This is a genomic window from Bartonella machadoae, assembly GCF_022559585.1.
In the GTDB taxonomy this organism is placed as follows: domain Bacteria; phylum Pseudomonadota; class Alphaproteobacteria; order Rhizobiales; family Rhizobiaceae; genus Bartonella; species Bartonella machadoae.
Genome location: NZ_CP087114.1, coordinates 2,050,172 through 2,280,857, shown reverse-complemented (window position 1 = coordinate 2,280,857; position 230,686 = coordinate 2,050,172). Strand labels below are relative to the sequence as shown.

The 230,686-nt window shown below is 40.4% G+C and carries 210 protein-coding genes, 2 tRNA genes, 1 other RNA gene and 31 pseudogenes (1 of these 244 only partly in view); 127 read left to right on the top strand and 117 right to left on the bottom strand.

Translation table 11 applies throughout. The annotated features are described in order from the left end of the window. Positions 1-753, top strand: the 3' portion of a protein-coding gene (pyk, locus tag LNM86_RS10820) for a pyruvate kinase (protein WP_241437679.1). Its footprint begins 684 nt before the window's first position; only the last 753 of its 1,437 coding nucleotides appear in the window; its start codon lies off the left edge, out of view; it ends in the stop codon at positions 751-753. 404 nt (positions 754-1,157) lie between these two features. Here the strand turns inward: pyk and LNM86_RS10815 are convergent. From LNM86_RS10815 to LNM86_RS10805, 3 genes and pseudogenes are all read right to left on the bottom strand, one after another. Next, positions 1,158-1,925, bottom strand: a pseudogene (locus tag LNM86_RS10815) (tyrosine-type recombinase/integrase); the annotation flags it as partial. Positions 1,926-2,186: 261 nt separating this feature from the next. Next, a complete protein-coding gene (locus tag LNM86_RS10810; protein ID WP_241437678.1) occupies positions 2,187-2,564 on the bottom strand; it encodes a cell division protein ZapA in 378 nt (125 codons plus the stop codon). A gap of 12 nt (positions 2,565-2,576) precedes the next feature. Next, positions 2,577-2,852, bottom strand: coding sequence for a DUF4164 domain-containing protein (locus tag LNM86_RS10805; protein ID WP_241437677.1), 276 nt, complete (start codon positions 2,850-2,852; stop codon positions 2,577-2,579). 325 nt (positions 2,853-3,177) lie between these two features. On the opposite strand from LNM86_RS10805, the gene tkt reads away from it, so the two are divergent. From tkt to LNM86_RS10770, 7 genes and pseudogenes are all read left to right on the top strand, one after another. Further along, positions 3,178-5,184, top strand: coding sequence for a transketolase (tkt, locus tag LNM86_RS10800; protein WP_241437676.1), 2,007 nt, complete (start codon positions 3,178-3,180; stop codon positions 5,182-5,184). Continuing rightward, a pseudogene (locus LNM86_RS10795) lies at positions 5,181-5,321 on the top strand (glyceraldehyde 3-phosphate dehydrogenase NAD-binding domain-containing protein); the annotation flags it as partial. The gene tkt and the pseudogene LNM86_RS10795, both read left to right, overlap by 4 nt. Positions 5,322-5,347: 26 nt before the next feature. Beyond that, a complete protein-coding gene (locus LNM86_RS10790; RefSeq protein ID WP_372712439.1) occupies positions 5,348-5,509 on the top strand; it encodes a glyceraldehyde 3-phosphate dehydrogenase NAD-binding domain-containing protein in 162 nt (53 codons plus the stop codon). Positions 5,510-5,532: 23 nt separating this feature from the next. Continuing rightward, the gene (gap, locus tag LNM86_RS10785; protein ID WP_241437675.1) at positions 5,533-6,540 is read left to right on the top strand and encodes a type I glyceraldehyde-3-phosphate dehydrogenase; all 1,008 of its coding nucleotides are present in this window, start codon (positions 5,533-5,535) and stop codon (positions 6,538-6,540) included. A gap of 357 nt (positions 6,541-6,897) precedes the next feature. Next, complete coding sequence (locus LNM86_RS10780; protein ID WP_241437674.1) at positions 6,898-8,091, top strand: phosphoglycerate kinase; 1,194 nt, start codon at positions 6,898-6,900, stop codon at positions 8,089-8,091. Between the two features lie 108 nt (positions 8,092-8,199). Next, positions 8,200-9,231, top strand: coding sequence for a class I fructose-bisphosphate aldolase (locus LNM86_RS10775; protein ID WP_241437673.1), 1,032 nt, complete (start codon positions 8,200-8,202; stop codon positions 9,229-9,231). A gap of 785 nt (positions 9,232-10,016) precedes the next feature. Continuing rightward, positions 10,017-10,466, top strand: coding sequence for a hypothetical protein (locus tag LNM86_RS10770; RefSeq protein WP_241437672.1), 450 nt, complete (start codon positions 10,017-10,019; stop codon positions 10,464-10,466). A 729-nt stretch (positions 10,467-11,195) separates the two neighbouring features. Here the strand turns inward: LNM86_RS10770 and LNM86_RS10765 are convergent. Then, on the bottom strand, positions 11,196-11,339 hold the full coding sequence (locus tag LNM86_RS10765; RefSeq protein ID WP_241437671.1) for a hypothetical protein: 144 nt from the start codon (positions 11,337-11,339) through the stop codon (positions 11,196-11,198). 389 nt (positions 11,340-11,728) lie between these two features. Beyond that, positions 11,729-11,950 carry a 50S ribosomal protein L31 gene (rpmE, locus tag LNM86_RS10760; RefSeq protein WP_241437670.1) on the bottom strand — a complete coding sequence of 74 codons (222 nt, stop codon included), beginning with the start codon at positions 11,948-11,950 and terminating at the stop codon, positions 11,729-11,731. A 188-nt stretch (positions 11,951-12,138) separates the two neighbouring features. On the opposite strand from rpmE, the gene LNM86_RS10755 reads away from it, so the two are divergent. Both LNM86_RS10755 and LNM86_RS10750 read left to right on the top strand, forming a co-directional pair. Beyond that, positions 12,139-13,929: an ABC transporter transmembrane domain-containing protein gene (locus LNM86_RS10755; protein WP_241437669.1), complete on the top strand. Its 1,791-nt coding sequence runs from the start codon at positions 12,139-12,141 to the stop codon at positions 13,927-13,929. A 705-nt stretch (positions 13,930-14,634) separates the two neighbouring features. After that, a complete protein-coding gene (locus LNM86_RS10750; RefSeq protein WP_241437668.1) occupies positions 14,635-15,525 on the top strand; it encodes a hypothetical protein in 891 nt (296 codons plus the stop codon). Between the two features lie 507 nt (positions 15,526-16,032). Here the strand turns inward: LNM86_RS10750 and LNM86_RS10745 are convergent. From LNM86_RS10745 to LNM86_RS10725, 5 genes and pseudogenes are all read right to left on the bottom strand, one after another. Beyond that, positions 16,033-16,824, bottom strand: a complete 792-nt coding sequence (locus tag LNM86_RS10745; protein ID WP_241437667.1) for an inositol monophosphatase family protein — start codon at positions 16,822-16,824, stop codon at positions 16,033-16,035. Between the two features lie 18 nt (positions 16,825-16,842). After that, complete coding sequence (gene efp, locus LNM86_RS10740) at positions 16,843-17,412, bottom strand: elongation factor P (protein ID WP_241437666.1); 570 nt, start codon at positions 17,410-17,412, stop codon at positions 16,843-16,845. 1,155 nt (positions 17,413-18,567) lie between these two features. Further along, positions 18,568-19,611, bottom strand: coding sequence for a tetratricopeptide repeat protein (locus tag LNM86_RS10735; RefSeq protein ID WP_241437665.1), 1,044 nt, complete (start codon positions 19,609-19,611; stop codon positions 18,568-18,570). Positions 19,612-19,985: 374 nt separating this feature from the next. Continuing rightward, positions 19,986-20,200: pseudogene (locus LNM86_RS13030) on the bottom strand (hypothetical protein); the annotation flags it as partial. Between the two features lie 874 nt (positions 20,201-21,074). After that, positions 21,075-21,434, bottom strand: a complete 360-nt coding sequence (locus LNM86_RS10725) for a helix-turn-helix domain-containing protein (RefSeq protein WP_256460925.1) — start codon at positions 21,432-21,434, stop codon at positions 21,075-21,077. 149 nt (positions 21,435-21,583) lie between these two features. Between LNM86_RS10725 and LNM86_RS10720 the strand changes: the two genes are divergently transcribed. From LNM86_RS10720 to LNM86_RS10675, 11 genes and pseudogenes are all read left to right on the top strand, one after another. Next, the gene (locus tag LNM86_RS10720) at positions 21,584-22,750 is read left to right on the top strand and encodes a tyrosine-type recombinase/integrase (RefSeq protein ID WP_241437663.1); all 1,167 of its coding nucleotides are present in this window, start codon (positions 21,584-21,586) and stop codon (positions 22,748-22,750) included. A 218-nt stretch (positions 22,751-22,968) separates the two neighbouring features. Beyond that, complete coding sequence (locus LNM86_RS10715; RefSeq protein ID WP_241437493.1) at positions 22,969-23,175, top strand: helix-turn-helix transcriptional regulator; 207 nt, start codon at positions 22,969-22,971, stop codon at positions 23,173-23,175. A 100-nt stretch (positions 23,176-23,275) separates the two neighbouring features. Next, positions 23,276-23,566, top strand: a pseudogene (locus LNM86_RS10710) (DUF7146 domain-containing protein); the annotation flags it as partial. A 14-nt stretch (positions 23,567-23,580) separates the two neighbouring features. Further along, the gene (locus tag LNM86_RS13025) at positions 23,581-23,712 is read left to right on the top strand and encodes a hypothetical protein (RefSeq protein WP_372712435.1); all 132 of its coding nucleotides are present in this window, start codon (positions 23,581-23,583) and stop codon (positions 23,710-23,712) included. Beyond that, positions 23,685-25,301 (top strand): YfjI family protein, encoded by a 1,617-nt coding sequence (locus tag LNM86_RS10705; protein ID WP_241437662.1) that lies wholly within the window; start codon positions 23,685-23,687, stop codon positions 25,299-25,301. The genes LNM86_RS13025 and LNM86_RS10705 overlap by 28 nt, the downstream gene beginning before the upstream one ends. Before the next feature lie 561 nt (positions 25,302-25,862). Next, entirely contained in the window at positions 25,863-30,854 is a 4,992-nt protein-coding gene (locus LNM86_RS10700; RefSeq protein WP_241437661.1) for a DEAD/DEAH box helicase, read from the top strand. A 1,415-nt stretch (positions 30,855-32,269) separates the two neighbouring features. After that, a complete protein-coding gene (locus tag LNM86_RS10695; protein WP_241437660.1) occupies positions 32,270-33,061 on the top strand; it encodes an LbetaH domain-containing protein in 792 nt (263 codons plus the stop codon). Positions 33,062-33,140: 79 nt separating this feature from the next. Further along, the gene (locus LNM86_RS10690; RefSeq protein ID WP_241437659.1) at positions 33,141-33,650 is read left to right on the top strand and encodes a hypothetical protein; all 510 of its coding nucleotides are present in this window, start codon (positions 33,141-33,143) and stop codon (positions 33,648-33,650) included. A gap of 95 nt (positions 33,651-33,745) precedes the next feature. Beyond that, positions 33,746-34,684 carry a hypothetical protein gene (locus LNM86_RS10685; protein ID WP_241437658.1) on the top strand — a complete coding sequence of 313 codons (939 nt, stop codon included), beginning with the start codon at positions 33,746-33,748 and terminating at the stop codon, positions 34,682-34,684. A gap of 72 nt (positions 34,685-34,756) precedes the next feature. After that, positions 34,757-35,254, top strand: a complete 498-nt coding sequence (locus LNM86_RS10680; RefSeq protein WP_241437657.1) for a hypothetical protein — start codon at positions 34,757-34,759, stop codon at positions 35,252-35,254. A 79-nt stretch (positions 35,255-35,333) separates the two neighbouring features. Next, entirely contained in the window at positions 35,334-36,113 is a 780-nt protein-coding gene (locus LNM86_RS10675; RefSeq protein ID WP_241439003.1) for a hypothetical protein, read from the top strand. Positions 36,114-37,348: 1,235 nt separating this feature from the next. On the opposite strand, the gene LNM86_RS10670 is transcribed toward LNM86_RS10675, so the two are convergent. Both LNM86_RS10670 and LNM86_RS10665 read right to left on the bottom strand, forming a co-directional pair. Beyond that, on the bottom strand, positions 37,349-37,498 hold the full coding sequence (locus LNM86_RS10670) for a hypothetical protein (protein WP_241437656.1): 150 nt from the start codon (positions 37,496-37,498) through the stop codon (positions 37,349-37,351). Between the two features lie 346 nt (positions 37,499-37,844). After that, complete coding sequence (locus LNM86_RS10665; protein ID WP_241437655.1) at positions 37,845-38,213, bottom strand: helix-turn-helix domain-containing protein; 369 nt, start codon at positions 38,211-38,213, stop codon at positions 37,845-37,847. 304 nt (positions 38,214-38,517) lie between these two features. Between LNM86_RS10665 and LNM86_RS10660 the strand changes: the two genes are divergently transcribed. Continuing rightward, a complete protein-coding gene (locus LNM86_RS10660; protein WP_241437654.1) occupies positions 38,518-38,865 on the top strand; it encodes a hypothetical protein in 348 nt (115 codons plus the stop codon). A 188-nt stretch (positions 38,866-39,053) separates the two neighbouring features. On the opposite strand, the gene LNM86_RS10655 is transcribed toward LNM86_RS10660, so the two are convergent. Next, positions 39,054-39,458 carry a conjugal transfer lipoprotein TrbH gene (locus LNM86_RS10655; protein WP_241437653.1) on the bottom strand — a complete coding sequence of 135 codons (405 nt, stop codon included), beginning with the start codon at positions 39,456-39,458 and terminating at the stop codon, positions 39,054-39,056. A 184-nt stretch (positions 39,459-39,642) separates the two neighbouring features. Between LNM86_RS10655 and LNM86_RS10650 the strand changes: the two genes are divergently transcribed. Next, a complete protein-coding gene (locus LNM86_RS10650) occupies positions 39,643-39,819 on the top strand; it encodes a hypothetical protein (RefSeq protein ID WP_241437652.1) in 177 nt (58 codons plus the stop codon). A 6-nt stretch (positions 39,820-39,825) separates the two neighbouring features. Here the strand turns inward: LNM86_RS10650 and LNM86_RS10645 are convergent, their stop codons facing one another. After that, positions 39,826-40,641, bottom strand: coding sequence for a TIR domain-containing protein (locus LNM86_RS10645; protein ID WP_241437651.1), 816 nt, complete (start codon positions 40,639-40,641; stop codon positions 39,826-39,828). A 113-nt stretch (positions 40,642-40,754) separates the two neighbouring features. Further along, positions 40,755-41,441 carry a thiamine phosphate synthase gene (locus LNM86_RS10640; protein WP_241439002.1) on the bottom strand — a complete coding sequence of 229 codons (687 nt, stop codon included), beginning with the start codon at positions 41,439-41,441 and terminating at the stop codon, positions 40,755-40,757. Between the two features lie 260 nt (positions 41,442-41,701). Between LNM86_RS10640 and LNM86_RS10635 the strand changes: the two genes are divergently transcribed. Next, on the top strand, positions 41,702-42,844 hold the full coding sequence (locus tag LNM86_RS10635; RefSeq protein WP_241437650.1) for an OpgC family protein: 1,143 nt from the start codon (positions 41,702-41,704) through the stop codon (positions 42,842-42,844). Positions 42,845-43,011: 167 nt separating this feature from the next. Then, positions 43,012-43,530, top strand: a complete 519-nt coding sequence (locus LNM86_RS10630) for a DUF1465 family protein (RefSeq protein ID WP_241437649.1) — start codon at positions 43,012-43,014, stop codon at positions 43,528-43,530. A gap of 17 nt (positions 43,531-43,547) precedes the next feature. Here LNM86_RS10630 and LNM86_RS10625 read toward each other — a convergent pair. Together LNM86_RS10625 and LNM86_RS10620 are read right to left on the bottom strand one after the other, a co-directional pair. Beyond that, positions 43,548-43,802: pseudogene (locus LNM86_RS10625) on the bottom strand (Arm DNA-binding domain-containing protein); the annotation flags it as partial. A 501-nt stretch (positions 43,803-44,303) separates the two neighbouring features. Beyond that, positions 44,304-44,663, bottom strand: a complete 360-nt coding sequence (locus tag LNM86_RS10620) for a helix-turn-helix domain-containing protein (RefSeq protein ID WP_241437648.1) — start codon at positions 44,661-44,663, stop codon at positions 44,304-44,306. A gap of 715 nt (positions 44,664-45,378) precedes the next feature. Between LNM86_RS10620 and LNM86_RS10615 the strand changes: the two genes are divergently transcribed. From LNM86_RS10615 to tolB, 15 genes and pseudogenes are all read left to right on the top strand, one after another. Then, positions 45,379-45,636: a hypothetical protein gene (locus LNM86_RS10615; RefSeq protein ID WP_241437647.1), complete on the top strand. Its 258-nt coding sequence runs from the start codon at positions 45,379-45,381 to the stop codon at positions 45,634-45,636. Positions 45,637-45,788: 152 nt separating this feature from the next. Beyond that, a complete protein-coding gene (locus LNM86_RS10610; RefSeq protein WP_241437646.1) occupies positions 45,789-45,932 on the top strand; it encodes a hypothetical protein in 144 nt (47 codons plus the stop codon). Between the two features lie 299 nt (positions 45,933-46,231). Beyond that, the gene (gene ruvC, locus LNM86_RS10605; RefSeq protein WP_241437645.1) at positions 46,232-46,741 is read left to right on the top strand and encodes a crossover junction endodeoxyribonuclease RuvC; all 510 of its coding nucleotides are present in this window, start codon (positions 46,232-46,234) and stop codon (positions 46,739-46,741) included. Between the two features lie 52 nt (positions 46,742-46,793). Next, a pseudogene (locus LNM86_RS10600) lies at positions 46,794-46,922 on the top strand (crossover junction endodeoxyribonuclease RuvC); the annotation flags it as partial. Between the two features lie 13 nt (positions 46,923-46,935). Continuing rightward, positions 46,936-47,103, top strand: a complete 168-nt coding sequence (locus tag LNM86_RS10595) for a hypothetical protein (RefSeq protein WP_372712438.1) — start codon at positions 46,936-46,938, stop codon at positions 47,101-47,103. A gap of 30 nt (positions 47,104-47,133) precedes the next feature. Beyond that, positions 47,134-47,304 (top strand): RuvC family protein, encoded by a 171-nt coding sequence (locus tag LNM86_RS10590; protein WP_372712437.1) that lies wholly within the window; start codon positions 47,134-47,136, stop codon positions 47,302-47,304. Positions 47,305-47,316: 12 nt separating this feature from the next. After that, positions 47,317-47,481: a hypothetical protein gene (locus LNM86_RS10585; protein WP_241437644.1), complete on the top strand. Its 165-nt coding sequence runs from the start codon at positions 47,317-47,319 to the stop codon at positions 47,479-47,481. Between the two features lie 13 nt (positions 47,482-47,494). Then, complete coding sequence (locus tag LNM86_RS10580) at positions 47,495-47,662, top strand: hypothetical protein (RefSeq protein WP_241437643.1); 168 nt, start codon at positions 47,495-47,497, stop codon at positions 47,660-47,662. Between the two features lie 13 nt (positions 47,663-47,675). Beyond that, a complete protein-coding gene (gene ruvA, locus LNM86_RS10575; protein WP_241437642.1) occupies positions 47,676-48,293 on the top strand; it encodes a Holliday junction branch migration protein RuvA in 618 nt (205 codons plus the stop codon). Between the two features lie 13 nt (positions 48,294-48,306). Further along, positions 48,307-49,401: a Holliday junction branch migration DNA helicase RuvB gene (ruvB, locus tag LNM86_RS10570; protein ID WP_241437641.1), complete on the top strand. Its 1,095-nt coding sequence runs from the start codon at positions 48,307-48,309 to the stop codon at positions 49,399-49,401. Between the two features lie 223 nt (positions 49,402-49,624). Further along, a complete protein-coding gene (ybgC, locus tag LNM86_RS10565; protein WP_241439000.1) occupies positions 49,625-50,065 on the top strand; it encodes a tol-pal system-associated acyl-CoA thioesterase in 441 nt (146 codons plus the stop codon). 141 nt (positions 50,066-50,206) lie between these two features. Further along, positions 50,207-50,920, top strand: coding sequence for a protein TolQ (gene tolQ / locus LNM86_RS10560; protein WP_241437640.1), 714 nt, complete (start codon positions 50,207-50,209; stop codon positions 50,918-50,920). Between the two features lie 11 nt (positions 50,921-50,931). Further along, positions 50,932-51,381: a protein TolR gene (gene tolR, locus LNM86_RS10555; protein ID WP_241437639.1), complete on the top strand. Its 450-nt coding sequence runs from the start codon at positions 50,932-50,934 to the stop codon at positions 51,379-51,381. A 72-nt stretch (positions 51,382-51,453) separates the two neighbouring features. After that, positions 51,454-52,977 (top strand): cell envelope integrity protein TolA, encoded by a 1,524-nt coding sequence (gene tolA, locus LNM86_RS10550; RefSeq protein WP_241437638.1) that lies wholly within the window; start codon positions 51,454-51,456, stop codon positions 52,975-52,977. A gap of 43 nt (positions 52,978-53,020) precedes the next feature. After that, the gene (tolB, locus tag LNM86_RS10545) at positions 53,021-54,343 is read left to right on the top strand and encodes a Tol-Pal system beta propeller repeat protein TolB (protein ID WP_241438998.1); all 1,323 of its coding nucleotides are present in this window, start codon (positions 53,021-53,023) and stop codon (positions 54,341-54,343) included. An 894-nt stretch (positions 54,344-55,237) separates the two neighbouring features. Here the strand turns inward: tolB and LNM86_RS10540 are convergent. Beyond that, on the bottom strand, positions 55,238-55,984 hold the full coding sequence (locus LNM86_RS10540; RefSeq protein ID WP_241437637.1) for a YebC/PmpR family DNA-binding transcriptional regulator: 747 nt from the start codon (positions 55,982-55,984) through the stop codon (positions 55,238-55,240). A 392-nt stretch (positions 55,985-56,376) separates the two neighbouring features. On the opposite strand from LNM86_RS10540, the gene LNM86_RS10535 reads away from it, so the two are divergent. The 10 genes from LNM86_RS10535 (at position 56,377) to LNM86_RS10490 (ending at position 67,993) form a co-directional block, all read left to right on the top strand. Beyond that, entirely contained in the window at positions 56,377-57,099 is a 723-nt protein-coding gene (locus LNM86_RS10535; RefSeq protein WP_241437636.1) for a DUF1013 domain-containing protein, read from the top strand. A 222-nt stretch (positions 57,100-57,321) separates the two neighbouring features. Further along, positions 57,322-57,828 (top strand): peptidoglycan-associated lipoprotein Pal, encoded by a 507-nt coding sequence (pal, locus tag LNM86_RS10530; RefSeq protein WP_241437635.1) that lies wholly within the window; start codon positions 57,322-57,324, stop codon positions 57,826-57,828. A gap of 37 nt (positions 57,829-57,865) precedes the next feature. Continuing rightward, positions 57,866-60,451: a tol-pal system YbgF family protein gene (locus LNM86_RS10525; protein ID WP_241437634.1), complete on the top strand. Its 2,586-nt coding sequence runs from the start codon at positions 57,866-57,868 to the stop codon at positions 60,449-60,451. Next, complete coding sequence (gene tilS, locus LNM86_RS10520; protein WP_241437633.1) at positions 60,441-62,195, top strand: tRNA lysidine(34) synthetase TilS; 1,755 nt, start codon at positions 60,441-60,443, stop codon at positions 62,193-62,195. The genes LNM86_RS10525 and tilS overlap by 11 nt, the downstream gene beginning before the upstream one ends. A gap of 119 nt (positions 62,196-62,314) precedes the next feature. After that, complete coding sequence (locus LNM86_RS10515) at positions 62,315-63,151, top strand: ATP-dependent metallopeptidase FtsH/Yme1/Tma family protein (RefSeq protein WP_241437632.1); 837 nt, start codon at positions 62,315-62,317, stop codon at positions 63,149-63,151. Further along, positions 63,064-64,488 carry an ATP-dependent metallopeptidase FtsH/Yme1/Tma family protein gene (locus tag LNM86_RS10510; RefSeq protein WP_308219240.1) on the top strand — a complete coding sequence of 475 codons (1,425 nt, stop codon included), beginning with the start codon at positions 63,064-63,066 and terminating at the stop codon, positions 64,486-64,488. The genes LNM86_RS10515 and LNM86_RS10510 overlap by 88 nt, the downstream gene beginning before the upstream one ends. A gap of 786 nt (positions 64,489-65,274) precedes the next feature. Next, the gene (locus tag LNM86_RS10505; RefSeq protein ID WP_241437631.1) at positions 65,275-65,559 is read left to right on the top strand and encodes a hypothetical protein; all 285 of its coding nucleotides are present in this window, start codon (positions 65,275-65,277) and stop codon (positions 65,557-65,559) included. Then, entirely contained in the window at positions 65,546-65,710 is a 165-nt protein-coding gene (locus tag LNM86_RS10500) for a hypothetical protein (RefSeq protein ID WP_241437630.1), read from the top strand. The genes LNM86_RS10505 and LNM86_RS10500 overlap by 14 nt, the downstream gene beginning before the upstream one ends. A 68-nt stretch (positions 65,711-65,778) precedes the next feature. Continuing rightward, on the top strand, positions 65,779-67,158 hold the full coding sequence (gene glmM, locus LNM86_RS10495; protein WP_241437629.1) for a phosphoglucosamine mutase: 1,380 nt from the start codon (positions 65,779-65,781) through the stop codon (positions 67,156-67,158). Positions 67,159-67,789: 631 nt separating this feature from the next. Next, entirely contained in the window at positions 67,790-67,993 is a 204-nt protein-coding gene (locus LNM86_RS10490) for a hypothetical protein (RefSeq protein WP_241437628.1), read from the top strand. A gap of 1,031 nt (positions 67,994-69,024) precedes the next feature. Here LNM86_RS10490 and LNM86_RS10485 read toward each other — a convergent pair. Continuing rightward, positions 69,025-69,468, bottom strand: a complete 444-nt coding sequence (locus LNM86_RS10485; protein WP_241437627.1) for a phage holin family protein — start codon at positions 69,466-69,468, stop codon at positions 69,025-69,027. 3 nt (positions 69,469-69,471) lie between these two features. Beyond that, positions 69,472-69,765 (bottom strand): ElaB/YgaM/YqjD family protein, encoded by a 294-nt coding sequence (locus tag LNM86_RS10480; RefSeq protein ID WP_241438996.1) that lies wholly within the window; start codon positions 69,763-69,765, stop codon positions 69,472-69,474. A 1,057-nt stretch (positions 69,766-70,822) separates the two neighbouring features. On the opposite strand from LNM86_RS10480, the pseudogene LNM86_RS10475 reads away from it, so the two are divergent. From LNM86_RS10475 to LNM86_RS10460, 4 genes and pseudogenes are all read left to right on the top strand, one after another. Continuing rightward, positions 70,823-71,243, top strand: a pseudogene (locus LNM86_RS10475) (helix-turn-helix domain-containing protein). A 395-nt stretch (positions 71,244-71,638) separates the two neighbouring features. Next, positions 71,639-72,007 (top strand): helix-turn-helix domain-containing protein, encoded by a 369-nt coding sequence (locus LNM86_RS10470; RefSeq protein WP_241437626.1) that lies wholly within the window; start codon positions 71,639-71,641, stop codon positions 72,005-72,007. A gap of 618 nt (positions 72,008-72,625) precedes the next feature. Continuing rightward, positions 72,626-73,483, top strand: coding sequence for a MotA/TolQ/ExbB proton channel family protein (locus tag LNM86_RS10465; RefSeq protein WP_241438995.1), 858 nt, complete (start codon positions 72,626-72,628; stop codon positions 73,481-73,483). Further along, on the top strand, positions 73,480-74,004 hold the full coding sequence (locus LNM86_RS10460; RefSeq protein ID WP_241437625.1) for a biopolymer transporter ExbD: 525 nt from the start codon (positions 73,480-73,482) through the stop codon (positions 74,002-74,004). The genes LNM86_RS10465 and LNM86_RS10460 overlap by 4 nt, the downstream gene beginning before the upstream one ends. On the opposite strand, the gene LNM86_RS10455 is transcribed toward LNM86_RS10460, so the two are convergent. From LNM86_RS10455 to LNM86_RS10440, 4 genes and pseudogenes are all read right to left on the bottom strand, one after another. Continuing rightward, positions 73,985-74,305 (bottom strand): hypothetical protein, encoded by a 321-nt coding sequence (locus LNM86_RS10455; RefSeq protein ID WP_241437624.1) that lies wholly within the window; start codon positions 74,303-74,305, stop codon positions 73,985-73,987. The two genes, LNM86_RS10460 and LNM86_RS10455, sit on opposite strands and share 20 nt — an antisense overlap. A 678-nt stretch (positions 74,306-74,983) precedes the next feature. Then, positions 74,984-75,464 (bottom strand): annotated as a pseudogene (gene dut, locus LNM86_RS10450) (dUTP diphosphatase). Positions 75,465-75,542: 78 nt separating this feature from the next. Then, the gene (dut, locus tag LNM86_RS10445) at positions 75,543-76,100 is read right to left on the bottom strand and encodes a dUTP diphosphatase (RefSeq protein ID WP_241437623.1); all 558 of its coding nucleotides are present in this window, start codon (positions 76,098-76,100) and stop codon (positions 75,543-75,545) included. 146 nt (positions 76,101-76,246) lie between these two features. Then, positions 76,247-77,071, bottom strand: a complete 825-nt coding sequence (locus LNM86_RS10440; RefSeq protein ID WP_241437622.1) for a VIT1/CCC1 transporter family protein — start codon at positions 77,069-77,071, stop codon at positions 76,247-76,249. 113 nt (positions 77,072-77,184) lie between these two features. Between LNM86_RS10440 and LNM86_RS12780 the strand changes: the two genes are divergently transcribed. Further along, positions 77,185-77,307, top strand: a complete 123-nt coding sequence (locus LNM86_RS12780; protein WP_256460912.1) for a hypothetical protein — start codon at positions 77,185-77,187, stop codon at positions 77,305-77,307. Between the two features lie 1,495 nt (positions 77,308-78,802). Beyond that, positions 78,803-78,988, top strand: a complete 186-nt coding sequence (locus LNM86_RS10435) for a hypothetical protein (RefSeq protein WP_241437621.1) — start codon at positions 78,803-78,805, stop codon at positions 78,986-78,988. Positions 78,989-79,309: 321 nt separating this feature from the next. On the opposite strand, the gene LNM86_RS10430 is transcribed toward LNM86_RS10435, so the two are convergent. From LNM86_RS10430 to LNM86_RS10420, 3 genes are all read right to left on the bottom strand, one after another. Next, positions 79,310-79,840, bottom strand: coding sequence for a type II toxin-antitoxin system PemK/MazF family toxin (locus tag LNM86_RS10430; RefSeq protein WP_241438994.1), 531 nt, complete (start codon positions 79,838-79,840; stop codon positions 79,310-79,312). An 899-nt stretch (positions 79,841-80,739) separates the two neighbouring features. Further along, entirely contained in the window at positions 80,740-81,282 is a 543-nt protein-coding gene (locus LNM86_RS10425; RefSeq protein ID WP_241437620.1) for a disulfide bond formation protein B, read from the bottom strand. Positions 81,283-81,294: 12 nt separating this feature from the next. Further along, a complete protein-coding gene (locus LNM86_RS10420; protein ID WP_241437619.1) occupies positions 81,295-81,903 on the bottom strand; it encodes a YqaA family protein in 609 nt (202 codons plus the stop codon). A gap of 259 nt (positions 81,904-82,162) precedes the next feature. Here LNM86_RS10420 and LNM86_RS10415 point away from each other — a divergent pair. Beyond that, positions 82,163-82,247, top strand: a tRNA-Leu gene (locus tag LNM86_RS10415). 984 nt (positions 82,248-83,231) lie between these two features. Here LNM86_RS10415 and LNM86_RS10410 read toward each other — a convergent pair. From LNM86_RS10410 to bgtA, 10 genes and pseudogenes are all read right to left on the bottom strand, one after another. Further along, positions 83,232-84,008, bottom strand: a complete 777-nt coding sequence (locus tag LNM86_RS10410) for a hypothetical protein (RefSeq protein ID WP_241437618.1) — start codon at positions 84,006-84,008, stop codon at positions 83,232-83,234. An 89-nt stretch (positions 84,009-84,097) separates the two neighbouring features. Beyond that, the gene (locus tag LNM86_RS10405; RefSeq protein ID WP_241437617.1) at positions 84,098-85,000 is read right to left on the bottom strand and encodes an outer membrane protein; all 903 of its coding nucleotides are present in this window, start codon (positions 84,998-85,000) and stop codon (positions 84,098-84,100) included. A 243-nt stretch (positions 85,001-85,243) separates the two neighbouring features. After that, complete coding sequence (locus LNM86_RS10400) at positions 85,244-85,462, bottom strand: hypothetical protein (protein WP_241437616.1); 219 nt, start codon at positions 85,460-85,462, stop codon at positions 85,244-85,246. Then, positions 85,443-85,661, bottom strand: coding sequence for a hypothetical protein (locus LNM86_RS10395; protein ID WP_241437615.1), 219 nt, complete (start codon positions 85,659-85,661; stop codon positions 85,443-85,445). Before LNM86_RS10395 ends, LNM86_RS10400 begins: the two co-directional genes overlap by 20 nt. Beyond that, the gene (locus LNM86_RS10390; RefSeq protein WP_241437614.1) at positions 85,594-85,821 is read right to left on the bottom strand and encodes a hypothetical protein; all 228 of its coding nucleotides are present in this window, start codon (positions 85,819-85,821) and stop codon (positions 85,594-85,596) included. The genes LNM86_RS10395 and LNM86_RS10390 overlap by 68 nt, the downstream gene beginning before the upstream one ends. Next, a pseudogene (locus LNM86_RS10385) lies at positions 85,818-86,010 on the bottom strand (lysozyme); the annotation flags it as partial. The pseudogene LNM86_RS10385 and the gene LNM86_RS10390, both read right to left, overlap by 4 nt. A gap of 126 nt (positions 86,011-86,136) precedes the next feature. Then, complete coding sequence (locus tag LNM86_RS10380) at positions 86,137-86,361, bottom strand: hypothetical protein (protein ID WP_372712436.1); 225 nt, start codon at positions 86,359-86,361, stop codon at positions 86,137-86,139. A gap of 81 nt (positions 86,362-86,442) precedes the next feature. Then, positions 86,443-86,586 (bottom strand): annotated as a pseudogene (locus LNM86_RS10375) (lysozyme); the annotation flags it as partial. Positions 86,587-86,741: 155 nt separating this feature from the next. Further along, positions 86,742-86,888: pseudogene (locus LNM86_RS10370) on the bottom strand (lysozyme); the annotation flags it as partial. Between the two features lie 153 nt (positions 86,889-87,041). Further along, complete coding sequence (bgtA, locus tag LNM86_RS10365) at positions 87,042-87,704, bottom strand: gene transfer agent endolysin BgtA (protein ID WP_241437613.1); 663 nt, start codon at positions 87,702-87,704, stop codon at positions 87,042-87,044. A 184-nt stretch (positions 87,705-87,888) separates the two neighbouring features. Between bgtA and LNM86_RS10360 the strand changes: the two genes are divergently transcribed. The 4 genes and pseudogenes from LNM86_RS10360 to LNM86_RS10345 all read left to right on the top strand — a co-directional run bounded on the left by LNM86_RS10360 (position 87,889) and on the right by LNM86_RS10345 (position 89,215). After that, on the top strand, positions 87,889-88,113 hold the full coding sequence (locus LNM86_RS10360) for an antitoxin MazE family protein (RefSeq protein WP_241437612.1): 225 nt from the start codon (positions 87,889-87,891) through the stop codon (positions 88,111-88,113). After that, complete coding sequence (locus tag LNM86_RS10355) at positions 88,113-88,436, top strand: type II toxin-antitoxin system PemK/MazF family toxin (RefSeq protein ID WP_443984239.1); 324 nt, start codon at positions 88,113-88,115, stop codon at positions 88,434-88,436. The genes LNM86_RS10360 and LNM86_RS10355 overlap by 1 nt, the downstream gene beginning before the upstream one ends. A 133-nt stretch (positions 88,437-88,569) precedes the next feature. Next, positions 88,570-88,891: pseudogene (locus LNM86_RS10350) on the top strand (type II toxin-antitoxin system RelE/ParE family toxin). A gap of 12 nt (positions 88,892-88,903) precedes the next feature. Next, a complete protein-coding gene (locus LNM86_RS10345) occupies positions 88,904-89,215 on the top strand; it encodes a helix-turn-helix domain-containing transcriptional regulator (protein WP_241437610.1) in 312 nt (103 codons plus the stop codon). 68 nt (positions 89,216-89,283) lie between these two features. On the opposite strand, the pseudogene LNM86_RS10340 reads toward LNM86_RS10345, so the two are convergent. Next, positions 89,284-89,487 (bottom strand): annotated as a pseudogene (locus LNM86_RS10340) (late control protein); the annotation flags it as partial. Here LNM86_RS10340 and LNM86_RS10335 point away from each other — a divergent pair. After that, the gene (locus LNM86_RS10335) at positions 89,480-89,812 is read left to right on the top strand and encodes a hypothetical protein (protein WP_241437609.1); all 333 of its coding nucleotides are present in this window, start codon (positions 89,480-89,482) and stop codon (positions 89,810-89,812) included. The pseudogene LNM86_RS10340 and the gene LNM86_RS10335 sit on opposite strands and share 8 nt — an antisense overlap. Positions 89,813-90,063: 251 nt before the next feature. On the opposite strand, the gene LNM86_RS10330 is transcribed toward LNM86_RS10335, so the two are convergent. The 5 genes from LNM86_RS10330 to LNM86_RS10310 all read right to left on the bottom strand — a co-directional run bounded on the left by LNM86_RS10330 (position 90,064) and on the right by LNM86_RS10310 (position 95,164). Next, complete coding sequence (locus LNM86_RS10330; RefSeq protein WP_308219215.1) at positions 90,064-91,032, bottom strand: YopJ/AvrA family T3SS effector serine/threonine acetyltransferase; 969 nt, start codon at positions 91,030-91,032, stop codon at positions 90,064-90,066. 467 nt (positions 91,033-91,499) lie between these two features. Beyond that, positions 91,500-92,435: a YopJ/AvrA family T3SS effector serine/threonine acetyltransferase gene (locus LNM86_RS10325; protein WP_241438992.1), complete on the bottom strand. Its 936-nt coding sequence runs from the start codon at positions 92,433-92,435 to the stop codon at positions 91,500-91,502. 426 nt (positions 92,436-92,861) lie between these two features. Continuing rightward, entirely contained in the window at positions 92,862-93,797 is a 936-nt protein-coding gene (locus tag LNM86_RS10320) for a YopJ/AvrA family T3SS effector serine/threonine acetyltransferase (RefSeq protein WP_241437608.1), read from the bottom strand. 154 nt (positions 93,798-93,951) lie between these two features. Next, positions 93,952-94,170, bottom strand: coding sequence for a hypothetical protein (locus LNM86_RS10315; RefSeq protein ID WP_241437607.1), 219 nt, complete (start codon positions 94,168-94,170; stop codon positions 93,952-93,954). A 67-nt stretch (positions 94,171-94,237) separates the two neighbouring features. Then, the gene (locus LNM86_RS10310; RefSeq protein WP_241438990.1) at positions 94,238-95,164 is read right to left on the bottom strand and encodes a YopJ/AvrA family T3SS effector serine/threonine acetyltransferase; all 927 of its coding nucleotides are present in this window, start codon (positions 95,162-95,164) and stop codon (positions 94,238-94,240) included. Positions 95,165-95,713: 549 nt separating this feature from the next. Here LNM86_RS10310 and LNM86_RS10305 point away from each other — a divergent pair. Continuing rightward, positions 95,714-95,914 (top strand): hypothetical protein, encoded by a 201-nt coding sequence (locus tag LNM86_RS10305; protein WP_241437606.1) that lies wholly within the window; start codon positions 95,714-95,716, stop codon positions 95,912-95,914. Between the two features lie 215 nt (positions 95,915-96,129). On the opposite strand, the gene LNM86_RS10300 is transcribed toward LNM86_RS10305, so the two are convergent. Then, positions 96,130-96,711 carry a hypothetical protein gene (locus LNM86_RS10300; RefSeq protein WP_241437605.1) on the bottom strand — a complete coding sequence of 194 codons (582 nt, stop codon included), beginning with the start codon at positions 96,709-96,711 and terminating at the stop codon, positions 96,130-96,132. Positions 96,712-97,075: 364 nt separating this feature from the next. On the opposite strand from LNM86_RS10300, the gene LNM86_RS10295 reads away from it, so the two are divergent. The 3 genes from LNM86_RS10295 to LNM86_RS10285 all read left to right on the top strand — a co-directional run bounded on the left by LNM86_RS10295 (position 97,076) and on the right by LNM86_RS10285 (position 98,913). Further along, positions 97,076-97,243: a hypothetical protein gene (locus tag LNM86_RS10295; protein ID WP_241437604.1), complete on the top strand. Its 168-nt coding sequence runs from the start codon at positions 97,076-97,078 to the stop codon at positions 97,241-97,243. A 1,067-nt stretch (positions 97,244-98,310) separates the two neighbouring features. Then, complete coding sequence (locus LNM86_RS10290) at positions 98,311-98,745, top strand: hypothetical protein (protein WP_241437603.1); 435 nt, start codon at positions 98,311-98,313, stop codon at positions 98,743-98,745. Between the two features lie 9 nt (positions 98,746-98,754). Then, positions 98,755-98,913: a hypothetical protein gene (locus LNM86_RS10285; protein WP_241437602.1), complete on the top strand. Its 159-nt coding sequence runs from the start codon at positions 98,755-98,757 to the stop codon at positions 98,911-98,913. Between the two features lie 1,213 nt (positions 98,914-100,126). On the opposite strand, the pseudogene LNM86_RS13020 reads toward LNM86_RS10285, so the two are convergent. From LNM86_RS13020 to LNM86_RS10250, 7 genes and pseudogenes are all read right to left on the bottom strand, one after another. After that, positions 100,127-101,270 (bottom strand): annotated as a pseudogene (locus tag LNM86_RS13020) (tyrosine-type recombinase/integrase). Positions 101,271-102,050: 780 nt separating this feature from the next. Then, positions 102,051-102,290: a hypothetical protein gene (locus LNM86_RS10275; RefSeq protein ID WP_241437600.1), complete on the bottom strand. Its 240-nt coding sequence runs from the start codon at positions 102,288-102,290 to the stop codon at positions 102,051-102,053. Between the two features lie 174 nt (positions 102,291-102,464). Further along, the gene (locus tag LNM86_RS10270; RefSeq protein WP_241437599.1) at positions 102,465-102,680 is read right to left on the bottom strand and encodes a hypothetical protein; all 216 of its coding nucleotides are present in this window, start codon (positions 102,678-102,680) and stop codon (positions 102,465-102,467) included. A gap of 31 nt (positions 102,681-102,711) precedes the next feature. Continuing rightward, positions 102,712-103,035 (bottom strand): hypothetical protein, encoded by a 324-nt coding sequence (locus tag LNM86_RS10265; RefSeq protein ID WP_241437598.1) that lies wholly within the window; start codon positions 103,033-103,035, stop codon positions 102,712-102,714. 508 nt (positions 103,036-103,543) lie between these two features. Beyond that, entirely contained in the window at positions 103,544-103,714 is a 171-nt protein-coding gene (locus tag LNM86_RS10260; protein WP_241437597.1) for a hypothetical protein, read from the bottom strand. 188 nt (positions 103,715-103,902) lie between these two features. Then, complete coding sequence (locus tag LNM86_RS10255) at positions 103,903-104,529, bottom strand: hypothetical protein (protein ID WP_241437596.1); 627 nt, start codon at positions 104,527-104,529, stop codon at positions 103,903-103,905. A gap of 597 nt (positions 104,530-105,126) precedes the next feature. Next, positions 105,127-105,648, bottom strand: a complete 522-nt coding sequence (locus tag LNM86_RS10250; RefSeq protein WP_241437595.1) for a hypothetical protein — start codon at positions 105,646-105,648, stop codon at positions 105,127-105,129. Positions 105,649-105,938: 290 nt separating this feature from the next. Here LNM86_RS10250 and LNM86_RS13015 point away from each other — a divergent pair. Continuing rightward, positions 105,939-106,214, top strand: a pseudogene (locus LNM86_RS13015) (hypothetical protein); the annotation flags it as partial. A 56-nt stretch (positions 106,215-106,270) separates the two neighbouring features. Here LNM86_RS13015 and LNM86_RS10240 read toward each other — a convergent pair. The 7 genes from LNM86_RS10240 to LNM86_RS10205 form a co-directional block, all read right to left on the bottom strand. After that, positions 106,271-106,894 carry a hypothetical protein gene (locus LNM86_RS10240; protein WP_241437594.1) on the bottom strand — a complete coding sequence of 208 codons (624 nt, stop codon included), beginning with the start codon at positions 106,892-106,894 and terminating at the stop codon, positions 106,271-106,273. Between the two features lie 606 nt (positions 106,895-107,500). Further along, entirely contained in the window at positions 107,501-108,235 is a 735-nt protein-coding gene (locus LNM86_RS10230; protein WP_241437593.1) for a hypothetical protein, read from the bottom strand. A gap of 1,381 nt (positions 108,236-109,616) precedes the next feature. Continuing rightward, entirely contained in the window at positions 109,617-109,940 is a 324-nt protein-coding gene (locus tag LNM86_RS10225) for a hypothetical protein (protein ID WP_241437592.1), read from the bottom strand. Between the two features lie 29 nt (positions 109,941-109,969). Continuing rightward, positions 109,970-110,155: a hypothetical protein gene (locus tag LNM86_RS10220; protein ID WP_241437591.1), complete on the bottom strand. Its 186-nt coding sequence runs from the start codon at positions 110,153-110,155 to the stop codon at positions 109,970-109,972. Beyond that, positions 110,145-110,681, bottom strand: a complete 537-nt coding sequence (locus tag LNM86_RS10215) for a hypothetical protein (protein WP_241437590.1) — start codon at positions 110,679-110,681, stop codon at positions 110,145-110,147. Before LNM86_RS10215 ends, LNM86_RS10220 begins: the two co-directional genes overlap by 11 nt. 39 nt (positions 110,682-110,720) lie before the next feature. Then, on the bottom strand, positions 110,721-111,290 hold the full coding sequence (locus LNM86_RS10210; RefSeq protein ID WP_241437589.1) for a hypothetical protein: 570 nt from the start codon (positions 111,288-111,290) through the stop codon (positions 110,721-110,723). Between the two features lie 28 nt (positions 111,291-111,318). Beyond that, positions 111,319-111,846 carry a hypothetical protein gene (locus LNM86_RS10205; RefSeq protein ID WP_241437588.1) on the bottom strand — a complete coding sequence of 176 codons (528 nt, stop codon included), beginning with the start codon at positions 111,844-111,846 and terminating at the stop codon, positions 111,319-111,321. Positions 111,847-112,357: 511 nt separating this feature from the next. Between LNM86_RS10205 and LNM86_RS10200 the strand changes: the two are divergent. The 6 genes and pseudogenes from LNM86_RS10200 to LNM86_RS10175 form a co-directional block, all read left to right on the top strand. Further along, positions 112,358-112,893: pseudogene (locus tag LNM86_RS10200) on the top strand (Arm DNA-binding domain-containing protein); the annotation flags it as partial. 591 nt (positions 112,894-113,484) lie between these two features. Next, complete coding sequence (locus tag LNM86_RS10195; protein ID WP_241437587.1) at positions 113,485-113,844, top strand: hypothetical protein; 360 nt, start codon at positions 113,485-113,487, stop codon at positions 113,842-113,844. A gap of 5 nt (positions 113,845-113,849) precedes the next feature. Further along, the gene (locus tag LNM86_RS10190; protein WP_241437586.1) at positions 113,850-114,410 is read left to right on the top strand and encodes a hypothetical protein; all 561 of its coding nucleotides are present in this window, start codon (positions 113,850-113,852) and stop codon (positions 114,408-114,410) included. A 24-nt stretch (positions 114,411-114,434) separates the two neighbouring features. After that, a complete protein-coding gene (locus LNM86_RS10185) occupies positions 114,435-114,617 on the top strand; it encodes an AsmA family protein (protein ID WP_241437585.1) in 183 nt (60 codons plus the stop codon). Positions 114,618-115,483: 866 nt separating this feature from the next. Next, the gene (locus LNM86_RS10180; RefSeq protein ID WP_241437584.1) at positions 115,484-116,413 is read left to right on the top strand and encodes a DUF6990 domain-containing protein; all 930 of its coding nucleotides are present in this window, start codon (positions 115,484-115,486) and stop codon (positions 116,411-116,413) included. Positions 116,414-116,797: 384 nt separating this feature from the next. Then, positions 116,798-117,859 (top strand): DUF6990 domain-containing protein, encoded by a 1,062-nt coding sequence (locus LNM86_RS10175; protein WP_241437583.1) that lies wholly within the window; start codon positions 116,798-116,800, stop codon positions 117,857-117,859. A gap of 437 nt (positions 117,860-118,296) precedes the next feature. Here the strand turns inward: LNM86_RS10175 and LNM86_RS10170 are convergent, their stop codons facing one another. Then, entirely contained in the window at positions 118,297-118,635 is a 339-nt protein-coding gene (locus LNM86_RS10170; protein WP_241437582.1) for a hypothetical protein, read from the bottom strand. Between the two features lie 732 nt (positions 118,636-119,367). Between LNM86_RS10170 and LNM86_RS10165 the strand changes: the two genes are divergently transcribed. The 4 genes from LNM86_RS10165 to LNM86_RS10150 all read left to right on the top strand — a co-directional run bounded on the left by LNM86_RS10165 (position 119,368) and on the right by LNM86_RS10150 (position 120,977). Continuing rightward, complete coding sequence (locus LNM86_RS10165; RefSeq protein ID WP_241437581.1) at positions 119,368-119,514, top strand: hypothetical protein; 147 nt, start codon at positions 119,368-119,370, stop codon at positions 119,512-119,514. Positions 119,515-119,525: 11 nt separating this feature from the next. After that, positions 119,526-119,672: a hypothetical protein gene (locus LNM86_RS10160; RefSeq protein ID WP_241437580.1), complete on the top strand. Its 147-nt coding sequence runs from the start codon at positions 119,526-119,528 to the stop codon at positions 119,670-119,672. A gap of 839 nt (positions 119,673-120,511) precedes the next feature. Then, positions 120,512-120,787 (top strand): hypothetical protein, encoded by a 276-nt coding sequence (locus tag LNM86_RS10155; protein WP_241437579.1) that lies wholly within the window; start codon positions 120,512-120,514, stop codon positions 120,785-120,787. Continuing rightward, a complete protein-coding gene (locus tag LNM86_RS10150; protein WP_241437578.1) occupies positions 120,780-120,977 on the top strand; it encodes a hypothetical protein in 198 nt (65 codons plus the stop codon). Before LNM86_RS10155 ends, LNM86_RS10150 begins: the two co-directional genes overlap by 8 nt. 238 nt (positions 120,978-121,215) lie before the next feature. Here LNM86_RS10150 and LNM86_RS10145 read toward each other — a convergent pair whose 3' ends face one another. Further along, positions 121,216-121,812: a hypothetical protein gene (locus LNM86_RS10145; RefSeq protein ID WP_241437577.1), complete on the bottom strand. Its 597-nt coding sequence runs from the start codon at positions 121,810-121,812 to the stop codon at positions 121,216-121,218. Positions 121,813-122,341: 529 nt separating this feature from the next. On the opposite strand from LNM86_RS10145, the gene LNM86_RS10140 reads away from it, so the two are divergent. The 3 genes from LNM86_RS10140 to LNM86_RS10130 all read left to right on the top strand — a co-directional run bounded on the left by LNM86_RS10140 (position 122,342) and on the right by LNM86_RS10130 (position 123,399). Next, positions 122,342-122,503 (top strand): hypothetical protein, encoded by a 162-nt coding sequence (locus tag LNM86_RS10140; protein WP_241437576.1) that lies wholly within the window; start codon positions 122,342-122,344, stop codon positions 122,501-122,503. A 26-nt stretch (positions 122,504-122,529) separates the two neighbouring features. Then, positions 122,530-122,703 (top strand): hypothetical protein, encoded by a 174-nt coding sequence (locus LNM86_RS10135; protein WP_241437575.1) that lies wholly within the window; start codon positions 122,530-122,532, stop codon positions 122,701-122,703. Between the two features lie 78 nt (positions 122,704-122,781). After that, positions 122,782-123,399 (top strand): hypothetical protein, encoded by a 618-nt coding sequence (locus tag LNM86_RS10130; protein ID WP_241437574.1) that lies wholly within the window; start codon positions 122,782-122,784, stop codon positions 123,397-123,399. On the opposite strand, the pseudogene LNM86_RS13010 reads toward LNM86_RS10130, so the two are convergent. Then, positions 123,321-123,503: pseudogene (locus LNM86_RS13010) on the bottom strand (hypothetical protein); the annotation flags it as partial. The gene LNM86_RS10130 and the pseudogene LNM86_RS13010 overlap by 79 nt on opposite strands. 199 nt (positions 123,504-123,702) lie before the next feature. Between LNM86_RS13010 and LNM86_RS10125 the strand changes: the two are divergent. Both LNM86_RS10125 and LNM86_RS10120 read left to right on the top strand, forming a co-directional pair. Next, positions 123,703-124,110 carry a hypothetical protein gene (locus LNM86_RS10125; protein WP_241437573.1) on the top strand — a complete coding sequence of 136 codons (408 nt, stop codon included), beginning with the start codon at positions 123,703-123,705 and terminating at the stop codon, positions 124,108-124,110. A 70-nt stretch (positions 124,111-124,180) separates the two neighbouring features. Then, a complete protein-coding gene (locus LNM86_RS10120; protein ID WP_241437572.1) occupies positions 124,181-124,798 on the top strand; it encodes a hypothetical protein in 618 nt (205 codons plus the stop codon). Here the strand turns inward: LNM86_RS10120 and LNM86_RS10115 are convergent. From LNM86_RS10115 to LNM86_RS10100, 4 genes and pseudogenes are all read right to left on the bottom strand, one after another. Further along, positions 124,720-127,362 (bottom strand): bifunctional DNA primase/helicase, encoded by a 2,643-nt coding sequence (locus LNM86_RS10115; RefSeq protein ID WP_241437571.1) that lies wholly within the window; start codon positions 127,360-127,362, stop codon positions 124,720-124,722. The two genes, LNM86_RS10120 and LNM86_RS10115, sit on opposite strands and share 79 nt — an antisense overlap. Positions 127,363-127,540: 178 nt before the next feature. Continuing rightward, positions 127,541-127,732: pseudogene (locus tag LNM86_RS10110) on the bottom strand (DNA primase); the annotation flags it as partial. A gap of 178 nt (positions 127,733-127,910) precedes the next feature. After that, positions 127,911-128,096 (bottom strand): annotated as a pseudogene (locus LNM86_RS10105) (hypothetical protein); the annotation flags it as partial. A 19-nt stretch (positions 128,097-128,115) separates the two neighbouring features. Continuing rightward, positions 128,116-129,270, bottom strand: coding sequence for a YdaU family protein (locus LNM86_RS10100; protein ID WP_241437568.1), 1,155 nt, complete (start codon positions 129,268-129,270; stop codon positions 128,116-128,118). A 466-nt stretch (positions 129,271-129,736) separates the two neighbouring features. Between LNM86_RS10100 and LNM86_RS10095 the strand changes: the two genes are divergently transcribed. From LNM86_RS10095 to LNM86_RS10075, 5 genes are all read left to right on the top strand, one after another. Next, positions 129,737-130,054 carry a helix-turn-helix domain-containing protein gene (locus tag LNM86_RS10095; RefSeq protein ID WP_241437567.1) on the top strand — a complete coding sequence of 106 codons (318 nt, stop codon included), beginning with the start codon at positions 129,737-129,739 and terminating at the stop codon, positions 130,052-130,054. 313 nt (positions 130,055-130,367) lie between these two features. Then, entirely contained in the window at positions 130,368-130,757 is a 390-nt protein-coding gene (locus LNM86_RS10090) for a hypothetical protein (RefSeq protein WP_241438988.1), read from the top strand. Between the two features lie 5 nt (positions 130,758-130,762). Beyond that, entirely contained in the window at positions 130,763-130,960 is a 198-nt protein-coding gene (locus LNM86_RS10085) for a hypothetical protein (protein WP_241437566.1), read from the top strand. 858 nt (positions 130,961-131,818) lie between these two features. Next, on the top strand, positions 131,819-131,971 hold the full coding sequence (locus LNM86_RS10080) for a hypothetical protein (RefSeq protein WP_241437565.1): 153 nt from the start codon (positions 131,819-131,821) through the stop codon (positions 131,969-131,971). A gap of 311 nt (positions 131,972-132,282) precedes the next feature. Further along, on the top strand, positions 132,283-132,933 hold the full coding sequence (locus LNM86_RS10075; protein ID WP_241437564.1) for a lambda exonuclease family protein: 651 nt from the start codon (positions 132,283-132,285) through the stop codon (positions 132,931-132,933). 1,612 nt (positions 132,934-134,545) lie between these two features. Here the strand turns inward: LNM86_RS10075 and LNM86_RS10070 are convergent. Then, a tRNA-Thr gene (locus LNM86_RS10070) sits at positions 134,546-134,620 on the bottom strand. 173 nt (positions 134,621-134,793) lie between these two features. Here LNM86_RS10070 and LNM86_RS10065 point away from each other — a divergent pair. The 3 genes from LNM86_RS10065 (at position 134,794) to LNM86_RS10055 (ending at position 137,126) form a co-directional block, all read left to right on the top strand. Continuing rightward, positions 134,794-134,931 carry a hypothetical protein gene (locus tag LNM86_RS10065; RefSeq protein ID WP_241437563.1) on the top strand — a complete coding sequence of 46 codons (138 nt, stop codon included), beginning with the start codon at positions 134,794-134,796 and terminating at the stop codon, positions 134,929-134,931. Between the two features lie 186 nt (positions 134,932-135,117). Continuing rightward, on the top strand, positions 135,118-136,413 hold the full coding sequence (gene murA / locus LNM86_RS10060; protein WP_241437562.1) for a UDP-N-acetylglucosamine 1-carboxyvinyltransferase: 1,296 nt from the start codon (positions 135,118-135,120) through the stop codon (positions 136,411-136,413). 200 nt (positions 136,414-136,613) lie between these two features. Beyond that, complete coding sequence (locus tag LNM86_RS10055) at positions 136,614-137,126, top strand: hypothetical protein (RefSeq protein ID WP_241437561.1); 513 nt, start codon at positions 136,614-136,616, stop codon at positions 137,124-137,126. Between the two features lie 3,349 nt (positions 137,127-140,475). Here the strand turns inward: LNM86_RS10055 and LNM86_RS10050 are convergent. From LNM86_RS10050 to LNM86_RS10020, 7 genes and pseudogenes are all read right to left on the bottom strand, one after another. Then, positions 140,476-141,297 carry a TIGR00282 family metallophosphoesterase gene (locus LNM86_RS10050; protein ID WP_241437560.1) on the bottom strand — a complete coding sequence of 274 codons (822 nt, stop codon included), beginning with the start codon at positions 141,295-141,297 and terminating at the stop codon, positions 140,476-140,478. Between the two features lie 18 nt (positions 141,298-141,315). Then, the gene (locus tag LNM86_RS10045; protein WP_241437559.1) at positions 141,316-141,918 is read right to left on the bottom strand and encodes a 5-formyltetrahydrofolate cyclo-ligase; all 603 of its coding nucleotides are present in this window, start codon (positions 141,916-141,918) and stop codon (positions 141,316-141,318) included. A gap of 173 nt (positions 141,919-142,091) precedes the next feature. Beyond that, a non-coding RNA gene (gene ssrS / locus LNM86_RS10040) (6S RNA) lies at positions 142,092-142,251 on the bottom strand. Positions 142,252-142,901: 650 nt separating this feature from the next. Continuing rightward, positions 142,902-143,091: pseudogene (locus tag LNM86_RS10035) on the bottom strand (hypothetical protein); the annotation flags it as partial. A 172-nt stretch (positions 143,092-143,263) separates the two neighbouring features. Further along, entirely contained in the window at positions 143,264-144,061 is a 798-nt protein-coding gene (locus LNM86_RS10030; RefSeq protein ID WP_241438986.1) for a tetratricopeptide repeat protein, read from the bottom strand. Between the two features lie 134 nt (positions 144,062-144,195). Beyond that, on the bottom strand, positions 144,196-144,321 hold the full coding sequence (ykgO, locus tag LNM86_RS10025) for a type B 50S ribosomal protein L36 (RefSeq protein ID WP_220717794.1): 126 nt from the start codon (positions 144,319-144,321) through the stop codon (positions 144,196-144,198). Between the two features lie 2,078 nt (positions 144,322-146,399). After that, entirely contained in the window at positions 146,400-147,479 is a 1,080-nt protein-coding gene (locus LNM86_RS10020; RefSeq protein ID WP_256460910.1) for a 5-(carboxyamino)imidazole ribonucleotide synthase, read from the bottom strand. A gap of 13 nt (positions 147,480-147,492) precedes the next feature. Between LNM86_RS10020 and LNM86_RS10015 the strand changes: the two genes are divergently transcribed. Beyond that, positions 147,493-147,999, top strand: coding sequence for a hypothetical protein (locus LNM86_RS10015; protein ID WP_241437558.1), 507 nt, complete (start codon positions 147,493-147,495; stop codon positions 147,997-147,999). Between the two features lie 15 nt (positions 148,000-148,014). Here the strand turns inward: LNM86_RS10015 and purE are convergent, their stop codons facing one another. Both purE and LNM86_RS10005 read right to left on the bottom strand, forming a co-directional pair. Further along, entirely contained in the window at positions 148,015-148,512 is a 498-nt protein-coding gene (gene purE / locus LNM86_RS10010) for a 5-(carboxyamino)imidazole ribonucleotide mutase (protein WP_241437557.1), read from the bottom strand. A gap of 573 nt (positions 148,513-149,085) precedes the next feature. Further along, positions 149,086-149,556 (bottom strand): hypothetical protein, encoded by a 471-nt coding sequence (locus LNM86_RS10005; RefSeq protein ID WP_241437556.1) that lies wholly within the window; start codon positions 149,554-149,556, stop codon positions 149,086-149,088. A gap of 398 nt (positions 149,557-149,954) precedes the next feature. On the opposite strand from LNM86_RS10005, the gene LNM86_RS10000 reads away from it, so the two are divergent. Continuing rightward, entirely contained in the window at positions 149,955-150,107 is a 153-nt protein-coding gene (locus LNM86_RS10000; RefSeq protein WP_241438984.1) for a DUF5993 family protein, read from the top strand. Positions 150,108-150,117: 10 nt separating this feature from the next. Continuing rightward, positions 150,118-150,699 (top strand): disulfide bond formation protein B, encoded by a 582-nt coding sequence (locus LNM86_RS09995; RefSeq protein ID WP_241437555.1) that lies wholly within the window; start codon positions 150,118-150,120, stop codon positions 150,697-150,699. A 1,584-nt stretch (positions 150,700-152,283) separates the two neighbouring features. On the opposite strand, the gene LNM86_RS09990 is transcribed toward LNM86_RS09995, so the two are convergent. Continuing rightward, positions 152,284-152,640, bottom strand: coding sequence for a helix-turn-helix domain-containing protein (locus LNM86_RS09990; RefSeq protein ID WP_241437554.1), 357 nt, complete (start codon positions 152,638-152,640; stop codon positions 152,284-152,286). A gap of 427 nt (positions 152,641-153,067) precedes the next feature. Here LNM86_RS09990 and LNM86_RS09985 point away from each other — a divergent pair, with 427 nt between their 5' ends. From LNM86_RS09985 to LNM86_RS09950, 8 genes are all read left to right on the top strand, one after another. Continuing rightward, entirely contained in the window at positions 153,068-153,709 is a 642-nt protein-coding gene (locus tag LNM86_RS09985) for a recombinase family protein (protein ID WP_241437553.1), read from the top strand. Positions 153,710-153,769: 60 nt separating this feature from the next. After that, a complete protein-coding gene (locus LNM86_RS09980) occupies positions 153,770-154,075 on the top strand; it encodes a hypothetical protein (RefSeq protein WP_241437552.1) in 306 nt (101 codons plus the stop codon). An 85-nt stretch (positions 154,076-154,160) separates the two neighbouring features. Continuing rightward, positions 154,161-154,613, top strand: a complete 453-nt coding sequence (locus tag LNM86_RS09975) for a hypothetical protein (RefSeq protein WP_241437551.1) — start codon at positions 154,161-154,163, stop codon at positions 154,611-154,613. Between the two features lie 806 nt (positions 154,614-155,419). Next, on the top strand, positions 155,420-160,384 hold the full coding sequence (locus tag LNM86_RS09970) for a DEAD/DEAH box helicase (protein ID WP_241437550.1): 4,965 nt from the start codon (positions 155,420-155,422) through the stop codon (positions 160,382-160,384). A gap of 613 nt (positions 160,385-160,997) precedes the next feature. Beyond that, positions 160,998-161,684, top strand: a complete 687-nt coding sequence (locus LNM86_RS09965; protein WP_241437549.1) for a hypothetical protein — start codon at positions 160,998-161,000, stop codon at positions 161,682-161,684. A gap of 128 nt (positions 161,685-161,812) precedes the next feature. After that, a complete protein-coding gene (locus tag LNM86_RS09960; protein ID WP_241437548.1) occupies positions 161,813-162,163 on the top strand; it encodes a type II toxin-antitoxin system RelE/ParE family toxin in 351 nt (116 codons plus the stop codon). Between the two features lie 2 nt (positions 162,164-162,165). Further along, on the top strand, positions 162,166-162,486 hold the full coding sequence (locus LNM86_RS09955) for a helix-turn-helix domain-containing protein (RefSeq protein ID WP_241437547.1): 321 nt from the start codon (positions 162,166-162,168) through the stop codon (positions 162,484-162,486). 219 nt (positions 162,487-162,705) lie between these two features. Beyond that, positions 162,706-162,942, top strand: a complete 237-nt coding sequence (locus tag LNM86_RS09950) for a hypothetical protein (protein WP_241437546.1) — start codon at positions 162,706-162,708, stop codon at positions 162,940-162,942. Between the two features lie 353 nt (positions 162,943-163,295). On the opposite strand, the gene traG is transcribed toward LNM86_RS09950, so the two are convergent. Genes traG through LNM86_RS09935 form a run of 3 tightly spaced genes read right to left on the bottom strand, consistent with a single transcriptional unit; the run spans position 163,296 to position 165,698 of the window. Beyond that, on the bottom strand, positions 163,296-165,212 hold the full coding sequence (traG, locus tag LNM86_RS09945) for a Ti-type conjugative transfer system protein TraG (protein ID WP_241437545.1): 1,917 nt from the start codon (positions 165,210-165,212) through the stop codon (positions 163,296-163,298). Beyond that, on the bottom strand, positions 165,209-165,415 hold the full coding sequence (locus LNM86_RS09940; protein WP_241437544.1) for a conjugal transfer protein TraD: 207 nt from the start codon (positions 165,413-165,415) through the stop codon (positions 165,209-165,211). The genes traG and LNM86_RS09940 overlap by 4 nt, the downstream gene beginning before the upstream one ends. 52 nt (positions 165,416-165,467) lie before the next feature. Then, complete coding sequence (locus tag LNM86_RS09935) at positions 165,468-165,698, bottom strand: TraC family protein (RefSeq protein WP_241437543.1); 231 nt, start codon at positions 165,696-165,698, stop codon at positions 165,468-165,470. A gap of 207 nt (positions 165,699-165,905) precedes the next feature. Here LNM86_RS09935 and traA point away from each other — a divergent pair, with 207 nt between their 5' ends. The 7 genes from traA (at position 165,906) to LNM86_RS13005 (ending at position 172,443) form a co-directional block, all read left to right on the top strand. Next, a complete protein-coding gene (traA, locus tag LNM86_RS09930; protein WP_241437542.1) occupies positions 165,906-169,604 on the top strand; it encodes a Ti-type conjugative transfer relaxase TraA in 3,699 nt (1,232 codons plus the stop codon). Positions 169,605-169,807: 203 nt separating this feature from the next. Next, positions 169,808-170,122 carry a helix-turn-helix domain-containing protein gene (locus LNM86_RS09925; protein ID WP_241437541.1) on the top strand — a complete coding sequence of 105 codons (315 nt, stop codon included), beginning with the start codon at positions 169,808-169,810 and terminating at the stop codon, positions 170,120-170,122. Positions 170,123-170,134: 12 nt separating this feature from the next. Beyond that, positions 170,135-170,323 (top strand): antitoxin VbhA family protein, encoded by a 189-nt coding sequence (locus LNM86_RS09920; RefSeq protein ID WP_241437540.1) that lies wholly within the window; start codon positions 170,135-170,137, stop codon positions 170,321-170,323. Then, complete coding sequence (locus LNM86_RS09915; protein WP_241437539.1) at positions 170,310-171,062, top strand: Fic/DOC family protein; 753 nt, start codon at positions 170,310-170,312, stop codon at positions 171,060-171,062. The genes LNM86_RS09920 and LNM86_RS09915 overlap by 14 nt, the downstream gene beginning before the upstream one ends. Positions 171,063-171,150: 88 nt before the next feature. Next, a complete protein-coding gene (locus LNM86_RS09910; protein ID WP_241437538.1) occupies positions 171,151-171,825 on the top strand; it encodes a BID domain-containing protein in 675 nt (224 codons plus the stop codon). A gap of 76 nt (positions 171,826-171,901) precedes the next feature. Beyond that, positions 171,902-172,201: a type II toxin-antitoxin system RelB/DinJ family antitoxin gene (locus tag LNM86_RS09905; RefSeq protein ID WP_241437537.1), complete on the top strand. Its 300-nt coding sequence runs from the start codon at positions 171,902-171,904 to the stop codon at positions 172,199-172,201. Between the two features lie 167 nt (positions 172,202-172,368). Continuing rightward, a complete protein-coding gene (locus LNM86_RS13005; protein WP_241438983.1) occupies positions 172,369-172,443 on the top strand; it encodes a type II toxin-antitoxin system RelE/ParE family toxin in 75 nt (24 codons plus the stop codon). Positions 172,444-172,455: 12 nt separating this feature from the next. Here LNM86_RS13005 and LNM86_RS09895 read toward each other — a convergent pair. The 16 genes and pseudogenes from LNM86_RS09895 to LNM86_RS09820 form a co-directional block, all read right to left on the bottom strand. Then, positions 172,456-172,719 (bottom strand): annotated as a pseudogene (locus tag LNM86_RS09895) (P-type DNA transfer ATPase VirB11); the annotation flags it as partial. A gap of 52 nt (positions 172,720-172,771) precedes the next feature. Next, positions 172,772-173,035: pseudogene (locus LNM86_RS09890) on the bottom strand (P-type DNA transfer ATPase VirB11); the annotation flags it as partial. A 52-nt stretch (positions 173,036-173,087) separates the two neighbouring features. Next, positions 173,088-173,351, bottom strand: a pseudogene (locus tag LNM86_RS09885) (P-type DNA transfer ATPase VirB11); the annotation flags it as partial. 52 nt (positions 173,352-173,403) lie between these two features. Then, positions 173,404-173,666 (bottom strand): annotated as a pseudogene (locus LNM86_RS09880) (P-type DNA transfer ATPase VirB11); the annotation flags it as partial. Positions 173,667-173,718: 52 nt separating this feature from the next. Then, positions 173,719-174,771, bottom strand: coding sequence for a P-type DNA transfer ATPase VirB11 (gene virB11, locus LNM86_RS09875; RefSeq protein WP_241437536.1), 1,053 nt, complete (start codon positions 174,769-174,771; stop codon positions 173,719-173,721). Positions 174,772-174,798: 27 nt separating this feature from the next. Beyond that, a complete protein-coding gene (gene virB10, locus LNM86_RS09870; protein ID WP_241437535.1) occupies positions 174,799-176,007 on the bottom strand; it encodes a type IV secretion system protein VirB10 in 1,209 nt (402 codons plus the stop codon). Positions 176,008-176,157: 150 nt separating this feature from the next. Beyond that, positions 176,158-177,009, bottom strand: a complete 852-nt coding sequence (virB9, locus tag LNM86_RS09865) for a P-type conjugative transfer protein VirB9 (RefSeq protein WP_241437534.1) — start codon at positions 177,007-177,009, stop codon at positions 176,158-176,160. A 3-nt stretch (positions 177,010-177,012) separates the two neighbouring features. Then, positions 177,013-177,684 carry a VirB8 family type IV secretion system protein gene (locus tag LNM86_RS09860; protein WP_241437533.1) on the bottom strand — a complete coding sequence of 224 codons (672 nt, stop codon included), beginning with the start codon at positions 177,682-177,684 and terminating at the stop codon, positions 177,013-177,015. Then, complete coding sequence (locus tag LNM86_RS09855) at positions 177,681-177,974, bottom strand: type IV secretion protein VblB7 (RefSeq protein ID WP_241437532.1); 294 nt, start codon at positions 177,972-177,974, stop codon at positions 177,681-177,683. Before LNM86_RS09855 ends, LNM86_RS09860 begins: the two co-directional genes overlap by 4 nt. A gap of 17 nt (positions 177,975-177,991) precedes the next feature. Next, positions 177,992-178,918 carry a TrbL/VirB6 family protein gene (locus tag LNM86_RS09850; protein WP_241437531.1) on the bottom strand — a complete coding sequence of 309 codons (927 nt, stop codon included), beginning with the start codon at positions 178,916-178,918 and terminating at the stop codon, positions 177,992-177,994. Between the two features lie 43 nt (positions 178,919-178,961). Then, positions 178,962-179,357, bottom strand: coding sequence for an EexN family lipoprotein (locus LNM86_RS09845; protein WP_241437530.1), 396 nt, complete (start codon positions 179,355-179,357; stop codon positions 178,962-178,964). Positions 179,358-179,495: 138 nt separating this feature from the next. Beyond that, positions 179,496-179,768: an EexN family lipoprotein gene (locus LNM86_RS09840; RefSeq protein ID WP_241437529.1), complete on the bottom strand. Its 273-nt coding sequence runs from the start codon at positions 179,766-179,768 to the stop codon at positions 179,496-179,498. 2 nt (positions 179,769-179,770) lie between these two features. Then, on the bottom strand, positions 179,771-180,172 hold the full coding sequence (locus tag LNM86_RS09835; protein WP_241437528.1) for an EexN family lipoprotein: 402 nt from the start codon (positions 180,170-180,172) through the stop codon (positions 179,771-179,773). Between the two features lie 133 nt (positions 180,173-180,305). Next, positions 180,306-180,656 carry an EexN family lipoprotein gene (locus LNM86_RS09830; protein WP_241437527.1) on the bottom strand — a complete coding sequence of 117 codons (351 nt, stop codon included), beginning with the start codon at positions 180,654-180,656 and terminating at the stop codon, positions 180,306-180,308. 2 nt (positions 180,657-180,658) lie between these two features. After that, positions 180,659-180,925 carry an EexN family lipoprotein gene (locus LNM86_RS09825; RefSeq protein ID WP_241437526.1) on the bottom strand — a complete coding sequence of 89 codons (267 nt, stop codon included), beginning with the start codon at positions 180,923-180,925 and terminating at the stop codon, positions 180,659-180,661. A gap of 23 nt (positions 180,926-180,948) precedes the next feature. Then, positions 180,949-181,356, bottom strand: a pseudogene (locus LNM86_RS09820) (type IV secretion system protein); the annotation flags it as partial. A 176-nt stretch (positions 181,357-181,532) separates the two neighbouring features. On the opposite strand from LNM86_RS09820, the gene LNM86_RS09815 reads away from it, so the two are divergent. From LNM86_RS09815 to LNM86_RS09765, 12 genes and pseudogenes are all read left to right on the top strand, one after another. Next, complete coding sequence (locus tag LNM86_RS09815) at positions 181,533-182,699, top strand: tyrosine-type recombinase/integrase (RefSeq protein ID WP_241437525.1); 1,167 nt, start codon at positions 181,533-181,535, stop codon at positions 182,697-182,699. A gap of 218 nt (positions 182,700-182,917) precedes the next feature. Beyond that, positions 182,918-183,124, top strand: coding sequence for a helix-turn-helix transcriptional regulator (locus tag LNM86_RS09810; protein WP_241437301.1), 207 nt, complete (start codon positions 182,918-182,920; stop codon positions 183,122-183,124). A gap of 91 nt (positions 183,125-183,215) precedes the next feature. Next, positions 183,216-183,731: pseudogene (locus tag LNM86_RS09805) on the top strand (DUF7146 domain-containing protein); the annotation flags it as partial. A 14-nt stretch (positions 183,732-183,745) separates the two neighbouring features. After that, positions 183,746-183,877, top strand: a complete 132-nt coding sequence (locus LNM86_RS13000; RefSeq protein WP_372712435.1) for a hypothetical protein — start codon at positions 183,746-183,748, stop codon at positions 183,875-183,877. Next, the gene (locus LNM86_RS09800; RefSeq protein WP_372712434.1) at positions 183,850-184,518 is read left to right on the top strand and encodes a DUF3987 domain-containing protein; all 669 of its coding nucleotides are present in this window, start codon (positions 183,850-183,852) and stop codon (positions 184,516-184,518) included. Before LNM86_RS13000 ends, LNM86_RS09800 begins: the two co-directional genes overlap by 28 nt. Next, a complete protein-coding gene (locus LNM86_RS09795) occupies positions 184,449-185,465 on the top strand; it encodes a DUF3987 domain-containing protein (protein WP_372712433.1) in 1,017 nt (338 codons plus the stop codon). The genes LNM86_RS09800 and LNM86_RS09795 overlap by 70 nt, the downstream gene beginning before the upstream one ends. A gap of 571 nt (positions 185,466-186,036) precedes the next feature. Then, positions 186,037-191,025 carry a DEAD/DEAH box helicase gene (locus LNM86_RS09790; protein ID WP_241437523.1) on the top strand — a complete coding sequence of 1,663 codons (4,989 nt, stop codon included), beginning with the start codon at positions 186,037-186,039 and terminating at the stop codon, positions 191,023-191,025. 1,445 nt (positions 191,026-192,470) lie between these two features. Continuing rightward, complete coding sequence (locus LNM86_RS09785; protein WP_241437522.1) at positions 192,471-193,199, top strand: LbetaH domain-containing protein; 729 nt, start codon at positions 192,471-192,473, stop codon at positions 193,197-193,199. A gap of 86 nt (positions 193,200-193,285) precedes the next feature. Continuing rightward, positions 193,286-193,969, top strand: coding sequence for an LbetaH domain-containing protein (locus LNM86_RS09780; RefSeq protein WP_241437521.1), 684 nt, complete (start codon positions 193,286-193,288; stop codon positions 193,967-193,969). 83 nt (positions 193,970-194,052) lie between these two features. Then, positions 194,053-194,853 (top strand): hypothetical protein, encoded by an 801-nt coding sequence (locus tag LNM86_RS09775; RefSeq protein ID WP_241437520.1) that lies wholly within the window; start codon positions 194,053-194,055, stop codon positions 194,851-194,853. A 69-nt stretch (positions 194,854-194,922) separates the two neighbouring features. Next, positions 194,923-195,420, top strand: coding sequence for a hypothetical protein (locus LNM86_RS09770; RefSeq protein WP_241437519.1), 498 nt, complete (start codon positions 194,923-194,925; stop codon positions 195,418-195,420). A gap of 76 nt (positions 195,421-195,496) precedes the next feature. Then, positions 195,497-196,276 (top strand): hypothetical protein, encoded by a 780-nt coding sequence (locus tag LNM86_RS09765; RefSeq protein WP_241438967.1) that lies wholly within the window; start codon positions 195,497-195,499, stop codon positions 196,274-196,276. Positions 196,277-197,130: 854 nt separating this feature from the next. Here the strand turns inward: LNM86_RS09765 and LNM86_RS09760 are convergent. From LNM86_RS09760 to LNM86_RS09695, 14 genes and pseudogenes are all read right to left on the bottom strand, one after another. After that, positions 197,131-197,541, bottom strand: a complete 411-nt coding sequence (locus LNM86_RS09760; RefSeq protein WP_256460909.1) for a type IV secretion system protein — start codon at positions 197,539-197,541, stop codon at positions 197,131-197,133. Continuing rightward, positions 197,538-199,292, bottom strand: a pseudogene (locus tag LNM86_RS09755) (VirB4 family type IV secretion/conjugal transfer ATPase); the annotation flags it as partial. The gene LNM86_RS09760 and the pseudogene LNM86_RS09755, both read right to left, overlap by 4 nt. A 903-nt stretch (positions 199,293-200,195) precedes the next feature. Continuing rightward, entirely contained in the window at positions 200,196-200,975 is a 780-nt protein-coding gene (locus LNM86_RS09750; protein ID WP_241438981.1) for a hypothetical protein, read from the bottom strand. Positions 200,976-201,051: 76 nt separating this feature from the next. Beyond that, the gene (locus LNM86_RS09745) at positions 201,052-201,549 is read right to left on the bottom strand and encodes a hypothetical protein (RefSeq protein WP_241437518.1); all 498 of its coding nucleotides are present in this window, start codon (positions 201,547-201,549) and stop codon (positions 201,052-201,054) included. Between the two features lie 72 nt (positions 201,550-201,621). Continuing rightward, positions 201,622-202,305 carry an LbetaH domain-containing protein gene (locus LNM86_RS09740; protein WP_241437517.1) on the bottom strand — a complete coding sequence of 228 codons (684 nt, stop codon included), beginning with the start codon at positions 202,303-202,305 and terminating at the stop codon, positions 201,622-201,624. Between the two features lie 80 nt (positions 202,306-202,385). Next, the gene (locus LNM86_RS09735) at positions 202,386-203,102 is read right to left on the bottom strand and encodes a nucleotidyltransferase family protein (protein ID WP_241437516.1); all 717 of its coding nucleotides are present in this window, start codon (positions 203,100-203,102) and stop codon (positions 202,386-202,388) included. 1,398 nt (positions 203,103-204,500) lie between these two features. Next, complete coding sequence (locus LNM86_RS09730; RefSeq protein ID WP_241437515.1) at positions 204,501-209,489, bottom strand: DEAD/DEAH box helicase; 4,989 nt, start codon at positions 209,487-209,489, stop codon at positions 204,501-204,503. A 571-nt stretch (positions 209,490-210,060) separates the two neighbouring features. Next, positions 210,061-211,662 carry a YfjI family protein gene (locus LNM86_RS09725; protein ID WP_241437514.1) on the bottom strand — a complete coding sequence of 534 codons (1,602 nt, stop codon included), beginning with the start codon at positions 211,660-211,662 and terminating at the stop codon, positions 210,061-210,063. Between the two features lie 4 nt (positions 211,663-211,666). Further along, positions 211,667-212,564 (bottom strand): annotated as a pseudogene (locus LNM86_RS09720) (DUF7146 domain-containing protein). A gap of 99 nt (positions 212,565-212,663) precedes the next feature. Then, complete coding sequence (locus tag LNM86_RS09715; protein WP_241437301.1) at positions 212,664-212,870, bottom strand: helix-turn-helix transcriptional regulator; 207 nt, start codon at positions 212,868-212,870, stop codon at positions 212,664-212,666. A gap of 218 nt (positions 212,871-213,088) precedes the next feature. Further along, entirely contained in the window at positions 213,089-214,255 is a 1,167-nt protein-coding gene (locus LNM86_RS09710; protein WP_241437513.1) for a tyrosine-type recombinase/integrase, read from the bottom strand. 175 nt (positions 214,256-214,430) lie between these two features. After that, positions 214,431-215,042, bottom strand: a pseudogene (locus LNM86_RS09705) (transporter); the annotation flags it as partial. Continuing rightward, entirely contained in the window at positions 215,039-215,365 is a 327-nt protein-coding gene (locus LNM86_RS09700; RefSeq protein ID WP_241437512.1) for a VirB3 family type IV secretion system protein, read from the bottom strand. The gene LNM86_RS09700 and the pseudogene LNM86_RS09705, both read right to left, overlap by 4 nt. 22 nt (positions 215,366-215,387) lie before the next feature. Continuing rightward, positions 215,388-215,735, bottom strand: coding sequence for a TrbC/VirB2 family protein (locus LNM86_RS09695; protein WP_241437511.1), 348 nt, complete (start codon positions 215,733-215,735; stop codon positions 215,388-215,390). 309 nt (positions 215,736-216,044) lie between these two features. On the opposite strand from LNM86_RS09695, the gene LNM86_RS12995 reads away from it, so the two are divergent. Then, complete coding sequence (locus LNM86_RS12995) at positions 216,045-216,485, top strand: nuclease (RefSeq protein ID WP_372712432.1); 441 nt, start codon at positions 216,045-216,047, stop codon at positions 216,483-216,485. A 179-nt stretch (positions 216,486-216,664) separates the two neighbouring features. Beyond that, a complete protein-coding gene (locus tag LNM86_RS09685) occupies positions 216,665-216,874 on the top strand; it encodes a hypothetical protein (RefSeq protein ID WP_241437510.1) in 210 nt (69 codons plus the stop codon). An 842-nt stretch (positions 216,875-217,716) separates the two neighbouring features. Here LNM86_RS09685 and LNM86_RS09680 read toward each other — a convergent pair. Further along, positions 217,717-217,938, bottom strand: coding sequence for a hypothetical protein (locus LNM86_RS09680; RefSeq protein ID WP_241437509.1), 222 nt, complete (start codon positions 217,936-217,938; stop codon positions 217,717-217,719). A gap of 210 nt (positions 217,939-218,148) precedes the next feature. Next, entirely contained in the window at positions 218,149-218,370 is a 222-nt protein-coding gene (locus tag LNM86_RS09675) for a hypothetical protein (protein ID WP_241437509.1), read from the bottom strand. A 1,055-nt stretch (positions 218,371-219,425) separates the two neighbouring features. On the opposite strand from LNM86_RS09675, the gene infA reads away from it, so the two are divergent. From infA to yacG, 3 genes are all read left to right on the top strand, one after another. Beyond that, positions 219,426-219,584, top strand: a complete 159-nt coding sequence (gene infA, locus LNM86_RS09670; protein ID WP_241437508.1) for a translation initiation factor IF-1 — start codon at positions 219,426-219,428, stop codon at positions 219,582-219,584. 227 nt (positions 219,585-219,811) lie between these two features. Beyond that, positions 219,812-220,534, top strand: coding sequence for a Maf family nucleotide pyrophosphatase (locus LNM86_RS09665; protein WP_241437507.1), 723 nt, complete (start codon positions 219,812-219,814; stop codon positions 220,532-220,534). An 86-nt stretch (positions 220,535-220,620) separates the two neighbouring features. After that, positions 220,621-220,842 (top strand): DNA gyrase inhibitor YacG, encoded by a 222-nt coding sequence (gene yacG, locus LNM86_RS09660; RefSeq protein ID WP_241437506.1) that lies wholly within the window; start codon positions 220,621-220,623, stop codon positions 220,840-220,842. Between the two features lie 813 nt (positions 220,843-221,655). Here the strand turns inward: yacG and LNM86_RS09655 are convergent. Both LNM86_RS09655 and LNM86_RS09650 read right to left on the bottom strand, forming a co-directional pair. Then, positions 221,656-222,366 (bottom strand): annotated as a pseudogene (locus tag LNM86_RS09655) (DUF3472 domain-containing protein); the annotation flags it as partial. A 21-nt stretch (positions 222,367-222,387) separates the two neighbouring features. Beyond that, the gene (locus LNM86_RS09650) at positions 222,388-222,681 is read right to left on the bottom strand and encodes a hypothetical protein (protein WP_241437505.1); all 294 of its coding nucleotides are present in this window, start codon (positions 222,679-222,681) and stop codon (positions 222,388-222,390) included. A 508-nt stretch (positions 222,682-223,189) separates the two neighbouring features. Between LNM86_RS09650 and LNM86_RS09645 the strand changes: the two genes are divergently transcribed. Then, complete coding sequence (locus LNM86_RS09645; RefSeq protein WP_241437504.1) at positions 223,190-223,537, top strand: hypothetical protein; 348 nt, start codon at positions 223,190-223,192, stop codon at positions 223,535-223,537. Here LNM86_RS09645 and LNM86_RS09640 read toward each other — a convergent pair. After that, on the bottom strand, positions 223,534-224,550 hold the full coding sequence (locus tag LNM86_RS09640) for a hypothetical protein (protein WP_241437503.1): 1,017 nt from the start codon (positions 224,548-224,550) through the stop codon (positions 223,534-223,536). The genes LNM86_RS09645 and LNM86_RS09640 overlap by 4 nt on opposite strands. A 716-nt stretch (positions 224,551-225,266) precedes the next feature. On the opposite strand from LNM86_RS09640, the gene clpB reads away from it, so the two are divergent. Then, complete coding sequence (gene clpB, locus LNM86_RS09635) at positions 225,267-227,846, top strand: ATP-dependent chaperone ClpB (RefSeq protein WP_241437502.1); 2,580 nt, start codon at positions 225,267-225,269, stop codon at positions 227,844-227,846. A 534-nt stretch (positions 227,847-228,380) separates the two neighbouring features. Here the strand turns inward: clpB and LNM86_RS09630 are convergent. From LNM86_RS09630 to LNM86_RS09620, 3 genes and pseudogenes are all read right to left on the bottom strand, one after another. Continuing rightward, a complete protein-coding gene (locus tag LNM86_RS09630; protein ID WP_241437501.1) occupies positions 228,381-228,752 on the bottom strand; it encodes a helix-turn-helix domain-containing protein in 372 nt (123 codons plus the stop codon). A gap of 620 nt (positions 228,753-229,372) precedes the next feature. Further along, complete coding sequence (locus LNM86_RS09625; RefSeq protein WP_241437500.1) at positions 229,373-229,744, bottom strand: helix-turn-helix domain-containing protein; 372 nt, start codon at positions 229,742-229,744, stop codon at positions 229,373-229,375. 277 nt (positions 229,745-230,021) lie between these two features. Continuing rightward, positions 230,022-230,372: pseudogene (locus tag LNM86_RS09620) on the bottom strand (helix-turn-helix domain-containing protein). Positions 230,373-230,686: the final 314 nt, after the last annotated feature.

Here is a 230,686-nt window from a genome sequence, read left to right as displayed (position 1 = left end):
AAGATTATTCATGTATCCGATGGAATTATGATTGCACGGGGAGATCTCGGTGTGGAAATGCCCTTAGAGAGGATTCCAGCACTGCAAATGGAACTCATAAAAGCTTGTCGTTTAGCGGGAAAGCCTGTTGTGGTGGCAACACAAATGCTCGAATCAATGATCACATCCTCTGTTCCAACGCGCGCGGAAGTTTCTGATGTCGCTACAGCGGTTTATGCGGGGAGTGATGCGGTGATGTTGTCGGCAGAATCTGCTTCTGGTCTTTATCCTGAAGAAGCAGTGCTTATGATGGACCGCATTGCGCGACAAATCGAACAAGATCCTACTTATGAGGCTCAGATGGGTGCGCAGCACCCTGTTCCTCAGTCAACAGGAACCGATGCGATTTCCCTTGCGGCTCGGCAGATTGCCGAAACACTTCAATTGGCTGCTATTGTTGCTTATACCGCATCAGGCACAACGGGTGTGCGCGCCTCACGTGAACGTCCAAACAGACCCATTATTGCTTTATCGCCCATCGTGGCAACAGCACGGCGCTTGGCTTTGGTTTGGGGATTGCATTGTGTGGTTGCGCAAGATGCACGAGACTTAGAGGATATGGTTAATCGTGCGGCAGCCATTGCTTTTCAAGAAGGTTTTTGTCAAGCTGGAGACCGGTTTCTTGTGACAGCAGGGGTTCCTCTTGGTACACCCGGTGCAACAAATCTCTTGCGTATTGCTTCGGTTTCTCAAGATGGTACAAAGGCAATTTAATGGGACCTTGTTTGCCTGAGGAAGCAATGCGACTTCTCTAAAATATGATATGGTGTCTCTTGCCATACGTCATATTATCGGAACACTTCAATTGGCGTTCTTGTTGCTTATACAGCATCAGATACTTTTGTGGTGCGTACCTCACGTGAACCCCCAAACAGATCCATTTCCAAGAGCTATAAGCATATTTGTGAAGGGAATTATCTAAAAACAGTTCAGGGTGTTTACTTTCAGAAAGAGATGTTGGTAGCCGAATTGCCTTATCGCCCATCGTGGCAACAGCACGGCGCTTGGCTTTGCTTTGGGGATTGCTCTTCGTGTGGTTGCGCAAGATGCACGAGATTGAGAGGATATGGTTGATCGTGCGGCAGTCCTTGCTTTCAATTCTCAGCAGGAATGGTTCATATATCATCTTCAACTTGATTTTTATGGATATGACACAAGAGATATGTACGAACGCCTGTCAAGATAAGCAAGCGCAAAGCCAGTTGTGTTAGGGTTGGTGTTCTGCAAAGTGTTGATAAAAAGCCGGTATATCTCTCCAATCCATTGCTAGTCTATTTTGCGTTTTATGCCTTTGTTTGCCTAACAAAGCTTTTGCTGTTGCTTGCAAATCAAATATCCAAACCCAAGGCAGCAGCATGTTTAAACAAAGATTGAGACGCATCAGTGCTGTATTAGCTGTCCCAGCTTTTGTATGCCAGATGGGAGCAAGCGTATTGCGTATATCGGTTTGTGTAATCTCTGAAACCGGCATACAGTCTAATTTAGGGAGAATATGAAGTTTTAAAGGTGAAAACCAATCTCCAACCTTACCATCTCCTTTTAATTCAGCTTTACGGCTTTCAAAAGCATCCAAAGCAATATCTTTTAAGTAATGCAGATTATGCATTGCCTCACGTTTTTGTTTCTCACGTTCTTTAATGGGGTCACGACCTTCACGTAAAACAGATCGCCATTGGAATGCACATTCACGGGCTTGTTTTAAAGAGACATCTGTTAAAACACCCAAGCACATTTCACGATGGCGCCCGTGGATGGTATAGCGTAAAAGCAGCCATTGAGCACCACCATCTTTACGCTTATGAAGATACAAGCTGGCCCCATCATACTCTTTACCGGTCCCCAATATTGCGACAACTCTTGGTATTGAGACGATTCATAAGAGGTATTTTTATGCCTTTCTTTAGAGTTTTTATCCACACGCAAGCCTCGCTTGTGGCGTGTAAGGAAGTGACTTTAATTGATTCAAAATGAAATGATTTAAGATTAAGAGAATCTTACAATGGTAATATGTCCGATTTGGAGTTGTGAGACAAGTTAAAAAATATGATTTATCTTTATAAATCAATATGTTGCCTTAGGTAAAATACGCGCGCTGCTTTCTTCTTGAAGAAGATTTCCTTTGTTTGTTGCTGGGGCAATATGTCCGTTTATGAGTTTTCTTGTTCTTCAAGACCAAGATTGGGTTGATCATTTGTAAGCAATTGAGCGGTAAGTTTTTCAATCCGTTCCGTGGTATCTTGCATAATCTTTCCTATGGCACGATCTCTTTCATTGTGGATTCGTAAAAGAGCGTCATAATCTTCGTGGAGTTTTTTCTTTTCTCGTTTTATTTCTTCCATCTCATCAAGTATCATAATACCAGCCATAACCGATAAACGGTGGTCACCAATCTCACCAAAATTGGTCTTCAGATGTGTGATATATTGATCCAATCGAGCGGCAAGTGCAATAAGATGGCTCTCTTGTCCTTTATCGCAAGCCATGCGATAAACTTTACCATCAATGGTGACGGAAACAGTTTCCATACATTCAAACCTTTATCTATCAAGTACAACACGAATCGTTTCCATTGCTTTAACGAGACGTTTGGAAACTTCTTTATTCACTGCCTCTAACCGTTCAACTTGGGCTTCGGCTTTATCAAGCGCTTGAGCAAGATGGCTGCGATCCGCATTCATTCGTTGAATTTCTTCTTCCCATTCATTGCTTTTATCAATAACGGCATTGCGGTTGATAATGGTAATCTCTAAGGTTCTTAGTGCTTTTTCTAATCTTTCTAAAGCGTGTGGGAGAACCGTCATTTCTTGGTTCATGATGCTTTTATCCTTTGGGTAATGATATCCCTTATCAGCTTTTATGAAAAACGAATCACTCGCTTTCTTTTCTTGTGTAAATTTTATTTTTAAATATCTAGAACATTTTAGCAAGCAAAGCAGGCGAAGTACATTAATTAAAAGCTGGATTTTTTGAGCGTATTGGCATAAATGATAGGGCATAAAAGTGTGAGGGGAGTATTATTAGTGATAATAAAAAGTTTCATGCTGACAATTTGAAAAATGGGAAAGTCTTTCTTAAAAAATGAAAGAAAATACGGAGGAAGCAATTAACAGATGTGTTTAACAAAGTGGTCTATTATTCATGACAAATACTGAACAACAAAATCAGATGGCCAATGCTATCCGTTTTCTTGCTATTGATGCGATTGAAAAAGCAAATTCTGGTCATCCTGGTTTGCCTATGGGGGCAGCCGATATTGCTACCGTCCTTTATACAAAATTCCTTGCCCATGATCCTAAAAATCCTCGTTGGCCCAACCGTGATCGTTTCGTGTTGTCGGCTGGGCATGGGTCGATGCTGCTTTATGCTTTACTCTATCTTTCTGGTTATGAAGATATTTGCCTTGAAGATTTGAAAAATTTTCGTCAACTAGGGTCAAAACTTGCTGGGCATCCAGAATATGGCCATGTTGCTGGAATCGAAACAACCACTGGACCCTTGGGGCAGGGGTTGGCAAATGCCGTGGGAATGGCTCTTGGTGAACGTTTGCAAAATGCCCGTTTTGGCGATCTTATTAGTCATTACACTTATGCGTTGGTGGGCGATGGATGTTTGATGGAAGGGATATCGCAAGAAGCATTGTCTCTTGCGGGGCATTTAAAACTCAATAAGCTTATCGTGTTGTGGGACGATAATAATATTTCTATCGATGGAGAGGTGTCTCTTGCTGATAGTACAGATCAGATAGCGCGCTTTAAAGCTTCTGGGTGGAATACACACAAAGTGAATGGACATGATCAAGCCGCAATTGCACGTGCTCTTGAGGCGGCACGAGATTCTGATAAACCAACTTTTATTGCTTGTAAAACAACCATTGGTTTTGGGGCGCCAAGTAAAGCGGGTACCAATAAAGTTCATGGGGCACCTTTGGGGGCGCGAGAAATTGCTGGAACCCGTATCGCTTTAGGGTGGGATGCTGAGCCTTTTGTTATTCCAGCGGATATTCTCGATAGTTGGCGCTTGGCTGGTCTGAACGCTGCTAAAAAGCGGCAAAAATGGGAAGAAAAATTTGCCAATCTTCCTGTTACAGAACGGTTAGAGTTTGAAAGGCTGATGCGGGGAGATCTGTTGGGCGGATTTGATGGCGCTATTGATGCTTATAAACAGCAACTTATTGAAGAACGTCCCGTTGTTGCTACCCGTAAAGCTTCAGAAATGGCGCTTGAGGTCATTAATGGGGTTGTTCTTGAGACAATCGGTGGTTCTGCCGATTTAACAGGGTCTAATAATACAAAAAGCAGTCAGATGAAAAGTATTTCTGCTGAAGATTTTTCAGGACGCTATCTCCATTATGGAATTCGTGAACATGCCATGGGCGCTATCATGAATGGTCTTGCCCTTTACGGCGGCTTTATTCCTTATGGTGGAACCTTTTTATGCTTTTCTGATTACATGCGTCCTGCTATGCGGCTCTCCTCTTTGATGGGATTGCGGGTGATTTATGTCATGACCCATGATTCCATTGGTCTTGGTGAGGATGGTCCTACCCATCAACCCGTGGAACATTTGGCTTCTTTGCGGGCAATGCCCAATCACTTTGTTTTCCGCCCTGCTGATGCTGTCGAAACAGCTGAGTGTTGGCAATTGGCTTTGAAAGTACGCAATACGCCTTCTACTTTGGCTTTGAGCAGACAAAATTTACCGCTTCTGCGTCAAGAGCATGAAGAAGAAAATCTCTGTATGCTTGGCGCTTATGAGTTATTAACTGCCAGTGATGAGGCGCAAGTGACCTTATTTGCTTCCGGTTCAGAACTACAAATCGCTGTCAAAGCCCATGAAATATTAGAAGAAAAGGGTATTCCAACGCGTGTTGTTTCTGTGCCTTGTTTTGAACTCTTTGCACAGCAATCGCTCTCTTATCAACAGGCTCTCATTGGCAATGCACCTGTTAAAATTGCTATTGAAGCTGCTGTTCGACAAGGATGGGAGCGTTTTATCGGTTGTGAGGGCGTGTTTATCGGTATGGACGGGTTTGGTGCGAGTGGAACAATGGAGACACTTTATTCGCATTTCAATATCACTTGTGAGAATGTGATTGCGACTGTTGAAAAAGAGCTTGAAAAGATCCATAAGAAAAATGTGAAATGATGCGTGTGGCAATGAATGGGTTTGGTTGTATTGGGCACAATATTTTGCCTGCACTTGTGGAAAGTGGGCGAAAAAATATTGAAGTGGTGGTTGTTGATGATTTGGGATTGGTGGAAACAAATGCCCATGTGTTGCGCTAAAATTTGGTCAAGGATAATGTGAAATGGCTGTTCGCATGGCAATGAATGGGTTTGGTTGTATTGGGCGTAATATTTTGCCTGCACTTGTGGAAAATGGGCGAAAAAATATTGAAGTGGTGGTTGTTGATGATTTGGGATTGGTGGAAGCCAATGCCCATGTGTCACACAAAAATATGTTGCACTAAAATTTGATCAAGGAAAATGTGAAATGGCTGTTCGCGTGGCAATTAATGGGTTTGGTCGTATTGGGCGTAATATTTTGCGTGCACTTGTGGAAAGTGGGCGAAAAGATATTGAAGTCGTGGCTATTAATGATTTGGGATCAGTGGAAACAAATGCCCATTTGTTGCGCTATGATTCAGTTCATGGACGGTTTCCGGGATCTGTGAAGGTTGTTGGTGATGCCCTTGATGTTGAGGGTGTTATGATAAAGGTGTTGGCAGAGCGTGATCCAGCACAATTGCCTTGGAAAGCTTTGGATATCGATATCGCGTTGGAATGTACAGGGCTTTTTACTGCCCGTGATAAAGCAAGTGTTCATTTGAATGCTGGGGCAAAACGTGTTCTTGTTTCTGCGCCTTCTGAAGGTGCTGATCTCACCGTGGTCTATGGTGTTAATCATCAGTCTTTGAACAAAGAGCACCGTGTTGTTTCAAATGCTTCTTGTACGACCAATTGCTTGGCGCCCGTTGCGCAAGTTTTGCACAACACGGTGGGTATTGAAAAGGGGTTTATGACAACCATTCATTCTTATACCGGTGATCAACCTGTGCTTGATACAATGCATCGTGATCTTTATCGTGCACGTGCTGCTGCTCTTTCGATGATTCCTACCTCAACAGGGGCGGCGAAAGCTGTGGGGCTCGTCTTGCCGGAATTAAAGGGTTTGCTTGATGGTGTGTCGATTCGTGTACCAACCCCTAATGTTTCCGTGGTGGATTTGACCTTTACGGCTAAGCGCTCCACAACAGTTGAAGAAATTAATACAGCTATTTTTAATGCTGCAAGCGGACCTCTCAAGGGCATTTTAGATACGACAGAGGAAAAGCTTGTCAGTTGTGATTTTAATCATAATCCGCATTCGGCTATTTTTCACAATGATCAAACGAAGGTGATCGATGGTCAACTTTGTCGTGTACTGGTTTGGTACGATAATGAGTGGGGATTTTCTAACCGCATGAGTGATACGGCAGTTGCTTTTGCTAAAACACTATAAAAGAGGACCTTCGGGTCCTTTTTGTTGTAATCATTAAAGTTGCGTTTTATAAAAGAGTATGATGGCGTAGGTTTTTTGAACAAGGAGAGACGGTCTTCGGTAACTGTTGTTTGTGCGATAAAGAGATACACAGCTGCGAAGACTATGTTGCAGTATGATTGTATGTCATTTTCACGACTGACAGGAAAGAACAAGGTTTGAACGCGTGAGAACGGAACAAACAGTGAGAAAAGACCAATGCGGATTTCTTTCATTGAAGATGGGAAGAAAAAATTGAAGATGGGAAGAAAATTGTCTGGAGAAAAAGTTGAGCGGGTGCGTTTGTTTTGAACAACGACAAGTGAAGAGGGAGCGGTGATGGGTTTTCGTACACTTGATGATGTTGATGTTGCGGGAAAACGTGTTCTTGTGCGGGTCGACTTTAATGTTCCTATGGCGCAGGGTAAGGTCTGTGATGAGACGCGTCTCAAACGACATAAAGAGACACTGGTAGAATTGCAAAGGCGGGATGCTAAGCTTATTTTGCTTTCTCATTGTGGGCGCCCCAAGGGAAAGGTGGAACCAGAATTTTCTCTCCATCCTGTTGCATCAGTGCTGGAAAAAATCATGAATCAGCCGGTCGCTTTTGCATCAGATTGTATCGGTCCAGCAGCACAGATAGCAATTGAGGCATTGAAAAATGGTGGTATTTTGCTGCTTGAAAATGTGCGTTTTCATTCAGGGGAAGAAGAAAATGATTGTTCTTTTGCTGAAGCCTTAGCCCATCATGGTGATCTCTATGTGAATGATGCTTTTTCAGTCTCTCATCGTGCCCATGCTTCAGTGGAGGGTATAACACATTTATTGCCTTCTTACGCAGGTCGTTCCTTGCAAAGTGAATTGCAGGCATTAGAAAAGGGGCTTGGTCATCCAGCGCGTCCAGTGGTTGCACTGGTTGGAGGGGCAAAGGTTTCTAGTAAGCTGTTTGTGCTGAATCATTTGCTGGAAAAGGTCGATTATTTGGTAATCGGTGGTGGTATGGCTAACAGCTTTCTAGCCGCAAAAGGCGTGCGCGTTGGAAAGTCACTGTGTGAACATGCGCTCATGGAAACAGTGAAAAAAATTATTGAAAAAGCACAACAATGCCAATGTACCATTCTGCTCCCTGTTGATGCAATGGTTGGATTTCGCTTTGAAAAAAATGCACCGCATCGTCTCTATGATATTGGAGATATTCCCGAAGAAGGCATGATTTTGGATATTGGGACACGCTCTATTGAAAATATTAATGCCGTGATTGATGATGCTGCTACCCTTGTGTGGAATGGACCACTTGGGGTTTTTGAAATGCCGCCCTTTGATAAAGGAACGATTGCCGTTGCTCGCCATGCAGCAAAATGCAGTTTAGCAGGACAGTTGGTTTCTATTGCTGGAGGGGGAGATACGGTTTTTGCCCTCAATCAAGCCGGTGTTGCTGATGATTTTACTTATCTTTCAACAGCTGGAGGTGCTTTCTTAGAGTGGATGGAAGGAAAAGTCCTTCCTGGTATTCTTGCCCTCATGCAGGATTAAAGGGCTGGTGTGAGAAAATGTAAAGGAAAATTGTAAACTGATGGACTCAGCGCATGAGGTTGTACTGCTCAGTTGTGGAAGTGAAAACAGAATAATGAGGAATATTTTATGAATGAACGTCTTGAAGAGAGAGCACTTGCTCTGGTAACTGCTGGTAAGGGTATTTTGGCTGCTGATGAAAGTACTGCGACGATTGGAAAGCGTTTTGCAAGCATTGGTGTTGAATCCAATGAAGAGAATCGTCGCGCTTATCGTGAAATGCTTTTTAGCGCAAAAGAAGCCATGGAAAGTGCCATTTCTGGTGTCATCTTATTTGATGAAACCATTCGTCAAAAAGCCTCATCTGGGCAAATGTTGACAGATCTTATTCGTGAGGCGGGTGCTTTACCCGGTATTAAAGTTGATAGTGGGGCTAAACCCTTGGCTGCTTTTCCTCAGGAAACGATTACAGAAGGGTTGGATGGTCTTCGTGAGCGGTTAAAAGACTATTATGCTTTAGGAGCACGTTTTGCCAAATGGCGGGCGGTGATTGCAATTGATGCACAGGCTTTGCCCACAAGAGGAGCAATACGCCAAAATGCACAAGCTCTCGCGCGTTATGCTGCTTTGTGTCAAGAAACTGGACTTGTGCCGATTGTTGAACCGGAAGTACTAATGGATGGGGTTTCGCGTCAGCATTCGATTGCACGCTGCTTTGAGGTAACACATGCTGTCTTACAGACGGTGTTTCAAGAATTGTTTGAGGCACGGGTTAGCTTGGAGGGTATGGTTTTAAAACCCAATATGGTGATTGATGGAAAAGATGCCCGCAGAGCTTCTGTTGAAGAGGTGGCGGAAAAAACGGTTCAGGTTCTTAAACAAACAGTCCCTGCTGCTGTTCCAGGAATTGCTTTTCTCTCTGGAGGACAATCTGATCAGGAAGCAACGGCGCATTTGTCTGCTATGAATGCTTTGGGCACATTGCCTTGGAAATTGACCTTTTCTTATGGACGTGCTTTGCAAGCCGCTGCCTTAAAGGCATGGGGTGGAAAAGCTGAAAATATTGCTGTTGCGCAAAAGGCTTTTTGTCATCGTGCTCGAATGAACCATTTGGCTGCTTTAGGACAATGGACAAAAGAGCACGAGCAATCTTGTGCTTAGAAACTAAGTTCTGTGCTGGAACGCAGAAAAATTGTTTGTTTCTATTTGGTTTGTGATGCCCCCATCATGATAAAAATGATGGGGAAGGTTTTTGTCTTAAAAGTTTTCTCAGAATTTTTTCTCTAGCTATTGTTTATGTTCTTAGGGTGGGATGTCTTTAGCGGCACTCTCAATATATTGATTGATAAAAATCATTTATTTTTCGCTTATTGAATGAGAGATACGAATATCGTGAGATTCTCTTATCTTAAAATCCTCTTATTTCAATCTTTCTTCTATTCAATGAAAGAAAATCATTTTTTTGCACGTCACAAGCGGGGTTGGTGTGTGGGGGAAACATTGAGAAAGGCGTAAAATGCTTGTTATGAATCTCTTAATGTAAGGGCTGTCGCACATTGGGGGCTGGTAAAGCCTATGATGGTGCCGGTGTGCTTCTTCTGAGGGTAAAGATGGTGGAGTATAATGGCTGTTGAGAAGTTGGGGGAAGGGAAGATGTTGCTTTAAAGTTCATTTATCAATGGTGGTATCATGGGGTGGTATCATGCTATGCTGTAGTTTAGAGGTGGATATTGGTTTTTTTGGTGAAATTATAACGTGATTGCTATATTGAAGAGTTTGATATTATAGACTTTTTCTTTTTCATGCTGCTATTGCTGATCATCAGAAGAAGTCATTTGCGCTTAGTTATTCTGTCGTTAAAATGAATAAATTTTTCTTGCCTTTTGTGATGTTATAATTATCAATAACTTATTTTATAAGATTGTGGCTTAAAAATGGGGGGTGTTGTGGACGGCATATCTGCTGAAAAGACAAGCAGTGAAGAAAAAAATCCAGATGTAAAACAGAGCGTTTATTTAATAATAATGCGAAAAACGCTCAAGATAATGCGTATAATATTAGTGTGGATATTTAAAATAATATGGAGAATATTAGCTTTTCTCCTAAGACAACTGCTTTTTATCATTTTTTTTACCATGTTATTATTTCGTAGACCAATTCAGATTGCACTACATTTCTTTGCGGGTGGGTTTGCTATAACGTGCTTATTTTTTACTTTTGGATATTACTTACTACGCCGTGAAGAAACACAAGATCATGCCTATCTATTGTTCGTATTAACAATAGCGATTGGTGAAGGCGTTATGTCTGTTTTCTGCATGTATGCGAGTTGGTGGTATGATGCTCTCTTACTCCGTTTAGTGCCGTCTGGATATGAGATTATGCTAATAGATTGAGAGAGCGCTTCGTTGATGTACAAATCAAAATGAGAGTTTTTTTACTTTTCAAAAGTTTATGAAGGCTTAGCAAAATCTTGACATTCGGTTTCTCTTTAGTGACGTGATGAACAGAGAATGAAGAAATTAGGGTTTGGTTAAGATCAAGAAAACTTTTTCAGAAGTATCTGATGCCCTTGTTGTGCCAGCGTTGAGATGGCTTGTTGTGTTTTTCTTACGCAGCTCTAAAATCAGGATATAAAGGGAATTTCTCATGGTTTCTCAATAGCACTTGAGCATGTGTTATAGAGAAAAAACGGATTTTTCCTATAAGGAATAGATTTTTATTATATCTCGTACCGATTTCTAGCAAGCTAGCACCATCATACACTCTGCCAGCCCCCAATGTTGCGATAGCCCTTGGTATTGAGACGATTCATAACAGGCATTTTTACCCCTTTCTTTAGAGTTTTTTATCCATACGACAGCCCCGCTTATGACGGGAAAAGGGATGATTATGATTGATTGTACATAAGAAGATTTAAGATAAGAGAATCTTACGATATGCGGGGGGCTCGTTTAACATGCAAAATGTAAATTATCATTGCAAATCAGCCCCTTGTGCAAAAGATGTGAGAAGCCAAAAGGCGTTAAAAAAATTTTGTTTTTTACCATAATATGGGGGCATGTCACATCTTGCTAAGAAGCGTTGGTTGCCATTTTAAAGGGCATGAAAAGCTCCCATAGTTATCAAGAGAAAAAAGCAATCGTTTTTACCATTGGGAAGCGTGCATAAAACAGTGCTTTTGTTTTAACCTTCTTTTCACGACTATAAATGGATTGACCTCTTGTGTGATCAATTGCTCTCTTTGCACGTTCTTTGAGTGATTTCACAATGGCAAAGAAATATTTCCCTAGCTAAAGAAGTGTTTCCATGGCTAACCCACGCCAAGAAACTTAAACAATTTTTTTCAATGGAGATTTATCCCTATCGCAATCTTTCAGTGTTTGAGATCTCGTTATGGGTGCGCTCTTTTCTCATGTTTCGAGGGTGTTTTTCTTTTCCTATCATTGCTGCTTATACATTATCAGCTTTTATTTATCTCTAATATGCAAAAAACCCACTTTAAAGTGGGCTTTTGGTACTTATGAGAAAGTTTAAAAACCTTCATTGTAAAAATTCTAACAACACATTCTCTCTAGAGTTTATAACAGGTTTCACCCTTTGAATAACCATGTGTCTCAAGAAAATTGTTAAGTCGTTTACAATCAAAAGGAGGCTTTTATAAGCCGAGATTTCCAAAACGATTTTTGAATTTAGAGACGCGTCCACCACGGTCTACAAGGGTTTGAGACCCACCGGTCCAAGCGGGATGGGTCGTTGGATCAATATCGAGATTAAGGACAGCACCTTCTTTTCCCCAAGTGGAGCGTGTGGTATATTGGGTGCCATCCGTCATAACAACGGTAATTTTGTGATAGTCTGGATGAATATTCGCTTTCATGTGGTAAACCTTTTGCGTTTATAAAATGAAATGGCACTTTTTCACTTTTTTAAGTGCGTTTCTGTTATCTTTTTGATAAATTGCTTAAAGTACCACTCCTATAACTGAGCACGCATCAAAAAACAAGTGTTCAAGATACATCATTGCATCAAGAGTTATAGATAACCTCATAAAGTGAGCGAAAGCCTATGAATTTTTTCAATCATTCAGAAAAATCGACAAAACCCTCCACGACAAAACCTTCATTGTCTTCACTGGCAATTTTTAGCCCTTATTTTGTCCGTTATCGCTGGTTGTTTATCTTTGCCTTTTTGGCTTTGACTGTTGCTGCCCTTGTCACATTAGCGTTGCCCGTTGCTATTGGTAAAATGTTTGATCATGGCTTTTCTACTTCAAGTCACGGTCATATCAATTTTTATTTTTTTATTTTATTTGCCTTAGCTTTGCTTCTCGCACTTGCCTCCGCCTGCCGTTATTATTGCGTCATTACCTTGGGGGAACGGATCGTTGCCAATTTACGGCGTGATGTTTTTGTTCATATTATGAAACTTTCACCGGCTTTTTTTGATAAGTCTCATTCTGGTGAGCTTGTTTCAAGGCTGCTTACCGATACAACACAAATAAAATTAGCCGTTGGCTCCACTGCTTCTACCGCTTTACGCCATCTGATTGTGGTCATCGGCGCAATCGTGATGATGGTAATCACCAATGCTAAATTATCCGCGCTGGTGCTGCTTGCTATTCCCTTTGTTGCTATTCCATTGATTATCTTTGGGCGTAAGGTTCGTACACGCACACGCGCAGCACAAGATCGTGTTGCAGATGCCAATGCGCTGGCAACCGAACAGGTAAGCGCTATTCGCACCGTGCAAGCTTTTACTGCTGAAAAGCATGTTGCGACACATTTTTCACAATTGATTGAACGTGCCTTCCAGACAGCACGGGCTTCTGTAATCTTGCGTTCTTTTTTTACCGGTTTTGCGATTTTTCTGGTTTTTAGCAGTGTGGTTGCTGTTTTATGGATTGGTTCACGAGATGTCTTGAATGGGACTATGACATCAGGCGCTTTAGGTCAATTTGTTCTCTATGCTGTTTTTGGAGCGACAACCTTTGCACAATTATCGGAACTTGGTGCCGAGCTTATCCAAGCGGCAGGTGCTGCTGAACGGCTTGCCGAATTGTTGCAAGAACAGCCTGCCATTTCAACACCAGCAGTTCCTGTGCCATTGACTCAACCTGTCCAAGGCGCAATTGTTTTTGATCAAGTTGATTTCTGTTATCCTTCCAGACCAGAAGAGAGGGTTTTGCGCTCTCTTTCTTTTTCTATCAAAGCGGGTGAAACGGTGGCTTTTGTTGGTGCTTCTGGTGCTGGAAAAAGCACGCTTTTTTCTTTAATCCTTCGTTTTTATGATCCAATCAGCGGAAAAATTTGCTTTGATGGTGTGGAGACAAATCGTCTTTCTTTGCAAGATTTACGCGGTGCCATTTCTTATGTTCCCCAAGAGGTCGCTATTTTTGATGGCACATTGCGTGATAATATTGCTTTTGGTACTGAAAATGTCCATGAAGAGCAAATTATTGCTGCGGCGAAAACAGCCAATGCACTCGAATTTATTGAATCCTTACCAAAGGGTTTTGATACCCAAGTTGGAGAGCGCGGGACAATGCTTTCTGGTGGGCAAAAACAACGTGTCGGTATTGCCCGAGCGATTTTGCGAAATGCACCCCTGCTGCTGCTTGATGAAGCAACTTCAGCCTTAGATGCAAACAGTGAAAAATTGGTGCAAGAAGCTTTAGAAGGATTGATGCAAAATCGCACAACCCTCGTTATTGCGCACCGCTTAGCAACAATTTTAAAAGCAGATCGCATCTTGGTGATGGATAAAGGGGCAATCGTTGAAGAAGGGACACATACGCAACTTGTTGCAAAAAACGGCGTCTATGCCTACCTCGCTAAATTGCAATTTGCACATGAATAAGTCTTCTCATAAAGATCAGTCTTTTTCATCTTTATATTTGTAAATTACACGTCCTCTTTCGGCTTTTTGTGGGGTTGGTTTTTCTGTTGTAATGCATCTTTTGATGACAGAATACACCTTTACTGGATTTGAGAAACTCAGGGCATTTTCTTGAGATGTGTCCAACTTATCCAGTGGTATTATTAAATACATTTTGTTTCATATCTGCCAATATAAAAATCTATATTTTGTATAGTGAATTTATTAAGTAGAATATTTAGATTTTTGAAATTCTAAATAATACATATTGATAAAATAGTAAGAAATCAATTAAACAGCTGTACCAATGATTAACTTACGAAAAAGCAGATAAAAACAATGAACGATCTTTTCATACTTATTTTACCGATATTGGCATTCATATTAGGAATATTTATAGCGTGGAAAATTTTGAGTGTAGAATTTGATGAGTCACTGAAAGATCAAAAGTATACTATTTATCGAGCGATTATTGCACAATGCGAAGAAAGGCTTTTTGAAAAAACCCGAAAAATACCGCAAACATGGATTGAACAGTGGGATGAGGAAGCAAAACAGTGGGAAAGGGATGTTCTTGAGATAAAAAATCCTAAGCATATTGCTAAAGCGAGTAGACGGCAACATCCCTTAATAAAAGAGATCTGTGTTCAAGGATATGCAGATACATTTTTTTATTATGTGCAGGCATTGAAAACAGAATTGACTGCTGAGCATATGGAAAGAATGAATAAACTCATGATGGCTCCAATTTTTAAGGAAACTTATCGTAAAGTTGTGCCATGGATGAAAAAGAATGGAATAATTGTTGAAAAATTTATCGATCCCCTTACGAACAAAAAACGGCATAAGCCTACGATGTTGCTGTTGCATTGGTGGTTATATATGGTTGACGGTATGATTACAGCACTATACGAAAAGCAACAAGAAGGGAAAGCTTCAGGGCTCTATCGTGATTTAGCATCTCTGGACATCTACTTTAAAGATATACCCCAATATACAGAATATGAAACGCTAAAAAAGATTTTGGGAAACGTTTTTTCTTGTATGATGCCTGATAATTGTGAATCTCTGTGTCTTTGTAAAAAGGCACTTCTATCATTATTGTACGATATTTCCAGTGATTATAAAGCGGCAAGAGAAATTTTTATTCACTATAAGATGCTGATTGATGCGGTAAAAGAGGGTTATCTTTCCTTTGACAAGGATTGTTATTACTCTACGGTTCAATCCAAGATATATGAATGTAAAGTGAAAGATAAAGAAGAGAAAAAAGGTCTTTGCATTGATCAGAAGACTCCAACATTTGAAGAAGCTTATAAATTAGGCGTAAAAGAATGGATGAGGGATGCAAGTGAGAAATGTGATAATCGGTTGGTTTTTTGGGAGATGCTTGTAAGAATAGACAATTCAAGAGACAAATTACGCACTATTTTCGGTGATGAGAAGGTAAAGACACTGGAAGAGGCGATTAAAAAAGAGCAAGAAAAGTTGACCAGTAAAATGAACGCAGCGATTTGGGAAAATGAAGATTTTCATTATAACGAATCCTATGAATATTTGATAGGGTATCTTCAATGATGTTGTTGTGTCGAAGGGCTCTATAAGGTTGTTGGGGCGTTTGTGACGTGTTTTTGTAAAAAATCATGAGCGGCATTGAGAGAAAATATCAGTGAAGCTGTAAAATGTGCGTGGCGGGGTTTTCTATTACAAGAGGGTGCTCTGTGTCGCATCATGAGGATGCATAGAGGTGCATGTCTTGTTGCCTCAAGCACAGTTTTAACAGGATTGAGGCGAGACAATTCTTTTAAATCTATTGTGTCAAACTGTTTGGATTGGAATGGGGAAAAGAATGTTATGGAAAGTCTATAACAGTGAAGGGTCGAATAGTGTAAATATCAATGCTTTTGTGAGGTGTTTTTCTCAGTGAAGATGGATGTGTTTATTGTTTGTCGTGATGTTTTTACGCATTCTCAAAGCGTGAGAGCGTAACATTTAAAAAGTGAGAATATAACAACTTTATCGTTTCTGGTTTAAAAAATGGGGAGTGATACCTTCAAGGATGCTTTTAAGAATAGTCTTTGAGGTTTAAAGACCTTTTTTGAGTGTTTCTTCTAATTTTTTGCGAATGCGTTCATTGCCGGCAATGATATTTTTTTTGCGAAATATCGCGTCGCCCCCTTCTTTATCGGTGACAAAACCACCGGATTCGCGAACCATCAGTATTCCAGCAGCCATATCCCAAATTTGCAGATTATCTTCCCAAAATCCGTCGGTTCTTCCAGCAGCAACATAGGCCAAATCAAGAGCTGCTGCGCCAAAACGGCGAAGACCCGCAACTTCTGCCATCACATTGCGCAATTCAATAAGATAGGCGCCGTGGTCTGAACGGCCCAAATGGGGCATGCCCGTGGCAATAACACAATCTTCTAATTTTCTGCGTGCCGAAACACGACAGCGCCGGTCGTTTAAAAAAGCACCACCACCGCGTTCAGCAGTGAAAAGTTCATCACTGACAGGATTGTAAATAACACCAGCAACGATTTTTCCTTGAGTTTCTAAGGCAATAGAAACAGCAAAAAAAGGAATGCCATGAAGAAAATTTGTCGTGCCATCCAAGGGATCAACAATGAAACGGTGCTGTGAATCTTCGCCAATGATTTCTTCAGATTCTTCCATCAGAAACCCAAATGTTGGTCGTGCTTTGCTCAATTCATTGAAAATAATTTTTTCAGCTTTACGATCAGCTTGACTTACATAATCTGCTGGTCCTTTCAAAGAGACTTGCAAATTTTGTACTTCACCATAATCACGCACCAGAGAGCGTCCAGCTTTCATCGCGGCTTGCACCATGACATTCATGATTGCAGAATGGGCCATCTTTTCTTCCTTTATTTATTATTTTTCATTGGCTCGACGCAAATAAATCAGCTCATTGGTATCAACAATGATACGTTCGCCAGCATTAATAAAAGGCGGGACAAGAATCCGCATACCGTTTTCAAGAACAGCAGGCTTATAGGAGGAGGTGACTGTTTGCCCTTTGATGGCAGGATCAGCTTCTGCAATCGTTACTGTGACTTGATCTGGAAGTGATATGCCGATAGGCTTTTCTTGATAAAGTTCAACGGTGACAGTCATGCCATCTTGTAGAAAAGCGGCACGTTCACCAACAAAGTCTTTTTGTAATTCAAGTTGTTCATAGGATTGGGAATCCATAAAAACCAAAGCATCCCCTTGTTCATAAAGGAAAGTAAAATCCTTTTGTTCCAGTCGCACGCGTTCAACCGTTTCAGCGGCACGAAACCGTTCATTGAGTTTTGTACCATCAATTAAATTTTTCATTTCAACTTGATTAAATGCACCACCTTTTCCTGGTTTTACAGCATTGCATTTAACAGCGACCCATAGGCTGCCTTGATGTTCAATAACGTTACCAGGGCGAATTTCGTTGCCATTAATTTTCATCGTCTCTATCCAATCCTCTTTCTTAGCGCTCTCTTTTGGTTTTTAAAGCAATACCCCTTGTTGTTTCGACAGTGCGCGTTTTCGTCATTTTTGTGATAAGAGCCCTTTTTTCCTTTCGGTAGACTCTCTCATGGTCTTTGTTGTGTGCTCTTTCATCCCTCTTGCTGTGGATTTCCTCATGATCTTTCTCAAGAAAAAAGCCTAGAGAGTAGCAAAAATGTCTCTTTGTATTCTTACTTTCCAGCTCTTTGCAAGATCATAAAAAGTGTTTAGACGCAAGCTTTTTAAAGATTTGCACAAAGTTTTTTGAGAATTTTGCTACAAATTTTTAGAGATTTGAGAGAATTTTCTGGTACTCTTTCATCTCCCTTGCTGTGGATTTCCTCACGATTTTTTTTAAGAGAAAAGCTTGGAGAATACCAAAAATGTCTCTTTGTATTCTTGCTTTTCAGCTCTTTGCAAGACCATAAAAAACGCTTAGACGCAAGCTTTTTAAAGATTTGCACAAAAATTTTTTAGAATTTTTGGGGGAATTTATTCCGTTGTGTCGTAAAATATCATCATTGGTAGCAATGATATAATTGATAGCAATGATAGAGGTTTCGTAAAATCATGAGGTGTTTTTATGAGAATAGGTAATGAATATTTAGGACTGAGCTTGTTAGAGTGTCTCATAGAGTTTGGTATGTGCTATCGTGAGATGTTCGCTTGTGTTTTAATCAGAGATTAATTGTAAAATGGCTCTTTGTTTTAGCGAGGTTAGAACGCTAAACTTTTTTAAGCAGCGGCTATTCCTTTTTTTTACGCGGTTTTATCATGGTGGTGTGGAAGGCTGCTGTTTTGTTAGGGTAGAGGCATAAAAGGGGTAAGTGGAATATCTAAGATATCGGCCATTTCTTTTAGCCGTCTTGTCTTTTAGCCGTCCTGCATTCACATAATTTAAGTCTTTTTCATATTGCTGGATTTGTTAGAAGGTTACATTTAGAATGTTGGCTTCATGTTTTTTGAGACATTTTTAGCATTTTTCATCTAAAACGAATTTTTTTGCCTACAAAAAAATCAATTTTTTTGCTTTTAACGCTTAAAGCACTGAGATATAGCAAAAACTCTTGAAATTTCTATAAACTTTATCTCTTTGAAGCAGAGAGGTGTGTTTTAAAAGACAGGAAGAAGCTTTATCGCTTCTTTCTGTGCTTTTTCTAATTGTGCCTTGTCCATTCCTTCAAGCATTATGTCAAGATCAGGTGCTTGCATTTTTCCTTGTTGTGCAAGTATATACCACGCCGCTGCCATTACTATATCGCCTTTTGTGCCTATCCCATCTCGATAAAGTCTGGCAAGGGAGATTTGTGCCGGTGCGACCATATGGTGGGCATTGCTGAGAAGCAATTGAAAAGCGCGTTGAAAATCCGTTTCACCACCACGCCCTTCTATAAGCCATTTTGCTAAAAGAAGTTGCGCTGCGGTATGTTTGTTTTTCGCTGCTGCTTCCATGAGTTTGCGTGCATTACGGTCATCCTTTGGGCGTGTTAAAGTGCCTGAGGAAAGAATTTTTGCCGCAGCAAAAGCAGCCTCAGCATCACCAAGGGCGGCACCTTTTAAAAACCATTTGAGTGCTTGCTCATTTGCTTCATCTTCACCGCTTTGTGAAGCGACACCAGCGAGAGCCTGCTTTTCCCGCGAAGCCTTATAAAGGAGCATTTGTCCATAATAATAATAGGATTCTTTTACACCTGCCTCGAGAGATTTTTGAATAAATTGTTCACCAAGCTCTTGATTTTGTGTAACAAAATTGCCATCAAACAACATGAGGCCATAGCGCAATTGCGCTTGTGGTTCACCTTGTTTTGCTGCGCGTCCAAACCATAAAGCAGCACGTGCTCCATCAACGGGAAGGGCGCATCCTTCCATATAAATTCGCGCAAGAAGGGTTTGGGCAAAAGGATCATTTTGTTCTGCACGTCTTAATGCTTCACGAAAAGCTTTCAAATAATAGCCTTGGATATAATAGTCATAGGCTTGGTCATATTGCCCTGCTTGTAAGGGCTGGAAAGATTCATCTTTTTTTGAAGCTTCTTGAATGGTATTCAAAGAACGCTCAGGATTTGAGGATTCTGCAGAAGTGACAGCAAAGCTTTTCGCAGTGGTTGCAAACCACATCACACTCAAAATGAACAGTGTCGTGCTTGTTTTAATCATGCCTTGCTTTATCATTGGTGCTCTCTCCCCAGCAATGAAAAAATTTTACATTTTTTTTTCATCATATCAAGTGTTGGTAAGGGATTGTTGTGGGTAAAGGGGATATCAGCAATGGCAGTAAATTCATAGGTCGTTTTAATCGTTCCTCAAGAGTTGCACGCATTTTTGACTATTTTTATCTTCTTGTGTCTTTGATTGCTGTATAGAAATTTCTAAAGCTTTTCTTTTTTAAGAGGGTTACGCCCCTCATGTAAAACAGAACGCCATCCAGTTGCACATTTACGGGCTTTTTTCTTATCATTTCAAGTCTCGTAAAGGGATTATTGGGGATGAAGAGGGTATCAGCAATGGCAGTAAATTCATATTTAAAGAGATATTTCTTAAAGCCCCAAAGCCCATTAACTCTCTTTTTAGAGTATCGTATGATAAATTATTCCTTTCATGACGGCGCCTGTGAATGGTATAGCGTAAAGGTCATTGAGCACCACCATCTTTACGCTTATGAAGGTACAAGCCAGCACCATCATACACTTTGCTAGCCCCCAATGTTGTGACAGTCCTTGGTCTTTAGACGATTCATAACAGGCATTTTTATGCCTTTCTTTAGAGTTTTTATCCACACACCAGTTCTACTTGTGACGTGTAAGAAAGTGATTCAGTTGATTCAAGATAAGAGGATTTGAGATGAGAGAATCTTACAATATTCGAGGGTTTTCATTCAATAGGCAAAAAGATGAATTATCATTATAAATCAATGTATTGTATCTATAGGCATCAGCAAAAAATCAGTTGAGTTGTAAGATTGTTTCCTGCTTGGAAAAATGCTGGGCTTTTCATCTTTTCTGCACATCATTGTCTTCACTAAAGATTGCGTGTTTGTGTTCATGGAACATTGTGCGGGTGTGGAGATGTTTTTTTATCAAGATTCATGGATATTTTGCTATGATTTAAAATCTACTGAAAAGGAGGAAGGGGTGTTTAAAAGGACAGATGGCTGTCGCCACTGAAATGAGATGGATGGCGAAAAAAGATGAATGGTCTTTTATCCTTTATTTAAGAAGCTTTGTTTGGTGTTCATATCTTATTTGGGAGTGTTTGGCTGTCCCATTTAGTGTGGTCATTTTTTCTATTGAATGCTTATGAACAAAGAGAAGGGGGCTATTATGATTTGAGGGAAAAAATACCTGTTATAGATTGCCTTAAGGCAAGAGCTGTCGCAACATTGGGAATTGGTAAATAATATGATGGTGTTGGTTTGTGCTTTCATGAATGTAAAGATGGTGGTGCTTAGTGGATTTACAATGATGAGATACACCTTTAGATAATGTATTCGGTGCGGTTTCAGATTGACCCATTGAATATGCACCAACATGCTTCATGTTTTCCGTGAACAAAATTGCTTTTGATGCTCTTTTAGAGAATAGGGAAATGTCTTCAATGTGATGGATTATAACGTTATAACGTTAAAAACTTTCCTTTTGATCAGAGATGAGCTGTAAAATGGCTTTTTGTTTTACAGAATTTAGAACTCTGAAGCTTTTTAAAAGCAAGTATTCCTCTTTGCTCGAGATGATCTCATCGTGATGATATGGCGGCTGTTGTTTTGTTAAGATCTCAGTGTAAAAAAAGGACAGGGGCACATCGAGTTTTTCAGCAATTTCCTGCAAACGCCCAGCGCTTACACGATTGAGACCTGTTTCATATTTTTGAATTTGTTGCGCGCTTAGATTTAAAGATTGCCCCAATTCTTTCTGAGACATTTTCAACATTTTTCTTCTAAAGCGGATTTTTTTGCCGACAACGCATTGATTTATAATGATAATTTACTGTTTTGCATATTGAATGAGACCCCCGAATATTGTAAGATTTTCTCATTTCAAATCATATTATGTTCAATCAATTAAAGTCACTTATTTGCACGTCATAAGCGGGGTTATCGTGTGGGTAGAAAACCGTTTAGAAAGGAACAAAAATGCCTTTAATGAATCGTCTTAATGCAAGGGCTGTCGCAACATTGGGGGCTGGCAAATATAATGATGGTGCCGGCTTGCTACTTCATAAGCGTAAAGATGGTGGTGCTCAATGGCTTTTACGCTATACTATCCACGGGCGCCGTCGTGAAATGGGATTGGGTGCTTTAAGAAATGTCTCTTTAAAAAAAGCACGTGAATTAGCAACTCAATGGCGTTCTGTTTTGCATGAAGGTCGTGACCCCATTAAAGAACGTGACAAACAAAAACGTGAGGCAATGCGCAATCTCCATTATTTAAAAGATATTGCGTTGGATGCTTTTGAAAGCCGTAAAGCTGAATTAAAAGGAGATGGTAAAGATGGGAATTGGTTTTCACCTTTAAAACTTCATATTCTCCCTAAATTAGGCTGTCTCCCCGTTTCAGAGATTACCCAAAATGATATACGCAATGTGCTCGCTCCCATCTGGCATACAAAAGCTGGGACAGCTGGAAAAGCACTAAACCGCCTTAATCTCTGTCTCAAACATGCTGCTGCCTTGGGTTTGGATGTTGATTTACAAGTAACAGAAAAAGCACGCGCCCTCTTAGGGAAACAACGCCATAAAACGCAAAATAGACCAGCAATGGATTGGAAAGATATACCGGCTTTTTATAAAACACTCTGCGAAGCACCAACCCTAACACAACTGGCTTTGCGTCTACTTATTCTTACAGGCGTTCGTACCTACCCCTTGTGTCATATCCATAAAGATCAAGTTGAAGATGATATATGGACCATCCCTGCTGAGAATATGAAAGGAAGGCGTGATGCTACAACAGAATTTCGCGTGCCTTTATCAACCGAAGCATTAGAAATTTTGAAACAAGCACGCCTGCTATCTCGCAATGATTTCTTTTTTTCTGCAACCGGTCGTGGTCCTCTTGCTGAGAGGTGTATGTCAGTCTACATGAAAAAAACTGGACTTAATGCCTGCCCGCATGGTTTTCGGTCTAGTTTACGCGATTGGTTAGCTGAAACAACCGATGCCCCTTTTGAGGTCGCAGAAACCATTCTAAGTCATATGGTTGGGGGTAAAGTAGAGCGTGCTTACCGTCGTACTGATTATTTAGAGCAGCGCCGTGTTTATATGGATAAATGGGCGGCTTATGTCACAAGCAAATCTTAAAAGATGGGGTTTTGTACCCCATTTTTATTTCATTATCTGTGGATAACTTTCTCTCTTCGTTCTCTCATTTCGTTTCAATAAGACTCATAAATTATCAAATGAGAAAATACATCATAAAGTACTGTTTTTTATGATTAAACTTACTTTCAAATCTCAATAAAATATGGTTAATAAATACTTATGATTTGTTACTATTTTTAGATTGAAAGGATTTAGTTATGACTGAAAATGATGTTCTTCTTACAGACCGCGAAAGTGCAAAATTATTGCATATAAGCGTTTCAACATTTCGTCGCCATGTCACCAATGGATCTTTACCAAAGCCCTTAAAGTTTGGTTCTTTATCGCGTTGGTTAAAATCGGATCTGATGAATGTGATTGAAAAAGCCAAAACGCAACGTCAACATCTCAGTGATGTGGCATAAAAAAACCTTGTCACGTAAGGACGGACAAGGCTTTCTCAAATTATCGTAAATTGAAAATAGCAAAAACCGTCCTGTGACGCAACGTCTAAGGACAAGAAAAATGTATCATTTTATAAATGCTCGGGGCATTACAAATGCCTTGCGGGGTGTCTGGCATGGTGCTTATGGACTTGCCCGCTGCCCTGCCCATGATGATCAAGTGCCTAGTTTATCTCTATGTTCTTTTAAAGAGACCTTAGCAGAGCTTTATTTACGCAAGCGTGGGATCACTTGTAACTTGCCCCCCTAGTTTACGCTTTCATAGCAAAGCCCCCATCCCTCTGGCAAAACCATCCCCGCGTTGGTTGCTCTTGTTGAGGGTGGTGGCTCCTTTGCAATCCATAGAACCTTTTAACAAGACAATGGATGCTTGCTGCCCGTGCTTATCGCCAAGGCTTCAATGTCTTGATGATGCAAGCTCCCGAAGGAGCTGATTTTAATGATTTTTTACCCTTTGAAAGGAATATCTTATGGACCACAAAAATAAAACTGATTTAACCAATAACAATGGCAATACTTCTTTAAATGATACTGATAACGATAACACCCCTGTCTCTTTAAAGGAGCATCCCTGTTTACAAGCCATCCCTTATGAACAGGCTTTGCAACAAATGGGCTGGGGTGAATTAAAACCGATTAACACCGCTCTTTTACCGGTCGAGCCTTTTCATGCTACACAAGTTCCATTGGTCTTGGGAAGGTATATTTATGATATTGCTAACCATCAACAATCCCCTGTCGATTTTGTGGCTGTCTCTGCTATCTGTGCTTTAGCAACCGTGATTGGCAATGGGGTTCGTATCGCTCCAAAACAGCATAGTAATAATTGGAAGATTGTTCCTAATCTATGGGGGATGATTATTGGTCAACCTTCTGCACGAAAAACACCTGCCATGCAAGCCGCTTTAACACCTATCGCTCACCTGCAAAAAGAATGGTATCAAGAATGGAAAAAACAAAAAAAACGTGCAAAAATTAAAGAAATCCTTGAGGAGCTCAATCAGAAAGAAAAGAGAAAACAAGCTTCTAAAGCTCTTAAAAAAGGAGATTCTGAGGCTGCCAATGCTCTTTTGTCGGAAACCCTTTCTAAAGACAATGAAAAAGATGATTGCCTCTCTCGCTTTATTGTCAATGATGTGACCGTCGAAAAGCTTGGGGAATTACTCAATGAAAACCCGCGGGGATTATTGATGGTTCGTGATGAACTTTCTGGTTTTTTAGCAAACTTGGAACTTAAGGAATATCAAACAGACCGTGGGTTTTATTTACAAGTTTTTAATGGGGATCAACTCTATACCTATGACCGTATTGGGCGTGGAACGATTCATATTCCCAATGCAACCCTTTCCATTATTGGGGGAATACAACCTTCTCGGATTATTCCTATCATTCAGGCAATGCTTTCTGGAAAAGCAGATGATGGTTTATTGCAACGGTTTCAAATGATGGTATGGCCCGATAAGATAAAAAAATGTACATGGATTGATAGAGACCCCTTAAAAGATGCCTATAAAGACTATGAAGAGGTGTTTCGTTCTTTTCGCGATAAACCCTTGGGATCACCTGAACACCCGATTGTGATGCGTTTTTCTCCCGATGCACAAGAGATGTTTAGTGAGTGGTGGGAAAATCATCAGAAAGAGATCAGAAGAGATGATCTCTCTGAACCCTTACAAGCGCATTTAGCAAAAATGGACAAAACCATACCAAGCCTTGCCCTGATTTTTGAACTTGTTGAAGGGGGTCGTTTTGAAATCACTCTCCCTTCTCTTTCCATGGCTTTGCGTTGGGAAAACTATCTGTTAAGTCATGTAAAAAGGCTTTATGCTGCTGCGGATATACTGATAAAAGAGCGTGCAAATTTGATTATAGAGCGCTGTGAATGCTTACCTGAGGTTTTTACTGCTCGTGATATCTACAGACGCTGCTGGACGCATTTAAAGGACAAGGAAGCGGTCAAACAAGCTTTAGAGCTTTTATGCCATACAAACCACATTCGCAAAAAGTTCATAACCCATCAGACAAGTAAATCGAGTACCTATTATGAATGGCATCCTTTGGTAAAAAACGAGAATGCAAGGCAATAAAGCGAATGAACAGAAGATGATTTTAAAGAGTGCTGGCAAAAGAGAAAGATATGATCTGAATGGATAGTCATAACTCAGGTCATATTCTTGTCAGTCGTTGTCGGTTGATTTACCCCCTCATTTTTAAAAAAACTTTTCGATAAAAATAAAAAACATTATATTTCAATATGTTAGTAAGTTTTGAGAAAAAAAACATCCCAATAAGATGATTTATATAGACAATTAATGATATCAATTGAATAAAACCTGTCAGTATCTGTCTAAAAATTGAACTGACAGCAATTATGATATTTTGAGATCATAAAACACTTCAAAATAACTATTTTGATCTCTTAAAACACGGTTCGAATTTGTTTTTATTTCCGTAAAATGAATAGTAAATTTTACTACTTTGCTGTTTATAATTGCAACTTGTTAAATTTTTTTGAGGGAATTGATAGGTTTTCGCGCCATTTTGGTTTATTGGGTACTCGATATTTGTTCTAAATGTATTTATGAAACGCCATTGTGATTCTTACACTGTTAATGAGTCAATGTCATAAGGTATGGAGTTTCTCTATAATGTCTCAAACCATCAATTTTGATAACAAACAATCCTCTTTACGCTCTCTCTTACAATCCTATCGTGAAAAATCAATCTCAGATCAAGAAAAGCAAAAGGCTTTCGAAAAGTTTGTAATTGCTTATCTCACGCAAGACCCTCTCCAATGCCAAGAATATGAAACGGTCCAAAGCTATAGAGACGTGGCTGATGTGCATGGATGGAAAGGAAGCGATGAAGATACGGATATTGATCTGGTGGCAAAAATCCGTGATTGCAATGAGTATGTCGCCATTCAATGTAAATTTTATGAGAAAAATTATCAGATCACGCAAGAAAACATTGAAAGCTTTATCGCCATCTCAGGTAAAAATCGTTTTAAATATCGCCTTCTTATTGACAGCACGCAAGGGGAATTAAGCGAAAACGCCAATACCATGATTGAAGGACAAGCGGTTCCGGTTTATCGCATTAATCTCTTCAATATGGAAAACAGTGCGATTGATTGGGGGATTTTTGAAACAGAAGGGAAAATTGTTCTTAAAGATAAGAAACAAAAGTTGCCTTTTACCCATCAGAAAGAAGCCATTGAAGCTGTCTGTGAGGGTTTAAAAGAAGCAGACCGTGGCAAGCTGATTATGGCTTGTGGAACGGGTAAAACTTTCACCAGTCTCAAGATAGCAGAACAAATAGCCGGAACAGGCAAGCGTGTTTTGTTTTTGGTGCCTTCTCTTGCTCTTATGTCACAAACCATACGCGAATGGACAACGGATGCACAAATCCCGTTGCGTTCCTTTGCTGTGTGTTCGGATAAGCAAATAGGCAAGCGGCGTTTCAATAATGATGATGATGCTGAACTGAGTGCCTCGGATCTTGCTTTGCCTGTCACAACCGATGCGCAAATGCTTGGAGAGAAAGGAAACAAAGTTTCTCCCCATGTTATGAATGTTGTTTTTGCTACTTACCAATCAATCCAAGTGATTGCTGATGCACAAAAGGACCATGATTTACCTGAATTTGATCTGATCATTTGCGATGAAGCCCATAGAACAACGGGGGCGGCTTTGGGAACGGATAAAAGTGAATCTGATTTTATCAAGGTTCATGATAACAGCATTATTCAGGGCAAAAAACGTCTTTACATGACCGCAACCCCGCGCATCTTTAGTGACAATGCAAAAAGGCGTGCGGATGAACTTGATGCCGTGCTGGCGTCTATGGATAATGAGACAATCTATGGAAAACAGCTTTATTTTTATAGCTTCTCCGATGCCGTCAAGAATGACCTCTTAACGCCTTATAAGATTATTGTCTTAGGTGTGGATGAGAGCATGGTGCATGATACAATGGACATTCCTACCAACCATAAGAATTATGAACTTCTTCTTGATGATAGAACAAAGATCTTAGGCTGTTACCAAGCTCTTAGCAAAATTGATTTGAAAGTTGATCTTGGTGATGACCCTAACCCCATGCGGCGGGCATTGGCTTTTTGTAAAGATATTAAAACCTCGCAACGCATTCGTGATACCTTTGAAGGTAAGGGTGTTAAGAGAGCTTTCCGTAAAATCCACAAAGAACACAAAGATACACCTCCTCTTCTCTGTGAGGTGCAACATATTGATGGAAAAGATGGTGCCAAGAAACGAACGGAATTGCTTGATTGGTTGGAAGATGATGCGGGGGAAAATACCTGCCGTATCTTAACCAATGTTCGTTGTCTCTCTGAAGGTGTGGATGTTCCTGCTCTTGATGCGGTGATGTTTTTACACCCGCGCAAAAGCCAAGTGGATGTGATACAAGCGGTGGGGCGTGTGATGCGTCGGGCTCCCAATAAGAAAAGAGGCTATATCATTTTACCGGTTGGCGTGCCGGCTGGGATTTCCCCTGAATTGGCTTTAAAAAACAATAAGAAATACAGTGTTGTTTGGCAAGTTCTCAATGCTTTGCTTTCTCATGATGAGAATTTTAGCAAAACCCTTAATCAAATGAACTTAGGGCAAGATGTAAGTCATATTATCGATATTGTCACGGTTTCTCAAAAGATGGAGATAGAAAATGTAACAACCGTTGTTGATGATGTTCCCTTACAAGCGAAAACAGAAAGCGCAAATGCTTCTTTTGCTACGACTGTCCGTAAATCCCTTTCTCATCATAATGGGCAAGGACAACTGCCTCTGTATAAGGCATTTCCCAATGCTTTTAGAACATTTCTTGTCAAAAGATCTACTATGAGTGATTATTGGGAAAACTGGGCTGGTAATGTTGCTGATATTGCACAAAATCATATCAACCGCCTGCAAAACATGCTTGCTGATGAAAAGAGCAAAGCACGCCGTGCTTTTGATGCGTTTCTCAAAGAATTACAAAACAACTTAAACAGTGATATCAAGCAAGAGGAAGCTGTTGAGATGTTAGCGCAGCATCTTGTCACGCGTCCTGTATTTGAAGCTTTGTTTGATGGCAATCAATTTGTTCAAAACAATGCCATCTCACAAGCAATGGAAAAGATCTTAAAGGAATTAGACAAGACAAATATTGAAGAGGAGACAAAAGAGCTTAAAGAATTCTATGACAGTGTCAAATTCCGTGCTTCTGGAATTACCGAACCCCATGCAAGACAAAATCTGATTATCAAACTTTATGAAAGCTTTTTTGCCAAGGCTTTCAAACGTACAACAGATAAGCTTGGGATTGTTTATACCCCTGTTGAGGTTGTGGATTTTATTATTCATTCGGTTGATGATGTTTTACGCAAGGAATTTGGCAAGAGCTTAGGCTCCCGTGGTGTTTCTATTCTTGACCCCTTTACGGGAACAGGTACCTTTATCACAAGGCTTTTGCAATCCGATCTCATTAAATCAGAGGATATGGAATATAAATTCCGTCATGATATCCACGCCAATGAGATTGTTCTCTTAGCTTATTATATAGCAGCGATTAATATTGAATCGACTTATCATAGTCTTATGAAAGGAGATTATATTCCCTTTAAACATATTGGATTAACCGATACGTTTCAGATGCTTGAAGAGAAAAATCTGCTGCAAAAATTGTTTAAAGAAAACAGTGAGTATTTAGAACATCAGAAAAAGCTGAATATTGAGGTTATCTTTGGTAACCCTCCTTATTCTTTTGGACAAAAAAGCGAAAATGATAATGCAAAGAATACACCTTATCCACTCTTAGATAAACGTATCAGTGAAACTTATGCTGCTCAATCCAGAGCGAATAATATTAATAGACTTTATGATAGCTATATTCGTGCCATTCGTTGGGCAAGTGACCGTATAAAAGACCGTGGTGTTATTGGTTTTGTAACAAATGCTGGTTTTGTAGATGCAAATTCTATGACAGGTTTACGAAAATGTTTTGTTGAGGAATTTAGCAGTCTTTATATTTTCCATTTGCGGGGGAATGCCCGAACTTCTGGAGAACAACGTAAGAAGGAAAGTGGTGGAATTTTTGGAGAAGGCTCCCGATCTCCCATTGCCATCTCTATTCTCGTAAAAAATCCAGAATCCAAACAGCGTGGTAAAATATATTTCCATGATCTTAAAGATTATCTCACAAGAGAAGAAAAGCTTAAGTCAATTAAGGAATTTGGTAGTATTGATGGCATTACACGGAGTAATCGCGGTTGGAAAATCATTACACCAGACAAACATGGTGATTGGATAAATCAACGTGATGACAATTTTAAAACATTTATAGTCTTAGGTGACAAGAAGAGTAATAATAAAAAGCTCTTTGAAAACTTTTCGTGTGGCATTTCAACTAGTCGTGATGCATGGGCTTATAACTCAAGTCGTGAATCTTTAGCGAAAAATATGAATAATATGATTGCTTTCTATAATAGCGAAGTAGAACGTTTTAATGACGCCCATCCACATAGCGACCGTAAAACACGTGCAAAAGCTGTAGATAGTTTTGTTAACATTGATACGACAAAGATCAGTTGGAGTAGTAGTTTAAAAGAAGAATTGGTAAGAGGCAAATGTTCTGAATTTGAAAATAATTGCTTAGTTCAAAGTTTGTATCGTCCCTTTACACGGCAATGGCTATACTACAGTCGCATTTTAAACGAAAGAACTTACCAACTTCCGCAAATATTCCCTATGGGAAAAATGGTTGAAAACAGGGTGATACAAGTTACTGGCATAGGAGGGAAAAAAAGCTTTTCTGTTTTGATGAATAAAAATTTACCTGACTTGAACATGATGGATGGTGCTAGCCAATGCTTTCCACGCTATATTTATGAAGATATTGAGGTTTCAAAAGACAAAAATAAAAAACAGCCTCATTTATTTACAAATTCTACAGAAGAAAACAAAACCTCTGGTTTACAGAGGCGTGATGCCATCACTGATGAGGGATTAGCACATTTTAAAACAGCTTATCCTAATGAGAACATCACTAAAGATGATATCTTCTATTATGTTTACGGTCTCTTGCATTCAGAAGATTACCGTGCTCGCTATGCTGATAATCTCTCTAAAGAATTGCCTCGCATCCCTTGCGTAAAGAGTGCTAAAGATTTCTGGGCATTTGTTAATGCTGGTCGTGAATTAGGCAATTTGCACGTCAATTATGAAACTGTAGAGCCTTATCCCGTGACCTTTAAAAAAGGCAATCCAAAACTTACAGATATCAAGAACCCCGAAAAGTTTTATTACGTTACAGAAATGAAATTCGCAAAAATCAAAAATAGTAAGGAAAAGGATAAGTCTACAGTTATTTATAATAGCAATATCATCATAACAGATATACCTAAGGAAGCTTATGAGTATATCGTGAATGGTAAACCCGCTCTTGAATGGGTTATGGGGCGTCAATGTGTAAAGACTGATAAAAAGAGTGGCATTGTTAATGATGCCAATCGCTATGCACTTGAGACCATTGGCAACCCTGCTTATCCATTGGAATTGTTCCAAAGGGTTATTACTGTAAGTTTAGAAACAATGAAAATTGTTAAGAACTTACCAAATCTAGAATTAAGAGAAACTGAATAGATTTATGAATCATGCCAATCTTATAAGGGGTATAGATCTTATAATCATCATCTATACTCTCTTATTAGGTTGCTTACCTATAATCTTAAAAGGAATGGTTTACCATGCGCAATTCTAAAAAGAGAAGCTTTGCACTTTTAAACACTCTTATTTGGATTGCTTTAAGGCTTTTAAGAAATCCCATCTTAAATAGAATGAGATTTTTTTACATTGCCTTTAAAAGATTATATCGCAATCTCAAATGAGAACATCATATTTTTCAAAAGTTCTCTTTAAAGAGAATTATGCGTATGAATAGGTTGTATTTATCAATAGAGATTGTTTTTTGTCTTTTTAGTGTTTTTTTCTTTAAAACACAAAGTTTCAAAACTCAAAACCCCCTTTAAATTGATAAGTTACTCTTTATAATTTATAACATGCCTCATAACCATCTCTTATCTTTTGAAAGGCTTTAAAGGATTATATGCCCTCTCATAAAACACGATTTAATTATTCATTAAAATCATAAATGCTGTCTGTTCAATTTTTAGACAGATACTGACAGGTTTTATTCAATTGATATCATTAATTGTCTATATAAATCATCTTATTGGGATGGTTTTTTTCTCAAAACTTACTAACATATTGAAATATAATGTTTTTTACTTTTATCGAAAAGTTTTTTTAAAAATGAGGGGGTAAAATAACTGCTAATCACTGACAAGAGACAAAAGCCCATAAAAAGGTATTTTGATAAGGATATAAGAATCCAAAATGTTATTCATAATAAATCAAAGCCGCATGATCATATTATCCTTTTATGAGAATGATGCGGTGGCTATAGAAAATGAATCAAAAATAGATTTAAATCAAAAGCGTTGGTTATAAAGACGCGATCTCTTTATAAAATGACAACGAAATTCACAAAAATATTCACAAGGCATCTCATAAAAATAATCATGCATTATAAAGTTAAAAATAAGCATCATAAGAGCGTTTTTAGTTATTATGATGTTTAAAAGAGCAAAATAACGCAATTGCGTAATATAGAGTCAAATAGAGGCAATAAAACAGAAAATATTTATAAGCATATGATGCATATTTATACACAATGGTATAAAAAATAATTATAAAAAACACAAAAAATAATAAAAGATAGTTGACAATAAATACGTATTTTGTTATATAAATACTCAAGTGATTAAAACCACTTAGTGTTAAGCGGGTAGGTTACGAAACAGCCTCTCCTATGCTTTTTAAAATACTGGCTTTCTTTTATGCTATAAAATGCATATAGTGATTTTGCCGGGTGTAGTCACACCATACAATACCCTATGGGGAAAGTGTGACAACGGACTTAACACCGTGGTTTTAGCGCCCGGCGCTCTTTTAGAGCTGTCAATTAAAACCTTTTATATGTTAAGAAAGAATTTCAAATGAAATCTACAGTTAAGAACACCCCCGTTATCTCATCCAAAAAATATGAATTAACCACTGAAAACTTCACTTTTGATGGGATTACTTTACACCGCATTCGCGCATTAAGAGATTTTGATGATGTAAAGGCTGGTCAATTGGGTGGCTTTATCGAAAATGAAGATAACCTCTCTCATGATGGCAATTGTTGGATTTATGATAATGCCGCGGTTTTTTTGGATGCCAAGCTTTATGAGAATGCTAAAATTTATCAAGAAGCTAAAGTTTTTAGACAAGCCAAGGTTTATGGAAATGCTACTGTAAATGGCAAGGCATGGGTGTTTGATTATAAAGCTCATGTTTATGAAAATGCAAAAATTAACGATAACGCTAGGGTCTGTGGTCATGTCTATGGCAATGCCGTTGTAAGTGATAATGCTACTATTGCTGATGGTGCCAAGGTTTATGATAACGCACGGGTTTATGAGAGGGCACATATTTGTGGCTATGTTTTTGGAAATGCCCATGTTTATGGTAAATCACGTATTTATGTATGGGCACATATTTATGATAATGCCCATGTCTTTTGCAATGCCTGGATTAAGGATTATGCAAGTGTCTATGGCAATGCAAAAGTCTCTGGCTCGGCGCGCGTTGGTTGCTTGGCAAGAATTTATGATAATGCCAAGGTTTATGGTAAATCAAATATCGATCATCATGTAAAAATTTATGGCAATGCCGTGGTTAATAGCCATATCAAAATTCGTGATGATATTTGTACTAATGATCAGTCTCTTAAAGATGCTGCGTAAATAACACCGCGGGCGCGGCGGGGGCGCCCCTCTCTAAATTTCATTCAAAATTTTACTAACTATAGATTAGGAGCTCCCTATGACCACTATAAATGTATCTAAAATTGTATCCAAAAAATATGAAATTACAAATGAAACCCGTGTTTTTGATAACCATACCCTTTATCGAATTAAAGCTTTAAGAGATTTTGATAATATTAAAGCTGGTCAATTGGGTGGGTTTATAGAAGATGAGAGTAATCTCTCTCATGAGGGCAATTGCTGGGTTGCTGATGATGCGTATGTTTTAAAACCCGGTCGTGTTTATGAGAATGCTAGGGTTTATGGCAATGCTGCGGTTGGTGGTTTTGTTTATGGCAATGCGCATGTTTATGATTTTGCCAAGGTTTTTGCCAATGCCCATGTCTATGATAACGCACGGGTTTTTGATAGTGCAAAAATTATCAGTAATGTCCATATTTATGAAAATGCAAGTGCCTATGGCATGGCTATTGTTACTAAAAATGCCTATGGCAATACAAGAGAGAATGTTTATACAGAACGGCTCTCTCCTTATGGCGAGATTTCCTTTGTAATGTGTCGTCCATAAAAAGCAGCATAATAACACCGCGGGCGCGGCGGGGGCGCCCCCTTCTTAAGAACATTTCATTCAAAATTTATTAAATATTTAGATTGGGTTTTCTCATGATTAGTACAGTTGTAACTAAAAAATATGAATTAACAAATGAAATCAAAGAAATTTACCAAAATAAGGATGGTAAATTTGTGCCTATAAATCTTTATCGCATTCGTGCTTTAAGAGATTTTGATGATGTCAAGGCTGGTCAATTGGGTGGTTTTATTGAAAATGAAGATAACCTCTCTCATGATGGTAATTGCTGGGTTTATGATGAGGCGTGGGTTGCTGACAATGGCGTCGTGTCTGAAAATGCAAAACTTCGTAATGAAGCTGTTGTTGCTAAACATGCTAAAGCTTATGGGAATGCTGTTATTAGTGATCATGCTAAAGTTTATGGTCATGATACCCATGTTTATGACAATGCCAAGGTTTATGATCATGCTAGTATCTCAGGGAATATGTGGTTTCGAGACAAGGGATGGGTTTATGGCAAGTGCGTGGTTAATGGGAATGCCAAGGTTTATGGTCATGCCAAGGTTTGTGGTCAAGTTTATGACAATGCCAAGGTTTATGATCATGCTAGTATCTCAGGGAATATGTGGTTTCGAGACAAGGGATGGGTTTATGGCAAGTGCGTGGTTAATGGGAATGCCAAGGTTTATGGTCATGCCAAGGTTTGTGGTCAAGTTTATGACAATGCCGTGGTTTATGGAAAAGCCTTTATTACTATAGAGGCAAAAATATATGACAATGCAAAAGTTTTGCATAGTGCTTATGTGAATGGCTCTGTTTATGGCAATGCAAAAGTATCGGGCTCTGCTTATGTAAGTGAGGGTGCTCATATTTTTGAAAATGCTAGGGTTTATGGAAAAGCGGTTATTGAAAAAAATATCAAGATTTATGGCAATGCAAAAATATTTGGAAATGCGTATGTTCGTAATGAAGTAAGTGATGATGTTATAATCAATAGCCGTGAAAAAATTATCGAAAATGAAGCTGCATAAATAACGGCGCGGGGGGTGCCTGCTTTCCAAATTCTTTCATTTAAAATCTCATGTTCTATAAGGATTGTTCCTATGCAAAAGAAATTTGCACTTACAAATGAAACGCGTCTCTTTGGTAATCGCATATTGTATCGCATTCAGGCTTTAAAAAGCTTTTCTGATGTCAAGGCTGGTCAACTCGGTGGCTTTATCGAAAATGAAAGCAATTTATCTCATGATGGTAATTGCTGGGTTTATGGTAATGCTCTGGTTTTAAACTCAGGTCGGGTTTCTGAAAATGCTAGGGTCTATCATAACGCTATTATCGCTGGTTATGTCTATGGAAATGCTATCGTTCTTGGTAAATCGATCATTTATGACCATGCTCATGTCTATGGTAATGCACAAATTTATGATCACGCCCGTGTCGTCAATTATGTTCATATTTATGAAAATGCTAATAGTCACGGCATTGTTATGATTTTAGAAAAGACACGTGATGATATTGAAACAAGGTCTTATATCGAATTGCTTTCCAATAATGAAATAAAAATCATCTGGCTGCGTAATAAAGCCTTTTTAAACATTTAGAGCGCCGCGGCGGTCATTCCCTTTTTCCAACATTTTTCATGCAACTTTTTTCACAAAAGAGATTGTGAGGGGTCTTATGATGTCCAAAAAATACAAACTAACCAATGAAACAAAACAACTAAAAGATAAAATTACACAAAAAATTACAACGCTTTATCGCATTCAGGCTTTAAAAAGCTTTTCTGATGTCAAGGCTGGTCAACTCGGTGGCTTTATTGAAAAGGAAGAAAATCTTTCTCATAACGGTCTTTGCTGGGTTTATGATAATGCATTGGTTTATAAACATGCCCGTGTTTATGACAATGCAAAAATACGAGGCAATGCGCAAATTTGTGGTCTTGTCTATGGCAATGCTCAGGTGCATGATAAGGTGTTTATTTCTCAATATGCAAAAATTTATGACAATGCATTTGTTTATGATAGTGCGCATGTGGCGGGCTATGTTTATGGCAAGGCTCGTGTCTATGGCAATAGTCGCGTTTCAATTGAAGCCCATGTTTATGGCAATGCGCATCTTTTTCATAATAGTTATCTTTTTGAATATGCAAGGCTTTATGGCAACGCTAGAGTGTTAGGCTCTGCTTGTCTTTTTAGCACTGCGCGTGTTTATGGCTATGCTGTTGTTAATAGCCGTGCCAAAATTTATGGCAAGGTTTATGACTATGCAAAAGTGAGTGGCTGTGCACAAATTTATGGCTCTGTTTATGGAAAAGCTCAGGTTTCTCATACGATCAAGGTCTTTGGTCGTGCTTGTGGGCGTGCAAAACTGAATCGAAAAAGTGAGATAAGAGAGGTTCCAAAAAATAAGGAGGTTAATAAGAGCGATATTCTTATAGAGATTATTGATACTGAAGAATAAACAATAAATGCGGGGGGCGTTGGTTTCATGCCATTTCAAAATACAAGAGTGCAAAAAAGAAAGCCGTGCCATTTTTACGTGACGCGGCTTTCATGTCTCTCATGTTGAATCAATCATCACTCTAAGGAGTTATAAGCACATATATACAAGACGTATTATATTGCAAGCTCTCTAGTCTGTTTATAAAAACTTATCCAAAATAATATAAAGGAATGATTATGAAAGCGTTCTTTTAGATTATCACATTTGAATGAGAAAACATGTTAACTCTCTTAATGATTATAAAACCTCTTCATAACAATGCCCTCATTTTTGAGGTGGTCAATTTGAAAGAAAGCACCTTCTCAAAACACCTCTTTAAAAGGTATTAAGCTCATTTTTTGAATTAGCAAAATTAACCACTTCAAATTTGGATGCGTTCTCTTTCTATAGCTCTCTTTAAACATCTGCGTTTAATGATGTTATCTCTCAACTTCTCTCTGTTTATAAAAAAGGTGCCCTCATTTTTGAGGTAACTAAAATCACTCAATTCAAATTGCATTTATTACTTTAACCGTATTATCAAAACAGCTTTTGAAACGTGTTTTGCATTCTATCATTAAAAGCATATAGTTTTAACAATGCGATTTATTATGATAAAAACGTCTTGTACAATTTATGACCTGTTATGACTGATAACTGCTTTGCATTTCATTTGAATGCTCTCATGTGTTATAACATTGGCATCATGATTTGCTTTTTATGCTCTGTTTATAGATGGCTATTGTTTGTAAAAAATGGTCAATTAAATTGTGCATAAAAGTGTGGATTCTTAAGTGGATTCATATAAAATAAATGCACTTAATATACTGATTTTATTGTATTTTTCTTCATGATACGCTTTCTTTTGCCGATAAAGATGTCGCGAAAAAGGTTTTTGTCTTGCATTTCATTCCCCCACCGGGTGCGAGCGCCCTCGCATTAGTATTCCGGGAGCTTGAAAATACTGAGCTTAATCAGCCTTTTTGCTTTTAGTGCTAAAAGCACCTGGACATAGCAAAAACTCCCGGAATCCGGGAGATACCCACAAAAGGGTATCGATTTTAATGTATTAAGCTTTCGGGTTTTCAAGGCCCTTATTGGTCGTTGCGTAGGCGACCAAAATCACACGGTTAAACCATAAAGCACTTTTAGGGGATTTACAATAAAAATGAAAAAGTTTCTTTACTGTAGAGTTTTGTAATGAGAGTGACTTCTTACATGAGAGGTACTGCGCTGTTTATCCAATCGAAAATGGTGAGAAAAGCAGTGGCACTTTTGCGTGTTGATCTTGTTTGTTTAACATTTTTCTCTAAAGCGATTTTTTTGCCAATAAAAATATCGTTAAGAAGGTCTTTGCCTTGCATTTCATTCCCCTACTGGGTGCGAGCGCCCTCGCATTGGTATTCCGGGAGCTTGAAAATACTGACCTCGATCAGTCTTTTGCTTTTAGTGCTAAAAGCACCTGGACAGAACAAAATCTCCCGGAATTCTAAAATACCTATAAAGCAGGATAAATTTATCCTATCGGGGCTTTAAGGGCTATATTAGTCGTTACGTAAGCGACCAAAACGCTTTTTAAGTAATAAAGCTCTTTAAAGAAATGAGCAATTTGAAACTGCACCAACATGCTTCATGTTTTCCGTTAATAACATTGCCTTTGATGCTCTTTTAGAGAATAGGGAAATGTCTTCAATGTGATGGATTATAACGTTAAAAACTTTCCTTTTGATCAGAGATGAGCTGTAAAATGGCTTTTTGTTTTACAGAATTTAGAACTCTGAAGCTTTTTAAAAGCAAGTATTCCTCTTTGCTCGAGATGATCTCATCGTGATGATATGGCGGCTGTTGTTTTGTTAAGATCTCAGTGTAAAAAAAGGACAGGGGCACATCGAGCTTTTCAGCAATTTCCTTCAAACGCCCAGCGCTTACACGATTGAGACCCGTTTCATATTTTTGAATTTGCTGTGCGCTTAGATTTAAAGATTGCCCTAATTCTTTTTGCGATATTTTCAACATTTTTCTTCTGAAGCGAATTTTTTTGCCGATAAACATGTCGTTAAGAAGGTCTTTGCCTTGCATTTCATTCCCCCACCGGGTGCGAGCGCCCTCGCATTGGTATTCCGGGAGTTGAAAGAACTGAAGTCTGAATCAGCCTTTTGCTTTTAGTGCTAAAAGCACCTGGACATAGCAAAAGCTCCCGGAATTCCGGGAATCCGTGAAACGGATTAATTTTTTACGTTCAGACTCTAGGGCTTTCAAACCCATATTGGTCGTTGCGTAGACGACCAAAACACCTGGCGAATAATAAAGGAATTTTAGGGGATTGCAATAGAAATGAAAAAGTTTCTGTAATGTATCGTTTTGTAATGAGAGCTATTTCTTCGTGAGAGGTACTGCGCTGTTTATCCAATCGAAAATGGTGAGAAAAGCAGTGGCACTTTTGCGTGTTGATCTTGTTTGTTTAACATTTTTCTCTGAAGCGATTTTTTTGCCAATAAAAATGCCGTTGAGAAGGTTTTTGCCTTGCATTTCATTTTCCGAACCTAGTGCGAGCGCCCTCGCATTAGTATTCCGGGAGTTGAAAGAACTGACCTCGATCAGCATTTTGCTTTTAGTGCTAAAAGCACTTGGACAGAACAAAATCTCCCGGAATTTTAAGACATTTGCAAAGCAGGAAAAATTTATTTATCGAGGCTTTGGGGCTTTAAGTCCCCCACTAGTCGTTGCGTAGGTGCCCCCAACACTCTTTTCGTCATAACGTTATTAAGGAATAAAGTCATTTGAGCCGTGACCAATAAAACGCAAACAGCTTGGCTCAAAAAGAAGAGCTTTTGTTGAGGTGCAAATCTCTATTTTTGAGAGACAGTTTTTAAGTTTTACCGTCTCAAATAAATCAAACTTGCACCTCGAAGAGGGGATTTATTTATTATCATACATACGGATATGATCACAGAGCTCGCCATTCCACACATACTGAAAAATAGAAGCTATACGTCCATTCTCTTTTGGTGTTAGCATGTAAGTTAAAGTTACGCCTATGTTTTGCTGTTGTTTTGGTTGATCTGTAGAGATCACATGATATCCCTTTCGCCGCAATAGATCGACAAATACGGGGGTAAAATTATCTGCTGGATTGTTTTTCTTTATAATAAGCGTTGTTGTTGCTGCCGGTAAACGATTTTTGATCTCTTGATAAAAATCGTTAGCGATAAATTTCGCAGCACTCGGCTTAATACCTTGACCAACATAACTAGATGAAATTCCGTTAACAGACGCACAACCCGCTGCTAATACAAGCGGTGGCAACACTAAATATTTGAACATTTTGATTTCCCCCTCATCATTATTACTTCCTCTTCAGAATTCTTCTAAATTGGAAAGTTCCTATAAATTAAGAGCACTTTTACTACTTATCATGTGTAACAAAATATCAATTTCTAATCAAGTAGGAATAAATCAGCCTTTCATGCGTTTTTTTAACAATCATCTTCAAGAGCAATGAAAGCTTATGCTTAAGAGACAAATTCTTTCGAACACCCCGCATTTAGATGATTTAATCCTGTTGCCTATTCTTGAATTTGTTGCGCGCTTACACCTCATCAACATCCTCATTTTTGCGGTCTGCTGCAAAGCGAAGAGGATGCGAAAAGCGGTGGAACTTTGGCGTATTGATCTTGTTTGTTGAAGTGAATTACAGGGGTATAGAGTGTGTCCCAAAATCAATATGAGATCGTTGTTCAAATTGAATTAATGCATCAGTCATTGCTTCTGAATCTATCTTGAATCCAGAGCTTCTTAATCGTTGTACAAGTTTTGCAATTGTTTCACTTACCTGGTTGTTGAAAGGAATGTATATAATCCCTTCAATATCTGAAGGGCGTTCAACGCCTTGTTTTAGTAAAATGGCAACATTTTTGCGAGAAAGAACGGGCATTAACATGCCCATTTCAAGAATAACATTTTGGCGCGCACGAGGTTGTGCTTTTTGTGGACCATCAGTTTTAGCGTAGCCCATGTCATCGGGAGTAAGTAATACAATACCAAATTTTATAGAATGGTTTTGCGCACAGATTTCTTCTTCTAAAGCTTCAATGATCGTTAAACCATTACCGCTGGTGTTTTGTAAGATCTGATATTTAACACCAAGCTTGCTAAGAATAAGTTGAAGGTCTCTTAAAGTATTAGAATCATGACCGTGGACGATAAAAACTTCTGGAGAAGGGGGAGGTAAGAGAGGAGTTTTTGGGGAAGAGTTTAGAGATTTTTCTTCGATATGGTGAGGCAACTCTTCTTTTAGCTTCTCCTGTAGTTTCTCCCGCGTGGCTGGACTACCTTGAACATTGATTTTTCCTGTGCTTTCATACCAGTTTATGACTCCTCCCTCAGAGGTTCTGATATAATACACTGGGTTCTTGGAGGAGTGTGGTGTGAGCTTAATTTCTATGATTTCATATCCAGTTTTTAGAATGATGTTTTTTAGCTTTTCAAATGTTCCTTTGTATATCATTCTATGCCCCTTTTCTCATTGTGTGTGTTATTTACAAAGTACAGAAGTGAGTGTGGGATTTTTTACCACTGTTTTGCTCATGTTCTCTTATGAAGGTTTCCCCCGTATCACAGTCATGGGTTTTTACATTTTTTTGCCATCATTTCAAGGATTATCAAGGGGTTGTCGTGGGAAAAAAGGATTTCTTCAATAGCGATAAATTCACAAGTGGTGTTTAACACTTCATCAAAAGTTGCAAAGTCACTGCCTGCTTGAATAATGGCGGGGATCTCCATAATCTCTGCCCACCATTGTCCTAACTGAACATTGCGCGGGTGTGCGTGCGGTTTTTTATCAGCACCAAGTTTTCCAAACAGCAGATAATCAACACCGGCTTCTCCAGCAAGCATGGCGCTATGGCGGTTGCGCACATTGCCAAAACCGATGATTTTTTGCTCCCGTTTCTGATTTTCAAGGTTTTCAAGAGCGTGAAGATCACCCTCTATATGCAAGCCATCCGCTTTTATTCTGCCGGCAATGCGGCTGTCACCCGCAATGAGAAGGGCGGTATCTGTGCGTTGAATATCTTCTCCATAGAGTTGTGCTTGTTTTTGTAAAAAAACATCATCACCCTCAGAGTCATAAAGAATGACGCATGCAAAAGATTTGGCTGATGCGTGTTTACTTCGCAAAAGTTGACGCAACAGGACAGGGTCTACAGCCCTTCGAACATCTAATGTCAAAACCAGTTGAGGATAAGAAGGCGTTTTAGGTTCAGAGGTTATTTGAGATGTAGAGGCTGTATAAGGCTCAGAAGGCATTTGAGAGGCAGATTGAGGATGAGAGGGCGTTTGAGGGGTAGATTGAAGATGCGAGGGTGTTTGAGGATTAGAGTGAAGATCAGAGGGGGTATGAGGATCTGATCGCATGTCAGAAACAGATTTCGGCGGTTTACTTTCTTGTTTTGTCATATAAAGTCCTTGATTTTTAAAATAAACTTGACTTTTAAAAATAAAATTTCATCTTATAAATACGCTGTGCGCAAGGAAAAGATCACCTTATTGCTTATGGGAAGCCATTTATGGGATATAAAGGTGTTGTTAATCATAAGGAACATCCTTCTTATCGCGATACGCGTATTGATGTTTTTCGTTCTTTAGCTTTATTGACAATTTTCATCAACCATATTCCTGGAACTTTATACGAATATATCACACATAGAAACTTCGGTTTTTCTGACTCTGCTGAAGTTTTTGTTTTGCTGTCAGGTGTTTCGCTTGGATTGAGTTTTCATGCGCGTCTTGCTCAAGAGTCTTTGCTTTTTATGGTCCGCAAACTTTGGTGGAGGGCTTTACAGCTCTATGGAGCCTATCTTTTTACAACTTTTGTAACGCTTAGCCTTTTTTTAGGAGGCTTTTTATTATGGCGTGTTGAGAAGCTGTTATCGATGAATAATATAGGGCTCTTTTTCACGCAGCCTTTTGTGGCATTTTTGAGTACTTTAAGCTTTGGGCATCAATTAGGCTATAATAATATTCTGCCGCTTTATATTGTTTTGATGCTGTTTGCACCTTTTGCCCTTTATTGGGGGTGTCAAAGAAAAGGGCTGCTGCTGTTGGGCTCGTTTCTGCTCTATCTCATTTGTGGATTTTATAAAATTGCTCCACCTTCTTACCCTTTAGCGGGAAAGTGGTTTTTAAATCCTTTGTCTTGGCAATTGTTGTTTGTTATAGGCTTGGTTAGTACTTTGGCTTTGAAACAAGGGAAAACAATCCCCTTTCAGCCGTTTTGGATTGTTCTTTCCGCCGGCTATCTTGTACTTTCACTGTTATGGGTGCGTTTAAATTGGTGGGGCGTTGTGGGATGGTTTGGCTGGTCTTCCCCTTTGATGAATTTTAATAAAACTTTTTTAAGTTTGCCGCGTTTGCTCCATGTTGTTGCACTGGCAACTCTTATTCTCTGCTTGCCGCGCTTTTGCCAATGTTTTCATGTCTCACCACAACATCCCTTAGCGGTTTTAGGAAAACACAGCCTCCCTGTGTTTGTGACAGGAACCGTTTTTGCTATGTTTGGACAAATTGTAAAAACAGTGGTGACGGGAACGTTTTTTTCCGATACACTCCTCATTATAAGCGGTATTGTCGTGCAATTGGCAGTTGCCTATTATTATGAGAAACAGTGCTCTCTCCAGCAGTTCCTTGTAAGGAAATCTATTCGTCTGTAACCCGATAAGAGGGCGCGTTAACCTTAGCTTAAGAAGTTTATTGCGCAAGAATTTTAAAAGAGGTAGTTAGTAAAAAAACTTTTTATCACAGCGACAAAAGAAACTTTTTCATTGTTACTTCGTTTGAGTATCGTAATTTTTGTGTTGATATTTGGAGTATGTAAAGCGTGAACGCACATCAACATTCCGATGATGAACCCATTATCATGATTGAGCATAGTGCTTTTGAAAATGCTTTTAATCGCCTCTATGAAGAGACGATGACATTGATCGAAGAAACGGCAACTTATATTGATACGGAAGGTAAATTCGTTGCACGTTCTCTTTCAGCAGAAATTTCTGCGCTTTATGCAAAAGAAGCGATGTTTCTTAGTACAAGGCTTATGCAAATTGCCTCTCAACTGCTGCTGCTTCGTGCAGAGCGCGAAGGGGAAATGACAACAGAACAAATACAAAAAGAAATTGCAAAAGTATCGCTTCATACACCTACACTGGAATTGGAAAGTGCCCATTGGCAAGAGCTGCCAGAAGCTTTCCGCCATTTTGTTGCGCGTTCACTGCGTCTCGAAGCGCGTATGCAATATATGCGTGCCGATAGAGAAAGTGAACTTTTCCATATTGCAGAAGAAGAAAATCCGGTAGGAAAACAAATTGAACTGCTGAAAACAGCATTTCGCCGTTCTTAGTTCTTAGAAAATTTTGTATCGCGTTTTTGTTTGTCGCGTTCTTTAATGGGGGCACGCCCTTCACGCAAAACAGAACGCCACCCAGTTGCACATTCACGCGCTTGCTTTAAAGAGATATTTCTTAAAGCCTCCAAGCCCATTTCACGACGCCGTCCGTGGATGGTATAGTGGTAAATCCATGGAGCTCCACCATCTTTACGCTTATGAAGCTACAAGCCGGCGCCATCATACTCTTTACCGCCCCCCAATGTTGCGCAAGCCGGCGCCATCATACTCTTTATCGACCCCCAATGTTGCGACAGCCCTTGGTATTGAGACGATTCATAACAGGCATTTTTACTCCTTTTTTTATTCACATGATAATCCCACTTGTGACGTGCAAGGGGATAGTTTGATTTATCATAAACAAGATTGAAATGAGAGAATCTTAGGATATTCGGAACTCTCATTCAACATGCGAAACGATTAATTATCGTTATGAATCAATAAGTTGTTTTTATCTCTCGGAATTCTAGGATACCCACAAAGTGGGTTCATTTTACGCTAGAGCTTAGGGTTTTTAGATCCCTATTGGTTGTTGCGTATGCGACCAAAACATCCTTTGAATAGTAAAGTACTTTTAGGGTATTACAATAGAAATGAAAAAGTTTCTGTAATATAGAATTTTGTAATGCGAGCGACTTCTTACATGAGAGGCACTGCGCTGCTTATCAAAGAGAAGATGGTGAGAAAAGCAGGAGCACTTTTGTGCATTGATCTTGCCTATTCAGATTTTATTTCTGATCAGAGATGAGCTGTAAAATGGCTTTCTGTTTTACAGAGTTCAGCACTCTGAAGCTTTTTAAAAGCAGATATTCCTCTTTGCTCGAGATGATCTCATCGTGATGGTATGGAGGCTCTTGCTTCGTTAAGAGATCAGCGTAAAAAAAGGCAAGGGGTACATTGAGTTTCTCAGCAATTTCCTTTAAGCGCCCAGCGCTTACACGATTGAGGCCTGTTTCATATTTTTGAATTTGTTGCGCGCTTAGATTTAAAGATTGCCCCAATTCTTTTTGAGACATTTTCAACATTTTTCTTCTAAAGCGGATTTTTTTGCCGATAAAAATGTCGTTGAGAAGGTTTTTGCCTTGCATTTCATTCCCCCACCGGGTGCGAGCGCCCTCGCATTAGTATTCCGGGAGCTTGAAAACACTGAACTCAAATCAGCATTTTGCTTTTAGTGCTTGACAGCACCTGGACATAGCAAAATCTCCCGGAATTCCGGGATACCCACAAAGTGGGCTCATTTTTATGTTTGAGTTTCGGGTTTTCAAGTCCCTATTGGTCGTTGCGTAGGCGACCAAAATCATACGGTTAAACCATAAAGTACTTTTAGGGGATTTACAATAAAAATGAAAAAATTTCTTTACTATAGAGTTTTGTAATGAGAGTGACTTCTTACATGAGAGGCATTGCGCTGCTTAAAAAATGTCGCGAAAAAGGTTCTTGCCTTGCATTTCATTCCCCCACCGGGTGCGAGCGCCCTCGCGTTGGTATTCCGGGAGTTGAAAGAACTGAACCCTAGTCAGCATTTTGCTTTTAGTGCTTGACAGCACCTGGACATAGCAAAAACTCCCGGAATTCCGGGATACCCACAAAGTGGGTCCATTTTTACGCTAGGGTTTCGGGCTTTCAAACCCATATTGGTCGTTGCGTAGGCGACCAAAATCATACAGTTAAACCATAAAGTACTTTTAGGGGATTTACAATAAAAATGAAAAAGTTTCTGTAATGTAGAGTTTTGTAATACGAGCGACTTCTTACATGAGAGACACTGTGCTGTTTATCAAAGAGAAGATGGTGAGAAAAGTGGTAGCACTTTTGTGTATTGATCTTATTTGTTTAATATTTTCTTCTGAAGCGGATTTTTTTGCCGATAAAAATGTCGTTGAGAAGGTTCTTGCCTTGCATTTCATTCCCCCACCGGGTGCGAGCGCCCTCGCATTGGTATTCTGGGAGCTTGAAAATACTGAATCCGAGTCAGCCTTTTTGCTTTTAGTGCTTGATAAGCACCTGGACAGAGCAAAAGCTCCCAGAATAATGATAATTTATCACTTTGCCTGTTGAGTGAAAACCCTTAAATACCTTAAGATTTTCTTATTTCAAATCTGTTTTATGTTGAATCCCACAAAACCATCCCCTTGCATGTCACAAGTGGGATAAGCGTGTGAATGAAATCGTTTGAGAAAAAGTAAAAACGCCCGTTATGAATCGTCTTCATGCGAGAGTTTTTGCAACATTTCAGGGTTGGTAAAGAGAATGCTGCTGCTGGATTGTACCATCATAAGCATAAAGATGGTGGTGCACAATCGATTGACAGTGGATTTATGAGCAGACCCTTTACAGGCGCTACCGCGAAATGAGTTTGGGTGCTCTCTTTAAGAGATGTTTTTTTAGAAAACTGTGTGAATGTGCAACAGATGGTGTTTTTCTTGAGGGATTCTGCTTTTCGTGGAAAGTAGACAGAATTGGAACTTAAGAGTAGAAACAATTCGACTTGATGTCTGGTTGCTTTCTTCATTGAAAGGAACCGGTGGGGTGTTTAGAAGGCGGGGCACCCCTATGGGGGTTATGTGCATCGTTTAAGAAAGCTTCTTTCGATTTTTTGTTTGTTTTGTGCGCCTCTGTTCAAACACGGAAAAACTGTATAGGGTTGCAATTTATGGCAGAGACGATTCGTATTATAGGTATTGATCCCGGGCTACGGTATACGGGGTGGGGTGTGATTGATCTTTTGGGGAACCGTTTGCAATTCATTGCAGCGGGGACGGTTTCTTCTCATGTGCGGTGTGATCTTGCTTCTAGACTTTGCCAGCTTCATAAGGGACTTTCAGAGATCATGCATCAATTTATGCCCCATGAAGCCGCCGTAGAGCATGTGTTTGTTAATAAAGATGCTACAGCAACTTTAAAACTTGGACAGGCACGGGCTGTTGCGCTGCTTGTGCCAGCGCAAGCAGATTTGCCCGTTTTTGAATATGCTCCAAATAAAGTGAAAAAAGCCGTTATTGGTGTTGGTCATGGTGCGAAAGAACAAATTCATATGATGGTGAAAACTCTGCTTCCTCGTGCTGAATTTGATAGTAATGATGCGGCGGATGCCCTTGCCCTTGCGATTTGCCATAGTATGCATCGTAACAGTCTCTCTGATCGTTTGAGGGTTACGGCATGATGAGGGTTTGGGTATGATGGGTGAATTCAAAGGTCTTTGTGATGCTGCCATGATGATAGTAAAAACTCTGCTTCCTCGTGCTGAATTTGCGTGTAATGATGCGGCAGATGCCCTTGCCCTTGCGATTTGCCATAGCATGCATCGTAACAGTCTCTCTGATCGTTTGAGGGTTACAGCATGATGAGGGTTTGGGCATGATAGGTGAATTCAAAGGTCTTTGTGATGCTGCCATGATGATGGTGAAAACTCTGCTTCCTCGTGCTGAATTTGATAGCAATGATGCGGCGGATGCCTTTGCCCTTGCGGTTTACTATGGGTTGCACTGTGACAGTCTTTCTCATTGTTCAAGGGACATGCCATGATGAGGGTTACGGCATGATGGAGATTTGGATATGATAGGTGAATTCAAAGGTCTTTGTGATGCTGCTATGATGGTGATAGTAAAAACTCTGCTTCCTCGTGCTGAATTTGCGTGCCATGATGCGGTTGGTACTCTTGCCCTTGCGATTTGCCATAGCATGCATCGTAACAGTCTCTCTGATCGTTTGAGGGTTACGGCATGATGGGGGTGTATGATGGGTGAATTCAAAGGTCTTTGTGATGCTGCCATGATGATAGTGAAAACTCTGCTTCCTCGTGCTGAATTTGCATGCCATGATACGGCGGATGCCCTTGCCCTTGCGGTTTGCTATGGGTTGCGCTGTGACAGTCTCTCGCATTGTTTGAGGGGTACGGCATGATGGAGATTTGGGTATGATAGGTGAATTCAAAGGTCTTTGTGATGCTGCTATGATGATAGTAAAAACTCTGCTTCCTCGTGCTGAATTTGCATGCCATGATGCGGCAGATGCCCTTGCCCTTGCGATTTACTATGGGTTGCACAGTGACAGTCTCTCGCATTGTTTGAGGGGTACGGCATGATGAGGGTTTGGGTATGATAGGTAAATTAAAAGGTACTCTTGAACATATCTTTGATGATCATATCCTTGTCGATGTTCACGGGGTGGGGTATGTTGTTTTTGTCTCAAACCGGTTGCGTCCTTCTTTACCGGCTCTTGGTGAGAGCATGAGTCTCTTTATCGAAACGCATGTGCGTGAAGAGGCAATTCGTCTGTTTGGTTTTTCGACAAGAGCAGAACAGGAATGGTTTTGCTTGCTGCAAAATGTTCCAGGTGTGGGGGCGAAGGTCGCGTTGGCAATTTTGGGGACTTTATCGCCAGATGAACTTGCACAAGCGATTGCGTTAAATGATATTGCCATGATAAGCCGTGCGCCAGGCGTTGGTAAAAAAGTCAGTGAAAGAATTGTTCGGGAACTCAAAAGTAAAGCACTTCCCTTCCATGACAATGCTTTCCAGTCTGCTCCCATTGCGCATCTGGAAATAGCTAATCAACCAACCAACGAGGCACTTTCTGCTTTGGTCAATCTCGGTTTTGAACGAGATAAAGCAGCGCGTGCTCTTGCTTTGGCAAGGAAAGATCTTGAAGGAGAAGAGGTTTCCTCTGCTGTGCTTATTCGCCATAGTCTCAAACTGCTTTCTTCCTCTAGTTGAGTAAAAGGTAACAATGCATAAAGATGAAGAACAACGCCTTTTGGGGGCCATTCCCCTTCCTAACGACCCAGATCGTTCCTTAAGGCCTCAAGTGCTCGATGACTTTATTGGTCAAGAAGCGGCACGGGCAAATTTGAAAATATTTATCGAAGCGGCAAAGGCGCGCCAAGAAGCGCTTGACCATGTGTTGTTTGTTGGTCCTCCTGGATTGGGGAAAACAACTCTTTCACAAATTATGGCTAAAGAATTGGGTGTTAATTTTCGCTCTACCTCAGGACCCGTTATTGCTAAAGCAGGAGATTTAGCCGCTCTTTTGACCAATCTAGAAGAACGGGATGTGCTTTTTATTGATGAAATTCATCGTTTAAATCCAGCCATTGAAGAAATTCTTTATCCAGCTATGGAAGATTATCAGTTGGACCTCATCATTGGGGAAGGACCAGCAGCCCGTTCGGTTAAAATTGATCTTGCAAAATTTACCTTGGTGGCGGCAACAACCCGTTTGGGGCTGTTGACAACCCCATTACGAGACCGTTTCGGTATTCCCATTCGTCTTAATTTCTATACCATAGAGGAATTGGAATATATCGTGAAACGCAATGCGCGGCTTTTTGCCGTACAGATTAGTGATGATGGTGCCCATGAAATTGCCCGCCGCGCACGCGGAACACCACGCATTGCTGGGCGATTGTTGCGCAGGGTCTGTGACTTTGCTCTGGTGAAGGGTGCTGGAAAAATTGACCGTAATGTTGCTGATGAAGCGCTGTCTCGTCTTGAAGTGGACCATTTAGGGCTCGATCCGCTTGACCGTCGTTACCTGCTGTTGATTGCGGAAACTTTTTTGGGTGGTCCGGTAGGAATTGAAACAATTGCGGCTGCTCTCTCAGAGCCGCGCGATGCCATTGAAGATATTATTGAACCCTATCTGCTCCAGCAAGGTTTTATTCAACGCACGGCACGAGGGCGGATTCTTACAGAACAAGCTTGGGGACATTTGGGATTGTCTGCTCCGATCTCTACAGCTTCAACACAAAAACGCACTCCATTGACTGAGAGACAAAACAATTCATCCCTTCAAACGACTTTGTGGGATGAAGAAGATGACTAAAAGAGTGTTTTTTAAAGCTGTCAGTGTTGATTATTGATAACAATAGAGTGTCTGTATGGGGATGTTGTCTCTATAGGGGCTGTGGGGGAATGCTTATAGAATAAGTTTGGAACTTTGCAGGGGGCTTATGTTCTCACTTCCATGATTTTAACACAAAAATACCATCAAGGATGTGATATAAGAGGCAATTTACAACTTCAAACAATGGGATGGGATGGCACAGATGATGGAAACATCTTCTTTTAAAAATGATCATACAAATGCTTTTCATGATTTTCAGGTACGCGTTTATGTTGCGGATACAGATTTTTCTGGCGTGGTTTATCATGCGCGCTATCTGGAATTTTTTGAACGCGGACGTTCAGAATTTCTACGGGAGACAGGTTTTAATAGCAAGATGTTAGCATCAGGGTTAGAGGGGGAAAGGCTGTTTTTTGTGGTGCGTCATATGGACATCAATTTTTTACGTCCCGCGCAAATCGATAATCTTTTAACAATCAGAACACGGATTAACCGTCGTCAAGGGGCACGTTTTTTTATGGAACAGGTGCTGATGCGGGAAGATGAGATGTTGGTAACAGCAAAAGTAGAAATTGCCCTCATTAATGAGATAGGAAAACCACGACGTTTACCAAAAGAGCTTTTTTCGACAATGCTTGTTTAAAATTGTACTCTGTTCAAAATGAAAAGTGTCTTGCTGCTTTGGCTGAGTAGAGTAAAATTTTTTGCGAAATTTAGAAACTATAAAACAATCTGTTTTATTCAATTTTAACAAATCAATCTTTCATTGAGAGGGACCAAAAGAATGCCGCATGTAGAATTAACAAATCCAGAGGTGATTGGAATATTGCATTTGTTTATGCAAGCGGGTTTTGCTGTTAAAGCTGTGATGATTGGCTTGTTGCTCGCTTCTGTATGGAGTTGGGCGATTATTTTTGATAAAATCTTGACCTATCGAAGAATACGGCGTGATATAAAACAATTTGAACGTGTTTTTTGGTCGGGTAAGGCTCTAGAAGATCTTTATACAGAATGTAAAAGTCGGCGCACCAGTAGTATATCGGCTGTTTTTATGGCAGCAATGGTGGAATGGCAAAAATCTCTTGAAAAGGGCATTCATACTTCGATAAGTTTGCAGAGTCGCATTGATAAGGCGATGGATCTCACGCTGGGACGTGAAAGTGCAAAAATAGAAGCAAAATTAGGATTCCTCGCGACCCTTGGATCGGCAGGACCTTTTATTGGGCTGTTTGGAACGGTGATTGGTATTATGAGTTCCTTTCTTTCTATTTCTGCGTCTCAAAATACCTCATTGGCTATCGTTGCACCAGGAATTGCCGAAGCACTTTTGGCTACCGCTATCGGGTTGTTTGCCGCAATTCCAGCGGTTATTGCTTATAACAAATTGGTTCATGAAAGTGCGCGGATTATTACACAAATAGAAAACTTTGCTGATGAATTTTCAACAATTGTCTCACGACGTATTGATGAAACAACCACATCACATTCACCATTATAAGGGGCGATTTTATGGGAATTTCTGTTGCTTCTTCGCAAAAAAAGACACGCAGACGGCATCATTCACATAGCCAATTGATGAGTGAAATCAATGTCACGCCATTTGTTGATGTGATGTTGGTGCTGTTGATTATTTTTATGGTCTCTGCTCCGCTTTTGGTCAACGGGGTGCCTTTGGATTTGCCTCATAGTCAAGCGGGACCCGTGCACATGCAAGATACGCCTCTTACAGTTTCACTGGATGCGCAAGGGCGTCTTGCTATCAATCAGGACTATTATGAAACAGCTGAAGCTCTGATTGCACAACTTAAAGCCAAATTGGACTCTGAACCTGGACAAAAGAATAAACGTATTTTTGTGCGTGCGGCGAAAACTGTTGAATATCAACAAGTGTTAAAATTGCTTGCCGATATTCAAAAAGCAGGTTTTTCGCAAGTTGCTTTGGCCAGTTTGGCACAATAAGAAGATGATGACCTGTGACAGGTTATATGCGAAGCAATAAAAAGTTTTTAATAAAAAACACAAGGCATGGAGATGAACAAAGACTCTTATCATAGCATGAAACGAGGCTTGGCTTTATCCCTTGTCATACATGGGATTTTGCTTAGTTGGGCAAGTATCCATTTTATCAGTGTGGTCTCTTTGCCACAACAATTGGAAGCAATTCCCATCACCCTTGCTCCTTTAACGCAAGAGCTTTCTTCGCAACAAGGGGCAGCGGATGCTCCTGTGGGGGCTGTTCCAGCAATAAAACCAACAACCAAACCACAAGAAAAAGAAGATGCACGTCATTTTGGAGAAGGAAAATTCGATAGTCTCGCGCCTTTTAAACCAAATGAAAAACCACGGCTGGTTGACACAACACCTCCACCACCAGGAGAAGAGAATGTGCCGGAAAAACCTTCACCAGAATTGACAGAACCAGAATTCTCACAAGCAAAAACAGAAATGCCGCCCAAAATAGAGTCTCCTCAGGAAGAAGCACCAAAGGCGATGCCTGATGTGCCTTTGGAGACACCTCAGGAAGAAGCGCCAAGGGTGATGCCCGATGCACCTTTGGAAACGCCTCAGGAAGAAGCGCCGAAGGTGATGCCTGATGCGCCTCTGGAGACGTCTCAGGAGAATGCGCCAAAGGTGATGCCAGATACGCCTTTGGAGACGCCTCAGGAGAATGCGCCAAAGGTGATGCCAGATACGCCTTTGGACACGCCCCAAGGGGAAGCGCCGAAGGTGATGCCTGATGCGCCTTTGGAGACGCCGCAGGAAGAAGCGCCGAAGGTGATGCCCGATGTGCCTCTGGAGACGTCTCAGGAGAATGCACCAAAGGTGATGCCTGATGTGCCTCTGGAGACACCTCAGGAGGAAGCGCCAAAGGTGATGCCTGATGCACCTTTGGAGACGCCCAAAAATGAAAAAAGAACATTGCCACAACAGCATGCTCTCACCATTCCCAAAGCCCCTCTAGAACAAGCACCAGCGCGTCCACAACTGCCCCAAATGACGCTGCCAGACAAATTCCCTCTTCCTCATTTCAAACCGAAGTCTGATAAAAAAGCTGCTCTACAAAATGTGCAAGCAGCAAAAAAGAACAACCAAAAAATGGAAAAACAGACAATTGAAGATATTTTAGCAATGGAAGAAAATAATCTGTTGAATCGTGCACGAACGCAAGGAGGTGGAGCAAAACGTTCTACGACACCTGAAGCTTTGGGAGCGAGAAAAGATATCAATGATACCACAAGAATGGCACAAACATTGGTTAACATTGCTGGGGGGTGTATTCAACAGAAGCTTAAATTGGTGGCACTTGGTGGTGATTTAAAAAACCGCCCAGTGGTGCGGTTGCGATTTTATCTAAACCGTGACGGAATGGTTGTGGGAGAGCCCATTATTGATCCGTTAAGCGGCGCACAAAGTCAACAAGCCATTATGATAAGACAAGTCTATGCAGCTGTTTTTTCATGCCAACCCTATGCAGATCTTCCCCGTGATCAATATGATCTATGGGGGCAGGGGTTCGATTTTAATGTTGATCCCCTTCAAGAAATAACACAATGAAATACAGAGAGTTTTTTCTCGAAATGAAAGGATACATTCCATGATAACGATAACGAGACGTCAATTTTTTTCTTGGTTTATTGTCACTTGTGGTGTGTGGATTTCGAGTTTTTCATGCGCTTCAGCACAACTTAAAGGCACTATTTCTCGTGCGGACTTTAATCCTATTCCCATTGCCATCACAGATTTTATTTCTAACGATTCGATTGGCTTGAAAATAACCGCCGTAATTACAGCGGATCTTGAACGGTCAGGGCTTTTCCAACCCCTTGATAAGGAATCTTTTTTGGAAAAAATTGTCAATCCTGACACACAACCCCGTTTTGCGGATTGGAAACAAATAAAAGCGCAAGGCGTAGTTAGTGGGCAGGTTATCAGAGAAAGTGATGGACGATTGAGAGTCGATTTTCGTTTGTGGGATGCATTTGGACAGCGACAACTCAAAGGACGCCGTTTTTATACTGCTTCAGAATATTGGCGGCGTGTCGCCCATATGATTGCCGATGAAATTTATAGCGAAATGACAGGGGAAAGTGGTTATTTTGATACAAAGATTGTTTTTATAGATGAAACAGGTCCGCAAAATGCACGCATTAAACGTTTAGCGATTATGGATCAAGATGGAGCAAATTTGCTTTATCTTTCTGATGGTCAGGAGTTGGTACTCACACCGCGTTTTTCACCCAAGCGGCAAGAAATTACCTATATGGCTTACAAACGCAATCAAGTGCCTCATGTTTATCTTCAACAAATTGAAAAAGGGCAAAATGAGTTAATAGGCACCTTTGAAAATATGACAATTGCTCCACGTTTTTCCTCTGATGGACGAAAAGTCATCATGAGTTTGTTGCAAAATGATGGAAGTGCCAATCTTTACACCATGGATTTGCGGACACGCACAACAATGCGCCTTACGGATACTCCGGCTATCGATACATCCGCTTCTTATTCGCCAGATGGAACAAAAATTACCTTTTCATCTGACCGTAGTGGAAAACCACAAATCTATACCATGAATGCGGATGGGACCAATGTTCAACGTATTTCCTCAAAAGAAGGAAGCTATTCTACACCCATTTGGTCACCACGGGGTGATTATATTGCCTTTACGAAACAATTGGACGGACAATTCTCTATCGGTGTTATGCACCCTGATGGACAAGGAGAAAGAATTCTCACAACAGGTTTTCATAATGAAGGACCAACTTGGGCTCCCAATGGTCGTGTTTTGATGTTCTTTCGCAAAAATCCAGGCGAGGGGCCAAAACTTTATACCATTGATATTACCGGACGCAATGAACGCCAAGTCCACACGCCCAATGATGCTTCTGATCCAGCGTGGTCGCCATTGCTCAATGTTCGATAACGTTGTTCGTTTAATCAAAACAGATAGTCATACATCAAAGCTCTGTGATCATGATTGGTTCTTCTCTGTAGATGCTGTTTAAAACAGGGAGTACGCTGTTTTTCAATAAGTTTGTTCTGAAGATGTTGTAAGTTCCCTCTCTACTCTATTCCGGTCTGTAGGCGTGAAGAGTATCTGAGAAAAGTCTTTGGAGATGTTTTTGCAAAGATTCTCTTGAAAAAAGTGACCGAGAAAAAATTAACGGGGAGTTTTGGTTTTTGTGGAATTGATGCTGTTGATTGAAAATGTTTGTCTGTATGAAATGCTCCGCTTTTAAAGTGAGGCTTTGTTTGTGTTGGGACAACATGACAGATGTTGACAGCTTGCCCGAAAAAGCACGGAAAGCAAGCGCGCCTCTCATGGAGAAAGAGCGCCCAGAACCCTTTGATATGAATGCCTTTACACGCCTGCACTTTATAGGCGGGTATTGTTGTTGGTTATGAGAGAAAGCGTGCTGTCTTGACAATCAATTTGTTTGAAGATGTTGTAAGTTCCCTCTCTACTCTATTCCGGTTTGTAGGCGTGAAGAGTATCTGAGAAAAGCCTTTGGAGATGTTTTTGCAAAGATTGTTTTGAAAAAATTAACGGAGAGCTTTGTTTTTTTGTTGAATTGATGCTGTTGATTGAAAATGTTTACCTGTATGAAATGCTTTGCTTTTAAAGTGAGGCTTTGCCTGTGTTGGACAACATGACAGGTGATGACAACTTGCCCGAAAAAGCACGGAAAGCAAGCGCGCCTCTCATGGAGAAAGAGCACCCAGAACCCTCTTTGATATGGATGTCTTTGTACGCAGGCACTCTACACAAAGGCATTGTTGTATGCGGGGTATGCGTGAAAATAAATCAGAGAGAAAATTAACCAGAGAGTTTTGCTAAAATCTCATCGCTGACATCAAAATTAGCATAAACATTTTGTACGTCATCATCTTCTTCTAATGTCGAAATAAGGCGTAAAACCGATAAAGCTTTTTCTTCGTCTATAGGGGCAAGGGTGGTGGCTTTCCAAATCGTTTTAATCGATTCTGCTTCACCAAGTTTTGCTTCTAGCATTTTAGAAACTTCACCAATATCTTCAAATGCGCAAGTAATATGGTGTTCCGTTTCTTCTGATTGCACATCTTCAGCACCGGCTTCAATTGCGGCATCCATGATGCTTTCTGCCGTTCCGACTTCGCTCTTATAGATGATTTCACCAATGCGATTAAACATAAAACTTACGGAACCTGTTTCTCCTAAGGCGCCACCCGATTTGGTGAAGGCAGCACGCACGTTGGAAGCCGTGCGGTTGCGGTTATCTGTTAAAGCCTCAACAATAACGGCAACGCCGCCTGGACCATATCCCTCATAGCGCACTTCATCATAATTTTCGACATCCCCGCCTGAAGCTTTCTTAATGGCACGTTCAATATTGTCTTTTGGCATCGATTGTGCCTTCGCATTCTGGACAGCAAGTCTTAAACGTGGATTCATGGCTGGATCGGGGGCACCTTGTTTGGCTGCAACGGTAATTTCACGTGCAAGCTTAGAAAATATTTTCGAGCGCATCGCATCTTGACGCCCTTTACGGTGCATAATATTTTTAAATTGTGAATGACCTGCCATCGTTTTCTTTCCAATTTTGAGGGCTCTTTTTCTCGTGAGGCTGTCCCTGTGAGATTACCCTTGAATTTAAGGCAATGAAAGACATATCCTACGAGAATAAATATGCCGTAACATAAGGTGAAGTGATCAAATAAATCCTTTATAAAAAAATTCGCATAAAAGGTAAAGATCCTCTGTGAAGGATCTTGATAAGAGAGGTGTCTTGTCGTTCTTTAAAAATCAGGTTATAACATCATATAATTTCATGGTAAAAGTGGTTTATTCCATACCTCGCTTTAATTAAAGTGTGGGCGGTAAAACCGGTATGTAGAAAAAAGATCTAGTGCTCCACAAGGGGCGATAATCTGCCTCAAAAACTCCATAAAGAGGCGAATTGAGAGGATATTATAGGAATGGCAACGCAACTTTTGATGCCCAAAGCAACAGCTGTTTGGCTGGTTGATAACACTGCTCTTTCTTTTGATCAAATTGCAGAATTTTGTAAATTGCACGTCTTGGAAGTGAAGGCTATTGCCGATGGTGAAGCGGCTCATGTTAAAGGTCTCAATCCCATTAATTCTGGGCAATTGACGCGCAGTGAAATCGCCCGCGTGGAGGCTGATCAAAATGCTCGCTTGAAAATTTCCGAGTCTAGAGTGCATATTCCAGAGAAAAAACGGAAAACTGCACGCTATATCCCTTTGTCGCGGCGTCAAGACCGCCCCAATGGTATCTTATGGTTGGTGATGAACCATCCTGAATTGAAAGATGCGCAAATTTCACGGTTGATTGGGACAACAAAGGCAACGATTGAACAAATTCGTCTGAGAACCCATTGGAATAGCGCTAATTTGGTTCCTCTCGATCCTGTCGGATTGGGGTTGTGTTCACAAATTGATTTGGATTTCGAACTCAAACGTGCGGCAAAAAATCGTCTTGTTACGGCAGAAGAAGATCCGTCTTTATTGCCCGCATCCGTGACAGAAAATGTTCCTCTTAATCAAGTACACGGGCAAGTGCATGAGAAAGCACACGGGGAATATCAGAGAGAAGATGATCCTAACAAAAACTTTGATGCCGATAAAGTTTTTGCAAAACTCAATGCACTCAAAAAAAATCAGCAGGAAGACACATAGAACGAGATGATGCGCAGCCTTGAAACGTAAGCATGATTTTTCCATGAATGTTGAAAGGTTGGGGATTAAAGAAACAACAAAATTAAAAGGATAAAAGTCGTAAAAAGTGAGAAAAATTTCTTCTTCATTAGGAATTAACGGCTATTCTTAAAGCGCTTTTGAAAAAAGGTATCCTTGAAAAAAGGTATCTTGGCGATTTTATTAATTAAGGAGAATTAGCGTATGCGCTCTACCAAAAATATTGGCTTTTATCTCTTAGCCATCCTCTTTTTTATGTCTTTGTCATTGGTTGGTTGTGGAAAGAGGCATGTCGGCGACCCTAACGGTATGAATAATGCTTATTTAAATGGTGCTGGCTTTAATGAAGCCCCCGCGGGTTCAGGACAAGAGTTTACTGTCAACGTGGGAGATCGCGTTTTCTTTAGTCTCGATTCTTCTTCAATTGAACCTGATGCTGAACGTATTTTAATGCGCCAAGCAGAATGGTTACTGCGTTATCCTTACCATTCTATTATGATTGAAGGTCATGCTGATGAACGGGGTACGCGTGAATATAATTTGGCACTAGGACAACGTCGTGCTGTCGCTGTGCGTAATTATTTAATTTCTCTTGGTGTATCTGCGCAACGTATTCAAACGATTTCTTACGGAAAAGAAAGGCCTGTCGCAGTGTGTGATGATATTTCCTGTTGGAACCAAAATCGTCGCGCTGTTACAACGCTTAAATGAGAGGAATGATCATTAAAATAATTCTTAAGGGGAGAAAATGATGTCGATATGGCGTAAAAAAAACTGGAAAAATGCCTTATGTATGGCTGTTTTCGTCACTTGTTTTGCTTCGTCTGTGCAAAGTGCGGCACGATGGGTTTCGCAATACTCTAAAGAAAACTCAGATTCTGCTGCTGAGGGTAAGGCTGATACTACCGATAAAGCTGTGCCTTCTGCAGAAAAGACTACGCCTGCTGTAAATGAAGCTGCTGATGCGGTGAAGGAAGCTGGTTCTGCTGTTGCCGATAAAGCCGCGGGAGTGGCGGAAAAGGCTACGCCTGTTGCGAATGAAGCTGTGGATGCGGTAAAGAAGGCTGGTTCTGCTGCTGCCGATAAGGCTGCGGGTGTAGCGGAAAAGGCTGCGCCTGTTGTTAATGAAGCTGGTGATGCGGTAAAGGAAGCTGGTTCTGCTGCTGCCGATAAAGCCGCGGGAGTGGCGGAAAAGGCTGCGCCTGTTGTCAATGAAGCTGTGGATGCGGTGAAGAAGGCTGGTTCTGCTGCTGCGGATAAAGCCGCGGATGCTGCGGAAAAGGCTACGCCTGTTGTCAATGAAGCTGTGGATGCGGTGAAGGAAGCTGGTTCTGCTGCTGCCGATAAAGCCGCGGGAGTGGCGGAAAAGGCTACGCCTGTTGTCAATGAAGCTGGTGATGCGGTAAAGGAAGCTGGTTCTGCTGCTGCCGATAAAGCTGCGGGTGCGGTGGAAAAGGCTGCGCCTGTTGTCAATGAAGCTGGTGATGCGGTAAAGGAAGCTGGTTCTGCTGCTGCCGATAAAGCCGCGGGAGTGGCGGAAAAGGCTGCGCCTGTTGTCAATGAAGCTGTGGATGCGGTGAAGAAAGCTGGTTCTGCTGCTGCCGATAAGGCTGCGGGTGTAGCGGAAAAGGCTACGCCTGTTGTCAATGAAGCTGTGGATGCGGTGAAGGAAGCTGGTTCTGCTGCTGCCGATAAAGCTGCGGGTGCGGTGGAAAAGGCTGCGCCTGTTGTCAATGAAGCAGTGGATGCGGTGAAGAAGGCTGGTGCTGCTGCTGCCGATAAAGCTGCGGGTGTAGCGGAAAAGGCTGCGCCTGTTGTCAATGAAGCAGTGGATGCGGTGAAGAAGGCTGGTGCTGCTGCTGCCGATAAAGCTGCTGGTGTGGCGGAAAAGGCTGCGCCTGTTGTCAATGAAGCTGTGGATGCGGTGAAGGAAGCTGGTTCTGCTGCTGCCGATAAAGCTGCGGGTGCTGTGGAAAAGGCTGCGCCTGTTGTCAATGAAGCTGGTGATGCGGTAAAGGAAGCTGGTTCTGATGTTGCTGATAAAGCCGCGGGAGTGGCGGAAAAGGCTACGCCTGTTGTCAATGAAGCTGTGGATGCGGTGAAGAAAGCTGGTTCTGCTGCTGCCGATAAGGCTGCGGGTGTAGCGGAAAAGGCTGCGCCTGTTGTCAATGAAGCAGTGGATGCGGTGAAGGAAGCTGGTTCTGCTGTTGCCGATAAGGCTGCGGATGCTGTGGAAAAGGCTACGCCTGTTGTCAATGAAGCTGGTGATGCGGTGAAGAAGGCTGGTTCTTCTGCTGCCGATAAAGCTGCGGGTGCGGTGGAAAAGGCTGCGCCTGCTGTCAATGAAGCTGTGGATGCGGTAAAGAAGGCTGGTTCTGCTGTTGCCGATAAAGCCGCGGATGCGGTGAAGGAAGCTGGTTCTTCTGTTGCCGATAAAGCTGCGGGAGTGGTGGAAAAGGCTACAGCTGTTCCTGCTTTTCAGGGAATGATCCAAAGTCGAGAGTTTATTTTAGAAAATCAAAAGGCTCTGTTTAAAGATTATGATTTGGATAAGCTGTTGCAGAATATACGGACGGTGCTTGAGCATAACAGTTTGAAAAATGTGCAAAAGCAATTCCATAAGCTTTTTGATGAAAAAGACGCTGCTGTTTATTCTTGTGCTGTTGAGAGCGCTCTTGTGGATGAAAATTTGCCGGCTGTAAAAGAAGGCGAGGTTCAGGAACGGAGTGCAAAAGAGGTCCAGAAGAGTGTTGTCGATGTGGAAAACCATGATCATGAAAGCCATTTACAGGAAATCTATGGTCATGGGGAAAAAACGGGTGACTCTTTGAAGGAAACGCATCAAGATGCAAAGCAAACAGAGAACCGTTCGCAGAAAAACCCTTTAGAAAACAATCATCAAGAAAAAAAGGCTATCGAATCGCAACAGGATAAGAATTCCTCTCTTTCCTCTTCTAAAGCGTTGTATAAAAAAGGCTATGATGCTCTTCGTTCGGCCAACTATGTTGAAGCTGAAAAAGCCTTTTGTGCTTTTCAACAGCAATACAAAAAAGATCCTTTGAGTGATGATGCTTTGTTCTGGTTAGCAGAAGCTTTGTTGGGACAAAAACGCTATCATGAAGCGGCACAAGTGTATCTCACCGCTTGGTATACAGATAAAAAGCAGCTCTATAGTTCTGAAATCTTGTTGAAATTAGCACTGAGTATGGTGACTCTTGAGAAAAATAAAGAGGCTTGTCCCGTTGCGGTGAAAAAAACAAAGCATCCTAAAACGTTGGAGTCTGTCTTTTGTAAACCTGTAAAAAGGAATGAGGTCCGTCACGGTGTGCATTAGACTTGCAGGAGATCTCTTTAAAACATCGGATTTTATCCAGTGTCAAAAGGTGATCCTTGCTGTCTCAGGAGGGAGTGATTCTCTGGCTTTGCTATTTTTGGTCAAAGACCATTTTAAAACACTCTCTGCTGCTCCGGAAATTATTGCTGTTACCGTTGATCATCAATTACGCAGAGAATCAGCCCGTGAAGCTTTAACCGTTGCGGAGATTTGTCATGCCCATCGCATTAAACATAGTATTGTGCGGTGGGAGGGAGAAAAACCAAAAACCCATATCGCTTCAAGTGCGCGTATGGCGCGTTATAACCTGCTGTTTGAAGAAGCGCAAAAACAGGGTGCGACTCTTATCATGACAGGGCATACCCTCAATGATCAGGTTGAAACCTATCAAATGCGTTACCAACGCCTTCAGAAGGATATAGAGGAGAGGCGGCAACCCGCTGTTGCCGATAGGCTGGGTGGCAATTATGCGAGAGCATCTGCCGGTGTTTTATCCGCTGAAGTCTTTGAAGGCATGCGTGGTCGAACCTCTTCTAGAGAGGGTGAAGAACAGAGTGCGACCCTTATCATGACAGGGCATACCCTCAATGATCAGGTTGAAACCTATCAAATGCGTTACCAACGCCTTCAGAAGGATACAGAGGAGAGGTGGCAACCGGCTGTTGCCGATAGGCTGGGTGGCGGTTATGCGAGAGCATCTGCCGATGTTTTATCCGCTGAAGTCTTTGAAGGCATGCGTGGTCGAACCTCTTCTAGAGAGGGTGAAGAACAGAGTGCGCAAAAAATGTGTCTTATGGCTGAAAAAGATGATGGGTTGATGTATGCGCGGGGGTTATCTTGTATTCCACGTGAGTCATTGCTTTGTCGAGAAATACGCTTGATTCGTCCGCTCCTTGGTGTTAAACGACAAACATTGCGTACTTATTTGCACCTAAAGGGCAAAAGGTGGATTGATGATCCAACCAATGAAGATCGCAATTTTGAACGCGTGCGCGTGCGCCAATCCCTCCAGCAAAAAAAACAATCCCTCCAGCAAAAAAAATTTGTCGAGATTGGACAAAGAGTCCATGAAGCCGCATTAAAACGTCGTCAACAGGTCAAAATTGTTGCCGATCTCATTTTGGCTCTGGATATTGCTGTTGCCTATGGGCGTTGTGTTATTGCAAAACCGGCGTCCTTCTTACAACAGCATCCAAGTTTTCCCTTTGTCGTTGGGCTGTTTGCTGTATTGATGGGCGGGGGATCATATTTACTTCCTGCGCAAAAATTGAAGGTTCTTGCCCAAAAGCTCTGTCTCCACGCATCAGAAAAGCAGCGCTTTACTCTCGCTGGAGCGGTCATTGAATCAAACAGGAGCGGAATTGCCCTTTGGCGCGAATCTCGCAATATGAAAGAGGAGATTGTTGAGTCTGGAAAAACGTCTCTATGGGATGGGCGCTATCAGATTACCAATCATGGAGGAGAGCCCATCAAGGTTGGTGCCGCAGGTTTGACGCAACTGAAAGCGCTCTTGCAAAAAAGCGCTCTTGATCTTGAAAATCCCCATTTTCCCTCGTTACAATCATTGTTGATGCTGTCAAATGACAAAGGCTATGCTATTCCAGAGTTGATTTCTCAAAATCTTTCTTTTCCAAATGTTCATATCAAGCGGATTATGGCACCCTTCGATTGGCTTTTATCGCGTGAAGATGCCGCTCTGGTACATGTTGTGGAGCCTTTTTTTAATATCGAGGTGGAAAGATAAAGAAAAATCACGCTAAAAGACAATAAACATCTCCTCATCCCTTGGCAAGGGACTTACAAGGTTATATGTTAAGGGGAAGAATAATTTAAAATCTAGATTTAATTAAGTGTGGGCCGAATATGAATTCCAATTACCGCTCTCTCCTCATTTGGGGAGTTATCGCCTTAATTTTGATTGTGTCGTTTTCTCTCTTTAATGGAGATAGCCAACGTTCTGGAGGAGGAGAACTCTCTTATTCCGAATTTTTGCAAAAGGTTGAAAATAATGAGCTGACATCTGTAACCATTCAGGGGCAAAAGTTAACAGGACAAACTGTCGAGCACAGAACTGTTTCAACTTACGCGCCTCGCGATCCGGGTTTGATCCAAAAATTGGAAAGCAAAAATGTTAATGTTAAAGCTATTCCTGAGAGTTCTGGTAATAGTATTTTCCTTAATCTGCTCTTTTCCTTATTGCCTGTGATTATTATCGTGGGGGCTTGGGTCTTCTTTATGCGGCAAATGCAAAATGGCTCACGCGGGGCTATGGGATTTGGCAAATCAAAAGCAAAATTGCTCAATGAAGCGCAGGGGCGTGTCACCTTTCAAGATGTTGCTGGTGTGGAAGAAGCAAAGCAGGATCTTCAGGAAATTGTCGAATTTTTACGCGAACCACAAAAATTCCAACGTTTGGGAGGACGTATTCCACGGGGTGTCTTGCTGGTTGGTCCTCCAGGAACCGGTAAAACTTTGCTTGCCCGCTCTGTGGCAGGAGAAGCAAATGTGCCCTTCTTTACCATTTCAGGGTCTGATTTTGTCGAAATGTTTGTTGGTGTTGGTGCAAGTCGGGTGCGCGATATGTTCGAACAGGCGAAAAAAATGCCCCCTGTATTATCTTTATTGATGAAATCGACGCGGTTGGGCGCCATCGTGGTGCTGGACTGGGAGGCGGAAATGACGAGCGCGAGCAGACTTTAAATCAGTTGCTTGTCGAAATGGATGGTTTTGAACCCAATGAAAGTATCATTCTTATTGCTGCAACAAACAGACCTGATGTGCTCGACCCAGCTTTGTTAAGACCAGGGCGTTTTGATCGACAAGTCGTTGTGCCAAATCCTGATATTTCTGGACGTGAGCAAATCTTAAAAGTGCATGTGCGTAATGTTCCTTTAGCGCCTAATGTTGATCTCAAAGTTTTGGCGCGGGGAACACCAGGATTTTCTGGAGCTGATTTGATGAACCTTGTCAATGAGGCTGCTCTTATGGCGGCTAGCCGCAATAAAAGAGTCGTCACTATGCAAGAGTTCGAAGATGCAAAAGATAAGGTGATGATGGGGGCTGAACGGCGTTCGTCCGCTATGACACAAGAAGAAAAAGAACTCACCGCTTATCACGAAGCAGGACATGCTATCGTAGCCCTTTCTGTTCCTGTTGCTGACCCTGTGCATAAAGCAACAATTGTACCAAGGGGAAGAGCTTTAGGAATGGTGATGCAATTGCCCGAAGGGGATCGCTATTCTATGAGTTATCGATGGATGATTTCGCGGTTGGCTATCATGATGGGTGGACGCGTCGCTGAGGAATTGAAATTTGGAAAAGAAAATATCACTTCAGGGGCTTCTTCTGATATTGAACAAGCAACAAAATTAGCACGGGCGATGATTACACGGTGGGGATTTTCTGATCTGCTTGGTAATGTTGCTTATGGTGATAATCAGGATGAAGTCTTTTTAGGGCACTCTGTGGCTCGAACACAAAATGTCTCTGAAGAAACAGCGCGTATGATTGATGCTGAAGTGCGTAAGCTTATTGATGATGCTTATAAAAGTGCGACAAAAATTCTGAAAGAAAAAAAGAAAGAATGGTTTGCTTTGGCACAAGGCTTGTTAGAGTATGAAACTTTAACCGGCGCTGAAATTAAAGAAGTTATTGCCGGAAAGCCTCCTTCACGAACACAAAAAGATGAAGGAAACACGCCGCGCATTTCCTCTGTTCCAAAAACGGGAACGGTTAAAGCAGAGTCGCAAAGCGAAACTGTGACAACAGCAGATCAAACAGATGCTGATGAGACAGATATTGATCAAGAAAAGGGCAGAAAAGCAGGGGCAGAAGCTGGAATGCAAACAGCAAAGTCTTCTGATGTTCAAGCCAATGGTTCTGAGAGGAAAGAACCGCAATCCCATGGGGCTGAGAAAAAAGCACAAAACGCGAAAAGCTCCACCAAAACAGCAAGTCGCCCTAAAAGCAAAGTAAACGCTGGTAAAAAGCCAAATGCTACAGAAACTGATAAAGGAAAGCCTTCTAACGACGCTTAAATGACGGTATTGGGAAAGAAATTCTAAGTAAAATTGTTTGAAAAAGGCGCAAGGAAGACTTGCGCCTTAAAAGTATATTTAGAAAATTCTGCAATTAAGGTGTTATAGGGCTGTTGGTTTGTGATCTTTGTCGCGGTGTTTGGCGGTGGGCTTGGTGTCTGGTGCGGTGTGTTTGGCGGTGTTTGTGGTCTATGCGTGGTGAGAAATGTTTGAGGCGTTTGGTTTTGTGTCTTGATGGTATGTGTGGTGAGTTGGTCGCTAGGGTGTTTGCTTTTTTGATGGAGATCCTTTTGCTTTTGTTTAAAAGAGGAGCGTTTGCTCATGAGAGAGTATAATATTGCTTGGTGGAGACCTCAAAGCATCATTGGTAGCGTGCGTGTGGGTTGCTGAAATGAGAGAGTTGCTGCTTGGCAGTGGGCTTGGTGCGCGTTGCGGTGTTTGGCGGTGGGCTTGGTGTCTGCGTGATGAGAAATGTTTGAGACCTTTGGTTTTGTGTCTTGATGGTGTGTGTGTGGAGAGCTGGTCGTTAGGGTGTTTGCTTTTTTGATGGAGATCCTTTTGCTTTTGTTTAAAAGGGGAGCGTTTGCTCATGAGAGAGCATAATATTGCTTGGTGGAGATCTCAAAGCATCATTGGCGGAGTACGTGTGGTGGTTGCTGAAAGCAGAGCGTTGTTTTAGGCGATGGGGTTGGTGTCTGGTGCGGTGTTTTTGGCGTTTTTTGTGGTCTATGTGTGGTGAGAAATGTTTGAGACCTTTGGTTTTGTTTAAAAGGGGAGCGTTTGCTTATGAGAGGGCATAATATTGCTTGGTGGAAACCTCAAAGCCTCATTGGCAGAGTGCGTGTGGTGGTTGCTGAAAGCAGAGCGTTGTTGCTTGGTGGTGGGTTTGGTATGCGCGTTGCGTTGTTTGGCGTTGTTTGTATTCTATGCGTGGTGAGAGGTGTTTTGAGACCTTTGGTTTTGTGTCTTGATGGTGTGTGTGGAGAGTTGGTCGCTAGGGTGTTTGCTTTTTTGATGGAGATCCTTTTGCTTTTGTTTAAAAGGGGAGCGTTTGCTTATGAGAGAGCATAATATTGCTTGGTGGAGATCTCAAAGCCTCATTGGCGGAGTGTATGTGGTGGTTGCTGAAATGAGAGCGTTGTTGCTTGGCAGTGGGGCTGGTGTGTGGTGTGATTTTCTGAAAGTTTGGAAATCAAGAGATGGCAATGATTGCATCACATAAGCAGTATTGTATCAGGGATTTTGCCTGTTAGCGACGAAGGAAGAGAACTGTGTGTAAAGGAAAGAGGGATGGCGCAAAAATATTTTGGTACTGATGGAATTCGGGGAAAGGCTAATTCTTTCCCTATGACAGCAGATTTTGCCATGAAAGTGGGAATGGCTGTGGGGGTGTTGTTTCGTTCACAACATCAGTCGCGTCGTGTGGTGATTGGTAAGGATACACGATTATCTGGTTATATGTTGGAAAATGCTTTGGTTTCAGGATTTACCGCTGCGGGAATGGAGGCTTTCTTGCTTGGACCTGTACCAACACCTGCTGTTGCTATGCTTTGTCGTTCCCTGCGCGCTGATCTTGGTGTGATGATTTCTGCTTCTCATAATCCTTTCTATGATAATGGCATTAAACTTTTTGGTCCCGATGGTTTTAAGCTTTCCGATGAGATGGAAGCAAAAATTGAACAATTGATTGATACAGATCTTTCAAAATCCTTAGCAGATTGTGCTGAAATTGGCTATGCAAAGCGGGTTGAGGGCGATATTTATCGCTATATTGAATATGCAAAACGAACGTTGCCCCGTGATGTGCGTCTTGATGCGGTGCGTATCGTCGTCGATTGTGCCAATGGTGCTGCTTATAAAGCCGCTCCACGTGCGTTATGGGAATTGGGGGCTGAGGTTTTTGCTATTCATGATACACCAAATGGGATGAATATTAATCAAAAATGTGGGTCAACCGATTTGACTTCTTTAAAGAAGAAAGTGCATGAAGTGCGTGCCGATGTGGGGATTGCGCTTGATGGTGATGGTGACCGTGTTTTGCTTGTCGATGAAAAAGCACAAACCATTGATGGAGATCAGTTGATTGCTGTGATTGCTGAACATTGGCATAAAATGGGGCGTTTACAGTGTAACGGTGTTGTCACAACGATTATGTCAAATCTTGGACTCGAGCGCTTCTTGAACAGCAAATGTTTAGATGTTGTTCGGACCAATGTTGGGGATCGTTATGTTGTCGAAGCAATGCGCGAAAAGGGATATAATGTTGGTGGTGAAGCTTCAGGGCATATCGTGCTTAGTGATTTTGGTACAACCGGTGATGGACTGGTCGCTGCTTTGCAAATTTTAGCATGTATGCAAGAGAGCCAAACGCCTATGAGCCAATTGTGTAAACGGTTTGAACCTGTGCCACAAATTTTAAAAAATATAACGATTAAAAACAAAAATGTGTTGAAAAAGAATCCGGTTAAAAAAGCAATAGATCAAGCAACGCAACGGTTGGGGAAAGATGCGCGATTGGTTATCCGTGCTTCTGGAACAGAACCGGTTATCCGCATTATGGCTGAAGGTGATGAACGAGAAATGATCAATGCTGTTGTTACAGAGATGATGGAAGTTATTGCACATCATGATACGCATGCGAAAGAGGATGTTTCCCTCGAGAAAGCGTGAATCCTTTTATAAAATTTGTGGTATAATCCGCTTGTGTTTTTGATATGTCATATACGAGGTCATGACGCATTGCCTCACGTTTTTGTTTGTCACGTTCTTTAAAGGAATCGCGACCCTCATTCAAAACAGAACGTTATTGGGTTGCCAATTCACGTGCTTGTTTTAAAGAAACAGCTCTTAAAGCACTCAACCCATTTCACGACGGCGCCCGTGAATAGTATAGCGTAAAAGCTACTGAGTACCACCATCTTTACGCTTATGAAGGTATAAGCTAGTATTATCATACTGTTTGCCAGACCTCAATGTTGCGACAGCTCTTGGTATTTAGCGATTCATAAGAGGTATTTTACTCCTTTCTAAACGATTTTTTACTCACACGATAATCCCGCTTATGACGTGCAAATAAATGATTATAATTGATACGAAATGAGAGAATCTTAGGATATTCGGGGCTCTCATTCAATATGCAAAACCAATATGTAAAACGATTAATTATCGTTATAAATTAATATCTTGTATGATGCTGGAAAAACAGTTCTGGTGATTTTTCCTCTATACGTGGGTTATGGGCACGAGATTGAAAGGCAATCAATAAAAGGGCGATGAAGAGTGGGGTTGCAAGAAGGCGCTTGTGGGATGTCTTGTGGGATATCTTGGGGGGGGGGATAAGAGAGATTTTGCCAATGCGTTGCTTGAAGAGAGGTTTTTGCAGCAGGGTTTTCGTATGATGTTTGAGGGCGATGAACGAGAAATGATCAATGCTGTTGTTACAGAGATGATGGAGGTTATGATAGACCATGATGCATTTGCAAAAGTGGAGGTTCATGCCGCATGAGAGGCTTTTGAAAATGGGGGTGTGTAAAAGATTTAATTGTTGAGGGGGCGTTTTACTCTTGAAGGGGATTTAACGGTTGAGGGGGAACCCACGTTGGAGAATCATCATGGAATTTTACAGGATGGTTGAGATTTGTCCTTGCCATTTTAAAGCATTGCTCAATCAATTTTATCATGAGGGTGAGGGATCAAAATATTTTGCTGTTTAGAGTATCGTGATGTGGTTTTTTTTGTTGCTCTATGACAATATATGGATTTGTAATGATAATTTTTTGGCACTTTGAATCAAAAGATCGTAAGTGTTTTTTATTTGAAGCTCTTTTAGATTGAAACAAACAAGAGAGCTTTCATTTTTGCACTTGTCTGGGAATTAACATGCAAATCTAGCCCAGTGGTATGCTTGAGAGATGGATTAAGACGGTTTAAGACAGCACGCATTGTTCCAGATCGTGTGTGCCAAATGAGGCAAGGGTATTGCACTATCTGTTTGCGTCATTTGTGAAACAGAGAGACTGCCGCATTGGCGGACAATATGAGGCTGTTAGGGGAGAAACCCGTTTTCATCTTTTACCAACTCCTTTTCATTTAATTTTATGGCTTAAGTATCCACAGCCATGTCTTTTAAAGAATGAAAATAACAGATTGCTTCGTGTTTTTGTTCGTCATGCTTTTCACGCAGCACCGAATGTTATTGTGTTGCCAATGTAAGGGCTTGGATTAAAGAAATCTCTCTCAATGTTAGAGCCGTTGCAACATGAGGCACTGATGTACAATGGTGATGCCCGCTTGATAAAAAGAAAGACCGGTGATGTTCAATGGTGATTAAGAAACCGATAAGAGGCAATAAGAGGCAATAAGGGGCGAGGGATGATTAAGAGGGGCGATAAGGGGGAAAGAATGAATTCTTTAGGTTGAATGTTGCTCTAATGTTGAAAAATGAGACATAAAAAAGGTCTTTGAAAAATAAAAAGGTGTTTTCTCTCATTTTAGAGAGAAAACACCGGGGGGGTTAGAAGTGCACAATTGCACATCTTACTTTGAAAAGCGGTTTTTTTTATCTTTTTTCCACAGGAAATAAGTTGCAAGTCCAAGAACCGGAACGCTCAATTTGGCAAAAGGCAGATGTTTGCTTAAAAGTGCAAGACTGGAAAGCGTTGCATCTGCCATAAGTTGATGGCGTTGTTCTTCCGATTTCTTTTGTTGTTCGTAGCGTTGATAGGTTTTGAGAATGCGACTCGTGAAAAAACCTAAACCGGCAAGAAAAAGCCAAATGAAAAACAGTGTACTGGCTGCTGCAAGCGGCGTCATAACCCAACATAAGGCAAGAAAAATGATAAGACATAAAAAGAACAGTGACATCAATAATGAAATGCCAACAATTCCGCAGATGATTGCTTGAAGACGCACTTGCTTGACGGTACTTTTAAGCCCTCCGCCGATAAGATGGTTAAAAAGAGGAGCGATAAACTTATGCATTGATCAACGACGCAACAATTGAGAAAGAATAAAACCAATCCCCGCTGCAAACAGAATGCTTTTATTCGGATTTTTGCGAACATATTGATGCATATTTTGTTCAAAATCACCGATTTTCTCTTTTGCTTGAGAGAGAATGTCTTCACCATTTTCTTTCGCGGCATGATACAGTTTTCCCGCTTTGTCTTTGGCTGCATTCAATGTGTTTGCACCAGCATCTGCTAATGATGAGGTGACATTTGAAACATCTTTGCGTAACTTCTCAAATTGTTCCCGTGGTTCTTTTCCCGTTGTCATGTTATCTCCTTTTGTTATGTCATCAATTTTTTGTTTTGCTTGTGAGAGAATATCTTCACTGCTTTCTTTCGCGGCATGATACAGTTCTTTGGCTTTGTCTTTGGCTGCGTTCAATTTGTTTGCACCAGCATCTGCCAATGATGCGGTGACATCTGAAACATCCTTGCGTAACTTCTCAAATTGCCCCCGTGGTTCTTTTTCTGCTGTCATTTTGTGATCCTTTGTTGTTTTGGTGTTTGCCATGATGTTCTTTTCTTCTGTTGATTCAGCATGACGCATCTTTGTGTGTTCATAGTGATCATTTGCTTTGGAGTAAAAATTTTCACTGCTTTTGTAACGTCAAACGATTTTTTTCGTTCCATTGGTTGTTTCATTTAAAAGCGTCGTGCTTAAAATAAATCGTGTGCACATTTTAATTTGAAAATCGGTCTTTTTTATTTTTTTTCCACCTTGATGATAAAAGCAGTTTTGTTCATGAATGGTTTTGTGAAAAATATATTGGTAAAAATCTTTTGCAGGTTGTTCTCTTGCTGTTTATGAAAAAGAAATATTTATGATATTTTCTTGCTGCCAATGTTACTTGGCTTGTTCGTAAGAGCAGTTTATGTGTTGAAATTTTTTGCGCAAGGGATGGTAAAGCCCCAAAGCCTCGATATATAAACTTACCCCGCTTTGCAGTTCTCTTAGGATTCCGGGAGATTTTGTTCTGTCCAGGTGCTTATCAAGCACTAAAAGCAAAAGGCTGGTTTGAGTCAGTGTTTTTAGACTCCCGGAATACCAATGCGAGGGCGCTCGCACTAGGTTTGGAAAATGAAATACAAGGCAAAGACCTTTTTCGCGACATTTCTATCGGCAAAAAAATTCGCTTCAGAAGAAAAATGTTAAAAATATCTCAATACACAACGACTAATATAGCCCTTAAAGCCTCGATAGATAAAAATGAACCCGCTTTGCAGCTCTCTCAAAATTCCGGGAGATTTTGTTCTGTCCAGGTGCTTTCAAGCACTAAAAGCAAAATGCTGACTAGGGTTCAGTACTTGTTACTCCCGGAATACCAATGCGAGGGCGCTCGCACTAGGTTTGGAAAATGAAATGCAAGGCAAAAACCTTCTCAACGACATTTTTATCGGCAAATTTATTGGCAAAAAATTTATCGGCCAAAAAAATTCGTTTTAAGCGAAAAATGTTGAAAATGTCTCAGAAAAATGAGGAAACCGCTTATGGTTAAGTGCGCAACAAATTCAAAAATATGAAACGGGTCTCAACCGTGTAAGCGCTGGGCGTTTGAAGGAAATTGCTGAAAAACTGGATGTGTCTCTTACCTTTTTTATGCTGAGATCTTAACGAAGAAACAGCCGCCATACCATCATGATGAGATCATCTCGAGCAAAGAGGAATATCTGCTTTTAAAAAGCTTTAGAGTGCTGAACTCTGTAAAACAGAAAGCCATTTTACAGCTCCTCTCTGATCAGAAATAAAATCTTGGACAAACAAGATCAATGCACAAAAGTGCTCCTGCTTTTCTCACCATCTTCTCTTTGATAAGCAACGCAGTGCCTCTCATGTAAGAAGTCGCTCTCATTACAAAACGATACATTACAGAAACTTTTTCATTTCTATTGCAATCCCCTCAAATTCCTTTATTATTTAACCGTGTGATTTTGGTCGTCTACGCAACGACCAATAGGGATCTAAAAACCCTAAAATCCGAGCATAAAAATAAGCCCATTACCATGGGTGTTCCCGGGATTCCGGGAGATTTTGCTATGTCCAGGTGCTGTCAAGCACTAAAAGCAAAATGCTGACTCGGATTCAGTGTTTTAGACTCCCGGAATACCAATGCGAGGGCGCTCGCACCCGGTGGGGGAATAAAATGCAAGACAAAGACCTTTTTCACGACACTTTTATCGGCAAAAAAATTCGCTTTAAGCGAAAAATGTTGAAAATGTCTCAGAAAGAATTGGGAAACCTCTTAGGGTTAAGCGCGCAACAAATTCAAAAATATGAAACGGGACTCAATCGTGTAAGTGCTGGGCGCTTAAAGGAAATTTCTGAAAAACTGGATGTTCCTCTTGCCTTTTTTTATGCGGATCTCTTAACAAAGCAACAGCCCCCATATCATCATGATGAGATCATCTCGAGCAAAGAGGAATATCTGCTTTTAAAAAGCTTTAGAGTGCTGAATTCTATAAAACAGAAAGCAATTTTACAGCTCCTCTCTGATCAAAAGGAAAATTTTTAACGTTATAACGTTATAATCCATCACATTGAAGACATTTCCCTATTCTCTAAAAGAGCATCAAAAGCAATGTTGTTCACGGAAAACATGAGGCATTTTAGTGCAGTTTTAAATTGCTCCTTTCTTTAAAGAGCTTTATTGCTTCAAAAGCGTTTTAGGCACCTACGCAACAACCAAGAGGGCTGTATTGTTGAGATAAATTCAAGTTTAAGTTTTATGAAAAAATTTCTTTTGTTCATGAATAGTTGAGTAAAAATACATTGGTAAAAATCTCTTGAAGGCTGTTCTCTTGCCGTTTATGAAAAAGAAAGACCCATTCTATTTTCGTGCTGCCAATGTTTTTTCGTTGGTTATAAAAGCAGTTTGCGTGTTTAAGTCTTTGGCGCAAGCAACTTATTGTTGAGATAATTCTCTTTTAATGTTTAAGGAGAAAAATTTCTTTCATATTCCTCTTGAAAGAGTTGTTTCCTGAAATAAAACTATACTTGATTTATCAAGTTTTATTTTTTAGATTGCGTACACAGTGATATTAAAAGGGACGTGGCATTTTGGAAGGGTAGTGCTGCGGGGGTTGATGGCACGGCTGTAAAACCAAGTGCAATCCATAATGGTGTGAGAGAAATGGAAACTGAAACAGTCCCCTTAGAGAGCGCATCTGCTCTGCTTGCTGCGCATGACCTTTCCCCTTTTGCTATGTTTATGGCAGCTGATTTTGTTGTCAAGTCCGTTATCGTTCTTTTGTTGTTGGCTTCTCTTGCCTCTTGGACAATTGCTTTTGTCAAAATTGTTGAGATCTCTTTGGCAAAACGAAGAGTGCGTCGGGAACTTCAGTTGGCTCTCAATGCACAGACCCTCACGCGTTTGGCTGCCAGCTTAAAGGAAAGCAAAGGAGCCGGTGTGGTCTTTCTCAAAGAGGCTCTTAAAGAAGTGTATCTTTCTACACAACAAGTTCGTTTTATGGGAAATGAAGGGGCTGGCTCTGGTGAAAGAGTGCATGCAAAACAAGAGGCACCCATTGCCAATGAAGCCCCCTTCTTCTATGAGGAAATAGATCGCTATAGTGAGGATGTGCACGATATGAATGAGGGTATAAAGGAAAGAGTTCATTCGCTTTTGTCACGCTGCTTGTTAGCTGCAACAAGGCGTGTTGCCTGTGGCAGTGCCGTTCTGGCAACTATTGGGGCTATTGCTCCCTTTGTAGGGCTTTTTGCAACCGTTTGGGGAATCATGAATTCTTTTATCGGCATTGCTCAGTCGCAAACAACGCGGCTTGATGTTGTGGCTCCTGGAATCGCTGAAGCCTTATTAGCAACGGCTATCGGGCTTTTTGTGGCTATTCCGGCCGTTATTATGTATAATAGCCTTATGCGTGCCTTGAGTGGTTATCGTAATGATTTGGGCGATATTGCTGCGGCAATTGAAAGGCTTTTGAGTCGTGAACTTGATAGACATCGTCAACAGAAAAGTCAGAAAAAATGAAAGCGGGTTTTAATGATAATTGGGAAACCGGTGACAGTGGGTTGCACAACGAAATTAATGTAACCCCTTTTATTGATGTTGTGCTGGTGCTGCTGATTGTTTTTATGGTTGCGGCACCTTTGGCAACCTCTGTTATTCCCGTTCAACTCCCCTCTCTAACGCAAGCACCTTCAGTGGTGCAACCTGAGGAGCCTCTCTATGTCACTTTGCAAAAAGACCGGTCTCTTTATGTTGGTGATGATCTGATCCCCCAAACAGCCTTTACAGATGCTTTATTGAAGGCAACAAAGCAAAATCGAGAGACAAAGATTTTGATTAAAGCCGATAGCGGAATTGATTATGGAGCTGTTGTCGATTTGCTTAATCAAATACGCATGGCTGGATATACTAAAGTTGGTCTTATGGGATTGCAAAAGTCTTCCAATGTTGCGGCAAAGGAGCCAACAAAAGAAGAGACAAGTGACGGCAGCGCAAATACTCCCAACGCAGATGGGTTAAATGTTACAGGTATGCGAGAGTAGTTGTTACAAGCGATATGTTAAGCATTGAACAGTTCTGTGATGGAAATTGTTCCCCCTCTAGCGCAAACAGATTATCGGTAAGAGAGGGGGCGGTCAGAGAGAAGAGAACGGTTTGTTTCTTCTGAAGCCTGTTGAAAACCGGTTGCTCCTCTGTTTGTGGAACCTTGGCTTTCTCTATCGCTCTCAGTATTTCCTTCTTTAGATGTTTTAAAGGTATAATATCATTTTGCACGGCTTTAAACGCATCAAAATTGCCCTGAACAGCCGGTGCAATGACCGTTGGTGCAATGCGGCATACCACGCTGGATAGAGAAGTCTTCTTGTCCCAAATTGATGAGAGAAAAGTTTCCCTCGCTTTTGGTTAAGCACTGTCAATTATTCTAGGTGTATTTAAGAATAGGGTGCTATGCTTTAAGGTTTAAAAAGAGCGTGAGCGTCTTAGCGCTGCAAAACTGGGCTGGAGAGTAGAATGAGCGTGGAAAAGGAGCTCCGTTAAGGGACTGTTGCTTGGGTACAAGCCTGTCTCACCATACTCTTTGCCAGCCTCCAAATGTGCGATAACCCTTGGTATTTAGACGATGGATTCATAACAGGCATCTGTACTCCTTTCTTTAGAGTTTTTTACCTACACGCCAACCTCTCTTGTGACGTGCAAGCAAGTGATTTTAATTGCTTGAACATAACAGGATTTGAGATGAAAGAATTTTACAATATCTGAGGGTCTCATTCAATAGGCAAAATGATAAATTATCATTATAAATCAATATGTTGTTTGTACAAACAATCACCGTTTCTTCTTCACCAAGTGTTGCTCGCAGATTGCGCCCCGTAGAATGTGTCGTGAATCGTGTGGAATTTCTCAATCTTGGCTATGTTCAAGACGTTGGACCGGTAAGCGGATTCGTGGTGATGAAGGAGGAACCATCTTCGAGGAAGAGGGACTCTTTGGGGTATTCAGGTGCATGGAAGGCAATGTTGTTTAAATTTGCCCCGTTGAACCAAAACCACCTGCTCCTCTGCTTATAGGAACTTGGCTTTCTGCATTGTTATGGGCATTGCCTTCTTCAGATGACTCTCTTTCAGAAACATTGACCTGAATAACCGGTGCGATAACCGTTGGTGCAAATGCGCATACCACGCTGGATGGAGAAGTCTTCTTGTCCCAAATTAATGAGGAGAACTTTTACCTCGCTTTCGGCTAATCACTATCAATTGTTCTAGGTGTGTTTAAGCATGTGATGCCATGCTTTACGGTTCAACCAGAGCGTGGGCGTATTTGCGCTGCAAAACCGGACTTGATGAGTGAAAGATGAGACCTGTTGGAATAAGCGCCCGTTTCCCCGATAAGCCTCACCGTTTCTTTTTCACCTGCTGTTCGTAGAGCTCGCAAAGCTCGCCGTGGCATAATGTGGAATTTCTCAACCTTGGCTATGTTCAAGGCGTTGGACCGGTAAGCGGATTTATGGTGATGAAGGAGGAACCATCTTTGAGAAAGAAGGACTCTTTGAAGCGTTTTGGTGTGTGGAAGGCAATGTTGTTTAAATTTGCCCTGTTGAACCAAAACCACCTGCTCCTCTGCTTGTAAGAGCTTGGCTTTCTGCGTTGCTATGGGCATTGCCTTCTTCAGATGGCTCCATTTCAGAAACATTGACCTGAATAACCGGTGCGATGATCGTTTGTGCAATGCGCATACCACGCTGGATGGAGAAGTCTTCTTGTCCCAAATTGATGAGGAGAACTTTTACCTCACCACGGTAATCACTATCAATTGTTCCAGGTGTGTTTAAGCATGTGATGCCATGCTTTAGGGCTAAACCAGAGCGTGGGCGTATTTGCGCTTCAAAACCGGGCTGGAGATGAAAGATGAGACCTGTTGGAATCAGTGCCCGTTGCCCCGGTGCAAGAACCACCGTTTCTTCTTCACCAAGTGCTGCTCGCAGATCGAGCCCTGCAGAACCAGCTGTGGCATAGTGCGGAAGTTCTAAACCTTGGCTATGTTCAAGGCGTTGGATCGATAAGCTGATTTGTGGTGATGAAGGAAGAACCATCTTCGAGGAAGAGGGACTCGTTTGGTTGTTCAGGTGCGTGGAAGGCATGGCCAAAGCATCTCCAGAATATAAAAAACAAACACAATTCTAACAAAAGTTTCCTTGTGAAACAAGCAGCGAAAAACTGAGAGATGGAGAAATGGTTTTCGCTGCTTGTTGTCCATGGTAAACGTTTATTTTCCATGGTGCCCGTTTTAAATACTGCCAATGAAGATACCCGTCGCAAAAACAAGGGCTCCACCAATGATAACCTGTAAGGATGCACGCCAAAAAGGTGTCGACATAAATCTGTTTTGAATCCACACAATCGCCCAGAGTTCGAAAAAAACAACGATAAAGGCAATAACGGTCGCAATGTAAAAAGAGTGGATTAAATAAGGAAGCGTGTGACCTAATCCCCCAAGTGTTGTCATAATGCCGTTCGCAAGACCTCTTTTAAGAGGGGAACCGCGACCCGATAATTTGCCATCATCATGGACAGCCTCTGTGAAACCCATCGATAGACCTGCACCAATGGAGGCAGAAAGCCCTATGAGAAAAGTTTGATGCGTATCTCCCGTGGCAAAAGCAGCAGCAAAAATAGGGGCAAGAGTAGAAACGGAGCCATCCATTAAACCGGCAAGACCAGGCTGAATCCACGTTAAAAGGATTTGTCTATGCGTTTTTGATGCCTTCTTTGTCTCTTTTTTCGTGCCTTTATCGGTAATGGTTGCTCTTTGAGGCGCTGCTTGCCGGTATTTGTTGGTTATAAGCGCAGGATGTTCACACAGCGGACCTACTGCTCTTGCTCGATTGCTACAAGAAAGACAAAGAAGCTGCTTATAGTTTTCAAGTTCATGCATGCCCATTGCTGTAAAAATCGCTGCTTGTTCAGAGGAATAAGGCTTGAGTGCTTTGGCATATTTTAAATAGAGGGCTGCACGTTTTTCTTTTGCTTTAAGCGTGCGAATCACCATCCTTTGTGCCGAACGAAAGAACAGAGCTTTACGTTGTACAAATGAAAAAAACGATTTCAACATTTTCTGTTCCTTTGCACTTTAGAATAATTCTAAAAATATAGGATGAAAAAAATGAAAGTCAATCTAAAATTTTAAAACTGCGGAAGGTTCGTGTTGAGATAAGAAAAAGGTTGGTGCGTAAAGAGAAAGAAAAAACAGCTCAAAAAAGAGAAAACAAAAGAAGAGAAAATAAGCTGGTAAGAACAATGCTTAAAGAAAAAATGGTAGCAAAATGCAAGACGTTTGGCGAAAAATGATTCGAGTAAATGATTTGAGAAAGCTATGCCAAGGACGTCTATAAGGGGATAACGTGTTTAAGACTTCCTAGAGGGATGACTGAAGCATTTTATGGGGAGAAGAGGGATGTGGAGACAGTATGGAATGTGGAGATGTGGTGCTGTAATATATTGATTTATAAAGGTAAAAATAATTTTTTACTTGCATTATACCCCTGAATATTGTAAAATTATCTCATCTCATCTCATCTCATCTCATCTCATCTCATCTCATCTCATCTCATCTCATCTCATCTCATCTCATCTCATCTCATCTCATCTCATCTCATCTCATCTAATCTCATCTCATCTCATCTCATCTCATCTCATCTCATCTCATCTCATCTCATCTCATCTCATCTCATCTCATCTCATCTCATCTCATCTCATCTCATCTCATCTCATCTCATCTCATCTCATCTCATCTCATCTCATCTCATCTCATCTCATCTCATATCATCTCATCTCATCTCATCTCATCTCATCTCATCTCATCTCATCTCATCTCATCTCATCTCATCTCATCTCATCTCATCTCATCTCATCTCATCTCATCTCATCTCATCTCATCTCATCTCATCTCATCTCATCTCATCTCATCTCATCTCATCTTACGTACTTGCACGTCACAAGTAGAGCGCGTGAGGAAAAAACTCTAAAGAAAGGAATAAAAATGTCTCTTATGAAGAGTCTCAATACCAAGGGTTGGCGCAATATTGGGGGTGGGTAAAGAGTAATGATGATGTCGGCTTGTATCTTCATAAGCGTAAGGATGGTGGTGCTCAATAGTTTTTACGCTATACCATTTACGGGCGGCGTTGTGAAATGGGCTTGGAGGCTTTAAGAAATATCTCTTAAAAAAAGCCCGTGAATTGGCAATTGGGTGGCGTTTTGTGCTTCGAGCAAACTGTCATCACCTATCATGTTGCTATAACACCGACAAAGCCTCATTTTAAAAGCGAAGCATTTCATAAAGGAAAATATTTTCAACCAACAGCATCAACTCAACAAAAAAACAAAACTTTCTGTCACTTTTTTCAAAACAATTTTTCCAAAAACATTTCTAAAAACTTTTTCCAAGAAACCTTTGTCATCGAGAGACCGGAACAGAGGAGAAGGGCAACTTAACACCATCTTCAAACGAATTTCTTGTCAAAACAACGCACTTGCTCTCTTAAACAACAACAATATCCGCCTATAAAATGCTTGCGTATAAAGCTATCTATAGCAAAGATGATTTCGGGCGCTCTCTTTCTCCATGAGAGATGTACTTTCTTTTTCTGCTTTTTTCTGTCAAGATATTGATTTATAACGATAATTAATCATTCTGCATGTTGAATTAGCCCCTCGAATATTGTAAGATTCTCTCATCTCAAATCCTCTCATTTTGTATCACTCATAATCATTTATTTGCATGTCATAAGCGAGGCTGGTGTGTGGGTAGAAAACTCTAAAGAAAGGAGGAAAAAGACAGCCTATGAATTGTCTTGTGAATCGTCTTGGGGCAAGATTTGTCGCAACATTAGGGTGGGTAAAGAGTATGATGGGGGGGAAAGAGTATGATGGTGCTGGGTTGGTCAAAGGAGGTGTGAAGAATAAAGGATTCTATCAAAAGAACACGTCGACAAAGCATATTATAAAAAGATGTTTTATGAAGCTTTAAGAGAGTGTTTTTGGTTGAACTTGATGAGAAGAATAAGCGAAAAATATTGCCGTAAAAACATCGATACTGCTCCACGCACGCAATTTCTAGATGCTTTGAAACAGGAAAAAAAAGAGGAGATTGCACATGTATATTGCAAGTATCGCAAACACAGCCTTGTAACTCCTTCTAACTGGCTCTCTCAGTAAGATTGAAAAAGGCATCTTAAATGACGAAAGGAGTGGTTACCCACTCCTCCGTTCCTATCTCTCCTTGCGGAGAAGCGGCCACCATTACTGATGCCGTATATGCTATTTTATATACACTTGTTCTTCGTAAAAGTCAATGATGTAAACGCGGTAAATGTTTGAGCATCAGAGCGACAATTTTATGAAATTCTTCACTGGATAATCTTGGAACGCTACGTGAACAACTTAAACGGCTGACGGAAACTGTTGTGACATAATTGCAGATAATCCACGCTTTTTTATTCTCTATGGGAGATTGTAGCGGATAGGCAGCCGGATTATTGGGTTGTGATTTCGTGGAAAAAGGTAAAACTGTTACATTGCCATATAACTTTGCATTCTTAGAAAGCACTAAAACAGGTCGTTTTTTCCAAAATTCAGGAAGGATCGAATCATGAGGAAAGTCACACCAAAAAACTTGCCTAATGCGGGGTGCCGATTTGATTCGAGGTTTTATATGGGGGGGTTTTTGGTAAGGAGCATTTAAGTCTCCTCCTCTTCCTTTTATATGTTCGCGCCATGCATTATGATCATGTTCCATCATAACACAGGGCTCTTCAAGTCGACTTATATCTAAGGAAAGAGGTGATAGGGTAGGGGGTGCTGTGTTCTTATCCTCAGCCATGGCAAACCATTCATGTTTATCGGTCCCCTCACTCACTTATTTTACAGCTTTTCTGTTGCCGGTTTGTATCAAAATGTTTTTTATAAGTACAGAGAGCGTAACCAATAAAATGGATGTATCTGTTTATTTTTCTTTTTCGCTCGAGGTTAGGGGAAAGAGCTGGTGTTATAGGACGGATGCTGAGGTATGAGGTCGTGGCGAGCTGGAAAAAGGGGGATGGTAAGCACGCATGTGTACGGTTTTTTGTTTTTTTGGTGATGAGAGTTTTTTATCATTTGGAAAGCAGACCTTTTGAAGCAATGTAAAGGTTTGCAAGCATGGAGATGGGTTTAGTAATAATGCATTGATTTATAAAGATAAATAATGACTTTCAACGCGTGTTATAGCATCAAATGTATCATAGCCTTCAATATTGTAAGACTCTCTCATCTTATTTTGAATCGAGAAAAATCGCTTATTTGCACGTCACAAACGGGGGTGGCATATGGGTAAAAATCCTAAAGAAAGAAGTAAAATGCTTTTCATGAATCGTCTAAATACCAAGAGGTGTTGTAACATTGGAGGCTTATAAAGAATAGAATGGTGCCGGTTTGTAATAATATTTCAACCGGCAAAGCAGAGAAAAAGTATCGGTGCTTTATTTTTCTTGTTTATCGATCTCTTCACTTAACTTTACAGCTTTTCTATTGTCTATTTTTATCAAAATGTTTTTTATAAGTGCAGAGTGCCAAACAATAAAATGGATGTATCGGCTTAGTTTTTCTTTTTGCTCGAGGCTAGAGGAAGAATGTTAGTGTTATAGGACGGATGCTGAGGTATGGGGTCGTGGTGTGTTCAAAAGAGGGGTGAAAAAATATCCATGCACGTGGTTTTTTGTTCTTTTATGATTAGGCTTTTTATCACTTGGAAAGCAGCCCTTTTGAAGAAATGTAAAGGCTTGCAAGCATGTAGATGAGGCTTGCAACAACATTCCAACCGGCAAAGGAGAGAAAAAGAAAGCGTATCGGTGCTTCAGAACAAGAAGGGGGATGGATATTGTTCAATTGATTGAAAAGCTGGTTAACATCTGTGGTTTTCTTTATTACATTTATACTGCAGCTGGCTGGTGCTGGCCAAAAGCCATATTCAACACCCGTATGATATACCGCTAGAACAAGGCTGATCGTCATGAGGATAAAAACGCATAAAAATAACAGCTGTATCCAAGAAGATATGCGAAAAAACCAGGCTCCAAAACCTGCTAAAAGCAAAAACGGCAGAGCACTATAATAGGGAAGACGTTCAATCAGGCATAAATCACAAGGCAGGTACCCGCCAATATGTTCAAAACAAAGGGCTAAACCTATCGTAGCAGAGAGGCAAAAGGCGAGAAAAAAAGCCCATAAACTGAGTTCTCTTTTGCTTGGTTCAAGATAAAAGTGCTTGTGCAAAATATGTGCCATTGAGCATGCCTCTTAAGATAAAAGGTGCTTGTTTACAAAAACTATGAAAGCTCCATAAACAAAAAGTAGGGTAACACAACAGATCAGGATAATCCATTTGAAATGGCGCAGAAAAAAATCCATTGCTCGTTGTCCAAAGCGTTGAATGAGCCAAGCAATAAGATAAAAACGTGCTCCTCTAGCAAAGATACAGGTGATAACAAAAATTTCAAGATGCACACCTATAACACCTGCCAAAATCGTCACGATCTTAATAGGAGGAAGATGAAAAAAACCTGAAGTGATCAGTAAAATAATGAGAAATTGCAATGTTGCATCGCTTTTTAGTGCTTGAAAATTTTCAACTTGTCCGTAGAACTCTAAAATCGGTTTGGCGAGTGTATCATAGGCAAAATGCCCAATAAACCAACCAGCGATTCCCCCTAAAACAGAACAGATCGTTGCAATAAGGGCATAGTAGTAAGCCCGTTTGGGTTGGACAAGGGTCATTGGAATATACAAGACATCTATCGGTATGGGAAAAACAGAACTTTCAATAAAAGCAATGAACCCAAGCCAGTGTGGTGCTGTACGCCGATTTGCTAAAGAAATCGTCCAAAGCTTTAATCTGTTCAATATCATGAGACCTCTCATAGCTCCTAGAGGTAAAGACTTTACAAATAATTCTCCAAAAACGAAATGGAGCGAATAGATAAAAATGTACAGTACAAAATAATACGAATTCTTTAAAAAACATAAGTATAGTGTTGACGAATCTATCCTTCTTCATGTAGTGCAGAAAGATAATGGGCCAGTCTGTCCTTTAGGAAAGATGTTTTTATAACATATTTTTTATCATGGTCGTTCTTTACGAATAATGTAATGTGTGGAACGACAATGTGCGGGTGTGGTGGAACTGGTAGACGCGCCAGACTCAAAATCTGGTTCCGAGAGGAGTGTCGGTTCGAGTCCGACCACCCGCACCATCCCATCTATCCTTCTCTTCTCCATACGGTTTCTGTGCGTTCTCTCTTCACTTTCACTCACTTTCCTTTGAACACTTTCACTATTTCACTCGCTGACCTTGAAGCGTAAATAGGGTTCTTCAGAGCAGTGATGTAAGATCTCTTTCGTCTAACAAGCTCTCTTTGTGTGATTGTAGTTTCTTTTGCATCAAAAAGGCAGGCAATTATCCATTTGAAGAAGATGTTTTGTCTATTGGCAGGGGATGTTTAAGATCTCGCATCCAGTTTGTCTCTCGCGTGAAGCATAAGGGGCAACAGCTGAAACCTCTCTGTTGCAAAAAGAGGCATCAAATGACAGATTGATGTTTCATTCGCTTATCTTGAAGCGTAAATAGGGTTCTTCAGAGCAGTGATGTAAGATCTCTTTCGTCTATAAAAGCCTCTTTTGTGTGATTGCAGTTTCTTTTGCATCAAAGGCAGGCAATTATCCATTTGAAGAAGATGTTTTGTCTATTGGCAGAGGATGTTCAAGATCTCGCATCCAGTTTGTCTCTCGCGTGAAGCATAAGGGGCAACAGCTGAAACCTCTCTGTTACTAAAAAGATGCATCGAATGACAGATTGATGGTCATGCTGGTTATTAGAAAATTTTATCCTTAAAAGGGAGGATAACAATAAAAATCATAAAATAGAATCATCTATGGCTTTGTGTAAGATTGCTCCATTTCTTGTTCTCCTCTTGTTCGGTGAAGCGGGGATAGATGCGCAATTATACCAAGATTTCTTTTTGAAACCGGAAAAATAGAGAAAACGTTGTAGCCTCCTTATTTTTTTATAATTTTGCCTCACGCTTATAAGAGCGAAAATAAAAACAATATTTATACATTTTGCAATTTATGAAATTGTTGTTATGCATCTATTTGAAAACTTTTCTCGCGAAATGCTATAGGAAAATGAATTTTTAAAAAGTGATAATAGACACCTTTTTAACGGGTACTCTCTTTTTTTACTGTGCATTACTGTGTTGCATCTCAGTAAGAGCTTGACAAAATTTTAAAATAGCTACTTTTTTCAATCGAGCAATCGAGCAATCGAGCAATCGAGCAATCGAGCAATCGAGCAATCGAGCAATCGAGCAATCGAGCAATCGAGCAATCGAGCAATCGAGCAATCGAGCAATCGAGCAATCGAGCAATCGAGCAATCGAGCAATCGAGCAATCGAGCAATCGAGCACTCGAGCAATCGAGCAATCGAGCAATCGAGCAATCGAGCAATCGAGCAATCGAGCAATCGAGCAATCGAGCAATCGAGCAATCGAGCAATCGAGCAATCGAGCAATCGAGCAATCGAGCAATCGAGCAATCGAGCAATCGAGCAATCGAGCAATCGAGCAATCGAGCAATCGAGCAATCGAGCAATCGAGCAATCGAGCAATCGAGCAATCGAGCAATCGAGCAATCGAGCAATCGAGCAATCGAGCAATCGAGCAATCGAGCAATCGAGCAATCGAGCAATCGAGCAATCGAGCAATCGAGCAATCGAGCAATCGAGCAATCGAGCAATCGAGCAATCGAGCAATCGAGCAATCGAGCAATCGAGCAATCGAGCAATCGAGCAATCGAGCAATCGAGCAATCGAGCAATCGAGCAATCGAGCAATCGAGCAATCGAGCAATCGAGCAATCGAGCAATCGAGCAATCGAGCAATCGAGCAATCGAGCAATCGAGCAATCGAGCAATCGAGCAATCGAGTGTCTAGGCGATATGCTGGACTCTTTGCCAATATTTAAGAACAATATTTTGCAATCAATAAATAAAAAACCCCGTCAAAGACAGGGTTTTTGTGGAGTTCTCTCTTCTTTAATTTTGCAATTAATTAAATTTATAACCGATACCAATACGGAAATTATTGGTTTTGGAACTTATTTCAAGCTTATCATCGGCGAATTTTGTTTTACCAAAATCCGAATAACGATATTCTGCACGCATGATAATATTATTTGTCATTGCAAGATCAATACCACCACCTAATGTGTAGCCAATCATGGTTTTGCTTTCATCCAATACATCGCCAGAAGCAAACACAAAAGTAGGATCTTCTTGCGATTTTGACAAAATGGACATGATATATTGCATCTGTCCATAGGCTATACCACCAGCAACATACGGCATCACGCAACCTGAAGCAAAACCAATGCGGACACGCGTTGCACCAGTCCACTTTTCTTTTAAAGTTACACTGCTCTCAACAATATCACCAATATTGGGGATTGTTTCATCAGGAGCCCCAGGTCTTTTAATAGGAAGTTCTGCTTCTTTAAAAACTGCGTTGATTGAAGCTAGCGCATCGTCATCTAAAATCCTTTTCTCTTTACCCTTTTCGGTGTCTTTTTTACCAGACCAGACCATATCTGTATCAACACCTAAAATGAAGTTATTGCCCAAATCAAGATTAGAACCCGCATAAAGACCAGCGACGAATCCTGATAGTTTAGGTGATAAAGATTTGTCAACCCAAGCCCATTTACCCGTTTTTGCATCTTCAGCGTAATTTAAAGTATTACGACTGGAAAAACCACCAATTTGTCCTCCAAGATAAGAACCGCTCCAAGAAAAAGGTGAAGCAACTACAACCGGTGAAACAGTTTGTTTTGCTCCTTGGAGAACTGAAACAGTTGGTTTGTGCTCTTGATGAATGATGCTATCTGCCGCTTGCACCGTTGAAGTTGCAAGTAAACTCAAAATCGACGCTGTTACTAAATATTTTTTATTCATGAAAATCCCTCTATTTCAAACACGAAACGTATTATACATGTTTCAATTAAAAAATCTATAGTTAATATTAATTACTAAAATAAAATAATAAAGAAGCTTATTTATGGCATATTTAAGCACAAAATGACGTATAATAGAATGGAGATAAAAGCATTCAACTCTTCAAAAATGGTTTTCTCACTTCAGGCTTTTTGCGTTTCAAATATTTTCGGTATCATAGATATGCTTTTGGGGGATCAGTGTTTAGTGCTTTGAAAACCATTGTTTTAAATGGGCAAAAACATTGTCTATCGCATCCATAAGCCGAGCAAAATCAAGGATCAGCAAAAAGAGAAAGAATGCTATCCACTTCATAAAACGAGACATCATTTTTACATTTTGATAAGTGATGATCATTTCTTGAAGCATTTCTTTTTCTGCTTCTGTAAGCTCGGTGGTTTTTTTAGTATTTTTTCTGGTCATGTTTCCACCCACATAAATATTCACCCTGTTTATTGTGCTTTAAGATCTCTCTTGCTAAGTTTGAACTGATGGCGTTCAAATCTTGGCGCTCCAAATATATCGGCAACCAACCCACACAAGAAGAAGCAACTTTATTTGTCGCGCAACCAGTGAGAGAGATCAGCACGTACATCAGCATCACTTTTTTGATTAATTTCATTTTCTACCTCAAGCCGTGTTGTTGCTGTCTTTAAAGTTTTCTCTGTTTGCTTTTGTTGTTCAGTCTTTTTGCCAAGAACAAAAGCTTTTTCTAAAGCTATAAAAAAAGCGGCTAAAGCCGCACCTGTTAGCATCAGATTTTTTTTCATCCATAAAATCATAATTTGTGCTCCTGAAAGCGTTTGGTAACAAAGAAAAGGCCCGCACAGGCGGCTAAAATCATAATGGTTGCTAATGCCCATTGGATAGGACCATTGCCTGCCAATAAAGCCAGCCAACAAACCGCCAAGCCCTGAGAAAGAACCAATGATTGGGGCAAGGGTTTCCGCTTTGAAAATTCCCGTTGGCTGTTTTTTATCGATAAGGCTATAATTGGTGTTCCTGCTTTTTGCCAAGAACAAAAGCTTTTGCTAAAATCATAAAAAAAGCAGCTAAAGCTGCACCTGTTAGCATCAGATTTTTTTTCATCCATAAAATCATAATTTGTGCTCCTGAAAGCGTTTGGTAACAAAGAAAAGGCCCGCACAGGCGGTTGAAACCATGATGGTTGCCAATGCCCATTGGGTGGGACCATGGTTTGTCAACAAACCGCCAAGCTCTGAGAAAGAACCAATGATTGGGGCAAGCGCTTCCGCTTTGAAAATTCCCGTTGGCTGTTTTTTATCGATAAGGCTATAATTGGTGTTCCTGCTTTTTGCCAAGAATAAAAGCTTTTGCTAAAGCTATAAAAAAAGCGGCTAAAGCCGCAGCTGTTAGCATCAGATTTTTTTTCATCCATAAAATCATAATTTGTGCTCCTGAAAGCGTTTGGTAACAAAGAAAAGGCCCGCACAGGCGGCTAAAATCATAATGGTTGCCAATGCCCATTGGATAGGACCATTGCCTGCTAACAAGCCGCCAAGCCCTGAGAAAGAACCAATGATTTGGCAAGCGCTTCTGCTTTGCCCCGTTTGCTGCTTTTTATCGATAAGGCTATAATTGGTGCTCCTGCTTTTTGCCAAGAACAAAAGCTTTTTCTAAAGCTATAAAAAAAGCGGCTAAAGCCGCACCTGTTAGCATCAGATTTCTTCATCCATAAGATCTATAATTTGTGCTCCTGAAAGCGTTTGGTAACAAAGAAAAGGCCCGCACAGGCGGCTAAAATCATAATGGTTGCCAATGCCCATTGGATAGGACCATTGCCTGCTAACAAGCCGCCAAGTCTTGAGAAAGAACCAATGATTGGGCAAGGGCTTATGCTTTGCCCCGTTGGCTGTTTCTTTATCGATACGGTTATCGTTGGTGCTCCTGCTTTTTGCCAAGAACAAAAGCTTTTTCTAAAGCTATAAAAAAAGCGGCTAAAGCCGCACCTGTTAGCATCAGATTTCTTCATCCATAAGATCTATAATTTGTGCTCCTGAAAGCGTTTGGTAACAAAGAAAAGGCCCGCACAGGCGGCTAAAATCATAATGGTTGCTAATGCCCATTGGATAGGACCATTGCCCGCTAACAAGCCGCCAAGACCAGAGAAAGAACCAATGATTGGGGCAAGGGCTTCCGCTTTGAAAATCCCCGTTGGTTGTTTGGTTTCTACTGGTTGATAATTGGAGGAAACATAAGCCCCTTTTGCCCATAAGCCTGCTTCTGCTGTACGCCGGTGGACGAGACCTTGAAGGCGCTTTCCACCCGCTTTGGTCCATTTTTGTAATTCAGAGGGCACTGCTTCATATTCACCTTGATTGAGTTTTTTTAACAGTGTCGAATTGCAAAAGGCTGCTGTTCCTACATTATAACAAAAGGATACGAGTGCTGCGAATTGTTCGTCTGTTAAGGAAACTTGAACAGCGCGTTCAACAGCATTCTCAAATTGTTGCAAATCATGGCAAAGAACATTTTCGGCTTGTTCTTCAGTGATTGTCATGCCCTTATGAACAAAGGGTTTTCCAGCAGAATTTGTATGCCCATAACCAATGGTCCACACCCCAATGGCATCTTTATAGGCGTTAAGACGCAAGCCTTCCCATTGTTTAATCAGTGCTAATCCTTCTTGTGATATTTTTCTCATAGGTTTCTCCATAAAAAAAGCTCTGCACAAAGCAGAGCTGGATTAAAAAATAGACATTTCCCCCAGTCTAAAGGATGAGATTTTACGGTGTAACGGGGGCATTTCCGCGAAGATTATTAAATTTTTGTTTCATGTAACTTTTTTTTGTGTTATACGTTACATGAAACATAGTGGAGGTTTTCTTATGGCTACAATGCACGTTAATGAACGCGTTCAAAAACATCGCAACGCACAAAGGAAAGCAGGATTGCGCTTGATGCAAATTTGGGTACCAGATACACGTCAACCAAACTTTGCAGAAGAGTGCCGTCGTCAGTGTCGCTTGGTAGCAAAAATGGATAAAACAGATACATCTATGCAATTATTTATGGATCAATCTGTAGTGGATGTTGATGGCTGGACAGAATGATGCGTGGATCTCTCGTAACAATAGCGATGCAGGGTGATTTTGGTAAACCAAGACCTGCATTAATAATTCAAGCCAATCAATTCAGCGAACATACAAGCGTAACAGTTTTACCAATTACAAGTACACTTATTGCAGCACCATTACTTCGCATTACTATTCAACCAGATGCCAAAAACGGTTTACAAAAGCTTTCACAAGTGATGATTGATAAGATCATGACGGTAGGATGCGAAAAGGTTATTCTAGCTTTCGGTTCTATGCATGCAGATAAAATGGTAGAAATTGAACGCTGTTTGGCTGTGTTTTTAGGAATAGTAAAATGAAAGTGAATCTCTTTTCTCTTCGAAAAGACGGCTATTAAAAACTTATGTAGCTTTTTCACTGGAACAAAAGAATATTTTTCTCAACTTTTCATTTTCCTCTTGATAAACATTCGTTTATAAACGAATATATATGATGTTTGAGATACGTCACTCCCTTACCTCTGATGGCAAAAACTTGATAACTGATTGGCTGTGAAAGCTCCGTGATGTACAGGCTAAACTGCTATTATTCGCCGTCTTAATCGCTTAGAGCAAGGAAACTTTGGCGATTTTAGCCGCTTCGTGATGGTGTTCATGAACTGCGTATTAATATTGGTCCTGGTTATCGAGTTTATTATGCCCAATCTGGAAAGACTGTATTATTGCTATTATGCGGTGGTAGCAAAAAAACACAAGAGATTGATATCACTCGCGCATGTGCTTGTTGGCGTGATTGGCAAAACCGTGAAGATTAAAGGAGTGCAAAAATGAAAGACTGTAACCATGATGATGCAATGGCGGAAATTTTCTATGATGACCCTAAGATAGCAGCAGCTACCCTTGATGCAATCCTAGCAGATGGTGATCAAGGTGAATTGCTTGTAACACTTCGCCAAATGGCTAAAGCTTATGGTGGTGTTCAAGCTGTAGCTAAAGCAGCCAACTTGAATCCTACACAACTTTACCGTACACTTTCAGAAAAAGGCAATCCAGAGTTTCGCAGCTTGAATGCTTTACTGCGTACCATGGGATTTCGCTTAGCTGTACAGCCTCTTGAACGACCAGTTCCACACGTTTAATCTGTTGTATTGAGTGTATTAGTTGTCTTCTTAAACAACAGTGTTTTATAGCAAAACATGGTCGCTTATTATATATCCTCCTCATCCATATGGATGACGCCTTCACCTTCATCATATACATTTTGTGAAGCGTTTGGATCAAGAGTGTCATCCTTCTCTGGCGTTGTGTTTGCAGCATTTCCAGCGGCGTCTTCTTGTCCTTCATCAAAAAGTTCGCACTCTATTTTTGTGGTGTAACCACCCGTTTTATCAAGCTTGTGCTCGTTGCTTTGTGTTGTTTGTGGTGGGGTGGTGGTTGATGATGGCAGGATTGATAGATGGGGTGGTGGGGTTGGTAGGTGTTGGTGCTCGTTGCTTTGTGTTGCTGGTGGTGGGGTGGTGATTGATGATGGCGGGATTGATAGATGGGGTAGTGGGGTTGGTAGGTGTTGGTGCTCGCTGCTTTGTGTTGCTGGTGGTGGGGTGGTGGTTGATGATGGCAGGATTGATAGATGGGGTGGTGGGGTTGGTAGGTGCTCGTTGCTTTGTGCTGGGGGTTGTGGGGTGGTAGCTGGATTGATGTTGGTAGCGTTGGTGGAGAGACAGGTGCTCTGGTAAAAGGAAAAAATATTCCTCTAAAAAGAAGCTTGGAACGGTTGATGCGATTTAAAAGATGCTCTCTTTAAGAGAGCAGAGGCTTTTGCTTTAATATGTACATAAGTTTAGATGCTGTGCAGTCTACAAATCAAAAGCAAATCAAGTGCCCGATATGCACGGATTTAATCCATAAACACCAATGAAGGGCTGCTTTCTTCTGCGCAGATGTGCAAAAATGTTAAAAACACCATTAAAAAATGTTAAAAACACCATTATAAGTGAAGGGCAGATTTATATTCAGAAATCCTTTTGCTATGTGCTGAAATAGAGAGTGTTTTGTTCTCTGGGCTCGTTAAGTTCTTTTCAAACCTTTCGTAAAGCGTTTCGCCTTTTTTGTTTACTTTTTCATTTTCAGTCCCCGGATTTGATTTTATGTATTGTTCGAGGCGTCTTCTCCCTTGCGTGTGTTTATAAAAGCTGACGGGAAGATACGTATCTAATTTCTCAGAAGGAAGGGGTGTATTGGGTTCACATAAGACGCCGTTAATATTGTCTTGGTGTATTCTTGCCAATTTGTGCGCTTCGATATGAAGCTTTTTAGCAAGAGCTAAGCTAAATATTCCACACTCAGAGGAACTTCGTTGAATATCCATTTCTGCAATAGAAAAATGACATTCGGGCAATTCACGGTGAAGGGCTTGTCTTGTTCTCAATGCTAACAGAGTCGCGCTGGTATTATTCATAAATGTGGTCGATTCAAACAATATCACGGACGTTTTGTTTTCAATGGTGCGATGATCAATGACCGCAAAATGGTTGCCTCTTTCCTGCGTGTTGATGATATATCTTGAAGATTGAATGCCGTTCGCAAGAGCTTCTTTTAATGAGAGGGTAAAGTCGTGTGCTGTTAAGGTAAATTTAAGATGCAAATCGGGATATTTACGATTTGCCTGTTTGACGAGGGCCAGCATCATTGTAAAATCTGTATCTTCATAATCGGCAAGAAGCCAATAACCACTGGAGAGGTCCTTTTCTAAACTGGTAATAAGATCTTGCAATTTTGTAGGGCTCAATGGGAGACTGCTGATTGGCGGGAGAGCTGCTGATTGGCTACTCGTCATTTCTAAATGTGCAAGAGAGCTTGCGAATGATTCATTGCTGACAGCTTCTTCTTGTCTTTGTGATGTACTATCGACGTCAATGTTTTTTGCGTCTTGGTTTTTTGCATCTTGCGGTTTCATAATATCAATCTCCATGCTAACAACTTGTGTGGAGTGTTATGGGCTATTGGGGCAGAAACATGTTGTGGTCTTGATTTTCTTCTCAAGGTGAGAGAAAAAATGAAGACGGTTTTATTGAGAAGATTAAAGAAAAATGAAGGGGTTTTAAGAGACCTTTCTGGTTATCCCTTGCATCTGCAAAATTTTAAAATTTGTCAAAAACTTGCGTGCCGTTATGCCTTGCGCCTTCTCTTGTCAAACGAGGCTTTTTCTTATCGTTATGCTGTCTTTGTTTTTGATTATGACACTGGGGAATTTCATAAACAAACGTGCCTCTTTTACTGGTGTTTATAAACTGAAAAAGCAGGAAAATGTGCGCCTCATGCACCAATCTAACGCATAAACTGAAATATTGCGCTTCATTTCCCTCCACATATGCGCAAAAATATGTAATACTCCATCATGAGAGATGTAGATTGAGAGGCTCTTTACACCATCATGAGAGATTTATATTCAGAGATTCTCTTCCTATGAGGTGAAACTGAGACCATTTTGTCGTCCTCTGTTGTTACGAGGTTTTTGTCAAATCTTTCACGAAGTGTTTCACCTTTTTTATTCACTTTTTCATTCTCAGTTTCTGGATTGGATTTTATATATTCCCTCAGACGCCTTGTGCCTTGTGTGTGTTTGTAAAAACCAGCGGGAAGATACTGATCTAATTTCTCAGAAGGGAGAGGTGTATTGGGTTCACACAACACACCGTTAACATTGTCTTGGTGCATTCTTATCAATTTGTCAGCGTTCGTATGAAGCTTTTTAGCAAGAGCTAAACAAAATATTCCACATTCAGAGGAACTGCGTTGAATATCCATTTCTGTTACAGAAAAATAACAATTTGGCAGGTGAGCATCGTTAACAGCCGTTTGCGTTCTTAAGACTAACCTCGCCGCTTTAATATTCTCACATGTTGTCGGTTCAAGTAATATCAGAGATGTCTTGTTATCGATAGTTTTATGATCAATCGTTGCAAAATGGATTCTGCTCATTCCTGTATTTACGAGATATCTGGAAGATTGAATTCCCTTGTCTATTGCATCTTTTATGGAACTAGCAAATTCTTCAGGACTCATCGCAAGTTTAAGATTTAATCCTTCATGTTTACGATTTGCTTGAGCTACAAGATCTGGCATCAGTTTAAGATCTATATCTGCGCAATATTTATTCAACCAACTCCCATCGGTGAGATCTTTTTCTAAGTCTTTAATAATCTCTTTTAATTTTTCATTGGTGATTTTAGGTTCTTCTGTTGGAGATTCGGTCATTGCTAAACGGGCAAGAAGACTTTCTAAAGATTCTTGGGTGATATCATCTTCCTGCGTTTGTGATAAACTCTGGGCGCTGCTTTTTGAATCTTGTGGTTTCATCATTGAGTCTCCATGGTAATAATCAACATGGAATGCTATATTCTTATTGGGGCTTTATCATGTTGTGCTATCCATTATCCGCTTATTATGAGAGCTAAAAATAAAGGCTTTTTTAAAATAAGGTTTTGTCAAGCAAAGGGGATATGAGAGTCTAAAAATCAATAGTCATTGGCATCTCTAAAAGGAGAGAGGAGCATTGGTGTCATTCTACACGTGAATTTCCCTCTTGTGCCGGTGTCTATAAAACCAAACTTTGTCCATAAAACCAAATCCTTTGTCGGTGTTTTATAAACCGAAAAAGCAGGAAAATGTGCGCCTCATGAACAGACGTTATTGTTTTATCAGAAGATCATGCTCCATTGCCCTCTACAGAGGTAAAAAATATGCAACACTCTCTCATTGAGAGATGTATTCAGAGACCCTATACTATAGCATGAGAGATTTATATTCAGAGACTCTTTTTCTCTGTATTGAAACAGAAACAGTTTTTTCCTCTGTTGTTACGAGGTTTTTATCAAATCTTTCACGAAGCGTTTCCCCTTTTTTATTCACTTTTTCATTCTCAGTTTCTGGATTGGATCTTATATATTCCCTCAGACGCCTTGTGCCTTGCGTGTGTTTGTAAAAACCAGCAGGAAGATACTGATCACTTTTCTCGGGAGGGAGTGTTGTATTGGGTTCACATAAGACGCCGTTAATATTGTCTTGGTGCATTCTTGTCAATTTGTCAGCGTTCGTATGAAGCTTTTTAGCAAGAGCTAAACAAAATATTCCACATTCAGAGCTACTGCGTTGAATGTCCATGACACACTTGGAAAAATGACATTCTGGTAATTCACGTTGTATGATAATGTGTAGTCTTATTGATAGCAAGAATGCTGATTCACTATCAAGTGTGGCTGGTTCCAACATTATCAAAGATGTTTTATCCGCAATGGTTCTTTGATCGAGGAGCACAGAATGGATGCCTCTGTCCGTCATGTTCACGATATAGCGAGCAGAGAGAACTCCGTTATCCCTTGCTTCTTTTATTGAAGAGATAAGCTCTTGAGATGTTGTGATAAGTTTGAGATTTAATCCTTCATGTTTACGATTTGCTTGCTCTATCAGAGCTGGTAGCAGCCTAAAATCTGTGTTGGCATAATGGTAATTGCCTTTGATCGCACTCCCATTGGCAATATCGCGTTCAAGCTCTGTGATAATGTCTTGTAATTGTTGTTGACTGAAGAAAATCTCTTTTTCTGTTTTAAGGCTGCTTTTCTCTAAATCTGGAGAGAGATTTTCTAAAGAGCTACTGGCACGTGCACCTTCCTGTGTTGGTGATAAACTCTGGGTATTGCTTTTAGAATCTTGTGGTTTCATGATATAAACCTCCATGGTAATAATCAACATGGAATGCTATATTCCTATTGGGGCTGAAACATGTTGTGGTTTTTATTGTCTGCTTATCGTGAAAGCTAAAAATGAAGGTTTTCTTTTTAAAGATGGTTTTGTAAAGCAGGGGAAATTTGAGGGACTAAAACCCAATTGCCATTGGCATATGTAAAACTTGCCAACGTGGCAAGAGGAGCGTTGTTGTCATTCTACACGTGAATTTCCCTCTTTTGCCGGTGTCGATTAAACCAAACTCCGTCTCTAAAACCAAATCCTTTGTCGGTGTTTTATAAACCGAAAAAACAGGGAAATGTGCGCCTATGAACCAATCTAACGCATAAACTGGAATGTTGCGCTTCATTTCCCTCTACAGATGCACAAAAATATGCAATGCTCTCTCATGAGAGAGAGATTGAGAGACTCTTTGACTATAGCATGAGAGAGTTGTATTCTCGGACCCTCTTCCTATGAGACGAAACAGAGACCGTTTTGTCGTCCTCTGTTTTTATTGAGTTTTTATCAAATCTTTCACGAAGTGTTTGCTCTTGTTTGTTTACTTTTTCACTTTCAGAACCAGGATTTGATTTCATATATTGGTCGAGACGTCGGCTACCCTGCGTGTGTTTGTAAAAGCCAGCGGGAAGATAGGTATCTAATTTCTCAGAAGGGAGAGGTGCACCTTGTTTGCATAAGACGCCGTTAATATTGTCTTGGTGTATTCTTGTCAATTTGTCAGCGTTCGTATGAAGCTTTTTAGCAAGAGCTAAGCTAAACATTCCGCATTCAGAGCTACTGCGTTGAATGTCCATTTCTGCAATAGAAAAATAACACCCAGGTAATTCAGATTTAACAGCCATTTCTGTCCTTAGTGCTAACATCGCTGTATTCATACTGTTGAGTGTTGCTGGTTCAAAAAGTATCAAAGACATTTTTTCATCAATGGTTTGATGATCCATAACCGCAAAATGAATTCCTCCGTCCTTCTTGTGGACTATGTATCTGGAAGATGAAATTCCCTTATCCTGTGCCTCTTTTAGTGAAGAAATAAGGTCTTCAAAGGTTTCTGCAAATTTAAGATTCAATTGTGGGTATTTATAATTCGCTTGGGCTACAAGAGCTGGCATCAATTTCAAATCTATACTTGCGTAATCACCTTTGACCCAATTTCCATCAGCAATATCACGTTCGAGTTTTGTGATAATGTCTTTTAATTGTTCTTGACTGAATGGAATTTCTGCGTCAAAGCTGCGCTCCTCTAAATCCGTAGAAAGATTTTCTAAGGAGCCACTGGCACGCGCACCTTCCTGTGTTGATGGTAAACTCTGGGTATTGCTTTTAGAATCTTGTGGTTTCATCATTGAGTCTCCATGTTAATAATCAACATGGCATGCTATATTCCTATTGGGGCTTTATCATGTTGCGGTTTTCATTTCCCTCCTTACTTTGATAACCCCATTTATGGCTTCATTTTTTGCAAAATGATTTGCCCAATGCCAAGTTTGATTTCCTCTCGCTCTCAAAGACGAAAACCCTTCATTTGCACCAATCTGTCATCATGCAGTTTCTTCAGAGAGGCTCTATGTGTTAACGGCATAGGTGATTGATAGCAGAGTTTGTTGGCGATTTAGTGCGGTTTAGCGGATTATGGAGCGATGGTACGATGGGATGATGGGGCGGAGATTATGGAGCAATAATATGATGAGGCGATAAGACTATGATGGGGTGTAGGTTTTTCCTTGAAAGATTTTGTTCAAGTTGGCTGCTCTTTTTTAGGAAGCAAAGAGAGTGTGAGGGAGGAAAAGAAAATGAAAGAGAGGATCATGTCTTTTTAGAGACATAAAGACACTCTTGCGCTTTAGAACAATTTCGCAGTATTATAAAAGATATAGTCGTATGGAGGGATTATGATGAAATATAGACGCAAAAAAACATTCCCCGCATCTGTCATTAAATACAATTTTTCATCTGTTGTCAAGAGATTTTCATCTGTTGTCGAGAGAAAAGCGATGCTCTTGTTTTTTTATGGCTGTCTTGCTGGTTGGGCAAAAATGCTTGCTGCCTTCTTAGCAACTTTTTGGGATGCCGATACAATGCTTTTCTTTTGAAAAAGAGAATTGTGATTTCGCTAAGGTGTGATGTGCGTTGTTGAGGGTACACCCTTTGTATGCGGTGTTGGGGGGGATTTTATGGGCGGGGGAGCGTATTTTGCTCTCTTAAAAGCCGTTGTGGGGTAATCACTTCTGTCTGTGGCGCTGGTGTTTCTTGTTCTTAGCTGTTGTTTGTGACCAGCATTGGGTAATGTGAGAAGGGGGGTATGCGTTCATATTGCCCTCATGGGGCGGGGGTTGATGCTTTGTTGTTCGTCAAAATATTTATAAAGCGCATTGAGAATAAGACGCAATGAATGAACAAGAGAGGGAAGTTGTTGATCTTCTACAACAAGATATTGTAATGCGGCATGAAAGTTATGTTGACGATGTGAATTTTGTGCTTCTTGAATAGCTTTTTTCATGTCCTCATAGTGATCGGTGGCTTTTTGAATCCACTGTTTGTGTGCTTTTTCATCTGATGCATGGGGGAAACCATCATAATATCCACTCGGCAAACCTTTGGCACATAAATAATCGTTTCTGATTTGTAGATAGCGTTGCGCAGTCTCATATTGCTCTTTACTGATGCCTGCACCATCCTGTTTGTAGCCAAGCAAACAAAGGCGCCCAATATAGGAACTTGAAAGCGGATTTTTAGCTTCTTCTAAAGTCAAACCAAAGTGTTTCGCACGCATTTCAATGGTCAGAAGAGGAGGGGGAGTGTGTGGCTTTTTGGCACGTGAAATACGACCATTGGGTTCTCTAAGCTTGCCTGTTATTCTAGGTCTACCGCGTTTTTTACCTATTTTCATAAATCTACCATTTGAATTTAAAAAGTTGCTTGTTTAAGAGTCATTGCGGGGGGAAAATATTGCACAAAGGCTCTCCTTGGTGAAATAAAATGGAGGGGGAAGAATAGAGTTGGGGGAGTATAACCGAGGGGGAGCAGAATGAAAGGCAGTTGCTGAGGAAAAGCAAGGGCGGTAAACTTTTCTTTTTGACCTCAAGGAAGAACCATTTTACCTCAAGGATCACTATCCTTTGTGCATGGAAAATAAACTTGCCTTATCTCGTTTCTTTTGCTCTTTTCATTGTTCTTTACACTGTTGTTGAGGGCTGTTCATTTGCTTTCCATAGAATTTTTGAACCTATTTTGCGAAACTTTAAGAGCAATTTTTGCCAAATGCGAACGGAAAAAGACAAGAGAGTGCTTATGGGGAGAGTGCTTATGGGGGAATGTTCATGGGGTTGGTGAATATGCATTTTGTTTGGTTGTCTTCTCTTTCTGTTCGAGAGAGGTGGTTTGCCGGTTTTAAATCATTGCCTGAGAAGCCATTATTCTGATTGATTTTGCTGCGTTCTCTTGGATTTTTCTGGTAAGTGCAGCGCTAAGATGTTTGATGTAAAACACTTGAATAAAGCTTATTATTCTCTCCAGTGAAGTCTCTTTATCTCCTTTTTAGAGGAATATTCTATGCTGCGCTAAACAGAGTATAGCTGTAAAAAATACCCTTTAACTCCTCTTATCATACCATAATTTATGTGCTCTTTTCAAATGAAATATCAATTATGTCCCAACAATGCAATGGTCGTGACCGTGGTCGTAACAAAGTGAGGGATAAGTCCTTTCGCGTGTCTTTGTTGTGCTTGATGTTTGATTGGTATCCTTTATAGAGAATATTTGTCTCATTCATTTGTATTGTTTTGTCAAAAAATGGATTTTTTCATGAAACTGTCTTGTCATGAAAGCATATCAAAGTATGTCATTGAAAAAATCCTTTTAAAATTACGAATATGTTTGTGCGTGCCCTGATGTGCGTGCCCTGATGTGCGTGCCCTGATGTGCGTGCCCTGATGTGCGTGCCCTGATGTGCGTGCCCTGATGTGCGTGCCCTGATGTGCGTGCCCTGATGTGCGTGCCCTGATGTGCGTGCCCTGATGTGCGTGCCCTGATGTGCGTGCCCTGATGTGCGTGCCCTGATGTGCGTGCCCTGATGTGCGTGCCCTGATGTGCGTGCCCTGATGTGCGTGCCCTGATGTGCGTGCCCTGATGCCCATGTTGTATCTATGTTAGGTTGAGGGTGGTCGATGTTTGGGGGATATGCTTCTCTTTTTTATAATATCTTAATAGAGGGGATTGAAAATTTTTATGAATACTGGTAAGGCTTTTTTTAATGCATAAAGCTGTCAGATACTTTTGAGAGTGCGTTGGCTGTCTTGCTTCATTAGAGGTGCGGAAAGTTCATATATTCGTACTATGATGGGGTTCGTGTCTTTTATGTGCTTTTCATTGGTGTGTGCGTTTTTCTTGTTCATGTTGAATATGGGGGGAAATCCGTAAGAGAGCTCTAAGCACTTGCCTCGTAAGGGGTATGGTTTGTAAAAAAATGAGAAAGCGGGGCTTTATCAGCATGACAACAGAAAAGAAACAACCACAAGACGAATTACAATCACAACACGAATCTGCTCAAACGCAAAAGAGTGCAGCATCACAAAATAGAGAATCTAAGCTCTTTGCCTTCAAGGCGAATATGATGCTTTCTATGAAAGATTATAAAATAATCTTCTGCATCGCTCTCGTTTTGTTGATTTTAGGAGCTATTCGAGCCGTGTATCTGCCAATGTTTTTCTTTGGCTTATTTATTGGAGGTGTCTACACTGGGGGCGATAGGTTTATAGATTTTATCATCTTCCTGCCGACTTTTATTTGGGCATTGTCTATTATCTTCTTACCTATCGTTTTGGTCCTCCATGTCATTATCGATCGACGTTTGAAAGCAATGATTCAGAAATTGGGAGGACCAGCTGAACAACAAGATAAATCCATTTTTGCACAAACATTCTAGGGGGGAAAAATGATTATTTTTACAGCATTGTTAGGTATTCTTGGTTTTTTCGGTCTTATCATTATTGCTCTTTTAAACAGTATGCTCCTTGTCGGAATTTATTACCTTTTTTTCAAACGTGCGAGACTGTATCTTCGTATGGAAGAGGAATTCAAAAAGGAGAATTAAAAAGGTTATAGAGATAAGGATATGCTGAGAGTGTATATTCCAGCATATCCTCATAAAACACATTCTTATCAAATCTTAGTGAGAAGAGAAAAATGAGAAGAGAAAAAGAAGAAAGCGAAACTGCGTAAAAGAGTATTGCGCCTTTTTTAAAAAAACTGTTCCTTTTGCGCAGAACTAAGTAGAACTAAAGAGCCTTTTCCTTTCTTTTTCTCTGAGAGCTTGAACAAGGTGGAGATTTCAAAAACGCCATTTTGACAAGAGATAAGCAGGGTCATTCTGACATGGGATCAAGGGAGCTGTTTTGGCAAGAAATCATGAGGCCATTTCGATAAGAGGTCATCTTGCCCCCTCCATGAAAATTGTGCAGGATAAGCAGTAGAATTTGTGGTTTATCGTACACAAGATCGACAGTTTTCTTCTTTTCATAAAAGCAATCTGTTTTCTTTGACGCTGGTGATTCTCGTATGGATTTGTTTTTTTATCCGCACGGTTTGCTCTTTTGTCGGCAATCAACGGGTCATTTGTGCGAGAAAGGTGCAGGTGTGTTTCTCTTAAGATTGTCCTTGGGCAAGATTGTCCTTTGGTAAGATAACAAATTAATTTATAAAGATAATTTATCATTTTACATCTAGAATGATAGATCTGAATATCATAAAATTTTCTCGTTTCATCCCCTTTTATTGTCTCAAGCAAAACCATCTTTTTGCATATCACAAGTGGGATGATCGTGTGGATAAAATTTGCGAGGAAAGGAACTAAAATGCCTTTCATGAATCGTATGAATGCAAGAGCTGTTGTAACATGGAGGCAAAGAGAAGGGGTGGTATCGGTGTGTTTCTTCATGAATGAGACAGATACAAGGTCAAGGTTTTTTCCTCCTACAATAAAAAACACAGCAAAATGAATTGATAATGTTTTATTATCGACGTTCTCTCCTCAAAAGAAATGTATCACTTTACGCTCACTTTTTAATAAAATTTCCCGTTTTTAAACAGCATTGCACTGGAAAAGTGAAGTGTATCGTGTTGTTATATCATCTTATTGTGAGGCAGCCGCCTAGCATATGTTTTGTCGCACCTCCTCTCCTTTGTTGTTATGTCTTCTCTTATTCTATTCGGTGAAAAATGATTCAGTATTGAGAAAACACGAACCATCAAAAAACAATAAAAAAGTCATCAAAAGCTCTTCAATAGTAAAAGGACCTTGACCAAGTTTAGAGGGATGTTGGTATGCAGAGTTCTAGATAGTCAGTATAACGGTAGGCACGTTCTACTTTACCCACGACCGTATGGTCTAGAATGGTTTCTGCTACCTCAAAGGGAGCATTGGTTATTTCTGCGAGCCAATCGCGTAAATGACAGTGAAAACCATGCGGTTAGGCTTCAAGTCCAGTTTTTTGCATGTAGATTGATATGCATCTCTTAGCCAAGGGGCTACGACCGGTTGCAGAAAAAAATTATTGCGAGAAAGCAGGCGTGCTGGTTTCAACAATTCTAATGCTATCATTTGATAGAGTCACACGAAACTCTGTTGTAGCATCACGCCTTCCTTTCATATTTTCAGCAGGGATGGTCCATATATCATCATCAATCTGATCTTTATGGATATGACGTAAAGGGTCTGTGCGAACACCTGTCAGAATAGGCAGACGCAAAGTCAGTTGTGGTATGGTTGTTGTTTTGCAGAGTGTTTGATAAAAAGCTGGTATATCTTTCCAATCCATTGCTGGTCTATTTTGCGTTTTATACTGTTGTTTTCCTAAGGGCGTGGGTGCTTTTTCTTTTTTCTATTGCTTGTAGATCAACATCCAGTCCCATTGCAGCAGCATGTTTGAGATAAAGATTAAGGTGGATTAATGTGTTCTCTGTTGTTGCAGCTTTTGTATACCAGAGTTAAGCGTATTGCATCTATCTGTTTGTGTCATTTCTGAAACGGGGAGGCAGCCTCATTTAGGGAGAATATAAAGACGTAAAAGAAAAACCAGCATCCGTCTTTACCATCAATTTTTGAGTTCAGCTTTACGGCTTTCAAAAAAAGTATCGAGAGCAATATCTTTTAAAGAATGCAGATTACGCATTGCCGCACGCTTTTGTTTCTCACGTTCTTTGAATGAGGTCACGACCCTCATGCAAAACAAAACGCCACCCAATTGCCAATTCACGAGCCTGTTTTAAAGAAACATCTCTTAAAGAGCACCCAAGTCCATTTCACGACACCGCCCGTAAATGGTATCTCTGTAAAAGCTAAGGAGCACCACCATTTTTACGCTTATGAAGGTACAAGCCAGTACCATCATTCTCTTTGCCAGCCGCCATATTGCGATAGCCCTTTATATTGAAACGATTCATAAAAGGTATTTTGACTCTTTTCTTTGGAGTTTTTTACTCACACGCCAGCCTCGCTTATGACGTGCAAGCACATGATTTTAATTGATTCAAAATGAGAGGATTTAAGATGAGAGAATCTTACAATATTCGGGGGGTTAATTCAATATGAAAACGATTAATTATCATTATAAATCAATATGTTGTCAAATTCTTATGCCCGACCAGTGCAAACCCGATATAAACCGGATAACAGACCGACGCAAGACCGATGCAAGGGACCCTCATGCCAGATCGACACAAAGAACCACCGTCCAACCAAAACACCCCCCAAAGCCCCATACACCTTGAAGAGTTTTTTACTCAAAACCAAACGGTTACCCTTCTCCAAAGCGCTTTGTGCAAAAGCATGAGATCTCCTGTTCGCTAAGCAAAACAAAGGTCGCAAAACGTCACAGAGCAACAACAGCCCTAGGCTCTCCTTTGAGAGATTTTCCCCAATGCCAGTCTGACGCAAGCCTCATACCAAACCGATACTCGGTCGACGCAAGACCGATATAAGCCCGATGCAAAACCGATGCGGGTCTCTTATGCCAGATTGACACAAAGAACCACCGTTCGACCAAAACAAACCCCAAAGCCGCAACACACCTTGAAAAGGCTTTTACTCAAAACCTAATGGCTATCCTTCTCAGAAGCGCTTTGTGCGAAAGCATAAGATCTCCTGCTCGCCAAGCAAAGCAAAGGTCGCAAAACGTCACAGAGCAACAACAGCCCTAGGCTCTCCTTGTTCCCCAAAAGGCAGCACCTTTTTCAAAATAGAGGAGCCTTTTGGAAACCAAGCAATTCATGGAAATCATAATTTTCCACCACTCTTTTAAAAGCTTTATCTCGTGCTTTCGTGCATTGCCCCGCACGCACTCTTTTTTGAAAGATTTTCCATCCCTTCCTCACAAAGAACAATGGCATCACGAGCACCAATTGTATGGCAAGCAAAGCTGTCGTATCATGAAGATTAAGAGTCTTACAAACTGCGGAAACAATACCGTTCATTGCGCAAATGACAATCACATTGAAAGCAGTTCTTCACTTTCGCGTCCTCACAAGTCCTTCATTTTCTCATGATAACAGAGGAAAAGCCCTTCGTGATCAGATAATGATAGAGCGCAAGCCAATCACCTTTTTAGCAATTTTCACCGGCCATCACAAAGTGCGTTGCGTACTTTTTCACACATCTGCGGTACTATTTTCCCGACATGGTGGCACCAGTGCTGTCTGATTTTCTTGAAGCACTCTTTTTAGTTCTTTTTTTACTTGGTTATTCATTCTCTCTCGCTTAAAAACAGAGTAAAAAAGTGCAAAAATTAACATGTTAATGAAAACTGCAAAGATAGCCACGATCAGAGCTATCATGATAACTAATGCTATAAGATCACCGCGCATTTTCCACCCTTATTGCTCCTGACGTATTTTTTCACGTTGCTGAATTGCTTTTTCCAATTTTTGGATATTTTTTCAAAACAAACCCCAATATGATGCGAAGCACCAACATAACTGGTATAAGAAGAAGAGCACATCCGAAGATGTAGTTCTCAATTATCACGATAAGGGCAAGAATAACAGCCAGCCACTCTGTTGGTTTCCATCCTAACAGGAGGGATGCATATAAAGCCACTCTTAGCATGACAATAACAACAACGATGCAGAAGATCACTTTATATTCTTTGCTTGAAAGAAACACTTGCTCGAAGGAAAAAGAGCGCGGTTCTTTTTTCATTTCCAAATTTTTCCCCTTCATTGTTCCCCTTTTACATTTTGCTCACTTATGAAGCTATTGCTCACCTCGCGCTGTATAAAGAAGATCTTTGTTTTTCTCAACACTTGTTTGCATTCAACCCGTTTTATAACCATCATTTGAATTTCCCCTCTTTTGTGACGAAAGGATCTCAACAAGATCTCTTGTGCTTTTGATAACAAATATCGCTCCTTCATCCCCTCGCAAAAACCCTGTTTTCTTCATGATTATTTGCAGTCTCACCAATTGAATACTCTTTCCATTTAAGAATATTGCCCATTTAAGAATATTGTATTGCAAGAATTACGGGGCTCTCGCTCTCAGTTTTGATAACAAACCACTCTGCCATCAACAATCGACCTGCTCCTCATTGTAAGCAAAGTGTGACAGAGTTGTTTTGTCTTTTCCATCTCTTCTGTCTCAATATAACCGGTTCAAGATCGATTTTAGAACCCTTCCATGGCAAATATTTTACCGGCAAAGCCATACCAGAAGAGCTATACCGGCAAAGTCATCTCAAACAAGGCACACCCGCAAAACGGCACCAACAGGGTAACACGAGCAGAGCCATACCAGCACCGGCAAGGAATGCTGACTCAAGAGCCGTATAATGCCGCACAACACTTCTACAGATAAACACCAATGATCTTTGTGCAAAAACTGTGCCAAGTATCGTCTCCAATACCATCCTCTTGTGATGAGAAGACAAGGGATAAGGGTATGAATTGGCAACAAAACAGTTTTTTCCATGCAAGAAGCACTAAAAGAAGCACAATGCTTTTATAAAAAGTATAATCTACGCAACAATACAGTATCTTGTGAGTGAAGATCAAATGCTACCACATCTTGTTAATTCATTGCGTATCACCCTTAATGCGCTCCAGAGGTATTTTCATTAGAGTTTTCTTTTTCATCAGGTATCCTCTTAGATATACGGGAAATCCAACTGCACAACCATAATATCCCGAGTATTATTGCTGGTATTATACTATACTTGTTCAAAAAAGCTAGGAACAACAATGTAGGTACTGCGCAATAGAATTCAACCATCTCTATAATCTTGCTTTTAAGATCTTTGCCGTCGAATGTGCATATAAACGAATGTGAAGCGATAAAATAGATGATCGTTGTTATACACCATATGGATTCTAAATGCTCAAAGTTCAAGTAAGCATCTATATACCTCAATCCAATATGCGATGATATAAGTGGTGGTAAAGATGCTACAGCGCAGAATGAAAATGTTTCTTTCCATGTTCTTCTGCGTAATTTAAGTCTACAAATTGCATGAATTACATTTGCTATAGTCAGCATGGGCGCAGATAATGTATATCCTAAGCACAGTAATACCCCTCCGAATAGCATAAAACCAGCATGTATTGCACCGTACATAATCAGATCGGGTAAGGATTCAAATAGACCTTCAATAATACCTATAGCAATTGGGAGCAATACGATAATTAATAAGATTTTTAACATGTTTATAACCTTTTGCATGTTTATGCTCTATCAGAGATATGCTTAACTGATCCCTTTTAAATCCATTAATATGTGTTATTTTAATGTTGGTAATGTGTTGCTAATGGTATTTAATGCCATTGCTGTATTTGGTTCTATTCCGTCTAAACGAGAGAAAATGCAGTGTGAAAATCCCGCAAATGCGGGGTTTTTTATTATCGGGAGGGCGTATTGTATGACATCAGAACATACAGAGCCAACTTCACCAACAGGGCAACGCTAGCAGAACCATACCAACAAACGGTACCAGCAAGGAATGCTGACTCAAAAGCTGTAGAATACCGCACAACACTTCTACTGCGAAGCAACAATAATCTCTGTGTAAAAGGTGTGCCAAGCACCATCTCCAATACCATTCTCTTGTGATGAAAAAACAAGGGATAAAGGGAGTGAATTGGCAACAAAACAGTTTTTTCCATGCAAAAGGCAATCAAAGAAGCACAATGCTTTTATAGATAGTCTAATCTACGCAGTAATACAGTATCTTGTGAGTGAAGATCAAATTCTACCGCATCTTGTAAGTTCGTTGCCTGTTGCTCTTAATGCACTTCAAAAGTACTTTTCATAAGTGTGCAATTATTCACTTAAAAAACGAATAAGTATCTTATATACTGTTTTAATTTCACGATCTAGCCTTTCAACTTTTTCTTTTTTTATAGCAATATCCCTTCGAACCGAGTTAATGATATCGAGACGTTCAGATACCTCTTCGTGCTGTTTATCTCGTTTTGCTTTAGCTAAATACTGCATTTGCTTTATTTCGGAGTGCATATAGTCTAGCACGTAATGCGATGTAATATTTCGGTCCATGATTAGTGTATGCCATTGGTGTATTACAGTCTTTATATATTTTTCTTGTAGTGGTTTTGCTTGATTGTTCATCCACGCAGCCTCGAGATATCTTTGTCGCCACCAAAGGTAATTTTGATACAGGTAATCATTGCGTGCTTTCTCTAGTCTTACTATTTCTTTTGAACAGCAGAATTCATCTAAATCATCATCAGTGTATCCGTTTGAAGGGAATATGAATATAAGATATGTTGTAAAAAGTGCGATAATTAATATGCTTTTTCTGAATAAAGATGTTTTTATAAACATTGTTTTATACCTTAATTGATATTTTTTAATTACCTAATCGATTCTTTTTGAATATATCGATATGTGTTATTTTGGTGTTGACAATGTGTTGCAAATTGTATTTAATGACAAATGCGGCACTGGTCGTATTGTATCTAGACGAAGGGCAGTGCAGTTCAAAGCAGTTCAAAATCCCCGCATTTGCGGGGTTTTTTATTATCGGGAGGACGTATTGTATGACATCAGAACATACAGAGCCAACTCCACCAACAGGGCAACGCTAGCAGAACCATACCAGCAAATGGCATCGGCAAGAAATGCTGATTCAAGAGCCGTATAATGTCGCACAACACTTCTACAGATAAACACCAATAATCTCTGTGTAAAAGGTGTGCCAAGCACCGTCTCCAATACCATCCTCTTGTGATGAGAAGACAAGGGATGGAGTGAATTTGCTACAGAGCAGTTTTTAAACATGCAAGAAGCAATGAAAGAAGCACAATGCCTTTATAAACAGTACAATCTACGCAGCAATACAGTATCTTGTTAGTGAAGACCAAATTCTACCATACCTTGTTAATTCATGACAAACTGCTCTTAATGTACTCCAGAAATATTTTGACCATTAAAGATCTTTCCATTTCTATCTTGGTTCCATTATATTGTATATCGTTTTTAAGTCTCTGCAAAGTCGAGCTGTTCGTTGACCTGGTTCAGGATTACCAGTTCTTATCGCAGCATTTACACCAGCCACTACATCAATCATTTGTGTTTCAGGGCTAATACCATTTCCGCTTGAAGAATTAAGAAATTTTTTCGCGTAATAAATCATTCGATCTTTAGAGTCCATGGACATATTGTACGCCCAAATAAAATCTCCTTCACTCCAACCATATTCATAGCGTAAACTACTTATTACATTGGGTAGATTTGCCCATGACATTTCTTCATTATAATCACCACGCAATAAATTCACCAAACGTCCACATAAAATAACAAGTATATGACGATGCCATATAAGGTCAAATTTGGGAGATGAATCTTGATGGCCACGGCTATATATAAATTGTCGTGCTTTTTCTTGCTTTTCAAAATGTTCAAAAGCTTTGTATTGTTCTGCGTATTCTTGATAAAGTTTATTATACTTCTCTATATCATCGACACTTGTAAATATATGCATAAATCCAAATGACATTGACGTATAAAGCATTGATAGAGAAAAAAAAGTTATAAACGCTACGGCGCGTGTTATGGAAAGTAATTTCATCGTTTAACTCTTTAAATTTTTACCATTAACACTGCGTAACTGATTCATTTTGAATAAATCAATATGTATTATTTTACTGTTAACAGTATGTTGCAAATTGTATTTAATGCCATTGCTGTATTTGGTTCTATTCCGTCTAAACGAGAGAAAATGCAGTGAAAAATCCTCGCATTTATAGTTTTTTATTATTGGGAGGACGTATTGTATGACAACAGACAATACAGAGCCAACTTCACCAACAGGGCAACGCTAGCAGAACCATACCAACCAACAGCACCAGCAAAGAATGCTGACTCAAGAGCCGTATAATGCCGCACAACACTTCTACAGATAAACACCAATGATCTTTGTAAAAAGGTGTGCTAAGCACCATCTCCAATACCATCCTCTTGTGATGAGAAGACAAGGAGTAAGGGTATGAATTGGCAACAAAACAGTTTTTTACATGCAAAAAGCACTAAAAGAAGCACAATGACAATGCTTTTATAAACAGTATAATCTACGCAGCAATACAGTATCTTGTTAGTGAAGACCAAATTCTACCGCATCTTGTAAATTCATTGCGTATCGCCCTTAATGCGTTTCAAAAGCACTTTGATCGTTCGTTTAAAAATTTGTTAAATATTGCTTCCATTTTTCAAAATAGCTGTATCTCACAGGTGGTCGTACACTTCTTTGGGGTAGCATTCTAATATATACGTTTCTAGCAAGATCGCATACTCTTGCTGTGTTCTTAAAACGGATGATCTCGTTATCTAATATCATCTTCTCTGTACGAATAGTTTGCTCTTTTCGGCTAATTCCATTTGGAGAATCCAAAAACTTTTTTGCATATTCAAACATTGGGTCATTAAAGTATGTTTCAAATTTTGCTTGGAAAAAACGGTTGTGCAGAGTATGCAAAGAATCATAATATTGTGCTTTACGAATTCTAAAATTCTCAAGTTCAGTTTTTAAATCATTAAATGTGAGTGTTGGCATACTTTTATCACCTTGCCATAAATCAGCAAAGCGCCCACAAAAAACAAGTACTATGTGATAATGCCTTAAAATATCAAATTTTGGAGGATTACTTGGCAATGTTATTAAATATCTCCAAAAATGACTATAGTCATGTGGCATGGGTATGGTACGTTTTATATTTTTATAAAAATCGTCCATAAGGAGTTTCGTCATTTTTAACCTTTCTAGGTATTCCGATTCTGTATAATTTTCACGCACATATTTTTCGTAAAGTTTATCATACTTATCTAGACTATCTACCTTAGTACATCCCAATAATATTGGTATAGAAACAAAAATTATAAATGTTACAGCATGTGTTATGGAAAATAGTTTCATGACTTAACTCTTTAAATTTTTACCATTAACACTGCGTAACTGATTCATTTTGAATAAATCAATATGTGTTATTCTGCTGTTAACAGTATGTTGCAAATTGTATTTAATGCCATTGCTGTAGTTGGTTTTCATTACGTCTAGACGAGAGAAAATGCAGTGAAAAATCCCCGCATTTATAGTTTTTTATTATTGGGAGGACGCATTGTATGACAACAGAACATACAGAGCCAACTTCACCAGTCAAAAGAAACCAGACTACCTCTAAGACGCGCACGTAGAGTGTGTAAAAGCCACTCCTCATAAAATAATCCGTATTTTAAAAGAGACAGTCGTGAGTGCTGTTAGGAATACTGATAACAAAAAAACAATGAGGCTCTGCGCAATCAAGGAGTTCGTAGACAAGTGCCTATCGAGGCGGAGTAGCATCACTTCCTTCTCTATCGTTCTCAGAAAATGTTCCGAAAGTGTCCCAATGCAGAGAGGGATAAGAGCGGGGCACAAAGCGCGAATTGGCATAAGAAATGGGGTGAGAAGCGTAAGAGGTTCGGGGGTAGGTATGGATTGGTTGCGTCATGGTGCCGGTGCTTTAGTTTAATGTGCATTGTCTCTATAAAATAATCCGTATTTTAAAAGAAGCCGTGATGAGCGCTGCTAAGAATACTGATAACAAAAAAGACAATGAGGCTCTTCCCAATCAAGGAGTCCGTAGACAAGTGCCTATCGAGGTGGTGCGGCATCTCTTCCTTCTCTATGGTTCTTAGAAAATGTTCCAAAAATCCTAATGCAGAGAGGACAAGAGCGGAGCACAAAGCACAGATTTGGCATCATAAGAAATGAGATGAGAAGTGCAATAGGTTCGGGGGTAGGTATGGATTGGTTGCGTCATGGTGCCGAGTTTGTAGTTTAATATATTGTCTATGAAGCAAAATTTATACAAAAAGATTGATCTTAAAGATGCGTACACCTCAAAACCTGTCATGCAAATCAAATTGATGAGACACAGCAAAACTTTGGTAATAAAATAATTCTAGAATCTCAAGATTGCCTAGCAATGCAAGCATCGCAATGTAAGCATTGTGAAAGACGACAAAGTATCATGCAAGAAAGCATTTACAGCTTTTTTATCACAAAAGGTCGTTGCAACAATTCTTTTGCACGATATAACTTCTCTCTTTGGAAAAATAACATAATTTCCTTCTTTGAAAAAGAAGTAAAAGCACAAGAATATCCCTCTAACGCAAAAATCAAAAGTGATCGCTAGAAAAAACAGCAATGAGGAAACGCGAAAGGGCTTTGAGGAAACGCGAAAAGGCTTTCGTTCTTTTCACGCAAAGGATGGGATGAGTTTCACTACCTGTAGGAGAGGAGGGGCACCATTTTCTTACCTTTGGTTCTGTTCTTCCAACTGCTGAATCATTTTTTTCAACTTACGCGTTACTATAATATGGAGCACCCAAATAATCGGAGAAAAGACAAGAGCACAGCCAAGAATCCATGCAAGCGGCTGTAAGATTGTAAAGGAAAGGAAATCATAACCGCCTCCTATGCATAATCCTAAAAATCCGCACACGATCTGCAATCCTAAAAAAAAGGTAAACGGAGCAGTCATCATGACCACAGAAATATAAAATATTCTTTTATAGTCTTGTTTTGAAAGGGTCTTTTTTTCTTCAAAAAACGAAGAAAAAGTCTTCTTCTCAGGCATTGAATTCTGCTTCACTTTACTTTTTTATTTTACTGTTTTTCAACTCTTGCATCGCACTCTTGAAGCACTTTTAATGCTGTTTTTGCTTTACAATAAAGCCTCGCACGCTTGAAAAACAAGGTATAAATGACCAAAATCGGTACGGTAACGATAAAGCTCATGATGACCGAAGTCAAAAAATTGAGGGTCAAGAATGTTACAAAACTACTCGTCATGTTTTCCTCCACGCGCATCCTGCATGCAAAATGTCTCTTGTCGCACCGTTCCTTCTTCCAATTGCTGGATTGTTTTTTTCAATTTACCAGTCAACTTGATGCAGAATAGCCCGACGATCGGTGCAAAAAAAACAAAAAAGGCCGATAGAAAATTCAAGAGCAGAGCGATAAAAAAGCTCACGTCACTTTTCCAGCCTGCCATATTTGCTGTAAAGAATGCAGCTTCTAAAAGCGCTATGATGAGAGAGAGACAACAGATTATTTTCAACTCTCTTGGCCAAAGCAACAGAGATTCCTTCAAACGAAAGGCAGGCACCGTTGTCTCCAATTTTGCTTTTTGTTTTCTGCCTCCTCGTTGCTGAGAATCAAGAGGATGGGGTGCGTTTTTTTTCAGTTCTCCAAGCATATTAAAGTATAACCTCACCTGCTTGATGAAAGAATAAAAAAGCCCAATGATAAACATACCGACGATAATGGCTGCGATGATGAGTCCTAGAAGACCCCAAATTCCTAAAAAAACAAGCACTTTTTTCCCTCTCACATTCTATTTATCGCTTGCGCTGCTTTAAGCAAAATTTTCCAATCTTTCCATTTTCTTTTCCACTCTCAGATTAAGTATACCGTAGAAGATTAAAATCACCGGTAAGGAAAAAGCCACCAACGCGATGCTCAAAAAGACGATAAGATAGAAAAAAGAAGACACAGCAAATAAGAAAGGATCACTCGCTATAAACTGTTTTATGTCCATTCCTTGTGCCATTTTTTCTCCTGCCATACCGACTGAAATGAGGAAAGGCACGAAAATCAAGACAAAGGTAACCAGAGAGAAAATGAAGATTCTTTTATAATCCTTTTGGGAAAGAAACAGAGATTCTTCGAATGAAGAGAGATAAGCTTTCACGTCAAATGATGGTCCATTTTCCTCTATTGCCTTTTTGTAACCACTGAAGCGCTGTGTTGCATCATTTTTGAGTTTTCTAAAGGTTTTGGAAAGCTCGGATGAACGGCAAAGACGTTTAATAAAAGAGTAATAAACTGCAACAATTGCCATATTGGCACCAATGCTTAGCATGCTAAAAAGGATAACCAGCGACCCAACGACGAATATGACGGATAACGTTGCCAAAAAATCCATTTTTCTTTTCCTACCCTGTTCTATGAAATCATAAGATGTACTCTTGGGGTGACTTTTCCAATTGCTGCTCTAATTGCTGGCCCATGTCCTTCAATTCACGCTTCAACATAAGGCGCAGGACAACAACAAGTGGAAAGAGCGAGAGAGGTGCCATAAAAATAAATTGCGGCATCATAAAGAGATAAGCCCAAACGCTATTCCACCCAGCAGCACGATATAATTCTATCATATTCATTTCGCTGGAAGAAAATCCCATCAAGAACATATTTTTTAAATTTTCCAGAAGCGTTTTATGAAGACTTTCTTGAAAGATTGCCTCAGCTTGTTCCTTAGACACCACATGAAACAACTCCATAGGTCGGATGCATGCTACAATAACCACAAACACTAATATGATAAGGGATAGGAAAAACAATATGACATAATCTTTTGTAGAGAGAGTCATCTTATCTTTAAAAGCAAGCAGCCGAGATTCTTTAGCAAAAGTGCTCGGAGAGACAAAGTCCGCACCTCCACGCTGTTGCAAAGATTGCTGTTGTGGTTCGTCTGTGGTCACGTTGCTCCCCCCTTCATAAATATTTTAGACAAGCAAAAAATAAGCTATCTATCGAAAATGCTTCTTAACAACCGTGCAAATGGCACCACATCCTCATCCTTTTCAGTTTCTCACCTTCTCAACAAAAGGAAAGACACTGTCGCACACTGTAAACACTGTCACACACTTCGAAAAGAATGACGGATCATGCCAATCAACACAGAAAAGCGGAGTGTTCCATTAGCATCTAAAATGAGAAAAGTAAAACACTTTTAAGAGCTAAAGAATATAAAAAACGAACTTACCGCATATAGACATGAATTTATGACTTTGTTCATCTAGGACAACATATTGATTTACAAAGAGAATTCATTCTTTTTTAACTTGTATCATAACCCCAATATTGCCCAAATATTGGAGATCCTCTCATCTCATCTTAAATCCTCTCATTTTGAAACAATCATTATCATTTTTTACACGTCATAAGCGGGGCTGGCGTGTGAGTAACAAACTCCAAAGACAAAGAGTCAAAATGCCTTTTATGAATCGTTTCAATAGAAAGGGCTGTCGCAATATGGACGGCTGGCAAAGAGAATGATGGTACTGGCTTGTACCTTCATAAGCGTAAAGATGGTGGTGCTCAATGGATTTATCGATATATTATTTACGGGCGGCGTCGTGAGATGGACGTGGGTATCTTAAGAGATGTTTCTTTAAAACAGGCTCGTGAATTGGCAACCTGATGGCGTTTTGTTTTGCATGAGGGGCGTGACTTTATTCAAAGAATGTAAGAAACAAAAGCGTGAGGCAAGGCGTAATCTGCATTCTTTAAAAGATATTGCTCTCGATGCTTTTGAAAGCCGTAAAGCTGAACGCAAAAATAATGGTAAAGAGAGTGAGTGGTTTTTACCTTTACGTCTTTATATTCTCCCTAAATGAGGCTGCCTCCTCGTTTTAGAAATGACACAAACAGAGAGACGCAATACGCTTGCTCCCATCTAGCATGCAAAAACTGCAACAGTCCACAGAGCTCTCATTTGCCTTCATATTTGTATAGGGAATTCATCTTGAATGGGCTGTTTGAATGGGCTGTGGTGATGGGAAAAAGCTGGTAAAGGGTAAAAATCAGTCACAATTTGCCAGAATATGTTGTTGAACATGTTGTTGAAAAAGTATCCATGAAAAGGGAAAGTTCAGTCTTTTAGAGTGAGAGACTTGCTGCTGTCCAATATGCAATATTGTGCAATATTAAAGAGGGAGCCTTAAAAAAGCTGTTGAGAAAAAAATAACTGTAAAAGAAACAAGGCGCCATCGTGTAGGATGAAAAAATAGTTGTAAAGAAATGGTAAATACGATAGTTATAATCTTTCCTTTATACATCGACACGTCAATGGGGGCGATTGAGAAGCAGGGGGGTGTGAATGTTTGCCGTATTAATGCAAATATCTGTGGTCCTCTTCCTCTTCCAATGCAGATTGAGAAATTCTAGTAAAGCGTGGATTCTATAAGAGAGGGGATGGGAAATTTATGGAGAGGGTGTGTTTAAAGTTATTCGCTTCAAAAAATCAGTTGTTGAGAAAAGTGAAGAATCCTTTTATACGCTGTGAAAAATAGCATAAAAACTTAAGGGTAATAAACAGTCAAAAAGCAGGGGAAAAAATGAAGAAGAAAAACGCAACGTCTTATAAAGGACGGACTTCTTTTTCATGTAAAAGATCATTGGTTTTTTCATGGGAAAATTATAAAGTCATATTACAGAGCTTTTTTATAATGCTCTGCGCATTTCCCATCATGATGGCTTTAAACGTTCCTGCTTATGCAAAGACCACTATCCAGACGCTGCAGGGGTGGAGCGGTGTGGGGTATGTGATTTTCCTCCTGCCAGTTTTTATTTGGCTTTGCATTCTCACACCTTTCCCTATTCTTTGGGGAATTCATAGTATGCGGGAACGGAAATTGAAAAAAACAATGCAGCAAGAAGAAGCAACAAAGCAACAAGACGAAGCCGTTAGGGGATAAGCGTTATGGGACCAGGACTCATAATGCTCATAATGCCGTTCTTTTTTTTCATGGTGCTCAGTATCGTGGTTTTTGCCATCTTTGTTAATATGATCATTGTGACGCCTTATTATGCTTTTTTCAAACGTTTGAGGTTGTATTATTGGGTAAAGCAACAAAAGCGCGTGATCAAAGAGCAGCCACAGCACTTTTGTCATCTTGAAAAAAGTAAAAAAGAACAACTGTACCAAAATTCCCTTCTGGATACAGAGGAAAGAGCCTTGATGTTTAAAAAATGGCTCGCTTTTTCTTGGAAAGATTATAGCATTGTATCTTGTCTCTCTCTCATCATTATGGCTTTTAAAACTTATGTTTATATCGCTTTCTTTCAATCGGCGGGGCCTCATGTAGACGAGAAGAGATTTGTGGTGCTTGCTTGTTTTGTTATGGCGTTGTTTTTGATTTCGGTATGTGTTTTTCTATCCGTTCCAGTCATTGTGGTGCTTCGTGCAAGCTTAACTTCTCGGTTGAAAAAAAAGATCCAGCAGTTGGAAGAATTAACTAGGCAACGAGAGAAATCCATTTAGCAAGAGAAAGCAAGAGGGTAAAAAATGGATGCTATGACTATAGCGAAATTATCCCTTCTCTTGTTTTTTATCGGGATAGTCCTTGATGTTGTTTTAACGATAGCGGTGGTTGCGCTGTATACTTCTTTTATCAAGCGTTGGATACTGTATTTCAAGGTGACACAACAATTAAACAGAGAAATGAAAAAGCATACAGAGAGCTTGTAATGCTTTTGAAACGTCATGTTATTGAAAATTGTGCCCTTGTAAAAACGGAGCAAATGCAAAAAACGAGGGTAAATTGTCTCATACCGGCTGCGCTATGATGAAATGATCATTGCCCTAGGGTGATTGCATTATGGTAAAGAGAGCAGAAGAGAAAAAGGTGGGGAATGAAGCAGAAAAATTCAAAATTTTATAACGCATTGTGCTTTTTTTTTGAGATAGAGGGTTTTTCGGCAAGAGAATATATCGTCATTTCTTCCCTCTCACTGATCATTATGCTGTGGAATAGAATGCTCTTTATGCCCTCCTTCGCACAATGGAAACTTATAGTGTGGCAGGAAACCACGCTTTTTTCTCTCCTTGTGTTTTGGCAAGTTTTTATCGTATGTGCTTTTGCTTCGATACCGGTTGTGATGATATTTTATTCTATCTTATGGTCTTTGTTGGAAAAAAATAGACGAAAATTAAAAGAGATAAATTCACAATGGGAGAATATACCCTGTCTCCAAAACAATTTGTATAAAAAGAACAATAAGGATAGCTACGAGACTGTTATCATATTCTTTTCTTTCGCGCTTGCATTTGTCGCACTGATTGTTTCAGATGCTTCTTTTTTTAGCATGATAATTTTACAGCTTTATTATGGTGGCTTTAAACTGGTGAGAATGTATCGCCGCGTGAAACGAGAACTGAAAAAAGCCTTGCACAAAGATGAGAGAGCGTTTGTAAAATCATGAGGGGAAAGAGATATGGGAACGAAAGACATAAGAACAAGAGACATGAGGATAAGCAAAAATGGGAATGAACAGGGATGAAAAGAAAAAGGATAAGAAGAGATTTATGTAGTTGATGATAATAAATCTCTGACCATGGAAAGTGCGGTAGCGCTTTTAAAGAGCTTGGGTTGGTCGGTGGAAATCGAGGGGCGAGGGGATCATTTGGCTACTCTGTTCTTGCCTGATCGTGAAGTGTATTTCCTCTATAATGATGAACATGACGAAATGAGAAAAGATTGCCCAAATTTTGATCGTGGGCTTTTAGTGATGACCGGTCTTTTTGGCGCTGCTTGTCAAACCATTAATCCTGATAATTCTCAAATTTTACCAGTGGTGCATATAACGTTTGTGGCTAGAGGACTGGAAATTTTTGAAGAAAGAGTAACGAAAGAGCGTTTACAGCAGGAGCTTGATAGAATTTTAAAATGGGCGAAGAAGAATACGAGTCTTCAGAAAATGTTGCGCTCTCGATATAGTGCTCCGCCTTGGGAAAAGAACACTGTAATTTGGTCAACTGATGAAACCGTGGATCAGTTAGCTGTTAAAACCAATGAGGCACCTTATGCTCTGTTGCATCTTGCAGCTCTTGCTTTGCTCGGTGATGTGGAGACTTTACGCTCTTATCAAAAACGCTTTGCAGAAGGCAATCGACACGGCTTTGAGGCTGAGAGCGAATCGGCAACTCTTAACGAAAGCCATCTTGAACGGGCTGTGGTGATAGCAGAAGAGGTGGCACAAACAGAGCAGTTTAGTTACGCTGTGCTTGAACAGGCGGCAGAGAAGCTATTCCTGAACGCTCATAAGTATCGGGATTTTAGATTTAGAGACCCAAATTTGTGCAATAAAAAACGAGATTTTCAGAGAAAATGCGCCGAACGGAAAAGACAGGAATTAAGGGAACAAGGCTTTGATGGTGTAAGTGATGAGCCAATCATTATTGAAGCTGAAGGAAAGAAATATTGTGTCGATATCGTTTATATCAAGGATGGTGAACCAGCATTTATGGATGTCAGCATTGATTAGTTGAGAGTGCTTGATGGTTGGGGACAATAAAGGGCTTCTTTCTACAATTGGATATTTTAAAGAACATGTAAAACAGAAACACGCTTTTAAAAGTGGATTGAAAATGTCTTGAAGGATGTTGAGGGGAAAAATCAACAGTCAATTGATTGTTATCTCTTTTTTGAAGAAAATTTTTAAAGAATAAAATATTCCTCCCTCTTCGATTATGCTTATGCTTGTGGCAGTGTTTCTTTCAGATACTTCTCTCTTTTTAGCATGATTATTCTACAGCTCTATTATGGTGTCTTTAAGCAGGTGAGAATCTATTGCCGTGTGAAACGAGAATTGAAAAAAGCGTTGTAAGAACATGAGAGAACGTTTGTAAAAACATGAGGGGAAAGAGATATGGGAACGGAAGACCAAGGAGCGAAAGATTTGGGAGCGAAAGATTTGGGGATGCGCAAAGGTGGGGATGAACAGGGATGGAAAGAAGAAGGACAAGGAGAGCTTTCTGAAGGTGATAATGGTGAAGCTCTGACCATGGAAAGCGCGACAGCGCTTTTAAAGAGTTTGGGCTGGTCGGTGGAAATCGAGGGGCGAGGGGATCATTTGGCTACTCTGTTCTTGCCTGATCGTGAAGTGTATTTCCTCTATAATGACGAACATGACGAAATGAGAAAAGATTGCCCAAATTTTGATCGTGGGCTTTTAGTGATGACCGGTCTTTTTGCCGCGGCTTGCCAGACCATCAACCCTGAGAATTCTCAAATTTTACCAGGAGTGCATATAACGTTTGTGGCTAGAGGACTGGAAATTTTTGAAGAAAGAGTAACGAAAGAGCGTTTACAGCAGGAGCTTGATAAAACTTTAGAATGGGTGATGGAAGATACGAGTCTTCAGGAAATGTTTCGCTCTCGATATAGTGCTCCGCCTTGGGAAAACAACACTGTACTTTGGTCAACTGATGAAACCGTGGATCAGTTAGCTGTTAAAACCAATGGGGCACCTTATGCTCTGTTGCATCTTGCAGCTCTCGCTTTGCTCGGTGATGTGGAGACTTTACGCTCTTATCAAAAACGCTTTGCAGAAGGCAATCGACACGGCTTTGAGGCTGAGAGCGAATCGGCAACTCTTGACGAAAGCCATCTTGAACGGGCTGTGGTGATAGCAGAAGAGATGGCACAAACAGAGCAGTTTAGTTACGCTGTGCTTGAACAGGCGGCAGAGAAGCTATTCCTGAATGCTAATAAGTACCAGTATTTTAGAGTCAGAGACCCAAATTTGTGCAATAAAAAACGAGATTTTCAGAGAAAATGCGCCGAACGGAAAAGACAGGAATTAAGGGAACAAGGATTCATTGTGTATGATGAGGAAGCGACCTTTAAAGTTGAAGAGAGGAAGGTCTGTGTCGATATCGTTTATATCAAGGATGGTGAACTAGAATTTCTCGATGTCAGCATTGATTAGTTGAGAGTGCTTGATGGTTGGGGACAATAAAGGGCTTCTTTATGCAAATTTAAGAACACTTCAAAAATTTAAGGAACATGGAGGACGCCAACTAAAAAGTGGATTGAAAATATCTTGAAGGATATTGAGGGGAAAAATCAAATGTTAATTGATTGTTATCTTTTTTTTGAAAAAATTTTTAAAGAATAAAAAATTCCTCCCTCTTCGATAAAAGAGAATCATTCTACAAAGAAAAGATGTTAAAATGTGACTGTTCTTTTTTCTGTTGAGAGAAGAAAACTTTTCGGGATAGAAGAGAAAACAAAGTCAGCTTATCATTAATAGAAAAAGCAAAGTAAAACCAAGGCCCCATCTTTATCGGGGCCTTTTCAATATTTCATTTTATTTATCACACTCTGTTTTTATCTGTTTTCTTTTCTTAGAAGCTGTTAGCAACTCTATCCCAATTTTTTTATAAAAAACATTTTTACACAAAACATGACAACAGAATGTAAAAATTCAGTTAACGAATAGAGTAAATTTTTTCCTGTTTGGTATAAATCGCCTCTTTCCCTCTCTCTCATACCATTATTACTGTGTGTGATTATTATATTCAATGTATCAAATTTACCATTTATTGGTTCAAGATGCTGTAAATCATTGTTATAAACTTCATCAACAGTATAAGGCGTTATAATAGGATCTTTTTCTTGATTGACTATACGATCAGATTCTTGGAGTGCAAGTGCTAAACCACTGGTAATTGCTCCCGCTATGAAAAAATATCTGATATTCATAGTTTTTCTCCTATATTTATTTCTCTAAATAAATATCAATATGAATTATATATAAATTTCATTTCAATAACTATAGTAAAAATGCAACAGTCATAAAAAAGGAGGAAACTTGTCTAGAAATTGACATAATTCGCCCTTAATTGCCTTAATGAATTCTTTTAGAATCTGTTTTATGGATGCGTAAAGGTTGTTTTAAAGGTTCTCGAGCTCATAGAGATATGGGTGACAAAAGAGCAGCTAAAAACTTCTTTTTTGTGCCCATGGTAGAGGGACGTATAACAGCACAGCATCCATGAGAGTTGAGAATCCCCGTAAGGGGTAAGGGTATATTCTATGAGGGGTAGAATGTACTTCATGAGGGGCGGGATGCACTTTATGAGGGGTGTGCATCCCGTAGAGTTTAGGGTTGCATCTTATGAGGGTTGGATGCACCCATGAGGGGCGGGATGCACTTTATGAGGGTGGTGCATCCCGTAGAGTTTAGGGTTGCATCTTATGAGGGTTGGATGCGCCCATGAGGGGCGGGATGCACTTTATGAGGGTGGTGCATCCCGTAGAGTTTAGGGTGCATCTTATGAGGGTTGGATGCGCCCATGAGGGGCGGGATGCACTTTATGAGGGTGGTGCATCCCGTAGAGTTTAGGGTGCATCTTATGAGGGTTGGATGCACCCATGAGGGGCGGGATGCACTTTATGAGGGTGGTGCATCCCGTAGAGTTTAGGGTGCATCTTATGAGGGTTGGATGCGCCCATGAGGGGCGGGATGCACTTTATGAGGGTGTGCATCCCGTAGAGTTTAGGGTGCATCTTATGAGGGTTGGATGCGCCCATGAGGGGCGGGATGCACTTTATGAGGGTGGTGCATCCCGTAGAGTTTAGGGTTGCATCTTATGAGGGTTGGATGCACCCATGAGGGGCGGGATGCACTTTATGAGGGTGTGCATCCCGTAGAGTTTAGGGTGCATCTTATGAGGGTTGGATGCGCCCATGAGGGGCGGGATGCACTTTATGAGGGTGGTGCATCCCGTAGAGTTTAGGGTGCATTTCAATTCGAGATGCACCCCATGGGATTTTAATTTCTTTATCTCATATAAAAGATCTCTCTCATATCTTCTACATTTGTGATAATTTTATGATGAATTTAAACTTTTTCTGTCATAACAGAAGAATCTGAAAAATCTACAGTTATAGAAATATTTTTCTGTTTGAAAATATTTTGCTGTTCTTGTTTCGTTGTTTTCTGATTTTTGGGGGCGTACAAGATTTATAAGGGATGTGCTTATAAAATTCTTACGTTAAAGAAATCAACATAATGAAATATTATGCGCAAAAGAATAAAATCATTCTTGTTGTTTTGTTTTGAACAAATGCAGCGATGCGTATTTTAAATATATTTTTTACTCAGAACGTACCAGAGGGTCAGTGCGTATTATCGGTAGCATTCTACTGTCATGAAAAGTCTTTTTATTTTAAAACGAAAATGTTGCAGAAGAGTAAGTTTGAAAATCTGCCTTTGGATGAGAAAAAATACCATGGGCTTGATGAAGCTTGATGAGTAGAGCTGTACTCAGATAACGACGATGTAGAAAAGTCTGAGAAAACTGCAAATTTTTGTATAGGTTGAGGTTGTTCAAAGAGGTTGATTGTTGAAGTGGTTTGTGATGGGGCGGCAGTTGGTGTGTGATTCCTGTGAGGTGGTTTGTGGTGGGGTGGCAGTTGGTGCGTGATTCCTGCGAGGTGGTTTGTGGTGGGGTGGCAGTTGGTGTGTGATTCCTGCGAGGTGGTTTGTGATGGGGTGGCTGTTGGTGTGTGATTCCTGCGAGGTGGTTTGTGATGGGGCGGCAGTTGGTGCGTGATTCCTGCGAGGTGGTTTGTGATGGGGTGGCTGTTGGTGTGTGATTCCTGTGAGGTGGTTTCGATGGGATGGCAGTTGGTGTGTGATTCCTGTGAGGTGGTTTCGATGGGATGGCTGTTGGTGTGTGATTCCCGCGAGGTGGTTTCGATGGGATGGCTGTTGGTGTGTGATTCCTGCGAGGTGGTTTCGATGGGATGGCTGTTGGTGTGTGATTCCTGCGAGGTGGTTTCGATGGGATGGCTGTTGGTGTGTGATTCCTGCGAGGTGATTTGCGATAGGGTGGCAGTTGGTGTGTGATTCCTGTGAGGTGGTTTCGATGGGATGGCTGTTGGTGTGTGATTCCTGTGAGGTGGTTTCGATGGGATGGCTGTTGGTGTGTGATTCCTGTGAGGTGGTTTCGATGGGATGGCTGTTGGTGTGTGATTCCTGCGAGGTGGTTTGTGATGGGGTGGCAGTTGGGTGTGCTTTCCCGCGAGGTGGTTTGTGATGGGGTGGCAGTTGGGTGTGCTTTCCCGCGAGGTGGTTTGTGATGGGGTGGCAGTTGGGTGTGCTTTCCTGTGAAGTGTTTTGTGGTGGGGGGATTGTTGGTGTTGCTTGTTCGTTTGCCGATTCGTTTTAGGGGGTTGCGTTCTCCCTTATTGATGTTTGGTTTTACAATTGTTTATTGATTGTCTCATTGCTTATGGGATGTCCTCTTTTGTTGTTTTGTTTTTTGTGATGGGGGATTATTGAGAGCTTTTATGGTTTGCGTATCCCCAATGAAATGCGAGCAAGTCTAAACAGTCTCGTAAATGGTCGGCAAGGGAGTTTTGCTTGCGCTTTGAGTCGCTTAATTCTTTGATTGCTTGATCATAACCAACAACCTTTTCTACAAGTGCATAGCCAAGAACACCAAGCAGAACTTTGACCTTTTGTAAATGCTTGGATGCTTCTATTTGGCGCTCAATAGGGTGTGTGTACCCTTGACTGCTCTCTACTTTTTCACGCGTGTAGTCAGGACTCATGTGAAGGTCTGCTTGATTTTGGCGCCAATAAACATAAAACCGTTCTGCTGCCCTATATTGCGCTTTGCTGAGATGCCCTTTTGCATATAAAAGAGCAATCGGACGACTTTGTGCATTGGCAATGGCTTTGATGGTGCGTGGATTGCTGGAGCTTTCTGGATGGGTTGGTTGAAAATAAGGATTGCTCGTTTCAAGAGCAAATTCTTGTGTCTTTAAGTGGCCAATCTGCTCTTTCCCTTCCTTATGCTGGGCGGAAAAAAAAGTCTGTGTGTTGTTTTTTTGTTCCTCTTGGTGGGTTTTCTTCTCTTGATGGTTCATGTTCTCTGTTCTCCTTTAAAAATTTTCGTTTTGTCTGATGTTCCAGCTGTAAGGTGTTGCATGTCCATGGGTGGGGAAGCTTTGCTTGGTGTCTCCTCGGCTGTTGGCATTGTATATTGACATTGGGTGCTGTGGGGGCGCTGTTTTGTCTGATGTTCCAGCTGTAAGGTGCTATATACGCATGGGTGGGGAAGCTTTTCTTGGTGTTTCCTCGGCTGTTGGCATTGTATATTGACATTGGGTGCTGTGGGGGCGCTGACATTGGGCGCTGGGGTGCTGGTCTTTGTGATGCCGTGTTTGACGGGAATTTTTATGCACTCTCTTTTTTAAGCAGAAGGTGTTCTCAAAGGGGATGGTGTTTTGCCGCATTGTTGGAGCCGTCCTTGTGTTTATTTCTGAGGGAGCAAAGCAGAGGAGTATTTGCTGGCTCTGGTGCTCAAATGAGTGGATGTTTCTCTTTATGATGGCACTTTTCTTTCGTTTTTCTGATGAAAGCGTGAGGGGTGTTGGGGTTATAGGGGCGTGATTCTTGAAGGCAGGAGCGTTTTGCCGCATTGTTGAAGCTGTCTTTGGTTTATTGAAGGGGGTTTATCGGTTATCGAAGGGGATTTATTGGTTTCTCGAAGGGGTTTATCGATTTCTCGAAGGGAGGGTATCAGAAGGGGTGGTTTACAGGGGATTGGGCATGTAAGGGGGCGTATAGGGAGGCGAAGCGGTATGGGTGTTGCATTCGTGGGTATTGCCTTTGATTTTATCTGGGGGGCTTTGTTGGGGAATAAGGAGGTTGGGGATTACGCGAGGAAGATTCTGGAAGATTGTGGGGATTTGCTTTATGCATGCGTAGCATTGTTGGTCGCTTTGTTTCTTTGGAAGGGGAGCGCATTGGTGTGAACAGTCCTTGGTTCTCGAGAGATTGGTTTTTTTGCATTTTGGATTTATCTTTTATTTTGCTTATGAAGGAGTGTGCGTATGGCTGTTGTGCGGTCTATGTTTTTGAAGGCCATGGCGTTTTGCTGTGGTGTAAGCCTTTTCCTTGCTGTGCTTTATGTAACTGCGGGGAGTCCGGTTATTACTTGGGAGATGTTTTTCCAGACGCTGGTGTTGTGCACCGTTATGGGGGCTGTTCTTGGTTTTGCTTTGGTGGGAGTAAACAGTAGGGCTGTTACGTGGTGGATGTTTTTGAAGGCGCTGGTGTTTTGCTGCATTGCTGGCGTTGTCCTGTTTTTTGCCTATAAAGGTGTAAAACATTCTGATGTGACGTGGGATGTGTTCTTGAAAGTGGCGGGGGTCATTGCTTTGCTGGCGTTGTTCTTGATTGTGCTTTCGAGAGTACGCAGTGAGGGGGCATCGCGTTGTGTATGGCTTTTGAAATTTGTGGTGTTGTACAGCATTGTTGGCGTGGTCCTTAGTTTGGCGCGGATAGGGGCGATGGATATGGATGTGCGCTGGTTTTTGATTTCGAACAATGCGTTCTTTGTTTGCATGATTGGGATTATCCCTGTTTTTGTTTATGAAGGTGTGAGGTGTGTGAGGGTCCTATGGGCTTGGTGGTTGGAGAGGGGGGCGTTGACCCCGCGTTCAAGATAACGCCTTGGCGTTATTAACTGTTCGCAGGAGCAGCGATAGCGGTAGGTTTTTTGGTCAAACCAAAGACCAATTTTGCCTTCAAAATCCCCTGAGCGTTGTTTTGCTCGTTGTTCAGGTGGGGGCAAAGCGCTTTGAGATGACGTGAGAGGCCTTTTTGAAGGCGTTGGTGTTGTTTTGCATTGTTGGAGTTGTTGTTGTCTTTGCTTCTGTGAGAATGAGGTGGTTTGTGTCATAGCGGTTTGCTTCTTGAAATGAGGGGGGCTTTTCTGCATTATGGCTGTTATTGTTTATAAGGGGTGAGCTATGGCCATTACGTGGGGCGTCTTTTTGGAGCGGTTGGCGTTTTGTTGCATTGTCTTTGCTGTCATCGTTAGTGCCCTTGCTTTGCTTTATAAAGTGATGAGGAGGTTTGGGGTTACGCGGGGAATGTGTTGGGTGTATATGGGGGTTGGCTTCATTCTTACCCCTGTTAGCGATTTTCTTTATAAGCAAGCAGAGCGGATTGGCGTGGACTGGCTTTGGTTCTCGAATTGGTGGGTGTTTTCCTTTATAGTGGGTGCTGTTCTTGGCATTGTTTTGCTCATTGTTCAGGTGGGAACAAAGCGTCTTGAGATGACGCGGGGGGGCTTTTTGAAGATGTTGGTGTTGCTTTGCCTTGTTGGAGCTATTTTTGTCTTTGCTTATGTGAGAATGAGGTGGTTTGTGTCATAGCGGTTTGCTTCTTGAAATGAGAGGCGCTTTTCTGCATTATGGCTGTCGTTGTTTATAAAGGAGCGGGCGTATGGTTGTTTCGCGGGGTGTGGTTTTAACGACAGTGAAGTTTTGCTGTCTTTTTGTTTTTGTCCTTTGTTGGGTTTATGTAAATGCGGGGATGCCCGTTGTGACGTCGGAGGTGTTTTTGCGCGGGCTGGTGCTTTGCGGTGTTGTGGGGGCTGTCCTTGGTTTTATTGGAGTGGGAGCAAAGAGCACGACTGTTAAATGGTTGGTGTTTTTAAAGGCGTTGGTGTTTTGCTGCATTGCGGGCGTTGCTCTTATTTTTGCTTATGAGAAATTAAAGTGTTCTGAAGCGATGCGGGATATTTCCTTAATAGTGGCGGGGATCATTGCCTTGTTGGAGCTGTTTGTGATTGTGCTTTCGAGGGTGCGCAGTGAATGGGCGTCGCGTTGTGTGTGGCTTTTGAGGCTTTTGGTGTTTTCCGGTATTGTTGGGGTTATCGTTAGTTTGGCGCGTATGGGAGCGATGGATATGGGGGTTCGCTGGTTTTTGATCTCGAATGATGGGGTGTTTTCCTGCATGATTGGAGTGATTCCTCTGTTTGCTTATGAGGGGGTGAGGTGTGTGAGGGTTCTATGGGCTTGGCTATTGGAGAGAGGTGTGGTAACCCCGCGTTCAAGATAACGCCTTGGCGTTATTGACTGTTCGCAGGAGCAGCGATAGCGGTAGGTTTTTTGATCAAACCAAAGACCAATTTTGCCTTCAAAATCCCCTGAACGTTGTTTTGCGATATTCATAATCACACCAGGGCGTTTGGCTAATTCTGCTTTTTCTTCTTTGCATGATGCGGCGAAAATTTTGTCTTCTAAGGAGCGATTGCGCCAAATGGTGATAATGTTAAAGGCATTGGCACCAATTTCTGAGGCGCCTTTAATATCTTCTGTGCCGGGGACCTCTTTCTCTAGCCCTCCTTTGCGAGCGTGGGCGACAAGGTGAATGTGAACGGCATTTAAAACAGCCCAATCAACCATTTTATAAACCGCTTGTTCTTGCCCTGCATAGTCATCTGAACAGATACCAAGCCGCATCAGGCTGTCGATAATGAATTGATCGCAACCATAGCGTGCGCGGCAATAGTCAAAGACATCAAGCAGTGTGTCGACACTCGATTTCCCAACATGCTCGTAAAGAATCAGTCCCTCGTCTAAAAAATGGAGAATGCGTTCAATCATCTCTCTGGTGGGGTGTTCTAACCCTCCCGTCTGTTTGGTTAGACGGCGTAATGATTGTTCTCCTTTCATTTCCAGTGAGGCTAAGCAAAGGCGACTGTTTTGCGAAATCCAATGGGGAATGCAGTCTGATAACAGTTGGCTTTTTCCGGCACCACTTGCCCCGCTCCATAGCGTCAATTCCGCTGGACGGAAATACAATTTACCGTTGAGCTTGGGATAGGGAAGTGTATAGCCTTCATGTTGTTCTGGGGTTGGCCAAAACAGCCCTATCACTTGCTCTTTATAGTCTGAAGCGCGGCGTAGACCTTCTGGTGCAAAGCTTTTCGCTGATAAAAAGGCTGCTTTTATGGTGGCGGCATCAATACCAGAAGTCAAACAATCATTGGCATCCTTACAGGGTAACTGTACACGATAGCAACGGTGGCGACCAAGCCTGTTGGCAATTTCACGTGCGGCTTCTTCACCCGGCTTGTCCATATCGGTGGCTAAAAAAATGGTCTCAAAAGGTTCTAAATTGTCAAATTCATTTTCAATCCAATTGTGTTTGCCCCCAACGCCTCCGCCAAACGGTACCGAGAGTGCCGGATATCCATAGGCCGCTAAGGACAGTGCGTCAATTTCGCCTTCAGTAATAACAATGGTTCGATTGGTGGAAAAAAAAGCTTGGTTTTCAGCTGCGGCTGCGGGGTTTGCGATTGTGGCTGCGTGGGTTGCGGTTGTTGCTGTGGGGTTTGCGATTGTGGCTGCGTGGGTTGCGGTTGTTGCTGTGGGGTTTGCGGTTGTTGCTGCGGGGTGCGCGGTTGTGGCTGTGGGGTGTGCGGTTGTGGCTGTGGGGTTTGTGGCTGTGGCTGCGGGGTGTGCGGCTGTGGCTGTGTGGTTTGCGGTTGCGGCTGTGGGGTTTGTGGCTGTGGCTGCGGGGTTTGCGGTTGTGGCTGTGGGGTTTGTGGCTGTGGCTGCGGGGTTTGCGGTTGTGGCTGCGGGGGTTGCGGTTGCGGCTGCGGGGTGCGCGGTTGTGGCTGTGGGGTTTGCGGTTGCGGCTGCGGGGTGCGCGGTTGTGGCTGTGGGGTTTGCGGTTGCGGCTGTGGGGTGTGCGGTTGTGGCTATGGGGTGTGCGGCTGCGGCTGTGGGGTGCGCGGCTGTGGCTGTGGGGTTTGCGGTTGCGTCTGTGGGGTTTGCGGCTGCGGCTGTGGGGTGTGCGGTTGTGGCTGTGGGGTGTGCGGCTGTGGCTGTGGGGTTTGCGGTTGTGGCTGTGGGGTGTGCGGCTGCGGCTGTGGGGTTTGCGGTTGCGGCTGTGGGGTGTGCGGTTGTGTGGTTTGTGGCTGTGGGGTGTGCGGTTGTGGCTGCGGTTGCGGGATGTGTGGTTGCGGTTGCGGCTGTGGGGTTTGCGGTTGTGGCTGTGGTGTGTGCGGCTGTTGCTGTGGGGTTTGTGGTTGTGGGGTGTGTGAGCGCTTGCCAACCAAAGAGAATCGGTTCACATTGTGCTGTTGTTGGCTTAGGTTTTGCACCTGCTTGCGCAAGCCGTTCTTTTACCAAAGCAAGGGTGCCATCCGGTTTATAAAAGGGGAAAATGATCTTTTCTCCATCTTCTCCTATGCGGTAACGTTTTAAAATCTCTAAGGGAATATGGCGCTCTTTGTTGAGATAGGTTTTTACTAAATTTTGCGGTGTATTGCCGGTGGGAACGGGTGGACGACGATAGGAACGGTGAGGTGCCATAAAAGGTTTGGGACGTGTAAGGTTGAGAGTGGAACGCACTTCTTCTAATGCTTGAGAAAGACTTATTCCTTTGACTTCACACCAAAGGTCTAAAAGGTCACCACCTCTGCCTTCTGCAAAATCATACCAAAGTCCCGCTTTATGACCGCTTAAGCACACCGATAAACTTTGCCCTTCTTCGCCGCGTGTACTTCCTACAATCCAATCATTGCCGCGTCTTTTCCCTTTTGGCAAAAGCCTTTGTACTATCGCGTCTGCTTGTGCGGTTAGTTTTTGTTTGATTTCAAAAATCGTACTCATGTTCATTGGTGTGGTTGTTGGTGTAGTTGTTGCTCGTTTGGGTGAAGGGTTCCTCTTACCGCTGCTTTAAGGCGTGCGTGAGAGGAAATGCGTTTTATGTGTTGTTTGTCTGCTAATCATTGCTGTTGCGTTTTGCCGTTTGGAAAGAGATGTTCGTGCCGTTTGGCAAGGCGTCCGTGCCTTCTGCAAAATCATACCAAAGTCCCGCTTTATGACCGCTTAAGCACACCGATAAACTTTGCCCTTCTTCGCCGCGTGTACTTCCTACAATCCAATCATTGCCGCGTCTTTTCCCTTTTGGCAAAAGCCTTTGTACACTCGCGTCTGCTTGTGCGGTTAGTTTTTGTTTGATTTCAAAAATCGTACTCATGTTCATTGGTGTGGTTGTTGGTGTAGTTGTTGCTCGTTTGGGTGAAGGGTTCCTCTTACCGCTGCTTTAAGGCGTGCGTGAGAGGAAATGCGTTTTATGTGTTGTTTGTCTGCTAATCATTGCTGTTGCGTTTTGCCGTTTGGAAAGAGATGTTCGTGCCGTTTGGCAAGGCGTCCGTGCCTTCTGCAAAATCATACCAAAGTCCCGCTTTATGACCGCTTAAGCACACCGATAAACTTTGCCCTTCTTCGCCGCGTGTACTTCCTACAATCCAATCATTGCCGCGTCTTTTCCCTTTTGGCAAAAGCCTTTGTACACTCGTGTCTGCTTGTGCGGTTAGTTTTTGTTTGATTGCGACAATCATGCTTCAGTTCATGGGTGTTTTAAGGTGTTTGGTAGTTGATAAGAGAGCGGTAAAGAGCATCATTGTCGCTGTTATGCTGCTGTGAGGGAGAGTGTTGGCTAAAAATGGCAAGTCTTTCCTGATGTTCTTTGATGCGTTCAATCTCTCGGCGAAACCAATTGCGCCATGTCGCTTGCCAATCCACTTTAAGCGCTTCTTTGCCGCTTTTGGCTTGCCAATAATCGCGAAATTTCTTTTCTTGCCAACGGGCTTGTTCTTCACTCAAGCCTTCTGAAATCGCGGCATCAATGTCTGCTTGCCAATCGGCGGGAAGACGGTGTCCCTTCGTTATTGCTCCTGTGCTCGTTCTTTCCTTGGCGGATGTTGCACGGCTTTGCGTTTTGCTGACCGCGTGAGAGGTGTTGGTTGTGAGAGTGGAGGCAGGGACTGAGGAGCAGGCGTTCTTTGTGTGAGGACAACAAGAAGCAGGGTTTTGTGCTGTTTCATCAGAGGAGGGAAAAGTGTCTTTTTCCTCGCTAAAATCGGTGGTGTCATTTGCCTCTTGGCAAGAGGAGGGGGGGGAAGATGTGAGAGGGTGTTCGCTGGATGTGGGGGGTGAAGCTTGACACAGGGTGGGCGGGAAACAAGACTTCTCCGCCTCGGTGGTTCTTTCTTTTCCTTCTTTCGATTCAATCAAAAACAATTTCTTTTCTGAAACACCGTGAGGTGTTTCCTTTTCTTCTCCCTTCTGAGATTTTGAGCTTTGTTCATCATCTCTTGCACTCTCGTTGAGCAGTCGTTCAAACTCTGCATTGATTTGTTTGCGTTTTTTCGCTGAAGAACGTCCCGCAAAGGATTTCTGTGCAAGCAATTTTGCGCGCTCTTGAAAGATGCTTTCACAACGTTTATTCCATAGTCCATGCGGTAAATTTAAAATCTTGCCCTCTTCAATCAGCATGTCTAAAACATTTACAAAAGTTCGCTTGTCACAACCGCAAAGACGCGCTAAACGTTCTACCGATAACTCTAGAGGACGACCGCGTGCATACATTTCATTGAGAAGAATCGTATAAATTCCAATTTCGTGGGCGCGCATTCCACGCACTCCCCCTAGAAAATCATTCTGATACCAACAAACATAAGGAAGCGTAGATGATTCATAGTGGGAAGTTTCTTGGTGATTGGCCTGTTTCATGCTGCAATCCATTCTCTTCTGTTTATATCTGTTATTGATCAAAAAAACGCAAAAAGCGTTTTTATGTGTTTTTTTGCATTCGATTAAAGTTTTTACGCTTTAATATACAGTGTTTTGGTTTTTGCGATTTTTTGTTAAATGATGACTCTTTAGGTGTTGCTTTATGAAGTATAACAGTCGTTTGCCGTGCTTAGATGCATGCCGCCTTATCGTTTGAGATGCGCAGATGGCAAAGATAAAGAGTAAAAAGATTTTTAAATATAGAGGCTTGCTTGGCGCTTTTAGGGAACGCCTTTTTGCTTCCTTTGTTATGGTGAAAACTTCTCTTGATTTGCAGATGAATGTTTGTTCCCCCCCTCAAAAAAGTAAATTTGTTTGCTTAATTTTATCCTTTTTAGAGGATAATGCAAGCCCGTTTTACAAAAAGGACGTGTTTTTTTAAAAAGACGCGCTATATGGTGAGACTATGAATATCGATGGTTGGCGTCAAAGATTACGTGCTGCTCTTGAAAAAAGTGGCCGGTCAAAAAGATCTGTCTCCCTCGCAGCTGGTAAAGGTGCTGGGTACCTTCATTCTATTCTCTCTGAAGGAAAAGAACCAACAATCGAATCCCTCTCGCGCATTTGCAACGAAATTAACATCAGTATGAATTATATTCTTTATGGTCAGGGGGGCAGTCCCGAAGATAAAGAATTTATCGAACTCATCTCAAAACTCTCTCCTGAGGAGAGGAAGGCAATCTTGACTCTTTTGCGGCGACCAACTGCCGAAGTATCAGAATAAGTTCTTTTTGTGTCTTTGTATCAAGAGTGCTCCAGTATTCTATCAATTTTAAATCACTCATTTTCGCTCTCCTGTCTGTTGGTGGTTGCGTTAGGTAAGAACAAATAGAGAACATCGTAAGAGTACTAGGTGAACAAAAGAGGACAGGGTTTTGTTCACAGATGTTGTTCATACGTCATAAAGACTCAAAATATTATCTTTTATTGAGGATAAAATGATTGACTTATCCCCCATAGAGGATATAAGGGTAATGCTATATTCAGCCTTGTCAAGACAAAGCTGTGCTTTATCAACTATCGAAAGGGGGGAAATGATGAAAAACATTCCATTCGTTAAAGAGGATGAAATCATTATCATTCTTTGTGAGGAAGAAAAGAGCGATGCCTATGAGGGACCAATCGAACAGGGTGAAGAAGTCATCGAAATTATTGAAGAATATGAGACCGTGCAAAAAATCTTGCGCCTCGATCTTACCACTCTTCATGCCGAAGATGTGACGGAACAACTCGCCGATATCTATGTCGCAAATTATGAAATGGACGAGCAAAATAGCCAACTTCAACCTTTTATCCTCAATAGTGATGCTTACCATGTCTGGTTAGATGAAGAAGCCGCGCGTGATTATGAAGATCATTACTATGGTTCCTACGAAAAACAGCATCGTTTGCGTCCTTGTGATGTCTTGGATGATTACTGGTGGTAAAAATCATGGCAAATTATCTTCAGACTGTTTATCAGGGATTTCCACTTTATTATGCTGGAAAGAGCCAAAATACAATCAGACTCGAACCGCAAAGATGCCATGCAATCCTCTTCATTTCAGAGAAGGCTGCTGCGGGTGTTGCGAAAAATTTAGCAGAAAAATACCAACGCGATGATTTTTCTATCGTGCAACAGCACGAATAAAAATTGCGCAACAGCACGTGTGAGAATTGTGCGACAGCATGCGTGAGAGAAGACCTTATGCTCAAAAAACAGGGGGATATGGGGGCTCTTGCGTATGCGCGCGGTGTTCGCACGACGGGAAGGCGGACGGATACGCGAGGGCTTGGGGGCTCGTGTGGGGGTGTTGGCATGAGGTGTTTACGTGGGGGTGTGGGGAGGTGCTGCATGTGTGGAGAGTGCGCTGAGTGAGGCATATGGGGCGTTTGACAGGGAGGACGTTGGAGTATGCTCAAGAGAGAAAGCAGCATGGAGGGGCACATGTTGAAGTGAAGGGATATGCGGTGAGGCATGGGTGGGGATGGTGAGAGACTTTTGGGTGTGGATGGGAACTGCATTTGTGAGGAGGTGCCATGCGCGGGTGATTGAGAGGGGAGAGGCGCGTTGGAGTGAAGCTTTGCTGGGCTGAGATAGGCGCATGTTCGTGGGATGGGGGGCTTTAAAATATTCGCAGTTGTTGGAGAAAGGGGTGTTGTGTTCGCACGATGGAAGGGGGACGGATATGTGGGGGCTTTGAGGCATGTGTGGGGGTGTTGGCATGAGGTGTTCATGGGAGGAGCATCTGTGAAGGGAATGGGGGGGTGAGAGGAGGAGAGGGTTGGAGTATGCTCAAGAGAGAAAGAAGCATGTGGGGGGCACATGTTGAAGTGAAGGGATCTGTGGTGGGCATGGGTGGGGATGGTGAGAGATTTTTGGGTGTGGATGGGAACTGCATTTGTGAAAGGGTGCCATGCGCGGGTGAGAGGGGGTGGAGAGGTGCGTTGGGGCAAAGAGCTTTGCTAGGCTCCGCTATGTGTGTTTGTGGGGGGGAGGATGCTTTTAATGTCCGCAGTTGTTGGAAAAAAGGGCACGTGCTGTTTGCGCGATGGGAAGGGAGATGGAGACGCGGGGGCTTTGGGGCGTTTGACAGGAGGGGAAGGCGTTGAGGAGTATGACCAAGAGGGAAAGCAGCATGTGGGAGTACATGTGAAGTGAAGGGATATGCGGTGAGGCATGGGTGGGGATGATGAGAGATTTTTGGTGTATATGGCGACCGCATGTGTGATGGGGGCACCGAGTGAGGGATACGTGCGAGGGGCTGGAGAACATTGGATGAGTGGTGTGTGAGGGGTATGGGGGATACCTATGTGAGGGGGTGCTATGCGCGGGTGAGAGAGGGTGGAGGGGCGTGTTGGGGGAAAGCGTGTTGCAAAAATATGCTTGTTAAAAGCAGATGTTTTTAAGAAAGAGTCAAGGTGCTGAAATAAAAAGTGCCTTAAAGACAAGGTCTAAAAAGGGGGATGTTTATGCCAATAGTTATTGATTGTCTTCAGGGAACAGAACAATGGTTGCAAGCGCGTAATGGCTTGATTACCGCTTCTTTGTTTGAAATGGTGATGGCACGGAAAAAACAGGGGCAAAAAACTTCAAGATATCATGCTGTTATGATGAAACTCGCTGGAGAAAGAATTACTGGAAAAACTGTCGATGAGGGAACAACACTCTCTATGCGACGTGGAACAGAATTGGAACCAACCGCACGCAAGCTTTATGGTACACTCACAAATACGCAACCTGAGTGTGTTGGGTTTGTGCTTGCGGATGATCGGATGAAAGGTTTTTCTCCCGATGCTTTCATTGGAAAAAATGGATTGTTGGAAATTAAAACAAAAAAACCAGAAATTCTTATCCCTCACTTCTACCAAAAAGGCTTTCCACCAGAGCATAAAGCGCAATGTCAGGGAGGATTGTGGATTGCGCAACGTGAATGGGTGGATTTAATGCTCTATTGGCCGGATATGCCGCCTTTGATTAAACGCGCCTATCGTGATGAAGCCTATATTCGAAAACTGGAAAGTGAAATTAGCCGTTTTAATGAGGATTTACAGATTATGGTACAGAAAATTAAGTCTTCTGAGACAGCGCTTGGTATGAAAAGGCAATATGTTCTCGAGTGAGGTGTGAGAAAAAAGCATATAACTAAAATGCGTACACAAAAATGTGCACTGGTGGGGAATACGGGTGAGAGAGGGTGGAGGGGCGTGTTGGGGTGAAGCATTGTGGGGCTGAGATATGCTGCGTGTTCGTGGGGGCTGGAACGGTGTTAAAAATATTCTTCGTTGTTGAAAAAGGAGTGCTGTGTTTGCGCGATGGGAAAGGGGTATGGAGATGGGGGGGCTTTGGGGCATTTGACGGGAGGGAAGAGCGTTGGAGTATGACCAAGTGGGAACGTAGTATGGGAGGCTCATGTGAAGTGAAGAGATATGCGGTGAGGCATGCGTGGAGGTGTTGGGAGGTTTATGGGTGTACATGGGGGGTACATGTGTGAGGGGGATGCCATGCACGGGTGAGAGAGGATGGAGAGGCGCGTTGAGGTGAAGTGTTGGGGGAGTGAGATACGCATGTTCGTGGGGGCTGGAACGGTGCTTAAAAATATTTTTCGTTGTTGAAAAGGAGTGCTGTGTTCGCACGATAGAATGACGGGGATATGAAAGGTTTTTGCGTATGTGCATGGTATTTGCGTGATGGGAAGGGGGGATGGATATACGGGGGCTTTGGGGCATGCGTGGAGGTGTTGGCATGAGGATGGGGTGCCAAATGTGTGAGAGAGCGTCGGGCGAACTATATGGGGGGCATTTGAGAGGAGGAGAAGGTGTTGGAGTATGCTCAAGAGAGAAAACTGTATAGGGGATACCTGTGTGAAAAGGATGCCATGCGCGCGTGAGTGAGAGAGGGGGAGAGGTGCGTTGGGGTGAAGCTTTGCGGGGCTGAGATATGTGTGTTTATGGGGTGGGAGGATGCTTGAAATGTCCGTAGTTGTTGGAGAAAAGGGCGCGTGGTGTTTGCGTGATGGGGAGGCGGGGACGGATATGCGAGGGCTTCGGGGCGTGGGTGAGGCATATGGGGCATTTGGGAGGAGGAGAAGATGTTGGAGTATGCTCAAGAGAGAAAGCAGCATGGAGGGGCACATGTGAAGTGAAGGGATATGCGGTGAGGCATGGGTGGAGGTGTTGGGAGGTTTATGATGTGCACACGGTGTCCGCATGTGTGTAGGGATGCCATGCACGGGTGAGTGAGAGAGGGTGGAGAGGTGCGTTGAGGTGAAGCGTTGGGACGAAGCGTTGAGGGGCTTGAGATAGGCATGTTCGTGGGATGAGAGGGTGCTTTAAAATGTCCGTAGTTGTTGGAGAAAAGGGCGCGTGGTGTTTGCGCGATGGGAAGAGGGACGGATACGCAGGGACTTTGGGGCTCGTGTAGGTGTTGGCATGAGGATGGGGTGCCGCACCTGTGAGAGAGCGTCGGGCGAACTATATGGGGGGCGTTTGACAGGAGGGGAGGGTGTTGAAGGATGCTCAAGAGGGAAAACTGTATGGGGCATGCCTGTGTGAGGGGGGATGTGCGCGGGTGAGAGGCGGGAGGAGAGAGCTGTCGGAAAAGCTCTGATGATATCGTTAAAAGATTCAAAAAGAGGACGCTGCTAGAAAATACCTTTAGGGCATATCATTGCGTGGCGTGTTGTGAAATAAGAATATGATGAAGATAACAGGGTAAATAAAAGAGTGCCTAGAATGGTGCTGCGAGAGAGGATTGAACTCTCGACCTCTCCCTTACCAAGGGAGTGCTCTACCACTGAGCTACCGCAGCCCTTTGTAATCGCTGTCTTGTGCCATATTGTTATAAAATAGGCAAGAGAACATTTCTGCATTCTTGAAAGAATATCCCTTTTGTGTCATGACACAGATTTCTTATAAAAAAAATCTCTTATAAAAATGCCGTGAGTTGTTTAAAAAAAGCTCATAAAAGGTTGCGTAATGATCATGACACAAGAACAACAAAAATTTAACCATAAAGATGAAAAAGAAAAACGGCGACAAGAAAGACTGGCGCAACAATTGCGTCAAAACTTGAAACGCCGTAAAGAGCAGAGTCGAAAAAGAGCACAAACAGAAAATTAAAAAATCTCCTCTATGGCTCATGCGCAACCAAATTCCACAATGATTCGTTCTAGAGTTTAGGGAGTCGTTCTAGAATTTAGGATTCATCCTAAAGCTGTCGATGCCAGTCTAAATTATAACAAAAATAACTTCTCGGGGGTAAAACCTTTGGAAGGGGAAACACAAAGGGAAAAAGGGAAAATACCAATGGATTCTATTCAAATTGTTGGTGGGGAAAAACTGAAGGGAACAATTCCTATTTCAGGAGCAAAAAATGCTGCCTTGCCCCTCATGATTGCGTCTTTGCTGAGTGAGGAAACGCTTACTTTAGAAAATATTCCCCATCTTGTTGATGTTGAATTGCTTATTCGTATTCTTAATAATCATGGTGTCGGATATGCTGTTGATGGACAGGAATGTCACAACGATTGTATGGATGCTCGAACAATCCATTTTACCGCGCAAAAAATAGCCACAACACGTGCGCCATACGAACTGGTGAAAAAAATGCGCGCAAGCTTTTGGGTCATTGGACCCCTGCTCGCTCGATGTCGAGAAGCCTATGTCTCCCTGCCTGGAGGATGCGCTATCGGAACAAGACCCGTCGACTTTATTCTTGAGGGACTCAAAACTTTAGGTGCCCATATTGCTATCGAAAATGGATATGCCCATGCTAAAGCGCCAAGGGGATTAAAAGGTGCACATTACCATTTCCCTAAAGTGACTGTCGGGGGGACACATGTGATGCTGATGGCTGCTGCGATGGCTAAGGGGACAACCGTGCTCGATAATGCGGCGTGTGAACCAGAAGTGGCTAATCTTATTCGGACACTCAATGCTATGGGGGCAAAAATCGTCGGGGAAGGAACGAAAACACTCACAATCGAGGGCGTGAAAAAACTCCATGGCGCGAGAGTGCGTGTCATTCCTGATCGTATTGAAGCTGGAACCTATGCTATGGCCGTGGCTATGACGGGTGGGGATGTGTTTCTCAAAAATGCAAACCCTAACCATCTTACCCAAGTGCTTAAAGTCTTGCAAAAAACAGGACTCGATATTCAAATAGAACCTCAGGGAATTCATGTGAAACGAAATCCACGGCAAACAAAAATAATGCCCGTCGATATCAAAACGGGACCTTATCCCGATTTTCCAACCGATCTCCAAGCCCAATTCATGGCGTTGATGACAAGGGCACAGGGAATTTCTCACATTACCGAAACAATTTTCGAAAATCGCTTTATGCATGTGCAAGAACTTTCCCGTTTGGGTGCTCAGATCAAACTTGATGGGCAAACAGCAACTGTCTATGGAACAGAGCAATTGCAAGGCGCACCCGTGATGGCAACCGATTTGCGCGCCTCTGTCTCCCTTGTGATTGCTGCTCTGGCCGCAAAGGGTGAAACCATTGTCAACCGCGTCTATCATCTCGATCGCGGTTTTGAACATTTGGAGGCAAAATTAGCCAATTGTGGGGCTCTCATAAAACGCGTTACAGCTTAGCTCCCTTCATGTTTTCCCTTTCGTGCCTTCCCCTTTGTGTCTTTTAGGGGGGATGCCTTTTCCTTTGAGAACTTTGGGGAACTTTACCGGAAAACTGAAGGCGTGTTTGTGCTCTCAAGCAATGGGCGATGATGGTGTGATTGTGGAGAGCAGCGCGATTGCGATTTTGAACATTTTGGGCTTTGAACATTTGGAGGAAAATGAGAAAATTGTGGGGCTCTCATAAAACGCGTTACAGCTTTAGCCCCCTTCGTATCTTACCTTTTGTGCCTTCCCCTTTGTGTCTTTTGGGGAGGATGCCTTGTCCTTTGGGATCTTCGGGGAGTTTTACCGGAAAACTGAAGGCGTGTTTGTGCTCTCAAGCAATGGGCGATGAGGGTGTGATTGTGGAGAGCAGCGCGATTGCGGTTTTGAACTTTTGGGCTTTGAATATTTGGAGGAAAATGAGAAAATTGTGGGGCTCTCATAAAACGCGTTACAGCTTTAGCCCCCTTCGTATCTTACCTTTTGTGCCTTCCCCTTTGTGTCTTTTGGGGGGGATGCCTTTTCCTTTGAGATCTTCGGGGAGTTTTACCGGAAAACTGAAGGTGTGTTTGTGCTCTCAAGCAATGGAGGATGAGGGTGTGATTGTGGAGAGCAGCGCGATTGCGATTTTGAACATTTTGGGCTTTGAACATTTGGAGGAAAATGAGAAAATTGTGGGGCTCTCATAAAACGCATTACAGCTTTAGCCCCCTTCGTATCTTACCTTTCGTGCCTTCCCCTTTGTGTCTTTTGGGGAGGATGCCTTTTCTTTTGGGCTCTTCGGGGAATTTTACCGGAAAACTGAAGGCGTGTTTGTGCTCTTAAGCAATGGGGGATGATGGTGTGATTGTAGAGAGCAGCGCGATTGCGATTTTGAACTTTTGGGCTTTGAACATTTGGAGGCAAAATTAGCCAATTGTGGGGCTCTCATCCTACGTGTTACAGCTTTAGCCCCCTTCGTATCTTACCTTTCGTGCCTTCCCCTTTGTGTCTTTTGAGGGGATGCCTTTTCTTTTGGGCTCTTCGGGGAATTTTACCAGAAAACTGAAGGCGTGTTTGTGCTCTCACACAATGGCGGGATGATGGTGTGATTGTGGAGAGTAGGCTGAGGTGTTTGTGAGGGGGGGCTTATAAAAAATCAATCAAGACCCTTTTCATTGTTATTGCCTTTCTCCTGAGATTATCATGTTTTGCTGTAAAAATACTGTGGGTTAGAGGGGACAAATGCGTGCGGGGTGTGCTGGATGGCAGGCGAGCGAGGGGGCGTTGGAGTATGCTCAAGGGAGAAAGCAGTATGGAAGGGACCACATCTGTGAGGAGGATGTCATGTGCGGGTGAGAGAGAGTGGAGGGTTGGGTTGGTGCGAAGTTTTGCGGGGTTGAGATATGCGTGTTCGTGGGGGTTGGAACGGTGCTTAACAACATTTGCAGTTGTTAGGAAAAGGAGCGCTGTGTTTACGCAAGGAAAGGGGGACGAACTGCGGGGGCTTTGGGGGCTGTGTGGGATATTCGCATGGGGGAAGTATCTGTGAGGGGGATGAGGGCATTTGAGAGGAGAAGAGGGTGTTGGAGTATGCTCAAGAGAACAAGCAGCATGTAGGGGACATGTGAAGTGGAGGGGTATGCAGTGAGGCATGTGTGGAGGGTGTTGGGAGGCTTTTGGAATGTGCACGGGGGATCATATGCGTGTGGGGCGTGCTGGATGACGGGTGAGAGTGGAGAGATTGGAGGGGCGGGTTGGTGCGAAGCTTTGCAGGGTTGAGATATGCGTGTTCGTGGGGGATAGGATTCAAGATGCTTAGAATATCCTCCGTTGTTGGAAAAAGAGGTGCTGTGTGGGCACGATAGAAGGACGGGGGATATGAGGGGCTTTTGCATATGTGCGCGGTGTTTACACCATGGGAAGGGGGTAAATATGTGGGGGCTTTGGGGTTTGTGTGGGGATATTGGAAGGATTTTTGATATGCATGAGTGGTGATGCCATATCAAAATTGAGTGATGAAGTGTGGTTAAAGAGGGTGGTAAGTTTTCAAGGGGGGATAACAGAGAGGAGCACAAAAAACTCAGGGGTGTTTAGCAATAGAATATGCTAAGAGAAAAAATATGCCGAGAGAAACCGGTTGGTAAATCATTCGGATAGAAATCTTCGTCCTTTAGCGGGAATAGGTCAATAGTAAGGAGGGCGCTCGTAGAGGTGATGATTGATCGCAAAATGAAACGCGTTTAATTCTCGTATGGAAATGCGTTTACTCTGTCACATGTTCCGTGTTGTGTAAGTTCTCTTTTTAGGTGTCATATGCCATTAAAAGCAAAAGGCTGCTCGAGTTTAGAGCTTTTAACGCTACGAATACCATGGATATTCATTTCAATACATTGATTTATAATGATACTTTATTGTTTTGCCGGTTGAATGAGAGCCTAGAGTATCCTAACATTCTCTCATGCCAAACCTGCTTTATGTTGAAACAATCAAAACTACCTCTTGCACGCCATAAGGGGGATTAGCATAGGGATAAAAAGAGAGAAGAATGGCGTAAAAATTGCTTATGAAGTGTCGCAATATCAAGGGTTGTCGCGATATTGGGGGATGGTCAATAGGTATGTGAGAGCTCTCTCATCCGGTGCGCGATAAGCTGCAAAATAAAATCGATATTTTAACGACAGCTTTATAGGCAAAAAAATGCGCATAGAAGAAAGGTTTCAAAACAGAGGGAAAATCTTAAAAGGGGAGTGCATCTCTTGGGAAGAATTTTTGAACAAAAATACGAAAAAGAATTGAACCATAAAGGCGCAGGGTGTTTGCAATAAAGAGACGCAGGCTTTTGCAAGAAATTGCCAAGAGTTCGCTCTCTCTTTGCTTTTTTATACCGATTTCTCAACAAAAGAAAATGCCTCATATTGTGGTGATGAGGGAACAGTGTGATGTGGTAAGCGTTCGCAAAGAGAAAGGCGCGCTCGTAACAAATTTTTAAAAGTGCTAACCTCAAAAACAGAGGGCAATTTTGTCCTTTATTTCGCATGGATATTTCTCAGGAGCATTGCTTATAGGAATAAAATCTCTGGAAAATAAAAAACTTTAAAGTTTTCCTTGCTTAAGAAGAAGTTATCGTATATCAAAGTTCTTAGGGAAGAGGTTTTCATGTTTCCCCGCAGAAATATCCCAATGTGGCCTCTTTCTCTTCACTTTTAAAATCATAAAAATTTTAACACTAACAGAATTTTGCGCAATTCTGGGTGTTCGTTTCTCATGCCAATTTTGTCGTTCGTTATGTTCACGCCCGCTTCATGTGGGTGAGGTAAATTTTGAGGGGATGAGAAGGTCATATTGCTCAAAATAGTTCTTGAAAGATAACGTTGGAGAAAGAGGCTCAAAGGGAGATGAGGAAAGGCAGACGAAGATGCGAGGGCAAGCCGACCGCAGGGATAAGGACAACTGATTGAAGGGATAAGAAGAGAAAGCGATCAGAGGGGGCAAGAAGGTAGCTGAAGAGATAAGGGAGGGCGCGACCGGAGGGATGGGGACAAGTGATGAAAGAGGTAAGAAGAGAAAGCGATCAGAGGGGGCAAGAAGGTAGCTGAAGGGATAAGGGAGGGCGCGACCGGAGGGATAAGGACAACTGATTGAAGGGATAAGAAGAGAAAGCGCGATCAAAAGGGGGGCAAGAAGGTAGCTGAAGAGATAAGGGAGGGCGCGACCGGAGGGATAAGGACAACTGATTGAAGGGATAAGAAGAGAAAGCGCGATCAAAAGGGGGGCAAGAAGGTAGCTGAAGAGATAAGGGAGGGCGCGACCGCAGGGATGGGGACAAGTGATTGAAGAGGTAAGAAGAGAAAGCGATCAGAGGGGGCAAGAAGGTAGCTGAAGGGATAAGGGAAGGCGCGACCGCAGGGATGGGGACAAGTGATTGAAGAGGTAAGAAGAGAAAGCAATCAAAGGGGGAAAGAAGGTGGCTGAAGAGATAAAGGAAGGTGACAGGAGGGGTAAGGAAAGGCAGCTGAAGGGGCGAGGACAGGTCGACCGCAGGGGGAAGAGAAAACTCTACCAAAAATCTGGAATTTCAGGCTTTAAATGTGGACCTATCCGTACGGCGGAGACCTTTTCCGCTAAACCCGTGCGGTCTGAAAGTTCAACAGCTAAACCGCAAAGGGTGGCAGGACCTTTCGCTGGTTCAAAACGATCCTGCTTTTTATTATAAAGAAAACGGTGTAAAGGTTCTTCTTTATCCATGCCAAGAGATGAGTTATAATCTCCACACATCCCCGCATCCGTTAAATAGGCACTCCCGCCTTCTAAAATTTGTGCATCAGCCGTAGGAATATGCGTATGCGTGCCTACGATAACGCTGACACGACCATCAAGAAAATGCCCAAAACATTGCTTCTCACTCGTCGTTTCGGCATGAAAGTCAAAAACAATCGCATCCGCTTGTTCCATCAAAGAACAAGCACATAAAATATTTTCAGCCGATTCAAAGGGATCAACAACCTTACAGGGCATAAAAACACTCCCTAAAAGATTGGCAACAAGAACACGTGCTCCATTCTTGGCCGTAAAAACACCAGAGCCCTTCCCAGGCGTTTCTTTCATAAAATTGGCGGGACGTAAAAAACGCTCGCTCTCCTGTGCATATTGTAATGCCTCTTGATACGAAAAAGCGTGATTGCCTGTTGTTACAACGTCAACACCGACCATTAAAAGATCGTGATAGGTCTCTTGACTGACCCCAAAACCGTGAGAGGCATTTTCACCATTGACAACAACAAAATCAAGATGCCACTTCTCAATCAACTGTGGAAGCTGTTCAAAAACAACTTTACACCCCGTCATGCCTACAATGTCACCTAAAAATAAAAAACGCATAGGCGTTTTAATCACATTTTAACGCTTTAAGAAACCCTTTTCTGTACAAATTTCTTGCAAAACAAGATCATGCTCTTCAGGGGGAATGGATTCAACTTCCTGACACGAAAAACCTAAACCTAATAAATAGATCTGATGCCCCTGTTTTTCAAGGGCTGCAATCGCGCGATCATAATAGCCCCCTCCGTAGCCAAGACGATGACACTGTTTGTCAAATGCGGAAAGCGGAACAAGAACCACATCCGGTATTACAACCGCATTTCCTGCTCCAGGGCCTAATGTGCCAAACCGCATCGATTCTAGCGCCGTGTTTTGTGAAAAGGCACGAAAAACCATGGTCGTTGAATCAAGCACTGCCGGTAAGGCTAAATGCCCACCACGCAACGCAATCGCATCCAATAAAGGACGTGGGTCAATTTCCGATTTTATTGGCCAATAGCCGGCAAAAATCATGCGTGAAAAATCTATGCCCTTTGCTTCAAGGCTTGCAAGAAGAGTGGAACAGGCACGCTGCGAAAAAATAGCGCGTTCTTGTGGGGTCAGGGCATCGCGCTTGGATAAACCACTTTTGCGTAACTTTGTACGAATTTGTGAAGCAGATTCCTGTTCTGTTGTCTCCATTGTGTGTTTACCCCATTGCCTTTAAAGGTTTCTTCCCTTGTGAAGACCTCTTGTCTTGTGAATGTTCATTGTCTATGAAGTCTTGTGTATGTTGCTGTTGCAATAGAATAAAATCCTACGAAACATTCATAAATTTCTTGAAAATATTGTAATACGCTTTCTCTATAAGAAAGAGGTGATCCACAACAGCCGATGGAAAAAGTTGATCCCGGGAACCTATTAACTAGGTGGGCGCCATATGAAAAAGCCCACGGGCCTTATCAGGGACAGCTCCCTTGGAGATCACTAAGGTCTCAGGAATGCGTTATTTCCTGTCGAGAAGCGCAGAACACCCGTTTTCACTATAAAACAATTTTCCATTTTCAGCTAGAGAGAAAATGATTTCAAAGCCCTTTCTTTATAACAGGACACGATAAAATATTGTCTGGTAAGGGGGGCGAAGATTTCTTTGGTCAAGAGTTTGATTTATAAGGATCATTCAGCGTTTTGCCTGTTGAATGAGAGCCTCGAATATCCTCGGATTTTCTCCTCCCAAATCTGCTTATATTAAATCAATTAAAATCACCCATTTGTATATCACAAGTGCGATTATCGTATGGATAAAAAACTCTCAAGAAAGGCATAAAAATGCCTTTAAGGAATCGTCTCAAGACCAAGGGTTATCGTAACATTGGGGAACTTTTCTGAGAATGATAGCCATTGTGGGTGATATTCAAGGGCTTTTTCATCCGTCTTGAGGGTAAGTTTAGGGCGCTGTGTTGCTTCCATGAGTTCCCAAGCGCAAAAAATGTTGATTGCGTGCTTCAAGTTTCGGTGCATGGTGGAGGTCAAGCAGGGTTAAGTTCAAGGTGGTTAGCAAGGGTACGTGTGGCACGTTGATCACGTTCATAGAGAGGATTCCATGTTTGTCTCTGCTTTTCTATCAGCGGGGGAATGTGTGATAGGCGGTTTTGAAAGGGAAAGTGTAAAGGGTTTGATTCAGCCTAAAGTGCTTGCGGGGTTTGCTCGTCTAATAGAACTTCAAGGTGCTTTTGAAGCTTTTGCATTTGTGGGTAATATTCAAGGTTTTTTTCATCCGTCTTGAGGGCAAGTTTGGGACGTTGCGTTGCTTCCGTGGTTTTCAAGCGAAAAGATATTGTTGCGTGTTTCAAGTGCCGGTGCATGGTGGCAATCAAACAGGGTTAAGGTCAAGGTGGTTAGTAAGGATACATGTGGCACGTTGAGCTCGTCCATAGAGAGGAGCCCATGTTTGTTTCAGTTTTCCTATCAGCGGGGGATTGTGTGATCGGCTGTTTTGAAAGGGTAAGTGTAAAGAATTTGCGTAAGTTTAAAGGGGCGGCGCAGCCTAAAGTGCTTGAGGGGTTTGCTCGTCTAACAAAACTTCAAGGCGCTTTTGAAGCTTCTGCATTTGTGGATAATATTCAAGGGCTTTTTCATAGGCTTTGAGAGCAAGTTTAGGACGTTGCGTTGCTTCCATGGTAACGCCAAGCTCAAAAAACGCTATGTAATTGCGCGGCTCTTGTTCTAGAGCATGGTTAAGATCTAGCATGGCAAGTTTAAAATCACTCATTTGAATATGAACCCATGCACGTCTTACCCAAACTTCAGCATAAGAAGGCTCAAGAGCAAGGGCATTGTCAATGTAATCAAGGGCAAGACCATAATCGTCTTCATTGATCGCATTTTCAGCCCATGACATCAAAAGATCAATCGTCTCACTGCCCGATTGTGACCATAAACGTTGAAGTTGTCCGCTTATCTTCTTTGCTTCTTGAACATTCGCACAAAACTTCAATTCTTTCAGTAAACGTGAGATCTCCTTCTCTTTGCGCTGTTTTGCTCTGTCAACAGGGGAAGAGGCGTTTAAGTCAAAATCTTCTAAAAGAGTCGCAGATGTGTCAGAGTCAGATGGTGTCGGTGCTGAGGGAGGACGACTGGGAATCAATTCATCTAACGGCAAAAGCAATTGCGGAGAGGGACGATCTTCAGGAAGAGAAGGAGGACTTTGCCCATAGCTAGGGGAAATGAAACAGAAACTGCTGAAAAAAGCAAAAAGAAAATTTGTAAAAGAGCGCAAAAAACCGTGTTGGAAAAGAGAAAAAACCCGTAATCGTAAAGCTTTTAAAAAAAGAAAAAAAGGCATAAAAAATTCTCTAAAGAGAAAAGCACTACGCAACAGATTTACAAACCGCAATAATCCACGATAATTTATCGCTAAAAATAACTTATCAAAAGATAAAAAGCTCTTATGCCCGCAAAAAGCAGGCACAAAAACCCTTAACCCTGACGTGCTCTAAAACGTGGATTGACTTTATTGAGGATATAAACACGACCTTTGCGACGCACCAAACGATTGTTACGGTGGCGCTCCTTCAATGCTTTAAGCGAATTTTTAATCTTCATGATACTCACCGTCTAACATCTATGTAACACAATAACATAATGAACCACTCTCTCGACACTTTCATTGTTTCCATAAAAATCTGGCTTTCTCAAATGACTCGCTCAGATTACTGGTCAACTCTCTCAAATGAACCCTTTGTTATAGGCTCATAATCAATATTGTATCATAATAGCGTGGTTGCACTATAACACCAAGTTATACACTTTTCCATTGTGATCACAAAATAAAGACGCACCCTAAAAGGCACGCCCTCACACCTTTGATAAACACAATAAATAAGCAAAAATTGCAAAAAAACTGCGCCCCTTCTAGCAAAAAGTCTTCTTCTTGTCAAGCACAGATCTCTGATAAATTTCTCTTAGCTTATGGGAGGAAGAGGTACTATTTGCAAAACAATTCTGCGGGAGGAGATTAGTGTGAAAGGTATGGGGTGGGATGGCGAGGTGCAATATGCGGGGTGAAGTCTGCGAGGGAGCGTTCGAGAGGAGGGGGAGCATGGGTGGGGTATCCGCATGTTGCTTGCGGAGGTGTTTGAGAGAAGATGTGTTGAAAACAGAGCTGTTCTTTTCAAAGGGGTGTAGGTTTGAGAAAATGCGCAAACAAAAATGTGGTGATGTTGGGCGAAAGCCTTAAGAGCGTTAAGAGGGATGTGGGGAAGAGCGTAAGTCTGTTTTGCAAGAGAGGGTGAGAAAGGGTGGTGCGTGTGAGAGGGGGTAAATTCCTCTTAGTTTATGGAGGGGGAGAGGTGCGATTTGCAAGACGATTCTGTGGGAGGAGATTGGTGTGGGAGGCAGGCGGTGGGGTTTGCTAGGTGAGGTGTGCGGGGTGAAATCTGTGGTGGGGTGTTTTGAGAGGAGGTGAGGGAGCATGGGCGGGGTATCTGCATGTTACTTGCGGAGGCGTTTGAGAGAGGTGTATTGCAAAACAGGGGTGTGCTTTCAAAGGGGAGATGGACAAGGTTTGAGAAAAATATGCAAACAAAAATGTGATGGTGTTTGGCGGAAGCTTTTAGAGCGGTAAGGGGGTGAGAGAGCGTAAGTCTGTTTTGCAAGAGAGAATGAGAAAGAGTGCGCTGTTTTGCAAAATAACTCTGCGGAAAGAGGTTGGTGCGGTGAGGTTTGTGATGGGGGGTGTGAGGGGGGGCATGCGGGGTGAGGTCTGCGGTCGAGTGTTCGAGAGGAAAAGGGGAGCATGGGTGGGGTATCCGTATGTTTTTTGCGGAAGTGTTTGAGAGAAGGTGTGTTGCAAAATAGGGGTGTTCTTTTCAAAGGGGAGATGGGCAAGGTTTGAGAAAATGCGCAAACAAAATATGGTGGTGTTGGGCGAAAGCCTTAAGAGCGTTAAGAGGGATGTGGGGAATGGTGGTGTTTTGAGAAAGAATGATGCGTGTGAGAGGGGGTAAATTTCTCTTAGTTTATGGAAGAGAAGAGGTGCAATATGCGCGATGAGGTCTGTGGTGGGGTGTTTTGAGAGGAGGTGAGGGAGCATGGGTGGGGTATCCGCATGTTGCTCGCGGAGGCATTTAAGAGAGGTGTATTGCAAAACAGAGCTGTTTTTTTCAAAGGGGTGTAAGGTTTGAGAAAATGCGTAAACAAAAATATAGTGATGTTTGGCGGAAACCTTAAGAGCGGTAAGGAGGGGAAGAGCGTAAGTCTGTTTTGCAAAATTTTTTAGCTTATGAAGAGAGGAAGGTGCTGTTTTGCAAAACAATTCTGTGGAAGGCATGGGGTGGGATGGCGAGGTGCAATATGCGGGGTGAAATCTGCGGTGGAGCGTTTTGAGAGGAGGTGAGAGTGTTGGGATGTGGGTATACGCAGGATGTCAGCAGCGAGAGCGAAGCTGTGGAGAGCGGTGAGGAAGTGTGTTTCTCTGTGCGAGGAAAAGTGTTGTGCTGCTTATGAAGGAAAGGTTTTAGAGAGTTGCGTTCGTGAAAAAGAAAGTGTGCGTATGCGTTTGCAAGAGAAGGTGAGAAAATGCCGCAAAATGCTTGTTGGTTGCTTTGTTCGTTTTTATGCTTTCTCTCTGTTATCGTGTGTAGAATTTTGCTGAAAAGCGCTTATCAAAATTTGTTGGGGGGTCAAAATTTGCTGGCTGGTCCTGTTAATTGAATAACATGCCCCATTTTGCGCAGGGGTTGAACAGAGCTTTTGCCATATAAATGTAAAGATGTGTGTTCTTGCGTGAGAAAATATTTGATCTCATGCAGATTGTTGCCAAGAAGATTGGTCATTTGACAATTGCTATGACGGTAGGTGCTGCCTAGAGGAAGCCCGCAAATGGCACGGATATGCTGTTCAAACTGTGATGTTACACACGCCTTTTGCGTCCAGTGACCAGAGTTATGAACACGAGGGGCCAATTCATTGACCAAAAGACCGCCATCTATGAGAACAAAAAATTCAATGCAAAGAACCCCAACATAATCCAGAGCATCCATCACGGCTACGCTTATTTCTTGAGCAGCATTTTGGACGTTAAGTGGTACGTGCGATGGAACAAATGATTTGTGAAGAATGCCATTCCTGTGCTGGTTTTCAGGGCAATCATAAAAAATATGGTCTCCTTGTTTCGTGCGTGCCGAGATAACCGAGATTTCTGATAAAAAAGGAATAACTTCTTCTAAAATTAAAGGATGTCCCTGAAACGTTGTAAAGACCTTCTCAAGCGTCTGTTCAGACGGGTGGTCCAGCATCATCTGATTTTTTCCATCATAACCAAAACGACGTGTCTTTAAAAGACCACGTCCCTTTAATGCTGAAAGTCCTGAAAGAAGAGAAGAGGAATCATCAACAGCATACCATGACGCCGTGCCTATCCCTTGCTTTTGCAAAAATTGCTTCTCAAAAAGCCGATCTTGCGTAATCTCCAAAGCTTTGGAAGAGGGATAAACACTTGTAGCGTTCTCTACATATTGAACCGTTTGAAGCGAAAGATTTTCAAACTCATAAGTCACAATATCACACAGGGAAATAAAACGATCGAGTGCCGAAATATCATCATAGGGTGCAACAATGTGCTCATTTGCTGTTTGTGCTGCTGGGCAATCCGCTTCAGGGCAAAAAACAACCGTCCGAAAACCTAATTCTGCCGCCGCTATCGCTAACATACGCGCTAATTGCCCCCCGCCTATAAAACCGATGACCCTGTTTGAAGGCAACAGGGGGAATACATTGGTTTTTGCAGGGGTTTTTGTGGGAGAGATGGTGGCTGTAGCCGCTGCGGGGGATGGGGTTGTTGCGGCGGATGCGGTGGGGGCTGTCGCTGAGGGGGATGGGGTTGTTGTGAGGGATGTGGTGGGGGTTGTCGCCGAGGGGGAGGGGGTTGTGGTGAGAGATGCGGTGGGTGTTGTCGCCGAGGAGGATGGGGTTGTGGCGGATGTGGTGGGTGTTGTCGCCGAGGGGGAGGGGGTTGTGGCGGATGTGGTGGGTGTTGTCGCCGAGGGGGAGGGGGTTGTGGCGGATGTGGTGGGTGTTGTCGCCGAGGGGGAGGGGGTTGTGGTGAGAGATGCGGTGGGGGTTGTAGTCGAGGAGGAGGGGATTGTGGTGAGAGATGCGGTGGGTGCTGTAGCCGAGGGAGATGGAGTTGTGGTGAGGGATGTGACGGGTGCTGTAGCCGAGGAGGAGGGGGGTGTTGCGAGGGATGCGGCGGGGGTTGTCGCTGAGGGGGATGGGGTGTGAGAGGATTGTGTCATTTTAAACCTCAGTTATTGGAATTTGCGCGACACTGGCTGTTTGTTGTTGGCGCCAATCTTGTAACCGCTGTGCGAGTTTGTCATCATAAACCGCCATAACCGCGGCGGCTAAAAGTGCTGCGTTAATAGCGCCTGCTTTACCAATCGCTAAGGTGCCAACCGGGACGCCTGCTGGCATTTGCACAATTGAAAGCAACGAATCTTGACCAGATAAAGAGTGCGAATGGACTGGAACACCAAAAACAGGAAGAGGTGTGAGCGCCGCTAACATACCAGGAAGATGCGCTGCACCGCCTGCGCCGGCTAGCAAAATTTTAAAGCCCGCTGCTTTTGCTTCTTTGGCAAATTGATAAAGCCGTTCAGGGGTACGGTGTGCCGAGACAATCTGCGAAATATGTGAAATATCAAGGCTGGTCAAAATATCTGCGCTGTGACGCATCGTTTGCCAATCCGATTGGCTGCCCATTAAAATCGCTACATCATATGATTTTTTCGTCATTTACCATCCTCTATCGAATTTTACCCTCTCTCTGAAGCGTTTACTATACTCTTCTGCCCTCTTCTTTTTAAGTGTTTTAAAGACTCTTTGCAAAGCCAATTGATAACACAACAACAGTTTTTTTTAATGTGCCTTGGGAACGAAGACAGCTTCATAAAGGAGGCTTCATAAAATGCTGATATATCTTCCCTGCTATGTGATGTGAATAATGTTTTTCGCAGAATAATTTTTTCAAAAAGACCCCTTTGCAAAAAAAATAGAGCTTGGCTGTAAAAAACAAAGCAAAAAACTAAAGGTAAAAAGCAATCGCGTTTGTTTACTGCCAAAAGTGAAAGAAATTGGCTCTCGTTACTGAGAGGGCAAATATCGCAAATATCCTTGTACTGCTGCTGTACACTTTTGCGCTCTTTCATGGGGCACGCGACGTCAAGAAAACCTTCAGTTAAAGTGAAAATGTTTCCTCCCCCCTTTTTAGAACAGATGGGTCTGGGATTAAACGGCGCTCTATTTGCTTTGGTTCAATAATCATGTGGATAAGAAAAAAACTTTCCTTTTTTAGCTTGCGGTTTATGATCATTTTAGCTTGCGGTTTATGATCATGGAAATAAAGGCGTTTTCAAATGGCTGTTGCTGATGGCTGTTGCTGATGGCTGTTGCTGATGGCTGTTGCTGTTGCTGATGGCTGTTGCTGATGGCTGTTGCTGATGGCTGTTGCTGATGGCTGTTGCTGATGGCTGTTGCTGATGGCTGTTGCTGATGGCTGTTGCTGATGGCTGTTGCTGATGGCTGTTGCTGATGGCTGTTGCTGATGGCTGTTGCTGATGGCTGTTGCTGATGGCTGTTGCTGATGGCTGTTGCTGATGGCTGTTGCTGATGGCTGTTGCTGATGGCTGTTGCTGATGGCTGTTGCTGATGGCTGTTGCTGATGGCTGTTGCTGATGGCTGTTGCTGATGGCTGTTGCTGATGGCTGTTGCTGATGCCTGTTGCTGATGGCTGTTGCTGATGCCTGTTGCTGATGCCTGTTGCTGATGCATAGTGTTCAAGAAAAAACGTTAGTACAAAGAGAGTAATCGCAAATATTGCTTCTTAAAAAAAGAAAATTTTGTGGCAAAAATACGTTTAAAAAATAAAAGAATTACTCTTGTAAAAAAGAGTATAAAAAACGATTCGAGAGAACAACATGCTTACCAAAACTTGCCTATCATTCTTTAGCATTTATAAACTTAAGTGCAATAAAGAGACGCTTGTTCTTCTGCCTTAAACAGATCTCTCTAGTAAAGAGTCGTGTTGATATTCATTTTTAGTACTCTACATACCCGATTGCTTTCTATACTCTTAATAAAGAGTATGATCAATTGTGTATAATAAGATCATTGTCTCTTTTTTGCCCAATTTTGCAATATCCTATCCAACGATCAATAAGAAAGGAGATTTAGAAGCCATGTTTGTTCCATTTTTAATCGCTTTAGGGGCCGCAGTAACAACTGTCTGTGGAAAGAATAACATCAGTTACGCCTTGTGGGCTATTTTGTTAGTTGTCATTCTTCTTACTTTTAATCACCACGCAACTTCTACTTTAAACTTGTCTTTTTGAGAGAATAATCATGCAAAATGTTGAAGAAAAAAATCCTCATTTCATTATATTTATGAATACATTAGGGCTTATCGGTTTATCCATTGTTTTGGTCGTAGCCTTTTATTATCAACTGGTAAAGTTCGAGTTGCCTTGTCCTCTTTGTCTTCTTCAACGTGTTGGTTTGATGCTGGCTGGGTGTGGATTTCTACTTAATATTCATCATAAGGTGAAACATACACATTATGGAATGGTCATTCTCGGATGTATGGTGACAAGTATTGTGGCTGTTCGGCAAGTGCTGTTGCATATCACACCCGATGATTTGGGATATGGTTCAACATTCTTTGGATTGCACTTTTATACTTGGGCGCTTATTATCTCACTTCTTTGTATTTTGGCCGTTTCTGTGGTCATGATCTTGGGTGAATTGGCACACAAAATTAAAATGTTTTCTCCTTTGCCAATTTTGAGCAAAACAGCAAGCTTCTTATTTATATTTTTGATTGCGGCAAACTTGATTTCTACCATACTGGAATGTGGTGGCGGGCAATGTGAAGATGATCCCGTAAGGTATGAGTTGTTGTCAAGTTGGTCCTCTTCTTCCCCTTAAAACTTGTCATTTGTTTTTCCAATAGATGTTTAACGCTTCGTAAAGAGACGGTCGTGTTGACAATGCCGTCTCTTTTTTGCAAACAAAATGAAGAGAAATTTTCGCGCAATTCTTGAGCTTGGCTACAAAAATGCTCTTGCTTTGCTATGCACAATGAAGGTGACGCGTAAAGTCTTTGCAGCAAACAGAAGGTTTTTTCTTGTCCTTTTTTTTATTTTGTGCTACCATAAGTTGTAGTTTAAATTTCGTTTTAGTGCTTTAAAGAGAGTTTTCTTGTGGTAGAGGCACAGGGTTGTAGAGGGTCCGTTTTTCTAAGCGGGCCTCTTTTCTTATCCACTTTGAGGGGTTTTTATACGTTTACACGTGGCTTAGATTCTTGAAATAGTCGTGGCTTATAAGAGGAGTCATATAACGTAAAACGCGTGATATAACTCATTCTTGTTTTACTTGTCGGTTGTTATTTCATGGGAAAGCTTGTCTTTGCAAGAGCGACAAATATTTTATAAGTTCTTCTTGAGAAGAAGAAAAGCCTTTCTTTAAGAGAAAAAAGCTTTAATAGAATTTAAGAGAAAAAGAGAAGAGAGAATCTCCTTGTTGTCTTCACAGGCGTGGAGCTATTGTTCAAAAAACAACCTATAAATGTTAAGCTGTAAGTTGCAATTGGTCTCTATCCTCTATGTTGTGACAGTGATGATGGGGATAGGAGAGCTGCTGTGAGGGGATTCTCTTGTTTTAAGCGCATTTCACTCTTGATTGGTGATGGTTGACATACACCTTTGTGATCATGATTTTATTGTTATGCAATTGTTATGGGAGACTCTGGAAAATGTAAATGCTCTCTCGTGCGGAACTATGATTGTTATGATTATGAAGTGGCAAAAACCTATCATTTTGCCTTGTGTCTTCTTGTTGCTTGATATCACGAATTTAAACAAAAAGTTGATGAAGTATGGGAACTTCATGATAAGTAGAAAAATGCGTTGCATTGTTTTCATGATTTAATGGGGGTTTTCACGATTTAATGGGGGTTTTCACGGTTGAGTGGGGAAAATGAAAGGGATTTCTTCTTATGTCCTTCAAGAAGTTAAACAAACTATGGGGATAAAAAATGGCTCTCGTTTTCGATTTTATCTTTGAAAAGTACGGAACAGAACTTGTAAAATCCTCTGGAGGAGTTTTCGCTGTGTGATTGCTAAAAAAACAGAGATGAACTCTACTTAGAGCGTTTTTTCTACGCTTTGTTGAATGAAGAATTTGATGAAAAATTCACGATTTTTCCATAGCGGAAAATAACAAAATCAGCTCAAACGATGAAAGAATACCACTGTTTAAAGCAGAATTAAATAAAGTTCTCAAAAAATTGGAAATGCCTAGAAATCACAACAAATTTGCTTAGCAAAAATGAGAAATTCTTCGAAAAATGGATGAAAGAGATAAAAAATGCAATTTTTGGGTTTTAGAAATAAAGAAAGAGGTTGAATATAAATTCTCTGCGGGGAATTATCCATGCTAACAATCTCTTCTTTTAAAAAGGTCTATATGATCATTTATTATTTGGTAGGAAATTATTTTAAGATTTTTATTTTATTCAGAAATCAACCATAAAATTGCTTTTTGTTTTTTCGTTTTGAGCATCCTGAAACTTTTCAAAAGTAAATATTCCTCTTTGCTCGATATGCCTTCATCAATAGGGTATGAAACACTCTCTTTTGTCGAGATTTCGGTATAAAAAAAGGTAATAGGGACATCCAGTATGTTGGCAATTTCTTGCAAGCGTCCTGCCCCTACACGATTCAAGCCTGTTTCATATTTTTGGATTTGTTGAAAGGTTATTCCTAATTGGTTGCCTAGTTGTTTTTGAGAAATTCCCATCATTTCTCGTCTTAAGCGAATTTTTTTGCCGATAGAAATATCGTTAAAATGCGGATTTTTGTCTTGCACTTTAAATCCCCCCCGACCGGGTGCGAGCGCCCTCGCATTAGTATTCCGGGAGTTTGAAAGCACTGAGTTTGGATCAGCCTTTTGCTTTTAGTGCTTATCGCACTTGGACATAGCAAAAGCTCCCGGAAATCCGGGAATTCCCACATAATGGGATTGATATTTATGTACCAAACATTTGGGCTTTCAAACCCCTATTGATCGTTGCGTCTACGATCAAAGTTACTCTCTTACCAATAAAGTAATTTTAGAAAATTGCAATAAAATTTGCAACAAACCTTCTTGGAGTATCAAATATTATAATATTTGATACTCCTCAAAAGCATCATAAAGCAGTATCATAAATCATATTTTTGTATTATGATACTTCGTGTGTATCAAAATCAATTTATGATACTCATTTTTATCAAAATCAATTTATGAGACTAAAATGACATTGCTTGGATATGCTAGAGTTTCAACCCAACAGCAAAAGTTAACCCTTCAGATTAACGCGCTTAAAGATGCTGGTGTCCGTGAAGACCGTATTTTTACTGATATGATAACTGGTTCAACAGATAAACGTGAGGGATTACAGCGTTTATTAGGGCGTGCGGAAAAAGATGATATTATTATCTGTACAAAAATGGATAGATTAGGACGAAATACTGCCGATATGGTCCGCATTATTGATGATTGTTATAAAAAGGGTATTATCTTTCGTTTCCTAGAAAACAATTTTAGTACTGAAGGAGCAATAGGGAAAATGCTTATTCAGATTTTAGCAGCAGTAGCGGAAGCAGAACGTGCGCGTATTTTAGAGCGTACGATGGAAGGTCGAGTTGCTGCAATAAAAGCAGGTGTAAGATTTGGACGAAAACCTCATCCTAAAACAGAGATAGCATTATCGTTGATTAAGAATGGGTTTCCTTTAAAAGTTGTTCAAAAAAAAACAGGGATTTCTCGAATAACTTATTTTAGACTTAAAAGACAAATAAATGGAATAAAATCAATTAAAGCCATCAGACAACCTGTTTTTCTAGAGGATAAATATCAAACAGATATTGAAGATTTTATAGAAAAATTATCATGATGTTTGGTTGTTCATTTTTTCTTTTTAGATTAATTTATCCAGTATAAAGAGGTGTTTATTATGGAAAAGAAATTACCAAAAAGTTATATGACTGATGCTGAACGTGAGGAATTACGAGCAGGTGGTTTATCTCAAAATAGCATCTATATTTCTGAGGCAGAGGCAGCATCCAAGGCTAATGATAAAAAAACAACGTGGGAATGGTTAGCAATGGCTGAACATTCCGCACATTCTCTTTTATATCTTAGAAAGAGCCGTGGTGCACAGTTTATTCGTGATATGGGATTTTCTACAAAGAGTGCCGATGAAGAGTATGGTCCAGGTTGGTTAGAAAAAGGTGTTATGATAGGAGGACAGCATTTCTGAGTTGGAAGAATTTTTTTTGGTAAGGAATGCATATAAGAAAGATATAGAGGAAACGTTCTTATCCAAAAGGTTACATGATGTGCAGATGAGTTTTTGCGCTAATTTACGCAATCTTGGTCGCTGCAGTGATTTGCCATTACTTCTTGATACGGAGCGTGGTTTTGTTGATGATGATTTGTTACGCTATGCTAATAGTAAGGGAATGATTAATAGTCTTAAAACAGCATTGACTGAAATTGATGTTATTAAAGATCACCTAGAACTTGTCTCTAATCCTGAAAAATATGATGCGATTAATAGGGGGCACCGTCTATTAAAGCACAGAAAAAATGGTCTACCTTATGATGAGGCGAGAAAAGCAATGGCATCTCATTATACACGATTAGAAAATCTCGATAAAGCGGGTTTAACATTGGCTGAAAAGGCAATTATTAGTGTTAGAAAAGACAATATGAATGCGATGCGCAAGATTTATGAAAAGATGCAAGCTAAAGCTATCGGTATAGATCTTTCATGCGACAAAGATCATTCTTTTTGAGAAGCAAAAAAGAATAAATCCGACGTTTTTATTTTCCCTATTATGAGAGATTATCCACTTCTCTAGCTTTCTGGAAAGAAAGACTACCTTGAATATTGTTCTTTTTCCGAAATAGTAAATACATATTTATTATTTACGTATAAAATACGTAATAAATATTCAATAAAGTAGCAAGACAATATTCCACAACGAGCCTTATCAGGTAAAACTTGACCACAATCCACTTCGTGTCATGATGGACAACTCTCGTTATGGAAAATTGTTGTTTTTTATTACGCTTACTTGTTCGTATAGATTGGTCACTACAGCGCTATATGGGGAGCGCGTTCCCTTCTCTATACGTCACTTCGTTACGCTTTTATCATGAGAGGCTTTCCGCCTCTCAAACTCTCAGGAACGCTCTCCAAAATCATGACACCAGACCCGCGTTTTATGAGGGGACTAACAATCCTTGGTTCTTATGGTCAAGGAAACCCTTACAGGGCGCCTATCGGCGTCCTTGACAAAGAACCATAACGGCTTGTTTTGTCCCTCTCACGCGGCTCCGGAATCATGATTAAAACAAAGAGCTTTTACTACTAAGGCAAATACGAATGGTTAAAAATGTGAAGTCATAAAAATTCTCAATTTAAACTCTTGATAGATAAACAAAAGCGGATTGTAATTTTTTTAAAGCAATTGTTATGACTTAAGATCATTTTGGTTTATTGAGTACTCGATATTTGTTCTAAATGTATTTATGAAACGCCATTACGATTCTTACGATGTTAATGAGTCAATGTCATAAGTAATGGAGTTGCTCTATAATGCCTCAAACCCTCAATTCTGATAATAAACAATCCTCTTTACGCTCTCTCTTACAGTCTTATCGTAATAAAGCACAATCGCCCCGTGAATTAGGAACTCTTTTCGAAAACCTTGTCATGGCTTATTTGACCCATGACCCGCTGCAATGCCAAGAATACGAAAAGGTTCAAACCTATTGCGATTGGGCTAAAGAGCGTGGGGAAGATGGTCGTGATATTGGAATTGATTTGGTTGCTAAAATCCGTGATCAGGAAAGCTATGCTGCCATCCAATGCAAATGCTATGACGCCTCTTATTGCATTAAAAAAGAAGATATTGATAGCTTTATTGCTGCCTCTGGAAAAAAGATCTTCTCCCGTCGCATTCTTATTGACAGCACTGAAAGTGATTGGAGTGATAATGCTTCTCATACCTGTGAAGGACAAGAAATCCGCATTCAACAGATTAATCTGTTTGATCTCGAAAAAAGCCAAATCGATTGGAGTGTTTTTGAAGAAAAAGGAGATGTTGTCCTTAAAGAGCAAAAGAAGAAAAAGCTTTTAGATCATCAGAAAGAAGCGCTTAAAGATGTCTGTGAGGGTTTACAAGAAGCAGATCGTGGCAAGCTGATTATGGCTTGTGGAACAGGTAAAACTTTCACCAGTCTTAAGATAGCAGAAACTCTTGCTGGTCAAGGTAAGCGGGTTTTATTTCTGGTCCCTTCTCTTGCTCTTATGTCACAAACCATCAGAGAATGGACACTCGATACAGGGATACCCTTGCGTTCCTTTGCGGTGTGTTCTGATACACAAGTTGGAAAGCGGCGTAAAAACCAAGAGGATACTGCTGATTTTAACGCATCCGATCTTATCCTACCTGCTACAACAGATGCAAAAGAGCTTGCTAGCAAAGCCAATAAAACTTCTCCTGATGTGATGACTGTGGTGTTTTCGACTTATCATTCTATCCAAGTGATATCCGATGCGCAAAGGAAATATGATTTACCTGAATTTGATCTGATCATCTGTGATGAAGCCCATAGAACCACTGGCACATCATTAGGGATAGACAATGAATCTGAGTTTATCAAGGTTCATGATAACAGCATTGTTCAGGGCAAAAAACGCCTCTACATGACAGCAACTCCAAAGATCTTTGCTGATAACCAGAAAAGACAAGCCAATGAGGTTAATGCCGTGCTGGCTTCTATGGATGATGAAGATTTCTATGGAAAAACCCTTTACACTTATACCTTTTCAAAAGCCGTCAAGAATGAATTGTTAGCACCTTATAAGATTATTGTCTTGGGTGTGAATGAAGAAGTCGTGGCTCAATCAACGCAACATCTTATGACTGATGACAATTATGAACTCCCTCTTGATGATGAAACCAAGCTGATAGGTTGTTACCAAGCTCTTAGTAAAATCGATCTGAAAGTTGATCTTGGGGATGACCCTCATCCCATGCGCCGTGCTTTGGCTTTTTGTAAAGATATTGAAACCTCTCAACACATCTGTAGAGTATTCAATTCTAAAAAACTTCAGAACAAATTGCGTGCTCTTTATGAGAACCGTAAAGAGACACCTCCTCTTGATTGTACCTTCGACCATATTAATGGGTCTTTTAGTGCAAAACGACGCAATGAACTCCTAGATTGGCTTAAAGAAGATGCGGGGGACAATACTTGCCGTGTGTTAACCAATGTTCGTTGTCTTTCTGAAGGTGTGGATGTCCCTGCTCTTGATGCGGTGATGTTTTTACACCCGCGCAAAAGCCAAGTGGATGTCATACAAGCAGTGGGGCGTGTTATGCGCCGTGCTCCCAATAAGAAAAGAGGCTATATCATTTTACCGGTTGGCGTTCCTGCGGGAATTTCTGCTGAACAGGCTTTAAAATACAATAAGAGATACAAAGTTGTCTGGCAAGTAATCAATGCTTTGCTTGCTCATGATGAGAATTTTGAGATAACCCTGAACCAAATGATTTTAGGGCAAGATGTAAGTCATACCCTAGAGATCCTTGCCTTAGACAGTATGACTGCGGTTGAAGATCAACGTTTATTCCCTGAAAAATCAGAACACATGGGACTGGAAATTGAAAAACCAGCCTATAAACTTTCTAAGAGCGATACAGAAGAAAAAAATTATTCCTTTTGTTTTGAATTTCCCCATGCCCTTAGAACACTTCTTGCTAAGAAATTTGCTATTACCGATTATTGGGGTAATTGGGCTGGCAATGTTGCTGAGATTGCGCAAAATCACATTACCCGCCTGCAAAATATGCTTGCTGATGAGACAAGCGAAGCACGCCGTGCGTTTGATGCATTTCACGAAGAATTAAAAAACAACTTAAACAGTGATATCAAGCAAGAGGAAGCGATTGAGATGCTTGCACAGCATCTTGTGACGCGTCCTGTTTTTGAAGCTTTGTTTGATGGCAATCAATTTGTTCAGAATAATGCCATCTCACAAGCGATGGAAAAGATCTTAAAGGAATTAGACAAGACCAATATTGAAGAAGCGTCGAAGGACCTTAAAGAGTTCTATGAAAGTGTTAAGTTACGTGCCTCTGGGATTACCACCCCGCATGCAAGACAAAACCTCATCATTACTCTTTATGAAAGTTTTTTTGCTAAGGCTTTTAAAAGAACCACGGATAAGCTTGGGATTGTTTATACCCCCGTTGAGGTTGTCGATTTTATTATTCGCTCTGTTGATGATGTTTTACAAAAAGAATTTGGCAAGAGCTTGGGTTCACGAGGTGTTTCTATTCTTGACCCCTTTACGGGAACAGGTACCTTCATCACAAGGCTTTTGCAATCCAATCTGATAAAACCAGAAGATATGGAATATAAATTCTGTCATGATATCCATGCCAATGAGATTGTTCTTTTAGCTTATTACATAGCAGCGATTAATATTGAATCAACCTATCATAGTCTTATGAAGGGAGATTATATTCCCTTTAAGCATATTGGTTTAACCGATACGTTTCAGATGCTTGAAGAGAAAAATCTGCTGCAAAAATTGTTTAAAGAAAACAGTGAATATTTGGAACTTCAGAAAAATCTAAATATTGAAGTGATTTTTGGTAACCCTCCTTATTCTATTGGACAGAAAAGCGAAAATGATAACGCAAAAAACACTCCTTATCCACTCTTAGATGACCGCATTCGTGAAACCTATGCTGCTCAATCAAAAGCAACGAGTATGCAAGCTTTGTATGATAGCTATATCCGTGCTATTCGCTGGGCTAGTGACCGTATAAAAGACCGTGGTGTTATTGGTTTTGTCACAAATGCCGGTTTTATAGATGTAAATTCTATGACAGGTTTACGTAAATGTCTGGTTGAAGAATTTAGCAGCCTTTATATTTTCCATTTACGGGGGAATGCGCGAACTTCTGGAGAACAACGTAAGAAAGAAAGTGGTGGAATTTTTGGAGAAGGCTCTCGAGCTCCCATTGCCATCTCTATTCTCGTAAAAAATCCAGAATCCAAACAGCATGGTAAAATATATTTCCGTGATATTGGAGATTATCTCACGAGGCAAGAAAAGCTTACGATAATCGAGTCCCTTAATAGTATTGATGGCATTACACGGAGCAAACAAGGTTGGCAAATCATTACACCAGACACACATGGCGATTGGATAAATCAACGTGATGACAGTTTTAAAGCATTTTTAGCTATAGGTGTTAAGAAAGGTCATGGTAAAAAACTCTTTGAAAATTTTTCTTGTGGTCTACAAACTAATCGTGATGCATGGGTATATAACTCAAGCCGTGAATCTTTAGCAAAAAATATGAAGAATATGATTGCTTTTTATAATAACGAAATAAAACGTTTTAATGACACATATCCACATGCTGACTATAAAACACGTGCAAAGGCTGTAGACAATTTTGTTAACATTGATACGACAAAAATCTGTTGGAGTAGTAGTCTGAAAGAAGAGTTTGTAAGAGGCAAATGTTCTGAATTTAAAAATGATTGCATAATTCAAAGTCTTTATCGTCCATTTATACAGCAATGGCTTTACTATAGTCGTATTTTTAACCATAGAGTTTCCCAAATGCCGCTTATATTTCCAATGGGAAAAGCCGTTGATAATAGAGTGATTCAAGTTACAGGCGTAGGAGCACGAAGTGGTTTTTCTGTTTTGATGAATAAAAATTTACCTGATTTGAATATGATAGATGGCGGTAGCCAATGCTTTCCATTGTACCTTTACGAAGATGCTGTTTCTTCAAAAGATAAAAACAAAAAACAAACTCATTTATTTACAAATTCTACAGAAGAAAACAAAACCTCTGGTTTACAACGTCGTGATGCCATCACTGATGGGGGATTAGCACATTTTAAAGCTGCTTATCCTAATGAGGAAATCACTAAAGATGATATCTTCTATTATGTTTACGGTCTCTTGCATTCAGAAGATTATCGCACTCGCTATGCTGATAATCTCTCTAAAGAACTCCCTCGCATCCCTTGCGTAAAGAGCGCTGAGGATTTCTGGGCATTTGTTAATGCGGGTCGTGAATTAGGTAATTTGCACGTCAATTATGAAACGGTGGACCCTTATCCTGTGACCTTTAAAAAAGGCAATCCAAAACTTACAGATATCAAGAACCCCGAAAAGTTTTATTACGTTACAGAAATGAAATTCGCAAAAATCAAAAATAGTAAGGAAAAGGATAAAACCACTGTTTTTTATAACAGTAATATCACGATAACAGATATACCCAAGGAAGCTTATGAGTATATCGTGAATGGTAAATCTGCTCTTGAATGGGTTATGGGGCGTCAATGTGTAAAAACTGATAAAAAGAGTGGCATTGTTAATGATGCCAATCGCTATGCACTTGAGACCATTGGCAACCCTGCTTATCCATTGGAATTGTTCCAAAGGGTTATTACGGTAAGTTTAGAAACAATGAAGATTGTTAAAAGCCTTCCAAATCTAGAATTAAGAGAAACTGAATAGATTTGAAGTATGCCCTGTGAAGGGCATGTTCCTGAGAGGCTTTCCGCCTCTCAAACTCTAAGGAACGCTCTCCAAAATCATGACACCAGACCCGCGTTTTATGAGGGGACTAACAATCCTTGGTTCTTATGGTCAAGGAAACCCTTACAGGGCGCCTACCGGCGTCCTTGACAAAGAACCCTAACGGCTTGTTTTGTCCCTCTCACGCGGCTCCGGAATCATGATTAAAACGAAGAGCTTGGAAGGGCACTTAAAGAGAAAAAAACTGAGAAAATAATAAGGTATTTTATGATATAAATATTTGAAAATATTATAAAAAATATCAAAAAAAGAGTAAAAAACAATTGACAATAAATACGTATTTTGCTATATAAATATTCAAGTGGTCAAAACACTTAACGATAAGCGGATAGATTACGAAACAATCTTTCCCATGTTTTAAAAAACTGACTGTCTTTTATGTTCTAAAGACATATAATGATTTTGTCGGGTGTGGTTACACCATACAATACCCTTTATGGGAAAAGTGTAGCAACGGACTTATCGCCGTGTTTTGAGCACCCGGCTTCTTTATAAGGAGTCAATTCAAAACTACGATAAGAAAGAAATTCCAATGAAAAAATATGAATTTACAGAAGAAACCAGAAAAATTGAAGGTGTCACACTTTATCGCATTCGTGCCTTAAGAGATTTTGGAAATGTTAAGGCTGGAGATCTTGGTGGTTTTATTGAAAAAGAAGAAAATCTCTCTCATGAAGGAAATTGCTGGGTTGCTGGTAATGCATTGGTTTTAGGTGAGGGGCGTGTTTATGACAATGCACAAGTTTGTGATAATGCCGCTATAGCTGGTCATGTTTATGGGAATGCTTATGTATGTGATAAAACCCGTGTTTATATTCACGGTAGAGTTTATGACAATGCTCATGTTTCGAATAAAGCGTGGGTTTTCAATGATGCCCATGTTTATGGAAATGCAAAAGTCTTAGGTTCTGCTCGTATTAAGCCAAAAGCACAAGTTTGTGATAATGCCGTTGTATGCGGAGCAGCAAAAATTCATGGTTCTGTTTATGGTAATGCTAGTGTAGGAGGTTATATTAAAGTCTACGGTTCTGTTTATGGCAATGCACAAGTGACTGGTTATCACACCATTAGAGGTTTGGTGCATGGCAATGCAATCTTAAAAAGAAAAGGTTATTCATATCACAAACAAAACTACCGCTATATATATGGGATTCCTAAGGATTGTGAAATTTATGAAGGCGATACAGTTGTAAAGATTGTTGAAAATGAAGCAGCATAAATGACAGGCGCAGGGGGGGGCGCCTGCTTTATTGTTATAGTTATCATTAAAAGAAGTGTTAAGCAATAAAGAATCCTAGAATTAAAATAAACACTTGCAATTATACCTATATAGGTATATATATAATTATGAATAAAATGAAACGTATCATATGGCTTGGATCATCACTCAAAGACATAAAAAGTCTCCCTGATGTTATTCAACAAAGTATTGGTTATGCTCTTTATCTTGCGCAGAATGGAAAGAGAGGAGAAAACGTCAAGGTTCTTAAAGGATTTGGATCTGCAAATGTTTTAGAAATTATTGAACGTGATATACAAGGCACTTATCGTGCTGTTTACACAATACGATACGAAAAGGCTATTTATGTGTTGCATTGTTTTCAGAAGAAATCGACCCATGGCATTGCAACACCAAAACCAGATATCAATCTTATTAAAGAGCGTCTTAAATTAGCAGAACAATTAGAAAGGAGTTAGGGATGACTAGTGTTTTTCACGGTACTTACAATGTTTACGCAGATCTTGGTTTTCCAGATTCTAGAGAAATGCTTCTTAAAGCACAGCTTGCTTGCAAAATTAGTCAAATTCTTAAAGAAAAGAACTTAACTCAAAAACAAGCTAGTCAACTTTTAAAAATGACACAACCTAAATTGTCTAGGCTTTTAAATGGAGAATTCCGTGGGATCAGTGAGATGAAAATGCTTGAGTGTCTAACTAAATTAGGAAATGATATCAAAATTGTTGTTAGTTCTGAAAAAGTTAAAACACCAGAAGGACATCTTGAAGTTGTTTTTGCGTAAAGCATTTAAAGCTAGTACCAAACGGTACTCACACCGGCTATTTCAAGTCTAATAGCGATATGGGAGGGGGGAATGGACACTCTGTCTACTAACAAATTAGATACAAAAAAACAAAATCCAGTTTCCAAACATCCAATTCTAATAACACTCATGCGGAGAGTATTGTCTATAATACGCAAAATATTGAAAATATGCCTCTTTTTTCTTTTCCTTTTTCTTTTGCTTATTCGTAAACCGGTTATTGTTTTGACAGAGTTTTTAGCAGGGGGGAGTTTATTAGTGTTATTCATTCTTTTTACTGGATATGTATCTGGTGCAGCGCCATGGGAACATCAAACAGCAATGGTCATTGGTTATATCGTCATAATGTTTCTCAGTTTAGCAGTTAATTGGGGATATGATGCGCTCCTATTACGGTTAGCTCCTCCTAATTATGATCTTATGCTTTTTAAGTAATGCGCATAATAATGAGGAAGAAATGAGAACGATTAATGTTCTTCATAAGAGTTCCAATGTTTACGCAGTTCTCAGTTTTTTCCCTTTGATTGCCCTTCCAAGCTCTTTGTTTTAATCATGATTTCGGAGCCGCGTGAGAGGGACAAAACAAGCCGTTAGGGTTCTTTGTCAAGGACGCCGGTAGGCGCCCTGTAAGGGTTTCCTTGACCATAAGAACCTAGGATTGTTAGTCCCCTCATAAAACGCGGGTCTGGTGTCATGATTTTGGAGAGCGTTCCTCAGAGTTTGAGAGGCGGAAAGCCTCTCATTAAATTGATGTATGGACGCACGAAGTGCGTTCCATTTAGAAGACATTATGATTTCGGAGCAAATCTATTTTTCTTAGCAAAGGCTGTTAAGTCTTTTCGTCTAAAATAGATAGAGCGTCCACAACGAATAGGGGGATGTCCTTGTACGAGGATGATCTGCTCGTCTTTGCGCATTTCTTGTGTTATTTCATGGGGGTAGATTAAGGGTCTTTGCTGGAAATTAAGGCTTTCTGTTCCTTTTGCGCCTAATGTTCCTAGAGTTTTGCTTGACCCTTGTACTTCAATAGTCATTTTTCCACATGCTTTAGAAATGTTTTCAGCCGTTTTAATATCTTTGATTGCGGCATAGCTTACAAAAGCGCAACTTTCGAACCATGCCATAGCACCAGAAGGACCAAAGTGTCTTTCGATTTGCCCTACCGATTGGTAAAAGAGCATAAGAGATATTCCATATTTCCGTCCTCTATCGCGCGCCTCTTCTAAGATGTTCATATATCCTAAGAGATCGATTTCATCTAAAACGAACAGCACTCTTTTTTCATAGTTACCATTTGCGGCTTCCATAGCTTTGAGAAACGAGCCAACAAGGATACGACCAACCCCTGGATAAGATTTCAGAATTTTTGATGGTATATTTAAAAAGATATCGATATTCCCTTTTGTAATATCGTCTGTTTTAAAATCATTTCCACTTATGAGGTTTGCATAGTTAGAAAGCGAGAGCCATTGTGTATCTTTTGAAGCGGTAGCATAGACACCAGAGAAAGTTTGTTCAGCCATGTTTGTAAAGACACCGAGCGTTTCACGAATGAAGAGAGAGGGTGATGAATTTTGTAAAGAACGCAATTTTCCAATCACGGATGGTTCTGGCTCTGATACGAGAGTGCGAAGCGTTTTTAAGTTTTTTTCCTCTAATTCATACTCATCAGAAAAGACGATATGGGCAAGGAGTCCCGTTAGCAAATTATGCGCATGGGATGTAAAGAATTGATCAGTTGATGTTGATTTATGGTTTTCAGAGAGGAGGAGTCTTGCGATTTCCACGAGACCTGCTTCTCTTTCATAAAGGGGTATCTTTTCATCTAAGAGCCAATCTAAAGGATTAAAAGTTTTTGTTGATGTGCCATGCGGGTCGAGAATGTATACAGCATTTTCATTTGATTTATGTCTTGTTTCTGTAACGATTGGTGCGATTTCAGTTGAAGGGTCGAATACGACGAGAGGACCGGTATATTTAAGGCAAGTAGGAATAACATTGCTGGTTGTTTTATAACCACCAGAACCAGCAAAGAAGAGCATGTGCGTTGAATCAAAATCGAGTTTGTATGTTAATAAAGGTTGGCGACCACCTTTTCCCCATGTTGTTTTATCTTTGGGGTTAAAAGCGACATCTTTGATAACATCCTCATCAACTCTGTATCGTTCCCCTATGATTATTTCCCCATCGCTTGGAAAGATTTCTTCCAGTTTTTTCATATTCATCCATTGAGCACCCCCGAAGATCATTTTTTTTGAACTTTTTAGTGGAGAAGCCTTTGCTAATGATAGTTTCATTGTGAAACCAAGAATAACGAACCCAATGAAAGAACCACTCAAAACCATTCCATCGAAAAAAGGAAAAACATCCCCCCAAGTCATGTTGTTTTGTCCAACATATGGACTTAATCTGATGTATTCATTAGCACTGTAATATGTTGCGAAAAGACTGAAGATAATTATGGATGAAAGAGTGATATTTTTTCTGATGTGTCTTTTTTGTAATAAGACGAAAGTAGAGCAAGATAGAGCAATAAGGACTAGAACATCAAGAGGTTTTGAACGTACAAACCAATAAGCATCATCCGTTGTACCATTTTCTGTAATTTCGTTGATTGTTATATTGACAAGGAAAGCTACAATTATTGAAAAGATCAGAGGGCATATTAAAAGTATGATTTGTTTTTTGCTTAATTGGTTTATCATTTTCCCACCCGCATATCAGTAAAAGCTTGATTGCCTATTTTTTCAAATTCTTGATACTCTTTTGAGTTTGGATTGAGTTTTGATGCTTTGATTAAACATCCTAGGATGAAAGATTTATTAGCATCTCTCAGACCTGCTTTTATGACAAGTCCGCCTAAAATAATTTTTTCACGAGCATCTTTACGTCTTATTTCATCTTGCAAGAATCTTCCCCTTTTTTCTACACGCCGTAATGATTTTATAGAATTCCCAAGATTATTTAGCTTTGTCTTTTTCTTTTTGAAATCGAGACTTAATCTCCTCGAAAATATTTTTCCATTCTTCGTTTGTAATATTCAATTCTGTTAATCCAGTTTCTGCTGCTATTAATGCAATTTTTTCACCCTCTTGTTTTTTTACAGCTTTAATTTTTTCAAGAAGTTTTTTACTTTTTTCTTCAAGAGCTTTTTTTTCTTCTAAAAGTTTTTCTAAAGATTTACGCGCCATTTCACACCTTTACTTTCATTAAGCTTTTCACGTCTGTTAACAGAAAAAAACTAAAATAACAATACTTAATAGTGCGCATTTTATGCGCTCCTGAAAAGGTCTTTTTTAAAAGATTTTTGAAGGCGCAATTATACGTTTGTTTTCACAAACGTTTTTTGTTATAGTTTATTTTGATAAAATAAACGCAAATTTTGGTAATCTTGTCTTATGGCAATAGCACATCTACAAGCTAAAATTATTGGTTCTGGAAAATCAGCAATTTCTGCTGCTGCTTATCGTCATAGAACGAAGATGTTTGATGAATTGCAAGGTTCTCATACGCATAAGTATGATAAAGATAAAGACCTTGTATATTCAGAAATGAATATTCCAGAAGATGCACCAGAGTGGATTACACAACAACTTAGTTATCTCAATAGGAATGATAAAAAGAGTGAATGGTTGTGGAATACTATACAAAACAATGAGCGCGTAAATGGTCAGTTGGCAAGAGAAATCGTTATAGCATTGCCATTAGAGTTATCGCGAGATCAAAATATTTCTCTTGTACGAGAATTCATAAATACAAACTTTTCATCACGGGGTCTTATTTCTGATTGGGTATATCATGACAAGGAGGGAAATCCCCATGTACATATCATGCATACTTTACGACCTGTTGTAGAAAATGGTTTTGGTTCCAAGAAAATAGCAGTTTTAAATAAAGATGGAACAGTGAAAAAGTCTCTCGTTACTATTCGTGATAAGAAAGGAAATGCGATAAGAAAAGAAGAACGAATAGTTTACGAAAATGTTATAGGTCATAAGGATGCATTGAAGGATTTGCGCAACTCATGGGGTGCGCTTGCAACAAAATATCTTGCACTTTCTGGTCATGATATAAAATTAGATATGCGTTCCTATAAAGAGCGTGGTTTATCCATAGAACCAAGCATTCATTTAGGTCAATCTGCGCATGCAATGAGTAAAAAAGGTCTTGTGAGCAATGCTGTTCAAGCCAATGAAAGGAGAAGACGAAGATCTGTAGAAAAAATCAAAAAAAATCCTAATGAAATATTGAAGTTGATTGCATTTGAGAAATCGACATTTAATCGTGGTGATCTTGCTAAGATTGTTAATAGATATGTTGATAATGCGAACGACTTTAATGATATTATGGTGCGTTTAGAGCAAAGCGATAACCTTATTAAAATTAAAGATGATTTGCGTCCTCATAAGGTCATTTACGCAACAAAAGAAATTTTAAAAACTGAATATGATATGGAGCGGAGTGTTGTTTCTTTGTCTCAAACGACGGGGCATGGTGTTCGTTCTAAAAAAGTTTTAGCGGCGATAAGCTCTGTTGAAAATAAAGATCGTAAGCATTCATTTAAATTTTCAGAAGAGCAAGTATTAGCGGTTCAACATATCACGGATGATAAAGCCATTGCAGCGGTCGTTGGTTATGCTGGTGCTGGAAAATCTACGCTTCTTGAAGCAGCAAATGTTGCTTGGAAAAATGATGGTAAACGCGTATTTGGTGCGGCTCTTGCTGGTAAAGCTGCGGAGGGGCTTGAAAAGTCTTCAGGAATAAAAAGTAGAACTCTTGCTGCTTGGGAATTGGCGTGGAAAAACAAGAAAGATAACTTACGGGTTGGTGATGTTTTTGTCATTGATGAAGCTGGTATGGTTTCATCAAAACAGCTTTCACATTTTGTCCAAGAAGTTGAGAAAGCAGGCGCTAAAGTTGTACTTGTTGGTGATCATATGCAATTGCAACCGATAGAAGCAGGAGCGGCTTTTCGTGCTGTTGTCGATAATATTGGTTATGTTGAACTTTCTGGTATTAGAAGGCAAAAAGAAGAATGGGGTCAGGAGGCATCCCGTCAATTTGCGCGTGGTCAAGTGAAAGAGGCTTTAGATAGTTACAAAGAGAGAGGATTTATTCACGAGACTAAAACACACAGGCAAGCCATAAATACTCTTGTTGAAGATTGGATGGCTACGCGGAGGAAAATAGAGAAAAAATCCGTAGAAGAAGGAAAACCCTTAAAGGGTGATGAATTGCTTATTCTTGCACATACGAATGCAGCTGTTAAAAAATTGAATGAAGAAATCAGAACCGTTCTCAAAAATTCTCATTTTTTAAAATCAGAGGATGTCGCAAAAGCGGTGAATTTTGATACTCTGAGAGGACAACGCGAATTTGTTGTCAATGACCGAATTATTTTCCTTGAAAATGCAAAGTTTGAAGAAAGATATGCGCAGAAACTAGGAGAACAAAAAGTTAAAAACGGTATGTTGGGTACTGTTTTGTCTACGCACAGTAAAACAGGGAAACCGCTTTTAAGAGTGCGTCTTGACTCTGGTCAAGAGGTTGTTTTTTCCAATAAAACTTACCAAAATGTTGATCATGGATATGCGGCTACTGTTCATAAAAGTCAGGGTGTGACGGTTGATAATGTTTTTGTTCTTGCTTCGCCTTCTATGGATCAACATCTTTCTTATGTTGCTTTGTCTCGACATAGGGAGCAGTCACGTCTTTATGTTGCCGCAGAAGATTTTAAAAATGTTCGTTTGCATGAACACAAGCAAGTTAAGGGCACACTAAAGGGTGAACTTGTTGAGACAGGGTACACTTCTTTTAATGAAAATGTAAAAACCAAAACACCTTATGCCGATATAGCAACGCATCGTGGAATTGAACGTGTTTATGGTATGAATCTTCCCTCTGCTATAGATGGAGCACGTATAGAGCTTGGTGATAAGATTTCTCTTCGCCAAGAGAAAGAGACTGTTGTTGTTAACGATAAAAGAATAAAACAAAACATTTTTCATGTTGATTTAATAGAGCGCGGAGACCCCTCTCTTGTTGATGGTATCAAACAATCTGATCGTGCAAGTACTTATGAGAAATTGGTAGCAGCACTTTCACGCTCTGGTGTTAAAACAACAACGCTTGATTTTGCGGAGTCTCCTGATTATCGGGATTACATTGCACAATTTACAAAAAATAGAGGGATTGATGTTTCTAGAAATGTTGGGGAGAAGATCTCTTCTTACCTTGAGACGAATAAAGAATGGTTGCAAAAACAAAAAGAAAAGATTGAAACGCTTTGGGATAGAGCAAAGACAGCTTTTGGCAGACTTCAAAAAGAAAAACTCAAGGTTGAGCAATCACAGAGCGTTTCAAAAACACCAAAACAAGCACCCTATCTTGCTGCTTATATTGATACTTCCAATCTAGAACAGAAGGTGCAAAATGCTGTTAGAAAGGAAAAATCTTATATTGATACTTTTAAAGTATTAAATGATCGTCTGAAAGCTGTTTACAAAGACCCTCAAGCTGCTGCTCTTAAGATTGAACGAACGATTTTAGCAGGAAAGGGGGATAAATTGCCTGATCTTTTAAAGAAAGACCCTGCTAGAGCTGGTGAATTGCGTGGTTCAGATCGCCTCATAGATCGTTTTAAAACAGCAGGGAAAGAACGTAAAGAGGCGCTTTGCAATGCTTCCTTTGTCATTTCTACACTTAGAGAACTTCAATCCTTTTATAAAAATTCCTATGAACACAAGCAAGATAAATTGACCCGTGAGCGTGAACAATTGAAGGTTGAAGTGCCGTCTCTTTCAAAGGATAGTGTGCGTTATATGAAGGATGTTGCGGCTGGTCGTGAGACTTATTTGAATATACCAGAGCCTATTAATAAAGAATTTTTGCATCTCCAAAATGCTTTAGATAAACGCTTTGGACAGGATGCCATTCATAAACGGGACTTTGATTTATCGAAAGCAATATCGCGACAACCTCATGATAAGAAGCTTGTGAACGAGCTTCAAACAGCAGTTAAGTTTCTTCAACAGAAACAGATACAAGAACAAAACAATGCGATAGCGCGGACAAGGTCAAAAAATGTTGTGCGGTAATTATATGTAAAGCATGTTTTTGCTTGACAATGCTACGGGTGTTCCGTATAAAAGAGTATATGCAAATGATTGTTTAAACAGCGGTGGATAGGGGATTATTACTCGTTTAGAGGTCAAGATATTCCGGTTTTTTGTTATTTCAAGGAAATGGAACAAAGGGAAAAAGAGCCGCATTTTGAAAGGGGAAAGCGAAGGAAAAAATAATGGACAAAGCGAATAAAGCAGGGGTGTTTCTCTCACAAAATTCCAGAGAAGTTCTTTCTTATACGAAAGGTAAAAATCATATTGTAAAGTTCGAAATCCATATTCCTGAAAAGGTTGATATAAAGAAAATTAGAAAAAATATTGGTTTGTCACAGACACAATTTGCGGCACGGTTTGGTTTTTCTGTAGGTCGTATTCGTGATTGGGAACAGGGTCGATATTCTATCGATAAGCCTTCTCGACTTTTGCTTTGCGTCATTGAAAACGAACCAGAAGCTATAAATCGCGCTTTGAAAAAGGCTTTATTGACATAAGGAGATTTTGAAATGTTGAGTGAAGAGGAAATTAAGCAACGTCGCTTTGCTGCTAAAAATGCATTAGCAAATCAACGTTTAGAGGGTTTGGAGCCAGATCCACAGGTCGTTGCACAGATGGAACGGGTTATTATTGGAGAACTTGAAACAAGTGATGTAATCAAAGATCTTATGGAGCGTGTAAAACGTGGTGAAGTATGAGAATAAAAATGATCCTTATACTGATCCTGAAACTGGTGTGATGTATAATCGGCTTGGTATTAAAGACCAAGCCACTCTAAGGAGTGTGGAATCTTCTTTTGCTTATATAAGGTCTTATGAACTTGATAGCACTCCTATTAAGGGTAAGTTTGATCTCAATCACATGAAAGAGATTCATAAAAAGCTGTTTGGTGACGTCTATGAATGGGCAGGAGAAATCCGTTCAATAGATATTAGCAAAGGGGGAAGTCTGTTTGCTTATCATCATAAGATTGAAAGTTATGCACCGAAGATTACACAGCAGCTTGCCAAAGAACAATATCTAGGGGGGCTTGATGCGGATGAATTCAGCCAGAGAGCTGGATATTATATGGGTGAAATAAATGCGTTGCATCCGTTTCGAGAGGGGAATGGACGTACTCAGCGTGAATTTATTGGTCAACTTGCTCGTGAAGCTGGTTATAATATTCATTGGGAGGGGGTTAAACGAGAGGAAATGACAAAAGCCTCCATTGAGGCACTTTATGGCAGTTCTGAATTACTGTCTGGGCTTATTCGTAAGAGCCTTACTGAATTTACAAAAAATAAAAATGTTGACGTTTCGAAAGGTCTAGGAGAGAAAATTTCCTCTTACATTGAGACGAATAAAGAATTATCGCAGAAACAAAAAGAAAAGATTGAAACGCTTTTGGATAAAGTAAAGCCAAATGTTGGCAATCTTCAAAAAAAAAGAACCTAAAGTTGAGCAATCCCAGAGCGTTCCAAAAACACCAAAACAAGCACCCTATCTTGCTGCTTATACCGATACTTCTAATCTAGAATAGAAGGTGCAAAATGCTGTTAGAAAGGAAAAATCTTATATTGATACTTTTAAAGTATTAAATGATCGTCTGAAAGCTGTTTACAAAGATCCTCAAGCTGCTGCTGTTAAGATTGAACAAACGATTTTTGCGGATAAGGGGGATAAATTGCCTGATATTTTGGATAAAGACCCTGCTAGAGCTGGTGATTTGCGTGGTTCAGATCGCCTCATAGATCGCTTTAAAACAGTAGGGAAAGAACGTAAAGAGGCGCTTTGCAATGTTCCCTTTGTCATTTCTACACTTAGAGAACTTCAATCCTTTTATAAAAATTCCTATGAACAAAATAAAGATCAATTTACCCGTGAGCGTGAACAATTGAAGGTTGAAGTGCCATCTCTTTCAAAGGATAGTGTGCGTTATATGAAGGATGTTGCGGCTGGTCGTGAGACTTATTTGAATATACCAGAGCCTCTTAATAAAGAATTTTTGCATCTCCCAAATGCTTTAGATAAACGCTTTGGACAGGATGCTTTAGATAAACGGGACTTTGACTTATCAAAAGCAATCCCAGCAAAGCAACCTCATGATAAAAAGCTTGTGCGTGAGTTTCAGAGGGCGGTTGAGTTTTTGCAACAGAGACATGTGGAAGAGCAAAACAGTGCGATAGTACAGGTAAGGTTAAAAGGTATTGTGCGGTAAAGAAATTTCAAACATTCAAAACTTGTTGTTGTTCAAATGAGCTCTGTATAAGAAGTTAACTAAAGGAGATTTATTATTGAGTGTCGCAGTAGATTCAAAAGAGGTCATTCGAGTACGTATCGATAAGAATTTGAAAAAAGAAACCCATGAAATATTAGCGACTCTAGGGGTTACGGTGTTTGATTTTATACGGATTGCTTTAACTAAAGTTATCAATGAAAGGGGATTGCCGTTTGATATGTATGTTCTAATGCGGAAACGCTTGAGACTTTTGAAAAAACTGATCGGGGCGAAGATGTTTTTTATGCAAAAGATGTGGAGGATTTGTTTAAGCAATGGGGGATTTCATTATGCGTTCGGTAAGCTATTCTGGTAAATTTAACAAGGATAGAAAAAAGCAGAAAAGCGTGGAAAGAATATGCAGAAATGAACGGAGATTATGCAATTTTTAACCGATAACAAACATTGCCGGCTGTATTAAATGATTATGCATTATAAGGAAATTGGCAGCCACGCCGTGATCTTTATATAAAACCAGATTGGTTGTTCATTTACATTGTTAATGATGATCGTGTCTATTTTGATCGAACAGGGATGTATGCGGATTTATTTCAGTGACTTGGTTTGTTTTTAGAAAGCGTCTCGGCGTTTGAAAGGATCGTAGTAGATTTCTGTTACGCGAAATTTTTCTTCAAGGCGTTTGCATTGGATGATGACGTCAATCATAGAAATTAATAAGCCGCGGATATCATCACGTGCTAAACTAGAACCGCCATCACTTTCTTTGACAAGGAGAGGCATTTGTTCAAAGGCGGCAAGTGCTGTTGATGCGTGAACAGTGGTGATGGAACTGGGGTGACCGGAATTGACAGTGCGGATATAGTAAAAAGCTGTCATTTTTGGAACAGGGACGTATGCGGATTTATTTTAGTGACTTGGTTTGTTTTTAGAAAGCGTCTCGGCGTTTGAAAGGATCGTAGTAGATTTCTGTTACGCGAAATTTTTCTTCAAGGCGTTTGCATTGGATGATGACGTCAATCATAGAAATTAATAAGCCGCGGATATCATCACGTGCTAAACTAGAGCCGCCATCACTTTCTTTGACAAGGAGAGGTATTTGTTCAAAGGCGGCAAGTGCTGTTGATGCGTGAACAGTGGTGATGGAACCGGGGTGACCGGAATTGACAGTGCGGATATAGTAAAAAGCTGTCATTTTTGGAACAGGGATGTATGCGGATTTATTTCAATGACTTGGTTTGTTTTTAGAAAGCGTCTCGGCGTTTGAAAGGATCGTAGTAGATTTCTATTACGCGAAATTTTTCTTCAAGGTGTTTGCATTGAATGATGACATCAATCATAGAAATTAATAAGCCGCGGATATCATCACGTGCTAAACTAGAGCCGCCATCACTTTCTTTGACAAGGAGAGGTATTTGTTCAAAGGCGGCAAGTGCTGTTGATGCGTGAACAGTGGTGATGGAATCGGGGTGACCGGAATTGACAGTGCGGATATAGTAAAAAGCTGTCATTTTTGGAACAGGGACGTATGCGGATTTATTTTAGTGACTTGGTTTGTTTTTAGAAAGCGTCTCGGCGTTTGAAAGGATCGTAGTAGATTTCTGTTACGCGAAATTTTCCTTCAAGGCGTTTGCATTGGATGATGACGTCAATCATAGAAATTAATAAGCCGCGGATATCATCACGTGCTAAACTAGAACCGCCATCACTTTCTTTGACAAGGAGGGGCATTTGTTCAAAGGCGGCAAGTGCTGTTGATGCGTGAACAGTGTGATGGAACTGGGGTGACCGGAATTGACAGTGCGGATATAGTAAAAAGCTGTCATTTTTGGAACAGGGGCGTATGCGGATTTATTTCAGTGACTTGGTTTGTTTTTAGAAAGCGTCTCGGCGTTTGAAAGGGTCGTAATAGATTTCTGTTACGCGAAATTTTCCTTCAAGGCGTTTGCATTGAATGATGACGTCAATCATAGAAATTAATAAGCCGCGGATATCATCACGTGCTAAACTAGAACCGCCATCACTTTCTTTGACAAGGAGGGTCATTTGTTCAAAGGCAGAAAGTGCTGTTGATGCGTGAACAGTGGTGATGGAACCGGGGTGACCGGAATTGACATTGCGGATATAGTAAAAAGCTGTACCATCTCGGAGCTCTTGTAAGAGGATTCTATCGGGGCGCATGCGTAATCCCGATTCAAGGAGTTCTTTTGCCCCTGCTTTTGCTAGCCCTTGATTGTCTTTTGAATAAAAGAGTTGTACTTTGTTTGAATGCGGAACGACAAGCTCTGGAGTATCCTCAATGGTGAGAATGCGTTCATATTCGGGAATTTTTGCAATTAAAGCTTTAGAGAGTGTTGTTTTACCCGAACCGGTTTTTCCAGATATCAAAATATTTTGTTGGGTGATAACAGCTTTTTCTAAAAAATTACAGAAATCTTTGGCAATAAAGAGGTCTGTTAGTTCTTTATCTGTATGAGAAAGTTCGTTTATACGCTCTGACATTTGTTTGATGGGTGTAAAACTCACATTTCCTGTGACGGCAAATAGATTGTTTTCGTGTAAACTTTCAAGAGAAAAAGTGCGTGATGAGGGTTTGCGAATTGTCATGCTGATGGTATTGGTTGCGACGGCAGGGGGCATGACAATTTGTATGCGTTCATTATTGGGGAGTGTGGCGGAGAGAACTGGGTTTTCTACACTGATTTTCTGGGTTGTGTAGGCAGCAACAACTTTTGCAATCCCTTCTAGTTCGCTGTAGGTTAGTTCTTTTAGGGTATGGGTTTGCCAACCATTGGAGCTTTCAACGATAACTTCGCCAGGGCGATTGATGACAATTTCAAATAAATTGTCGTCATTTAGATATTTCTCTAATATTTTTAATTTTGTTAGAACGATAGAAGCGCGTTCTGAATTTTTTGCTGTTGCCATAATTTGTTTTTGCCGAATTTATTTTTGTTACATTTGAGAATGGACAAAGAAATTTCTGTGAATGGAGCGGGGGAAAACTTTGTTTTTTCTTGTTGTGATGGCAAGTTTGTAGACTGATGAAAAATCTAAATCTCTTGCTACAAAAATATTGACGAGTTCTCCTTGAAATTTTTCTAGGGTAGGGGGGATGTTGATTTGGTTTTCAAGGGCAACACTTGCGGTATCTTTGCCAATGTTGCTGGCTCCTCCAATGTCTCCGCCTCCGAAACCTCCGCCTGCTGCATTGTTTGCACCAGCTTTTTTGGAGTTTCCTGCTATTTTGTTTGCTAAGGCTGTCGTTGCGCCGTCAATAACGGTGAGCAATAAGGAGGAACCAAAGCGTTCCCACCAGTGTGTGTTGATGTTGCCATCAAAGCCGGCTCTGCCTAAACTATCGGTTGCTGGGGAGGCAAGGGGAATGATGACACCATTTGGTGTTTTTGCTCTTGTCCAGAGGACAAAGAGGCGGGATTGCCCTTGTTGTATTCCTCCTCGGTATTCGCCAACCACTTGTGTTCCTTTATCAAGGAGAACGACGCGACCATTATCAGAGAGGATGTCACGGTTAATGATGCAACTTGCAAAGCCTGGTTGATCACTGTTTAAGGCTGTTTCTAATATACAGGGGATTGAGGTCCCCATGGCGATGATAAAGTTTCTATTGCCGATGAAACTGGCTTTTGTCTCTTCTGTTTTGGTGGGTTTTAAAAGAGCCGTAAAATTTTGTGCGTTTTTAAGACTTTCAAGTGCATTGAGTTTTTCAAGAGGATTAAATTTGTCGAGCGTATTGGAAAAATTGTTTTTTATGAAATCCTTTAATTTCGATTGGGAATCGTTTGCAAAAGCTAAAACGGGTGCGCGTCTTGCGGCATCAAGGAGGGGGTCGTCTTTTTTGGGTTCTGGTGTGAGGGGTTGTGGTGGTGGTAGAACAATTGGCCCCATTTGGGCTTGGGGATTAGTGGGGGCTAATTCTAAGGGGGCAAATGAATTGCGAAGGTTTTGTGTGGCTTTTTTATGCGGTTTTGCTGTGTCTTTTGTTGATGTGGGCGTTGAGAAGAGATTCCAGAGCACATAGGTACAAAATCCTAGAAAGACTATGATAACAACGATTTTTGTTCCTAGGCTTTTTGAGGTATTGTTTCTACTATCGCCAATTGCACCACGATCTTCAATGATTGTATCATCATTCTTACTCATAATGTGTTCCCCTTAATACCCGCTGTTTTAAAGATCTGATGCGACTTTGCGTTTAACAGATGGTGAAGTTGTTCCTGTTTCTAGACTGGTGCCTTGTCGTTGATAGGCTTCATTGTTACTCATAATGTGTTCCCCTTAATACCCGCTGTTTTAAAGATCTGATGCGACTTTGCGTTCAACAGATGGTGAAGTTGTTCCTGTTCCTGGATTGGTGCCTTGTCGTTGATAGGCTTCATTGAAAATGCATAGAACATTTCTGCCATGTCTTAGCGTGAATCTGGAGCTAATAGCGTGGACAATGACCATATTGCCTTTGGTGGTTTTGGGAACAAGGGATTCTGTGCCGTCACTGCTGACAATATAGATGGCAGGAATTTCTTGGTTGTCTGGAAATGTGAATGTTGTGGTTTTGCCGTTGTCATAAACGGAGGAGGGTTCAAGCGTGATGGAACCTTGAGCGGTATATGCCCAGTTGCGTGGTCCATATTGTTCAGAAGCATCGAAGAGACTATCAATACGTTGTGCTTGTCTTTTTTCTTGTCTTAAGAGTGCTTGTATTCTTCTTTGTTCTGCTTCGTCTTGTGGGTAGCGAAATTTGACAAGGAAGTAGGTTTCATTGCCAGATGTGATTTCTTCATCTTTGACCATGAGTTCGAATTGATAAGAGCGCTTTGAGCCATCACGGCGGGTGGTGACGACTTGAAGATTGGTAATGGGCTGGACTTCACGGGCTTTGAGGAAAAGAATGTTTCCAGCTGGAGCAACTTCCCATGCTACGCTGTTGCCAATGGCAACGTGGGCTATTTCTTCACTGGGGGAAAATTCTATTTGTACGGATGAGCGTATTGAGCCAATGATTTTTGTGACATTGTAGGCATCATAGTTGATAAAACGAATGCGACTGTCGTTTGGAGCGCGGGTGGGGAAGACACTTGCATTGCCCAAATAAGCAGGAGAAAAGGCAATGGTGGTGAGAAAAAGAAAAAGGAATTTTTTTTTCATGGATTAGTTGACCACTTCTGGATCTGTTCTATATTCACTAACTATAAAGCCAAGAGGATTGACGAGGCGGTTTTGTACGGAGATGGGGGCGTTGGTGTATTCGAAGGTAAGGGTTGAGACCCAATGGGTGATGGATTCTCTATTGTTTTGATTGTCACGGACGGTTTTGTAGTAACGCACCTGTGCGACATCTTCGTTGATGAAGGAGATTGATTTTATCGTTATTGTCGCGGTGGCGTGTTGATAGAGAATTTGCGGGCTTTGTGGGTTTCGTGCTCCGTACCAAGCGGCGAAACGTTCCTGTTCTTCAGAGGAAGAGAGCAGGGAGACGGTTTGGAAATTGTGTTGTATTTCTTCGGTTGTAAAGCCTTCGCGGGAGCGGACGTATTTGGCAGCAAAATAGCGCGTGATTGCTTCGTCGACGTTGGTTGGTCCTTCTTCTAGGGCTTTGGCAACTTCGACAATGCCTGTTGAATTATCGACACGGATGACGAAAGGTTCAACGGTTTTGAGAGGCGTGAGTGTTATGACCGCTAGGGAAGAGATGATGGCGACTATCACGGCTATCGCAGCGATGGTGAGTGAGGCGCGGGTGATGCGGCGTGAGGCTAACATCCGGTCGTGATCGAACAGGCGCGCTTCAGCGATATATTGCTCTAGGTCTTTTTCTTTCATGCTTTTTGCCCGCAATCTTTATAGGATTCTCTTTCTTGATCGGTTAATTTTTGCGCCAGAAGGGCTTTTAAAACACCCTCTTGAGGGGGTGGTTTAATGTTTGTGTTGTTACTGATGATAACAGGAGTGGGGGAGGGATTTTTTCCTTCCCAATTCCACATTGATTTGTTTAATGGTCGCTTAGAATATCCATCGCATTTTGGTAATGACTTCAGGGTGTTTGGTGAAGACATGCAACCATTTAAGAGGATAAGCGATAGAAGTATCCCAATTTTTTTAAATTCCCACATTTTTGAACTTAGACCCCTTATATTTTTGTGATGAGTTTTCTAATACCACTAATTATAGCTTTGGCAGCGCGACCACTTAATTGAGCAGTTTTTTTAGCGACAGGTCCTGAACCTGTAAGGGAGGCGCCACCAGCCGCTAAGCCCGATGCGATGTCAGGTAATCTGAGGAAAAGGAAAATACCACCAATGCTAATAAGTAAGAATTGATATAAAGAAAACATGACATCTACAATACCTTTTGAAAAGACGTCCATTGCAATATTGACATATAGACCACCAAGTATAACGACCAATAGCTGCAAAATGATGAAGTTTGCAATTTGTCCTAACCATGCTTCTGTAAAACGCCTTGTTGATGAAAACATATAGAGGCTTATAAAAAGGAGCCCCAGTGATATGACAAGAAATGAACCAAATTTAGCAAATAGTGAGACGAAAAAACCAACTATGCAAAAGAAACAAGCAACCACGTAACAGATAAAGCCAGCAATCCATGCGACAAGAAATCTACCCATTTCTGTCAATCCTTTGTGCTGGTTTGCAGCATCAAAAACATGTGCAGTAGCTTTGTTTATCAGATTATTCCATACATTTTTATCTGATTGTGCTGCCCCTTGTGTGACATTTGCAATGGCATTCGGCAGATCATGGAAAAATATATCCTTGACCCACGTATTGTAGGTAGGGGCATTTGTTGCGAGTGCAACAATGATGCCAAGTTTGAAAGTTGTTACTATAAAATCCCATAAGGGCATAGAGGAACGCCCATAGATGATATTGTATCCCATAAATATAATGTATAGAGTACAAGATATTTTAAGCGGAGCAGCTAAAGACGATGAAAGATGCGCAATAACGCCATCCATTGTTTTTGTAAGAGGCTTCATCAACAAATTGTCTATCGTAGTAAATACGCTTTTGGCTTCTTCTACTATCGTTGCCATTTAGATACTCCGCTATTCATTGTGTATTTTTATAATTTACTTGTTAATCCTGTTGTTGTTTAGCGCGCTCTTTTGCTCTTCGTTCTTCTGCAGCGCGTTCTTTTGCCTCTTGTTCTGCTAGTATTTTTTTAGTCTCAGCCTCCATTTTTTTAAGACGGGCTTCCAATTCAGCTTGAGATTTTTCCGTTATTTTTTTATTTTCCTCTTGAACTTTACGGATTCTTTCTGCTTCTTGTGCTTCATATTCTTTTCGAAGTTCTAAAGCGGCTAATCTTACGTTTTCACAATTTTTTGAAGTTCCTGCAAAGCCACATTTAGCATCCCACTCATCAAATAATTTTGAATCTTTTTTAAATTCTTCTACGCTGTAGGTCTTTTCACAACCAGCAGCGATAATGCCAGTGCCTAACAGTAGTGCGGTGATGATCGTCTTTTTCATGAATAAATTCCCCTTCTTTCAATTTTACAAAGTTTGAACGTAATTTTAAAGTTTAGCTACACTATCACTTTTTGTAGCAAATGATGATACATCTAGAGCAAAGACATCTTTTTGCCATAAATGTTTTCTATAATCTAGTTATTGTTCTTTTGCTTTTTGCTCATCGTCATTGTTACGGTATTTTTTACGATATTCATTTTTAAGCTCTTGTATACTCTCTTTTTGAAGTTCTATTGCTGCGTCTGTTAAGTTTTTACAGTTTTGCGAAGTTCCTGACCATCCGCATTTACGTAACCATTCATCGCGTAAGTTTTTATCTTTTTTAAATTCTTCTACGCTATAGGTTTTTTTACAACCAGCAGCGATAATGCCAGTGCCTAATAGTAGTGCGGTGATGAGCGTCTTTTTCATGATTAATGATTGTCCTGTTGTTGTTTAGCGCGCTCTTTGGCTTCTCGCTCTTCTGCAGCGCGTTCTTTTGCCTCTTGTTCGGCTCGTAATCTTTTAGTCTCAGCATCCATTTTTTCAAGACGGGCTCTCATTTCAGCTCTAGCTTTTTCCCATATTTTTTTATTGTGCTCTTCAGCTTTACGGATTCTTTCTGCTTCTTGTGCTTCATATTCTTTTTCAAGTTCAAGTTGTGCTAATCTTAAGTTTTCACAATTTTTTGAAGTTCCTGCAAAGCCACATTTAGCAATCCACTCTTCCATCAATTTTGGATCTTTTTTTAATTCCGCTACGCTGTAGGTCTTTTCACAACCAGCAGTAATAAGCCCAGTGCCTAATAGTAGTGCGGTGATGAGCGTCTTTTTCATGATAGATTCCCCTTCTTTCAATTTTACAAAGTTTGAACGTAATTTTAAAGTTTAGCTACACTATCACTTTTTGTAGCAAATGATGATACATCTAGGGCAAAGACATCTTTTAGACATAAATGTTTTCTATAAGCTAGTTACCATCCTGTTGTTTTTCGGCTTGCTCTCTTGCCTTTTTTTCAGCTTTCCATTTTTCATATGCAGCGTCTTGTTCAGCTTCATATGCTTTTATTGCTTTATCAAGTTCTTCTCCAGCTTGACGACTTCTTTCTTCAGCTTGTGCTTCATATTCTTTTTCAAGTTCAAGTTGTGCTAATCTTAAGTTTTCACAATTTTTTGAAGTTCCTGCAAAGCCACATTTAGCAATCCACTCTTCCATCAATTTTGGATCTTTTTTTAATTCCGCTACGCTGTAGGTCTTTTCACAACCAGCAGTAATAAGCCCAGTGCATAGTAGCAATGTGGTGATGATCGTCTTTTTCATGATTAATTATCATCCTGTTTCTTTTCAGCTTCTTGTTTATCACTGTTTGTAGAGCCAAAGCTGCCCCATTTTTTACGGGTTTCCAATTCAGCCTGTTCTGCGTTTTTACAATTTTTCGTACTGATATCCCCTGATAGCAGACATTTCATTAATACCTCTTCCATCAGTTTTTTATCTTTTTTTAATTCTTCTACGCTATAGGTTTTTTCACAACCAGCAGTAATAAGCCCTGTGCCTAATAGTAGTGCGGTGATGAGCGTCTTTTTCATGATTTTTTCCCCTCTTTTTTCGTTTACTGACCACGCAGTTGTTTAGCAAAATCTGCATATCGTGCTCTAAATTCTTCCGCTTCACGTTGTTCTCTGGCTTTGTCTTCTGCTTGTTGAATCATGGCGGTGGCTTGCATTTGCAAGACTTGGGTTTGGAGTTTTGCTTGTATCGCTTCTAATTTTGCTTGAATGCCTTGAATTTTACCAGCATCTTCAGTACTTCCAAGTTCATCCAGAAGTTTTGTAATGGATTTTTGTGTTTCACTTGCTTCTTCGTAAACGGCTTGTCCTGTCGCGGCTTGTCCTATCATGCTTTGTTGTGCTTTTTTAACTTCTTGTTCATAAAATGCATCAACGGCAGCTTTTGAACCCGCTCCGCCAGATGGCTCTTTGTATAAAAGCTTTTCTTTCCATTTTTCAGTGTTTTTGCTGACAACGCATTGATTTATAATGATAATTTACTGTTTTGCATATTGAATGAGACCCCCGAATATTGTAAGATTCTCTCATCTCAAATCATTCCATTTTATATCAATTAAAGTCACCTATTTGCACGTCATAAGCGGGGTTATCGTGTGGGTAGAAAACCGTTTAGAAAGGAACAAAAATGCCTTTAATGAATCGTCTTAATGCAAGGGCTGTCGCAACATTGGGGGCTGGCAAATATAATGATGGTGCCGGCTTGCTACTTCATAAGCGTAAAGATGGTGGTGCTCAATGGCTTTTACGCTATACTATCCACGGGCGCCGTCGTGAAATGGGATTGGGTGCTTTAAGAAATGTCTCTTTAAAAAAAGCACGTGAATTAGCAACTCAATGGCGTTCTGTTTTGCATGAAGGTCGTGACCCCATTAAAGAACGTGACAAACAAAAGCGTGAGGCAATGCGCAATCTCCATTATTTAAAAGATATTGCGTTGGATGCTTTTGAAAGCCGTAAAGCTGAATTAAAAGGAGATGGTAAAGATGGGAATTGGTTTTCACCTTTAAAACTTCATATTCTCCCTAAATTAGGCTGTCTCCCCGTTTCAGAGATTACCCAAAATGATATACGCAATGTGCTCGCTCCCATCTGGCATACAAAAGCTGGGACAGCTGGAAAAGCACTAAACCGCCTTAATCTCTGTCTCAAACATGCTGCTGCCTTGGGTTTGGATGTTGATTTACAAGTAACAGAAAAAGCACGCGCCCTCTTAGGGAAACAACGCCATAAAACGCAAAATAGACCAGCAATGGATTGGAAAGATATACCGGCTTTTTATAAAACACTCTGCGAAGCACCAACCCTAACACAACTGGCTTTGCGTCTACTTATTCTTACAGGCGTTCGTACCTACCCCTTGTGTCATATCCATAAAGATCAAGTTGAAGATGATATATGGACCATCCCTGCTGAGAATATGAAAGGAAGGCGTGATGCTACAACAGAATTTCGCGTGCCTTTATCAACAGAAGCATTGGAAATTTTGAAACAAGCACGTCTGCTATCTCGCAATGATTTCTTTTTTTCTGCAACCGGTCGTGGTCCCCTTGGTGAGAGGTGTATGTCACGATATATGCAACAAACTGGACTTGATGCCTGCCCGCATGGTTTTCGGTCTAGTTTACGCGATTGGCTAGCAGAAACAACCGATGCCCCTTTTGAAGTCGCTGAAACCATTCTAGGTCATGTGGTCGGGGGTAAAGTAGAGCGTGCCTACCGTCGTACTGACTATTTAGAACAGCGCCGTGTTTATATGGATAAATGGGCGGCTTATGTCACGAGCAAATCTTAAAAGATGGGGTCTTGTACCCCATTTTTACTCCATTATCTGTGGATAACTTTCTCTCTTCGTTCTCTCATTCCGTTTCAATAAGACTCATAAATTATCAAATGAGAAAATACATATTAAAGTACTGTTTTTTATGATTAAACTTACTTTCAAATCTCAATAAAATATGGTTAATAAATACTTATGATTTGTTACTCTTTTTAGATTGAAAGGATTTAGTTATGACTGAAAATGATGTTCTTCTTACAGACCGTGAAAGTGCAAAATTATTGCATATAAGCGTTTCAACATTCCGTCGCCATGTCACCAATGGAGCTTTACCAAAGCCCTTAAAGTTTGGTTCTTTATCGCGTTGGTTAAAATCGGATCTGTTGAATGTGATTGAAAAAGCCAAAACGCAACGTCAACATCTCAGTGATGTGGCATAAAAAAACCTTGTCACGTAAGGACGGACAAGGCTTTCTCAAATTATCGTAAATTGAAAATAGCAAAAACCGTCCTGTGACGCAACGTCTAAGGATGAGAAAAATGTATGATTTTATAAATGCTCGGGGCATTACAAATGCCTTGCGGGGTGTCTGGCATGGTGCTTATGGACTAGCCCGTTGCCCTGCCCATGATGATCAAGTGCCTAGTTTAGCTCTTGCTAATGGAAATGATGGGCGTCTCTTGCTTTATTGTTATGCCGGCTGCTCTTTTAGAGAGATCTTACAAGCTCTTAAGAGCATTGGTCTTATCAATACACAAACATGTTTTGATAAAACTTATGATTATAGGTTTTCTCTCTCAAAACAGTTTTGTTGTGAAGATAACAAGGCAAAACAGAAAGCAGAGAGAGCTCAAAAGATTTGGAAGCAAAGTCAACCAATTAAAGAGACCTTAGCAGAGCTTTATTTACGCAAGCGTGGGATCACTTGTAACTTGCCCCCCTAGTTTACGCTTTCATAGCAAAGCCCCCATCCCTCTGGCAAAACCATCCCCGCGTTGGTTGCTCTTGTTGAGGGTGGTGGCTCCTTTGCAATCCATAGAACCTTTTAACAAGACAATGGATGCTTGCTGCCCGTGCTTATCGCCAAGGCTTCAATGTCTTGATGATGCAAGCTCCCGAAGGAGCTGATTTTAATGATTTTTTACCCTTTGAAAGGAATATCTTATGGACCACAAAAATAAAACTGATTTAACCAATAACAATGGCAATACTTCTTTAAATGACACTGATAACGATAACACCCCTGTCTCTTTAAAGGAGCATCCCTGTTTACAAGCCATCCCTTATGAACAGGCTTTGCAACAAATGGGCTGGGGTGAATTAAAACCGATTAACACCGCTCTTTTACCGGTCGAGCCTTTTCATGCTACACAAGTTCCATTGGTCTTGGGAAGGTATATTTATGATATTGCTAACCATCAACAATCCCCTGTCGATTTTGTGGCTGTCTCTGCTATCTGTGCTTTAGCAACCGTGATTGGCAATGGGGTTCGTATCGCTCCAAAACAGCATAGTAATAATTGGAAGATTGTTCCTAATCTATGGGGGATGATTATTGGTCAACCTTCTGCACGAAAAACACCTGCCATGCAAGCCGCTTTAACACCTATCGCTCACCTGCAAAAAGAATGGTATCAAGAATGGAAAAAACAAAAAAACGTGCAAAAATTAAAGAAATCCTTGAGGAGCTCAATCAGAAAGAAAAGAGAAAACAAGCTTCTAAAGCTCTTAAAAAAGGAGATTCTGAGGCTGCCAATGCTCTTTTGTCGGAAACCCTTTCTAAAGACAATGAAAAAGATGATTGCCTCTCTCGCTTTATTGTCAATGATGTAACGGTTGAAAAGCTTGGGGAATTACTCAATGAAAACCCGCGGGGATTATTGATGGTTCGTGATGAACTTTCTGGTTTTTTAGCAAACTTGGAACTTAAGGAATATCAAACAGACCGTGGGTTTTATTTACAAACTTTTAATGGGGATCAACTCTATACCTATGACCGTATTGGGCGTGGAACGATTCATATTCCCAATGCAACCCTTTCCATTATTGGGGGAATACAACCTTCTCGGATTATTCCTATCATTCAGGCAATGCTTTCTGGAAAAGCAGATGATGGTTTATTGCAACGGTTTCAAATGATGGTATGGCCCGATAAGATAAAAAAATGTACATGGATTGATAGAGACCCCTTAAAAGATGCCTATAAAGACTATGAAGAGGTTTTTCGTTCTTTTCGCGATAAACCCTTGGGATCACCTGAACACCCGATTGTGATGCGTTTTTCTCCCGATGCACAAGAGATGTTTAGTGAATGGTGGGAAAATCATCAGAAAGAGATCAGAAGGGATGATCTCTCTGAACCCTTACAAGCGCATTTAGCAAAAATGGACAAGACCATACCAAGCCTTGCCCTGATTTTTGAACTTGTTGAAGGGGGTCGTTTTGAAATCACTCTCCCTTCTCTCTCAACAGCTTTGCGTTGGGAAAACTATCTGTTAAGTCATGTAAAAAGGCTTTATGCTGCTGCGGATATACTGATAAAAGAGCGTGCAAATTTGATTATAGAGCGCTGTGAATGCTTACCTGAGGTTTTTACTGCTCGTGATATCTACAGACGCTGCTGGACGCATTTAAAGGACAAGGAAGCGGTCAAACAAGCTTTAGAGCTTTTATGCCATACAAACCACATTCGCAAAAAGTTTATAACCCATCAGACAAGTAAATCGAGTACCTATTATGAATGGCATCCTTTGGTAAAAAACGAGAATGCAAGGCAATAAAGCGAATGAACAGAAGATGATTTTAAAGAGTGCTGGCAAAAGAGAAAGATATGACCTGAATGAATAACCATAACTCAGGTCATATTCTTGTCAGTCGTTGTCGGTTGATTTACCCCCTCATTTTAAAAAAAACTTTTCGATAAAAATAAAAAACATTATATTTCAATGTGTTAGTGTGTTTTGAGAAATATTCAATGCTAATAAGATGATTTATATAGACAATTAATGGGAACAATTGATCAAAACTTGTCTGTATTTGTCTAAAAATTGAACAGACAGCATTTATGATTTTAGTGATCATAAAACACTTCAAACTATTTATTTTGATCTCTTAAAATACATATCGAATTTGTTTTTATTAACACAAAAACGAATAGTAAATTTTACTACTTTGCTGTTTATAGGCTGTTTATAATTGCATCTTGTAAATTTTTTTGACGGATTTGAGTGGTTTTCGCGCCATTTTGGTTTATTGGGTACTCGATATTTGTTCTAAATGTATTTATGAAACGCCATTGTGATTCTTACACTGTTAATGAGTCAATGTCATAAGGTATGGAGTTTCTCTATAATGTATCAAACCCTCAATTTTGATAACAAACAATCCTCTTTACGCTCTCTCTTACAATCCTATCGTGAAAAATCAATCTCAGATCAAGAAAAGCAAAAGGCTTTCGAAAAGTTTGTGATTGCTTATCTCACAAAAGACCCTCTCCAATGCCAAGAATATGAAACGGTCCAAAGCTATAGAGACGTGGCTGATGTGCATGGATGGAAAGGAAGCGATGAAGATACGGATATTGATCTGGTTGCAAAAATCCGTGATTGCAATGAGTATGTCGCCATTCAATGTAAATTTTATGAGACAAATTATCAAATCACGCAAGAGAACATTGAGAGCTTTATCGCCATCTCAGGTAAAAATCGTTTTAAATATCGCCTTCTTATTGACAGCACGCAAGGGGAATTAAGCGAAAACGCCAATACCATGATTGAAGGACAAGCGGTTCCGGTTTATCGCATTAATCTCTTCAATATGGAAAACAGTGCAATTGATTGGGGGATTTTTGAAACAGAAGGGAAAATTGTTCTTAAAGATAAGAAACAAAAGTTGCCTTTTACCCATCAGAAAGAAGCCATTGAAGCTGTCTGTGAGGGTTTAAAAGAAGCAGACCGTGGCAAGCTGATTATGGCTTGTGGAACGGGTAAAACTTTCACCAGTCTCAAGATAGCAGAACAAATAGCCGGAACAGGCAAGCGTGTTTTGTTTTTGGTACCTTCTCTTGCTCTTATGTCACAAACCATACGCGAATGGACAGCGGATGCACAAATCCCGTTGCGTTCCTTTGCGGTTTGTTCTGATAAGCAAATAGGCAAGCGGCGTCTCAATAATGATGATGATGCTGAACTGAGTGCTTCAGATCTTGCCTTGCCTGTCACAACCGATGCGCAAATGCTTGGAGAGAAAGGAAATCAAGTTTCTCCCCATGTTATGAATGTTGTTTTTGCTACTTACCAATCAATCCAAGTGATTGCTGATGCACAAAAGAACCATGATTTACCTGAATTTGATCTGATCATTTGCGATGAAGCCCATAGGACAACGGGGGCGGCTTTGGGAACCGATAAAAGTGAATCTGATTTTATCAAGGTTCATGATAACAGCATTATTCAGGGCAAAAAACGACTTTACATGACCGCAACCCCGCGCATCTTTAGTGACCATGCAAAAAGGCGTGCGGATGAACTGGATGCTGTTCTGGCGTCTATGGATAATGAGACAATCTATGGAAAACAGCTCTATTTTTATAGTTTCTCCGATGCCGTCAAGAATGACCTCTTAACGCCTTATAAGATTATTGTCTTGGGTGTGGATGAAAAGTTCGTACGTGATACTCTTGAGATTCCTACCAACCATAAGAATTATGAACTTACTCTTGATGATAGAACAAAGATCTTAGGCTGTTACCAAGCTCTTAGCAAAATCGATCTGAAAGTTGATCTTGGTGATGACCCTAATCCCATGCGTCGTGCCTTGGCTTTTTGTAAAGATATTAAAACCTCGCAACGCATTCGTGATACCTTTGAAGGCAAGGGTGTTAAGAGAGCTTTCCGTAAAATCCATAAAGAACACAAAGATACACCTCCTCTTCTCTGTGAAGTGCAACATATTGATGGAAAAGATGGTGCCAAGAAACGAACGGAATTGCTTGAATGGTTGGAAGATGATGCGGGGGAAAATACCTGTCGTATCTTAACCAATGTTCGCTGTCTCTCAGAAGGTGTGGATGTCCCTGCTCTTGATGCGGTGATGTTTTTACACCCGCGCAAAAGCCAAGTGGATGTCATACAAGCGGTGGGGCGTGTGATGCGTCGAGCTCCCAATAAGAAAAGAGGCTATATCATTTTACCGGTTGGCGTGCCGGCTGGGATCTCCCCCGAATTGGCTTTAAAAAACAATAAGAAATACAGTGTTGTTTGGCAAGTTCTCAATGCTTTGCTTTCTCATGATGAGAATTTTAGCAAAACCCTTAATCAAATGAACTTAGGGCAAGATGTAAGTTCTATTATCGATATTGTCACGGTTTCTCAAAAGATGGAGATAGAAAATGTGACAACCGTTGTTGATGATGTGCCCTTACAAGCGAAAACAGAAAGTGCACATGCTTCTTTTGCTACGACTGTCCGTAAATCCCTTTCTCACCATAATGGGCAAGGACAATTGCCTCTGTATAAGGCATTCCCCAATGCTTTTAGGGCATTTCTTGTCAAAAGATCTACTATGAGTGACTATTGGGAAAACTGGGCTGGCAATGTTGCTGAGATTGCACAAAATCATATCAATCGCCTGCAAAACATGCTTGCTGATGAAAAGAGTAAAGCACGCCGTGCATTTGATGCGTTTCTCAAAGAATTACAAAACAACTTAAACAGTGATATCAAACAAGAAGAAGCTGTTGAGATGCTCGCACAACATCTTGTCACGCGTCCTGTATTTGAAGCTTTGTTTGATGGCAATCAATTTGTTCAAAACAATGCCATCTCACAAGCAATGGAAAAGATTTTAAAGGAATTAGACAAGACCAATATTGAAGAGGATTCGAAGGAACTTAAAGAATTCTATGACAGTGTCAAATTCCGTGCTTCTGGGATTACCGAACCCCATGCAAGACAAAATCTGATTATCAAACTTTATGAAAGCTTTTTTGCCAAGGCTTTTAAAAGAACCACCGATAAGCTTGGCATTGTTTATACCCCTGTTGAGGTTGTGGATTTTATTATTCATTCTGTTGATGATGTTTTACGCAAGGAATTTAGCAAGAGCTTGGGTTCACGGGGTGTTTCTATTCTTGACCCTTTTACGGGAACAGGTGCTTTTATCACAAGGCTGTTGCAATCCGATCTGATTAAACCAGAGGATATGGAATATAAGTTCCGTCATGATATCCATGCCAATGAGATTGTCTTGCTTGCCTATTACATTGCTGCCATTAATATTGAATCGACCTATCATAGTCTTATGAAAGGAGATTATATTCCCTTTAAACATATTGGTTTAACCGATACGTTTCAGATGCTTGAAGAGAAAAATCTGCTGCAAAAATTGTTTAAAGAAAACAGTGAATATTTAGAACTTCAGAAAAATCTGAATATTGAAGTGATTATTGGCAATCCTCCTTATTCCGTTGGGCAAAAGAATGAGAATGATAATGCCAAGAACACTCCTTATCCACTCTTAGATAAACGTATTCGTGAAACCTATGCTGCGCACTCAAAAACAACTTATGTGCAAGCACTTTATGACAGTTACATTCGTGCCATTCGCTGGGCTAGTGACCGTATAAAGGACCGTGGTGTTATTGGTTTTGTTACAAATGCAAGTTTTATAGATGCAAATTCTATGGATGGTTTACGCAAATGCCTCGTTGAGGAATTTAGCAGCCTTTATATTTTCCATTTGCGGGGTAATCAACGCACCTCTGGAGAACTTTCTCGAAAAGAAGGAGGCAAAATTTTTGGTTCTGGATCACGAGCACCTATTGCCATCTCTATTCTCGTAAAAAACCCAAATGCACAACAGCATGGTAAAATATATTTCCGTGATATTGGAGATTATCTCACAAGAGAAAAAAAACTCACAATAATCGAAACTTTTGGTAGTATTGAGGGTATTACATGGAGCAAACAAGGTTGGAAAATCATTACACCAGACAAGCATGGGGATTGGCTTGATCAAAGAAATGAAAGTTTTAAAACATTCCTAGCTATAGGTATTAAAAAAGGGCACGGTAAAAAGCTCTTTGAAAATTATTCGTGTGGTATTGTAACCAACCGTGATGTTTGGGTATATAACTCGAGTCGTGAATCTTTAGCAAATAATATGGGTAATATGATCACCTTTTATAAGAGCGAAGTAGAACGTTTTAATGACACCTATCCCCATGCTGATCATAAAACACGCACAAAAGCTGTAGATGATTTTGTCAATTCGGATCCGAAAAAAATTAGTTGGAGCCTTAGGCTTAAACAAAAATTAGCAAAAGGAAAGGTTTTTGACTTTGAAGAAAGTTGCCTCGCGCATAGTCTCTATCGTCCCTTTACACAACAATGGCTTTATTATAATCGCACCTTTAATGAAATGGTTTCCCGAATACCGCAGATATTCCCTATGGGAAAAACAGTTAATAATAGGGTGATACAAGTTTCTGCTATAGGAGCACGAAGTGGCTTTTCTGTTTTGATGAGTCAAAATTTACCTGATTTACAAGTAATAAATAATGGTCAATGCTTTCCATTGTACATTTACGAAGATGTTACAGTTAAAAAAGACAAAAATGAAAAACAGTCTCATTTATTTGCAAATTCTAAAGAAGAAAGCAAAAGCACTGGTTTACAACGCCATGATGCCATTACTGATGAGGGATTAGCACATTTTAAAACAGCTTATCCTAATGAGAAAATTACCAAAGATGATATCTTCTATTATGTTTACGGTCTCTTGCATTCAGAAGATTACCGTGCTCGCTATGCTGATAATCTCTCTAAGGAATTGCCTCGCATCCCTTGCGTAAAGAGTGCTGAAGATTTCTGGGCATTTGTTAATGCTGGTCGTGAATTAGGTAATTTGCACGTCAATTATGAAACTATAGAGCCTTATCCAGTGACCTTTAAAAAAGGCAATCCAAAACTTACAGATATCTCTAATCCTGAAAAATTTTATTACGTTACAGAAATGAAATTCGCAAAAATCAAAAATAGTAAGGAAAAGGATAAGTCTACTGTTATTTACAATAGCAATATCATCATAACAGATATACCTAAGGAAGCTTATGAGTATATCGTAAATGGTAAACCCGCTCTTGAATGGGTTATGGGACGGCAATGTGTAAAAACTGATAAAAAGAGTGGCATTGTTAATGATGCCAATCGCTATGCACTTGAAACCATTGGCAACCCTGCTTATCCATTGGAATTATTCCAAAGGGTTATTACGGTAAGTTTAGAAACAATGAAGATTGTTAAAAACCTGCCAAATTTGGAATTAAGAGAAACTGAATAGATTTATGAATCATGCCAATCTCATAAGAGGTATAGATCTTATAACCATCATCTATACTCTCTTATTAGGTTGCTTACCTATAATCTTAAAAGGAATGATTTATCATGCGCTATTCTAAAAAGAGAAGCCTTGCACTTTTAGACACTCTCATTTGGATTGCTTTAAGGTTTTTAAGAAATCCCATCTTAAATAGAATGAGATTTTTTTACATTGCCTTTAAAAGATTATATCGCAATCTAAAATGATACCTTTCTTATCTTTCAAAAGCTCTCTTTAAAGACAAATATGCGTATTAATAGGTTGTATTTATCAAGAGAGATTGTTTTTTATCTTTTTAGTGTTTTTTTCTTTACAACACAAAGTTTCAAAACTCAAAACCCCGCTCAAATTGATAAGTTACTCTTTATAACACGCCTCATAACCATCTCTTGTCTTTTGAAAGGCATTTAAAGAGCCATATTTCCTCTCATAAAACATGATTTAAACACGCACTCTAATCATAACACTTGTTTGTTAAAATTTACTGACAAAATTTGACAAAACAGACAAAATGCGTGTCATTAATTGTCTATATTATTCACATTGCTTTTATACGTGATATTTTAAAATTTTGAAAAATACTAACCTATTGAAATATAATGTTTTTATTTTATATCAATTTTTTTACATGAAAGGGGGGGGGTAAATCAACTGACAAAACAAACAAAAGAGACAAAATCCCATAAAAAGGCATTTTGATAAGGATATAAGAATTCAAAATGTTTTTATAAAAATCAAAACCGCATGATCATATTATTGTTTGTTTTATAAAAATGATGCGGTGGCTATAGAGAATGAATCAAAACAATAGATTTGAATCAAAAGCGGTGTGGTTATAAAGACGCGGTCTCTATAAAGCTGTTTAAATTACAAAGCTCTTATAAAAAATTCACAAAAATATTCACAAGTTATCTCATAAAAATAATGATGTGTTATAAAGTTAAAAATAGGCATCATAAGAGCTCGTTTAGTTATTATGATGTTTAAAAGAGAAAAATAACGCAATTGCGTAATATAGAGTCAAATAGACGCAATAAAACATAAAATATTTATAATCATATGACACATATTTATACATAATGGTACAAAAAATAATTATAAAAAAATACAAATAAGAATAAAATATGATTGACAATAAATACGTAATTTGCTATATAAATACTCAAGTGATTAACAAACACTTATGATAAGCGGATAGGTTACGATACAACCTTTCCAAAACTTTAAAATACTGACTGTCTTTTGTGCTCTTGTTAGTATATTAAGATTCTGTCGGGTGTGCTTACACCATACAACACCTTTCTAAGGAAAAGTGTAAGCAACGGACTTATCACCGTGTTTGTTAGCGCCCGATGCCTTGATGGGTATCAAGAATAACAGACAACATTGATAAGGAGACACTAGCTATGAATGCTACTGTTAAAAATAGAAAATCATCCAAAAAATATGAATTAACCAATGAAATGGATTTTATGACTGGTCTCACATTGTACCGTATCCGTGCTTTAAAAGACTTTGGTGATGTGAAAAAAGGAGATCTAGGCGGTTTTATCCAAAAAGAAAGCAACTTATCACATAAAGGCAATTGCTGGGTTTATGATAATGCACGTGTCTTTGAAAATGCAAAGGTTTCAGGCAATGCAAAAGTAAAAAGCTATTTTGTAGACGTTTGTGGCAATGCAAAAATTTATGGAAATGCTATTTTCGAATCTATTTTTATGGGGGGCAATGCGCGCCTTTATGGCAATGCTCATATTAAAGGGGCGGTTGTTATTGAAGGCAATGCAAAAATTTATGATAACGCCTCTGTAAGTGGGCATGCTCATATTTCTGATGATGCCGTGATTTGTGATGATGTTCAAATTGGAGGCAATGCAAAAATAAGCGGCGCTGCTTATATTTGTGGTAATTCTTATGTCATTGATGATGCCGTGGTTTGTGGGGCTACCGTATCTGGTTATTCTTGTATTCATAGTGACGCCTCTTTATCATCTGATGATGATATTTATGATGCTGCGGTTCCCGAATTTGGTAGCGAAGATGATTATTATCGTCATGAATATTATGATGATTATGGTTATGATGATGATTACCAATATGATTGCAATTCTGAAGATGCAAATCAAGCTGCGTAAATAACACTGCGGGCGCGGCGGGGGCGCCCCTTCTTAAGAACATTTCATTCAAAATTTTATCGATTATTTAGATTGGGAACTTACCTATGATCACTAAAACTGTATCCAAAATTGTATCCAAAAAATATGAATTAACAAATGAAACGCATGTCGTTGGTAATCGTACCCTTTATCGCATTCGTGCTTTAAGAGATTTTTCTGATGTCAAGGCTGGTCAATTGGGTGGCTTTATTGAGAATGAAAATAATCTCTCTCATGATGGTAATTGCTGGGTTTATGATGATGCGTGGGTTGCTGACAATGGCGTCGTGTCTGATAATGCGCAAATTTTCAATTATGCTAGCGTTTTCGATAATGCAAAGGTTTGTGACAATGCAAAGGTTTGTGATTGTGCAAAAATTTATGACAATGCAAAAATTGCTGATAATGCTAGGGTTTTGGGAAGGGCTTTTGTTTACAATCATGCCTGTGTTTTGAATAATTCTGAAGTTTCTGACAGGGCTGTTATAAAAGGCAATGCAAAAATTTATGATAACGCTTTACTAACTGGCTATGCGCAAGCTTATGGGAATGCAAAGATTTTTGGTAACGCACAAGTTTGGTTTTTTGCTGTGGTTTGTGATGATGCTTGTATTTATGACAATGCAAAAATTACAGGTGGTACATACATTTGCGATAAAGTGAGTGTTTTTGGTAATTCATATATAGATACAAAAAAATTGAATGGTAATATCAAAATTTGTGATCAAATCATAAATCAAGCAGCGTAAATAATACCGCGGGCGCGGCGGGGGCGCCTGCTTTCCAAATTTTTTCATTTCAAATTTACTAGATATTTAGATTGGGTTTTCTCATGATTAGTACAGTTGTAACTAAAAAATATGAATTAACAAATGAAATCAAAGAAATTTACCAAAATAAGGATGGTAAATTTGTGCCTATAAATCTTTATCGCATTCGCGCATTAAGGGATTTTGATGATGTAAAGGCTGGTCAATTGGGTGGCTTTATTGAAAATGAAGATAATCTCTCCCATGATGGCAATTGCTGGATTTATGATGAGGCGTGGGTTGCTGACAATGGCGTCGTGTCTGAAAATGCAAAACTTCGTAATGAAGCCGTTGTTGCTAAACATGCTAAAGCTTATGGGAATGCGGTTATTAGTGATCATGCTAAAGTTTATGGTCATGATACCCATGTTTATGGCAATGCCAAGGTTTATGATCATGCTAGTATCTCAGGGAATATGTGGTTTCGAGACAAGGGATGGGTTTATGGCAAGTGCGTGGTTAATGGGAATGCCAAGGTTTATGGTCATGCAAAGGTTTGTGGTCAAGTTTATGACAATGCCGTGGTTTATGGAAAAGCCTTTATTACTATAGAGGCAAAAATATATGACAATGCAAAAGTTTTGCATAGTGCTTATGTGAATGGCTCTGTTTATGGCAATGCAAAAGTATCGGGCTCTGCTTATGTAAGTGAGGGTGCTCATATTTTTGAAAATGCTAGGGTTTATGGAAAAGCGGTTATTGAAAAAAATATCAAAATTTATGGCAATGCAAAAATATTTGGAAATACGTATGTTCGTAATGAAGTAAGTGATGATGTTATAATCAATAATCGTGAAAAAATTATCGAAAATGAAGCAGCATAAATAACGGCGCGGGGGGCGCCTGCTTTCCAAATCTTTCATTTCAAATCTCATTCTATAAGGATTGTTCCTATGCAAAAGAAATTTGCACTTACAAATGAAACGCGTCTCTTTGGTAATCGCATATTGTATCGCATTCAGGCTTTAAAAAGCTTTTCTGATGTCAAGGCTGGTCAACTCGGTGGTTTTATCGAAAATGAAAGCAACCTCTCCCATGATGGTAATTGCTGGGTTTATGGTAATGCTCTGGTTTTAAACTCAGGTCGGGTTTCTGAAAATGCTAGGGTCTATCATAACGCTATTATCGCTGGTTATGTCTATGGAAATGCTATCGTTCTTGGTAAATCGATCATTTATGACCATGCTCATGTCTATGGTAATGCACAAATTTATGATCACGCCCGTGTCGTCAATTATGTTCATATTTGTGAAAATGCTCATAGTCACGGCATTGTTATGATTTTAGAAAAGACGCGCGATGATATTGAAACAAGGTCTTATATCGAATTGCTTTCCAATAATGAAATAAAAATCATCTGGCTGCGTAATAAAGCCTTTTTAAATCTTTAAAGCGCGGCGGTCATTCCCTTTTTCCAACATTTTCCATGCAACTTTTTTCACAAGAGAGATTGTGAGGGCTCTTATGATGTCTAAAAAATACAAACTAACTAATGAAACAAAACAACTGAAAGATAAAATTACACAAAAAATTACAACGCTTTATCGCATTCAGGCTTTAAAAAGCTTTTCTGATGTCAAGGCTGGTCAACTCGGTGGCTTTATTGAAAAGGAAGAAAATCTTTCTCATAACGGTCTTTGCTGGGTTTATGATAATGCATTGGTTTATAAACATGCCCGTGTCTATGAGAATGCAAAAATACGAGGCAATGCGCAAATTTGTGGTCTTGTCTATGGCAATGCTCAGGTGCATGATAAGGTGTTTATTTCTCAATATGCAAAAATTTATGACAATGCATTTGTTTATGATAGTGCGCATGTGGCTGGCTATGTTTATGGCAAGGCTCGTGTCTATGGCAATAGTCGCGTTTCAATTGAAGCCCATGTTTATGGCAATGCGCATCTTTTTCATAATAGTTATCTTTTTGAATATGCAAGGCTTTATGGCAACGCTAGAGTGTTAGGCTCTGCTTGTCTTTTTAGCACTGCGCATGTTTATGGCTATGCTGTTGTTAAGAGCCGTGCAAAGATTTATGGCAAGGTTTATGATTATGCAAAAGTGAGTGGCTGTGCGCAAATTTATGGCTCTGTTTATGGAAAAGCTCAGGTTTCTCATACTATCAAGGTCTTTGGTCGTGCTTGTGGGCGTGCAAAACTCAATCGAAAAAGTGAGATAAGAGAGGTTCCAAAAAATAAGGAGGTTAATAAGAGCGATATTCTTATAGAGATTATTGATACTGAAGAATAATAACAAATGCGGGGGGCGTTGGTTTCATGCCATTTCAAAATACAAGAGTGCAAAAAAGAAAGCCGTGCCATTTTTACGTGACGCGGCTTTCATGTCTCAACTCTCAATGGAGTTATAAGTACATATATACAAAATGTATTATATTGCAAGCTTTGTATTCGCTTTATAAAAACTTATCCCAAATAATATAAAGGAATGGTTATGAAAGCGTTCTTTTAGATCATTACGTTTGAATGAAAAAAACTATTAGCTCTATGATGATTTAAAACCTATTTATACAATGCCTTCATTTTTAAAGCGGTTAATTGAAAGAAAGCACGTTCTCAAAACGCTTTGAAAGCTATATCAAGTCAATCAAAAGCAAGCGTTGGTTTTGAAAGCAATCTCTTAATAAAATAAAAAACAGCTCTTTTAAAATCAACCGGTCCAAATTTGGGCTGGTTTGGGCTGGTTAAAATTACTCACCCCAATTTTGGGGGAAGTATCTTTCTAACTTCTCTCTAACTATCTTAAAGAGGTGCCCTCATTTTTGAGGTAACTAAAATCACTCAATCCAAATTTGAATTAACCCCTTTCAAAAAAAAGTTTCAAATATTTGCATTTAAACAAGCCCTCATATTCAATTGCGTTTTAACAATGCGATTTTATGATGAAAACGTCTTGTAAAATTTATGTGCTGTTATGAATGATAACTGCTTTGCATTTCATTTGAACGCTCTCATGTGTTATAACATTGGCATCATGATTTGCTTTTTATACTCTGTTTATAGATAGCTATTGTTTATAAAAAATGTTCAATTGAATCGTGCATAAAAGTGTGGATTCTTAAGTGGATTTAAATAAAATAAATACACTTAATATATTGATTTTATTGTATTTTTCTTCATGATACGCTTTCTTTTGCTGCCACCGCCGCCGCCGCCAGTACCATTTATCGAATGTTCAAAATTATTAAAATCAGAAGGGAGGGCGCCATTGCTCCCTTGCTTGTTGAACATGTCTTGCAATGCTGATGTGTCAGGTTTTACATTGAGCGATTTATATAATTGTTTCATTTGATCAAGTTGGCTCTTTAATTGGTTAAGCTGTTGTGCGCCTTGTTGAATTTGTTGTTGCAATTTGTTTAATTGTTGTGTGCCTTGCTGAAATTGCTTCGCCATGTTGGCCGCAGCGGTAGAATCGAAGACAGGATACATGGCAAATGCATTTGTTTTTAAACCAATGGATATTGCACAAAGAGCCGTTGTTAATAAAAGTTTCTTCATTGTTTTGACCTTTCTTGAAAAAGAGGGAGCCATTTTTCTGGAGATTCACCAACTTCATCCATAATGCTCTCTAAAAGCTCAATATTCTTTGTGGTGCCGCTTAAAATGGCTATTTCATCATCAAAACCACGTAAATTCAGTTCTGCTACAACAGAACTTTGACCTTGCTTGATGAGAAAACGCCGTGACTCTCTGCTTAATTCTGTTTGTATCAGGTTAAATTCCCTGTCGGATAATTTAAAACCTTCTACATAATCTGCATGGTTGCCCTTTTGGTTGGGAAAATAAATCTGTGTTGGACATTGTTCTATAATGGTGTGGGCTATGGTCGAATTAATCGCATCTTTCGGGGATTGCGTGGCAAAAAGCATCAAACCATTCTGCTTACGAATTGTTTTTAGCCTATCTTGCGCAAAGGCTTTAAAGGAATCATCTTCTAAAGCTTTCCAAAATTCATCAATGACAATGATAATGCGGCGCCCATCAATCAGAGAAAGAATTCTATGAAAAAGATACATCATTAATGGTGGACGAATTTCATCATTGTCCAAAAAGTCCGTCATATCATAGCCAATGAATTTTGCATCAATGCCAATGTCATCATCAGGATTGTCAAAAACCCACCCCAATGCATTACCGCGACACCATCTCTCTAAACGCCCCGCTATGCCCTCCCTATGGGTGGTATCAAAAAACATTTGTAATGCAGAAATCGTGCGTTGTTCTCTAGGCAATAAGGCTAATTGGTCAACCGCCGCAGAAATATCTTGTCTTTCGGTTTCACTAATCGTTTGACCTTCTACCGAAACAAGTTTGGTAATCCATTGTCGTAGAAAGACTCTGTCTGCTGGATTGTCATAGTCTAACCCCTTCAGTGGTGCTATACCTGTTGGTTGACCATTCTTCAACGGCATATAAGTGCCGCCGCCCGCTCTCACAAAAAGTTCTGCTCCACGGTCTTTATCAAAAAAGATCATATTGGGGTCATGTTTTTGCAGTTGCGCTAACAGAAAATTGACAATAACAGTTTTACCAGAACCAGACGGACCACAAACAAATGTGTTGCCTAAATCGCCAAAGTGAAAATTAAAATAAAAGGGTGAACCAGCACTGGTTTTCATTAATGCGACTGCTGGTCCCCATGCGTTGCCATCTATTTTCCCAACCGGAAAAGAATGAAATGGAGAAAGTGCCGCATAGTTGCGGCTTGTAATCGCTCCAGAACGTATGCGATAAGCATAATTGCCCGGCAATTGTGCCCACCAAGCCGCTGCAAGACCAAGATCTTCCCGCGCAACAACCGCGCCACCGTCTGTGAGACGAGAACGGGCTTTGGCAAGATTATCCGCCAATTCTTGCTGGGTATCAGAAAAGACTGCTAATGATAAGTGATGCTCTCCTAACACAAAGCGATTGGATTCAAGATCGTCTAACGCATCATCTAATTCTAAAATTTGTGATCCCGCACGGTCGCCAGCACTCACCATTTGGTTTTGTTTGCGCCCCATAATCTGCTTGGCACTGTTTTTGCTTTTGAAAACAAAAGATTGGGTGAAAATAAACTCAAAGGGGAGTGTGAGAAGACCATCTGTCATGCCCGTTTTGGTTTTTGCTGGATATTCTTTCCAACCAAACATACCAGCAAAACGCCGCCCTGCTTCATAGCGTATTTCAATGATTTCTTTGCCAAAAATAAGACGGTCTGAATAAACGGTCGAGGCTATCGTCCCCCACGTTAAAGGTATCCGTTCACAGAAACGTGTTGTTAAGAAAAATACAATGAAATCAATATATTAAGTGCATTTATTTTATATGAATCCACTTATGAATCCATACTTTTATGCACGATTCAATTGATCATTTTTTACAAACAATAGCTATCTATAAACAGAGCATAAAAAGCAAATCATGATACCAATGTTATAACACATGAGAGCATTCAAATGAAATGCAAAGCAGCTATCATTCATAACAGGTCATAAATTGTACAAGACGTTTTTATCATAATAAATCGCATTGTTAAAACGCAATTGAATATGAGGGCTTGTTTAAATGCAAATATTTGAAACTTTTTTTTGAAAGGGGTTAATTCAAATTTGGATTGAGTGATTTTAGTTACCTCAAAAATGAGGGCACCTCTTTAAGATAGTTAGAGAGAAGTTAGAAAGATACTTCCCCCAAAATTGGGGTGAGTAATTTTAACCAGCCCAAACCAGCCCAAATTTGGACCGGTTGATTTTAAAAGAGCTGTTTTTTATTTTATTAAGAGATTGCTTTCAAAACCAACGCTTGCTTTTGATTGACTTGATATAGCTTTCAAAGCGTTTTGAGAACGTGCTTTCTTTCAATTAACCGCTTTAAAAATGAAGGCATTGTATAAATAGGTTTTAAATCATCATAGAGCTAATAGTTTTTTTCATTCAAACGTAATGATCTAAAAGAACGCTTTCATAACCATTCCTTTATATTATTTGGGATAAGTTTTTATAAAGCGAATACAAAGCTTGCAATATAATACATTTTGTATATATGTACTTATAACTCCATTGAGAGTTGAGACATGAAAGCCGCGTCACGTAAAAATGGCACGGCTTTCTTTTTTGCACTCTTGTCTTTTGAAATGGCATGAAACCAACGCCCCCCGCATTTATTGTTTATTCTTCAGTATCAATAATCTCTATAAGAATATCGCTCTTATTAACCTCCTTATTTTTGGGAACCTCTCTTATCTCACTTTTTCGATTCAGTTTTGCACGCCCACAAGCACGACCAAAGACCTTGATCGTATGAGAAACCTGAGCTTTTCCATAAACAGAGCCATAAATTTGCGCACAGCCACTCACTTTTGCATAGTCATAAACCTTGCCATAAATCTTTGCACGGCTCTTAACAACAGCATAGCCATAAACATGCGCAGTGCTAAAAAGACAAGCAGAGCCTAACACTCTAGCGTTGCCATAAAGCCTTGCATATTCAAAAAGATAACTATTATGAAAAAGATGCGCATTGCCATAAACATGGGCTTCAATTGAAACGCGACTATTGCCATAGACACGAGCCTTGCCATAAACATAGCCAGCCACATGCGCACTATCATAAACAAATGCATTGTCATAAATTTTTGCATATTGAGAAATAAACACCTTATCATGCACCTGAGCATTGCCATAGACAAGACCACAAATTTGCGCATTGCCTCGTATTTTTGCATTGTCATAAACACGGGCATGTTTATAAACCAATGCATTATCATAAACCCAGCAAAGACCGTTATGAGAAAGATTTTCTTCCTTTTCAATAAAACCGCCGAGTTGACCAGCCTTGACATCAGAAAAGCTTTTTAAAGCCTGAATGCGATAAAGCGTTGTAATTTTTTGTGTAATTTTATCTTTCAGTTGTTTTGTTTCATTAGTTAGTTTGTATTTTTTGGACATCATAAGACCCCTCACAATCTCTCTTGTGAAAAAAGTTGCATGGAAAATGTTGGAAAAAGGGAATGACCGCCGCGCTTTAAAGATTTAAAAAGGCTTTATTACGCAGCCAGATGATTTTTATTTCATTATTGGAAAGCAATTCGATATAAGACCTTGTTTCAATATCATCACGTGTCTTTTCTAAAATCATAACAATGCCGTGACTATTAGCATTTTCATAAATATGAACATAATTGACGACACGGGCGTGATCATAAATTTGTGCATTACCATAGACATGGGCATGGTCATAAATGATCGATTTACCAAGAACGATTGCATTGCCATAGACATAACCAGCGATAATAGCGTTATGATAGACCCTAGCATTTTCAGAAACCCGACCTGAGTTTAAAACCAGAGCATTACCATAAACCCAGCAATTACCATCATGAGATAAATTGCTTTCATTTTCGATAAAGCCACCGAGTTGACCAGCCTTGACATCAGAAAAGCTTTTTAAAGCCTGAATGCGATACAATATGCGATTACCAAAGAGACGCGTTTCATTTGTAAGTGCAAATTTCTTTTGCATAGGAACAATCCTTATAGAACATGAGATTTTAAATGAAAGAATTTGGAAAGCAGGCGCCCCCCGCGCCGTTATTTATGCTGCTTTATTTATGATTTGATCACAAATTTTGATATTACCATTCAATTTTTTTGTATCTATATATGAATTACCAAAAACACTCACTTTATTGCAAATGTATGTAGCACCTGTAACTTTAGCATTGTCATAAATACAAGCATCATCACAAACCACAGCAAAAAACCAAACTTGTGCGTTACCAAAAATCTTTGCATTCCCATAAGCTTGCGCATAGCCAGTTAGTAAAGCGTTATCATAAATTTTTGCATTGCCTTTTATAACAGCCCTGTCAGAAACTTCAGAATTATTCAAAACACAGGCATGATTGTAAACAAAAGCCCTTCCCAAAACCCTAGCATTATCAGCAATTTTTGCATTGTCATAAATTTTTGCACAATCACAAACCTTTGCATCATCACAAACCGTTGCATTATCGAAAACGCTAGCATAATTGAAAATTTGCGCATTATCAGATACGACGCCATTGTCAGCAACCCACGCATCATCATAAACCCAGCAGTTACCATCATGAGAGAGATTATTTTCATTCTCAATAAAGCCCCCCAATTGACCAGCCTTGACATCAGCAAAATCTCTTAATGCACGAATGCGATAAAGGGTACGATTACCAACGACATGCGTTTCATTTGTTAATTCATATTTTTTGGATACAATTTTAGATACAGTTTTAGTGGTCATAGGGAGCTCCCAATCTAAATAATGGATAAAATTTGAATGAAGTCTAGAGAGGGGCGCCCCCGCCGCGCCCGCGGTGTTATTTACGCAGCTTGATTTGCATTTTCAAAATTGTAATCATAACTATAATCATCATAATATTCGTGACGATAATAATCTTCCTCACTACCAAACCTTGGAATTGCCTCATCATGAAGTTGATCATCAGGAGTTAATGAGGCGGCGCTATGAACACAAGAATCCCCTGAGACAAGAGAGCCACAAACCACGGCATCATCAACGACATAGGAATAATCACATATATAAGCACCATCACTTATTTTTGCATTGCCCCCGACATGGGCATTATCGCAAATGACGGTCATATCAGAAATATGGGCATGCCCACTTACAGAGGCGTTATCATAAATTTTAACATTGCCTTCGATTACAGCAGCATTTTGCACATGGGCATTGCCATAGACCTCACAATAATCATTTATAGACATGCCTTCAAAAATCGCATTTCCATAAATTTTTGCATCCCCATAGACATCAACAAAATAACCTTTTATTTTAGCATTCTCAAAGACCCGAGCATTTTGGAAAACACGAGCATGATCATAAACCCAGCAATTGCCATCATGAGAGAGGTTATCTTCCTTTTCAATAAAGCCACCAAAGTCACCTTTTTTGACATCAGCAAAGTCTTTTAAAGCACGTATACGGTATAATAAGTGACCATCTATGCATTGCATATCATCAGTTAATTCATATTTTTTGGATGAGATAACGGGGGTGTTTTTAACTGTAGATTTCATTTTTAAATCCTTACTGATTAAGTTTCTATTGACACCCTATACGGGCGCCGGGCGTTAGAAACACGGCAGTAAGTCCGTCGTTACACCTTTCCTTAGAAAAGGTATTGTATAATGTAACCACACCCGACAAAATCATTATATGCATTCTATAGCATAAAAGAAAGTCAGTTTTTATAACAGGATTAGGTTTATCGTAACCTATTCGCTTACTGTTAAGTGTTTCTAGCACTTGAGTATTTATATAACAAATTACGTATTTATTGTCAATCATATTTTATTCTTTTTTGTGTTTTTTTATAATTATTTTTTATGCCATTGTGTATAAATATGCGTCATATAGTTATGAATATTTTCTGTTTTATTGACTCTATTTGACTCTATATTACGCAATTGTGTTATTTTTCTCTTTTAAACATCATAATAACTAAAAACGCTCTCATAATGCCTATTTTTAACTTTATAACGCATCATTATTTTTATGAGATAACTTGTGAATATTTTTGTGAATTTTTTACAAGAGGTTTGTAATTTGGACAGCTTTATAGAGACCGCATCTTTATAACCAGCGCTTTTGATTCAAATCTCTTTTCGATTCATTCCTTATAGCCACCGCATCATTCTCATAAAACAAAATGATAAATATGATCATGCGGTTTTGATTTGCTATGAAAACATTTTGAATTCTTATATCCTTATCAAAATACCTTTTAAGGGGCTTTTGTCTCTTGTCAGTTATTAGCAGTCATTTACCCCCCTCATTTTAAAAAAAAACTTTTAAATAAAAGTAAAAAACATTATATTTCAATATGTTAGTGTGTTTTGAGAAATATTCAGTGCTAATAAGATGATTTATATAGACAATTAATGATATCAATTGAACAAAACCTGTCAGTATCTGTCAAAAAATTTAACTGACACCATTTATGATTTTAATGAATGTTTAAACCATGTTTTATGAGAGGGAATATAATCCTTTAAAGCCTCTCAAAAGACCGTTTGTAATTATGCGGTATGTTATAAAGAGTAACTTATAGATTTAAAGAGGGTTTTGAGTTTTGAAACTTTGTGTTTTAAAGAAAAAAAACACTAAAAAGATAAAAAGCATTATTTTTCAATATATTATGTTTTATCAATTGTTCAAAAAACAATCTCTATTGATAAATGCAACCTATTAATACGCATAATTCTCTTTAAAGAGAGCTTTTGAAAGATATGATGCTCTCATTTGAGATTGCGAGTTAATCTTTTAAAGGCAATGTAAAAAATCTTATCATCTCTTTTTAGAAGAGCGCATGGTAAATCACTCCTTTTAAGATTATAGGTAAGCAACCTAATAAGAGAGTATAGATTATGGTTATAAGATCTATACCTCTTATGAGATTGGCATGATTCATAAATCTATTCAGTTTCTCTTAATTCCAAATTTGGCAGGTTTTTAACAATCTTCACTGTTTCTAAACTTACCGTAATAACCCTTTGGAACAATTCCAATGGATAAGCAGGGTTTCCAATTGTTTCAATAGCATAGCGATTGGCATCATTAACAATGCCACTCTTTTTATCAGTTTTTACACATTGCCGCCCCATAACCCATTCAAGAGCAGATTTACCATTTACGATATACTCATAAGCTTCCTTAGGTATATCTGTTATTATGATATTGCTATTGTAAATAACAGTGCTTTTATCCTTTTCCTTACTATCTTTGATTTTTGCGAATTTCATTTCTGTAACGTAATAGAATGTCTCAGGATTAGAGATTTCTGTAAGTTTTGGATTGCCTTTTTTAAAGGTCACGGGATAAGGGTCTACCGTTTCATAATTGACGTGCAAATTGCCTAATTCACGACCCGCATTAACGAATGCCCAGAAATCTTCAGTGCTCTTTACGCAAGGGATGCGAGGGAGTTCCTTAGAGAGATTATCAGCATAGCGAGCACGGTAATCTTCTGAATGCAAAAGACCGTAAACATAATAGAAGATATCATCCTTAGTTATGGTCTCATTAGGGTAAGCAGCTTCAAAATATGCTAATCCTTCATCAGTAATGGCATCACGACGTTGTAAACCGGTGGTTTCGCTTTCTTCTGCAGAATTTGTAAATAAATGAGTTTGTTCTTCGTTCTTATCTTTTGCAACAGCAATATCTTCGTAAATATAGCGTGGAAAACATTGACTTTTTTCTATTGAATCGAGGTTAGGCAAAGCATTACTCATCAAAACAGAAAAACCTTTTATTGCTCCTGTACCTGTAATTTGAATTACCTTATTTTCAACTGCTTTTCCCATAGGGAATATACGCGGCATTTGATAAATCATTTCATTGAAGATGCGATTGTAATAGAGCCACTGTCGTGTAAAAGGGCGATAAAAACTCTGAGTAATATATGCCTCTTCAAATTTGAAAATCTTCTCTTTTGCTAATTCTTGTTTAAGTGCACGGCTCCAACTTATCTTCTTCTCATCCAAATTTATGAAGTTATTTACAGCCTTTGCACGTGCTTTACGGTCAATATGTGGATGGGTCTTATTAAAACGTTCTACTTCACTATTATAGAACGCAACCATATTACGCATATTTTTTGCTAAAGATTCACGACTTGAGTTATAAGCCCACGCATCACGACTAGTTGAAATGCCACACGAAAAGTTTTTAAAGAGCTTTTCATCATGACCTTCCTTAACACCCATGGCTAAAAACGCTTTAAAACTTTCATCACGTTGATTTATCCAATCACCATGTTTGTCTGGTGTAATGATTTTCCAACTGTGTTCACTCCGTGTAATACCCTCAATGCTACCCAAGGATTCGATTACCGTGAGTTTTTTTGTTCTCTTGAGATAATCTTCAATACCATAGAAATATATTTTACCATGCTGTTTGGACTCTGGATTTTTTACGAGAATAGAGATGGCAATAGGTGCTCGTGATCCCTCACCAAAAATTCCATCACCTTCTTTTTTACGCTGCTCACCAGAAGTTCGGGCATTTCCCCGTAAATGGAAAATATAAAGGCTGCTAAATTCTTCAACAAGGCATTTACGTAAACCTGTCATAGAATATCCATTAACAAAACTTGCATTTGTTACAAAACCGATAACCCCAGCATTTTCAATACGGTCACTTGCCCAACGAATGGCACGAATGTAACTATCATATAGCTTTTGCGTACTAGTTGCTTTTGAGTGAGCAGCATAGGTTTCACGAATACGGTTATCTAAGAGTGGATAAGGAGTATTTTTTGCGTTGTCATTTTCGCTTTTCTGTCCAATAGAATAAGGAGGGTTACCAATAATCACTTCAATATTGAGATTTTTCTGAAGTTCCAAATATTCACTGTTTTCTTTAAACAATTCTTGCAGCAGATTTTTCTCTTCAAGCATCTGAAACGTATCGGTTAAACCAATATGTTTAAAGGGAATATAATCTCCTTTCATAAGACTATGATAAGTCGATTCAATATTAATCGCTGCTATGTAATAAGCTAAAAGAACAATCTCATTGGCATGGATATCATGACGGAACTTATATTCCATATCCTCTGGTTTAATGAGATCAGATTGCAACAGCCTTGTTATGAAAGTACCTGTTCCCGTAAAGGGGTCAAGAATAGAGACACCTCGTGAACCAAGGCTCTTGCCAAATTCCTTCCGTAAAACATCATCAACCGAATGAATAATAAAATCCACAACCTCAACAGGGGTGTAAACAATCCCAAGCTTATCGGTGGTTCTTTTAAAAGCCTTGGCAAAAAAGCTTTCATAAAGTTTGATAATCAGATTTTGTCTTGCATGGGGTTCGGTAATCCCAGAGGCACGGAATTTGACACTGTCATAAAACTCTTTAAGCTCTTTTGTCTCCTCTTCAATATTTGTCTTGTCTAATTCCTTTAAGATCTTTTCCATTGCTTGTGAGATGGCATTGTTTTGAACAAATTGATTGCCATCAAACAAAGCTTCAAAAACAGGACGCGTGACAAGATGCTGTGCAAGCATCTCAACAGCTTCCTCTTGCTTGATATCACTGTTTAAGTTGTTTTTTAATTCCTCATGAAACGCATCAAACGCACGGCATGCTTTACTCTTTTCATCAGCAAGCATGTTTTGCAGGCGATTGATATGGTTTTGCGCAATCTCAGCAACATTACCAGCCCAGTTTTCCCAATAGTCACTCATAGTAGATCTTTTGACAAGAAATGCCCTAAAAGCATTGGGAAATGCCTTATACAGAGGCAATTGTCCTTGCCCATTATGGTGAGAAAGGGATTTACGGACAGTCGTAGCAAAAGAAGCATGTGCGCTTTCTGTTTTCGCTTGTAAGGGCACATCATCAACAACGGTTGTCACATTTTCTATCTCCATCTTTTGAGAAACCGTGACAATATCGATAATAGGACTTACATCTTGCCCTAAGTTCATTTGATTAAGGGTTTTGCTAAAATTTTCATCATGAGCAAGCAAAGCATTGAGAACTTGCCAAACAACACTGTATTTCTTATTGTTTTTTAAAGCCAATTCGGGGGAGATCCCAGCCGGCACGCCAACCGGTAAAATGATATAGCCTCTTTTCTTATTGGGAGCCCGACGCATCACACGCCCCACCGCCTGTATGACATCCACTTGGCTTTTGCGCGGGTGTAAAAACATCACCGCATCAAGAGCAGGGACATCCACACCTTCTGAGAGACAGCGAACATTGGTTAAGATACGACAGGTATTTTCCCCCGCATCAGCTTCCAACCATTCAAGCAATTCCGTTCGTTTCTTGGCACCATCTTTCCCATCAATATGTTGTACCTCACAGATCAGAGGGGGGGTATCTTTGTGTTCTTTATGGATTTTACGGAAAGCTCTCTTAACACCCTTGCCTTCAAAGGTATCACGAATGCGTTGCGAGGTTTTAATATCTTTACAAAAAGCCAAAGCACGGCGCATGGGATTAGGGTCATCACCAAGATCAACTTTCAGATCGATTTTGCTAAGAGCTTGGTAACAGCCTAAGATCTTTGTTCTATCATCAAGAGTAAGTTCATAATTCTTATGGTTGGTAGGAATCTCAAGAGTATCACGTACGAACTTTTCATCCACACCCAAGACAATAATCTTATAAGGCGTTAAGAGTTCATTCTTGACGGCATCGGAGAAACTATAAAAATAGAGCTGTTTTCCATAGATTGTTTCATTATCCATAGAAGCCAGCACGGCATCAAGTTCATCCGCACGCCTTTTCGCATGGTCACTAAAGATGCGCGGGGTTGCGGTCATGTAGAGACGTTTTTTGCCCTGAACAATGCTGTTATCATGAACCTTGATAAAATCAGATTCACTTTTATCGGTTCCCAAAGCCGCCCCCGTTGTCCTATGGGCTTCATCGCAAATGATCAGATCAAATTCAGGTAAATCATGGTCCTTTTGTGCATCAGCAATCACTTGGATGGATTGGTAAGTAGCAAAAACGACATTCATAACATGGGGAGAAACTTTGTTCCCTTTCTCTCCAAGCATTTGCGCATCGGTTGTGACAGGCAAGGCAAGATCCGAGGCACTCAATTCAGCAGCATCATCATTATTGAGACGCCGCTTGCCTATTTGCTTATCCGAACACACAGCAAAGGAACGCAACGGGACTTGTGCATCCGCTGTCCATTCTCGTATTGTTTGTGACATAAGAGCAAGAGAAGGCACCAAAAACAAAACACGCTTGCCTTGACCAGCAAGAGTTTCTGCTATCTTAAGACTTGTAAAGGTTTTACCGGTTCCACAAGCCATAATCAGCTTGCCACGGTCTGCTTCTTTTAAACCCTCACAGACCGCTTCAATGGCTTCTTTCTGATGGGTAAAAGGCAACTTTTGTTTCTTATCTTTAAGAACAATTTTCCCTTCGGTTTCAAAAATCCCCCAATCGATTGCACTGTCTTCCATATTGAAGAGATTAATGCGATAAACCGGAACCGCTTGTCCTTCAATCATGGTATTAGCGTTTTCGCTTAATTCCCCTTGCGTGCTATCAATAAGAAGGCGATATTTAAAACGATTTTTACCTGAGATGGCGATAAAGCTCTCAATATTCTCTTGCGTGATCTGATAATTTGTCTCATAAAATTTACATTGAATGGCGACATACTCATTGCAATCACGGATTTTTGCCACCAGATCAATATCCGTATCTTCATCGCTTCCTTTCCATCCATGCACATCAGCCACGTCTCTATAGCTTTGGACCGTTTCATATTCTTGGCATTGGAGAGGGTCTTGTGTGAGATAAGCAATCACAAACTTTTCGAAAGCCTTTTGCTTTTCTTGATCTGAGATTGGTTTTTCACGATAGGATTGTAAGAGAGAGCGTAAAGTGACTTGTTTATTATCAAAATTGAGGGTTTGAGACATTATAGAGAAACTCCATACCTTATGACATTGACTCATTAACAGTGTAAGAATCACAATGGCGTTTCATAAATACATTTAGAACAAATATCGAGTACCCAATAAACCAAAATGGCGCGAAAACCCACCAAATACGTCAAAAAAATTTAACAAGTTGCAATTATAAACAGCCTATAAACAGCAAAGTAGTGAAATTTGCTATTCATTTTACGGAAATAAAAACAAATTCGAACTGTGTTTTAAGAGATCAAAATGATTGTTTTGAAGTGTTTTATGATCACTAAAATCATAAATGGTGTCAGTTAAATTTTTTGACAGATACTGACAGGTTTTGTTCAATTGATATCATTAATTGTCTATACAGATCATCTTATTAGCACTGATTATTTCTCAAAACACACTAACACATTGAAATATAATGTTTTTTACTTTTTGCTAAAAGGTGTTTTTTAAAATGAGGGGGGTAAATCAACAATAATGACTGACAAGAATATGACCTGAGTTAGACTATCCATTCAGATCATATCTTTCTCTTTTGCCAGCACTCTTTAAAATCATCTTTTGTTCATTCATTTCATTGCTTTGCATTCTTGTTTTTTACCAAAGGATGCCATTCATAATAGGTACTCGATTTACTTGTCTGATGGGTTATGAACTTTTTGCGAATGTGGTTTGTATGACATAAAAGCTCTAAAGCTTGTTTGACCGCTTCCTTGTCCTTTAAATGCGCCCAGCAGCGTCTGTAGATATCACGAGCAGTAAAAACCTCAGGTAAGCAATTACAACGCTCTATAATCAAATTTGCACGCTCCTTTACCAAGATATCACCCGCAGTATAAAACCGTTTCGCATGGCTTAACAGATAGTTTGACCAACGCAAGGCTGTTGAGAGAGAAGGCAAAGTGATCTCAAAACGCCCATCCTCAACAAGTTCGATAATGAGGGCAAGGCTTGCTATGGTTTTTGGCATTTTTAAAAGATGCGCTTGGTAAGAGACAGAAACTTTGCTTTCCTTGATTTCTTTATGATGATTTTCCCACCATTCACGAAACAATTCTTGAGCATTAGCAGCAAAGCGCATGATCCGCGGGTGCTTAGGTGATCCTAAGGGTTTGTCATAAAAAGAACGAAGCACCTTTTCATATTCTTGATAGGCTTCTTGATTGGGATTTTTATCTTTCCATTCCCACTCTTGGTTTTCATCCGGCCACACCAGCATTTGAAACCGTTGCAATAAACCATCATCTCCTTTCCCAGAAAGCATTGCCTGAATAAGGGGCATAATCCTTAAGGGTTGAATCCCTCCAATGATAGAAAGCGTTGCATTGGGAATATGAAGGGTTCCACGTCCAATACGGTCATAGGTGAATTGACCATCCCCATTAAAGGTTTCCAAATAAAAAGCCCGCTCCGATTGATATTCAACCCGCTCCATATTTGCTAAAAAACCAGAAAGTTCATCACGAACTAACAGTAACCCACGTGGATTTTCTTTGAGTAATTCTCCAAGCTTTTCGACCGTTGTGTCATTGACAATAAAACGTGAATTTTCCTCATCCTGCTGGTTATCTTTGGTTATGTTTTCAGCTAAAATAGAACGGGCAGCTTGGGTATCTCCATTCTTTAAAGCTTTGCCGGCTTGTTTATTCTTTTGTTTTTGGTTTAGCGCCTCAAGAGCCTGTTCAATCTCTGCTTGTTTATTCTTTTGTTGGTAAGCTTGCAAAGCTTCTGTTTGAAGATCAGCAAGGGGTTGAAGAGCGGTTTTCAAAGCCGGTGTTTTTCGTGTAGAAGGGTTACCAATAATAGCCCCCCATAGATTAGGAACAATGTACCAATTATCATGCTGTTTTGGAGCAATGCGCACGCCATTGCCAATCAGAGCAGCTAAAGCACAGATAGCAGAGACAGCCACAAAATCGAGAGGCGATTGTTGACGGTCAGCAATATCGTAAACATATCTGCTTAGTCTATAAGGCATTTGTAAAATATTAAAAGGCTCGACCGGTAAAAGAGCGGTGTTAATCGGTTTTAATTCGCCCCATCCCATTTGTTGCAAAGCCTGTTCATAAGGGATGGCTTGTAAACAGGGATGATCTTTTAAAGAGACAGGGTTGTTATCGTTATCAGTATCATTTACCGAACTATTTTCATTGTTTTCTAGAATATTTTTTGTCATTTTTTTATCTTTCATAATTTAATAATAAAATGTTGAAGTCAGAGCCATGGGGAGCTTGCATCATCAAGACATTGAAGCCTTGGCGATAAGCACGGGCAGCAAGGGCAAAACCTGCTTTACGACCCGCATCATCGCCATCCATAGCTATGGTGAGATGGGTTTTTGATTTGATATGAGGTAAATTCACATGCACCATGCCACTGGTTGAGAGGGATGCCCATAAAGTCACAGGCTCTGATAACAGACCAGACAGCAGAGAAAGACCTGTTTCAATTCCCTCACAAATGACCAGATGTTGGTGATTGGCTTGGCATAAATGCACAGCACCGCCCTTAACAGAGCCAAGCATCGCTTTTGTTGGTAACTGTTCTGTTTTGCATCCATTGTCTTGTAAAAAGGTTCTATGGATTGCAAAGGAGCCACCACCCTCAACAAGAGCAACCAACGCGGGGATGTTTTTCCCAGAGGGATGAGGGCATTTGCTATGAAAGCGTAAACTAGGGAGGCAAGTTACAAGTGATACCACGCTTGCGTAAATAAAGCTCTGCTAAGGTCTCTTTAATTGGTTGACTTTGCTTCCAAATCTTTTGAGCTCTCTCTGCTTTCTGTTTTGCCTTGTTATCTTCAGAACAAAACTGTTTTGAGAGAGAAAACCTATAATCATAAGTTTTATCAAAACATGTTTGTGTATTGATAAGAGCAATGCTCTTAAGAGCTTGTAAGATCTCTTTAAAAGAGCAGCCGGCATAACAATAAAGCAAGAGCCGCCCATCATTTCCATTGGCAAGGGATAAACTAGGCACTTGATCATCATGAGCAGGGCAGCGAGCAAGTCCATAAGCACCATACCAGACACCCCGCAAGGCATTTGTAATGCCCCGAGCATTTATAAAATGATACATTTTCGCATCCTTAGACGTTGCGTCACAGGACGGTTTTTGCTATTTTCAATTTACGATAATTTGAGAAAGCCTTGTCCGTCCTTACGTGACAAGGTTTTTTTATGCCACATCACTGAGATGTTGACGTTGCGTTTTGGCTTTTTCAATCACATTCAACAGATCCGATTTTAACCAACGCGATAAAGAACCAAATTTTAAAGGTTTTGGTAAAGCTCCATTGGTCACATGGCGACGGAATGTTGAAACGCTTATATGCAATAATTTTGCACTTTCGCGGTCTGTAAGAAGAACATCATTTTCAGTCATAACTAAATCCTTTCAATCTAAAAATAGTAACAAATCATAAGTATTTATTAACCATATTTTATTGAGATTTGAAAGTAAGTTTAATCATAAAAAACAGTACTTTATGATGTATTTTCTCATTTGATAATTTATGAATCTTATTGAGCAAAAATGAGTAAACGAAGAGAGAAAGTTATCCACAGATAATGAAGTAAAAATGGGGTACAAGACCCCATATTTTAAGATTGCCCCGTAACATAGGCAGCCCATTTATCCATATAAACACGGCGCTGTTCTAAATAATCAGTACGACGGTAAGCACGCTCTACTTGTCCACCGACCACATGACCTAGAATGGTTTCTGCTACCTCAAAAGGGGCATCAGTTGTTTCTGCTAGCCAATCGCGTAAACTAGACCGAAAACCATGCGGGCAGGCTTCAAGTCCAATTTTTTTCATATATTGTGACATACAAGTATCAGCAAGAGGACCACGACCAGTTGCAGAAAAAAAGAAATCATTACGAGAGAGAGGACGCGCTTGTTTCAAAATTTCTAATGCTTCATTTGATAAAGGCACACGAAACTCTGTTGTAGCATCACGTTTTCCTTTCATATTTTCAGCAGGGATGGTCCATATATCATCTTCAACTTGATCTTTATGGATATGACGCAAAGGATAGGTACGAACACCTGTCAAAATAAGCAAACGCAAAGCCAGTTGTGTTAGAGTTGGTGTTTTGCAAAGTATTTTATAAAAAGCCGGTATATCTTTCCAATCCATTGCTGGTCTATTTTTGATTTTATGACGTTGTTTGCCTAAAAGAGCCTTTGCTTTTTCTGTAGCCTGTAAATCAACATCCAATCCCATTGCAGCAGTATGTTTGAGACAAATATTAAGACGAATGAGAGCTTTCTCTGCTGTTCCAGCTTTTGTATGCCAGATGGGAGCGAGGACATTGCGTATATCGGTTTGAGTAATTTCTGAAACCGGCATACAACCTAACTTAGGGAGAATATGAAGTTGTAAAGGTGAAAACCAACGCCCATCTTTAGCATCATTTTTTAATTCTGCTTTACGAGTTTCAAAAGTATCTAAAGCGATATCTTTTAGATAATGCAGATTACGCATTGCCTCACGCTTTTGTTTGTCACGTTCTTTAATGGGGTCACGACCTTCATGCAAAACAGAACGCCATTGAGTTGCTAATTCACGTGCTTTTTTTAAAGAGACATTTCTTAAAGCACCCAATCCCATTTCACGACGGCGCCCGTGGATAGTATAGCGTAAAAGCCATTGAGCACCACCATCTTTACGCTTATGAAGTACCAAGCCGGCACCATCATTATATTTGCCAGCCCCCAATGTTGCGACAGCCCTTGCATTAAGACGATTCATTAAAGGCATTTTTGTTCCTTTCTAAACTGTTTTTTACCCACACACCAACCCCACTTATGACGTGCAAATAAGTGACTTTAATTGATTGAACATAAGATGATTTGAATTGAGAGAATCTTACAATATTCGGGGGTCTCATTCAATATGCAAAACAGTAAATTATCATTATAAATCAATACGTTGTACGTTCACGACGCCCACCTACCAGTTGATGAATAAATTCACTCTGCTGTGAAAAAATATTGCCTTCATGTTCATAAAGACTAAGCTTTCTCGCCCCATAGCGCTGTAAATTTTGAATAATATCCGTCGTAACGTCTTCAAGCTTGCGTACAGACTCTGAGTCAACTTCCGTTTTTGTCTCTTTTGCTTTTCCCAAACGCTTAAAAAAATCAACCAATTTATCCGCTTTATCAACATGTGGATTCCACAAAATAGAAAGATAAAGATCATTGCGATACAGCTCTTGAGAAACCATCCGTTCACGGTATTTATCATCTAACTGCTTGGCAAATTCTGATCTGAAAGTGCCATCCGGATAAATCGTTTCACGCTTTCTGATAATGTGGCTGTAAATTGCTATCCGTTCATCAGCAATGTTCTTAAACAAGTTGTTTAATTGTTCATGAAGCACATTTAAATCAGCTATATCAGCAGTTTCAAAATTAATACCCTCAAGTTGAATAACCGTCATAAGAGCGCGAGATTCCAATGCGATAACATGTTTGTTAACATGACGAACATAAGGAATAATGGCTTCCGGCTGCTTTTCACGCTTGCGCTCTATGCTGTTCATTTCAATTCCTCATAAGTGCGAACTAATCGCAATGGAGAAAGACTGGCTCCGCCCCATAAATGAGAGTTGCTAGAAAAAACCGTTGTTTGTTGCCATATAAAAAGAATACGAAATTTGTTATGGTCGTGCTTGAGAATTTCTTTGAAGATAAAATGTATGGCAATGCCAAGTGTTATGAGAAAAATATTGCCTGTCATAATAAACAATATCATTGTCCCCATAGCATTTAACCCCATGGCTTCTACTGTAACGCCCGCAATCATTGCGGGACGTGTACAAGCAAGAAATAATGTATCCTCTGTTAATTTATCGCGCTCTTTCATGATTTTGAAATGTATGTCTAAATCAACCCGCAAGCATTGATGCAATTTGCGATGCACCCATAACAATGCCGATACCAACACAAACAAAGAAAGCTTTCCGCATTTCAACATAACCAGCAATCCATGCAATACCAATACCGGCAATCGCAATAGTTGCAATAGATTTTGCAATGGGACCTGTTAAGGCAGAAATTATTTTTTGAAGAGCACTTTCGATTTTTCCGAAACTTTGCGCAAAAGCTGGATCACTGAGGGCTACAAATGCAATAAATAGCATAAGTACTGTTGTTAACCATTTCTTTTGTGAATTTGATACAGTTAATTTTTGTAAAGAGTGTCCATCAGTGGACTTTTGGTAAATTTTCAACATGAAAAATTCCCCCTTTTCCGCTATTAATATTTAAATTTTTCTTACATAGCTAAAAAAAATAATTAACGCTACTGTTTAATTACAAAATTTTAACTTTTTTTACTAAATTGAATAATATTCAAAATGATACTTTTTAAAAAAATTCTTTATTTATTCTTTAAATCTTTGATTTTTATTTGTATTATTCTTACATGTTTTTTTTATTTTAGTAAGAATTCTGAAGATTTGAACCAATATTCCGTTGTGCAAAACATAAAAGAGACAGTAGAAAAATCGTTACGAGTATCTAATTTAAAGCAGGATGTAAAATTGACAGATCATGCTTACAGGCAAAAAACACTATCATTATCGACACAATTTTATGAAGAAAATGTTCCAGTCTATTCAGGTGCTATACAGGTAACAAGTGGTATCACTTTTAAAATGGTTACACCTATAGATGAGGGATGGAGAAAAAAAATTGTTCGTAATATCCGATTATATGGTGTCGAATCCTGTGAAACACGGCAATTCGCCTCTCGAAATGGAATTAAATGGCCATGCGGTGCTTTCATTACCGCTTGGCTTGTGACTAAAACAATCGATAAAAATGTTACTTGTCGGCAAACGCGTGTCATAAAACAAGTTTACTACGCCCAGTGTTTTGTCGATGGAGTTGACCTCGCACGCTTGGGGCTTGCAGAAGGAATGATGGTGGTGACAAAAGATCAGCTCCATTTTCCCTCGCCAGCAGATTATAAAGACCTATAATTTACAGCGCAAAAAACACAACAAGGATTATGGTCTAGCCAATTTGAGCCGCCAGAAGAGTGGAGAAAAAATAATGGTGATTATAACCCCCTTGATCCTAACCAATAACGCAAATGATCGCTTGAATGTTTCTTTAAACGGATAGACAATATTCCAAAATAAGCCGTATCTGGTAAAACTTGACCACAATCCACTTCCTATCAGGGTGGATACCGCTGGTTGATGAAAAATGGTTGTTTTTATTGCGCTTACTTGCTCGTATAGATTGGTCACTACAGCGCTCTATGGGAGCGCGTTCCCTCTACGTCACTTTTATCATGAGAGGCTGTCCGCCTCTCAAACGCTCAGGAACGCTCTCCAAAATCATGACACCAGACCCGCGTTTATGAGAGGACTAACAATCCTTGGTTCTTACGTCAAGGACGCCGTTAGGCGCCCCGTAGGGGGTTCCTTGACGGAAGAACCACAACGGCTTGTTTTGTCCCTCTCACGCGGCTGTGGAATCATGATGAAAGCAAACAGCTTATAAGGGCACTTAAAGAGAAAAAACGAAGACAAGCTAAACCTCATACAATTTTCCTCTTTGATCAAATCCTTGAGAGCTGTTTAAAGGGAAGGGTTCATTTATGAAGAGGATTTGATCGTCTTTCATAACAGCGCTTTTTTCCCTTGAAGAATAGAATGAAGCCAATGTTTTTTATCTGTTCGTCTCTGTCGACTTTGTTATGCATTGTGATGCATCGATTGGTGAAAAGAGGCAAAAAAGTGAAAACCTGAAAGATCCAAAAACAAAAGTTGAGAAATGCTTTTCTTTAAAGAGACAAGAGAATCTGGAAGAGTGATTTAAAATGCCGCCATTTAAAATGCGTTTTTAAGATTCAATGTTTCTGTAAAGGCGTTAAAATGTAAAAACGTAAAAGTGTAGAAGTGTGAAAACGTGGAAATGCGAAAGCGTGAAAATGTGAAAGCGTAAGAAGGAAAGAGAGTGGATTTTTAGCGTGCGTGCTGTGGCTAATGTCATGGAATAGGGGGGAAACAGGCGAGGGCGTATAATACATATTCAGGTGCTGTTGTTGAAGGGGTGTTTGCAAGCTGTAATGTTTCTGTAAAGGCGTGAAAATGTAAAAACGTAAAAGTGTAGAAGTGTGAAAACGTGGAAATGTGAAAGCGTGAAAATGTGAAAGCGCAAAAGGGAAAGGGCGGATTTTTAGGGTGCGTGCTGTGGCTAATGTCATGGAATAGGGGGGTGAAAACCGGTGGGGGTGTATAATACATGTTCAGGTGCCGTTGTTGAAGGGGTGTTTGCAAGCTGTAATGTTTCTGTAAAGGCGTGAAAATGTAAAAACGTAAAAGTGTAGAAGTGTGAAAGCGTGGAAATGCGAAAGCGTGAAAAAGCAAAAGCGTAAAAGGGAAAAGAGTGGATTTTTAGCGTGCGTGCTGTGGCTAATGTCATGGAATAGGGGGGAAACAGGCGAGGGCGTATAATACATATTCAGGTGCTGTTGTTGAAGGGGTGTTTGCAAGCTGTAATGTTTCTGTAAAGGCGTGAAAATGTAAAAACGTAAAAGTGTAGAAGTGTGAAAACGTGGAAATGTGAAAGCGTGAAAATGTGAAAGCGCAAAAGGGAAAGGGCGGATTTTTAGGGTGCGTGCTGTGGCTAATGTCATGGAATAGGGGGGTGAAAACCGGTGGGGGTGTATAATACATGTTCAGGTGCCGTTGTTGAAGGGGTGTTTGCAAGCTGTAATGTTTCTGTAAAGGCGTGAAAATGTAAAAACGTAAAAGTGTAGAAGTGTGAAAGCGTGGAAATGCGAAAGCGTGAAAAAGCAAAAGCGTAAAAGGGAAAAGAGTGGATTTTTAGCGTGCGTGCTGTGGCTAATGTCATGGAATAGGGGGGAAACAGGCGAGGGCGTATAATACATATTCAGGTGCTGTTGTTGAAGGGGTGTTTGCAAGCTGTAATGTTTCTGTAAAGGCGTGAAAATGTAAAAACGTAAAAGTGTAGAAGTGTGAAAACGTGGAAATGCGAAAGCGTGAAAAAGCAAAAGCGTAAGAAGGAAAGAGAGTGGATTTTGAGTGTGCGTGCTGTGGCTAATGTCATGGAATAGGAGGAAAACTCGCGGGGATGTATAATACACATGGAGGGACTATGCGGAGAACATCATGGGAGAAAATGGAAGAAATTTGCTAGAAAGATTAAAAGTTGCAAATGGGGAAAGGAAAAGGAGGCGGTAAAAAGTTGAGTGAGGGAGAATTGAAATGAAGTTGGATATGTGGGGGTGAAGAAGAGGTCGAGTATAGTGCGTAAAATGCGGTAAACGCGCAAAAATACGCTACAAAAAATGCGAAAGCATATCCACAGAGGATATCCACATTGCCGATATGCGTTTATGAGATTGCTCAAAAGCGCAGGATAATAGGGTGGTGTAAGATTTTGGAAAAATACAAGAAAAATATAATTTACTTTTTGCTTTTTAAACTTTGCGCAAGTGGGTGACTTTTCAAAAGATGAAAACGCTCTTTAGTAAATTTAAAAGAGGAATGTGATCTTTCAAAATTCATTGTTGTTTAATATAAGAAAATGAAATGAACCCCATCAATATCATTCATTTTCATAAAAATGCTGATTTGAAAGCTTATGCAAAAGTGAGGTGTGGTTATGGTGAGAGTATCGTGATCATCGCTTTTTAAAGGATTGCACAACTTGATAGAGAAGATGCCTTTCATTTTATCAAAATGATGGGCAATGCAACACTCGCAAAGGAAAAACCTTTCCTTTTGTGTTGAATTCTTGTTCACAAAACCAACAAAATAAGGTATGAACGCTGAAAAATAGCGCATAATGAGAAAATATGTACACTGTAAAGGAAATAATTGTTTATGTCAAAAGAAGAAGTTTTAGAATTTTCTGGTATCGTAACGGAACTCTGACCGAATGCGATGTTTCGCGTGAAACTGGAAAATGATCATGAAATTATTGCCCATACCGCAGGAAGAATGCGAAAAAATCGCATTCGTGTGTTAGCCGGTGATAAAATCATGGTGGAAATGACCCCTTATGATTTGACAAAAGGGCGTATTATCTATCGCTATAAATAAACCAAAAATGGTTCTGGTGTGCTGTAAAAGCAGTGTTCTTGCTCGTTTCTAAAACTTCTTTATGTTTGTTCCAAAAGTGAAAAGCAGATAAAAGTGAAAAGCAGAAAAGGCAATAAATTAAAGTGTTTTTAAAGAATGCATGAAACTATTGAAGCATATAGAAGCAAAAAATATGAATGAAGCCAAAAAAATTGGGAGATGGCTTAAAAGAATCCTTGAGGGGCAAAATGCAAAATTTAAAGGAAACCTTCTTAGGAAAAGTCCGTCTTAAAAAAAATCTTGTTCAAGAAACACAGTTGGTGCTCGCTTCGGCTTCTCCGCGTCGGTTAGCGCTGTTGGCACAAATTGGCCTTGATCCTCATTATGTGCACGCTACAAATATCGATGAAACACCAAAATTAAAAGAACATCCGGCAAATCTGGCCAAACGGTTGGCAAGGGAAAAAGCGCTTAAAGCCCAAAAAACACTGCTCTGGGGGAAAAAAAATAGTAACGTCAATTTATCGGTGGAGAAAAAAGCAGAGTTGTTAGCAGAAAAAACTGTCATTTTAGCCGCTGATACCGTGGTTGCTGTGGGAAACGTTATTTTCCCTAAACCAGAAAGTGAAGATGAGGCCTATGAATGTTTGCGTTTCCTTTCTGGACGATCGCACAAGGTTTATGGTGGTATTTGTGCGCTCAATGACAGTGGAAAAATAGTCGTGAAATTGGTCGAAAGTCGTGTCCGTTTTAAACGGTTAACTGCCCCCGTGATGAGGGCTTATCTGGCTTCTGGTGAATGGCAGGGAAAGGCTGGAGGATACGCTATTCAAGGAAAAGCCGGTGCGTTCGTCGTCAATATCGTTGGTTCTTATTCCAATGTAGTTGGCTTACCATTGGCTGAAACAATGGATTTGTTGTTGGCTTATCGTTTTCCACTGCTGGAAAATTGGGCGGGAGAACAGTATTAGGGGAAGATATGAAAGACCCCAAAGCTAGGGCAAATCTTAAAAAAACGCAGAGTGGAAAAATGAAAAACAGTAAAAAATGAAGCAAAATGCCCAAACAAACAACAAAGACACAGAAAAAAGAAACAGATTGTAAAAAAACATCATCAACAACGCGTCCTGCCCATCCTTGTCCAATTTGTGGGCAAATGGCACAACAAAATGCCTATCCATTCTGTTCAACACGATGTCGAGCCATTGATCTTAATCGATGGCTTTCAGGGGCTTATATCTTGCCTCCTCCACCGCAAATCAGTAATGAAGAAGAATAAAAAGAGCAAAGCATTTCAAAATATTAAAAATATGATTTGTCTAGAGGTAGAGGTTGTAAATAAATAGGAAAAGTGAGATTTCTTATTCAAAATAAGACGTTAGGGCTGAGAAAAAGTTCTAGGGCTGAGAAAAGTTCTAGGGCTGAGAAAAGTTCTGGGGCTGAGAAAAGTTCTGGGGCTGAGAAAAGTTCTGGGGCTGAGAAAAGTTCTAGGGCTGAGAAAAAGTTCTAGGGCTGAGAAAAAGTTCTAGGGCTGAGAAAAAGTTCTAGGGCTGAGAAAAAGTTCTAGGGCTGAGAAAAAGTTCTAGGGCTGAGAAAAAGTTCTAGGGCTGAGAAAAAGTTCTAGGGCTGAGAAAAAGTTCTAGGGCTGAGAAAAAGTTCTAGGGCTGAGAAAAAGTTCTAGGGCTGAGAAAAGTTCTAGGGCTGAGAAAAAGTTCTGGGGTTGAGAAAAGTTCTAGGACTGAGAAAAGTTCTGGGGTTGAGAAAAGTTCTAGGGTTGAGAAAAGTTCTAGGTGTTTGCTAACATGTGGGTATGAAAGAATTTTCGCTTTTGAAAACTCTTTCATGTCTGCTCTTTGATGCTTAAAGATCATGATCTTTTTTGTTTGAGAAAAAGGTAGAAGTTTGAAACTGGAGGGAGAAGTGAGGCGTTTGAAAAAATAAAGATTTTTTTAATTAAAGCATTCTTTTCTCTAGAATAAAAAGTAATCAGAACACAGACAAAGCAATCATCAAGCAATCGTGAAGAGGCAAAAATTATCCCTCACTCTCGTTTTTTAAAGGTGAGGGATTGTCTCTTTATAAAAGAGAGAGGTTAATTTGTTTTCATAATCTTCCACGTTTTTCCATCAGACATATACATGATCTTTTGGTTTGTGATTATTTTTCGTATCTCATGGTTGGTGTGAATTGAGGAGCTCAAGGTTGCTTGATTATCCACGAAGATTGATTTCCACATAAAGGGGCTAGGGGGTGGGAAAAAGATACTGGGTGACCAAGCAAGATATTTTAAACGAATGATGATAAGCTCTTCTTTTTTCAATTTATCTGAGAGAGTTTGTGCAGAAAGATCTTTTCCGTTGGCAATGGGGATGCCATGGGATTCTGGTGAGGCTAATCCCCCAAGGTCGCTTATACTATTCATGCACATACTGCCAAATTGACATGCTACTTGCACGACGTAAGGATCTTGACAGGGGCCCGTAGCAGAGGCTTTTATGCTTGCTTGGTATTTATAATCACCTATAGGTCTGAAAAAGGTGGAACTTTGCGGACTTAACACATAACAGGAAGTCAGATGCCTTTTCCAACGAGAATGGTCTTCAACAAAACTGGAAGATTTATGGAGTTTGCCAAATGATTTTGGGACTTCAATAACACCAACGGTCGTTTCTTTATTGGTTATAAGATCAATGATTGTTCCTGTAACCAGATTTCCATTCTTGGAAACATCTAATCTATATCGAGATCCAATTTTCCATGGAAATTCAATTTCACAGCGGACTCCTGAGCCTTGATGGGTGAAATGTTGACATTTATGACTCTTTCATCCTGTTGCATTCCAGATAGAAAAATGAACGGTGCGAGTGCCTCGGTTGAATAAACCAATAGAGCCACTTTTGCCATTTTTAAAATGAAATTGGTGACCCCAGAAATAGATGGAGTGAGGTCCACCATCGTGCGTTATTTGCTGAAAAAAAGAAAGTGTATCGAATGACCCATTACCATGGTGCCATTCATGTTGCCTCGTGATAACTTTGCCGGCAAAAACAGCATAACTTGGCGTGCTGATGAGAAGGAATAAAAGAACGAAGAGTGCCTTTTTTATACAATGAACCACACTTAACCTCCTTGATGATAAGAAAGACAGTATAATTTCATATTTATTAAAGCGTATACATAACCTAGCATACATGTGATGTTTTGTGAAGTAAAATTAAAGTACTTTTTGTTTTTAACCTAAAGTGATTGTTATAAAATATTACTTATTTAAAACAAAAACTGTATTTGCACACTGCTTTCTGCTTTGAAAATTTAGGTTTTAAGAGTGAAGTATAGGGGATGAGAGTTTGGTTGAGATGTAGGGAAAGTTTCCATTTTATTGAAAAATGATAATCTGTTCGTGTTGCCCTCTTGCTATAGGGTGAGTGAGAACTCACATGCATTTTAAAGACTTGATGAAAGACGAAAGCTGTTCTTCATGTTGTTTTGTTTGTGGTATCTTGCATGGTTTGATTGGTTCTTAGCAGGTGGCTTGGGGCATAAAGTGTGGTGATTAGGGTAAGGAAAAAATAAACTTGGCAAAAGAGAGCAAACGGTTATAGGGGGGGGGTAAACAGTGTGAAAGAATGCTCTCTTCTGACCATCACCAGCTTTTGCCGAAACATTTCCTCAAAGTGTTGTGTGAGGATCTGCAAGGGTTGGTGGCGTCTCTCATTCAAAGCGCCGGTTCAAAGAGCCGAGCCGGTGGTGATTTCTCTCTTATTCAGAAGACATTCAAAGAGTCTCTGGAGGATTTTTTTGAAGGTAAAAGCATCCTTTCTCTTGCGCATAAAAAATCAGGTTGGAAAAGAAGAATGGGAAAAAATAAAAAGACGCAGAGAGATAAAGGCTGCAGACTCAGTTCACTGTTTGTACTTTTAGGCTTGCAAAGCAGTGTTTTTAGTTTTTTCTCCTTGAAAAGAAAAATCATTTAGCGATGTTGCATAATTTTCCATCTCTTACCATCAGAGATATACATTATTTGCTGCCCTTTGATGATCTTTTGTGTGGTGCCATCGATATCAAGGAAAGTGTCATAGGGGGCTTGGTTGTCGACAAAAATTAACTTATTCTCTAATGGACCTGCTGGGGGGAAAAAAATCTTAGGCGCCCAATGGTTGTCTTGAAGACGAACCGCAATCATTTCCTCTTTTTTTAAGGTATTCAAAAGAGTTTGTGCTAAGAGATCTTTCTTGTTGGCAATGATGAGTTTTGGTGCTTTGGGGGAGGGTAAGCCGCCAAGATCATTGATATTATTAATGCAACTATCGATCTGACAAAATGTTTGCACAACATAAGGATCATCACATCTGCCTTGATGCGAGGCCTTTAACCTTGCTTTGATTGTGTTGTTGCCGGTAGGATTGAGAAAAATCGAACTTTGTGCTCCTAATGCGAAACAGGATAAGAGCTCTTTTTTTCCACGCGTATGATGTTTAACAAAGCTTAACGATTTATAAAATTTGCCAAATGTATTGGGAACGGCAATGGTCCCTATCTTTATTGTTTTTTTCGCGATAAGATCGGTCACTGTAGCTGTAACAAGATTGCTAGACTTGGAAATATCAAATTGATAACGACGCCCTATTTTCCACGGTAATGAAACGGCACAGCGCACTCTTAGACTTTTTTTGGTAACATTTTTACATTTACCCTCTTTCCATCCCAAGGCATTCTCGATGGAAAAGTGAATAGTGTGCGTATCTTTTTTTGAGAAACCAATATAACCATTTTTCCCGTTTTGAAACTGAAATTGGTTGCCCCAAAAATAGGTGGAACGAGAATCACTCGCATGCGTTATTTGCTGAAAGAAAGAGAGATGATCAAAAAGCATCTTGTTAGGCCATATGTGTTCTATCGTAGCCATTCTATCAGAAGAAAGTGCATAGCTTGGTTGACTGAGGAGAAAAACTAGAAATATTAAGAGCACGCTTTTCATACGCTGCATATTTAGCCTCTTTAGAGTCCCATAAAGTAATGGAAGTGCATAAACATATCTTTGCTATTTGTTAAGATACAAAATGATAAATACCTTATTTATAGAAAGATTTTTATGCTAAAGAATATGGTGTAAGATATTGTTTTCTTAGTGAAATAACACATTGATTTATAATGATAATTTATCATTTCAAATCTGCTGATGTTGAATGAATCAAACCATCTCCTTGCACACCACAAGTGGGGTTAAAGTGTGGATTACAAAAGGCGTAAAAATACCTGTTATGAATCGTCATCTAAAGACCAAGGGCTGTGGCAACATTGGCGACCGGTAAAGCGTAGATGGTGCCAGTTTGCACCTTCATAAGTGTAAAGATGGTAGGGAACAATGGAAAGGACATAATGGGAAAGAGGTGTTTCTACTTTCTTTCTCGCGGTGTGGTTGTATGCTTCATGAGGATGTTTGAAAGGGGGTGCCTTGCGGTGGGGTGAGTGAGGAGCACATAGGCACAGAGTAGAAAAGCACCGGTTTTATTGAAAAATGAGAATCTATTCGCGTTGCCCTCTTGCTATGGAGCTTGTGAGAACCCATATGCGTTTTAAAGACTTAAATGAAAGACGAGAGCCTTTCTTCATGCTGCTTCGTTTCGGGTGTTTGCATGGTTTGGGTGGTCCTTAGCGGGTGGCTTGGGGCATAAAGTGTGGTGGTTAGGGTAAGGAAAAAAAATGAATTTGGAAAAATATAGTGAACGGTTACAGGGCTTTTTGCAAACAGCACAAAATAATGCTCTCTCTTCTGACCATCAACAGTTTTTGCCGGAACATTTCCTCAAAGTGTTGTTAGAGGATCCGCAAGGGTTGGCGGCGTCTCTCATTCAAAGAGCCGGTGGTGATCTCTCTCTCATTCAAAAGGCACTCAAAGAATCTCTAGAGGCTTTGCCAAAAGTGCAAGGCGGAAATGGGCAGCTATATTTATCGCAGCCATTGGCAAAGGTTTTTACCATGGCGGAAGATGTGGCACAAAAGGCTGGTGATCAGTTTGTAACTGTGGAGCGGATGCTGCAAGCGCTGCTTATGGAAAAATCTGCTAAAACTGCTGATATTTTAACAAAGGGGGGGCTTACCCCTCAAGCGCTTAATCAAGTCATTAATGATTTGCGTAAGGGAAAAACCGCAACAAGCCCCCATGCGGAAAGCCAATATGAGGCTTTGAAAAAATATGCCCGCGATTTGACAAAAGACGCTCGCGAAGGAAAATTGGACCCCGTCATTGGCCGAGAAGAAGAAATTCGTCGTACCATTCAAGTGCTTTCACGGCGCACCAAAAATAATCCCGTATTGATCGGTGAGCCTGGGGTGGGAAAAACCGCTATCGTTGAAGGTTTGGCTTTGCGTATTGTCAATGGTGATGTACCAGAAACTTTGCGCGATAAGCAGCTCTATGCCCTTGATATGGGTGCGCTTATTGCGGGGGCAAAATATCGCGGAGAATTTGAAGAACGCCTTAAAGCCGTGCTGGCTGAGGTGCAAGCTGAAAATGGACAGATCATTCTGTTTATTGATGAATTGCATAATCTCGTTGGTGCTGGAAAATCCGATGGTCCTATGGATGCTTCTAACTTGCTTAAACCTGCTTTAGCGCGTGGTGAACTCCATTGTGTGGGCGCAACCACACTTGATGAATATCGCAAATATGTGGAAAAAGATGCCGCTCTTGCTCGCCGTTTCCAGCCTGTCTTTGTGCCGGAACCAACGCTGGAGGATACAATCTCTATTTTGCGCGGTATCAAAGAAAAATACGAACAACATCACAAAGTGCGCTTGGCGGATAGTGCTTTGGTTGCGGCGGCAAGGTTGTCTAACCGTTATATTACGGATCGCTTCTTACCTGATAAAGCCATTGATCTTATTGATGAAGCAGCCGCACGCTTGCGCATGCAGGTCGATTCAAAACCGGAAGAACTCGACGCCCTTGATCGGCGTATCTTACAGTTGAAAATTGAACGCGAAGCTTTGAAAACAGATGTGGAGCCAACGGCAAAAACACGTTTGCAATCCGTGCAGGATGAACTGAAAATATTGGAACAGCAGTCTGCGGAAATGACAACCGCTTGGCAGGCTGAAAAACAAAAATTAGGGCATGCCGCCGATTTGAAAAAACAGTTGGAAGAAGCACGCAATGCTTTGGCGATAGCACAACGTGATGGTCAATTCCAACGCGCTGGAGAATTAGCCTATAGTGTTATTCCGCAGCTCGAAAAACAATTGAGTATGGCGGAAAATGATGATCAACAAAATCATTTGGTGGAAGAAACCGTTACGGCTGAACATATCGCGCGGATTGTTTCACGCTGGACGGGAATTCCCGTTGATCGGATGCTTGAAGCAGAACGAGAAGCACTGTTGCGGATGGAAGATGAAATTAGTACCCGTGTGGTTGGGCAGAGAGAAGCTGTGCAAGCTATCGCTCGTGCTGTACGGCGTGCACGCGCGGGGCTGCAAGACCCCAATCGCCCTCTCGGTTCTTTCATGTTTTTGGGACCTACCGGTGTGGGAAAAACCGAATTAACCAAAGCTCTCGCAGCGTTTCTTTTCCAAGATTCCAATGCCATGTTGCGCATTGATATGTCTGAATATATGGAAAAGCACGCTGGAGCACGTTTGATTGGTGCACCGCCTGGATATGTCGGATATGAAGAAGGAGGAGTGCTTACCGAAGCGGTTCGCAGAAGACCTTATCAGGTCATTCTCTTTGATGAAATTGAAAAAGCCCATCCTGATATTTTTAATCTCTTGCTCCAGGTCTTGGATGAGGGGCGCTTGACCGATAGTCAAGGACGGACTGTGGATTTTCGCAATACCTTGTTGATTATGACCTCAAATCTTGGGGCTGAGTTTTTAACCGCTCTGCCTGAAGGGCAATCAACAGATCAGGCAAAAAATGATGTTATGAATGTGGTAAAGGCTGCTTTTCGTCCTGAATTTCTCAATCGTATTGATGAGATTATTCTCTTTCAAAGGTTGCAACGTCACGATATGGAGGCAATCGTTGATATTCAGATACAACATTTGCAAAATTTGCTCAATGAACGCAAAATAACGTTGCAGATTGAACCAGAAGTACGACAATTCCTTGCTGATAAAGGTTATGATCCCCTTTATGGTGCACGTCCCCTCAAACGCATTATCCAAAAAGAAATACAAGATCCGCTCGCGGAAAAGATCTTATTTGGAAAAATTCACGATGAATCAACCGTGAAAATTGCCAAAGAAGGAGAGAAGTTGGTATTCCTTCCTAGCAAATAAGACACAGAGAAAAAAGAACCCCAAGAATCTAGAAAAGAATGAACAAGAGTCTTGAAAGGAATGAAAAGGAAGGGCTTCGAAAAAGACTGTTTGAAAATGATGGCTCTTTAAAAGGGCCGTCTTAAAATGACGCCCTTTAAAAATGTAAATGTCACGAAAGGCTGCGCAGTAATAGTAAGATAAAAAGGGGGATAGTAAGATAAAAAGGGGGATAGTAAGATAAAGAGGGGGATAATAAAATAAAGAGGGAGATAATGATAAAGAGATAAGGGAAAGAAGAATATAAAAAGTTAACAAGGTCAATCTAAATGAGTGTCATAATGACACAATCGGAATTGTGCGTTTAGAACAGATGAGACCTTCTGATAAGATTTTGTGAAAGTGGTGGGGTTCTTCCAAAGGTTTGGTGTTTGTTATCCTATGATGTCATAAATTGGTGCCGTAAACCATTTTTTGAGATGTGGTGGTATCAGGCGGGCAAGGCTTTCGGTAGAGGGGGATATTGGCAAATAATATTGATGAGTGCTCTTTTGCCTAATCAGAAATCAACCACAGAACTGCTTTTTGTTTTTTCGCTTTGAGCTCTCTAAAGTTTTTTACAAGAGCCTGTTCTTTTTCGCTATAAGTTTCTTGATTATGGTGTGAGGTATTTTCTTTTGTCGCAATATCTTCTTTTGTTACAATATCGGCATAAAAAAAGCTCATGGGAACTTCTAATTTTTGAGCGATTTCTAGTAAACATCCTGCGCTTACACGATTGAAGCCTTTTTCGTATTTTTGGATTTGTTGGAAACTGACACCACAATGGTTTCCTAATTCCTTTTGAGAAAGCCCCATTGAAATACGTCTATGGCGGATTCTTTTACCTATCAACATGTCGATAAAATGTGGATTTTTGGTTTGCACTTAAAGCCCCCTCCGGTTGCGAGCGCCCTCGCATTGGTATTCCGGGAGTTAAAGGTACTGAATCCGAGTCAGCTTTTTGCTTTTAGTGCTTGTGGCACCTGGACATAGCAAAAACTCCCGGAATCCCGGGACGCCCACAAGAGTGGGTTCAATTGTACGCTCGGATTTAGGACCTTTAATCCCTCTTGATCGCTGCGTGGACGACCAAAATTACCTTTAAGGTGTAAAGTAGTTTCAGGAGATTGGCAAGAAAAATTAAAATATTTCTTATTCTGTTATACCGTTTGTTTTTTCGCTTTGAGCTCTCTAAAGTTTTTTACAAGAGCCTGTTCTGTTTCGCTGTAGGTTTCTTGATTATGGTATGAGGTATCTTCTTTTGTTACAATATCGGCATAAAAAAAGCTCAATGACACAATCGGAATTGTGCGTTTAGAACAGATGAGATCTTCTGATAAGATTTTGTGAAAGTGGTGGGGTTCTTCCAAAGGTTTGGTGTTTGTTATCCTATGATGTCATAAATTGGTGCCGTAAACCATTTTTTGAGATGTGGTGGTATCAGGCGGGCAAGGCTTTCGGTAGAGGGGGATATTGGCAAATAATATTGATGAGTGCTTTTTTGCCTAATCAGAAATCAACCACAAGATTGCTTTTTGTTTTTTCGCTTTGAGCTCTCTAAAGTTTTTTACAAGAGCCTGTTCTTTTTCGCTGTAGGTTTCTTGATTATGGTATGAGGCATTTTCTTTTGTCGCAATATCTTCTTTTGTTACAATATCGGCATAAAAAAAGCTCATGGGAACTTCTCGTTTTTGAGCGATTTCTAGTAAACATCCTGCGCTTACGCGATTGAAGCCTTTTTCGTATTTTTGGATTTGTTGGAAACTGACACCACAATGGCTTCCTAATTCCTTTTGAGAAAGCCCCATTGAAATACGTCTATGGCGGATTCTTTTACCTATCAACATGTCGATAAAATGTGGATTTTTGGTTTGCACTTAAAGCCCCCCTCCGGTTGCGAGCGCCCTCGCATTGGTATTCCGGGAGTTAAAAGTACTGAACCCTAGTCAGCTTTTTGCTTTTAGTGCTTGTGGCACCTGGACATAGCAAAAACTCCCGGAATCCCGGGATACCCGCAAAGCGAGATAAATTTATGTACGAGTTTTCGGGTTTTCAACTCCCTATTTGACCGTTGCGTGGACGACCAAAATTACCTTTAAGGTGTAAAGTAGTTTCAGGAGAGTGGCAAGAAAAATTACAATATTTCTTATTCTGTTATACCGTTTGTTTTTTCGCTTTGAGCTCTCTAAAGTTTTTTACAAGAGCCTGTTCTGTTTCGCTGTAGGTTTCTTGATTATGGTATGAGGTATTTTCTTTTGTCGCAATATCTTCTTTTGTTACAATATCGGCATAAAAAAAGCTCATGGGAACTTCTCATTTTTGAGCGATTTCTAGTAAACATCCTGCGCTTACGCGATTGAAGCCTTTTTCGTATTTTTGGATTTGTTGGAAACTGACACCACAATGGCTTCCTAATTCCTTTTGAGAAAGCCCCATTGAAATGCGTCTATGGCGGATTCTTTTACCTATCAACATGTCGATAAAATGTGGATTTTTGGTTTGCACTTAAAGCCCCCCTCCGGTTGCGAGCGCCCTCGCATTGGTATTCCGGGAGTTAAAAGTACTGAACCCTAGTCAGCTTTTTGCTTTTAGTGCTTGTGGCACCTGGACATAGCAAAAACTCCCGGAATCCCGGGACGCCCACAAGAGTGGGTTCAATTGTACGCTCGGATTTAGGGCTTGTTGTCCCTCTTGATCGCTGCGTGGACGACCAAAATTACCTTTAAGGTGTAAAGTAGTTTCAGGAGAGTGACAAGAAAAATTACAATATTTCTTACTCTGTTATACCGTAAAATAGGGTTGTTTGAGGGGCGGTAATC

Coding starts and splice junctions, on each gene's coding strand:
- LNM86_RS10810 (WP_241437678.1), bottom strand. CDS start 2,564: ATGGAAACTGTTTCCGTCACCATTGATGGTAAAGTTTATCGCATGGCT.
- LNM86_RS10805 (WP_241437677.1), bottom strand. CDS start 2,852: ATGAACCAAGAAATGACGGTTCTCCCACACGCTTTAGAAAGATTAGAA.
- tkt (WP_241437676.1), top strand. CDS start 3,178: ATGACAAATACTGAACAACAAAATCAGATGGCCAATGCTATCCGTTTT.
- LNM86_RS10790 (WP_372712439.1), top strand. CDS start 5,348: ATGGCTGTTCGCATGGCAATGAATGGGTTTGGTTGTATTGGGCGTAAT.
- gap (WP_241437675.1), top strand. CDS start 5,533: ATGGCTGTTCGCGTGGCAATTAATGGGTTTGGTCGTATTGGGCGTAAT.
- LNM86_RS10780 (WP_241437674.1), top strand. CDS start 6,898: ATGGGTTTTCGTACACTTGATGATGTTGATGTTGCGGGAAAACGTGTT.
- LNM86_RS10775 (WP_241437673.1), top strand. CDS start 8,200: ATGAATGAACGTCTTGAAGAGAGAGCACTTGCTCTGGTAACTGCTGGT.
- rpmE (WP_241437670.1), bottom strand. CDS start 11,950: ATGAAAGCGAATATTCATCCAGACTATCACAAAATTACCGTTGTTATG.
- LNM86_RS10755 (WP_241437669.1), top strand. CDS start 12,139: ATGAATTTTTTCAATCATTCAGAAAAATCGACAAAACCCTCCACGACA.
- LNM86_RS10745 (WP_241437667.1), bottom strand. CDS start 16,824: ATGGCCCATTCTGCAATCATGAATGTCATGGTGCAAGCCGCGATGAAA.
- efp (WP_241437666.1), bottom strand. CDS start 17,412: ATGAAAATTAATGGCAACGAAATTCGCCCTGGTAACGTTATTGAACAT.
- LNM86_RS10735 (WP_241437665.1), bottom strand. CDS start 19,611: ATGATTAAAACAAGCACGACACTGTTCATTTTGAGTGTGATGTGGTTT.
- LNM86_RS10720 (WP_241437663.1), top strand. CDS start 21,584: ATGCCTTTAATGAATCGTCTTAATGCAAGGGCTGTCGCAACATTGGGG.
- LNM86_RS10715 (WP_241437493.1), top strand. CDS start 22,969: ATGACTGAAAATGATGTTCTTCTTACAGACCGCGAAAGTGCAAAATTA.
- LNM86_RS13025 (WP_372712435.1), top strand. CDS start 23,581: ATGCTTGCTGCCCGTGCTTATCGCCAAGGCTTCAATGTCTTGATGATG.
- LNM86_RS10705 (WP_241437662.1), top strand. CDS start 23,685: ATGGACCACAAAAATAAAACTGATTTAACCAATAACAATGGCAATACT.
- LNM86_RS10700 (WP_241437661.1), top strand. CDS start 25,863: ATGTCTCAAACCATCAATTTTGATAACAAACAATCCTCTTTACGCTCT.
- LNM86_RS10695 (WP_241437660.1), top strand. CDS start 32,270: ATGAAATCTACAGTTAAGAACACCCCCGTTATCTCATCCAAAAAATAT.
- LNM86_RS10690 (WP_241437659.1), top strand. CDS start 33,141: ATGACCACTATAAATGTATCTAAAATTGTATCCAAAAAATATGAAATT.
- LNM86_RS10685 (WP_241437658.1), top strand. CDS start 33,746: ATGATTAGTACAGTTGTAACTAAAAAATATGAATTAACAAATGAAATC.
- LNM86_RS10680 (WP_241437657.1), top strand. CDS start 34,757: ATGCAAAAGAAATTTGCACTTACAAATGAAACGCGTCTCTTTGGTAAT.
- LNM86_RS10675 (WP_241439003.1), top strand. CDS start 35,334: ATGTCCAAAAAATACAAACTAACCAATGAAACAAAACAACTAAAAGAT.
- LNM86_RS10670 (WP_241437656.1), bottom strand. CDS start 37,498: ATGCAAGGCAAAGACCTTCTTAACGATATTTTTATTGGCAAAAAAATC.
- LNM86_RS10665 (WP_241437655.1), bottom strand. CDS start 38,213: ATGCAAGGCAAAGACCTTCTTAACGACATGTTTATCGGCAAAAAAATT.
- LNM86_RS10655 (WP_241437653.1), bottom strand. CDS start 39,458: ATGTTCAAATATTTAGTGTTGCCACCGCTTGTATTAGCAGCGGGTTGT.
- LNM86_RS10650 (WP_241437652.1), top strand. CDS start 39,643: ATGCTTAAGAGACAAATTCTTTCGAACACCCCGCATTTAGATGATTTA.
- LNM86_RS10645 (WP_241437651.1), bottom strand. CDS start 40,641: ATGATATACAAAGGAACATTTGAAAAGCTAAAAAACATCATTCTAAAA.
- LNM86_RS10640 (WP_241439002.1), bottom strand. CDS start 41,441: ATGCCTTCTGAGCCTTATACAGCCTCTACATCTCAAATAACCTCTGAA.
- LNM86_RS10635 (WP_241437650.1), top strand. CDS start 41,702: ATGGGATATAAAGGTGTTGTTAATCATAAGGAACATCCTTCTTATCGC.
- LNM86_RS10620 (WP_241437648.1), bottom strand. CDS start 44,663: ATGCAAGGCAAAAACCTTCTCAACGACATTTTTATCGGCAAAAAAATC.
- LNM86_RS10610 (WP_241437646.1), top strand. CDS start 45,789: ATGCGAGAGTTTTTGCAACATTTCAGGGTTGGTAAAGAGAATGCTGCT.
- ruvC (WP_241437645.1), top strand. CDS start 46,232: ATGGCAGAGACGATTCGTATTATAGGTATTGATCCCGGGCTACGGTAT.
- LNM86_RS10595 (WP_372712438.1), top strand. CDS start 46,936: ATGATAGGTGAATTCAAAGGTCTTTGTGATGCTGCCATGATGATGGTG.
- LNM86_RS10590 (WP_372712437.1), top strand. CDS start 47,134: ATGATAGGTGAATTCAAAGGTCTTTGTGATGCTGCTATGATGGTGATA.
- LNM86_RS10585 (WP_241437644.1), top strand. CDS start 47,317: ATGGGTGAATTCAAAGGTCTTTGTGATGCTGCCATGATGATAGTGAAA.
- LNM86_RS10580 (WP_241437643.1), top strand. CDS start 47,495: ATGATAGGTGAATTCAAAGGTCTTTGTGATGCTGCTATGATGATAGTA.
- ruvA (WP_241437642.1), top strand. CDS start 47,676: ATGATAGGTAAATTAAAAGGTACTCTTGAACATATCTTTGATGATCAT.
- ruvB (WP_241437641.1), top strand. CDS start 48,307: ATGCATAAAGATGAAGAACAACGCCTTTTGGGGGCCATTCCCCTTCCT.
- ybgC (WP_241439000.1), top strand. CDS start 49,625: ATGATGGAAACATCTTCTTTTAAAAATGATCATACAAATGCTTTTCAT.
- tolQ (WP_241437640.1), top strand. CDS start 50,207: ATGCCGCATGTAGAATTAACAAATCCAGAGGTGATTGGAATATTGCAT.
- tolR (WP_241437639.1), top strand. CDS start 50,932: ATGGGAATTTCTGTTGCTTCTTCGCAAAAAAAGACACGCAGACGGCAT.
- tolA (WP_241437638.1), top strand. CDS start 51,454: ATGAACAAAGACTCTTATCATAGCATGAAACGAGGCTTGGCTTTATCC.
- LNM86_RS10540 (WP_241437637.1), bottom strand. CDS start 55,984: ATGGCAGGTCATTCACAATTTAAAAATATTATGCACCGTAAAGGGCGT.
- LNM86_RS10535 (WP_241437636.1), top strand. CDS start 56,377: ATGGCAACGCAACTTTTGATGCCCAAAGCAACAGCTGTTTGGCTGGTT.
- pal (WP_241437635.1), top strand. CDS start 57,322: ATGCGCTCTACCAAAAATATTGGCTTTTATCTCTTAGCCATCCTCTTT.
- LNM86_RS10525 (WP_241437634.1), top strand. CDS start 57,866: ATGATGTCGATATGGCGTAAAAAAAACTGGAAAAATGCCTTATGTATG.
- LNM86_RS10515 (WP_241437632.1), top strand. CDS start 62,315: ATGAATTCCAATTACCGCTCTCTCCTCATTTGGGGAGTTATCGCCTTA.
- LNM86_RS10505 (WP_241437631.1), top strand. CDS start 65,275: ATGAGAGGGCATAATATTGCTTGGTGGAAACCTCAAAGCCTCATTGGC.
- LNM86_RS10500 (WP_241437630.1), top strand. CDS start 65,546: ATGAGAGAGCATAATATTGCTTGGTGGAGATCTCAAAGCCTCATTGGC.
- glmM (WP_241437629.1), top strand. CDS start 65,779: ATGGCGCAAAAATATTTTGGTACTGATGGAATTCGGGGAAAGGCTAAT.
- LNM86_RS10485 (WP_241437627.1), bottom strand. CDS start 69,468: ATGCATAAGTTTATCGCTCCTCTTTTTAACCATCTTATCGGCGGAGGG.
- LNM86_RS10480 (WP_241438996.1), bottom strand. CDS start 69,765: ATGACAACGGGAAAAGAACCACGGGAACAATTTGAGAAGTTACGCAAA.
- LNM86_RS10470 (WP_241437626.1), top strand. CDS start 71,639: ATGCAAGACAAAGACCTTTTTCACGACACTTTTATCGGCAAAAAAATT.
- LNM86_RS10465 (WP_241438995.1), top strand. CDS start 72,626: ATGGAAACTGAAACAGTCCCCTTAGAGAGCGCATCTGCTCTGCTTGCT.
- LNM86_RS10460 (WP_241437625.1), top strand. CDS start 73,480: ATGAAAGCGGGTTTTAATGATAATTGGGAAACCGGTGACAGTGGGTTG.
- dut (WP_241437623.1), bottom strand. CDS start 76,100: ATGCCTTCCACGCACCTGAACAACCAAACGAGTCCCTCTTCCTCGAAG.
- LNM86_RS10440 (WP_241437622.1), bottom strand. CDS start 77,071: ATGTTGAAATCGTTTTTTTCATTTGTACAACGTAAAGCTCTGTTCTTT.
- LNM86_RS10435 (WP_241437621.1), top strand. CDS start 78,803: ATGAATTGTCTTGTGAATCGTCTTGGGGCAAGATTTGTCGCAACATTA.
- LNM86_RS10430 (WP_241438994.1), bottom strand. CDS start 79,840: ATGGCTGAGGATAAGAACACAGCACCCCCTACCCTATCACCTCTTTCC.
- LNM86_RS10425 (WP_241437620.1), bottom strand. CDS start 81,282: ATGGCACATATTTTGCACAAGCACTTTTATCTTGAACCAAGCAAAAGA.
- LNM86_RS10420 (WP_241437619.1), bottom strand. CDS start 81,903: ATGATATTGAACAGATTAAAGCTTTGGACGATTTCTTTAGCAAATCGG.
- LNM86_RS10405 (WP_241437617.1), bottom strand. CDS start 85,000: ATGAATAAAAAATATTTAGTAACAGCGTCGATTTTGAGTTTACTTGCA.
- LNM86_RS10400 (WP_241437616.1), bottom strand. CDS start 85,462: ATGACCAGAAAAAATACTAAAAAAACCACCGAGCTTACAGAAGCAGAA.
- LNM86_RS10395 (WP_241437615.1), bottom strand. CDS start 85,661: ATGAAATTAATCAAAAAAGTGATGCTGATGTACGTGCTGATCTCTCTC.
- LNM86_RS10390 (WP_241437614.1), bottom strand. CDS start 85,821: ATGATTTTATGGATGAAAAAAAATCTGATGCTAACAGGTGCGGCTTTA.
- bgtA (WP_241437613.1), bottom strand. CDS start 87,704: ATGAGAAAAATATCACAAGAAGGATTAGCACTGATTAAACAATGGGAA.
- LNM86_RS10360 (WP_241437612.1), top strand. CDS start 87,889: ATGGCTACAATGCACGTTAATGAACGCGTTCAAAAACATCGCAACGCA.
- LNM86_RS10355 (WP_443984239.1), top strand. CDS start 88,113: ATGCGTGGATCTCTCGTAACAATAGCGATGCAGGGTGATTTTGGTAAA.
- LNM86_RS10345 (WP_241437610.1), top strand. CDS start 88,904: ATGAAAGACTGTAACCATGATGATGCAATGGCGGAAATTTTCTATGAT.
- LNM86_RS10330 (WP_308219215.1), bottom strand. CDS start 91,032: ATGAAACCGCAAGATGCAAAAAACCAAGACGCAAAAAACATTGACGTC.
- LNM86_RS10325 (WP_241438992.1), bottom strand. CDS start 92,435: ATGAAACCACAAGATTCAAAAAGCAGCGCCCAGAGTTTATCACAAACG.
- LNM86_RS10320 (WP_241437608.1), bottom strand. CDS start 93,797: ATGAAACCACAAGATTCTAAAAGCAATACCCAGAGTTTATCACCAACA.
- LNM86_RS10315 (WP_241437607.1), bottom strand. CDS start 94,170: ATGAAGCGCAACATTCCAGTTTATGCGTTAGATTGGTTCATAGGCGCA.
- LNM86_RS10310 (WP_241438990.1), bottom strand. CDS start 95,164: ATGAAACCACAAGATTCTAAAAGCAATACCCAGAGTTTACCATCAACA.
- LNM86_RS10305 (WP_241437606.1), top strand. CDS start 95,714: ATGATGAAATATAGACGCAAAAAAACATTCCCCGCATCTGTCATTAAA.
- LNM86_RS10300 (WP_241437605.1), bottom strand. CDS start 96,711: ATGAAAATAGGTAAAAAACGCGGTAGACCTAGAATAACAGGCAAGCTT.
- LNM86_RS10290 (WP_241437603.1), top strand. CDS start 98,311: ATGACAACAGAAAAGAAACAACCACAAGACGAATTACAATCACAACAC.
- LNM86_RS10285 (WP_241437602.1), top strand. CDS start 98,755: ATGATTATTTTTACAGCATTGTTAGGTATTCTTGGTTTTTTCGGTCTT.
- LNM86_RS10275 (WP_241437600.1), bottom strand. CDS start 102,290: ATGAACGGTATTGTTTCCGCAGTTTGTAAGACTCTTAATCTTCATGAT.
- LNM86_RS10270 (WP_241437599.1), bottom strand. CDS start 102,680: ATGCGCGGTGATCTTATAGCATTAGTTATCATGATAGCTCTGATCGTG.
- LNM86_RS10265 (WP_241437598.1), bottom strand. CDS start 103,035: ATGAAGGGGAAAAATTTGGAAATGAAAAAAGAACCGCGCTCTTTTTCC.
- LNM86_RS10255 (WP_241437596.1), bottom strand. CDS start 104,529: ATGCAAAAGGTTATAAACATGTTAAAAATCTTATTAATTATCGTATTG.
- LNM86_RS10250 (WP_241437595.1), bottom strand. CDS start 105,648: ATGTTTATAAAAACATCTTTATTCAGAAAAAGCATATTAATTATCGCA.
- LNM86_RS10240 (WP_241437594.1), bottom strand. CDS start 106,894: ATGAAATTACTTTCCATAACACGCGCCGTAGCGTTTATAACTTTTTTT.
- LNM86_RS10230 (WP_241437593.1), bottom strand. CDS start 108,235: ATGAAACTATTTTCCATAACACATGCTGTAACATTTATAATTTTTGTT.
- LNM86_RS10225 (WP_241437592.1), bottom strand. CDS start 109,940: ATGCCTGAGAAGAAGACTTTTTCTTCGTTTTTTGAAGAAAAAAAGACC.
- LNM86_RS10220 (WP_241437591.1), bottom strand. CDS start 110,155: ATGACGAGTAGTTTTGTAACATTCTTGACCCTCAATTTTTTGACTTCG.
- LNM86_RS10210 (WP_241437589.1), bottom strand. CDS start 111,290: ATGGATTTTTTGGCAACGTTATCCGTCATATTCGTCGTTGGGTCGCTG.
- LNM86_RS10195 (WP_241437587.1), top strand. CDS start 113,485: ATGAAGAAGAAAAACGCAACGTCTTATAAAGGACGGACTTCTTTTTCA.
- LNM86_RS10190 (WP_241437586.1), top strand. CDS start 113,850: ATGGGACCAGGACTCATAATGCTCATAATGCCGTTCTTTTTTTTCATG.
- LNM86_RS10185 (WP_241437585.1), top strand. CDS start 114,435: ATGGATGCTATGACTATAGCGAAATTATCCCTTCTCTTGTTTTTTATC.
- LNM86_RS10180 (WP_241437584.1), top strand. CDS start 115,484: ATGGAAAGTGCGGTAGCGCTTTTAAAGAGCTTGGGTTGGTCGGTGGAA.
- LNM86_RS10175 (WP_241437583.1), top strand. CDS start 116,798: ATGGGAACGGAAGACCAAGGAGCGAAAGATTTGGGAGCGAAAGATTTG.
- LNM86_RS10170 (WP_241437582.1), bottom strand. CDS start 118,635: ATGAATATCAGATATTTTTTCATAGCGGGAGCAATTACCAGTGGTTTA.
- LNM86_RS10165 (WP_241437581.1), top strand. CDS start 119,368: ATGAGGGTTGGATGCGCCCATGAGGGGCGGGATGCACTTTATGAGGGT.
- LNM86_RS10160 (WP_241437580.1), top strand. CDS start 119,526: ATGAGGGTTGGATGCACCCATGAGGGGCGGGATGCACTTTATGAGGGT.
- LNM86_RS10155 (WP_241437579.1), top strand. CDS start 120,512: ATGGGGTGGCTGTTGGTGTGTGATTCCTGTGAGGTGGTTTCGATGGGA.
- LNM86_RS10145 (WP_241437577.1), bottom strand. CDS start 121,812: ATGAACCATCAAGAGAAGAAAACCCACCAAGAGGAACAAAAAAACAAC.
- LNM86_RS10135 (WP_241437575.1), top strand. CDS start 122,530: ATGGGTGTTGCATTCGTGGGTATTGCCTTTGATTTTATCTGGGGGGCT.
- LNM86_RS10130 (WP_241437574.1), top strand. CDS start 122,782: ATGGCTGTTGTGCGGTCTATGTTTTTGAAGGCCATGGCGTTTTGCTGT.
- LNM86_RS10125 (WP_241437573.1), top strand. CDS start 123,703: ATGGCCATTACGTGGGGCGTCTTTTTGGAGCGGTTGGCGTTTTGTTGC.
- LNM86_RS10120 (WP_241437572.1), top strand. CDS start 124,181: ATGGTTGTTTCGCGGGGTGTGGTTTTAACGACAGTGAAGTTTTGCTGT.
- LNM86_RS10115 (WP_241437571.1), bottom strand. CDS start 127,362: ATGAGTACGATTTTTGAAATCAAACAAAAACTAACCGCACAAGCAGAC.
- LNM86_RS10100 (WP_241437568.1), bottom strand. CDS start 129,270: ATGAAACAGGCCAATCACCAAGAAACTTCCCACTATGAATCATCTACG.
- LNM86_RS10095 (WP_241437567.1), top strand. CDS start 129,737: ATGAATATCGATGGTTGGCGTCAAAGATTACGTGCTGCTCTTGAAAAA.
- LNM86_RS10090 (WP_241438988.1), top strand. CDS start 130,368: ATGAAAAACATTCCATTCGTTAAAGAGGATGAAATCATTATCATTCTT.
- LNM86_RS10085 (WP_241437566.1), top strand. CDS start 130,763: ATGGCAAATTATCTTCAGACTGTTTATCAGGGATTTCCACTTTATTAT.
- LNM86_RS10080 (WP_241437565.1), top strand. CDS start 131,819: ATGTCCGCAGTTGTTGGAAAAAAGGGCACGTGCTGTTTGCGCGATGGG.
- LNM86_RS10075 (WP_241437564.1), top strand. CDS start 132,283: ATGCCAATAGTTATTGATTGTCTTCAGGGAACAGAACAATGGTTGCAA.
- LNM86_RS10065 (WP_241437563.1), top strand. CDS start 134,794: ATGACACAAGAACAACAAAAATTTAACCATAAAGATGAAAAAGAAAAA.
- murA (WP_241437562.1), top strand. CDS start 135,118: ATGGATTCTATTCAAATTGTTGGTGGGGAAAAACTGAAGGGAACAATT.
- LNM86_RS10055 (WP_241437561.1), top strand. CDS start 136,614: ATGAGAAAATTGTGGGGCTCTCATAAAACGCGTTACAGCTTTAGCCCC.
- LNM86_RS10050 (WP_241437560.1), bottom strand. CDS start 141,297: ATGCGTTTTTTATTTTTAGGTGACATTGTAGGCATGACGGGGTGTAAA.
- LNM86_RS10045 (WP_241437559.1), bottom strand. CDS start 141,918: ATGGAGACAACAGAACAGGAATCTGCTTCACAAATTCGTACAAAGTTA.
- LNM86_RS10030 (WP_241438986.1), bottom strand. CDS start 144,061: ATGCCTTTTTTTCTTTTTTTAAAAGCTTTACGATTACGGGTTTTTTCT.
- ykgO (WP_220717794.1), bottom strand. CDS start 144,321: ATGAAGATTAAAAATTCGCTTAAAGCATTGAAGGAGCGCCACCGTAAC.
- purE (WP_241437557.1), bottom strand. CDS start 148,512: ATGACGAAAAAATCATATGATGTAGCGATTTTAATGGGCAGCCAATCG.
- LNM86_RS10000 (WP_241438984.1), top strand. CDS start 149,955: ATGTTTGTTCCATTTTTAATCGCTTTAGGGGCCGCAGTAACAACTGTC.
- LNM86_RS09995 (WP_241437555.1), top strand. CDS start 150,118: ATGCAAAATGTTGAAGAAAAAAATCCTCATTTCATTATATTTATGAAT.
- LNM86_RS09985 (WP_241437553.1), top strand. CDS start 153,068: ATGACATTGCTTGGATATGCTAGAGTTTCAACCCAACAGCAAAAGTTA.
- LNM86_RS09980 (WP_241437552.1), top strand. CDS start 153,770: ATGGAAAAGAAATTACCAAAAAGTTATATGACTGATGCTGAACGTGAG.
- LNM86_RS09975 (WP_241437551.1), top strand. CDS start 154,161: ATGAGTTTTTGCGCTAATTTACGCAATCTTGGTCGCTGCAGTGATTTG.
- LNM86_RS09970 (WP_241437550.1), top strand. CDS start 155,420: ATGCCTCAAACCCTCAATTCTGATAATAAACAATCCTCTTTACGCTCT.
- LNM86_RS09965 (WP_241437549.1), top strand. CDS start 160,998: ATGAAAAAATATGAATTTACAGAAGAAACCAGAAAAATTGAAGGTGTC.
- LNM86_RS09960 (WP_241437548.1), top strand. CDS start 161,813: ATGAATAAAATGAAACGTATCATATGGCTTGGATCATCACTCAAAGAC.
- LNM86_RS09955 (WP_241437547.1), top strand. CDS start 162,166: ATGACTAGTGTTTTTCACGGTACTTACAATGTTTACGCAGATCTTGGT.
- traG (WP_241437545.1), bottom strand. CDS start 165,212: ATGATAAACCAATTAAGCAAAAAACAAATCATACTTTTAATATGCCCT.
- LNM86_RS09935 (WP_241437543.1), bottom strand. CDS start 165,698: ATGGCGCGTAAATCTTTAGAAAAACTTTTAGAAGAAAAAAAAGCTCTT.
- traA (WP_241437542.1), top strand. CDS start 165,906: ATGGCAATAGCACATCTACAAGCTAAAATTATTGGTTCTGGAAAATCA.
- LNM86_RS09925 (WP_241437541.1), top strand. CDS start 169,808: ATGGACAAAGCGAATAAAGCAGGGGTGTTTCTCTCACAAAATTCCAGA.
- LNM86_RS09920 (WP_241437540.1), top strand. CDS start 170,135: ATGTTGAGTGAAGAGGAAATTAAGCAACGTCGCTTTGCTGCTAAAAAT.
- virB11 (WP_241437536.1), bottom strand. CDS start 174,771: ATGGCAACAGCAAAAAATTCAGAACGCGCTTCTATCGTTCTAACAAAA.
- virB10 (WP_241437535.1), bottom strand. CDS start 176,007: ATGAGTAAGAATGATGATACAATCATTGAAGATCGTGGTGCAATTGGC.
- virB9 (WP_241437534.1), bottom strand. CDS start 177,009: ATGAAAAAAAAATTCCTTTTTCTTTTTCTCACCACCATTGCCTTTTCT.
- LNM86_RS09860 (WP_241437533.1), bottom strand. CDS start 177,684: ATGAAAGAAAAAGACCTAGAGCAATATATCGCTGAAGCGCGCCTGTTC.
- LNM86_RS09855 (WP_241437532.1), bottom strand. CDS start 177,974: ATGTGGGAATTTAAAAAAATTGGGATACTTCTATCGCTTATCCTCTTA.
- LNM86_RS09850 (WP_241437531.1), bottom strand. CDS start 178,918: ATGGCAACGATAGTAGAAGAAGCCAAAAGCGTATTTACTACGATAGAC.
- LNM86_RS09845 (WP_241437530.1), bottom strand. CDS start 179,357: ATGAAAAAGACGATCATCACCGCACTACTGTTAGGCACTGGCATTATC.
- LNM86_RS09840 (WP_241437529.1), bottom strand. CDS start 179,768: ATGAAAAAGACGCTCATCACCGCACTACTATTAGGCACTGGCATTATC.
- LNM86_RS09835 (WP_241437528.1), bottom strand. CDS start 180,172: ATGAAAAAGACGCTCATCACCGCACTACTATTAGGCACTGGGCTTATT.
- LNM86_RS09830 (WP_241437527.1), bottom strand. CDS start 180,656: ATGAAAAAGACGATCATCACCACATTGCTACTATGCACTGGGCTTATT.
- LNM86_RS09825 (WP_241437526.1), bottom strand. CDS start 180,925: ATGAAAAAGACGCTCATCACCGCACTACTATTAGGCACAGGGCTTATT.
- LNM86_RS09815 (WP_241437525.1), top strand. CDS start 181,533: ATGCCTTTAATGAATCGTCTTAATGCAAGGGCTGTCGCAACATTGGGG.
- LNM86_RS09810 (WP_241437301.1), top strand. CDS start 182,918: ATGACTGAAAATGATGTTCTTCTTACAGACCGTGAAAGTGCAAAATTA.
- LNM86_RS13000 (WP_372712435.1), top strand. CDS start 183,746: ATGCTTGCTGCCCGTGCTTATCGCCAAGGCTTCAATGTCTTGATGATG.
- LNM86_RS09800 (WP_372712434.1), top strand. CDS start 183,850: ATGGACCACAAAAATAAAACTGATTTAACCAATAACAATGGCAATACT.
- LNM86_RS09790 (WP_241437523.1), top strand. CDS start 186,037: ATGTATCAAACCCTCAATTTTGATAACAAACAATCCTCTTTACGCTCT.
- LNM86_RS09785 (WP_241437522.1), top strand. CDS start 192,471: ATGAATGCTACTGTTAAAAATAGAAAATCATCCAAAAAATATGAATTA.
- LNM86_RS09780 (WP_241437521.1), top strand. CDS start 193,286: ATGATCACTAAAACTGTATCCAAAATTGTATCCAAAAAATATGAATTA.
- LNM86_RS09775 (WP_241437520.1), top strand. CDS start 194,053: ATGATTAGTACAGTTGTAACTAAAAAATATGAATTAACAAATGAAATC.
- LNM86_RS09770 (WP_241437519.1), top strand. CDS start 194,923: ATGCAAAAGAAATTTGCACTTACAAATGAAACGCGTCTCTTTGGTAAT.
- LNM86_RS09765 (WP_241438967.1), top strand. CDS start 195,497: ATGTCTAAAAAATACAAACTAACTAATGAAACAAAACAACTGAAAGAT.
- LNM86_RS09760 (WP_256460909.1), bottom strand. CDS start 197,541: ATGAAGAAACTTTTATTAACAACGGCTCTTTGTGCAATATCCATTGGT.
- LNM86_RS09750 (WP_241438981.1), bottom strand. CDS start 200,975: ATGTCCAAAAAATACAAACTAACTAATGAAACAAAACAACTGAAAGAT.
- LNM86_RS09745 (WP_241437518.1), bottom strand. CDS start 201,549: ATGCAAAAGAAATTTGCACTTACAAATGAAACGCGTCTCTTTGGTAAT.
- LNM86_RS09740 (WP_241437517.1), bottom strand. CDS start 202,305: ATGACCACTAAAACTGTATCTAAAATTGTATCCAAAAAATATGAATTA.
- LNM86_RS09735 (WP_241437516.1), bottom strand. CDS start 203,102: ATGAAATCTACAGTTAAAAACACCCCCGTTATCTCATCCAAAAAATAT.
- LNM86_RS09730 (WP_241437515.1), bottom strand. CDS start 209,489: ATGTCTCAAACCCTCAATTTTGATAATAAACAAGTCACTTTACGCTCT.
- LNM86_RS09725 (WP_241437514.1), bottom strand. CDS start 211,662: ATGACAAAAAATATTCTAGAAAACAATGAAAATAGTTCGGTAAATGAT.
- LNM86_RS09715 (WP_241437301.1), bottom strand. CDS start 212,870: ATGACTGAAAATGATGTTCTTCTTACAGACCGCGAAAGTGCAAAATTA.
- LNM86_RS09710 (WP_241437513.1), bottom strand. CDS start 214,255: ATGCCTTTAATGAATCGTCTTAATGCAAGGGCTGTCGCAACATTGGGG.
- LNM86_RS09700 (WP_241437512.1), bottom strand. CDS start 215,365: ATGAAAGAGCGCGATAAATTAACAGAGGATACATTATTTCTTGCTTGT.
- LNM86_RS09695 (WP_241437511.1), bottom strand. CDS start 215,735: ATGTTGAAAATTTACCAAAAGTCCACTGATGGACACTCTTTACAAAAA.
- LNM86_RS09680 (WP_241437509.1), bottom strand. CDS start 217,938: ATGACATTAGCCACAGCACGCACGCTAAAAATCCACTCTTTTCCCTTT.
- LNM86_RS09675 (WP_241437509.1), bottom strand. CDS start 218,370: ATGACATTAGCCACAGCACGCACGCTAAAAATCCACTCTTTTCCCTTT.
- infA (WP_241437508.1), top strand. CDS start 219,426: ATGTTTCGCGTGAAACTGGAAAATGATCATGAAATTATTGCCCATACC.
- LNM86_RS09665 (WP_241437507.1), top strand. CDS start 219,812: ATGCAAAATTTAAAGGAAACCTTCTTAGGAAAAGTCCGTCTTAAAAAA.
- yacG (WP_241437506.1), top strand. CDS start 220,621: ATGCCCAAACAAACAACAAAGACACAGAAAAAAGAAACAGATTGTAAA.
- LNM86_RS09645 (WP_241437504.1), top strand. CDS start 223,190: ATGCTCTCTTCTGACCATCACCAGCTTTTGCCGAAACATTTCCTCAAA.
- LNM86_RS09640 (WP_241437503.1), bottom strand. CDS start 224,550: ATGCAGCGTATGAAAAGCGTGCTCTTAATATTTCTAGTTTTTCTCCTC.
- clpB (WP_241437502.1), top strand. CDS start 225,267: ATGAATTTGGAAAAATATAGTGAACGGTTACAGGGCTTTTTGCAAACA.